At 66.3% G+C, this 228462-nt stretch carries 207 protein-coding genes, 2 tRNA genes and 1 pseudogene (1 of these 210 only partly in view); 64 read left to right on the top strand and 146 right to left on the bottom strand.

The features are described from left to right. The first annotated feature begins 465 nt into the window (after nt 1-465). The gene (locus PNO31109_RS08355) at nt 466-1434 is read left to right on the top strand and encodes a patatin-like phospholipase family protein (protein WP_370749973.1); all 969 of its coding nucleotides are present in this window, start codon (nt 466-468) and stop codon (nt 1432-1434) included. Between the two features lie 117 nt (nt 1435-1551). Here PNO31109_RS08355 and PNO31109_RS08350 read toward each other — a convergent pair whose 3' ends face one another. The 5 genes from PNO31109_RS08350 to PNO31109_RS08330 all read right to left on the bottom strand — a co-directional run bounded on the left by PNO31109_RS08350 (nt 1552) and on the right by PNO31109_RS08330 (nt 8384). After that, nucleotides 1552-2277, bottom strand: a complete 726-nt coding sequence (locus tag PNO31109_RS08350; protein ID WP_150555124.1) for a C40 family peptidase — start codon at nt 2275-2277, stop codon at nt 1552-1554. Nucleotides 2278-2596: 319 nt separating this feature from the next. After that, on the bottom strand, nt 2597-4192 hold the full coding sequence (locus PNO31109_RS08345) for an ABC transporter ATP-binding protein (RefSeq protein ID WP_150555123.1): 1596 nt from the start codon (nt 4190-4192) through the stop codon (nt 2597-2599). Further along, a complete protein-coding gene (locus tag PNO31109_RS08340; protein ID WP_370749962.1) occupies nt 4189-5292 on the bottom strand; it encodes an ABC transporter permease in 1104 nt (367 codons plus the stop codon). Before PNO31109_RS08340 ends, PNO31109_RS08345 begins: the two co-directional genes overlap by 4 nt. A gap of 1 nt (nt 5293) precedes the next feature. Beyond that, nucleotides 5294-6349 carry a microcin C ABC transporter permease YejB gene (locus PNO31109_RS08335; RefSeq protein WP_150555122.1) on the bottom strand — a complete coding sequence of 352 codons (1056 nt, stop codon included), beginning with the start codon at nt 6347-6349 and terminating at the stop codon, nt 5294-5296. A gap of 97 nt (nt 6350-6446) precedes the next feature. Continuing rightward, complete coding sequence (locus tag PNO31109_RS08330; protein WP_150555121.1) at nt 6447-8384, bottom strand: extracellular solute-binding protein; 1938 nt, start codon at nt 8382-8384, stop codon at nt 6447-6449. Between the two features lie 491 nt (nt 8385-8875). On the opposite strand from PNO31109_RS08330, the gene PNO31109_RS08325 reads away from it, so the two are divergent. Next, a complete protein-coding gene (locus tag PNO31109_RS08325) occupies nt 8876-9817 on the top strand; it encodes an aspartyl/asparaginyl beta-hydroxylase domain-containing protein (RefSeq protein WP_241013872.1) in 942 nt (313 codons plus the stop codon). A 118-nt stretch (nt 9818-9935) separates the two neighbouring features. Here PNO31109_RS08325 and PNO31109_RS08320 read toward each other — a convergent pair whose 3' ends face one another. The 8 genes from PNO31109_RS08320 to cysS all read right to left on the bottom strand — a co-directional run bounded on the left by PNO31109_RS08320 (nt 9936) and on the right by cysS (nt 18904). Then, nucleotides 9936-11168 (bottom strand): MFS transporter, encoded by a 1233-nt coding sequence (locus tag PNO31109_RS08320; protein WP_150555120.1) that lies wholly within the window; start codon nt 11166-11168, stop codon nt 9936-9938. Nucleotides 11169-11303: 135 nt separating this feature from the next. After that, complete coding sequence (locus PNO31109_RS08315; protein ID WP_150555119.1) at nt 11304-11645, bottom strand: FKBP-type peptidyl-prolyl cis-trans isomerase; 342 nt, start codon at nt 11643-11645, stop codon at nt 11304-11306. 121 nt (nt 11646-11766) lie between these two features. Continuing rightward, a tRNA-Ser gene (locus PNO31109_RS08310) sits at nt 11767-11860 on the bottom strand. 221 nt (nt 11861-12081) lie between these two features. Continuing rightward, nucleotides 12082-13332 (bottom strand): aspartate kinase, encoded by a 1251-nt coding sequence (locus PNO31109_RS08305; protein ID WP_150555118.1) that lies wholly within the window; start codon nt 13330-13332, stop codon nt 12082-12084. 244 nt (nt 13333-13576) lie between these two features. Then, nucleotides 13577-15067: a tRNA lysidine(34) synthetase TilS gene (gene tilS / locus PNO31109_RS08300; protein WP_174966328.1), complete on the bottom strand. Its 1491-nt coding sequence runs from the start codon at nt 15065-15067 to the stop codon at nt 13577-13579. A 115-nt stretch (nt 15068-15182) separates the two neighbouring features. Continuing rightward, nucleotides 15183-16145: an acetyl-CoA carboxylase carboxyltransferase subunit alpha gene (locus PNO31109_RS08295; protein ID WP_150555116.1), complete on the bottom strand. Its 963-nt coding sequence runs from the start codon at nt 16143-16145 to the stop codon at nt 15183-15185. Between the two features lie 154 nt (nt 16146-16299). Then, on the bottom strand, nt 16300-17328 hold the full coding sequence (locus tag PNO31109_RS08290) for a DNA-3-methyladenine glycosylase family protein (protein ID WP_174966331.1): 1029 nt from the start codon (nt 17326-17328) through the stop codon (nt 16300-16302). Between the two features lie 172 nt (nt 17329-17500). After that, nucleotides 17501-18904 carry a cysteine--tRNA ligase gene (gene cysS, locus PNO31109_RS08285; RefSeq protein ID WP_150555114.1) on the bottom strand — a complete coding sequence of 468 codons (1404 nt, stop codon included), beginning with the start codon at nt 18902-18904 and terminating at the stop codon, nt 17501-17503. A 265-nt stretch (nt 18905-19169) separates the two neighbouring features. On the opposite strand from cysS, the gene PNO31109_RS08280 reads away from it, so the two are divergent. The 4 genes from PNO31109_RS08280 to PNO31109_RS08265 all read left to right on the top strand — a co-directional run bounded on the left by PNO31109_RS08280 (nt 19170) and on the right by PNO31109_RS08265 (nt 22109). After that, the gene (locus PNO31109_RS08280) at nt 19170-19898 is read left to right on the top strand and encodes a tetratricopeptide repeat protein (protein WP_150555113.1); all 729 of its coding nucleotides are present in this window, start codon (nt 19170-19172) and stop codon (nt 19896-19898) included. 96 nt (nt 19899-19994) lie between these two features. Further along, nucleotides 19995-20624 carry a peptidylprolyl isomerase gene (locus tag PNO31109_RS08275; RefSeq protein ID WP_150555112.1) on the top strand — a complete coding sequence of 210 codons (630 nt, stop codon included), beginning with the start codon at nt 19995-19997 and terminating at the stop codon, nt 20622-20624. A gap of 44 nt (nt 20625-20668) precedes the next feature. Beyond that, on the top strand, nt 20669-21163 hold the full coding sequence (locus PNO31109_RS08270; RefSeq protein WP_150555111.1) for a peptidylprolyl isomerase: 495 nt from the start codon (nt 20669-20671) through the stop codon (nt 21161-21163). 28 nt (nt 21164-21191) lie between these two features. Beyond that, nucleotides 21192-22109, top strand: coding sequence for a UDP-2,3-diacylglucosamine diphosphatase (locus PNO31109_RS08265; protein ID WP_241013871.1), 918 nt, complete (start codon nt 21192-21194; stop codon nt 22107-22109). A 125-nt stretch (nt 22110-22234) separates the two neighbouring features. On the opposite strand, the gene cysE is transcribed toward PNO31109_RS08265, so the two are convergent. Continuing rightward, nucleotides 22235-23038, bottom strand: a complete 804-nt coding sequence (gene cysE, locus PNO31109_RS08260; protein ID WP_150555109.1) for a serine O-acetyltransferase — start codon at nt 23036-23038, stop codon at nt 22235-22237. Between the two features lie 350 nt (nt 23039-23388). After that, the gene (locus PNO31109_RS08255) at nt 23389-24273 is read right to left on the bottom strand and encodes an RNA methyltransferase (RefSeq protein ID WP_150555108.1); all 885 of its coding nucleotides are present in this window, start codon (nt 24271-24273) and stop codon (nt 23389-23391) included. Nucleotides 24274-24882: 609 nt separating this feature from the next. Here PNO31109_RS08255 and PNO31109_RS08250 point away from each other — a divergent pair. Then, a complete protein-coding gene (locus tag PNO31109_RS08250; RefSeq protein WP_150555107.1) occupies nt 24883-25740 on the top strand; it encodes an inositol monophosphatase family protein in 858 nt (285 codons plus the stop codon). A gap of 129 nt (nt 25741-25869) precedes the next feature. On the opposite strand, the gene gltX is transcribed toward PNO31109_RS08250, so the two are convergent. The 6 genes from gltX to ssuE form a co-directional block, all read right to left on the bottom strand. Next, nucleotides 25870-27264 carry a glutamate--tRNA ligase gene (gene gltX, locus PNO31109_RS08245; RefSeq protein ID WP_150555157.1) on the bottom strand — a complete coding sequence of 465 codons (1395 nt, stop codon included), beginning with the start codon at nt 27262-27264 and terminating at the stop codon, nt 25870-25872. A gap of 230 nt (nt 27265-27494) precedes the next feature. Beyond that, nucleotides 27495-27710 carry a TOBE domain-containing protein gene (locus tag PNO31109_RS08240; RefSeq protein ID WP_010807342.1) on the bottom strand — a complete coding sequence of 72 codons (216 nt, stop codon included), beginning with the start codon at nt 27708-27710 and terminating at the stop codon, nt 27495-27497. 63 nt (nt 27711-27773) lie between these two features. Beyond that, nucleotides 27774-28706, bottom strand: a complete 933-nt coding sequence (locus tag PNO31109_RS08235; RefSeq protein ID WP_306440556.1) for an ATP-binding cassette domain-containing protein — start codon at nt 28704-28706, stop codon at nt 27774-27776. A gap of 203 nt (nt 28707-28909) precedes the next feature. Further along, nucleotides 28910-29848: an aliphatic sulfonate ABC transporter permease SsuC gene (gene ssuC, locus PNO31109_RS08230; protein WP_241013869.1), complete on the bottom strand. Its 939-nt coding sequence runs from the start codon at nt 29846-29848 to the stop codon at nt 28910-28912. 101 nt (nt 29849-29949) lie between these two features. Then, nucleotides 29950-31101 (bottom strand): FMNH2-dependent alkanesulfonate monooxygenase, encoded by a 1152-nt coding sequence (gene ssuD, locus PNO31109_RS08225; protein WP_150555105.1) that lies wholly within the window; start codon nt 31099-31101, stop codon nt 29950-29952. A gap of 14 nt (nt 31102-31115) precedes the next feature. Then, nucleotides 31116-31709 (bottom strand): NADPH-dependent FMN reductase, encoded by a 594-nt coding sequence (gene ssuE, locus PNO31109_RS08220; protein ID WP_150555104.1) that lies wholly within the window; start codon nt 31707-31709, stop codon nt 31116-31118. A gap of 274 nt (nt 31710-31983) precedes the next feature. Here ssuE and PNO31109_RS08215 point away from each other — a divergent pair, with 274 nt between their 5' ends. The 4 genes from PNO31109_RS08215 (at nt 31984) to PNO31109_RS08200 (ending at nt 36569) form a co-directional block, all read left to right on the top strand. Then, the gene (locus tag PNO31109_RS08215; protein WP_174966327.1) at nt 31984-32793 is read left to right on the top strand and encodes a helix-turn-helix domain-containing protein; all 810 of its coding nucleotides are present in this window, start codon (nt 31984-31986) and stop codon (nt 32791-32793) included. Between the two features lie 87 nt (nt 32794-32880). After that, entirely contained in the window at nt 32881-33219 is a 339-nt protein-coding gene (locus PNO31109_RS08210) for a tRNA-binding protein (protein WP_150555102.1), read from the top strand. 226 nt (nt 33220-33445) lie between these two features. Then, nucleotides 33446-35173, top strand: a complete 1728-nt coding sequence (locus PNO31109_RS08205) for a phosphoethanolamine transferase (RefSeq protein WP_241013868.1) — start codon at nt 33446-33448, stop codon at nt 35171-35173. Between the two features lie 52 nt (nt 35174-35225). Further along, nucleotides 35226-36569 (top strand): MFS transporter, encoded by a 1344-nt coding sequence (locus PNO31109_RS08200; RefSeq protein WP_150555101.1) that lies wholly within the window; start codon nt 35226-35228, stop codon nt 36567-36569. Between the two features lie 53 nt (nt 36570-36622). Here PNO31109_RS08200 and hisC read toward each other — a convergent pair whose 3' ends face one another. The 25 genes from hisC to PNO31109_RS08075 all read right to left on the bottom strand — a co-directional run bounded on the left by hisC (nt 36623) and on the right by PNO31109_RS08075 (nt 64148). Next, complete coding sequence (gene hisC / locus PNO31109_RS08195) at nt 36623-37693, bottom strand: histidinol-phosphate transaminase (protein ID WP_150555100.1); 1071 nt, start codon at nt 37691-37693, stop codon at nt 36623-36625. Nucleotides 37694-37707: 14 nt separating this feature from the next. Further along, nucleotides 37708-38895 carry an O-succinylhomoserine sulfhydrylase gene (locus tag PNO31109_RS08190; RefSeq protein WP_150555099.1) on the bottom strand — a complete coding sequence of 396 codons (1188 nt, stop codon included), beginning with the start codon at nt 38893-38895 and terminating at the stop codon, nt 37708-37710. A gap of 333 nt (nt 38896-39228) precedes the next feature. Continuing rightward, the gene (gene purF, locus PNO31109_RS08185; RefSeq protein WP_150555098.1) at nt 39229-40749 is read right to left on the bottom strand and encodes an amidophosphoribosyltransferase; all 1521 of its coding nucleotides are present in this window, start codon (nt 40747-40749) and stop codon (nt 39229-39231) included. Between the two features lie 55 nt (nt 40750-40804). Next, entirely contained in the window at nt 40805-41722 is a 918-nt protein-coding gene (locus tag PNO31109_RS08180) for a CvpA family protein (protein WP_150555097.1), read from the bottom strand. Between the two features lies 1 nt (nt 41723). Further along, nucleotides 41724-42695 carry an SPOR domain-containing protein gene (locus tag PNO31109_RS08175; protein ID WP_150555096.1) on the bottom strand — a complete coding sequence of 324 codons (972 nt, stop codon included), beginning with the start codon at nt 42693-42695 and terminating at the stop codon, nt 41724-41726. A 113-nt stretch (nt 42696-42808) separates the two neighbouring features. Further along, nucleotides 42809-44107, bottom strand: coding sequence for a bifunctional tetrahydrofolate synthase/dihydrofolate synthase (folC, locus tag PNO31109_RS08170; RefSeq protein WP_150555095.1), 1299 nt, complete (start codon nt 44105-44107; stop codon nt 42809-42811). Nucleotides 44108-44305: 198 nt separating this feature from the next. Further along, entirely contained in the window at nt 44306-45181 is an 876-nt protein-coding gene (accD, locus tag PNO31109_RS08165; RefSeq protein ID WP_150555094.1) for an acetyl-CoA carboxylase, carboxyltransferase subunit beta, read from the bottom strand. Nucleotides 45182-45323: 142 nt separating this feature from the next. Next, a complete protein-coding gene (gene trpA / locus PNO31109_RS08160) occupies nt 45324-46148 on the bottom strand; it encodes a tryptophan synthase subunit alpha (RefSeq protein WP_150555093.1) in 825 nt (274 codons plus the stop codon). Next, nucleotides 46102-46935, bottom strand: a complete 834-nt coding sequence (locus PNO31109_RS08155) for a DNA-methyltransferase (protein WP_150555154.1) — start codon at nt 46933-46935, stop codon at nt 46102-46104. Before PNO31109_RS08155 ends, trpA begins: the two co-directional genes overlap by 47 nt. Before the next feature lie 164 nt (nt 46936-47099). Beyond that, the gene (gene trpB, locus PNO31109_RS08150) at nt 47100-48302 is read right to left on the bottom strand and encodes a tryptophan synthase subunit beta (RefSeq protein ID WP_150555092.1); all 1203 of its coding nucleotides are present in this window, start codon (nt 48300-48302) and stop codon (nt 47100-47102) included. Between the two features lie 60 nt (nt 48303-48362). Further along, nucleotides 48363-49028: a phosphoribosylanthranilate isomerase gene (locus PNO31109_RS08145; protein ID WP_150555091.1), complete on the bottom strand. Its 666-nt coding sequence runs from the start codon at nt 49026-49028 to the stop codon at nt 48363-48365. Next, entirely contained in the window at nt 49025-49825 is an 801-nt protein-coding gene (gene truA / locus PNO31109_RS08140; RefSeq protein ID WP_150555090.1) for a tRNA pseudouridine(38-40) synthase TruA, read from the bottom strand. Before truA ends, PNO31109_RS08145 begins: the two co-directional genes overlap by 4 nt. A 124-nt stretch (nt 49826-49949) precedes the next feature. Continuing rightward, a complete protein-coding gene (locus tag PNO31109_RS08135; protein WP_150555089.1) occupies nt 49950-53168 on the bottom strand; it encodes a motility hub landmark protein FimV in 3219 nt (1072 codons plus the stop codon). 136 nt (nt 53169-53304) lie between these two features. Beyond that, nucleotides 53305-54435: an aspartate-semialdehyde dehydrogenase gene (gene asd, locus PNO31109_RS08130; protein ID WP_150555088.1), complete on the bottom strand. Its 1131-nt coding sequence runs from the start codon at nt 54433-54435 to the stop codon at nt 53305-53307. 59 nt (nt 54436-54494) lie between these two features. Then, nucleotides 54495-55562, bottom strand: coding sequence for a 3-isopropylmalate dehydrogenase (gene leuB / locus PNO31109_RS08125; RefSeq protein WP_150555087.1), 1068 nt, complete (start codon nt 55560-55562; stop codon nt 54495-54497). A 23-nt stretch (nt 55563-55585) separates the two neighbouring features. Then, the gene (gene leuD, locus PNO31109_RS08120; protein ID WP_150555086.1) at nt 55586-56236 is read right to left on the bottom strand and encodes a 3-isopropylmalate dehydratase small subunit; all 651 of its coding nucleotides are present in this window, start codon (nt 56234-56236) and stop codon (nt 55586-55588) included. A 118-nt stretch (nt 56237-56354) separates the two neighbouring features. Next, a complete protein-coding gene (locus tag PNO31109_RS08115; protein WP_010807368.1) occupies nt 56355-56483 on the bottom strand; it encodes an entericidin A/B family lipoprotein in 129 nt (42 codons plus the stop codon). A 55-nt stretch (nt 56484-56538) separates the two neighbouring features. Further along, the gene (leuC, locus tag PNO31109_RS08110; RefSeq protein ID WP_150555085.1) at nt 56539-57948 is read right to left on the bottom strand and encodes a 3-isopropylmalate dehydratase large subunit; all 1410 of its coding nucleotides are present in this window, start codon (nt 57946-57948) and stop codon (nt 56539-56541) included. A gap of 278 nt (nt 57949-58226) precedes the next feature. Further along, complete coding sequence (gene gltA, locus PNO31109_RS08105) at nt 58227-59528, bottom strand: citrate synthase (protein WP_150555084.1); 1302 nt, start codon at nt 59526-59528, stop codon at nt 58227-58229. A 29-nt stretch (nt 59529-59557) separates the two neighbouring features. After that, on the bottom strand, nt 59558-59830 hold the full coding sequence (locus tag PNO31109_RS08100; protein ID WP_150555083.1) for an FAD assembly factor SdhE: 273 nt from the start codon (nt 59828-59830) through the stop codon (nt 59558-59560). 10 nt (nt 59831-59840) lie between these two features. After that, nucleotides 59841-60545 carry a succinate dehydrogenase iron-sulfur subunit gene (locus PNO31109_RS08095; RefSeq protein ID WP_039410294.1) on the bottom strand — a complete coding sequence of 235 codons (705 nt, stop codon included), beginning with the start codon at nt 60543-60545 and terminating at the stop codon, nt 59841-59843. A 12-nt stretch (nt 60546-60557) separates the two neighbouring features. Continuing rightward, nucleotides 60558-62333 (bottom strand): succinate dehydrogenase flavoprotein subunit, encoded by a 1776-nt coding sequence (gene sdhA, locus PNO31109_RS08090; protein WP_150555082.1) that lies wholly within the window; start codon nt 62331-62333, stop codon nt 60558-60560. A gap of 3 nt (nt 62334-62336) precedes the next feature. Continuing rightward, nucleotides 62337-62702, bottom strand: a complete 366-nt coding sequence (sdhD, locus tag PNO31109_RS08085; RefSeq protein ID WP_039410290.1) for a succinate dehydrogenase, hydrophobic membrane anchor protein — start codon at nt 62700-62702, stop codon at nt 62337-62339. Then, the gene (sdhC, locus tag PNO31109_RS08080) at nt 62703-63116 is read right to left on the bottom strand and encodes a succinate dehydrogenase, cytochrome b556 subunit (protein ID WP_150555081.1); all 414 of its coding nucleotides are present in this window, start codon (nt 63114-63116) and stop codon (nt 62703-62705) included. It lies immediately after the preceding gene. A gap of 189 nt (nt 63117-63305) precedes the next feature. Beyond that, nucleotides 63306-64148, bottom strand: coding sequence for a GntR family transcriptional regulator (locus PNO31109_RS08075; protein ID WP_150555080.1), 843 nt, complete (start codon nt 64146-64148; stop codon nt 63306-63308). Between the two features lie 339 nt (nt 64149-64487). Between PNO31109_RS08075 and PNO31109_RS08070 the strand changes: the two genes are divergently transcribed. The 6 genes from PNO31109_RS08070 to PNO31109_RS08045 all read left to right on the top strand — a co-directional run bounded on the left by PNO31109_RS08070 (nt 64488) and on the right by PNO31109_RS08045 (nt 73276). Further along, nucleotides 64488-65471, top strand: coding sequence for a malate dehydrogenase (locus PNO31109_RS08070; RefSeq protein ID WP_150555079.1), 984 nt, complete (start codon nt 64488-64490; stop codon nt 65469-65471). A gap of 689 nt (nt 65472-66160) precedes the next feature. Then, nucleotides 66161-66649 (top strand): hypothetical protein, encoded by a 489-nt coding sequence (locus PNO31109_RS08065; protein ID WP_150555078.1) that lies wholly within the window; start codon nt 66161-66163, stop codon nt 66647-66649. Nucleotides 66650-66871: 222 nt separating this feature from the next. Beyond that, on the top strand, nt 66872-69577 hold the full coding sequence (gene acnA / locus PNO31109_RS08060; protein ID WP_150555077.1) for an aconitate hydratase AcnA: 2706 nt from the start codon (nt 66872-66874) through the stop codon (nt 69575-69577). A gap of 241 nt (nt 69578-69818) precedes the next feature. Beyond that, nucleotides 69819-71306, top strand: coding sequence for a DNA-3-methyladenine glycosylase 2 (locus tag PNO31109_RS08055; protein WP_150555076.1), 1488 nt, complete (start codon nt 69819-69821; stop codon nt 71304-71306). Continuing rightward, entirely contained in the window at nt 71303-71866 is a 564-nt protein-coding gene (locus PNO31109_RS08050) for a methylated-DNA--[protein]-cysteine S-methyltransferase (RefSeq protein WP_150555075.1), read from the top strand. Before PNO31109_RS08055 ends, PNO31109_RS08050 begins: the two co-directional genes overlap by 4 nt. Before the next feature lie 231 nt (nt 71867-72097). Next, nucleotides 72098-73276 (top strand): DUF2863 family protein, encoded by a 1179-nt coding sequence (locus tag PNO31109_RS08045; RefSeq protein ID WP_150555074.1) that lies wholly within the window; start codon nt 72098-72100, stop codon nt 73274-73276. A 25-nt stretch (nt 73277-73301) separates the two neighbouring features. Here PNO31109_RS08045 and trmB read toward each other — a convergent pair whose 3' ends face one another. Further along, entirely contained in the window at nt 73302-73988 is a 687-nt protein-coding gene (gene trmB / locus PNO31109_RS08040; protein WP_150555073.1) for a tRNA (guanine(46)-N(7))-methyltransferase TrmB, read from the bottom strand. A gap of 300 nt (nt 73989-74288) precedes the next feature. Between trmB and PNO31109_RS08035 the strand changes: the two genes are divergently transcribed. Further along, a complete protein-coding gene (locus PNO31109_RS08035) occupies nt 74289-74963 on the top strand; it encodes a BspC domain-containing protein (protein ID WP_150555072.1) in 675 nt (224 codons plus the stop codon). A 151-nt stretch (nt 74964-75114) separates the two neighbouring features. Here the strand turns inward: PNO31109_RS08035 and PNO31109_RS08030 are convergent, their stop codons facing one another. After that, the gene (locus PNO31109_RS08030; protein ID WP_150555071.1) at nt 75115-76275 is read right to left on the bottom strand and encodes a M14 family metallopeptidase; all 1161 of its coding nucleotides are present in this window, start codon (nt 76273-76275) and stop codon (nt 75115-75117) included. Nucleotides 76276-76341: 66 nt separating this feature from the next. After that, entirely contained in the window at nt 76342-77121 is a 780-nt protein-coding gene (gene yaaA / locus PNO31109_RS08025) for a peroxide stress protein YaaA (RefSeq protein WP_150555070.1), read from the bottom strand. A 47-nt stretch (nt 77122-77168) separates the two neighbouring features. On the opposite strand from yaaA, the gene PNO31109_RS08020 reads away from it, so the two are divergent. Together PNO31109_RS08020 and PNO31109_RS08015 are read left to right on the top strand one after the other, a co-directional pair. Then, nucleotides 77169-77690 carry a putative toxin-antitoxin system toxin component, PIN family gene (locus tag PNO31109_RS08020; protein ID WP_150555069.1) on the top strand — a complete coding sequence of 174 codons (522 nt, stop codon included), beginning with the start codon at nt 77169-77171 and terminating at the stop codon, nt 77688-77690. A 79-nt stretch (nt 77691-77769) separates the two neighbouring features. Next, complete coding sequence (locus PNO31109_RS08015; protein ID WP_150555068.1) at nt 77770-78963, top strand: pyridoxal phosphate-dependent aminotransferase; 1194 nt, start codon at nt 77770-77772, stop codon at nt 78961-78963. A gap of 140 nt (nt 78964-79103) precedes the next feature. Here the strand turns inward: PNO31109_RS08015 and PNO31109_RS08010 are convergent, their stop codons facing one another. Further along, nucleotides 79104-79757, bottom strand: a complete 654-nt coding sequence (locus PNO31109_RS08010; RefSeq protein ID WP_150555067.1) for a glutathione S-transferase family protein — start codon at nt 79755-79757, stop codon at nt 79104-79106. Nucleotides 79758-80281: 524 nt separating this feature from the next. Between PNO31109_RS08010 and PNO31109_RS08005 the strand changes: the two genes are divergently transcribed. The 7 genes from PNO31109_RS08005 to PNO31109_RS07975 all read left to right on the top strand — a co-directional run bounded on the left by PNO31109_RS08005 (nt 80282) and on the right by PNO31109_RS07975 (nt 87521). Further along, nucleotides 80282-81829 carry a 3-hydroxyacyl-CoA dehydrogenase gene (locus PNO31109_RS08005; RefSeq protein WP_150555066.1) on the top strand — a complete coding sequence of 516 codons (1548 nt, stop codon included), beginning with the start codon at nt 80282-80284 and terminating at the stop codon, nt 81827-81829. A gap of 16 nt (nt 81830-81845) precedes the next feature. After that, nucleotides 81846-82625, top strand: a complete 780-nt coding sequence (locus PNO31109_RS08000) for an oxepin-CoA hydrolase, alternative type (RefSeq protein WP_150555065.1) — start codon at nt 81846-81848, stop codon at nt 82623-82625. An 82-nt stretch (nt 82626-82707) separates the two neighbouring features. Next, nucleotides 82708-83463, top strand: coding sequence for a histidine phosphatase family protein (locus PNO31109_RS07995; RefSeq protein ID WP_150555064.1), 756 nt, complete (start codon nt 82708-82710; stop codon nt 83461-83463). Nucleotides 83464-83603: 140 nt separating this feature from the next. Further along, nucleotides 83604-84698 carry a phosphotransferase gene (locus PNO31109_RS07990; protein ID WP_150555063.1) on the top strand — a complete coding sequence of 365 codons (1095 nt, stop codon included), beginning with the start codon at nt 83604-83606 and terminating at the stop codon, nt 84696-84698. Nucleotides 84699-84771: 73 nt separating this feature from the next. Continuing rightward, entirely contained in the window at nt 84772-86007 is a 1236-nt protein-coding gene (locus PNO31109_RS07985) for an acyl-CoA dehydrogenase family protein (RefSeq protein WP_150555062.1), read from the top strand. Nucleotides 86008-86202: 195 nt separating this feature from the next. Continuing rightward, the gene (locus PNO31109_RS07980; RefSeq protein WP_150555153.1) at nt 86203-86895 is read left to right on the top strand and encodes a glutathione binding-like protein; all 693 of its coding nucleotides are present in this window, start codon (nt 86203-86205) and stop codon (nt 86893-86895) included. 290 nt (nt 86896-87185) lie between these two features. After that, complete coding sequence (locus tag PNO31109_RS07975) at nt 87186-87521, top strand: YegP family protein (protein ID WP_150555061.1); 336 nt, start codon at nt 87186-87188, stop codon at nt 87519-87521. A 199-nt stretch (nt 87522-87720) separates the two neighbouring features. On the opposite strand, the gene PNO31109_RS07970 is transcribed toward PNO31109_RS07975, so the two are convergent. The 24 genes from PNO31109_RS07970 to PNO31109_RS07855 all read right to left on the bottom strand — a co-directional run bounded on the left by PNO31109_RS07970 (nt 87721) and on the right by PNO31109_RS07855 (nt 110569). Further along, nucleotides 87721-88176: a MaoC family dehydratase gene (locus PNO31109_RS07970; RefSeq protein ID WP_150555060.1), complete on the bottom strand. Its 456-nt coding sequence runs from the start codon at nt 88174-88176 to the stop codon at nt 87721-87723. Between the two features lie 107 nt (nt 88177-88283). Further along, on the bottom strand, nt 88284-88790 hold the full coding sequence (locus PNO31109_RS07965) for a DUF1178 family protein (protein ID WP_150555059.1): 507 nt from the start codon (nt 88788-88790) through the stop codon (nt 88284-88286). Between the two features lie 69 nt (nt 88791-88859). Further along, the gene (locus tag PNO31109_RS07960) at nt 88860-89453 is read right to left on the bottom strand and encodes an NUDIX domain-containing protein (protein WP_150555058.1); all 594 of its coding nucleotides are present in this window, start codon (nt 89451-89453) and stop codon (nt 88860-88862) included. 78 nt (nt 89454-89531) lie between these two features. Then, nucleotides 89532-89843: a DUF2818 family protein gene (locus tag PNO31109_RS07955; protein WP_150555152.1), complete on the bottom strand. Its 312-nt coding sequence runs from the start codon at nt 89841-89843 to the stop codon at nt 89532-89534. Between the two features lie 135 nt (nt 89844-89978). Next, nucleotides 89979-91448: an NADH-quinone oxidoreductase subunit NuoN gene (gene nuoN, locus PNO31109_RS07950; protein WP_150555057.1), complete on the bottom strand. Its 1470-nt coding sequence runs from the start codon at nt 91446-91448 to the stop codon at nt 89979-89981. A gap of 20 nt (nt 91449-91468) precedes the next feature. Beyond that, a complete protein-coding gene (locus tag PNO31109_RS07945) occupies nt 91469-92950 on the bottom strand; it encodes an NADH-quinone oxidoreductase subunit M (RefSeq protein WP_150555056.1) in 1482 nt (493 codons plus the stop codon). 18 nt (nt 92951-92968) lie between these two features. Further along, nucleotides 92969-95020 (bottom strand): NADH-quinone oxidoreductase subunit L, encoded by a 2052-nt coding sequence (gene nuoL / locus PNO31109_RS07940; protein WP_150555055.1) that lies wholly within the window; start codon nt 95018-95020, stop codon nt 92969-92971. Nucleotides 95021-95037: 17 nt separating this feature from the next. Beyond that, complete coding sequence (gene nuoK / locus PNO31109_RS07935; protein WP_023596640.1) at nt 95038-95349, bottom strand: NADH-quinone oxidoreductase subunit NuoK; 312 nt, start codon at nt 95347-95349, stop codon at nt 95038-95040. Nucleotides 95350-95358: 9 nt separating this feature from the next. Beyond that, complete coding sequence (locus PNO31109_RS07930; protein ID WP_150555054.1) at nt 95359-95991, bottom strand: NADH-quinone oxidoreductase subunit J; 633 nt, start codon at nt 95989-95991, stop codon at nt 95359-95361. A gap of 81 nt (nt 95992-96072) precedes the next feature. After that, nucleotides 96073-96564, bottom strand: coding sequence for an NADH-quinone oxidoreductase subunit NuoI (nuoI, locus tag PNO31109_RS07925; RefSeq protein WP_046291526.1), 492 nt, complete (start codon nt 96562-96564; stop codon nt 96073-96075). Between the two features lie 23 nt (nt 96565-96587). Continuing rightward, nucleotides 96588-97652: an NADH-quinone oxidoreductase subunit NuoH gene (gene nuoH / locus PNO31109_RS07920; protein WP_150555053.1), complete on the bottom strand. Its 1065-nt coding sequence runs from the start codon at nt 97650-97652 to the stop codon at nt 96588-96590. Then, the gene (gene nuoG / locus PNO31109_RS07915; RefSeq protein WP_150555052.1) at nt 97653-99965 is read right to left on the bottom strand and encodes an NADH-quinone oxidoreductase subunit NuoG; all 2313 of its coding nucleotides are present in this window, start codon (nt 99963-99965) and stop codon (nt 97653-97655) included. A 29-nt stretch (nt 99966-99994) separates the two neighbouring features. Continuing rightward, nucleotides 99995-101287, bottom strand: coding sequence for an NADH-quinone oxidoreductase subunit NuoF (gene nuoF / locus PNO31109_RS07910; RefSeq protein ID WP_150555051.1), 1293 nt, complete (start codon nt 101285-101287; stop codon nt 99995-99997). Continuing rightward, on the bottom strand, nt 101284-101784 hold the full coding sequence (gene nuoE, locus PNO31109_RS07905) for an NADH-quinone oxidoreductase subunit NuoE (RefSeq protein ID WP_150555050.1): 501 nt from the start codon (nt 101782-101784) through the stop codon (nt 101284-101286). Before nuoE ends, nuoF begins: the two co-directional genes overlap by 4 nt. A gap of 171 nt (nt 101785-101955) precedes the next feature. Next, on the bottom strand, nt 101956-103209 hold the full coding sequence (locus tag PNO31109_RS07900) for an NADH-quinone oxidoreductase subunit D (protein ID WP_150555049.1): 1254 nt from the start codon (nt 103207-103209) through the stop codon (nt 101956-101958). 9 nt (nt 103210-103218) lie between these two features. Continuing rightward, a complete protein-coding gene (locus PNO31109_RS07895) occupies nt 103219-103818 on the bottom strand; it encodes an NADH-quinone oxidoreductase subunit C (protein ID WP_150555048.1) in 600 nt (199 codons plus the stop codon). Nucleotides 103819-103830: 12 nt separating this feature from the next. Beyond that, entirely contained in the window at nt 103831-104310 is a 480-nt protein-coding gene (locus PNO31109_RS07890; protein ID WP_010807413.1) for a NuoB/complex I 20 kDa subunit family protein, read from the bottom strand. 48 nt (nt 104311-104358) lie between these two features. Next, nucleotides 104359-104718 (bottom strand): NADH-quinone oxidoreductase subunit A, encoded by a 360-nt coding sequence (locus PNO31109_RS07885; RefSeq protein ID WP_010807414.1) that lies wholly within the window; start codon nt 104716-104718, stop codon nt 104359-104361. A gap of 129 nt (nt 104719-104847) precedes the next feature. Further along, nucleotides 104848-104932 (bottom strand) — tRNA-Leu (locus tag PNO31109_RS07880). Nucleotides 104933-105096: 164 nt separating this feature from the next. Further along, complete coding sequence (gene secG, locus PNO31109_RS07875) at nt 105097-105465, bottom strand: preprotein translocase subunit SecG (RefSeq protein WP_150555047.1); 369 nt, start codon at nt 105463-105465, stop codon at nt 105097-105099. 96 nt (nt 105466-105561) lie between these two features. Next, on the bottom strand, nt 105562-106362 hold the full coding sequence (tpiA, locus tag PNO31109_RS07870; RefSeq protein ID WP_150555046.1) for a triose-phosphate isomerase: 801 nt from the start codon (nt 106360-106362) through the stop codon (nt 105562-105564). Between the two features lie 148 nt (nt 106363-106510). Next, the gene (locus PNO31109_RS07865) at nt 106511-107515 is read right to left on the bottom strand and encodes an NAD(P)H-quinone oxidoreductase (RefSeq protein WP_150555045.1); all 1005 of its coding nucleotides are present in this window, start codon (nt 107513-107515) and stop codon (nt 106511-106513) included. Nucleotides 107516-108000: 485 nt separating this feature from the next. Then, nucleotides 108001-108372 (bottom strand): response regulator transcription factor, encoded by a 372-nt coding sequence (locus PNO31109_RS07860; protein WP_174966326.1) that lies wholly within the window; start codon nt 108370-108372, stop codon nt 108001-108003. A 223-nt stretch (nt 108373-108595) separates the two neighbouring features. Next, nucleotides 108596-110569 carry a diguanylate cyclase domain-containing protein gene (locus PNO31109_RS07855; RefSeq protein ID WP_174966325.1) on the bottom strand — a complete coding sequence of 658 codons (1974 nt, stop codon included), beginning with the start codon at nt 110567-110569 and terminating at the stop codon, nt 108596-108598. A gap of 348 nt (nt 110570-110917) precedes the next feature. Here PNO31109_RS07855 and mutS point away from each other — a divergent pair, with 348 nt between their 5' ends. Together mutS and PNO31109_RS07845 are read left to right on the top strand one after the other, a co-directional pair. Next, the gene (gene mutS / locus PNO31109_RS07850; protein ID WP_150555151.1) at nt 110918-113620 is read left to right on the top strand and encodes a DNA mismatch repair protein MutS; all 2703 of its coding nucleotides are present in this window, start codon (nt 110918-110920) and stop codon (nt 113618-113620) included. Nucleotides 113621-113629: 9 nt separating this feature from the next. Further along, on the top strand, nt 113630-115195 hold the full coding sequence (locus tag PNO31109_RS07845) for a hypothetical protein (RefSeq protein WP_150555042.1): 1566 nt from the start codon (nt 113630-113632) through the stop codon (nt 115193-115195). 228 nt (nt 115196-115423) lie between these two features. Here PNO31109_RS07845 and PNO31109_RS07840 read toward each other — a convergent pair whose 3' ends face one another. Continuing rightward, nucleotides 115424-115951 (bottom strand): FKBP-type peptidyl-prolyl cis-trans isomerase, encoded by a 528-nt coding sequence (locus PNO31109_RS07840; protein WP_150555041.1) that lies wholly within the window; start codon nt 115949-115951, stop codon nt 115424-115426. A gap of 169 nt (nt 115952-116120) precedes the next feature. Here PNO31109_RS07840 and PNO31109_RS07835 point away from each other — a divergent pair, with 169 nt between their 5' ends. Continuing rightward, nucleotides 116121-117341, top strand: coding sequence for a cupin domain-containing protein (locus PNO31109_RS07835; protein ID WP_150555040.1), 1221 nt, complete (start codon nt 116121-116123; stop codon nt 117339-117341). Between the two features lie 178 nt (nt 117342-117519). Beyond that, nucleotides 117520-117777, top strand: a complete 258-nt coding sequence (locus tag PNO31109_RS07830; protein ID WP_174966324.1) for a hypothetical protein — start codon at nt 117520-117522, stop codon at nt 117775-117777. 87 nt (nt 117778-117864) lie between these two features. Here PNO31109_RS07830 and PNO31109_RS07825 read toward each other — a convergent pair whose 3' ends face one another. The 10 genes from PNO31109_RS07825 to PNO31109_RS07780 all read right to left on the bottom strand — a co-directional run bounded on the left by PNO31109_RS07825 (nt 117865) and on the right by PNO31109_RS07780 (nt 127010). Next, nucleotides 117865-118656, bottom strand: a complete 792-nt coding sequence (locus PNO31109_RS07825) for an MBL fold metallo-hydrolase (protein WP_150555039.1) — start codon at nt 118654-118656, stop codon at nt 117865-117867. Between the two features lie 8 nt (nt 118657-118664). Beyond that, nucleotides 118665-119807 (bottom strand): NlpB/DapX family lipoprotein, encoded by a 1143-nt coding sequence (gene bamC, locus PNO31109_RS07820; RefSeq protein ID WP_150555038.1) that lies wholly within the window; start codon nt 119805-119807, stop codon nt 118665-118667. A 47-nt stretch (nt 119808-119854) separates the two neighbouring features. Beyond that, complete coding sequence (gene dapA / locus PNO31109_RS07815) at nt 119855-120772, bottom strand: 4-hydroxy-tetrahydrodipicolinate synthase (protein WP_150555037.1); 918 nt, start codon at nt 120770-120772, stop codon at nt 119855-119857. A gap of 42 nt (nt 120773-120814) precedes the next feature. Beyond that, nucleotides 120815-121417 carry a class I SAM-dependent methyltransferase gene (locus tag PNO31109_RS07810; RefSeq protein ID WP_174966323.1) on the bottom strand — a complete coding sequence of 201 codons (603 nt, stop codon included), beginning with the start codon at nt 121415-121417 and terminating at the stop codon, nt 120815-120817. Next, entirely contained in the window at nt 121414-122616 is a 1203-nt protein-coding gene (locus tag PNO31109_RS07805; protein WP_150555036.1) for a tryptophan--tRNA ligase, read from the bottom strand. Before PNO31109_RS07805 ends, PNO31109_RS07810 begins: the two co-directional genes overlap by 4 nt. A 25-nt stretch (nt 122617-122641) precedes the next feature. Then, a complete protein-coding gene (locus tag PNO31109_RS07800) occupies nt 122642-123307 on the bottom strand; it encodes a site-2 protease family protein (RefSeq protein ID WP_150555035.1) in 666 nt (221 codons plus the stop codon). 71 nt (nt 123308-123378) lie between these two features. After that, nucleotides 123379-124005 (bottom strand): L-threonylcarbamoyladenylate synthase, encoded by a 627-nt coding sequence (locus PNO31109_RS07795; protein WP_150555034.1) that lies wholly within the window; start codon nt 124003-124005, stop codon nt 123379-123381. Between the two features lie 12 nt (nt 124006-124017). Then, entirely contained in the window at nt 124018-124851 is an 834-nt protein-coding gene (locus PNO31109_RS07790) for a 3',5'-nucleoside bisphosphate phosphatase (protein ID WP_150555033.1), read from the bottom strand. Between the two features lie 145 nt (nt 124852-124996). Continuing rightward, the gene (locus tag PNO31109_RS07785; protein WP_150555032.1) at nt 124997-125887 is read right to left on the bottom strand and encodes an alpha/beta fold hydrolase; all 891 of its coding nucleotides are present in this window, start codon (nt 125885-125887) and stop codon (nt 124997-124999) included. A 100-nt stretch (nt 125888-125987) separates the two neighbouring features. Beyond that, on the bottom strand, nt 125988-127010 hold the full coding sequence (locus PNO31109_RS07780) for a ferritin-like domain-containing protein (RefSeq protein ID WP_150555031.1): 1023 nt from the start codon (nt 127008-127010) through the stop codon (nt 125988-125990). Between the two features lie 49 nt (nt 127011-127059). On the opposite strand from PNO31109_RS07780, the gene PNO31109_RS07775 reads away from it, so the two are divergent. The 3 genes from PNO31109_RS07775 (at nt 127060) to PNO31109_RS07765 (ending at nt 129266) form a co-directional block, all read left to right on the top strand. After that, nucleotides 127060-127584, top strand: a complete 525-nt coding sequence (locus PNO31109_RS07775) for a gamma carbonic anhydrase family protein (protein ID WP_150555030.1) — start codon at nt 127060-127062, stop codon at nt 127582-127584. A gap of 227 nt (nt 127585-127811) precedes the next feature. Further along, a complete protein-coding gene (gene hslO, locus PNO31109_RS07770) occupies nt 127812-128747 on the top strand; it encodes an Hsp33 family molecular chaperone HslO (RefSeq protein WP_150555029.1) in 936 nt (311 codons plus the stop codon). Nucleotides 128748-128855: 108 nt separating this feature from the next. Continuing rightward, on the top strand, nt 128856-129266 hold the full coding sequence (locus PNO31109_RS07765) for a hypothetical protein (RefSeq protein WP_150555028.1): 411 nt from the start codon (nt 128856-128858) through the stop codon (nt 129264-129266). A 168-nt stretch (nt 129267-129434) separates the two neighbouring features. Here PNO31109_RS07765 and ftsB read toward each other — a convergent pair whose 3' ends face one another. The 10 genes and pseudogenes from ftsB to PNO31109_RS07720 form a co-directional block, all read right to left on the bottom strand. After that, nucleotides 129435-129845, bottom strand: coding sequence for a cell division protein FtsB (gene ftsB, locus PNO31109_RS07760; protein WP_150555027.1), 411 nt, complete (start codon nt 129843-129845; stop codon nt 129435-129437). A gap of 71 nt (nt 129846-129916) precedes the next feature. Beyond that, a complete protein-coding gene (gene eno / locus PNO31109_RS07755) occupies nt 129917-131200 on the bottom strand; it encodes a phosphopyruvate hydratase (protein ID WP_150555026.1) in 1284 nt (427 codons plus the stop codon). Between the two features lie 378 nt (nt 131201-131578). Then, nucleotides 131579-132433, bottom strand: a complete 855-nt coding sequence (gene kdsA / locus PNO31109_RS07750; protein ID WP_150555025.1) for a 3-deoxy-8-phosphooctulonate synthase — start codon at nt 132431-132433, stop codon at nt 131579-131581. A 35-nt stretch (nt 132434-132468) separates the two neighbouring features. Beyond that, nucleotides 132469-134127, bottom strand: a complete 1659-nt coding sequence (gene pyrG / locus PNO31109_RS07745; RefSeq protein ID WP_150555024.1) for a CTP synthase — start codon at nt 134125-134127, stop codon at nt 132469-132471. Between the two features lie 324 nt (nt 134128-134451). Continuing rightward, entirely contained in the window at nt 134452-135282 is an 831-nt protein-coding gene (locus tag PNO31109_RS07740; protein WP_150555023.1) for an alpha/beta fold hydrolase, read from the bottom strand. A 233-nt stretch (nt 135283-135515) separates the two neighbouring features. Beyond that, nucleotides 135516-137540 (bottom strand): DNA internalization-related competence protein ComEC/Rec2, encoded by a 2025-nt coding sequence (locus tag PNO31109_RS07735; protein ID WP_244958143.1) that lies wholly within the window; start codon nt 137538-137540, stop codon nt 135516-135518. Between the two features lie 96 nt (nt 137541-137636). Next, nucleotides 137637-138428: pseudogene (locus PNO31109_RS22390) on the bottom strand (DUF4131 domain-containing protein); the annotation flags it as partial. 252 nt (nt 138429-138680) lie between these two features. Continuing rightward, entirely contained in the window at nt 138681-139538 is an 858-nt protein-coding gene (locus PNO31109_RS07730) for a TatD family hydrolase (RefSeq protein WP_150555021.1), read from the bottom strand. 288 nt (nt 139539-139826) lie between these two features. Continuing rightward, on the bottom strand, nt 139827-140552 hold the full coding sequence (gene lolD, locus PNO31109_RS07725) for a lipoprotein-releasing ABC transporter ATP-binding protein LolD (protein ID WP_150555020.1): 726 nt from the start codon (nt 140550-140552) through the stop codon (nt 139827-139829). Then, nucleotides 140545-141798 (bottom strand): lipoprotein-releasing ABC transporter permease subunit, encoded by a 1254-nt coding sequence (locus tag PNO31109_RS07720; RefSeq protein ID WP_150555019.1) that lies wholly within the window; start codon nt 141796-141798, stop codon nt 140545-140547. The genes lolD and PNO31109_RS07720 overlap by 8 nt, the downstream gene beginning before the upstream one ends. A 171-nt stretch (nt 141799-141969) precedes the next feature. On the opposite strand from PNO31109_RS07720, the gene PNO31109_RS07715 reads away from it, so the two are divergent. Both PNO31109_RS07715 and recJ read left to right on the top strand, forming a co-directional pair. Beyond that, the gene (locus PNO31109_RS07715) at nt 141970-143049 is read left to right on the top strand and encodes a regulator (RefSeq protein WP_150555018.1); all 1080 of its coding nucleotides are present in this window, start codon (nt 141970-141972) and stop codon (nt 143047-143049) included. Continuing rightward, complete coding sequence (gene recJ / locus PNO31109_RS07710; protein WP_150555017.1) at nt 143046-144743, top strand: single-stranded-DNA-specific exonuclease RecJ; 1698 nt, start codon at nt 143046-143048, stop codon at nt 144741-144743. The genes PNO31109_RS07715 and recJ overlap by 4 nt, the downstream gene beginning before the upstream one ends. A gap of 106 nt (nt 144744-144849) precedes the next feature. Here recJ and PNO31109_RS07705 read toward each other — a convergent pair whose 3' ends face one another. The 5 genes from PNO31109_RS07705 to PNO31109_RS07685 all read right to left on the bottom strand — a co-directional run bounded on the left by PNO31109_RS07705 (nt 144850) and on the right by PNO31109_RS07685 (nt 150400). Further along, nucleotides 144850-145269, bottom strand: coding sequence for a cupin domain-containing protein (locus PNO31109_RS07705; RefSeq protein ID WP_150555016.1), 420 nt, complete (start codon nt 145267-145269; stop codon nt 144850-144852). Further along, nucleotides 145259-145903, bottom strand: coding sequence for a hypothetical protein (locus PNO31109_RS07700; RefSeq protein ID WP_150555015.1), 645 nt, complete (start codon nt 145901-145903; stop codon nt 145259-145261). Before PNO31109_RS07700 ends, PNO31109_RS07705 begins: the two co-directional genes overlap by 11 nt. Before the next feature lie 82 nt (nt 145904-145985). Continuing rightward, complete coding sequence (locus tag PNO31109_RS07695) at nt 145986-148211, bottom strand: TonB-dependent siderophore receptor (protein WP_150555014.1); 2226 nt, start codon at nt 148209-148211, stop codon at nt 145986-145988. Between the two features lie 183 nt (nt 148212-148394). Continuing rightward, on the bottom strand, nt 148395-149423 hold the full coding sequence (locus PNO31109_RS07690) for a helix-turn-helix transcriptional regulator (protein WP_174966321.1): 1029 nt from the start codon (nt 149421-149423) through the stop codon (nt 148395-148397). An 80-nt stretch (nt 149424-149503) separates the two neighbouring features. Beyond that, the gene (locus PNO31109_RS07685; RefSeq protein ID WP_150555012.1) at nt 149504-150400 is read right to left on the bottom strand and encodes a LysR family transcriptional regulator; all 897 of its coding nucleotides are present in this window, start codon (nt 150398-150400) and stop codon (nt 149504-149506) included. Nucleotides 150401-150701: 301 nt separating this feature from the next. On the opposite strand from PNO31109_RS07685, the gene PNO31109_RS07680 reads away from it, so the two are divergent. The 4 genes from PNO31109_RS07680 to lysS all read left to right on the top strand — a co-directional run bounded on the left by PNO31109_RS07680 (nt 150702) and on the right by lysS (nt 154324). Continuing rightward, nucleotides 150702-150920, top strand: coding sequence for a DUF1127 domain-containing protein (locus tag PNO31109_RS07680; RefSeq protein ID WP_150555011.1), 219 nt, complete (start codon nt 150702-150704; stop codon nt 150918-150920). Nucleotides 150921-151157: 237 nt separating this feature from the next. Then, nucleotides 151158-152262 (top strand): peptide chain release factor 2 gene (prfB, locus tag PNO31109_RS07675; RefSeq protein ID WP_174966320.1). Its coding sequence is split into 2 segments (ribosomal slippage): nt 151158-151229 and nt 151231-152262, totalling 1104 coding nucleotides; the frame shifts between segments, so codons are not numbered across the junction. 3 nt (nt 152263-152265) lie between these two features. Further along, the gene (locus PNO31109_RS07670; RefSeq protein ID WP_150555009.1) at nt 152266-152745 is read left to right on the top strand and encodes an Ivy family c-type lysozyme inhibitor; all 480 of its coding nucleotides are present in this window, start codon (nt 152266-152268) and stop codon (nt 152743-152745) included. Between the two features lie 16 nt (nt 152746-152761). After that, nucleotides 152762-154324 carry a lysine--tRNA ligase gene (gene lysS, locus PNO31109_RS07665; protein WP_150555008.1) on the top strand — a complete coding sequence of 521 codons (1563 nt, stop codon included), beginning with the start codon at nt 152762-152764 and terminating at the stop codon, nt 154322-154324. 128 nt (nt 154325-154452) lie between these two features. Here the strand turns inward: lysS and PNO31109_RS07660 are convergent, their stop codons facing one another. The 3 genes from PNO31109_RS07660 to PNO31109_RS07650 are packed head-to-tail and all read right to left on the bottom strand — an operon-like array spanning nt 154453 to nt 156328. Beyond that, the gene (locus tag PNO31109_RS07660; protein WP_150555007.1) at nt 154453-155085 is read right to left on the bottom strand and encodes a DUF1444 domain-containing protein; all 633 of its coding nucleotides are present in this window, start codon (nt 155083-155085) and stop codon (nt 154453-154455) included. Continuing rightward, nucleotides 155066-155407 (bottom strand): hypothetical protein, encoded by a 342-nt coding sequence (locus PNO31109_RS07655; protein WP_150555006.1) that lies wholly within the window; start codon nt 155405-155407, stop codon nt 155066-155068. Before PNO31109_RS07655 ends, PNO31109_RS07660 begins: the two co-directional genes overlap by 20 nt. A 39-nt stretch (nt 155408-155446) precedes the next feature. Next, a complete protein-coding gene (locus tag PNO31109_RS07650; protein ID WP_174966319.1) occupies nt 155447-156328 on the bottom strand; it encodes a glycosyltransferase family 87 protein in 882 nt (293 codons plus the stop codon). 306 nt (nt 156329-156634) lie between these two features. On the opposite strand from PNO31109_RS07650, the gene PNO31109_RS07645 reads away from it, so the two are divergent. Next, nucleotides 156635-157327 carry a glycine zipper 2TM domain-containing protein gene (locus tag PNO31109_RS07645; RefSeq protein ID WP_150555004.1) on the top strand — a complete coding sequence of 231 codons (693 nt, stop codon included), beginning with the start codon at nt 156635-156637 and terminating at the stop codon, nt 157325-157327. A 210-nt stretch (nt 157328-157537) separates the two neighbouring features. Here PNO31109_RS07645 and iscX read toward each other — a convergent pair whose 3' ends face one another. The 12 genes from iscX to uvrB form a co-directional block, all read right to left on the bottom strand. Further along, on the bottom strand, nt 157538-157732 hold the full coding sequence (iscX, locus tag PNO31109_RS07640; protein ID WP_150555003.1) for a Fe-S cluster assembly protein IscX: 195 nt from the start codon (nt 157730-157732) through the stop codon (nt 157538-157540). A gap of 53 nt (nt 157733-157785) precedes the next feature. Next, a complete protein-coding gene (gene fdx, locus PNO31109_RS07635; RefSeq protein ID WP_150555002.1) occupies nt 157786-158127 on the bottom strand; it encodes an ISC system 2Fe-2S type ferredoxin in 342 nt (113 codons plus the stop codon). A gap of 22 nt (nt 158128-158149) precedes the next feature. Beyond that, nucleotides 158150-160027 carry a Fe-S protein assembly chaperone HscA gene (gene hscA, locus PNO31109_RS07630; RefSeq protein ID WP_150555001.1) on the bottom strand — a complete coding sequence of 626 codons (1878 nt, stop codon included), beginning with the start codon at nt 160025-160027 and terminating at the stop codon, nt 158150-158152. 86 nt (nt 160028-160113) lie between these two features. After that, nucleotides 160114-160644 carry a Fe-S protein assembly co-chaperone HscB gene (gene hscB / locus PNO31109_RS07625; RefSeq protein ID WP_150555000.1) on the bottom strand — a complete coding sequence of 177 codons (531 nt, stop codon included), beginning with the start codon at nt 160642-160644 and terminating at the stop codon, nt 160114-160116. A 109-nt stretch (nt 160645-160753) separates the two neighbouring features. Beyond that, on the bottom strand, nt 160754-161002 hold the full coding sequence (locus PNO31109_RS07620) for a DUF3565 domain-containing protein (RefSeq protein WP_150554999.1): 249 nt from the start codon (nt 161000-161002) through the stop codon (nt 160754-160756). After that, entirely contained in the window at nt 160968-161291 is a 324-nt protein-coding gene (gene iscA, locus PNO31109_RS07615; RefSeq protein ID WP_023596698.1) for an iron-sulfur cluster assembly protein IscA, read from the bottom strand. Before iscA ends, PNO31109_RS07620 begins: the two co-directional genes overlap by 35 nt. A gap of 31 nt (nt 161292-161322) precedes the next feature. After that, nucleotides 161323-161730 carry a Fe-S cluster assembly scaffold IscU gene (gene iscU / locus PNO31109_RS07610; RefSeq protein ID WP_150554998.1) on the bottom strand — a complete coding sequence of 136 codons (408 nt, stop codon included), beginning with the start codon at nt 161728-161730 and terminating at the stop codon, nt 161323-161325. An 18-nt stretch (nt 161731-161748) separates the two neighbouring features. Beyond that, nucleotides 161749-162972, bottom strand: coding sequence for an IscS subfamily cysteine desulfurase (locus PNO31109_RS07605; protein WP_150554997.1), 1224 nt, complete (start codon nt 162970-162972; stop codon nt 161749-161751). Between the two features lie 31 nt (nt 162973-163003). Further along, on the bottom strand, nt 163004-163531 hold the full coding sequence (gene iscR, locus PNO31109_RS07600) for a Fe-S cluster assembly transcriptional regulator IscR (RefSeq protein WP_150554996.1): 528 nt from the start codon (nt 163529-163531) through the stop codon (nt 163004-163006). A gap of 116 nt (nt 163532-163647) precedes the next feature. Continuing rightward, nucleotides 163648-165756, bottom strand: a complete 2109-nt coding sequence (locus PNO31109_RS07595; protein ID WP_150554995.1) for a site-specific recombinase — start codon at nt 165754-165756, stop codon at nt 163648-163650. Between the two features lie 397 nt (nt 165757-166153). Beyond that, nucleotides 166154-166639: a low molecular weight protein-tyrosine-phosphatase gene (locus PNO31109_RS07590; protein ID WP_174966318.1), complete on the bottom strand. Its 486-nt coding sequence runs from the start codon at nt 166637-166639 to the stop codon at nt 166154-166156. Between the two features lie 45 nt (nt 166640-166684). Then, nucleotides 166685-168772 carry an excinuclease ABC subunit UvrB gene (uvrB, locus tag PNO31109_RS07585; RefSeq protein WP_150554994.1) on the bottom strand — a complete coding sequence of 696 codons (2088 nt, stop codon included), beginning with the start codon at nt 168770-168772 and terminating at the stop codon, nt 166685-166687. A 74-nt stretch (nt 168773-168846) separates the two neighbouring features. Between uvrB and PNO31109_RS07580 the strand changes: the two genes are divergently transcribed. The 3 genes from PNO31109_RS07580 (at nt 168847) to PNO31109_RS07570 (ending at nt 171820) form a co-directional block, all read left to right on the top strand. Next, the gene (locus PNO31109_RS07580; protein ID WP_150554993.1) at nt 168847-169164 is read left to right on the top strand and encodes a hypothetical protein; all 318 of its coding nucleotides are present in this window, start codon (nt 168847-168849) and stop codon (nt 169162-169164) included. After that, the gene (locus tag PNO31109_RS07575; RefSeq protein ID WP_150554992.1) at nt 169161-170360 is read left to right on the top strand and encodes an amino acid aminotransferase; all 1200 of its coding nucleotides are present in this window, start codon (nt 169161-169163) and stop codon (nt 170358-170360) included. The genes PNO31109_RS07580 and PNO31109_RS07575 overlap by 4 nt, the downstream gene beginning before the upstream one ends. A 218-nt stretch (nt 170361-170578) precedes the next feature. After that, entirely contained in the window at nt 170579-171820 is a 1242-nt protein-coding gene (locus tag PNO31109_RS07570) for a polyhydroxyalkanoate depolymerase (RefSeq protein ID WP_150554991.1), read from the top strand. 122 nt (nt 171821-171942) lie between these two features. On the opposite strand, the gene PNO31109_RS07565 is transcribed toward PNO31109_RS07570, so the two are convergent. Further along, entirely contained in the window at nt 171943-172581 is a 639-nt protein-coding gene (locus tag PNO31109_RS07565; protein WP_150554990.1) for a TetR/AcrR family transcriptional regulator, read from the bottom strand. 104 nt (nt 172582-172685) lie between these two features. Here PNO31109_RS07565 and rsxB point away from each other — a divergent pair, with 104 nt between their 5' ends. Further along, nucleotides 172686-173567 (top strand): electron transport complex subunit RsxB, encoded by an 882-nt coding sequence (rsxB, locus tag PNO31109_RS07560; protein WP_150554989.1) that lies wholly within the window; start codon nt 172686-172688, stop codon nt 173565-173567. An 83-nt stretch (nt 173568-173650) separates the two neighbouring features. After that, nucleotides 173651-174295: an endonuclease III gene (nth, locus tag PNO31109_RS07555; protein WP_150554988.1), complete on the top strand. Its 645-nt coding sequence runs from the start codon at nt 173651-173653 to the stop codon at nt 174293-174295. A gap of 129 nt (nt 174296-174424) precedes the next feature. Here the strand turns inward: nth and PNO31109_RS07550 are convergent, their stop codons facing one another. Together PNO31109_RS07550 and PNO31109_RS07545 are read right to left on the bottom strand one after the other, a co-directional pair. Then, the gene (locus PNO31109_RS07550) at nt 174425-175018 is read right to left on the bottom strand and encodes a malonic semialdehyde reductase (protein ID WP_150554987.1); all 594 of its coding nucleotides are present in this window, start codon (nt 175016-175018) and stop codon (nt 174425-174427) included. Between the two features lie 92 nt (nt 175019-175110). Next, nucleotides 175111-176043 (bottom strand): DMT family transporter, encoded by a 933-nt coding sequence (locus PNO31109_RS07545; protein WP_150554986.1) that lies wholly within the window; start codon nt 176041-176043, stop codon nt 175111-175113. A gap of 111 nt (nt 176044-176154) precedes the next feature. On the opposite strand from PNO31109_RS07545, the gene PNO31109_RS07540 reads away from it, so the two are divergent. After that, nucleotides 176155-176613 (top strand): DUF1841 family protein, encoded by a 459-nt coding sequence (locus tag PNO31109_RS07540; RefSeq protein ID WP_370749926.1) that lies wholly within the window; start codon nt 176155-176157, stop codon nt 176611-176613. A gap of 121 nt (nt 176614-176734) precedes the next feature. Here PNO31109_RS07540 and PNO31109_RS07535 read toward each other — a convergent pair whose 3' ends face one another. Continuing rightward, the gene (locus PNO31109_RS07535; protein WP_150555147.1) at nt 176735-177136 is read right to left on the bottom strand and encodes a c-type cytochrome; all 402 of its coding nucleotides are present in this window, start codon (nt 177134-177136) and stop codon (nt 176735-176737) included. A 46-nt stretch (nt 177137-177182) separates the two neighbouring features. Further along, nucleotides 177183-177539: a c-type cytochrome gene (locus PNO31109_RS07530; RefSeq protein ID WP_039410080.1), complete on the bottom strand. Its 357-nt coding sequence runs from the start codon at nt 177537-177539 to the stop codon at nt 177183-177185. Nucleotides 177540-177820: 281 nt separating this feature from the next. Here PNO31109_RS07530 and PNO31109_RS07525 point away from each other — a divergent pair, with 281 nt between their 5' ends. From PNO31109_RS07525 to PNO31109_RS07510, 4 genes are all read left to right on the top strand, one after another. Continuing rightward, nucleotides 177821-178663, top strand: coding sequence for an AAA family ATPase (locus PNO31109_RS07525; RefSeq protein WP_150554984.1), 843 nt, complete (start codon nt 177821-177823; stop codon nt 178661-178663). Nucleotides 178664-178676: 13 nt separating this feature from the next. Continuing rightward, a complete protein-coding gene (locus tag PNO31109_RS07520; RefSeq protein WP_150554983.1) occupies nt 178677-179852 on the top strand; it encodes a vWA domain-containing protein in 1176 nt (391 codons plus the stop codon). A gap of 127 nt (nt 179853-179979) precedes the next feature. Continuing rightward, nucleotides 179980-181176: a benzoate/H(+) symporter BenE family transporter gene (locus tag PNO31109_RS07515; protein WP_150554982.1), complete on the top strand. Its 1197-nt coding sequence runs from the start codon at nt 179980-179982 to the stop codon at nt 181174-181176. Between the two features lie 160 nt (nt 181177-181336). After that, a complete protein-coding gene (locus PNO31109_RS07510) occupies nt 181337-181678 on the top strand; it encodes a DUF2322 family protein (protein ID WP_150555146.1) in 342 nt (113 codons plus the stop codon). Nucleotides 181679-181751: 73 nt separating this feature from the next. On the opposite strand, the gene PNO31109_RS07505 is transcribed toward PNO31109_RS07510, so the two are convergent. The 5 genes from PNO31109_RS07505 to PNO31109_RS07485 form a co-directional block, all read right to left on the bottom strand. Continuing rightward, nucleotides 181752-182594: a class I SAM-dependent methyltransferase gene (locus PNO31109_RS07505; RefSeq protein ID WP_150554981.1), complete on the bottom strand. Its 843-nt coding sequence runs from the start codon at nt 182592-182594 to the stop codon at nt 181752-181754. 120 nt (nt 182595-182714) lie between these two features. Next, nucleotides 182715-183239 carry a DNA-deoxyinosine glycosylase gene (locus PNO31109_RS07500; RefSeq protein WP_150555145.1) on the bottom strand — a complete coding sequence of 175 codons (525 nt, stop codon included), beginning with the start codon at nt 183237-183239 and terminating at the stop codon, nt 182715-182717. Between the two features lie 98 nt (nt 183240-183337). Continuing rightward, nucleotides 183338-183934 carry a chorismate--pyruvate lyase family protein gene (locus PNO31109_RS07495; RefSeq protein ID WP_150554980.1) on the bottom strand — a complete coding sequence of 199 codons (597 nt, stop codon included), beginning with the start codon at nt 183932-183934 and terminating at the stop codon, nt 183338-183340. 133 nt (nt 183935-184067) lie between these two features. After that, entirely contained in the window at nt 184068-185954 is a 1887-nt protein-coding gene (gene htpG, locus PNO31109_RS07490; RefSeq protein ID WP_150554979.1) for a molecular chaperone HtpG, read from the bottom strand. A gap of 288 nt (nt 185955-186242) precedes the next feature. Continuing rightward, nucleotides 186243-187622 (bottom strand): aminotransferase-like domain-containing protein, encoded by a 1380-nt coding sequence (locus PNO31109_RS07485; RefSeq protein ID WP_150554978.1) that lies wholly within the window; start codon nt 187620-187622, stop codon nt 186243-186245. 427 nt (nt 187623-188049) lie between these two features. On the opposite strand from PNO31109_RS07485, the gene PNO31109_RS21890 reads away from it, so the two are divergent. The 5 genes from PNO31109_RS21890 to PNO31109_RS07460 all read left to right on the top strand — a co-directional run bounded on the left by PNO31109_RS21890 (nt 188050) and on the right by PNO31109_RS07460 (nt 192400). Next, nucleotides 188050-188412 carry a DUF2917 domain-containing protein gene (locus tag PNO31109_RS21890; RefSeq protein WP_174966317.1) on the top strand — a complete coding sequence of 121 codons (363 nt, stop codon included), beginning with the start codon at nt 188050-188052 and terminating at the stop codon, nt 188410-188412. Between the two features lie 313 nt (nt 188413-188725). Then, nucleotides 188726-189412, top strand: a complete 687-nt coding sequence (locus PNO31109_RS07475; RefSeq protein WP_150554976.1) for a VOC family protein — start codon at nt 188726-188728, stop codon at nt 189410-189412. 79 nt (nt 189413-189491) lie between these two features. After that, nucleotides 189492-190388 (top strand): DMT family transporter, encoded by an 897-nt coding sequence (locus PNO31109_RS07470; protein ID WP_150554975.1) that lies wholly within the window; start codon nt 189492-189494, stop codon nt 190386-190388. A 138-nt stretch (nt 190389-190526) separates the two neighbouring features. Continuing rightward, nucleotides 190527-191717, top strand: coding sequence for an aminotransferase-like domain-containing protein (locus PNO31109_RS07465; RefSeq protein ID WP_150554974.1), 1191 nt, complete (start codon nt 190527-190529; stop codon nt 191715-191717). A gap of 227 nt (nt 191718-191944) precedes the next feature. Further along, nucleotides 191945-192400 (top strand): RidA family protein, encoded by a 456-nt coding sequence (locus PNO31109_RS07460; RefSeq protein ID WP_150554973.1) that lies wholly within the window; start codon nt 191945-191947, stop codon nt 192398-192400. Between the two features lie 337 nt (nt 192401-192737). Here the strand turns inward: PNO31109_RS07460 and PNO31109_RS07455 are convergent, their stop codons facing one another. After that, nucleotides 192738-194006, bottom strand: coding sequence for an MFS transporter (locus PNO31109_RS07455; RefSeq protein ID WP_150554972.1), 1269 nt, complete (start codon nt 194004-194006; stop codon nt 192738-192740). A 126-nt stretch (nt 194007-194132) separates the two neighbouring features. Between PNO31109_RS07455 and PNO31109_RS07450 the strand changes: the two genes are divergently transcribed. Beyond that, complete coding sequence (locus tag PNO31109_RS07450; RefSeq protein ID WP_150554971.1) at nt 194133-195056, top strand: LysR substrate-binding domain-containing protein; 924 nt, start codon at nt 194133-194135, stop codon at nt 195054-195056. Between the two features lie 63 nt (nt 195057-195119). Here the strand turns inward: PNO31109_RS07450 and PNO31109_RS07445 are convergent, their stop codons facing one another. The 9 genes from PNO31109_RS07445 to PNO31109_RS07405 form a co-directional block, all read right to left on the bottom strand. Continuing rightward, the gene (locus tag PNO31109_RS07445; RefSeq protein WP_150554970.1) at nt 195120-195572 is read right to left on the bottom strand and encodes a CopD family protein; all 453 of its coding nucleotides are present in this window, start codon (nt 195570-195572) and stop codon (nt 195120-195122) included. 12 nt (nt 195573-195584) lie between these two features. Next, nucleotides 195585-197921, bottom strand: coding sequence for a DNA topoisomerase IV subunit A (gene parC / locus PNO31109_RS07440; protein ID WP_150554969.1), 2337 nt, complete (start codon nt 197919-197921; stop codon nt 195585-195587). 228 nt (nt 197922-198149) lie between these two features. Beyond that, complete coding sequence (locus PNO31109_RS07435) at nt 198150-199031, bottom strand: lytic transglycosylase domain-containing protein (RefSeq protein WP_370749968.1); 882 nt, start codon at nt 199029-199031, stop codon at nt 198150-198152. A gap of 49 nt (nt 199032-199080) precedes the next feature. Beyond that, nucleotides 199081-199500 (bottom strand): DUF4399 domain-containing protein, encoded by a 420-nt coding sequence (locus tag PNO31109_RS07430; RefSeq protein WP_206111163.1) that lies wholly within the window; start codon nt 199498-199500, stop codon nt 199081-199083. 246 nt (nt 199501-199746) lie between these two features. Beyond that, entirely contained in the window at nt 199747-201726 is a 1980-nt protein-coding gene (locus PNO31109_RS07425; RefSeq protein ID WP_150554967.1) for a DNA topoisomerase IV subunit B, read from the bottom strand. Between the two features lie 322 nt (nt 201727-202048). Next, a complete protein-coding gene (locus tag PNO31109_RS07420) occupies nt 202049-203980 on the bottom strand; it encodes an ATP-binding cassette domain-containing protein (RefSeq protein WP_150554966.1) in 1932 nt (643 codons plus the stop codon). Between the two features lie 103 nt (nt 203981-204083). After that, nucleotides 204084-204557: a GNAT family N-acetyltransferase gene (locus tag PNO31109_RS07415; protein WP_150554965.1), complete on the bottom strand. Its 474-nt coding sequence runs from the start codon at nt 204555-204557 to the stop codon at nt 204084-204086. 112 nt (nt 204558-204669) lie between these two features. Continuing rightward, a complete protein-coding gene (locus PNO31109_RS07410; protein ID WP_039410031.1) occupies nt 204670-204903 on the bottom strand; it encodes a hypothetical protein in 234 nt (77 codons plus the stop codon). 656 nt (nt 204904-205559) lie between these two features. Further along, entirely contained in the window at nt 205560-206075 is a 516-nt protein-coding gene (locus PNO31109_RS07405) for a hypothetical protein (RefSeq protein ID WP_150554964.1), read from the bottom strand. Between the two features lie 148 nt (nt 206076-206223). Between PNO31109_RS07405 and PNO31109_RS07400 the strand changes: the two genes are divergently transcribed. The 3 genes from PNO31109_RS07400 to PNO31109_RS07390 all read left to right on the top strand — a co-directional run bounded on the left by PNO31109_RS07400 (nt 206224) and on the right by PNO31109_RS07390 (nt 209702). After that, nucleotides 206224-206409 carry a hypothetical protein gene (locus PNO31109_RS07400; RefSeq protein ID WP_150554963.1) on the top strand — a complete coding sequence of 62 codons (186 nt, stop codon included), beginning with the start codon at nt 206224-206226 and terminating at the stop codon, nt 206407-206409. A 291-nt stretch (nt 206410-206700) separates the two neighbouring features. Beyond that, nucleotides 206701-208419: a glutamine--tRNA ligase/YqeY domain fusion protein gene (locus tag PNO31109_RS07395; RefSeq protein WP_150554962.1), complete on the top strand. Its 1719-nt coding sequence runs from the start codon at nt 206701-206703 to the stop codon at nt 208417-208419. A 374-nt stretch (nt 208420-208793) separates the two neighbouring features. Further along, nucleotides 208794-209702 carry an urea transporter gene (locus tag PNO31109_RS07390; RefSeq protein WP_174966316.1) on the top strand — a complete coding sequence of 303 codons (909 nt, stop codon included), beginning with the start codon at nt 208794-208796 and terminating at the stop codon, nt 209700-209702. A gap of 551 nt (nt 209703-210253) precedes the next feature. On the opposite strand, the gene PNO31109_RS07385 is transcribed toward PNO31109_RS07390, so the two are convergent. Further along, nucleotides 210254-211750: a cryptochrome/photolyase family protein gene (locus PNO31109_RS07385; protein ID WP_150555143.1), complete on the bottom strand. Its 1497-nt coding sequence runs from the start codon at nt 211748-211750 to the stop codon at nt 210254-210256. A 102-nt stretch (nt 211751-211852) separates the two neighbouring features. Here PNO31109_RS07385 and PNO31109_RS07380 point away from each other — a divergent pair, with 102 nt between their 5' ends. After that, nucleotides 211853-212308, top strand: a complete 456-nt coding sequence (locus tag PNO31109_RS07380; protein WP_150554960.1) for a hypothetical protein — start codon at nt 211853-211855, stop codon at nt 212306-212308. A 260-nt stretch (nt 212309-212568) separates the two neighbouring features. Here the strand turns inward: PNO31109_RS07380 and PNO31109_RS07375 are convergent, their stop codons facing one another. From PNO31109_RS07375 to PNO31109_RS07335, 9 genes are all read right to left on the bottom strand, one after another. Next, nucleotides 212569-213102, bottom strand: coding sequence for an MgtC/SapB family protein (locus PNO31109_RS07375; RefSeq protein WP_150554959.1), 534 nt, complete (start codon nt 213100-213102; stop codon nt 212569-212571). A 23-nt stretch (nt 213103-213125) separates the two neighbouring features. Further along, on the bottom strand, nt 213126-214256 hold the full coding sequence (dinB, locus tag PNO31109_RS07370) for a DNA polymerase IV (RefSeq protein ID WP_150554958.1): 1131 nt from the start codon (nt 214254-214256) through the stop codon (nt 213126-213128). Between the two features lie 72 nt (nt 214257-214328). Further along, complete coding sequence (locus PNO31109_RS07365) at nt 214329-214952, bottom strand: hypothetical protein (protein ID WP_306440555.1); 624 nt, start codon at nt 214950-214952, stop codon at nt 214329-214331. 434 nt (nt 214953-215386) lie between these two features. Further along, complete coding sequence (locus PNO31109_RS07360) at nt 215387-216535, bottom strand: CaiB/BaiF CoA transferase family protein (protein WP_150554957.1); 1149 nt, start codon at nt 216533-216535, stop codon at nt 215387-215389. Between the two features lie 181 nt (nt 216536-216716). After that, the gene (locus PNO31109_RS07355) at nt 216717-218003 is read right to left on the bottom strand and encodes a CaiB/BaiF CoA transferase family protein (RefSeq protein ID WP_150554956.1); all 1287 of its coding nucleotides are present in this window, start codon (nt 218001-218003) and stop codon (nt 216717-216719) included. Continuing rightward, nucleotides 217991-220033, bottom strand: coding sequence for an aconitase family protein (locus PNO31109_RS07350; protein WP_150554955.1), 2043 nt, complete (start codon nt 220031-220033; stop codon nt 217991-217993). Before PNO31109_RS07350 ends, PNO31109_RS07355 begins: the two co-directional genes overlap by 13 nt. Before the next feature lie 123 nt (nt 220034-220156). Further along, the gene (locus PNO31109_RS07345) at nt 220157-221233 is read right to left on the bottom strand and encodes an ABC transporter substrate-binding protein (protein ID WP_150554954.1); all 1077 of its coding nucleotides are present in this window, start codon (nt 221231-221233) and stop codon (nt 220157-220159) included. A gap of 233 nt (nt 221234-221466) precedes the next feature. After that, nucleotides 221467-222390: a LysR family transcriptional regulator gene (locus tag PNO31109_RS07340; RefSeq protein WP_150554953.1), complete on the bottom strand. Its 924-nt coding sequence runs from the start codon at nt 222388-222390 to the stop codon at nt 221467-221469. A gap of 697 nt (nt 222391-223087) precedes the next feature. After that, nucleotides 223088-224830: an ABC transporter permease gene (locus tag PNO31109_RS07335; RefSeq protein WP_150554952.1), complete on the bottom strand. Its 1743-nt coding sequence runs from the start codon at nt 224828-224830 to the stop codon at nt 223088-223090. Between the two features lie 419 nt (nt 224831-225249). On the opposite strand from PNO31109_RS07335, the gene PNO31109_RS07330 reads away from it, so the two are divergent. Genes PNO31109_RS07330 through PNO31109_RS07320 form a run of 3 tightly spaced genes read left to right on the top strand, consistent with a single transcriptional unit; the run spans nt 225250 to nt 227787 of the window. Beyond that, nucleotides 225250-226449, top strand: coding sequence for an ABC transporter ATP-binding protein (locus PNO31109_RS07330; protein ID WP_150554951.1), 1200 nt, complete (start codon nt 225250-225252; stop codon nt 226447-226449). A gap of 58 nt (nt 226450-226507) precedes the next feature. Further along, complete coding sequence (locus tag PNO31109_RS07325) at nt 226508-227302, top strand: thymidylate synthase (protein ID WP_150554950.1); 795 nt, start codon at nt 226508-226510, stop codon at nt 227300-227302. Continuing rightward, nucleotides 227299-227787, top strand: coding sequence for a dihydrofolate reductase (locus tag PNO31109_RS07320; RefSeq protein WP_150554949.1), 489 nt, complete (start codon nt 227299-227301; stop codon nt 227785-227787). Before PNO31109_RS07325 ends, PNO31109_RS07320 begins: the two co-directional genes overlap by 4 nt. Before the next feature lie 153 nt (nt 227788-227940). Here PNO31109_RS07320 and PNO31109_RS07315 read toward each other — a convergent pair whose 3' ends face one another. Continuing rightward, nucleotides 227941-228462: the 3' portion of an ABC transporter ATP-binding protein gene (locus PNO31109_RS07315; RefSeq protein ID WP_150554948.1), read on the bottom strand. It continues 192 nt past the right edge of the window; 522 of the gene's 714 nt are visible here — the last part of the coding sequence; its start codon lies beyond the right edge, outside the window; its stop codon occupies nt 227941-227943.

Genomic DNA, 228462 nt, shown 5'->3' with positions numbered 1-228462 from the left:
AGGGGCTGCGGGGGTGGCGGGGGGGTGCCGGATACGGAAAACACCACCACGGCAGTCGCGGGGGATAAGACGGGCGACCGCCACAAAGGTTCCACGACGTGTTACCGCGCTTCGATGCCCCTCTCCAAAAGTGAACTGATATGCGCCCGCGGCGCTCCAATCGCCGTAAAATTGCGCGTCGACGCCAAGCGGCAGCCCGATATCCGAACGATGAACGGCGCCGCACGCGTTTGTCCTGCCCTGTTGGAGTTCTCCCCCTTGCTGTCGCTGCTTCGATTCGTGCGCCGTGCGGACCACCCGTCCGCTGGCGACACCCCCGCCTTGCCGTCCGCCTTGCCGTCCACCCAAAGGTCCGTCCGGCCGTCCGCCCTGTTATCCGGTTTGCCCCCTGCTGCCTCGCGCGCGGTCTCGCCTGCCGAGGCCGCGCCGCCGGTCACCAAGGGAACCGCCGCGTTTCGCACCACGCTGAGCGCGCTCGCCGCGGCCGTCATCCTGGCGGGCTGCGCCAGCGCACCGCCGGTCGACACGTCGTCCGGCGCACCGACCTCGCCGCCCGTCGCGCAGGTCCCGCCCGCCACACCGAGCGTTCCTGGCGCACCGCCGAAAATCGTGCGTCCGCTCAAGATCGGCCTCGCGCTGGGCGGCGGGGCCGCGCGTGGCTTCGCACACGTGGGCGTGATCAAGGCGCTGGAGGCGCGCGGCGTCCATGCGGACATTGTCGTCGGCACCAGCGCGGGCAGCGTGGTGGGCGCGATGTACGCGTCCGGCCTGAACGGCTTCCAGCTCAACCGTCTTGCCGCGACGATGGACGAGGCGTCGATCAGCGACTGGACGATGCCGTTTCGCTCGCGCGGCATGTTGCGCGGCGAGGCGCTGCAGTCTTACGTCAACAAGGTGCTCAAGGACCGGACGATCGAGCAGATGCCGCGCCAGTTGGGCATCGTGGCCACCGACCTGCAGAGCGGCGCGCCGATTCTGTTCCGCCGCGGCAATACCGGCCAGGCGGTGCGGGCCTCGAGCAGCGTGCCCGGCGTGTTCGAGCCCGTGCATATCGGTTCGCGCGACTATGTGGACGGCGGCCTCGTAGCTCCCGTGCCGGCCGAGTATGCCCGCCAGATGGGCGCCGATTTCGTGATTGCCGTCGACATCTCGGCCAATCCCGCGGTGCAGGCGACACAGGGCCAGTTCGACATTCTGATGCAGACGTTCACGATCATGGGACAGTCGATCAAGCAGTACGAACTGGAGAAGAACGCGGATGTGGTGATTCGCCCGTCGCTGGCGAAAATGAGCGCCTCGGACTTCCAGGGCCGCAACCGTGCGATCCTGGCCGGCGAGGAAGCCGTCGCCAGGATGTGGCCGGAAATCCAGCGCAAGCTCGCCGAAGCACAATCGCGCGCGACGGCAAGCAGCGCGCAGCAGGCCGCTCGCTGATGCGACATGAGGCGGGCCCGCGCAAAGGCGGAGGGGCCGGCCTCCCCCCAAAAAGAAATGCCGCCCGAGGGCGGCATTGTCCTTTGTGGCGACCCCGCTGGCGCGCGGCACGCTCGCTTACATCGGATGATCGTTCTTGAACAGTTGCTCGACGCGAGAGAGTTCGGCGCTGGCCTTGAGCGTCTCGACGCGACGCGCGCCGTTGTAGCGAGCCGACCAGTACGATTCGCGCAGGTCTTCCACGCGGATCTTGCCGCCGGTGGCCGGCGCGTGCACGAACTTGTCGCCGCCGATGTAGATGCCCACGTGCGAGAAGCTGCGGCGCATCGTATTGAAGAACACCAGATCGCCCGGCTTCAGGTCCGTCTTGGCGATGCGCTCGCCCACCTGACTCATCTCTTCCGAGCGGCGCGGCAGCACGAAATTGAGCGTGTCCTGGAACACATAACGCACGAAGCCGCTGCAATCCAGACCGCTGTCCGGCGTATTGCCGCCGTATTTGTAGCGCACGCCGATGTAGTTGAGCGCGCCGAGCACGACGTCCGAGGCCTTGTCCGTCACGTTCGACAGCAGCTTTTGCGCGCGTTGCACACGCGACGCTTCCGCGACGGCCTGTGGCGCGTCCGCGGCGGTATTGAGCGTGGAGGAAGACGAGGAAGACGGGGAAAGCGAAGAAGACGGGGAAGCGCTGGCGGCCTGGTTGGCGGCGGCAGCGGCACGGGCGGCGGCCGTCGGGCCGTTGTTGTAATCGTCAGCCTTCGCCGTCAACGAAGCGGTAACGAGGCCAGCGGCAGTGAACGCGAGAAGGAGTGTCTTGCGGGTGCGCGGAGGGATCGTCTGCATTGGTCGCCGGGTCGTGTGTGTCGGTAGGCCGATGAGTAGCTCGTCAGGTGTAACAGGAGGCTGCCGTGTCGAACACCTTCGAGTCGCGCCCGGCGGACCTGCCACCGAACCGGCGTCTTAACTTGACGCGTTAACTCGTTGAATATTCAACTTAATTGGTACGCGATAGTAATGTGAACGTCACATGATGTCAAAAGGTAATAGAAAAAAACAATCAACACAATCGGAAAATTTTCATTAACAATCAAGGTTTTGCGATTTAACCGACGTTTCCCGACGTTGCACGACGTTTCGCCCTTATGCCTCTTGCGTCACGCCCCTAGAGCATGGCTGCCGCGACCAGCTCGCGCGTGTAATCGTTCTGCGGATCAAAAAATACCGATTCCGTGTCGCCCTGCTCCACCAGACGCCCGTCCTTGAACACCAGCACGCGGTGCGCCATGGCGCGCATGACGGCCAGATCGTGACTGATGAAGAGGTAGCTGAGGTTGTACTTGATCTGCAGTTGCGCGAGCAGATGGAGCACCTGCTGCTGAATCGAGACGTCGAGCGCGCTCGTCGGCTCGTCGAGCACGAGAATCTGCGGATCGACGACAAGCGCGCGCGCAATGGCAATCCGCTGCCGCTGACCGCCCGAGAACTCATGCGGATACCGCGACATGGCGCGCGCATCGATGCCGACTTCGCGCAGCACGTCAGCCACGCGCGCACGGCGCTCGTCCTCGGTCAGTTGCGGGCGATGCAGCGCCAGCCCCTCGCCCACGATCTCCTCGATGGTCATGCGCGGCGAGAGTGAGCCGAACGGGTCCTGAAAGACGATCTGCATGCGCGAGCGCAGCGTGCGCCGCGCCGCGCCACGATACGCCGAGAGCGGCTCGCCCTGAAACTCGATTTGCCCTGCGCTCGTGCGTTGCAGCCCGAGCAGGGCCATCGCCAGCGTCGACTTGCCCGAGCCCGACTCGCCCACGACACCCAGCGTCTCGCCCTGCCGCAGCGCCAGATCGACCGGATGCACGGCCCGGAACCGTCCACGCCGGAACCAGCCGCGCACGCCCGGCTGCGCGCTCGCATAGTCCACCGCCACGCCGCGCGCCTCGAGCAGCACCGGCGCGATCGGCAACACCGGGTGAATCTCGCGCTGCGGCCGGCTGTCGATCAGCCGCCGCGTGTACGGATGTTGCGGATCGGAGAACAGCGTCTGCGTGTCCGCGCATTCGACGAGCACGCCCTTCTCCATGACCGCCACGCGCTGCGCGAAGCGGCGCACCAGATTCAGGTCGTGCGTGATGAGCAGCACTGCCATGCCGCGCTTCTCGGCGGCGTCGCGTTGCAGCTCGAGCAGCAACTCGATGATCTGCGCCCGGATCGTCACGTCGAGGGCCGTGGTCGGTTCGTCGGCCAGCAGCAGCTTCGGCCGGCAAGCGAGCGCCATCGCGATCATGGCGCGCTGCCGCTGCCCGCCGGAGAGCTCGTGCGGGAAGTGCGCCACGCGCCGCTCCGGCTCGGGAATGCCCGTGCGGCGCAGCAGTTCCACGGCGCGCGCCCTGGCATCCTTCGCGCCGAGCCCTTCGTGCAGCACCAGCGCTTCGGCGATCTGCTCGCCGATCGGATACAGCGGATTGAGCGCGGTCATCGGCTCCTGGAAGATCATCGCGACGTCGTTGCCGCGCACGCCTCGCATCGAGCGCTCGCTCAGCGACGCGAGATCCTCGCCGTCGAGCACAATGCGCCCCTGCACCTGCGCGTCCTGCAGCAGCCGCAGAATCGCCAGGGCCGTCACGCTCTTGCCCGATCCCGATTCGCCGACGAGCGCCACGCGTTCGCCGCGCCCGATGGCAAGGCTCACGTTCTTCACCGCTTCGGTATCACCGAAGCGCACCGACAGATTTTCGATACTCAGCAACGGGGTGCTCACATCGCCCCCCCGGCCGCAGCCTGCTTGTCGGCCACGCGCGTGTCCAGGGCATTGCGCAGCGCATCGCCCATGAACGTGAGCAGCAACAGCGTGAGGACGAGCACGACGAACGTGGCGAGCGAGATCCACCAGGCGTCCAGATTCGCCTTGCCCTGATTGAGCAGTTCGCCGAGGCTCGGCGTGGGCGGCGGCACGCCGAGGCCGAGAAAGTCGAGGCTCGTGAGCGCGAGGATCGCACCGCTCATGCGAAACGGCAGGAAGGTGATGACAGGCGTCATGCTGTTGGGCAGTACATGGCGGCGAATGATCTGCCAGTTCGAGAGCCCCATCGCGCGCGCGGCACGCACGTAGTCGAGTTGCCGGTTGCGCAGGAATTCGGCGCGCACGTAGTCCGACAGTCCGATCCAGCCGAACAGCGAGAGCAGCACGAACAGCAACCACAGGTGCGGCTCGAAGATCGACGCGAAGATGATCAGCAGATACAGCTCCGGCAGCGAGCCCCAGATTTCGATGAGGCGCTGCAGCGTGAGATCGATGCGCCCGCCGTAAAAGCCCTGCACCGCGCCGGCGAGCACGCCGAGCAGCGTGCCCGAGACGGTGAGCGCCAGCGCGAAGATCACGGACAGCCGGAAGCCGTAGAGCAGGCGGGAGAAGACATCGCGCCCGCGGTCGTCCGTGCCCAGCCAGTTCTCGCGCGAAGGCGGCGCGGGATTCGGCGCCTTGGAGAAGTAATTGATGGTGTCGTAGTGATAGCGCACCGGCGGGTAGATCGCGAAGTTCTCGCCCGCGCGAATGCGTTCTTCGATAAACGGATCGAGGTAATCGGTCGGCGTGGGGAAATCGCCGCCGAAGGTCGATTCGGGGTACGTCTTGACGAGCGGGAAGTACCACTGCCCTTCGTAGCGGACGACCCACGGCTTGTCGTTGGCGATGACCTCGGCGAACAGGCTGATGCCGAACAGCACCACGAACGCGACGAGGCTCCAGTAGCCCAGCCGGTGGCTGCGAAAGCGCCGCCATACGCGCCAGCGCGGCGAGCGCGAGGGCGGCGAATGCAGGGGCGACGACGGGTGCTGCTGTGGCGTGGCGAATCGGGTCACGTCAGTGCTCCAGTCGATCGAATTGAATGCGCGGATCGACCAGCACGTAGCACAGGTCGGAAACGAGCTTGGTGATCAGCCCGATGAGCGTGAACAGATACAGCGAGCCGAGCACGACCGGGTAGTCGCGGCGCTGCACCGACTCGTAAGACAGCCGGCCTAGCCCGTCGAGCGAGAACAGCGTTTCGATGAGCAGGCTGCCCGCAAAGAACGCACCGATGAAGGCCGCCGGAAAACCGGTGATGAGCGGGATCAGCGCATTGCGGAATACGTGCTTGAACAAGACCTTGCGCTCAGAGAGCCCTTTGGCGCGCGCGGTCAGCACGTATTGACGGCGGATCTCGTCGAGGAACGCGTTCTTGGTGAGCATGGTGACGACGGCGAAACTGCCCACCACCGACGCCGTGACCGGCAGCGTGATATGCCACAGATAGTCGGCGATCTTCGCGGGCCACGACAGCTCACTCCAGTTGTCCGACACGAGCTCACGCAGCGGGAAGAGCTGCCAGAACGTGCCGCCGCCGAACAGCACCAGCAACAGCACGCCGAGCACGAAGCCTGGGATCGCGTAGCCGACGAGGACGACCAGACTCGTGAGCATGTCGAAGCGCGAGCCGTTGCGCACCGCCTTGGCGATGCCCAGCGGCACCGATATGAGGTAGGTGAGGAAGAACGTCCACAAGCCGAGCGAGATCGACACGGGCAGCTTCGAGACGATCAGCGACCAGACGCTCCGGTGATGGAAATAGCTCTGCCCGAGGTCGAATTTCGCGAAGCGCTTGAGCATGAGCCAGTAACGCTCCATGGGCGTCTTGTCGAAACCATATAGCGCCTTGATCTGGGCGAGCTGCTGCGCATCGATGCCGTGACGTCCGCGATAGTTGCTGCCGCCGCCACCGCCGCTCGCCTCGCCGCCCCCGCCGCGCCCCTTGAGCTCGAGCATGACCTGCTCGACCGGCCCGCCCGGCACGAACTGGATGACCACGAAGGTCAGCGTGATCACGCCGAGCAACGTCGGGATCATGATCAGCAATCGTTTGAGTATGTAGGACCACATGGTGAGATGGCAGCTCCTGTCGGTACGCGACGCTCACGCACGGGGCGACGGCATCGGGTTCGCGGGCATCGACGTTCGGATCGGCGCGTGCATGGCGTCAACGTGCGGATGAGGATGACGAGGAAGGGGAGTGTGAACCTGATGAAGCGGATGGCGCGGACGCCGGCGCCGCCGGCGGCGAAGCCGTCTTGCCCCGCGCCGCATTCTCGTCCCACCACGTCGACACCAGCCAGCCCTCGGCCGTGTAGTAGAGCGGCAGCTTGTCCGGGAAGCGCAGGTTGCGCTTGTAGGCCATGCGATGCGTCGACGAGAACCAGTGCGGCACGATGTAGTAGCCGTTCATCAGCACCCGGTCGAGCGCACGTGCGGCGGCCACGAGGTCTTCATAGGTGTGCGCGCGCACGAGCTCGCCCATCAGGGCGTCGACGGCCGGGTCCTTCAGCCCGATGACGTTGTCCGAGCCCTCCACATCGGCCGACTGGCTGCCGAAGCGATCGAGCAACTCGGTGCCCGGGATCTGCGCGTCGGGAAAACGCAGCGAGATCATGTCGTAGTCGAACGTCTCGATGCGCTTCTGATACAGCGCGAAGTCGGTCTGCCGGAAATTGAGGGTGATGCCGAGCTTCGCGAGGTTGCGGCTGTACGCCGAGGCGACCGGCCCCATCGCGCCGCCATCGTCGAGGAACTCGAACACGAACGGCTCGCCCTTCGCGTTGCGCAGCGCGCCGTCGCGGTAGGTCCAGCCTGCCTGCGCGAGCAGCGCCCGCGCCTCGCGCAGGTTCTCTCGCAGGCTCGCCGGCGGATTCGTCGCAGGCTGCTCGACCATCGGCCCGAATACGGCCGGATCGAGCTTCCTGCGCAGCGGTTCGAGCAGCTTTAGCTCCGCCTCGCTCGGCATGCCGCGCGCGGCCAGGTCGCTGTTGCTGAAATAGCTGTAGATGCGCTGGTACTGGTTGTAGAACAGTTGGCGGTTGAGCCATTGAAAGTCGAGCGCGAGATCGAGCGCGCGACGCACGCGCACGTCCTTGAAGAGCGCACGGCGGGTGTTCAGGATGAAGCCCTGCATGCCCGCGGCATTGCGGTGCGCGAATTCGCGCTTGACGAGCTCACCGTCGCGAAAACGCTTGCCCACGTAGCTGCGCACCCAGCTGCGCGCGCGATATTCGGTAATGGCGTCGAACTCGCCCGCCTTGAAGCCCTCGAGCCGCACGATATCGTCCGAGTACAGCTTGTAGACGATGCGCTCGAAGTTGTAGGCGCCGCGCCGCACCGGCAGATCGTTGCCCCAGTAATTCGGATCGCGGCGGAACGTGATGCGCCGTCCGCCATCGTAGGACTCGATCAGATATGGCCCGCTCGCGATCGGCGTCTCGAACGTGAGCGCGTCGAACTTCGTGCGCTTGCCGCCGGGGCCGACGCCCCACTTCGGCGAGAACACCGGCACCGTCGCCACGAGCAGCGGCAAGTCGGGGCTCACGCGCCGAAAGTCGAAACGCACGCGCCGCTTGTCGAGCACGCTCACGCCCTTCACGTCCGCGAGCATCACTTTGAAGCCTGGCGCCGCCTGCGGGCTGAGCAACGTGTCGAACGAGTACTTGACGTCCTGCGCGGTGACCGGATCGCCGTTGTTAAAGCGTGCGGCGGGGTTCAGATGGAACGTGACCGACGCGCCGTCGGGAGCGACGGCGATGTCGTCCGCGAGCAGACCGTACACGGTGGCGGGCTCGTCGGCGCTGCCCGTGCCCAGCGTCTCGAACATGAGCGCGAGCACGCCCGGCGGGGCCGTACCGCGCAGTGTGAACGGGTTGAACTTGTCGAAACTGGTGCGCCGGTCGGGGTTGCCGAGCGTGAGCGTGCCGCCGCGCGGCGCATCGGGATTGACGTAATCGAAGTGGGTGAAGCCTGGCGGATACTTCGGCTCGCCGTATTGGGCGATGGCATATTTGGCCTGGGCCGCGGGGGACGCCAGCGTCCCGGCGAGCGCAAGCGCCGCACACATGGCGAGCCGGCGGCAGCCAAGCGCGGCGCGCGGCATTGCCGCAAGGGCGGTCGACGGCTTGCCGCGGGCCGCAACGCTCGGGTTTGCCGCGGACGCGGCAGTGGCAATGGCGGATGCACGACGTGCGAGAGACGCGGCGGGCGCCGAGGACGCTGAATACGCTGAATACGCCGAAGGTGCCGAAGCAGCCAAAGAAGCCTGAGAAGTCACGAAGGCCTTGAGCCTGCCCCCGATCATGTGTGGATGCCGTATTGTTCGCGCGTTCATGCGTCTCCCGTACTCGTCGCCGAGCGCCAGCCTCTGCGGGGCCCGGACGCATCCGGCCCCTGCCCTCGTCGGTCCCTGGCCTCGCGTCCTCAGGACCTCTTGCAACGCCTCGTAACCGCAAGCTCACGCACATTTGCCGCACGACGCTTGGCGGCGAGGCCGGACCGCGCGACAATTGTACCCAAAAGCCCGGCGTTCACCGCACTGAAAGACACATCCGCGCCGGCCCGGTTCCCCCCTATCCGCCCTGGAGGCCGACGTTGAGTGCTACACGATCGCCCGTGCAGAACCCCAACCGTACCCTGCCCCGCTGGCTCGCGAAGTGCTTTTTCCACTGTGTTGAAGCAGCGCAACGGCGCATTGCCCGCAGCTCACTGGTCGGTGACAAACCCATCTTCGACAACGCGCAGTTTCCGTGGGTTGCCGCACTCGAAGCGCAGGCGCCGGCCATCGCGCGCGAACTGGAAGCCGTGCTCGCCACGCCGGGTCGCCTGCCCGCCTTCCACGAGATCTCTCCCGACGTCGCCACCATCACGCAGGATCACCAGTGGCAGACCTTCGTCTTTCTCGGCTACGGCATGCGCGCGCATCGCAATCTCGCGCGCTGTCCCGCCACGGCCGCAGCGCTCGAGGGCATTCCGGGCCTGCGCACGGCGTTCTTCTCGATCCTGTCGCCGGGCAAGCAGATTCCGTTGCACCGCGGCCCGTACAACGGTGTGCTGCGCCTGCATCTCGCGCTGAAAGTGCCGCGCGAGCGCGAGAAATGCTGGATCGAGGTGGACGGTCAGCGTTACGTGTGGCAGGCGAATCACGCGGTGATCTTCGACGACGCCTATGCGCATCAGGTTCACAACGACACCGATGAGACGCGCGTGGTGCTGTTCGTGGATTTCGAGCGGCCGTGCAGGCCGCCGGTGTCGTGGCTCAACAAGCTGCTGCTCTCGTTCGCCCCGCTCACGCCGGAGCTTCAGCAGGCGAAGACGAATCACGAGAAGTGGGAACGCGACTATTACGCGACGCAAACGCCGACCGACGATGCGGCGCATGCGTCGTCGGCCTCCACGCCGGAGCGTGCCACCGCTCGCGCCGCTGCCCCCTCGCCCACGGCGGTGGCAAATTCATCGGACGCTTCGCGCGCGAATGCCACGCCGGGCGACGCGCATCGCACCGAGCCGGTCGTCGACGAACGCGCACACGGGTGAGCCGTCCGTCGCCTCACCCCCGCGTTCTGCGTCGCGACACAAAAAAAGGCCAGCGAAAATATCGCTGGCCTTGACCCGGAACGCCGCCGGCGCGCAGCCGGGGCGGTCGCGAACGACGTTACGGCTGCCGTCCCGGCTGCGCGAGCGCATCATGCGCGGGCGGCGGCACGAAGTTCGCCGCAAGCACCGCCACTACCGCCGCCGCGGTCATCGCCCCGATGCCGAGCGCCGCGTCGCCGAAATGCAGATACGCGAGCTTCATCGCTTCGATCACCGCGACCGCAACCACGATGGTGATCATGCTGAGCATGCCGGCAATGGTCGCGCGATTTGGACTGTCGACGGCGAAGAGCGACTGACGATACACCACGCCGTAGCTCATGCCCATGCCGAACGCGTGCAGCGACGTGCCCACGAGCAATGCCGGGTACCCCGGCGCGAGGATCGCGGTGCCGATGAGCGACACGGCCGCTCCGATCAGCATCGCGGCCACGCCCGTGGCGAGCAGCCGGCCGTTCGACCAGCGCCCGACCTGACGCGCGAGCAGCACGTTGCCCAGGATCAGCGCCCCGAACACCGGCACCTGCAACATGGCGTATTGCATCTGCGACAGGCCCGCGCGTTCGATCAGGAACACTGGACCGAGCGCGATCCACGTAAGCAACGGCGTCACGGCGATCCCCGTGAGTACCGCACCGCGCCAGAAGCGTGCGCTCGAGAGCGGCAGCCTGTAGCCGGCCCACAGGTGCCTCGCGTTCAACGCGTTGCGATCATGCCGCGAGAGTTCGGGCATGGTGCGGTACAGTCCGATGAACGACCCCACGGCCACGATGGCGATCAGCCAGAAGATGCTGCGCCACGGCCAGTACGACACGACGGCCGCGCCTGCGAGCGGCCCGAACAGCGGCGAGAGCAGCGACACGTTCGCCATGAGCGCCATCACGCGCACGGCGGTCTTCTCCTCGAAAGCCTCGTGCACGGTCGGATAACCGACGGTCAGCACGAAGCAGCAGCCCATGCCCTGCAGGAAGCGCAGCACGATGAACTGCGGCATGGTCCGCACGTAGTGCATCGCCAGGCACGCGAGGACGAACATGCCGAGGCCGCAGAGCAGCACGCGACGACGCCCGAAGCGATCGGCCAGCGGGCCGAGCAGCCACTGCAGGCTGGCGTTGCCGAGCATGGCGGCCGTGAGCGCGAGCGTCGTCATGTCGGCCGACGCGCCGAATTCGCGCGTGACGAGCGGCATGCCCGGCATGATCATGTCGTTCGAGATGTAGACGGCAAACTCGAAGAGAACCAGCGAGAACGGAAACCAGAATCTTGAAACAGGCGTTGCTGAGTGAGACACCTCGTGAAGGCTCCTTTGCGTCCCTCGCGCTCGTGACGAAGCGAAGGCTCACGTAAAAAGACAACACCCCCGATGCCTGCGAGGCACCGGGGGTGTCTGTTGCACCGCCGTGCATCATGCACGGCATTCGATGGTTCAGACGTCCAACAGTTCGACCTCGAAGACCAGCGTCGCGTTGGGCGGAATCACGCCGCCGGCGCCGCGCGCGCCGTAGCCCAGTTCGGGCGGGATGACCAGCTTGCGCTTGCCGCCGACTTTCATGCCGGCAACGCCTTCGTCCCAACCGCGAATGACCATGCCGCCGCCGAGCACGAAGGCGAACGGATCGTTGCGATCCTTGCTGGAATCGAACTTCTGGCCGTCGGTGAGCCAGCCGGTATAGTGAACGGTGACGGTCTTGCCCGGGGTGGCTTCGGCGCCGTCGCCCACTTGCAGATCGTCGTATTGCAGGCCGGAATCGGTGGTGATGATCGACATCGTTGTCCTCGCTCGAAGAAGAGATGAAATCGACGCGCGAGATATCGCCAACGCGCGAACTCGGGAAAGAAAAAACCCCCGGCTCTCCGCGAAGAGCCGGGGGTGTTCCGCCAAGGCGACTTGGCGGAGACGGAGGGATTCGAACCCTCGATCCAGGTTTTGGCCCAGATGCTCCCTTAGCAGGGGAGTGCCTTCGACCTCTCGGCCACGTCTCCCAAACTTGTCGTCACATCAGGGAGGTGATGTAACGAAGGCGTGATATTACCTACTGTTCGCGATGCCGTCAAACATTATGCGCATCGAAATCCAACTTTTTTTGCGCGCCTGTCATGCGCCCGACACGTTTGGAGACATTTCCCCGCATCGTGACGGCAAAATCGCGTCTCGCGCCGCATGCACGCGCGCGCACGCGGCGCGATTTTGCCCGACGTCCCGCTCAGGCCTGATCGAGCTCGAACGCCTTGTGCAGCGCCCGCACGGCGAGCTCCATGTACTTCTCGTCGATCAGCACGGAAATCTTGATTTCCGAGGTGGAGATCAGCTGGATGTTGATACCCTCTTCGGACAGCGTGCGAAAGGCCTTGCTCGCGATACCGACGTGCGAGCGCATGCCCACGCCGACGATCGACACCTTGGAGACCTTCGGATCGCCCACGACTTCGGCCGCGCCGATGTGGCCCTGCACGTCGCTTTGCAGCAGCGCCATGGCGCGCTGGTATTCGCCGCGCGGCACCGTGAACGTGAAGTCGGTCTTGCCGTCCACGCTCAGGTTCTGGATGATCATGTCGACGTCGATGTTCGCGTCGGCGATCGGGCCGAGGATCTGGTAGGCGATGCCCGGACGATCCGGCACGCCGCGCACGGTGATCTTGGCCTCGTCGCGCTGGAATGCGATACCCGAGATGATGGCCTTTTCCATTTGTTCGTCTTCCTCAAAAGTAATCAGCGTGCCCGAGCGCGCTTCTTCGTCGAGCGCGATCATCGGGTCGGTCAGGCTCGACAGCACGCGAGTCTTGACCTGGTACTTGCCGGCGAATTCCACCGAACGGATCTGCAGCACCTTGGAGCCGAGGCTGGCCATTTCCAGCATCTCCTCGAAGGTGACCTTGTCGAGCCGGCGCGCCTCGTCGACCACGCGCGGGTCGGTCGTGTAGACGCCGTCGACGTCGGTGTAGATCAGGCACTCGTCGGCCTTGAGCGCAGCAGCCACGGCCACGGCCGAGGTGTCGGAGCCGCCACGGCCGAGCGTGGTAACGTTGCCGTTCGGATCGATGCCCTGGAAGCCGGTGATGACGACGACGCGGCCGGCGTTCAGATCGGCCATGACGCGCGTGTCGTCGATTTCGGAAATGCGGGCCTTGGTGAAAGCGCTGTCGGTCTTGATCGGTACTTGCCAGCCGGCATAGCTCACGGCGTCGACGCCCGCTTCCTTGAGCGCGAGCGCCAGCAGGCCGACGCTCACCTGCTCGCCGGTGGCGGCAATGGCGTCGAGTTCGCGCGGATCGGGTTGGGCCGAAATCTCTTTGGCGAGGCCCAGCAGACGATTGGTCTCGCCGGACATGGCCGACGGCACCACCACCATCTTGTGACCGGCCTTATGCCACTTGGCCACGCGCTTGGCGACATTCTTGATGCGCTCCACCGAGCCCATCGACGTGCCGCCGTATTTGTGTACGATCAGAGCCATAACATTGCTAACACATTGATTTAAAACCGTTTATGAATCCTGCGCGGGCACCTGACATGAGGGGCCGGTGACGTTTCGATTCGCGGAACTTTTGATTATCGCACGAATGTATCGCGATGGAGGCGGTTTGGCGCAGATTGCACTGTGTGCGGTATCGCCGGCGGCATCCGGCAGCAGATTCTGCTGTTTTTCTCCGTGTGGACGGCGTGTTATGTGCGCATGGCGCCCCCCAAGTCGCACCCATTCACGCTTCGTCTCGCCACGTCATCGTCCATCGCGCCCCGCCGCCCGCCTTTTCCTGCGCCACGCCGTCGATGCCCAAGCGCGGCACGAAGACGATTTCGTCACCCTGCCACACGACGGGCACATGCCGCAGCCAGGCGGCCACGCCCCGATGCTGAAACCAATGCTTGAGCGAACGTGAATGGCCCGCCGCGTGCTCGCGCCAACGTTCGCCCCCCACACGCGCCCGGGCGACCAACGGCTTCGCGCGCAACGCGGCCTCGTCGATCGACGCCCCACACGCTTCGCCCGCCGGCGCCGGGGCGAACACCACGCTTCCCTGCCATTGTGGCAAACGCCACTCGCGCTGCCCCGTCCAGTGCAGCACCACGTCGTCCTCCACGCCGTCGGCACGCGCATAGTCATACACGGGCGTCCACTGCAGCACGTCCCGGTACAGCCGCAACACCGCATCGCCATGCGGCAGAGTGAGCGACGCGTCGGGCTGCGCGTCGCGAATCTGACGCACCCACTCGTCGAGCCGCGCCTGCGGCGGCATCGCCAATCCTTCGCGCGCCACCCAATACCGCAACAGGTTGGCCAGCCGCCCGGCGTCGAGCGCCTGCACGGCGCTTCGCTGCAACGCCGCGCGCCCCGCCTCGTTCGGCTCGCCCGCCGCGACCACGGCAGCACGCTCGAAATCGAGCTGGGCCAGTTGATCGAGCAGCGATTGCGCCTGCGCCGCATGCCGCGCGAATCGTGCCAGCGTCTCGCGATACGCCGGCACATGCGCGGCGATCGCCGGCATCACGTCGTGGCGCAACGCATTGCGCAAGTGCTGGCGATCGTCATTGGAGGGATCCTCGACCCACGCGAGCGAACGCGCCTTCGCATACGCGCGCATCGCCTCGCGCGACACATCGAGCAGCGGACGCAGCAGTCGCACAGTGCGCGCGCTGCGTCCGACCACGGGCAGCGCGCCATGCGCGGACATTGCCGCCACCCCCGGCAATCCCGCGCCGCGCAACATCTGCAACAGCACGGTCTCGGCCTGGTCGTTGGCATGATGCGCCGTGAGCAGCCACGTGGCGCCATACGCCTCGCAACCCTCGGCCAGTGCTTCGTATCGGGCCGCGCGCGCCGCGCCTTCGATGCCCTGCTTCGCGTTGCGCGGCACCGTGACATGCTTGAGCACGAATGCGAAACCGCGCAGTTTCGCCTCTCGTGCGCACACGGTCGCCCACGCGTCGGCATGCTCGGACAACCCATGGTGAACGTGAATTGCCAACGGTTGAGCCACGATCTCGCCGGCCGCGCGGCGCGCCTGCACCCAATGCGCGAGCGCATCGAGCAGCACCATCGAGTCGAGGCCGCCGCTCAACGCGAGCGCAAGGCGCGGGACGTGAGCGGGCGCGGCAGGGGTGGCAGGGCCAGCAGAGGTAGCGTTGGGCGACGGGCAAGACGCAGGGCAGACGACGTGCGCCGAAAGCGCGAGGCACAAAGCGACGTCCATATGTGCCACTGCCGCGTCGCATCGGGCAGATGCGAACGCGGCAGCGGATAATTCTTGATGCGGCGTCGGCGCCGGCGTCATCGCCACGACGGGCGACGACGCACCGCCGGGCGCTTTACTTCGCGCCGGCTTCCTTGAATTTGCCATAGCTCATCAGACGCTCGAAACGGCGCTCGAGCAGTTCCTTGTGGCTCATGCCCTGGAACTGACGCAGCGAATCGGCCAGCGCACGCTTGAGCATGCCGGCCATGCCGAGCGGATCGCGATGCGCGCCGCCGAGCGGCTCGTTGACGATCTTGTCGATCAGCCCCAGCGCCTTCAGGCGATGCGCCGTGAGACCCAGCGCTTCGGCCGCTTCGGGCGCCTTGGCCGCGCTCTTCCACAGAATGGACGCGCAGCCTTCCGGCGAAATCACGGAATAGGTCGAGAACTGCAGCATCATGACCGTGTCGGCCACGGCCAGCGCGCCGCCCGAACCGCCCTCGCCGATGATCGTAGTGATCAGCGGCGTCTTCAACTCTGCCATCACGTACAGGTTGTGACCGATGGCCTCGGACTGGCCGCGCTCTTCCGCGTCGATGCCCGGATACGCACCCGGCGTATCGACGAACGTGAAAATCGGCAGCCCGAACTTCTCGGCGAGCTTCATCAGACGCATGGCCTTGCGATAGCCCTCGGGACGCGGCATGCCGAAATTGCGCAGCGCACGCTCCTTGGTGTCGCGCCCCTTCTGATGGCCGATCACCATGCAGGCCTGGCCGTTGAAACGCGCCATGCCGCCCACGATGGCGTGATCGTCCGCAAACGTGCGGTCGCCATGCAGTTCGTGAAAGTCGGTGAAGATGTCGCGCACATAGTCGAGCGTGTAGGGACGCTGCGGATGACGCGAGATTTGCGAAACCTGCCAGGGCGACAGGTTGGTGTAGATGTCCTTGGTGAGCTGCTGGCTCTTCTTTGAGAGGCGCTCGATCTCTTCGGAAATGTCGACGGCTGAATCGTCCTGCACGAAGCGCAGTTCTTCAATCTTCGCTTCGAGTTCGGCGATCGGCTGTTCAAAATCCAAAAAGGTGTTCTTCATCAGGTTTCCCCGGAAATGCGGCAGCGTATTGTACCGCCGGCAACGCCCGGCCGGTCGAGATAGGCAACTTTCATCGCCACATGACCCGCAATAGACGCGAATAATGAATCAATGAGACGGAATGGACGCGGATTATACGTCCTTCGCTGAACAATCAGTATTGAACCGGCACCGGCTCGAGACTGCGCCACATGTACCAGGTGGCAACGGAGCGCCACGGCTCCCAGTTGGCGGCCACTTCACGCGCTTCGCTGCGAGTGACGGGCTCTCCGCTGAAGTAGTTGACGCTGATCGCGTTGATGAGCCCGACGTCGTCGAGCGGCAGGACGTCCGGGCGCAGCAGGTTGAACATCAGGAACATTTCGGCCGTCCAGCGGCCGATGCCGCGAATGCCGGTCAACTCGGCGATCACGGCCTCGTCGTCCATGCTCGCCCAGGCGTCCACGTGCAACGCGCCCGACTTGAAGTGCGTCGCCAGATCGAGAATGTACTCGGCCTTGCGCCGCGACAGGCCGCAGCCGGCAAGCGCGTCGTGCCCGGCCTTGATGAACTGCGCCGGCGTGAGCCGTGGGCAGATCGCCACGACCCGATCCCACACGGCCTGCGCCGCCTTGACGGAAATCTGCTGGCCGACGATCGAGCGCGCGAGCGTGACGAACGGCTCGCCGCGACCGGTCAGATGCGCCGGGCCGAACTGCGGAATGAGCTTCTTGAGAATGCGGTCGCGCTTCATCAGATCGGCGCACGCCTGATCCCAGAACGCGGGACGCGTCGCCCCTGGGGCGACCGGCAACGGCACCACGCCGGCGACCTTCGCCTCGACGATCTCGCCTTCGATGCGCTCGATGGCGGGCGTGACGATGCGCGTCTCGCCGTCGCGCTTGGCGATGACGCGGCGCGTGGAGGCCGTACCGGAAGCGGCCGGCACTCCCGGTTTCGACGTCACCTTGCGTGCGACCTTGGCGCCCGGCTTCCCGCTCGCCCGGGGCGCGACCTTGCCGGCAGTGCGCGGCGTCGCTTCCTTCGGACTCGCCGGCTGCGCACGCTTGCGCGCCGGGCCTGCCGCGGCCGCCGCTCCCGCTCCCGCCCCCGCCCCCGCCCTCGCTTTGGTCGCTTTGGTTGCCTTGGCGGTCTTCGTTGCCGGCGCTTCCTCCACAACGCGCGTGGAAGTCTTGCCCGCCACGACCGCGATGCCGGTTCCGGAGCGCTTGGCGACCGGTGCGCGGCGGGCGCCGTCGAGCGGCGCTGCCGGCTTGGTCGTCTTCGTCGCGCGCTGGGTCGACGCGGTCTTGGTCGCCACCTTCGCGGCCACGGATTTACGAGTCACCATGAGTTTTTGCCTCGATGCGTCGCGCTCACGCACGACGCCATTCGGTGGCGCCTCCGGGACGATCTTCCAGCACGATGCCCTCGGCCAGCAATTCGGCACGGATGCGATCGGCCTCCCCAAAGTTGCGCTCGCGCTTGGCCCGTGCCCGCGCCTCGATGCGCGCCTCGACGGACGCGCGCAGCGCATCGCCGTCGCCCGCCGCCTCGCCGCCGGCCGCTCCCTGCAGGAACGTCTGCGGATCGCGGCCAAGCAGCCCGAGCGTGCCCGCAAGCCCCTGCAGCTGACGCACGAGCGCGCGATCGCGCTGCTTGTTGATTTCGCCGGCGAGTTCGAACAGCACCGAGATGGCCACCGCAGTGTTGAAGTCGTCGTTCATGGCCGCCGCGAAACGCTGCGCGAACGGCTCGTTCCAGTCGAGCGGGGCGCCGTCGCCCTGCACGTCCTTGAGCGCCGTGTACAGACGCGTCAGACCGCCGCGGGCATCTTCCAGGTGCGCGTCGCTGTAATTGAGCGGGCTGCGATATTGCGCACGCAGGATGAAAAAGCGCACGACCTCGGCGTCGAACTTCGCCAGCACCTCGCGAATCGTGAAGAAGTTGCCGAGCGACTTGGACATCTTCTCGTTGTCCACGCGCACGAAGCCGTTGTGCATCCAGTAATTCACGAAGGTCTCGCCCGTCGCTCCCTCGCTCTGCGCGATCTCGTTCTCGTGGTGCGGGAACTGAAGATCGGCGCCGCCGCCGTGAATGTCGAAATGGTTGCCGAGCAGCTCGCAGCTCATGGCCGAGCACTCGATATGCCAGCCAGGACGGCCCCGCCCCCACGGCGAGGCCCACTTCGACTCTTCCGGCTCGGTGTCCTTGGCGCGCTTCCACAGCACGAAGTCGAGCGGGTCCTGCTTGGCCGTATTGGCCGCCACGCGCTCGCCCGCGCGCAGGTCTTCGATGGACTTGCCCGAGAGCTGACCATAATTGGCGAACTTGCGCACGGCGTAGTTCACGTCGCCGTCTTCGGCCTGATAGGCATAGCCGTTGCGCTGCAGCATGCCGATCATGTCGACCATCTGGCCAATGAACTCGGTCGCGCGTGGCTCGTGATCGGGACGCTGCACGCCGAGCGCATCGGCGTCTTCGTGCATGGCCGCGATGAAGCGCGTGGTGAGCTCGCGCATCGTCTCGCCGTTTTCCACGGCGCGCTTGATGATCTTGTCGTCGATGTCCGTGATGTTGCGCACGTAGGTCACGCGATAGCCGAGCGTGCGCAGCCAGCGCTGCACCATGTCGAACACCACCATCACGCGCGCATGACCGATGTGACAGTAGTCGTACACCGTCATCCCGCAGACATACATGCGAACTTCGCCGGGAACGAGGGGTACGAACGGCTGTTTGTCTCGCGCGAGCGAGTTGTAGACGCGGAGTGAATCCATAGATAAGCGCTTGACCATCGTCGCAGCGGGCGGCAGCAGCGCCGGACGCTGCGACGATGTCGTCGACGCCGGCGCACGATCGAAACCGTGCGAGCGAACGCGACATCGCGAGGCGGGCTGCGCGCCGTGCGGTAGAAAAAACGAACCTGCGAACCGCATCCGCCGCCAGCAGGACAAATGGCGCGGGTCGGGCGCAGGTGTTTTGTTAGAATGCGGCCGAGTATAGCATCTCTTGCGCACCTCTCAGGTATCCCAAGCACCCACTATGACGCAACCCAGCCGGTCACTTTCGCACCCCGCAACGCGCCTTCTCTCCCGACGCCGCTCACCTGCCGCAGCCGCACGCCGCGCGCGCTCGCTCGCGCTCGTCGGCGCGACGCTCGGCCTCGCAGGCGCGCTGTTCACCCTGCCGGCCGGCGCGCAGGCGATCATCGATCCGCCGCCGCCCGCACCGCTGCAAACGCCGCAGCAGGCAAGCGAGTCGGCCATCAACAAACTGGTCGACAAGGGCAACTTCGGCGAAGCGCTCGCGAAGATCGACGAACACCTCAAGCAGTATCCGCGCGACGCGCAGGTGCGCTTCACACGAGGACGCGTGTTGATGGAGATGGGCCGCAACGCCGAGGCGATCGACGCCTTTACCGCACTCACGCAGGACTTCCCCGAACTGCCCGAGCCCTACAACAACCTGGCCGCGCTCTACGCCCAGGCCGGCGAATACGACAAGGCGCGCGCCGCGCTCGAGAGCGCGATCCGCAACAATCCGGGCTTCGCCGTGGCGTATTCGAACCTGGGCGACGTCTACGCGAAACTCGCGCAGCAGGCTTATCAGAAGTCGCTCAAGCTCGCGCCCACGGCACGCGTGTCGAACCGCGAGAAGATCCTCTCGAACATGCTCGCGCCGCAGCGCGCCGCCCCGGTCAGCCAGGCGCCCTCCGCGCCCAAGGCCGGCGACGACGCGGCGCTGCGCAACGTCGGCAAGTCGGGCAACTAGACCTTTCGCGGCCTCTCGAACCGGCGCCCTCGTTCATCGCCCGTTCGCCCTTCATTCGTCGTTCCTTCCTCCTTCATTCATTACGGAGACAAACGCATGTCCTTTCCGAATCGCCTGCGTCGCACGCTGCTCACCGGCGCACTCGCCGCTGCAGCGTTGGCCGGCGCGAGCGTGAGCGCCTTCGCGGACTCGCCCCCGAGCGCAGCGGGCGCCGCCACGCAGCAGGCGCAACCGCGGGTGCAGTTCAAGACGTCGGCCGGCAGCTTCGTGGTCGAGCTCAACCCCAAGGCGGCGCCGAAGACGGTCGAGAACTTCCTGCAATACGTGAACTCGGGCTTCTACAACGGCACGATCTTTCACCGCGTGATCAACGGCTTCATGATCCAGGGCGGCGGCTTCACGCCCGAGATGTCCGAGAAACCCACGCGCGCGCCGATTCCGCTCGAGTCGCAAAACGGCCTGAAGAATGCGGCCGGCACCATCGCCATGGCACGCAGGTCGGACCCGAATTCCGCCACCGCGCAATTCTTCATCAATGTGAAGGATAATGCGGGCTTGGACTACCCCAACCCGGACGGCTACGGCTATGCCGTCTTCGGCAAGGTGGTGGCCGGCATGGACACCGTCGAGAAAATCAAGGGTGTCGCCACGACCAGCAAGGGTGTGTATCAGAACGTGCCGGCAACGCCGGTCGTCATTGAATCGGCCAGCGTCGTCAAACGCTGAACTCCTCCGGCCTGCCGGGACCATTTCATCAGAAGGAAAGCATCATGGTTGAACTGCACACCAATCACGGCATCATCCGTATCGAGCTCGACGAAGCCAAGGCCCCGAAGACGGTCGAGAACTTCCTGAACTACGTGAAAGCCGGCTTCTACGACAACACGGTGTTTCACCGCGTCATCAACGGCTTCATGATCCAGGGCGGCGGTTTCGAGCCGGGCATGAAGCAAAAGAGCACGCAGGCTCCGATCGACAACGAAGCCAACAACGGCCTGAAGAACAGCAAGTACACGCTGGCCATGGCCCGCACGAACGATCCGCATTCGGCCACCGCCCAGTTCTTCATCAACGTGGCCGACAACGACTTCCTGAACCACAGCTCTCCCACGCCGCAAGGCTGGGGCTACGCCGTGTTCGGCAAGGTCGTCGAAGGCCAGGAAGTCGTCGATGCGATCAAGGGCGTGAAGACCGGTTCGAAGGGCTTTCATCAGGACGTGCCGGTCGACGACGTCGTGATCGAGAAGGCCGTCATCGTCGCGTAAGCACCCTGCCCGCTCACTGCGACAATCGATGCCGGTATCGACTGCGCGGTGCCCGCAATGCCCCGTGACACCACGGGGCGACGGGCCCGCGCTTTTCATTTCCGACCTTCACCTCTCGCCCGCTCTGCCGCGCACGGTGCAAGTGTTCGAAGACTTCCTGCGCGGTCCCGCGCGCGAAGCGTCCATCCTTTTCATCCTCGGCGACCTGTTCGAATACTGGGTGGGCGACGACATGCTCGGCGCCGACATGCCCGTCTCGGGCCGCGACGCGCCCGCCGCCTCGACCACTTCCGCCTCCGCCACCACGACCGAGCCGCTTGGCGCGTTCGCGCGGCGCATGACCGCCGCGCTGGCCGGGCTCGCGGCCAGCGGAGTGCCGATCGCCGTCATGCGGGGCAACCGCGACTTTCTGCTCGGCGAGCGCTTCGCACGCGCTGCCGGCGCGGTGATGCTCGACGATCCGTGCGTGTTCTCGTTTCTCGGCCAGGCGCTCGTGCTCAGCCACGGCGACCAGTTGTGCACCGACGACGTGGGTTATCAGCGTTTTCGCCGCGTGGCGCACTCGCCGCTGGGCAAGGCGTTTTTCCTCGCGCTGCCGCTACGGGTGCGCATGGCGCTCGCCGATCGCATCCGCCGACGCAGCGCCGCCCGGGGCGCTCACCGGATGGCGTATGCCGACGCCAATCAGCACGCCATCCACGCCTTGCTCGACGCCACAGGCGAGCGCACGCTCGTGCATGGCCACACGCATCGTCCGGCGCGCCATGCCGACGGGCGTCGCGTGCGCTGGGTGCTGCCCGACTGGGAGTTCGACGTGACGCCGCCTCGCGGCGGCTACCTGCAATGGGACGCTCGCGGCCTGCGCGCCGTCGATCTGGCGCCTAGCACGTCGGGCCTGCCGGCCGCCGACGCGACTGACACCGACACCGACACCTCCGACGGGTAAGCCGTCCGCACGAAAGTACGAAAGTACGAAAGTACGAAAGTACGAAAGTGCAAAATGAAACCAAGCGAAGCGACCCGTCATGACGGCGGGCCGCTTCGCTTTGACCGTGCCGCGCGCGATGCGCTTCACATTTCCTGGATCTCCTTGCCGAGCTTGCGCAGCTCGGCCGTATCGATCCGGCTCGCGCCCAGCGCCTCCAGGTGCGCACCAAGCTGGTTGAGCGCGGCGACCATCACGTCGATCTTGTGCGCCTGGTCGGTCGCGTTCTCGATCAAGCCGTGAATGGCGAGCGAGACGGGATCGTCCGCGTTCGGCGTGACGCCGTATGCCGAGAATTCCGCCTTGCGTCCATTGCCGCCCGGCGCGCCCGCGGCTGGTGCGGCCTGTGCGTCGGTCCGCGGCGCCTCGGCGCTGCGCGGACGAATGATGCGCGCGGGATTGCCCACGGCCGTCCCGCCGGCCGGCACTTCCTTGACCACCACGGCGTTCGAACCGATCTTCGCCCCTTCGCCCACGGTGAAGCCGCCGAGCACCTTCGCGCCGGCGCCGACGATCACGCCGGCCTCGAGCGTCGGGTGGCGCTTCGCGCCGCGCGTGAGCGACGTGCCCCCGAGCGTGACGCCCTGATAGATCGTGCAATCGTCACCGACCACGGCCGTCTCGCCGATGACCACGCCCATGCCGTGATCGATGAAGACGCGGCGGCCGAGCGTTGCCCCCGGGTGAATCTCGATGCCGGTGAGAAAGCGCGCGTACTGCGATATGTAGCGGCCGAGCCACTTGAAGCCCGCGCGCCAGCAACCGTTGGCCACGCGATGGAGCATGACGGCGTGCAAACCCGGATAGCAGGTCAGCACCTCCCAGTTGCTGCGGGCGGCGGGGTCCTTTTGCCGGATGGCGGCGATATCTTCGCGAAGACGGGTAAACATGAGCCTGAAGTCGATCCTGTGGTGCGCGTCCTGCCGCCTCGGGGCAGGATCGTCGCGGCGTAACCGGAGAGCCGCCGGCCGGCACGGCGCGCGGGCGGTGCGGCGGGGCATGACCTGGGGCGGTGGCACCTGGCGCAAACGGCAGGACCACGCGTGTCGGCACAGGGCTAACAGTGCACGTGATAAGGCAGGGAGGCGGCGCAACGCTGGCGCAAACGATTCATATCCGCGAGAGACCGATAAGCTTGTGACTGAAGATTGTATGGGGTTTTGCCAATGTGTGCAGACGCCCCCTTTCGACGAAAATGGCCGCAGCGCGGCCATCGTCGCTCGTCACATCGGCCGCGTGCTCAACGCCGGATCTTGCGCTCGAGGATGTGCTTGGCGATGCCGCGCAGGATGTTGACCTCCTCGCGCTCCAGATGGCTCTTCGCGAAAAGCCGGCGCAGGCGCGTCATGAGCTTCCTGGGATTGTCCGGATCGAGAAAATCGAGCTCGACGAGCGCGCGCTCCAGATGCGCGAGCATGCCCTCGACGTCGTCGCGCGTCGCGAGCGAATCGTGCGCGCCCGCGCCGGGCGCCACCGGCGCTGCCGTCGATGCTGCCGTCGATGCTGCCGCGCTCGCCTGCCCGCTCCCGCCCGACGAGTCGCGCCGCTCGTGCGCGAGGCATGCCAGGCGCGCTTCATACGCGATCAGTTGTACCGCCTGGGAAAGATTGAGCGAGCTGTAGCGCGGATTGGCGGGAATGTGAACGAGTGCGTTGCAGCGCTCGACATCGGCGTTCGACAGCCCCGTGCGCTCACTGCCGAACACGAAGGCCACCGCCTCGCCCTGCGCCGCATGTTGCACGGCCAGCGCGGCGCTCTCGCGCGGCTCGGCGTTCGGCGGTCCGTATTCGCGCGAGCGCGCCGAGAGCGCGACGGCCCAGCTCACGCCGTGCAGCGCCGTGTCCAGGTCCGGCACGACAAGCGCGCTCGCCAGCACGTCGTCCGCGCCACTCGCGAGCGCCACGGCCTGCGTTTCGCGCAGGACTTCGGCGCCGCCCCGCGGCGCGGCCAGCACGAGACGGCCAAAGCCCATCGTCTTGATTGCGCGCGCGGCGGAGCCGACATTGCCGGGATGGCTCGTCTCGTTGAGCACGAAGCGCACGCGATCGAACAACGGCGGCGCGGCGGTGGGATCGACGGCGCCGGAGGAATCGAAGGGACCGGCAGAAGCAATGGACTGAGACATAGAACGACGATGACGGCAATGACACCGGGGCAGCATGACGTGGGCGGGCGCTTGCGGAGCAGCCCCGTGCGGCAGCGCCTTGAACACGTTGACCGGGCGCTGACTGGCGTTAATTGACACTAAGCGACACTAATCGGCACTAATCGGCACCGAGCGGCGCCCATCGGCACGAACCGACGGCGGCCGGCGGCTGATCGGCGTCCGAGCGGCGCGGGCGGGTCCGCGCAAACGCCGCTATTTTGCCTGAATCGCTTCGCGTGCGGGGCACGACGTGCCGGGTCGGGGGGCCAGGATCGGGCGCATCGATCACGCGCCCCCCCGGGCCTGGGGGCACCGCCGCACCTTCCCGAGATGCCCCGCCGACGGGCGCGGTGGAGCGCACGGGACCGACGACTGCCGCAGTAAAAGGGTCAGAGCGCAAAAACGGCAAAGCGGACCGCACGCCTTTTTGCTAAAATACGCGTTTTCGTCCTCGCAAACGAGTCGCCACGCGTGCGGCGCTTGCCGGGACATCGCTCTTGCCCAATTCGTTCGCTTTGTCCGCCATGCCTGCCGTCCGGCCCACAGGGGTCGCCTGTTGCGCGGCGATGGCCTTAACAGGAATCTGTCATGCAGCATCCCATGCTCAATATCGCGGTGAAGGCCGCGCGCCGTGCCGGCGGCATCATCAGCCGGGCTTCCCTCGACGTTGACGTCATCAAGGTCAGCAAGAAGCAGCACAACGACTTCGTGACGGAAGTGGACAAGGCGGCAGAGCAAGCGATCATCGACACCCTTCTCCAGGCCTATCCCGACCACGCCGTCCTTGCCGAAGAATCGGGCGAGGCGCACGGCAACTCGGATTCGGAATATCAGTGGATCATCGATCCGCTCGACGGCACCACGAATTTCATTCACGGCCTGCCCTACTACTGTACCTCGATCGCGCTGGCGCACAAGGGCGTGGTCCAGCAAGCGGTGGTCTACGATCCCACCCGCAACGAACTCTTCACGGCCTCGCGCGGCCGCGGCGCCTACCTCGACGGCAAGCGCATCCGCGTCTCGCGCCGCGACCGTCTGGCCGACGGCCTGATCGGCACGGGCTTCCCGTTCCGAGACCTGCAAGGCGTGGAAAACTACCTCAAGATGTTCGGCACGATGACCGAACACTGCGCCGGCATCCGCCGTCCGGGCGCCGCCGCGCTCGATCTGGCGAACGTCGCCGCCGGCCGCATGGACGGTTTCTTCGAGCAGGGCCTCAATCCGTGGGACATGGCCGCGGGCAGCCTGCTGATCACGGAAGCGGGCGGTCTGGTGGGCAACTACACCGGCGACTCGAACTTCCTGTTCGAAGGCGAGATTCTCGCGGGCAACCCGAAGATCTATGCGCAGATGGTCAAGCTGCTCGAGGGCTATTCGTGCGCCGGACGCCCGGCCGCCAAGTCGAAGACCGGCGCGAGCGCGACGGAAGACAACGCGCAGTCGTAAGCCCGCGCCCCCCCCGACAAGCACGAAAGCACGAAAGCACGAAAAAGGGCTGCCCCTGGCAGCCCTTTTTTTCTTTTCCACGGCGCGTCCGGCAGGCGCCGCCTGCCCTTGCGTTCCTGCGTCAGCGTTTCAGGCGCCCAGGCGCGCGAGCACCGTCTCGCGACCGAGCAGCTCGAGCACCGCGTCGATCGACGGCGTGTGCGTGGTGCCCACCACGAGCAGGCGCACCGGCATCGCGAGTTGCGGCATCTTCATACCGTGCTGCGCGAGCGTGGCCTTGAACGCCGCCGAGATCGCCTCCTTCTTCCACTCGGGCAAGGCGGCGAGCGCCGCGGCCAGATCCTTCACGGCCGCGCGCGCGGCGTCCGTCATGTGCTGCGCCAGGTCCGCGTCCGACGGCGCCGGCTTGCGATAGAACATCTGCGCGCTTTGCGCAATGTCCTTGACCGTGTTCGCGCGATCCTTGAACAACGCGACCACGCCGGCGAGCGCGGGCCCGCCCTCGATCGACACGCCCGCCTTCTGCAGGAATGGCTCGGCCAGGCCGGCCAGACGGTCGTTGTCGGCCTGTTTCAGGTACTGGCTGTTGAGCCACAGCAGCTTTTCCGGGTTGTGCTGCGCGGGCGACTTGCCCAGATGCTCCAGATCGAACCACGCGACGAACTGCTCGCGCGAGAACACTTCGGCGTCGCCGTGCGCCCAGCCCAGACGCGCCAGATAGTTGAGCACGGCCTCCGGCAGGAAACCTTCCTCGCGATACTGCACAACGCTCATCGCGCCGTTGCGCTTGGACATCTTCTCGCCCTGATCGTTGAGCACCGTGGGCAGGTGCGCGTAGACCGGCGGCTCCTTGCCCAGCGCGCGGAAGATGTTGATTTGGCGCGGCGTGTTGTTCACGTGATCGTCGCCGCGAATCACATGCGTGATATCCATGTCGATGTCGTCGACCACGACGCAGAAGTTGTACGTCGGCGTGCCGTCCGGGCGTGCGATCACGAGATCGTCGAGCTCTTCGTTCGAGATTTCGATGCGGCCCTTCACGGCGTCGTCCCACACGACGCTGCCCGTGAGCGGGTTCCTGAAGCGCAGCACCGGTTGCACGCCGGGCGGCGGCTCGGGCAGCACCTTGCCCGGCTCCGGGCGCCAGCGGCCGTCGTAGCGCGGCTTCTCGCCGCGCGCGCGCTGCTGCTCGCGCAGTTCGTCGAGCGCTTCCATGCTCATGTAGCACGGATACACGTGGCCGGCGTCCTTCAACTGCTGCAGCACTTCGCGATAGCGATCCATGCGCTGCATCTGATAGAACGGCCCTTCATCGTAGTCGAGCCCGAGCCATTGCATGCCTTCGAGAATGACTTGCACCGCTTCCGGCGTGGAGCGCTCGAGATCGGTGTCCTCGATGCGCAACACGAACGCGCCGGCGTTGTGACGCGCGAAGGCCCACGGATAAAGAGCGGAACGGATGTTGCCCAGGTGGATGAATCCGGTCGGGCTAGGCGCAAAGCGGGTGCGGACAGTGGTCATGATTTGGCTTCGGTGCATCGCGTTGGCAACAAACAAAAACGCCCGCGGCGGAGGGTCTCGCGCAGGCGGGTCGCCAACATTCGGAAGCCGTCATTATATCAGCCGAGTGCGTGCATTCGCGGCACAGTCCGAGCCGGGCTCGGAATTTCCTGGGGAGCCATCGGGCGCCTTACCCGCATGCGCACGATGAATCCTGCTGGCGGCTCGCGTCGCCGTTCGGTTCGCGTCGCCGCTCAGAGCTTGGCCAGCGAGACCTCGGTGGCCTTGACGAGCGCCACGACTTCGGAGCCCACGTCCAGACGCAACTCGTCGATCGAGCGCGTGGTGATGACCGACGTGACGATGCCGCTCGGCGTCTCGACGTCGACTTCGGAGAGCACCGGGCCGCGCAGGATTTCGCGGATTCGGCCCTTGAACTGGTTGCGAACGTTGATGGCGGTGATACCCATGGTGAACTCCAATGTACGTAAAGTGTGAACGAAAAAATCGGCAAGCGGCGTAGCGCGAGCGTGTCAGACCGCCCAGCGCACGGTGGCGGCGGGCCAGGTCGGCGCCGGCGCGGCGGCCTGCGGCGCGTTGGGCGGCTCGGCTTGCAGCACGCGTGCGAGCACCTGCGCCTCGAGCCCGGCGAATTCGGCGCTGCCGCGAGCGCGCGGACGTGCGAGCGACACCGCCTGGTCCAGCCCCAACCGGCCGTGTTCGATCAGCACCACGCGATCGGCAAGCGCCACGGCTTCCTGCACGTCGTGCGTGACGAGCAGCGCCGTGAAGCCGTGCGCACGCCAGAGACGCTCGATGAGCGCGTGCATCTCGATGCGAGTGAGCGCATCGAGCGCGCCGAGCGGCTCGTCGAGCAGGAGCAGGTCGGGCTGATGAACGAGCGCGCGCGCGAGCGCCACGCGCTGGCGCTGACCGCCCGAGAGCTGGCTCGGCCAGTCATGCGCACGTTCGGCCAGACCGACTTCGCGCAGCACGTCGAGCGCCCTTGCGTGCGCGGACTTCGGCAGACCGAGCGCCACGTTCTGCAGCACCGTGCGCCACGGCAGCAGCCGAGCGTCCTGAAACATGATGCGCGTGGCGACATTGGCTGCACTGGCCACGCCGGCGGCGCCCGTTACACCGCCTGGGCCTGTCACGCCCGTCACGCCCGTCACTCCCGTCACGCCCGTTACGCTCGTTACGCCCGCCGGCCCCCCATCGGTCTCGCCCGCGAGCGTGTGGCCGTCGAGCGCGATGTGGCCGGCGTCTGGCGTCTCCAGCCCGGCGATGAGCCGCAGCAGCGTGGACTTGCCGCAACCGCTGCGCCCCACGATGGCAGCAAACCCTCCGCGCGGAATGGACAGCGAGAAGTCCGAGAGCACCGGGCGTGCGCCATAGCGCTTGCTGATCGCCTCGATCCGCAGGCCCGAAGCCGCCGGGCCTGCCGTCGAATGCACGACCTTCAGGTTGGTCGCACCCGCGTGCGCGTGGCCCGCCGCAGTGCGCGACGCGGCATGCGCGGCCCGCGCGCTTGCATTGACACCGAGCGGAAACTGCGTGCCGAACGGATCGGCATGGGGGTCGAGCGACACGCCGGCGGCGGCACGTTGCTCGGCGGTCCACTCGGCTTCGATGTCGACGCCCGCGACCGGGGCGAGTTGTTGTGCGCTCATGCGACAGCTCCTCGTTGAAAGGCCGGATGCCAGCGCAACCAGCGAAACTCCAGTTCCTTGGCCAGCACGTCGGCCAGCTTGCCCAGCAGGGCGTACAGCAAAATGCCCACGAGCACGATGTCGGTCTGCAGGAATTCACGCGCGTTCATCGTGAGATAACCGATGCCCGACTGCGCCGAGATCGTCTCCGCCACGATCAGCGTGACCCACATCAACCCGAGCGAGAAGCGCACGCCGACGAGGATCGACGGCAGCGCGCCGGGCAGGATCACGTCGCGATACAGCGCCCAGCCGCGCAGACCATAGCTGCGCGCCATCTCGACCAACGCCGGGTCGACGGCGCGAATGCCCGCGTAAGTATTCAGATACATGGGGAAGAACACGCCGATGGACACGAGGAACAGCTTGGCCTTCTCGTCGATGCCGAACCAGAGAATGACCAGCGGAATGAGCGCCAGATGCGGGATGTTGCGCAGCATCTGGAACGAAGAATCGAGCGCCGTCTCGGCTACGCGCGACAAGCCGGTGAGCATGCCGAGCAGCAGGCCCAGGCCGCCGCCGATCAGAAAGCCGATCACCGCACGCCCCGTCGAGACGCCGATGTCGCGCCAGATCTGGCCACTCACGGCAAGCTGCCACGCCGCGTCGACCACGGCCGAAGGCGCGGGAAGCACGCGCGTGGAAAGCCAGCCCGCCTGTGCGGCAGCCTGCCACGCCGCGACGAGCGCAACGGGCACGATCCACGGTGCGAGCCGCCGTGCGCCGGCGCGCCAGAGGCGTTGCAGCAGCGGCCCGGCGGCAGCCGCGCCCGCCGTTACGGGCCGCGCCGGCGAGCCGTTGCGGTCCTGCCGAAGGCCGCCGTCGGCGGCGTTGGCGACGTTGGCGGTGTCAGTGGCGTCGGAGTGAAGCGTTTGCGTCATGCTCGTTTGCGTCATGCTCATTTTTCCCCGGGCTCTCGCAGCCCGTATCCATGCGGGCGAGCGTCACACGACGGTGCCGCCCGCTTCCAGTCGGCGTTCGGTTCTGTCTCGCGAATTCAGCTCTGCGAAGCGCGCGGCACGAGGTTGTTGGCCATCAGCTCGCCGACGGGGCCGGCGAGCGGCGCGCTGCCGAGCCGCTCACGCACCTCGCGCGGCAGATGCGGGAACACCAGTTCGGCGAAGCGATACGCTTCTTCGAGATGCGGATAGCCCGAGAGGATGAACGTGTCGATGCCCAACTCGGCGTATTCGCGCAGGCGCTGCGCGACGGTCGGCCCGTCGCCCACGAGCGCCGTGCCCGCGCCGCCGCGCACCAGCCCCACACCGGCCCACAGGTTCGGCGCGATCACGAGCTTGTCGCGGCGTCCGCCGTGCAGCGCCGCCATGCGACGCTGCCCTTCCGAATCCATCTTCGCGAACTGCGCCTGCACGCGCGCGATGGTGTCGTCGTCGAGCTTGCTGATGAGCGCGTCGGCCGCGCGCCACGCTTGGTCTTCCGTCTCGCGCACGATCACGTGCAGCCGCAGCCCGAAACGCAGCGTGCGGCCGCGCCGGGCCGCACGTGCGCGCACGTCGGCGATCTTCTCGGCCACGTCGGCCAGCGGCTCGCCCCACGTCAGATAGACGTCGAGCTGCTCGGCGGCGATCTCGCGCGCAACGTCGGACGAACCGCCGAAGTACAGCGGCGGATGCGGCGCCTGCACCGGCGGGAAGAACAGCTTCGCGCCCTTCGCACGCAGATGCCTGCCTTCGAAATCCACCGTCTCGCCGGTATGCGACTTCTCGAACAGCGCGCGCCAGATGCGCAGGAACTCGTCGGTGACGGCATAGCGCTGGGCGTGGTCGGCGAAAAAGCCGTCGCCTTCGAGCTCGCCCGCATCGCCGCCGGTCACGACATTGATCAGCAGCCTGCCCCCCGACAGGCGATCGAACGTCGCGGCCATGCGCGCGCTCAGGGCGGGCGATGCAATGCCCGGGCGCACCGCCACGAGGAACTTGAGACGCCGCGTGGCGCCGATGAGGCTCGACGCCGTCACCCAGGCGTCTTCGCACGAGCGGCCCGTAGGCAGTAGCACGCCTTCGTAGCCGAGCGCGTCGACAGCGCTCGCGATCTGGCGTGCGTAATCGAAGTCGAAGACGCGCCCTCCCTCGGACGTGCCCAGGTAGCGCGTGTCGCCGTGTGTGGGAATGAACCAGAAGACTTGCATGCTGGCTCCGGCGATCAGGCAGCCAGCGTGGCGCGCGCGAGCCCGGGGCGCGCGGCGGCGGCCGGCCATTGGCGGATCACCTCGCGCTCGTGCAGCCACCGCGAGAGCTGGTCGACGGTCGCGCCCAGGCGCTCGGCAATGGTGCTGTCGAGCAGCGCGCCGTCTTCCTTGGGCACCTGCTGGTCGACGGCAAAGACCCCGCGCAGGATGTGCTGTGCGCCCAGCGCCGAGAGCACCGGCTTGAGCGCGTAGTCGAGCGCGAGCAAATGGGCCGGGCTGCCGCCGGTGGCAAACGGCGCGACGAGCTTGTCGGCAAGGCCGTCCTGCGGCAGCACGTCGAGAAAGGCCTTGAGCAAGCCGCTGTACGCGGCCTTGTAGACGGGCGTGGCCACGACCACCGCCTGTGCGCCGGCCACCTGTGCGAGCGCGTGACGCAGATCGTCGTGGGACGTGTCGGCCGAGAGCAGCGCGGCCGGCGCGAGTGCGCGGATGTCGATGCGCCGCACGGCAATGCCGGCCGCGGCGAGTTCGTGTTCGACGAAGCGCAGCAGCCGGGCGCTGCGCGAGGCGCCCGACGGGCTGCCCGAGATCGTGACGGCGTATGTCATACTTCCCTGCCAAAGACGGGCCGTGTCACGCACGCGTCGCGCGCCGGCCCTGTGGATTCGAAGCACACCGCATACGTGCACACGACGCGACGCGCGCCCGGCACCCGGTGCGGGCCGGGGTCCGCCGGCCACTGATGAACCAGTTTAGCGAGGCGGTCCGCGCGTTCGAACCAATGAATCCGGGATTGCTTTGCGCGTTTTTTCATAACCTGTAGTCATGCACCGTTCGCGCCTTATTCCCCGGCGTGGTGCTTCGTCCGATTTTTCCCTGGCCATGTCCGCCCCGATCCTCGAACTGCGCGAGTACTGTCCGACCGAGAACAGCGACACCCACGACTTTCACCAAGTCGTGATCGGGCTGTCCGGACGCATGGCGATCTCGCTCGATGGCGACGCCGCGCGATACGGCCGCGTGGGCGCGCGCAACGGCGTGGTGATCCCGGCCGGCATGCGCCACGACTACCGCGGCGACGGGCCCAACCGTCAGGTGGTGCTCGATGTACCAGTGCGGCTCGCCGCGCTCACCGGCGCCGCACGCGCGTTTGCATGCGAGGCGTTCTTTTCGCTCGATGCGTCGCTGCTGGCGCTCGCGCGCCGTATCGCGGCCGGCGTGGACGCGGGCCGGCCGCTCAGCGAGACCGACCCCGTCGTGCGCGAATGGCTCGACGCCCTCATGGCCCGGCTCGCGCCCGCCCGCCACGCGCAGCGCACCGTGCGGCTCGATCTCGCACGCGTCGACGCCCGGCTGCGTGCCGATCTGGCCGCGCCCGCCGACACCGCCACGCTCGCGCGCGAAGCAGGCATGAGCGTGCGGCACTTCCACGAGTGCTTCGTCGCGATGACCGGCGAGACGCCGCATCGCCACCTGATGCGCCTGCGCCTGGCGCGCGCCGCGCAGCGGCTCGCAAGCACCGACGCTGCGCTGGCCGACATCGCGCTCGACGTCGGCTTCAACGATCAGAGCGCCCTTACCCACGCGTTTCGGCGGCATTTCGGCCAGACGCCCGCCGCGTGGCGGCGCGAGCAGCGCAGCGGGCAGCCGGCTGCCGAATTTCACAAGCCGCAGGCGGCGCCGGGACGCTAGTCTGTGCGCTTCATCATCCACCGATATCCATCGATTCAGGAACGGAACGGGAACGGAACGGGGAACGGAACGAGGAAGGGAGCGAGCATGGCCGAGACCATCGAATGGCAGGACTTCGAGAAAGTCGAATTGCGCGTGGGGACCATCGTCGCCGCGCGAGTCAACGAGAAAGCGAAAAAACCGGCCTACGTGCTGGAAGTCGATCTGGGCGAGCTGGGCGTGAAGACGTCGAGCGCGCAAATCACCGTGCACTACACGCCCGATTCGCTCGTCGGTCGCCAGGTGCTGTGCGTGTGCAACTTCGCGCCGAAGCGCATTGCCGGCATCGCCTCGGAAGTGCTCGTGACCGGCTTTGCGGACGCGCAGGGCGCCATCGTGCTCGCGGGCGTGGAACGCCCGGTGCCCAACGGCGCGCGGCTGCACTAGGTCTGCCAAGTCCGCCACGTTCGCCAGGTTCGCTGAATCCGCCAGGCCCCGGGCGGTGGCATCGCGCAAAAGCGACTGCCGTTCGTCTCATGAATTTCCCCCCGCGGACACCAATCGCGCGATCCATGGTCGAATGCGGCGACGCTGCACGGCGCCCCGGCAACCGCGCCAATGCATCGGCCAACGCGCGTGAGCGCAGCAACACGGCACTTGGGGGGAAACGATTTTGAAATCACTGTCTTACCGATTGTCTCTCGGCCTCGCCGGCCTGGCCACGTTCTGGGCGCTCGGCATGCTGAGCATCAACGAGTTCGGCAAGAGCGCAGCACTCATGATGACGGCGCTGCCTGGGCTTGCAGGCCTGTGCCTGTGGCTGCGCGCGCCCCGCGCGTGGCTGAGCGCGACGGCGCTTGGCGTGCTCGCCATCTTCTTTCTCGATGCGGCGACGAAGGGCTTTCTGCGCGATTATTTCGGCATGCGGCCGAATCACCTGCTAGTGCTCCAGGCGGTGTTCAACACCAATCCGTCGGAGGCGGGCGAGTTCCTTGTGCATCACTGGCGCGACGTCTTCGAAGCGAGCGCCGCCTTCGCCGCGATCATGGCGAGCGTCGCCGCGCTCGAGCGCCGTCTGTCGCGCGCGGAAGCCGCCCGGCGGCCGACGCCGATGCGGCGCGGCGGCAAGATTGCCGTCGCCACGCTGCTCGCCGGCTTCCTCGCGCTGCACCTCAATCCGACGATGGCCAAGGAGAACCCCCTGCTCTACTGGCCGATCCGCTATCTCGACTACAAGGCGCAGCTCGCGCACGCCGACAAGCTCCAACGCGAGCTGGAAGCCAACATGACCCGACGAGACGCCTGGCAGGTGCGCTATCGCGGGCCGGCCAACCACACCGTCGTCTGGGTGATCGGCGAGAGCCTGAATCGCAACAACATGTCGCTCTACGGCTATGCGCGCAACACCACCCCAATGCTCGATTCACTGCGCGAGCATCTGATCGTGTTTCGCGACGTAGTGTCGTCGGAGCCGGCCACGATGGCCTCGCTCATGAAGATGCTCACGCCGGCGAGCCTCGACGATCCCGAAGCGTGGACCCGTCAACCCGATCTCGTGATGCTTGCCAGGGAAGCGGGTTATCGCACTTACTGGATCTCGAATCAGGTGCCCAACGACGGCTGGCTCGGGCTCGTCGCCGGTCGCGCCGACAAGCGCGTATTCATCAACAAGGGTTTCGGGCGCGGCGAGAACAATGTCGACGGCAACCTGCTGCCCGAATTCGACGCGGCGCTCGCCGACGACGCGCCCCGCAAGCTGATCGTCGTGCATCTGCTCGGTGCGCACCCGACCTACAACATGCGCTACCCCGAGGAATACGCGCGCTTCGACAGCGGCGACGATGCCGTGATGACCAGCCTCAAGGCGCAGGGACGCTCGCTGTGGGTGCGACGTCTGCGCAACGAGTACGACAACGCCGTGGCTTACAATGACTTCGTCGTGGCGAGCCTCATCCGCAAGACGATGGCCGCGTCGGCGAAGGCCGGCGGCGCCTCTGGCGCCAGCCTGCTCTTCAGTTCCGATCATGCACAGGAAGTCGGGCACACGCGCAATCACACGGGCCAGTCAGTCGCGGACGCCTCCGGCTATGAGATTCCGATGATCGTATGGACGCGCACCGGCGTGGACGCCCGCACGCGCGCCGCGCTCGAAGCCCGCCCGTATCAGACGGATCGGCTCGAGCACACCATGCTGGGCCTGCTCGACATCGACACGACCTATTACAGTCCGGCCCAAGACGTTCTGAGCGACGCCTTCGTGCCGACGGTTCGGCGCATCAACGGCCAAGCCTACGCACCGTCGCCCTCGCCGTCTTCCCTCGCACCCCGCACGCTTTTCGCGACCTCGCCGGCACGGTCGGCGCCATCGATTCCATCGCAAGAAACGGAGCGTTTTCGCTAAGCGCGCCGCCTAGACTGCTCCGCAGGCAACCCTGCCGCACGGAGCAGACTCGATGGCAAACGGTACTTCACGCAATGCGTTGGACGAGCGTCCGGCCACCTCACACACCGGCGCTGCCTCGCCGCCCGCCGGGCGCGACGCGCCTCCCACGGCGACCCTGGTGGCCGATCTTTCGCGCGCAAACCTCGCCGCGCAGTTGAGCGAACAGATGACGCTCGCCGTCATCCCGATCGTCGCGGTGGTTGCCCTGGGCGCATCGGCCGGACAGACCGCCTCGCTCCAGGGCGCGGCCGCGCTGCCCTTTCTTGTGCTGTCGCTGCCCGCGGGGGTGCTCGCCGATCGCTATCGCCGCAAACCGCTGATGATGGCAACCGAACTGCTTCGCGCGCTGGCATTGCTGCTGCTTTTTGCATTGTTGCGCAGCGGCACGCTGACCCTCACCGCGCTGGCGGTGCTCGGCTTCGCGATGGCGACGGGCACGGTCGTCTTTGGCGCGGCAGCGCCCTCGCTGGTCGGCTCGCTGGTCGTCCCCGGCGATCTGCTCGCGGCGAACCGGAAGCTGGAAATCGCACGCAGCGTCGCATTTACCGCCGGCCCGGCGCTCGGCGGCCTGCTCGCCGGCTGGGCCGCCGGCACGCCGGCCTTTGCGGGCGCGCTCGTGCTCTCGCTCGCCAGCGCGTATTGGCTGTCGCGCCTGCCCCTCGAAGCGCCCCGCCCGGCCTCGCGCCGCCATTTCGGCCGGGAACTGATCGCAGGCGTGCGCTTCGTCGCGGCAAACGACTATCTGCGCCCGATCGTCATGACGGCCTTCGTCTTCAATACTTCGTGGTATCTGCTGCTCGCCGTGTTCGCCTACTACGCGATTCACTCGCTCGCGTTCACCGCACCGACGGTGGGCGCCGCGCTCGGCGTGTACGGTCTCGGGATGGTGTGCGGCGCATTCGGATACGCGCGAATCGCGGCGCGCCTCACGTTCGGCAGGCAGATTCTGCTCGGTCCCTTGTGTGCATGCCTCGCCGCGTTCATGATGGCGAGCACGTGGTGGCTCCGGGGCGGTGCGAGCGCCCATGTGATCGTCTTCGGCGCGTTCTTTCTGTTCGGCTTCGGGCCGATCGTCTGGACGATCTCGACGACGTCGCTGCGTCAGGTCGTGACGCCCGGCAGGCTGATCGCACGCGTGTCGGCCGCGACGATGACAGCGACGTTCGGGGCGCGGCCGCTGGGGGCGTTGGTCGGCGCCTCGCTGGCCGCGTCGCTCGGCGCCCGCGCGTGTCTGTTCGGTATGGCCGTGGGGTACGCGGCGCAGTTGGCGATCATCGCCTCGTCGCGGGCGGCACGGCTCGCGTCGCTCGACAGCGCCTTGGTGCCGGCGGGCGAAGGCGTCCCACGGGCGTAAAAAAACCGGTGCGACGGCTCGCACCGGTTTTCCCGAACGCCCGGCCGCAGCGCTCAGGCGCCCAGGATTTCGCCAAGCGCCTGCGTCAGGGCCTGGCACTCCGGCTCGGTCCCCACCGTGATGCGAAGGAACTGCGCCACGCGCGCATGCCTGAAGTGGCGCACGATGATCGAGCGCTCGCGCAACGCGGCGGCAAGCGTGGCCGCGTCGTGCGACGCATGGCGCGCGAACACGAAGTTCGCCTTCGACGGCAACACTTCGAAGCCCAATGCGCTCAGGCGCCCGGTCAACGCCTCGCGGCTCGCGATCACGGCCTGGCGCGTCTCGTCGAAATATGTTTCGTCCTCGATGGCCGCCACCCCGGCCGCTTGCGCGAGACGATCGAGCGGATACGAGTTGAAACTGTTCTTCACGCGTTCGAGCGCTTCGATCAGATCGGGATGCCCGATGGCAAAGCCCAGGCGCAAGCCCGCCAGCGAGCGCGACTTCGACAGCGTCTGCACCACGAGCAGATTCGGATATTTCGCGATCAGCGCCGCCGCGCTCTCGCCGCCGAAGTCGATGTAGGCCTCGTCGATCACCACGACAGCGTCAGGACTGCCGGCCAGCAGGCGCTCGATCTCGCCCGAGGCCAGCGCACGCCCCGTCGGCGCATTCGGGTTCGGAAAGATGATGCCGCCGTTCGGCCTCAGATAATCGTCGATATCGATTTCGAACGACGCCGTGAGCGGCACGGTCTCGAACGCCACGCCGTACAGCCCACAATACACGGGATAAAAGCTATAGGTGATGTCGGGAAACAGGATCGGCTTGTCGTGCCTGAGCAGGCCCTGAAAGACGTTGGCGAGCACTTCGTCGGAACCGTTGCCCACATGCACGTTGGCCACGTCCAGTCCGAAACGCTGCGCGATCGCCTGCTTGAAGCGGCGCGCATCCGGATCGGGATACAACTTGAGCGCGTCGGCGCGCTCGCCGAGCGCTTCACGAATCGCCGCGAGCACGCGCGGCGACGGACCGTATGGATTTTCGTTGGTGTTCAGCTTGATGAGCCGCTGCATCTGCGGCTGCTCACCGGGCACATAGGGCGTGAGTTCCGCCACGCCCGCACTCCAGAATCGACTCATGGTCCGCGCCCCGGTCACTTCGCGAAACCGCGCGCCAGATCGGCCTGGATGTCGGCCGGCGACTCCAGGCCCACGGCGAGACGGATCAGCCCTTCGGTGATGCCGGCGGCCGCACGCGCCTGCGGCGTAATGCGGCCATGCGTGGTGCTCGCCGGATGCGTGATGGTCGTGCGTGTGTCGCCGAGGTTGCCGGTGATCGAGCACACGCGGGTATTGTCGATCACGCGCCATGCATTCTCGCGCTGCTCGGCGGGGGTGGCGCCCTTGAGCTCGAACGCCACGATCGCGCCGCCGGCCGTCTGCTGGCGTTGTGCGAGTTCGTATTGCGGGTGCGACGGCAGGCCCGGGTAGAACACGCGTGCCACTTGCGGCTGCCGCTCGAGCCATTGCGCCACGGCCAGCGCGTTGGCCGACTGCTTCTCGACACGCAGCGACAGCGTCTCCAGCCCCTTGAGCAGCACCCATGCGTTGAACGCGGACAGGGTCGGCCCCGCGCTGCGCACGAACGTGAAGATCTTGCCCATGATGAAGTCCTTCTTGCCGACGATGGCGCCGCCAAGCACGCGGCCCTGGCCATCGAGATACTTCGTCGCCGAGTGCACCACGACGTCGGCGCCGTATTCGATCGGGCGCTGCAGCACCGGCGTACAGAAACAGTTGTCGACGACGAACAGCGCGCCGGCTTGCTTGGCGATCTTGCCGATCGCCGCAATGTCGGCGATTTCGGTGAGCGGGTTGGACGGCGTCTCGAGGAAGAACATCTTCGTGTTCGGGCGAATCGCGGCGCGCCACGCATCGAGGTCGGTCGGATCGACGAAGGTCGTCTCGATGCCGAAACGGTTGAAGATGGTGGAGAAAACGTTGAGCGTGGAGCCAAAGATGCTCTGCGAGCTCACGAGGTGGTCGCCCGCCGAGAGCGCGGTCATCACGACCGAGACGATGGCACTCATGCCCGAGGCCGTGGCCATGCACGCTTCGCCGCCTTCGAGCGCCGCGAGACGATCCTGGAACATCGACACCGTCGGATTGGTGAAGCGCGAATAGGTAAAGCCCTCCTCCGAATGCGCGAACCGCTCGGCGGCCTCTGCAGCGCTCTTGAACACAAAGCTCGAGGTCAGGTACAGCGCCTCGGAGTGCTCGCCAAACTCGGAGCGCTGCGTGCCCGCGCGCACCGCCAGGGTATCGAAGTCGAAGGAGTCCATCGTGTGTCTCGTCGTGGTGTCAAGGCCGCTGCCCGTACCGCCGTCTGCCTTCCGCTGGCGCATTCCGGCGGCCGAATCCCGACCCAAAAAAAGAAAAGCCCGTTTCGCTGGTCAGCAAAACGGGCTCGAAATCCATCTGTCTAGGCCTCGCTTTAGCTGTTTCGGGGATATTCCCCCACGTCCGCAAGCTGAAATCAAATCGACGTTCGGTGCAGTGTAGCACGTTGCAGGCGAAGAAGGAAAATCCTCGCCGCCTGCCCCGCCCTGCCGGCCACTCCGGGGTTTCCCCGGTTTCCTAGGCCGCCGGCGATGCGGGAAATAGTCTCTCCGGCCTCACAGGCCAAGCTGTGCTCCGCGCGGCTCGGCCTCATCGGCCTCGGGGCTTTCCACGACCGGCGCCTTCGGCGCCTTGCGTTGCTGCTCCAGGCGATCCAGGTATTCCGGCGTGACGTCGCCCGTGATGTAATTGCCGTCGAAGCATGATGCATCGAAGTCGGTCAGATCCGGGTTGATGTCGCGCACGGCGGCCTTCATGTCCTCGACGTCCTGATAGATCAGTTCGTCCGCGCCGATGATGCGGGCCACTTCCTCGTCGCTGCGGTCATGCGCCACCAGTTCGCTGCGCGTGGGCATGTCGATGCCGTACACGTTCGGGAACTTCACGGGCGGCGCCGCGGAGGCGAAGATCACCTTGCGGGCGCCGGCATCGCGCGCCATCTGCACGATTTCCTGGCTGGTGGTGCCGCGCACGATCGAGTCGTCCACGATCAGCACGTTCTTGTCCTTGAACTCGACGCGCATGGCGTTGAGCTTCTGACGCACCGACTTCTTGCGCATCGCCTGGCCCGGCATGATGAACGTGCGGCCGACGTAGCGGTTCTTGAAGAAGCCTTCGCGATAGTTCAACCCCAGGCGCTTGGCGACCTGCATGGCCGCCGGACGGCTCGAGTCCGGAATCGGCATGACGACGTCGATGTCCTTGTAGTCGATCTCGCGGCGGATCTTCTCGGCGAGATAGTCGCCCATGCGCAGGCGCGCGTCGTAGACCGGCACGCCGTCGAGCACGGAATCGGGACGCGCCAGATACACGAGTTCGAAAATGCACGGATGCATCGACGCCGACGGCGAACACTGCTGCGAAGTGAGCTCGCCGTCGTTGCTGATGAAGATCGCCTCGCCCGGTTTGACGTCGCGCTCGAACGCGAAGCCCATGCCTTCTAGCGCCACCGACTCCGAGGCCACCATCCATTCGGTGCCGTTCGGGCCGTCGAAGCGGCCGATGCACAGCGGACGGATGCCGTTGGGGTCGCGGAACGCGAGCAGGCCGAAGCCCGAGATGATGGAGACGATCGCGTAGGAGCCGCGCAGGCGGCCATGCACCTTGCTCACCGCCTGGAACAGCGACGCGACGGACAAGCCTTCGCGCGAGCTTTCCTGCAGTTCGTGCGCGAGCACGTTGAGCAGCACTTCGGAGTCGGACGTGGTGTTGATGTGACGGCGGTCGACGCGGAACATCTCGTCCTTGAGCTGTTCCCAATTCGTCAGGTTGCCGTTGTGCGCGAGCACGATGCCGTATGGGGCATTCACGTAGAACGGCTGGGCCTGTGCGGCGCTCGACGAGCCGGCCGTGGGGTAGCGCACCTGGCCAATGCCGACCGTGCCGGGCAGGTCGCGCATGTTGCGCGTGCGAAACACGTCGCGCACCATGCCGTTGCCCTTGTGCATATAGAACGAGTGGCCGTCCGTCGTGGCGATGCCGGCGGCATCCTGGCCGCGGTGCTGCAGCAGCAGCAGGCTATCGTAGATGAACTGATTGACCGGGGATTTGGAGACTACACCGACGATGCCACACATGGCATGAATCCTTCAAAAAACATCGAAATCTGCGTCAAACGGACTGTATTATCCGTCATTCGGAAACCTTCTGCAGGCCGGTCGACGGCGCGGCCGATCCGCCGCTTCGCATGCCCCATCCTTGCGATTGCGCCCCGGCGGCGCCCGAGCCGCCCTGGCTCGTCATCCCCCGGCCGCCGTGGATCATGTCTGCGCCCATCAGGGCCGAAATCCCCGACACGCGCGCGCCATCGCCCTGCGCGCCCCGCGCGTCCGGTGTGCGCTGCCCCGCCGGCCGGGCTTCGATAGTCGTCTCGACCCGGCTTCCCTGTCCGCCCTGGCCTTGCGGCGCCGCGCGCGGCGCTTCCGACGTGCCGGGCGCAGGAGACGGCGCGCCGCGATAAGGTTCCAACTGTGGCAGCGGCACCGGCGCGTTCAGCGAATTCACCCCCGGCATGCTCGGCACGGCCGCCTCGGGCTTGCGCAGATAGTGCTGAACCGGCTCGGGGAGGTACGGCATGAGTCGCTCCAGCCCCGCCTCCACCCACGGACGCGTCAGCGAATGCTGCCATGCCGGTTGCTGCGGCAATGCCGTCAATCTGGCGGCAACCATCAACAACATCAAGAGCAAAACGCCGCGAACGATCCCGAACAGCATGCCCAGGCCGCGATCGGCCGGACGCAGGCCGATCAGATCGGTCATGCGTCCCACGAGCGCGCTCACGATTCCCGCGCCGAACACCACCGCAACGAGCACCAGCAGGAAGCCCAGCGCGCCCTGCGTCATCTCGCCGCCAGGCAGGTCGGCCGGCAGCCAGTGCGCGAGCGTCGGACCGAAAGCGCGCGCCACGAAGAACGCCACGACCCAGCCGACCAGATTGAACAGCTCGCGCACCAGCCCGCGCAGCATGCCCAGCAACATCGACCCGAGCAGGATCGCGATGGCCGCGTAGTCGACCACGGTCAGCAGACCGCCGTGTACGGTATCGCCCAACTCAACCTGCCTCGGCGACCTGCGCGGTCAGGCCGGCGTCGCGAATCTTCTTGCCTGCCGCTTCCGCGCTCGCACGGTCGGAGAACGGCCCCGCTCGCAGCAGATAGAGCTCACGCCCGTCGACCGTGCTCTTGACCATGTAGCTCGGCACGTTCACGAGCTTGAGCTTGACGAGCCACGCCTGCGCGCGATCCTGCGTCGAGAACGCGCCGATGCGCACCAGGTACTTGCCGCCCGCGGCTGCCGGCTTCTGTGCATTGTCGTGCGTGTCGGCGGCCTTCGCCGGCTTGGGGTTGTTCTGCGCGAACTGTGCGATCGGGTCGGCCACATTGTTCTGCGGCCGGGCTTGCGTCTTGGCCGTGTCGTGCGGCTCGGCGGGTTTGGCGGCGGGTTTGGCGTCCGCGTGCTGCTCGGGCTTGCGGGTCTCGGGCTTCGCTTCGGGCTTGTGCTCCGGCTTGGCCTGCGCCACCTGCGGCTCGGGCACGCTGCCCGGCGCCGACGGCACGGCAGCGACCGGCGCGGCAGACGAAGACGAGGAAGACGGCAGGCCCGTCGGGGCCGGCGCCGGCACGGACGGCCGGGTCGCGCTGTTCGCCAGCGCGTTGCCGTCGACGGCCTCCTCGCCCTTGTCGAGCGATGCATCGGTCGATGGCCGCGCCGCCTGCGGCTTCACGCGCACGGGTGGAGAATTGGCGTCCTTGCCGGGGATCTGGATCGCGATGTCATCGGCCGCCGGCTTCGGTTCGGGCGCGAGCACCATGGGCAAAATGATGACCGCGGCGAGCACCAGCGCCAACGCGCCGACCAGACGGCGGCGCGCGCGTTGCTTCTCGGGCAGCAGCGGATCGAGTTGCTCGTGCTCGCTGTATTCGCCCCCTCCCGCCGCACGGGTGCCGGTGCGGCCGCTCCTGCGGCTACCGCGCTTCGGGGAAACGGCTTCGGCGTCTTTCTTGCGGAAGGAAAACAATCCCATAGGCCCTTGGCTCAGGTCGAAACTCGCGTCGTTGGACTGATCATCGCGCATCCGGTGCGTCATGCGCATGACATTTCTGGTAAGCAAATGTCACGGCAACGCACCGTTCGCGGTCAATGGCGCTGCAATTTGCGGTGCGACATCACACCGGCCACCGTGTAGAACGATCCAAAAACCGCAATTCTATCATTCTCGCCGCACTGCTCGAGCGCGGCGGCGTAAGCTTTCTCGGGGGATTCGAAGGTTTGCACCGAATGGTCGGCATCTTCGTGAAACCCTACGGCGCGCAGCTTCTCTTCGAGCAGCGCCGGACTCGCCGCGCGCTCGGTGGGCAGCCCGCACAAGCGCCAGTGATCGACCTTGTCGACAAGGTGGCGCAGCACGCCCTCGATGTCCTTGTCGGCCATCGCGCCGAACACGGCATAGGTGTAAGGAAAGAAACCCATCCCGTCGAGATTGTGTCCGAGCGCGGCGGCCGCGTGCGGGTTGTGGGCGACATCGAGCACGACGGCCGGGCGTCCCGGCAGCACCTGGAAGCGCCCCGGCAGCTCAACGGATGCGAGGCCCAGCCGGATGTCCTGCGCGGACACCGGCAGCGCCGCGCGCATCGCCTCGAGCGCGGCCAGCGCCGCCGACGCGTTGAGCAGCTGGTTCGCGCCGCGCAGCGCCGGATAGGCCAGCGCCGGACGCCGCATGTGGCGCCCGCCGTAGCTCCACTGCTGCTTGTCGCCCTGATAGTTGAAATCGCGCCCGAACAGCCACAGGTCCGCGCCGATGCGCTCGGCTTCGGCCAGCAGCGTGGCCGGCGGCATGGGATCGCCGCAGATCGCCGGCTTGCCCGCACGGAAGATGCCCGCCTTCTCGATGGCGATGGCCTCGCGCGTGTCGCCCAGATACTGCGCGTGGTCGATGTCGATGCTCGTGACGACGGCGCAGTCGGCGTCGACGATGTTGACCGCATCGAGCCGCCCGCCCAGGCCGACTTCGAGAATCACGGCGTCGAGCCCGGCGCTCGCGAACAGATGCATGATCGCGAGCGTGGTGAATTCGAAGTACGTGAGCGAGACCGGTTCGTCGAAGCTCGTGCGGGCGCGCTCGACCGCCTCGAAGTGCGGCAGCAGCGTGGCGTCGTCGACCATCTCGCCGTTCACGCGCGCGCGCTCGTTGAACTTGATGAGGTGCGGCGATGTGTGACAGCCCACGCGATAGCCCGCCGAGAGCAGGATCGCCTCGAGGATGGCGCAGGTAGAACCCTTGCCGTTGGTGCCGCCCACCGTGAACACGGGGCACGGGAATTTCAGTCCGAGCGCCTCTTTGACGCGCCCGATACGCGCGAGGCCCATGTCGATGCCCACGGGGTGGGCGGTTTCCAGATGGGCGAGCCAGGCGTCGAGAGTGGAGTATGTCGGCATGAATGTGCGGGCAGAAATGCAAAGCGCGGACGTAACGAGGTAACGTCCGCGCTTCGGGTTCTGCGAAGTAATGCGTTCACGTGCCGCTTGCGCGACACTGCGTGGCGTTGTGACATTCTACGCCGTTGCCCGGCCCTTTGGGGCGCCGCAACCGCGCGTGCCACGCGACGGGCGCGACGGCTGTCGCGCCCTCCGGACTCAGGCGACCGCGTCGGCCGGCTGGCACTGCATGAGGGCGATCAGACGCGCGATCTCTTCGCGCATCTTGCGCCGGTCGACGATCATGTCGATCGCGCCTTTCTGCAGCAGGAATTCCGAGCGCTGGAACCCTTCGGGCAGCTTCTCGCGCACGGTCTGCTCGATCACGCGCGGGCCGGCAAAGCCGATCAGCGCCTTGGGCTCGGCCATCACCACGTCGCCGAGGAAGGCGAAGCTCGCCGACACGCCGCCCATGGTCGGATCGGTCAGCACGGAGATGAACGGCAGCTTGGCGTCGGACAGCTTGGTCAGCATGGCCGTGGTCTTGGCCATCTGCATGAGCGAGAGCAGGCTTTCCTGCATGCGCGCACCGCCCGAAGCGGTAATGCAGATGAACGGCACGCCCTGCTCGAGCGCATTCTGCGCGCCGCGCACGAAGCGCTCGCCGACGACCGAGCCCATCGAGCCGGCCATGAACGAGAACTCGAAGCACGCCACCACGACCGGCAGCGTGTGGATCGCACCGCCCATGACGACCATGGCATCGGTCTCGCCGCTGTCGTCCATCGCTTCCTTGATGCGATCGGGATACTTGCGGCTGTCCTTGAATTTCAGCGCGTCGACCGGCACGATCTCCTGGCCGAGCTCGTAGCGGCCTTCGGGATCGAGCAGCGCGTCCAGACGCGCCCGCGCACCGATGCGCATGTGGTGATCGCACTTCGGGCAAACGTGCAGATTCGCTTCCACGTCGTTGCGGTACAACACCGCTTCGCACGACGGGCACTTGATCCACAGCCCTTCCGGGATGCTCTTGTTGCGCTGCGTCGGATCGGTTTGCTTGATCTTCGGGGGCAGCAGCTTGTCGAGCCAGCTCATAGTTTCTCCTTGGCAAACGCCCGCTCGACGAGGGCGGGCGTTTCTGGCGACCGCGCCACGCGGCCGTTTCGATTCAGCGTTTCACCGGGCGGATCATCGCGTTCGGACGCGAACGTTCGGACGCGAACGTTTGGACGCGAATTTACGCGGATTTGACGCCCTCGTCGAGCGCCTGGCGGATGCCGCCGATGAATTCAGCCAGCGATTTTACCGCGTTCTGGCCTTCGAGATCACGCGGCGTGTTCTCGAGCCGCTGCACGATGGCGCTGCCGATGACCACGGCGTCGGCCACCGACGCGATGGCGCGCGCCGTCTCGGCGTCCCGAATGCCGAAGCCCACGCCGACGGGCAGCGCCGCCGCGGCCTTGATTTCGGGGATTCTCGCGGCCACGCTGGCCAGGTCCAGGCTCGCCGCCCCGGTCACGCCCTTGAGCGAGACGTAATACAGGTAGCCGCTCGCCTGGCGGGCGACGGCCGCAATGCGCGCCTCGGTCGACGTGGGTGCGAGCAGGAAGATCGGATCCATGCCCTGCGCGCGCATGGCGCGGGCGTAGCCCTCCGCCTCCTCGGGCGGATAGTCGACGACCAGCACGCCGTCCACGCCAGCCCTGGCGGCGCGCTCGGCGAAGGCCTCGAGCCCCATCGCCTCGATCGGGTTGGCGTAGCCCATGAGCACGACCGGCGTGCGGTCGTTGGTCTGGCGAAACGCCGCCACGTAGCCGAGCACCTCGGCCAGGCTCACGCCGCGGGCCAGGGCGCGCTCGGAGGCACGCTGGATGACCGGGCCGTCGGCCATCGGATCGGAGAACGGCACGCCGAGCTCGATGACGTCGGCGCCGTTGTCGGCGAGCGCATGCATGAGCCTGACCGTCCAGCCCGGCTCGGGATCGCCCGCGGTGATGAACGGAATGAGGCCCTTCTTACCCTGCGCTTGCAAGGCTTGGAACGTCGCTTGAATGCGGGACATGATCGGAAAGTCTCTGAAGTCGTTGGTTGGCGAGCGCGTGGTAGTGCGCGTTGAGCTCGAAGCCGACGAAACGCCGGCCGTGCAGCGCGCAGGCCACGGCCGTCGTGCCGCTGCCCATGAACGGGTCGAGCACGAGTCCGCCGGGCGGGCAACTGGCGAGCACCATGCGCTCGATGATATGCAGCGGTTTCTGCGTCGGATGATCGACGCGTTCGGGGTCTTGCCGGTGCAATCGCGAGATCGACCACAGATCCTTGGGGTTGTACCCCAGCTCCAGCCACTTGCTGCCTTCGAAGATACGGCGCGAGCGCGCCTTCTTCGTGGCGGCGTCATACGGCACGCGCACGGCGTCGAGATCGAAGTAGTAGTCCTTCGAGACCGCGAAAAAGCCGATGTTGTCGTGCACCGACGAGAACCGCCGCGTGCTCCCGCCCATGCTGGGCACGCGGCGATCCCAGATGATCTCGTTGATCATCAGCAGGCGCTGCTTGAGGAACACGAACAGCTCGGGCGCGTATTGCCACGTGCAGAACAGGTACAGCGAGCCGCGCGGCGCGAGTTTCGGGATCGCCGCTTCGAGCCAGCCATACGTCCAGCCGAGGAAGTCCTCGCCGGAGCGCTTGTCGGAGTCGTTGCCGTAGTCCTTGCCGAGCCCATACGGCGGGTCGGCAAGGATCAGGTCGACGCTGCCGTCTTCCAGTTCGTGCACGTGCTGCAGGAAGTCCGCATGACGCAACGTGATGTCGCCCGGCGCCCACCGCGCGCGCAACTCGCCGGCCGCTTCCATGGCCTCGAGTCGTGCGGCGGCGGCTTCGGTGGCGTCCACGGGACGCTCGGTCCCGAGGACGTCATTTTGTGCCTTGCGATCGCTCAGATCGGTCATGCTGGTTCTGGTTACCTTTGTCGGATCGATGGAGTCTCGCCTCGCCGGTCATGCGCGGCGTTGCGCCCTCATGCGCCCTCGGGCGCGGGGTTGGCCAGCGCCATCACGGTGTGCATGTCCTTGTCGCCGCGCCCCGAGAGGTTGACCAGCACGATCCGGTCGCTCGGCAGCGTCGGCGCAAGCTTGCACGCATAGGCAAGCGCATGGCTCGACTCCAGTGCGGGAATAATGCCCTCGATCCGGCAGCAATCGTGGAACGCCCTGAGGGCCTCGGTGTCGGTGATGCCAACGTACTCTGCGCGTTTGATGTCGTGCAGCCACGCGTGCTCCGGCCCCACACCCGGATAATCCAGCCCCGCCGAGATGGAGTGCGTCTCGGTGATCTGGCCGTTGGCGTCCTGCAGCAGATACGTGCGGTTGCCGTGCAGCACCCCCGGCGTGCCGCCGATGATCGACGCCGCATGGCGGCCGGTCTCGATGCCGTCGCCCGCGGCTTCCACGCCGATCAGCTTGACGTCCGGCACGTCGATGTACGGGTAGAAGATGCCCATCGCGTTCGAGCCGCCGCCCACGCAGGCGAGCACGTAGTCAGGCTGGCGGCCGGCGAGCTCGGGCATCTGCACCTTGCACTCCTCGCCGATCACGCTCTGGAAGTCGCGCACGAGCATCGGATACGGATGCGGGCCGGCCACCGTGCCGATGATGTAGAACGTGCTCTCCACGTTGGTCACCCAGTCGCGCATGGCTTCGTTGAGCGCGTCCTTGAGCGTCTTCGAACCGGATTCCACGGGAACGACGGTCGCGCCCAGCAACTGCATGCGATAGACGTTGGCGGCCTGCCGCTTGACGTCTTCCGCGCCCATGTAGACCACGCACTCCATGCCGAAGCGCGCAGCAATGGTGGCGCTCGCCACGCCGTGCTGCCCCGCGCCCGTCTCGGCGATCACACGGCGCTTGCCCATGCGACGCGCGAGCAGCGCCTGGCCGATCACGTTGTTCACCTTGTGCGCGCCCGTGTGGTTCAGGTCCTCGCGCTTGAGGTACACCTGCGCGCCGCCCAGCTCGCGGCTCCAGCGCTTGGCGTGATAGATCGGCGACGGACGGCCGACGTAGTGCTTCAGTTCGTAATGAAATTCTTCGAGGAAGGCCGGATCGTGCTGGTATTTGGCATACGCGTCGCGCAATTCGTCGAGCGCGTGAATCAGCGTCTCGGCCACAAAGACACCGCCATACGGGCCGAAATGGCCGCGGGCGTCAGGCAATTCGTACATGGTCGTCACTCTTCGCGGTACCGGTGGCGGGCCCTGGCGGCCGCCGCACCGGCGGGTTGCTCATTCGGCGTCCGCGGCACGCACTGCGTGCACGAACGCCGTCATGCGGGCGGGATCCTTCACGCCCCGCGACGCCTCCACGCCGCTCGACACGTCGACGGCGTATGGCGTCACCTGCCGGATGGCATCAGCAACGTTGTGTGCGTTCAAGCCACCACTCAAAACGGCCCGACGCGCGATGTCTTTTGGAATAAGTGACCAATCGAAAACCTTTCCTCCACCGCCGTAACCCTCGACCAGGGCATCGAGCAAGAGGCCTTGCGCGACGGTGTATGCGTTGGCGAATTGTAGCAAATCGCCGCTGTCTTTCGTCTCGGGGCCGATACGCATGGCGCGCAGGTACGGACGGTGTCCGGCCGCCGCCGCGAGCGCCGCGCACTGCCCCGGCGTCTCGTCGCCGTGGAACTGCAAGCTCGTGAGGGGCACGGCCTCGACCGTGCGGGCGATCTCGCCGGCCGTCGCGTTGACGAACAGTCCGACCACGCTCACGTATGGCGGGACGCGGCGGGCGAGTTCGGCCGCGCGCGCGAGATCGACGAAACGGGGACTGGGCGGATAGAACACGAGGCCGATGGCGTCCACGCCGAGCGCGACGGCGTGATCGACGTCGGCCGGCTGCGACAGGCCGCAGATCTTGATTCGGGTACGAGTGTTGAGGGATTTCATGCACTGCCCCACGGCATCGGAAACGGCCACGCGGCCCAGTTGGGCTCGGGCACCGCGAAACGATCAGGATACCCCACGCGAGCCAGATACAGGCCGTCGGGCATGAACGTCGGCGCGGCGTGGCGTCGGTCGCGGCTCGCGAGCACGTCCGCCATCCAGCTCGCGGGCTGGCGTCCCCGGCCGATCGCCACGAGGCACCCCATGATGTTGCGCACCATATGGTGGAGGAAGGCGCTCGCGCGAAAGCGGAACACGAAGAAATGCCCCTGCTGCCCGATGTCGATCGCGTACAGGTGCTTCACGGGCGTCTTGGCCTGGCATTCGGACGAGCGGAACGCCGAGAAGTCATGCTCGCCGACGAGCGTCCGGCTCGCGGTGCGCATCGCGTCGAGATCGAGCGGCGTGTGCAGCCAGCCGCAACGGCCGTCGAGCAGCGGCGAGCGCACGGGGTGGACGTACAGCACGTAGAAATAGGTGCGCTCGAAGGCGGCAAAGCGGGCATGGAAATCCTCCGGCATCGCCTGCGCCCATTGCACGGCGACGGTCTTGGGCAGAAATGCGTTGACGCCGCGCACCCACGAAAACATGGCGCGATCGAGCTCGGTGTCGAAATGCACGACCTGGCCGATGCCATGCACGCCGGTGTCGGTGCGCCCGGCGACGGTCGTCGCCAACGCCACGCCGCCGAACTCGCGCAGCGCGGCCTCGAGCGCCTGCTGCACGGTGTTGCCGTGCGGCTGCGATTGCCAGCCGGAGAACGCCGTGCCGTCGTAGTGAATGCCCAGTGCGATTCGCATATGCGCCAAAACGTGATGCGCGCCCCGCGGCGCGCCTGCGGTAAAAGAAAAACGGGCGCCCAACCTACGGGCGCCCCAAACTACGGTCAATCTGTGTGGTCTTCGCCGTTGCCTCGCGCGGGCGTCACTTGCCCAGCTCGGCGAGCCGCGCCCGCGCGACCGACTGCTGCGCGGCGTCGCCGCCGGCGATCACTTCTTCGAGCAGCTCGCGGGCGCCGTCGTCGTCGCCGATGCTCTGGTACGCCATCGCCAGCTCCAGCTTCGTATGGAACTCGTCGGGCACCTGCGGCTCTCCCGACGCCGTCGCGACGGCATGCGGCACGATCGGATCAGCGCCAGTGGGCGTGGCAGACGCGGCAGCCGGCGCGAGCTCGGGCGCTTGCGGCGCGGCCGGCGTTCCGGCATACGGCGTGTCCGGCGCCGCGAGCGTCTCGTGCTCGACCCGCGCTTGCTCGCCCATTGCGGACGGCAAGGTCGACAAGACCGGCGCGTCGTCGCCCTTCAGATCGAGACTGAAGTCCGACAGATCGAACGACATCGGCTTGAGCGACGGCGCTTCGTGCATTCCGTGAACTTCGTGCGCCTGGTCCGCATAGCTGCCGCGCGAGCCCTGCGAGGCGGCGCGCGCCTGCGCCATCGCCGCGTCGAAATCGGCATCGCTCAGTTCACCGTCGAACTCGGCAGCGTCGGCCTCGGCGGCGGCTTGCTCATGCGCCGGCGAACCCAGCGGCGCCATCTTGAACTGCACGGAACCGAGACCCTGCGTCAACGAGGGCAAGGCGTCGCTCGAAATCGTGCCGACGTGCGCCGGCTGGCCCGGAATCGACAGATCCAGATCGCCCAGCATGCCGGCCACGCCGCCTTCGGGGACTGCGTCGGCTGCGATCGCCCCCGGCATCGAGGCGGAGCGGGCGGATGGCGTGGATGGGATGGATTCGGGCGCCTCGTCCACTTCGTTCGCTTCGTTCGCTTCGCCCGCTTCGTTCGCGCCCTCGGGGTGTGGCGCCGCGGCCGCCGCAGTACCGGCGACTGTCGCCGCGCCGCCTGCCGCCGCGCCGCCTGCCGCCCCTGCGACACTCAAGGCTTCCAATGACGACAATGTTGCGTCGACCGGATCGTCATGCGGCGTGGGCGCTTCGCCCGCCTGCTCCGCAAAGGCGGCATCCCAGTCGATCTCCGGCTCGCCAGCGGCCTGCACGGCGCTTTCCGGCCCAACGGCCAGCGGCTCGCCGGCGACCGGCTCTGCGGCCGTTTGCAATGCTTCGTGCACGCTTTCGCCCAGGGGCTCCCCCGACGTCTCGGCGCGCGCGGTGTCGGCCGGTTCGTCGCGCGAATGCTCCTGTTCGGCGCCCCACTCGCCCGGCGCGCCGGCGTCTGCCGCCACCGGGCCGGGCGGGGTCTCGTCGAGCGCCGCCACGCCATGCGCGTCAGCCGGCTCGGCCCACGTGTCGTCGGCGGGCGGATGCAGATGTTCGTCCGCCTCAGCCTGGTTTGCGGCATACAGCGCGGCGGCACCCGCAGCACCCGCAGCACCTGCCGCACCTGCCGCAGCCACCGCACCGGCTGGCGCGGCACCGCGCGAGGACGTGGCTTCCTGGGCCGCGTCGTGCGGTGCGCCGACGCGCTCGCGTTCGTCGTGGCTGTCGGGGCCGCCGTGGCCGCCGTGGCCGCCCCGATCATCGCGGCCGTCGTCATACGGTCCAGGCTGGCCGGCTGGCGTCGCAGCGCGCCCCCGGCGCATGAGCCACCACAGGCCGAGCAGCACCGCCAGCGCGCCGGCGCCCGGCAAGAGGTACGGATTCTCACGGACCGCGCGCCAGCTCATGCCGGCGTTCGCGGCGGGCTGGGCGTCGGCCGCCGGGGCGCTGGCGGCGGCCTCGGCCTTCGCTGCGGAAGCCGCCGCGCCGGGTTGCGACGCCCCTGCTTCGGCCACCGGCGACGAAGCCGTCGCGTCCGAAGCGGCGGACGCCGTCGCGGCGCTCGCGCCGACATCGGCAGCATTGGCGGCAGCGGCGGTATCACGCGCGCCGGCGCCCTGCCCCGCGTTCTTCGCACCGGCGGCGGCAGCGGCTGCTGTCGCCTTCCCATCGGCCGATTTCGCGGTCTTGTCCTGCGTGCTCGCTCCGGAAGCGGTGGCGGCCTGCTCCTCCAGACTGGCGACGGCCTGGTTCTTCATCGCCAACAGCTTCTGGAGATCTGCTACGTTCTTTTGCAACTCGTTCACCCTGCCCTGGGCTTCGGCCTGTGCCTTGCCCTGGGCGATCTGTTCTTCTTCGCTGCCGCTTGCGCGTCCGGACGCACCGGCCGCGCCGCCCTTGCCGGGTCGCGACAGCTTCAATTCATCGCGCGTGGCGGGGGCGGCGGCTTCCGGCGCCTTGCCCGCTTCGATCGCGCCCTGTGCACTGCGGCCACCGGCCGGCGCCTGCTGCGCCGCCGAATCGGCCAGCCGCGCGCGATACGCGTCAAACTGCTCGCGTGCCGCGGCCACGAATTTGCGGGCCTGCGCGGGAGGAATGCTCTGCACCTGATCGTCGGCGGGACGGTTGAGCGTCGCCCCCTTGCGCAAACGATTCGGATCGTTCCCGATGAACGCGGAGCGGTTTGCCTCGAACAAGGCCGTCATCATCTGCGCGAGCGTCGTGCCGCCCTCACCGCCCGTGAATTCGCGGGCGATCGACGACAGCGACTCGCCTGCGCCAACCGTGCGCGCGCCGTCGGGCGACGCCGCAACAGCGGCGGAAGACCCCGCCGGGGCGTGCGCGGACGCGGCGGCGCCGGCAGAGGCGGGGGCTGGCCGGGAGGCAGACGGGGAAGCAGGCGACGAAGACGCCGCCGCCGGCGTCGCGGCAGCGGCAGCGGCAGGCACGACGGCCTGCGGCTGCGCGGCGCTCGCTTCGGGAATCGCCGAGAGCGTGACCGCGCTGGACTGACGGCCGGTGCGCCATTCGAGCACGAGCAACAGGTCGAGGAACGACGTACTCACCGGCTCGGCCGAGTCGACATGCACGAGGTACGTACCGCTATATCCGGGCTCGCGCCCGCCCGTGGGCGAGACGGACACGGAGAGCTTCTCGAGCGTGGGGTCGTAGCGCAGGCCGACCTGCCGGAACGCCTCGCGCGGGGCGAGTTTGACGGACAGACCGTCGGCTTCCGCCTGCGACACGTTGCCCAGCACGATCACCGCGCGCAGTGGCTGGCCCGGCCCCGAACGCACCTGTTGCGGCCCGAATTCGGCGGCCCCTGCATTCAGAAGCCCGAGACTCCACAGAACAGCCGCCGCCGCACTCAGGCGAAACGAATTGCGGGACGAATTTGCGCGCTTGCCGATCGAGTATTTCCGCACTGTGTCTTGTCTAGCCTGTCAGTCGTTTGTCGTTGGCGCCCTCACCGGAAAGACGGCGAAAAGGACTGCCTCCCAAAGCGCGGACGGCGGCCTCGCGGGCCGCCGTTCTTCACGCCTTACCGATGCGCTGCGACGCTCAAGCGTCGAGCAGGATCCGCAGCATGCGACGCAGCGGTTCCGCCGCGCCCCACAACAGTTGATCACCCACCGTGAATGCCGACAGGTACTCCGGACCCATCGACATCTTGCGCAGGCGACCCACCGGGATCGTCATCGTGCCGGTCACGGCCGCAGGCGTCAAATCGGTCATCGACGCCTCGCGCGTGTTCGGCACCACCTTCACCCAGTCGTTGGCCTGGCCGATGATGTCGGTCAGTTCGTCTAACGGCACGTCCTTCGTCAGCTTGATGGTCAGCGCCTGGCTATGGCAGCGCATGGCGCCGATACGCACGCACAGACCGTCCACCGGAATCGCGCGCGTGCCCGGGAAGCCGTCGCCCAGCCCCAGAATCTTGTTGGTCTCGGCGCCGCCCTTCCATTCTTCCTTCGACTGGCCATTGCCCAGGTCCTTGTCGATCCACGGAATCAGGTTGCCGCCGAGCGGCACGCCGAACTGCTTCGTTTCTTCGGCGGTAAGGGCGTGTTGCTTGGCCAGCACCTTGCGGTCGATTTCGAGAATGGCCGAATGCGGATCGTCCAGCAGCGCCTTCACTTCGGCGTTGATGCTGCCGAACTGCGTGAGCAGCTCGCGCATGTGTTGCGCGCCGCCGCCCGAGGCCGCCTGATACGTCATCGACGTAAGCCAGTCCACCAGGCCATGCTGGAACAGGCCGCCCAGGCCCATCAGCATGCAGCTTACCGTGCAGTTGCCGCCGATGAAGTTCTTCGTGCCCTTCACGAGCGAATTCTTGATCACGTCGAGGTTGACCGGATCGAGCACGATGATGGCATCGTCCTTCATGCGCAGCGTGGAAGCCGCATCGATCCAGTAGCCGTTCCAGCCCGCGGCGCGCAGCTTCGGGAAGATCTCGGTTGTGTAGTCACCGCCCTGGCAGGTAATGATGATGTCGCATTTTTTCAGCTCGTTGACATCATTGGCGTCTTTCAGCGAAGTTTCGTTCTTCGCCATCGACGGGGCTTTGCCGCCCGCGTTGCTGGTGCTGAAAAACACCGGCTCGATCAAGGCGAAGTCGTTCTCCTGCTGCATGCGCTGCATCAGGACCGAACCGACCATGCCCCGCCAACCTACCAGACCTACGGTTTTCATTTATCCACTCTCTTATCGTTGCAATTGCGCCGGGGGCGTCTCACGACGCCCCGTCGGCTCTATAGCGCGGCAACCACCGCCGCGCCCATTTCGCGCGTACCGACCTTGGTCGCGCCTTCCTGCCAGATGTCGGGCGTGCGCAAGCCCTGCGCCAGCACCTTCTTCACCGCGTTCTCCACGCGCTCGGCCTGTTCGGCACGGCCCAGCGTGTAGCGCAGCATCATGGCCGCCGACAGAATCGTGGCCAACGGATTGGCCACGCCCTTGCCGGCGATGTCGGGGGCCGAACCATGCGACGGCTCGTACAGCCCCTTGTTGTTGGCGTCCAGCGACGCCGACGGCAGCATGCCGATCGAGCCCGTGAGCATCGCGGCCTCGTCCGACAGGATATCGCCGAACATGTTGCCAGTCACCACCACGTCGAAGTTCTTCGGCGCCTTGACCAACTGCATCGCGGCGTTGTCGACGTACATGTGCGAGAGTTCGACGTCCGGATACTGCTTCGCGACCTCGATCATCGTGTCGCGCCACAGTTGCGACGTCTCGAGCACATTAGCCTTGTCCACCGAGCACAAACGCTTGCCGCGCTTGGCCGCCGCCTGGAACGCCACGTGGGCGATGCGCTCCACTTCCGGCACGCTATAGCGCATGGTATCAAAACCTTCGCGCGCGCCTTCGAAAGCGCCGTCCGGCGACTGACGAAAGCCCTTGGGCTGGCCGAAGTAGATGTCGCCGTTGAGCTCGCGAATGATCAGGATGTCGAGCCCTGCCACGATCTCCGGCTTCAGGCTCGAAGCATCGGCCAGTTCCTTGTACAGGATGGCCGGGCGGAAGTTGGCGAAGAGCTGCAGGTGCTTGCGCAGCCCCAGGATGGCCTGCTCGGGGCGCAGCGCGCGCTCGAGCGAATCGTACTTCCAGTCGCCCACGGCGCCGAACAGGATGGCGTCGGCCTCCTTGGCGAGCTTGAGCGTGGCGTCCGGCAGCGGATGGCCCGCGGCCTCGTAGCCCGCGCCGCCCACGGGCGCCTCTTCCAGTTCGAATTTCTCGTCGAGCGCGTTGAGCACATTGACGGCTTGCGCCACGATTTCCGGACCAATGCCGTCACCCGGCAACACTGCGATTTTCATGCGATCTCCTTGGATGCTCGGGTTCAGCCCGGCAAGCGCGTTGCGAGCCACGGCTGCTTGGCGAGCCGCTCGGCCTCGTAGGCGCGAATCTTGTCGGCGTGACGCAGGGTCAGGCCGATGTCGTCGAAGCCGTTGAGCAGGCAGTACTTGCGGAACGGCGCGATGTCGAATTCGTAGGCGCGGCCGTCGGCGGCGATGACCGCCTGCTTGTCGAGGTCGATGGTCAGCTGATAGCCGTTGAACGCGGCCGTCTCGTTGAACAGATGATCAACCTGCATTTCGGACAGCGCGATTGGCAGCAGCCCGTTCTTGTAGCAGTTATTGAAGAAGATGTCGGCAAAGCTCGGCGCAATGACGGCACGGAAACCGTATTGCTGGAGCGCCCACGGGGCGTGCTCGCGCGAGCTGCCGCACCCGAAGTTCTTGCGCGCGAGCAGGATCGTCGCGCCCTGGTAGCGCGGCTGGTTGAGCACGAAGTTCGGGTTGAGCGGGCGCGTGCTGCAATCCTGGCCCGGCTGGCCCACGTCCAGATAACGCCACTCGTCGAACAGGTTCGGGCCGAAACCCGTGCGCTTGATCGACTTCAGGAATTGCTTCGGGATGATCGCATCGGTATCGACGTTCTCGCGGTCGAGCGGCGCCACCAACCCCGTATGGACGGTAAATTTTTCCATCACAAACCACCTGATCAAAACAGTTCGGCGGCAGGCCCGCCCCTTTGGGGCACGGCCTTCGACGCCGGAAATTTCGTGGGTGCGCGGCGCGAATCGCCTCGCGCCGCGCACCGTCGCATCACTTCTTCGCCGCGTTCTCGAGCGCGGAGCCTGCCGCCTGCGTGTCCTTGCCCAGACCCGCCATCGTGTTGCAGCCCGCCACGCCCAGCACCAGCACCGCACCGATCAGCATCCACAGTTTCTTCATGGTGTTCTCTCTTTTATAGAAAGCGTCAAACGACGGATAAATCGATGCGTCGGCGTCAGACGAGGCGCCGCACGTCGACGAAGTGGCCTTCGATCGCGGCCGCCGCAGCCATCGCGGGGCTCACCAGATGCGTGCGCCCACCCGCGCCCTGACGGCCTTCGAAGTTGCGGTTCGACGTCGAGGCACAGCGCTCGCCCGGCTCCAGACGGTCGGCGTTCATCGCCAGGCACATCGAGCAGCCAGGCTCGCGCCACTCGAAACCGGCAGCCTTGAACACCTTGTCGAGCCCTTCTTCCTCGGCCTGCTGCTTGACCAGACCCGAGCCCGGCACGACCATCGCCAGACGCACGTTCGACGCCACGCGGCGGCCCAGCTTCTTCACTACGTAGGCAGCGGCGCGAATGTCCTCGATGCGCGAGTTCGTGCATGAACCGATGAACACCTTGTCGACGTTGATGCTCGACATCGGCGTGTCCGGGGCGAGCGCCATGTACTCGAGCGCGCGTTCCATGGCGCTGCGCTTGACCGGGTCCTTCTCCTTCTCGGGATCGGGCACGCGGTCCTCGATGCTCACCACCATTTCCGGCGACGTGCCCCAGCTGACCTGCGGGCGCAGCGTGCTCGCGTCGATTTCCACGACGTGATCGAAGTGCGCGCCGGCGTCCGAGTGGAACGTGCGCCAGTAGGCCTCGGCCTGCTGGAATTCCACGCCCGTCGGCGCGAAGGGGCGGCCCTTCACGTAGTTGATCGTGGTGTCGTCCACGGCCACCAGCCCCGCACGTGCGCCGGCCTCGATCGCCATGTTGCACACCGTCATGCGGCCTTCCATCGTGAGCGAGCGGATCGCCGAGCCGGCGAATTCGATCGTGTACCCCGTGCCGCCGGCCGTGCCGATCTTGCCGATGACGGCGAGCACGATGTCCTTGGCCGAACAGCCGCGCGGCAACGTGCCCTCGACCTTCACGAGCATGTTCTTGCTCTTCTTCATGAGCAGCGTCTGGGTGGCGAGCGTGTGCTCGACTTCGGACGTGCCGATGCCGAACGCGAGCGCGCCGAACGCGCCATGCGTGGACGTGTGCGAGTCGCCGCACACCACCGTCATGCCAGGCAGCGTGGCGCCCTGCTCCGGGCCGATCACGTGCACGATGCCCTGACGCACGTCGTTCATCTTGAATTGGGTAATGCCGTAGCTGTCGCAGTTGCTGTCCAGGGTGTCGACCTGCAGACGCGAAACCGGATCGGCAATACCTTGCGTGCGGTCCGTTGTCGGCACGTTGTGGTCCGACACGGCCAGGTTGGCCGACAGACGCCAGACCGGACGCTGCGCGAGTTTTAGCCCCTCAAACGCCTGCGGACTGGTCACCTCGTGCAACAGGTGACGGTCGATGTAGAGCAACGTGGTGCCATCGTCCTCGGTATGCACGACATGTGCATCCCACAATTTGTCATACAGCGTCTTGGCCATGATAAAAACGCGGGGCTAAATATCGTTCTGGGAACCGAAATCGTTCCGGAACTTTTGATTATGCCATAGCGCTTTCGCGCCGGCGGAATACGAAATCCCCGGAAAACCGGGCGGTAGGCGCACGATCAACCGGGGATTTGTGCGAATCACGGCAGCTCGTGCCGTGGCTTCGAATATAGCGCAACGAGGGCTCGTTGCGGGTCGCACCGCCTTGCCGTTTCGGCAAGGTTGCGGTGCCGGCACGGCAAGCGGGGGCCGTGCCGGACGCGTCGGGAAGCTTAGCGCTTCTCGATCGGCGTGACGTCGCGCGGCGTGTGGCCGATGAAGAGCTGGCGCGGACGACCGATCTTCTGGTCCGGCTCGCCGATCATCTCGTTCCACTGCGCGATCCAGCCCACGGTGCGGGCCAGCGCAAAGATGCAGGTAAACATCGAGGTCGGGATGCCCAGTGCGCGCTGGACGATGCCCGAGTAGAAGTCGACGTTCGGGTACAGCTTGCGCGACACGAAGTACTCGTCTTCCAGGGCGATCTTCTCGAGCTGCATGGCCAGCTTGAACAGCGGGTCGTCGTGCAGGCCCAGTTCGTTGAGCACTTCGTAGCACGTCTCGCGCATGAGCTTGGCGCGCGGGTCGTAGTTCTTGTACACGCGGTGGCCGAAGCCCATGAGCTTCACGCCCGAATTCTTGTCCTTCACCTGCTTGATGAACTCGGGGATCTTCTCCGGCGAGCCGATCTGCTCGAGCATGTTCAGCGCGGCTTCGTTCGCACCGCCGTGCGCCGGGCCCCACAGACAGGCGATACCGGCAGCGATACACGCGAACGGGTTCGCGCCCGAGGAGCCGGCCAGACGCACGGTCGAGGTCGACGCGTTCTGCTCGTGGTCGGCGTGCAGGATCAGGATACGGTCGAGCGCGCGCACCAGCACGTCGTTGACCTTGTACTCTTCGCACGGGTTGGCGAACATCATGCGCATGAAGTTCGCGGTGTACGACAGGTCGTTGCGCGGATACACGAACGGCTGACCGATGCTGTACTTGTACGCCATGGCGACGAGCGTCGGCAGCTTGGCGATCAGGCGAATCGCCGAAACTTCGCGGTGATTCGGGTTATTGATATCCAGCGAGTCGTGGTAGAACGCCGACAGGGCACCGACCGAGCCGGTCAGCACGGCCATCGGGTGCGCGTCGCGGCGGAAACCGCGGAAGAAGAAGTTCATCTGCTCGTGAACCATCGTGTGACGGGTCACGGTTTGCACGAACTCGTCCTTTTGCTGCGCGTTCGGCAGCTCGCCCTTGAGCAGCAGGTACGAGGCTTCGAGGAAGTCGCAGTGAGTCGCCAGTTGCTCGATCGGGTAGCCGCGGTACAGCAGCTCGCCCTTGTCGCCATCGATGTAGGTGATGGCCGAGTTGCACGACGCCGTCGACATGAAGCCCGGGTCATACGTGAATTTGCCGGTCTGGCCGTACAGCTTGCGGATGTCAATTACATCCGGGCCCATCGTTCCCTTGTAAATCGGCAGTTCGACGCTCGGCGAACCGTCAGAGAAAGATAGGGTGGCTTTATCATCAGACGGAGTCATATCGCTTCCTCAAAAAAATACTTAAACCCCTACACGGCACGCAAAAGCGCCAGCAGGCGCCGCACGTCCGGCCCGTCCAGATCCGCCTCGGGCTCTTTACGCGCTAGCAGCAGATCCATCAAATCGTTGTCGCTCAAGTCGAGCAGTTTCGTGAGGGCGCCCACGTCCTCGTCGGTCAGCGAAGCTTCGTACCGGGCAAAGAACCGCTCGAGGATGAGGTCGTTTTCCAGCAAACCGCGACGTGCCCGCCAGCGCAGGCGGGCACGTTTGACCGGATCGGACTGGTGAGTGTTATCCGGCATGATCGTTCCGTCAGACGGCGCGACGCACCATCAACTCCTTGATCTTGCCGATGGCCTTCGTCGGGTTCAGCCCCTTCGGGCACACGTCCACGCAGTTCATGATCGTGTGGCAGCGGAACAGGCGATACGGGTCTTCCAGATTGTCCAGACGCTCGTTGGTCGCCGTGTCTCGGCTGTCCGCGATGAAGCGATAGGCCTGCAGCAGACCGGCCGGGCCGACGAACTTGTCCGGGTTCCACCAGAAGCTCGGGCACGAGGTCGAGCACGATGCGCACAGAATACACTCGTACAGACCGTCGAGCTCGTCACGCTGCTCGGGCGACTGCAGACGCTCCTTCTCAGGCGCCGGCTCGGGGTTGATCAGGTACGGCTTGATCGAGTGGTACTGGTTGAAGAAGTGCGTCATGTCGACGATCAGATCGCGAATGACGGGCAGCCCCGGCAGCGGACGCAGCACGATCTTGTTCGGCAGATCGTTCATGTTGGTCAGGCAGGCCAGACCGTTCTTGCCGTTGATGTTCATCGCGTCCGAGCCGCACACGCCTTCGCGGCACGAGCGGCGAAAAGCGATGCCTTCGTCGATCTTCTTGAGCTTGACCAGGGCGTCGAGCAGCATGCGCTCGTGACCGTCGAGCTCGACCTCGTAGGTCTGCATGTACGGCGCGGCGTCCTTGTCCGGATCGTAGCGATAAATTTCGAAAATGCGTTTCATGATCTTGCGAATCCCTTAGAAGGTCCGCGCCTTGGGCGGGACCGAGTCGACGGTCAGCGGCTTCATCTGCACCGGCTTGTATTCCAGACGGTTGCCTTCGCTGAAGAACAGCGAGTGGCGCATCCAGTTCGCGTCGTCGCGCTCCGGATAATCGCGATGAGCGTGAGCACCGCGGCTTTCCTTGCGGGCTTCGGCTGCGATCATGGTGGCCTTCGCCACTTCGATCAGGTTGTCGACTTCCAGCGCTTCCATGCGCGCCGTATTGAATACCTTCGACTTGTCCTTGAGGTGGACGTGCGACACGCGCTCGGCCACTTGCTTGATCTGCTCCACGCCTTCCTTGAGCAGCTCCGAGGTACGGAACACGCCGGCGTGCGACTGCATCGTCTTGCGGATGTCGTTGGCGATATCCTGAGCGTACTCGCCCGAGGTCGACGCTTCCAGGCGAGCCAGGCGCGCCAGTGCGTTTTCACCGGCGTCGGCCGGCAGCGGCTTGTGCTCGCCGTGGTTCTTCACGAAGTCGACGATGTGGTTGCCGGCCGCGCGGCCGAACACCACCAGGTCGAGCAGCGAGTTCGTGCCCAGACGGTTCGCGCCGTGGACCGACACGCACGAGCATTCGCCCACGGCATAGAAACCGTTGACCGGCGTCGACGCACCGTTCTTCTCGACGACGACCTGGCCGTGGTAGTTCGTTGGAATACCGCCCATCTGGTAATGGATGGTCGGCACGACCGGAATCGGCTCCTTGATCGCGTCGACGTTGGCGAACTTCAGTGCGATTTCGCGAATCGACGGCAGGCGCTTCATGATCGTCTCGGCACCGATGTGCGAGAGGTCGAGCAGCACGTAGTCGCCGTTCGGGCCGCAGCCCCGGCCTTCCTTGATTTCCTGGTCCATCGAGCGCGACACGAAGTCACGCGGCGCCAGATCCTTGAGCGTCGGGGCGTAGCGCTCCATGAAACGCTCGCCGTTCGAGTTGCGCAGAATGCCGCCCTCGCCGCGCACACCTTCGGTGATCAGCACGCCCGCGCCGGCCACGCCGGTCGGGTGGAATTGCCAGAATTCCATGTCCTCGAGCGGAATGCCCGCACGCGCGGCCATGCCCAGACCGTCACCGGTGTTGATGAACGCGTTGGTCGATGCGGCGTACACGCGGCCGGCGCCGCCAGTGGCGAACAGCGTGCACTTGCCTTCGAGCAGATAGACTTCGCCGGTCTCCAGTTCCAGCGCCGACACGCCGAGGACATCGCCCTCTTCGTTGCGGATCAGATCGAGCGCCATCCACTCCACGAAGAAGTGGGTCTTGGCCGCCACGTTCTGCTGATACAGCGTGTGCAGCAGCGCGTGACCGGTACGATCGGCCGCCGCGCAGGCGCGCTGGACCGGCTTCTCGCCGTAGTTGGCCGTATGGCCGCCGAACGGGCGCTGATAGATCGTGCCGTCCGGGTTACGGTCGAACGGCATGCCGAAGTGCTCCAGCTCGTAGACGGCGTTGGGCGCCTGGCGGCACATGAACTCGATCGCGTCCTGGTCGCCGAGCCAGTCGGAGCCCTTGATCGTGTCGTAGAAGTGGTAATGCCAGTTGTCCTCGCTCATGTTGCCGAGCGAAGCGCCAATGCCGCCCTGCGCGGCCACGGTATGCGAACGGGTGGGGAACACCTTGGACAGCACGGCCACCGACAGACCGGCCTTGGCCAGTTGCAGCGACGCGCGCATGCCCGAACCGCCTGCGCCCACGATGACAACGTCAAAGCGGCGGCGCGGCAGCGAATTTTTAATTGCAGCCATTCTTTACACTCTCCACAGAATCTGCGCGGCGTAGCCAGCACAACCCAGCAGCCAGACGATCGTCAGCGCGTACAGCGCCAGTCGCAGGCCGACCGGCTTGACGTAGTCCATCCAGACGTCACGCACGCCAACCCACGCGTGATAGAACAGCGCGAGCAGCGTGACGAACGTGGCCAGCTTCATCCACTGATGCGAGAAAATGCCGGCCCAGCCTTCGTAGGAGAAATCCTTGGCGGTGAAGAACCACACGAGAAGGATCACGGTGTACACGGCCATGATGACCGCGGTCATGCGTTGCGCAATCCAGTCGCGCAGGCCATAGTGGGCGCCGACGACGAGGCGCTTCGAACCGATGTTGTTCTGTGCCATTTAGAACGCTCCGAACAGCTTGAGGGCGACGGCCAGCGTCAGCACCAGCGACACGACCAGCACGAGCACCGCGGAGTTCTTGCCCGCTTCCTTGTTCACGGCGTCGTGGTTGAAGTCCATGCGCAGATGGCGCAGACCGGCGCAGAAGTGCTGCAGGAAGCCCCATGCGAGCGCCAGGATGACGAGCTTGACAAACCAGTTGGAGGCGATGCTTCGCAGAACGTCGAAGCTGAGTTCCGACGTGAGGCTCTGTTCGAACAGGTAAAGTGCGAACGGCAACAGAAGGAACAAGATCACACCGCTAATACGGTGCAGGATGGAAACGATACCAGCCGGCGGGAGACGGTACGTGACAATCTGTCCGATACCGATATTCCTGTAGACTGGCCGCTCTTTTTTTACCACTTCAGCCATGCTAGACCCCATGTAGTTACATCAGCCCCGGATTTTAGCGCCGATTCTAGTGCGATGCACCATGCCGGTTCCAAACCTCCGGAAAATCCTGCTGACGGCGCACGTCACGCCGCCGCCCCAACTGCCTCCGACTCGCAGGCGCTCGCCGGCCACGACACCGGCTCACCCCTGGCAAGTCGCCCTGCCCTCTCAACTCAGTTCGTTCTGGTAATGATGTTCCGTGGTGACGTACCAGCCCCGGCGCACTTCCACCGGCTTGTCTCCATAAGTGAAGGAGACGCGCTCCACGCTCAGCAGCGGGAAACCCTTCGGCACCTTGAGCAGATCCGCGGTCATGTCGTCCGCGGCCACGGCGCGGACTTTTTCCACGGCGCGGATCATGCGCGTGCCGAATTCATCTTCGAACAGGCCGTACATCGGCCCCTTGTATTCATTCAGCTTCTCCGCCGTCAGGCCGCGAAACAGCGCCCCGGGCAGCCAGATTTCGTCGAGCACCGTCGGACGGTCCGAGAAATCCATCATGCGGCGAATCAGAATCACGCCGTCGCCCGCGCGCAGCTCGAGCTGACGCGCGATTTCGGCCGGCGCTCGCATGCGGCGGCACTCGATCAGGCGGCTGGGCGGGTGATGGGGTTCGCCCGAATCGGGCGCAAGGCGCAGGAACCGGAACTGCACCCGGTCCTCGTGATGGGTCGCGACGAAGGTGCCGCGCCCCTGACGGCGCACGAGCAGATTCTCTGCGGCCAGCTCGTCGATGGCTTTGCGCACCGTTCCCTGGCTTACCTTGTAGCGCGAGGCCAGATCGACTTCACTGGGGATGATCTCGCCAGGCTTCCATTCGCCGGCTTGCAGGCTCTGCGTGATGAGCCCCTTGATCTGCTGGTACAGCGGGCTGAAGGTCGGCGACGCTCCCGCCGCGCCCGCACCCTGCGCGGCCGCGGCGGCCGGTGCGGTGTCGCGCGCGCTGTCCGGTCGCTGCTGGGCATCGACAGGCGGCGTAGGGTTGGATGTGTCGCGAACGTTCGCATTCATGGCGAGGATTTGACCACAAATCAAGACCTTCGTCCATCGAATAACAGCAATAATCCTATGTCTTATATAAGACATAAGATAGAGTTGACATTCGTTGTGGCGACTCCTACACTGACGCGGGCTAACAGGGGCCTGCCGCCGCAGCACGGCTATCTTATAAGAGAGTCCGGTGCTTCGCACTCGTCGATGGCGGCCTACCCGCAGCCCGCAAGCTTCCGTAGGTCAAGGAATTTTAGAAGCTTCATGTGACGCGGCGCTGTCAGCCTGGCAAAAATGCCACCCGGACGGCGAGCTTATCCTGAGCTTCGCAGGAATTTGTACACGTCTGGAGAGATTCTCATGGCAAAACCCGCAATGCGTGTCGCCGTCACCGGCGCCGCTGGCCAAATCGGCTACTCCCTGCTGTTTCGCATCGCCAATGGCGACATGCTCGGCAAGGATCAGCCCGTCATCCTGCAACTGCTCGACCTCCCGCAAGCTCAGGCCGCCGTCAAGGGCGTGGTGATGGAGCTGGAAGACTGCGCGTTCCCGCTGCTCGCCGGCGTGGTCGTGACCGACGACCCGAAGGTCGCCTTCAAGGACGCCGACGTCGCTCTGCTGGTCGGCGCCCGTCCGCGCTCGAAGGGCATGGAGCGCAAGGACCTGCTCGAAGCCAATGGCGCGATCTTCACGGTGCAGGGCAAGGCTCTGGACGAAGTCGCCAAGCGCGACGTGAAGGTGCTCGTGGTCGGCAACCCGGCCAACACGAACGCCTACATCGCCATGAAGTCGGCACCGAACCTCCCGAAGGAGAACTTCACCGCGATGCTGCGCCTGGACCACAACCGCGCCCTGTCGCAGATCGCCGCCAAGACCGGCAAGCCGGTTTCGAGCATCGAAAAGCTGGCCGTGTGGGGCAACCACTCGCCCACGATGTACGCCGACTACCGCTTCGCGACGATCGACGGCCAGAGCGTGAAGGCCATGATCAACGACGACGCCTGGAACAACGATGTGTTCCTGCCGACCGTCGGCAAGCGCGGCGCCGCGATCATCGAAGCCCGCGGCCTTTCGTCGGCCGCTTCGGCCGCCAACGCCGCCATCGACCACATCCACGACTGGGTGCTCGGCTCGAACGGCAAGTGGGTCACGATGGGCGTCCCGTCGGACGGCTCGTATGGCATTCCGGAAGACGTGATCTTCGGCGTGCCGGTGATCTGCGAGAACGGCAAGTACAAGCGCGTGGAAGGCCTCGAGATCGATGCCTACTCGCGTGAGAAGATGAACATCACGCTCAACGAGCTCGAAGAAGAGCGCGCCGGCGTGGCCCACCTGCTGGGCTGATCCCCGGGGATTTCGGCCCTGCGCGACGCCAAAAGCGTTGCAACGGGCCGGAACCGCGCCGGCGGCTTACCCCCGGTGCCGGCGCACCCCTGCCCCGCTCAGGCGTTTTTCCTGCAGAGTCGGAGCCACAGTGACGAAGAGAGTGACGAAATATTGCGCGGAACTCCGCGCCGTCGATCGCGCTATGACACTCGCACTTGCGCTTGCCATGCCCTACGTCGCGCCTGACGCATTCCTGGCCAAGCGAATGCCGCGCTGCCCCGCCGCCCGCCGCGCACCGCAGCGATCCCTGTCTGCCGGGATCACGCCACGTTCGTTTCGCCAGGGGTCCGGTCAACCGTTTCACCGGTGCGGTCCATCCCGCTCCTCGCATTTCGCCTCTGTTGCCGGTTTCGCCTCTTCTGCCGGTTTCGCCTCTTCTGCGGGTTTCGCCGGTTTTGCCTCCAGTTCACCCGGTATCTTCCGCTTCGCACCAGCCCTGCTCGCCGGCATCGCGAACGCCCGCGGTCCCCTGCGGCGAGCCGCCACGTTCCACACCGCAAACCGTGATGCAGCGACGCCGGTCCCTACCGCCGCCGCCCGCCGCGCATGCCCGGCACGAATTGAAAAAATTTGTACGGTAACGCCGAAGGACGCAGACTTCGTAAGATAATCTGCGCTTTTATTCGCCTACCGTTTGGAGACTCACTATGAAGAAGCTTTGCCTGACCGCGCTGGTTGCCCTGTGTTCCGCCGCCCTCGTGCCGGCCGCGTTTGCCGCTGACGCGACCAGCAAGACGACCACGAAGAAGGCCGCCCCGAAGAAGAAGGCGCCGGCAAAGAAGAAGGCGGCCGCGGCCGCCGCCCCGCTGCAGCCGGACGAAGGCTCGGAGCTGTGGAGCTGCAAGGAAAACAACAAGCTGTACATCAAGGGCGACATGAAGCGCGACCAGGTGCTCACGATGTTCTGGGAAGGCCGCAACTACAAGCTGCCGCGCCAGCAGACGACCACCGGCGCCGACCGCTTCTATGACGCCGCAAGCGGCATGGACCTCGTCGTGATCCCGGCCAAGGCGATGCTGTTCACGCACCGCGACGGCGGCAGCCGTCTGGCAGACGAGTGCATGACGCAAGCGATGTCGGAGCAAAACAAGCTGGCGCCGACCCAGTCGAACGAACTGATCAAGGTGACCAACTGAGTGCATGCCCGGTGGGCGCCGACCCAGTTCGCGTGATGCGCCAGCCGCTTTCCTGCCGCAGCTTCAGCATGACTTGCCGTACCCGATACGTCGATACGCCGATACGCCGGACCTCTGACGGACCGGCAGCGCAGCGAGCGCCCACACAAGCGCCCGTGCGATGCCGGTCCCGCTAACCGCATCACCACCGCTTCGTTTTTCTGTATCACTCAAGGAAAGATCATGGCCCACAACCTCCACAAAACGCTTAAAGAGTTCAAGCTCGGCGACAAGAAAGGCAAGTTCTACTCGCTGCCCCAACTGGGTAAAGCCCTGGGTGTGAACGTCGAACGCTTGCCGGTGTCGATTCGCATCGTGCTCGAGTCCGTGCTGCGCAACTGCGACGGCCAGAAGGTCACCGAAGAGCACGTCAGGCAGTTGGCCAACTGGAAACCGAACGCCGAGCGCGTCGACGAAATCCCGTTCGTCGTGGCGCGCGTGGTGCTGCAGGACTTCACCGGCGTGCCGCTGCTGGCCGACCTGGCCGCCATGCGCAACGTTGCCGAGCGTCAGGGCAAGAACCCGAAGCGCATCGAGCCGCTCGTGCCGGTGGACCTGGTTGTCGACCACTCGGTGCAGATCGATCATTTCCGCGAGAAAAAGGCGCTCGACCTGAACATGCAGCTGGAATTCCAGCGCAACAACGAGCGCTATCAGTTCATGAAGTGGGGCATGCAGGCGTTCGACACGTTCGGCGTGGTGCAGCCGGGCTTCGGCATCGTGCACCAGGTGAACCTGGAGTACCTCGCACGCGGCGTGCACAGGAAAGACGACGTGTACTACCCCGACACCCTCGTGGGCACGGACAGCCACACCACGATGATCAACGGCATCGGCGTGGTCGGCTGGGGCGTGGGCGGCATCGAAGCCGAAGCCGGCATGCTCGGCCAGCCGGTCTACTTCCTCACGCCCGACGTCGTCGGCGTGGAACTGACGGGTCGCCTGCGCGAAGGCGTGACGGCCACCGACCTGGTCCTCACCATCACGGAGATGCTCCGCAAGGAGAAGGTGGTCGGCAAGTTCGTCGAATTCTTCGGCGAAGGCACGGCGAGCCTGGCGCTGCCGGACCGCGCGACCATCGCGAACATGGCCCCGGAATACGGCGCCACGATGGGCTTCTTCCCCGTCGACGAGAAGACGATCGACTACTTCAAGGGCACGGGCCGCACCAAGGAGGAAATCAACGCCTTCGAGTCGTATTTCAAGGCCCAGAAGATGTTCGGCATTCCGGGGACCGACGAAATCGACTACACGAAGACGCTCAAGCTCGACCTGGGCACGGTCGCGCCGTCGCTGGCCGGTCCGAAGCGTCCGCAGGATCGCATCGAAATCGGCAACGTGAAGTCGACGTTCAGGGACCTGTTCACCAAGCCGGTCGCCGAGAACGGCTTCAACAAGACCGAGGCGCAGCTCGAGACGACGTACAAGACCGCCAGCGGCATCGACGTGAAGAACGGCGACGTGCTGATCGCCGCCATCACGTCGTGCACCAATACGTCGAACCCGAGCGTGCTGCTCGGCGCCGGCCTGCTCGCCAAGAAGGCCGTGGAAGCCGGCCTGACGGTCGCGCCGCACATCAAGACGTCGCTTGCCCCGGGCAGCCGTGTGGTGACCGAGTATCTCGAAGCGGCCGGCCTGCTGCCGTACCTGGAGAAGCTCGGCTTTGGCGTGACGGCCTACGGCTGCACGACCTGTATCGGTAACGCCGGCGATCTGACGGCCGAACTCAACGAGACGATCGTGAAGAACGACATGGTCGCCGCTGCCGTGCTCTCGGGCAACCGCAACTTCGAAGCGCGCATTCACCCGAACATCCGCGCCAACTTCCTCGCCTCGCCCCCGCTGGTGGTTGCCTACGCCATCGCCGGCAACGTCACGCGCGACCTGATGACCGAGCCCGTCGGCAAGGGTCACGGCGGCAAGGACATCTATCTGGGCGACATCTGGCCGAGCAGCGACGAAATCCACAAGCTGATGAAGTTCGCGATGAACGCGAAGGTCTTCAAGTCCAACTACGACTCGGTGAAGGCGCCGAGCCCGCTGTGGGCCAAGATCAAGGGTTCGAAGGGCGAAGTCTACAACTGGCCGGCATCGACCTACATCGCCGAGCCGCCGTTCTTCGAGGGCTTCACGATGGAGCCGAGCGCCGACATCAAGCCGATCCACGGCGCACGCGCGCTGGGTGTGTTCGGCGACTCGGTCACGACCGATCACATCAGCCCGGCCGGCTCCATCAAGGAAACGTCGCCGGCGGGCAAGTGGCTGCTGGAGAACGGTGTGCTCAAGGCCGACTTCAACAGTTACGGTTCGCGTCGCGGCAACCACGAGGTGATGATGCGCGGCACGTTCGCCAACGTGCGCATCAAGAACCTGATGATCCCGCCGAAGGCGGACGGCTCGCGCGTGGAAGGCGGCCTGACGATCCACCAGCCGAGCGGCGAACAGCTCTCGATCTACGACGCGGCCATGAAGTATGTGGCCGAGAACACCCCGACGGTGGTGTTCGGCGGCGAAGAGTATGGCACCGGCTCGTCGCGCGACTGGGCGGCCAAGGGCACGCAGTTGCTCGGCGTGAAGGCCGTGATCGCACGCTCGTTCGAGCGCATCCACCGCTCGAACCTCGTCGGCATGGGCGTTCTGCCGCTGCAGTTCAAGGGCTCGGACAGCGTGCAGTCGCTGGGCATTACCGGCGACGAGACGTTCGACATCGAAGGGCTGACGGCCGACATCAAGCCGCAACAGGACGTCACGCTGGTGATCCATCGCAAGAACGGCGAAACGCAGAAGGTGCAGGTGCTGCTGCGTATCGATACGCCGATCGAAGTGGATTACTACAAGCACGGCGGCATTCTGCCGTTCGTGCTGCGCCAGTTGCTCGCGGCTGCCTGAGCGGCAATTTCGCGCAATCGCAACGGTTGCCGGGCGGCGCGAATCCGCCGCCCGGCAACTACCGACAAGACCCGGCCGCGCGCCGGGTCTTGTCGTCTCCGGCCTCTGGCGGGGCTCGTTATCTCCCGATTCAATGGCGCCACGCCTGTCATGTCCGAAAATGACTAGCGTCTCGCGAAACGCACGCGTAGAGTGAGGCCATGTTTTCTTCGCCCGCCCCCGCACTGCCGGGCCCCCTTCCATGACCCTCGACCCCGAAGTCTGCTACAAGGCGGTCTGCGCCCGCGACCGGCGCTTCGACGGCTGGTTTTTCGTCGGCGTCTCCTCCACCGGCATTTACTGCCGGCCGGTGTGCAACGTGCGCACGCCGCGCTTTGAGAACTGCTCGTTCTACGGCAGCGCCGCCGGCGCGGAAAAGGCCGGCTTCCGGCCATGTCTGAAATGCCGTCCCGAACTCGCGCCAGGCGCCGCGCGCATCGACGCCACGCGCGAACTCGCCGACGCGGCGGCCGCCATGATCGACGAGGGCTTTCTCAATCGCGCCGGGCTGCCCGCGCTTGCCGCGCGCATCGGCATCACGGAGCGTCACCTGCGCCGGATCTTCGCGGACGAATTCGGTGTCTCGCCGATCGAATACGCCCAGACGCAGCGCCTGTTGCTCGCCAAGCGCCTGCTTACCGACACGGCCCTGCCCGTGACGGAGGTCGCGCTCGCGGCGGGCTTCGGCAGCGTTCGCCGCTTCAACAGTCTGTTCAAGGACCGCTACGGCTTCGCGCCCGGACGCCTCCGTCTGAATGCGCGCCACGCCGCGCTGCCCGACGGCGACCTCGTCTTCCAGCTCGCCTATCGCCCGCCGTTCGCGTGGCACGCGCTGCTCGATTTCCTGGGGGACCGCGCTATCGACGGCGTCGAACTGCGTGACGGCGACGTCTACACGCGCACGCTCAACATCGACCGTCCGGACGGGCAGACGATCTCCGGCTGGTGCCGCGTCGCGCCGCTGCCCGAGCGGCACGCGCTGCAGGTGACGCTACCCCCGGCGCTGGCCAGCAGCGTGCCGCAAGTCCTGGGCAAGCTTCGTCACCTGTTCGACCTGGGCGCACGCCCCGACATCATCGACGCGCATCTCGGCTCGCTCGCGCGAAACACGCCGGGGCTTCGCGTGCCCGGCGCGGTGGACGGCTTCGAGATTGCCGTGCGCGCCATCGTCGGCCAGCAGATCACGCTCAAGGGCGCCCGGCGTCTGCTCGGCCGCCTTGCCCGGCAGTTCGGCACGCCGCTCCCCACGCCCGTGCACGGACTCACGCACGCCTTCCCGAGCGCGGCGCAACTGCTCGCCGTTCCCGCCGAAGCACTGGGTGAAGCCGGTATCATCCGCAGTCGTGTCGCGGCCATTCACGGCGTGGCGCAGGCGATCGTCGACGCACGGCTGCGTCTGGATCCGCTCGCGCCGCTGGAAGCGAGCGTCGCCACGCTGCTGTCGATCAAGGGCGTCGGCCCCTGGACGGCCCAGTACATCGCCATGCGCGCCCTCGGTTCGCCCGACGCGATGCCCGCCGACGATCTGGTGCTGCGTCAGGCGCTGGGAGCGCCCGACGGCCGCGCGGTGGCCGCACGCACCGCGCGCTGGGCGCCGTGGCGCGCCTACGCGGCGCTGCACATCTGGCGTGCGGCGGCTCAGGGACCGGCGGGTCAGCCGGTCGGGACTTTGCAGGAGGCGTGTGCATGACGCGTTACGAAACGTATTACGGCAGTCCGCTCGGCGAGATGCTGCTCGTCGCCGACGGCGACGCTCTCACCGGCGTGTATTTCTCGCATCAAAAGTACTTCCCGCGCGAGAACGACGTGCGCCGTGACGGCGATGAGCTCGAGGTGCTCAAACGCACCCGCCAGCAGCTCGACGAGTACTTCCACGAGGGGCGACGCGTCTTCGACCTGCCGCTGTCCCCGCAAGGCACGCCGTTCCAGAAGCTGGTGTGGGCCGAGCTGCTGCGCATTCCGTTCGGCGAGACGCGCAGCTACGGCGATCTCGCGCACGCGCTGGGCGACGTCAACAAGTCGCGTGCCGTGGGCGCCGCCAACGGGCGCAATCCGATAACGATCATCGTGCCGTGCCACCGCGTGATCGGCGCCGACGGCACGCTTACGGGCTATGCAAGCGGTGTGGAGCGCAAGCTCGCGCTGCTCTCGCTCGAAGGCGCCGCCCTGCCCTCGGCACATGCCGCGACAACCACCGCGACGCGCCGCACGCGACTCTCGGCGCCCGCCAACCTTGCGTTCGACTTCTGAGGCCGCCCGCCGCGTTTGCCTTCGCCGCGCCGCGCCTCGCCCGATCGGGCCCGATTGCCTCCGATTGCATCCGATTGCGCCCTCCCTTTCGCCCTCCCTTTCGCCCTCCCTTTCGCCCTCGCGCTGGGCCGCGCGCGGCGGCGCCGCGCGGGGTCCGACGTACACATCCCGTCCTTCGGGTTCACGCATGCCGTACAATCGTGAGTTCATGTGTTTCTGCTTCGCAAGACTATGCGCTCACGCACCGCCAAACGACTGACTCCCGACGCCGAAAAGCTGGTCGGCCACGCACTCGCGCTGGCCGCCTCGGGTAGCCGCATCGAAGACCGCTTCTGGGAAGCGCAGCTCGACACGCTGCTCACGCGCGTGCTGCGCACGGGCAACCAGCCCGCCATCGACGCCGCCCTCGATCATCTCCAGGCCAACCACAGCGAGGCCTATGGCGCGCTCGCCGACCTCATCGAATCGCAGAGCGAGTCTGCCGAGCCCGAAGCCGAAGACCAGGTCTGGGACGGCCTGCTCGTCGCCATCCCGATTCTTGCGTGGACGCGCTACGCCATTCCCTCGGGTCCGGTCAAGGCCGACGCGCTCATGCCCATTCGCGCCCATCTGCACGCTCACGTGCTGGCCGAGTCAGCCCGCGTCGCGATTTCGCCCTACCTCTACAGCATCGACCAGCTGCCGCGCACGCACTGCGAATCGTGGAAAGTCACGCAGCAGCTCGTGCGCGCCGCAGTCGACAACGCCGAAGTGAAGCAGCCCGGCAACGATCTGCCCGAAACGGCGCCGATCCTCGCCGATCCGCGTTTCCTGCTCACGGCCGTTGCCGTGCCCAGGGGCGCGCCGATGTTCCGCTGGCAAGAGGAAGGCGCGCGCCATGCCGAGCGCGGCCAGTGCCAGGAAGCGTGGTCCGCGCAAGGGGGCCCGAATCTCAACGCGCTGCTGCCCGGCTGCGAGATCGAATGCCTGCTGCCCGACGCGTATTACGCGAGCTGCCGTGAAGCGGACGAGCGCATCCGTCCGCACACGGTCCGCACGGCGCTGCGTTATCTGGAAGACGTGCTCACGCTCACGCCGCAGGAACTGCGCGCCGTGGTCGCCGGCTTCGGGGAGCAGAACATCGACGAGTACCGCATCGGCTTCACGCAACGGGGCAGCAACGACGTCATCTACGGCGTGGTGTGGCCGCTCTACGGCCGCGAGAACGGCGAAGTGGAGGGCGGTGCGCTCGACGAAGTGACGGACCTGCTCAAGGCGTGCGGCGTCACGGAGATTCGCAAGCATCCGGGGCGCTTCGATCCCGAGTATTGCGACGACTGCGGCGTGCCGCTGTATCCGGATCCCGTGGGCGAAGTCGTTCACGCCGAAATGCCGGAAGACGCCGAGCCGAGCCGCCCGCACTTCCACTGAGCATGCGCGGCGCGCGCCGCGTCCGTCACGTCGCCGGCAGCGTCACCATGCACCGATACAGGCCGTGTCCCGACGCGAGGTACTTGCGCTCGAACGGCGTCATGGCGTCGGCCTCGTTCGCCGGCGCATACGCCTCGACGTCGGGCCGCACGCCGCTCAGCAACTCGACGGCCTGCGCGAACTCGTCGACGTAGACACCCCAGTTGCTGCGGCATTCGAGCACGCCGCCCAGCGCCACCACCGTCGGGAACACGGCGTGCGCATGCCAGCGGCGGGCGAGCTGCCCGATCTTCGGCCACGGATTCGGATAGAGAATGTAGTGCCGCGCGGGACGAATGCCCGCGTCGTGCAACTGCCGCCAGAAATCCACCAGGTCGGCGCGCACCCAGACGAAGTTCTCCGGCCACGCCCCCTCCCACCAGTCCTTGCCGCGCACGATGCGGCTCTCCGATTGATCGACGCCGATGACGAAGTGCTCGGGATACCGCGTGGCAAGACGCAGCGTGCTCTCACCCACGCCGCAGCCGGCGTCGATGATGAGCGGCGCCGCGCCCGCGTGGCGCCATGCCGCGATGGCTGCATCGAAGGCGCCCGCGCTGTAGGCGGCGAATGGCTTGCGGAACAGCGCGTCGCGATGACGGCTCACGAGCTGCGCGAGTTTCTCGTGCGGACCGGTTTGGGCGCTGTCGACGGTGCGTGAATTGGCGAACATGCGGCAAGGTGAGAACGTCGCACGGCGTGCGCGCATGGTGCGCGGGCGCCGCAAAGGTGTGCATTGTAGCGCGCCGTAACTTTCTTCACGCGCCGAGCGACGTCTACGGGCTTGTGTGGCGGGCGTCAGCGGCTTTTTTTCGGTTAAGATGAGAGCCGTTTTGCCGCTGTGTTTCAAGATGCGGCGAAGCTTCTTCGCGAGCGGCGCGTGCCAGAGACTCACTGAATGAGTCGCCGCATGCCCGCATTGCTCTGCAATGCTTAGGGTCTGACCCTTGCGCCCCCGAGAATACGTCAAGCAATGTCGAATCGATTTCTTCAACGCGCCGCAGGTGTCGTGCTGCGAGCCGTGCGTCGGATCGCCGGTTTCGCCGGTTTCGCCGGTTTCGCCGGTTTCGCCGCCGTCGCGACGCCCGTCTGCCTGTCGGCCTTCACGGCCCCGGCGCAGGCCTTCACGCTCGAGCAGCACCGTGCGCTGGTCGAGCAATTCATCAACACCCGTCATGCCGATCCGCTCGTCGCCGATTGCGCGGCGCATGCGAGTTTTGTCGTCGCGACGCTACCCGGCTACGAGAGCGTCGAATACGCCGACAACGCGCTCGACCCCGAGCATGCGAAAGTCGCGCCGTGGTCGGGTCCGTTCGACGATCGCAAGCAGCGCGTCGACGTGACGCAGATGGTCGAGCTCGACGGCATCGGCAAACGCACCACCGGACAAACGGACAAGATCCACATCCGCTGCGGCTACGCCGACGGCCGCATGATGGGTTTCGACTATACGTCGCCGCTGCCGCAGGTCGAGCAGCCGGTCAAGCGCTCCGCACGCGGCACGCGCGGCAAGGCGTCGCACGCCGCGGCCAGGTCGGGCAAGCGCGGCGCCACCGCGAAGTCCTCGGGCGGCAAGTCGACGGCAAAAGCCGCACCGTCGAAATCGGGCACCGCCAAGAAGAGCACCGCGAAGAAGAAAGCGAACTGAGCCATCGCAGACCGCCTTGGGTGAGCGAAGCATGGCGCATGACGCATGACGCATGACGCATCGCGACGCGTCGTGCGAATCGCGCCGCGCCCGGCTGCACGGCCGCAGGGCCGGCAGGGATGGCAACGGCGGCGACGGCCGCTGCCGGGACTTACCGCTCAGCCTGCGCCTTGTCGGCCTGCAACTGCGACCCGATGGCGGCAAGCATCGACGCTCCCAGTGCGGCGCTGCGCGCGCCGCTCCAGCCCACGCGCGCGTCGGGCCGGTTGGCGTTGTCCTTGAATGGCATCTCCAGCGTGAGCGAGAGACAGCCGAAGCGGTGCGCGACCCATTTCGACGCGAGCTTGAGCGACTCCGCGCCGTGCTTGCCGGGCGGATAGCCGAACCTGTCCTGGAAGTCCAGGCTCGCCGCCTTGAAGCGTTCGCCAAAGGCCTTCTCGCGCGCGAGAATCGCCTCGCTCGCCCATTCAACGCCTTCGTTGCCCGCCAGGAAGACGTATGGCAGTGCCTCGTCGCCATGGATGTCGAAGAACATGTCGCAGCCGATCGACTCGATGGCGGCCCGCACGTGGTACACCTCGGGGCTGCGCAGCGGATCGGGTTCGAGCCACTCCCGATTGAGGTTCGCGCCGGCGGCGTTCGTGCGCAGGTTGCCGCGCGCAGCGCCGTCAGGGTTCATGTTCGGCACGACATGGAACACGGCCTCGTCGAGCACCGCGGCAGCCAGCGGATCGCCCGCCCAGTCGCCGGCGCCGAGCAAACGGCGCAACAGGCCTTCCACGAACCACTCGGCCATCGTCTCGCCGGGGTGCTGTCGCGCAATCACCCAGATATTGCGCTTGCCTTCACCGGGCTCGCCCACGGTGAGCAGCGTCATGTCGCGCGCGTCGATCGTCTGGCCCAGCGAGCGCGAACGCACGCGAGGCGAGTTCTGCGCCGTGCCGAGCAGCGCCAGATGGCGCTCTTCGGGGTAAGGCTCGAAATAGGCGAGATATACGCTGTCGTGCGCCGGAGTAAATGCCACGGTCATGACCTGCCCGTCGTAGGTCGTTGGCACCCGGAACCAGTCCACGCGGTCGTACGACGCGACGGCGCGGTAGTTTTCCCAGCCGCGCGGGTACGATGTCTGTCCCGCATTGTCGAACACGATACGACATGGCTTGCCGCCCACGCCCTGCACCCGGAAGTGGAACCACTGGGCGAACTCCGCGGCGCCGTCTTGCGGCACGCGAACGTGAATGTCGTCGGCGCGCTCGGCGCTCACCACGTGAATGGCGCCGCTATCGAATCTGCTGCTGATCTGAACGGTCATGACTCGTCTCGCTGACAAAAAATGAAAAACCCCGGGACAGGCCCCGGGGCTGGTGGTTGGCTGGCCTCAGGCCACGCGACGGCGAAACACCCACAGCGAGTCGTTCGAGACGCTGTCGTCGAAGGCATAGCCCTCGCTGTCGAACGCCTTGAGCTGCTGCACGTCGGTCACGCCGCGCTCGATCGCGTAGCGTGCCATCAGGCCGCGCGCCCGCTTGGCGTAGAAGCTGATGATCTTGTACTTGCCGCTCTTCCAGTCCTCGAACACCGGCGTGATCACGGGCGCCTCGACCAGACGACGCTTGATCACCTTGAAGTACTCCTCCGAGGCGAGGTTCACGAGCACGCGGCGCGTCTGCGGATGCTCGGCGAGCGCCGCATTGATTGTCTGCGTCACCCGATCGCCCCAGAACGCATACAGGTCGCGGCCCCGCTTGTTCGCGAAGCGCGTGCCCATCTCGAGCCGGTAGGGCTGGAGCAGATCGAGCGGGCGCAGCACGCCATACAGGCCGGACAGGATGCGCAGGTGACGCTGCGCGAAGTCGAGTTGCGAGGCGCTCAGGCTGCGGGCCGACAGGCCCTCGTAGACGTCGCCGTTGAAGGCGAGCACGGCCTGCTTGGCGTTGGAGGTATCGAAGCGGGTCGTCCACTCGGCGTAGCGCGTGACGTTGAGTGCGGCGAGCTGGTCCGAGATGCTCATGAGCGAGCCGACCTGCGCCGGGCTCAGTTCACGCAGGCCTTCGATCAGTTCGGCCGCATCGTCCACGAATTGCGGCACGGTGTGCGTGCTCACGTGCGGCGGCGTTTCATAGTCGAGCGATTTGGCCGGCGAGAGAACAATTATCATATTGGGTGCAGCGTTCCTGCAAAAACGTGAAACCGCCATTCTATCCAATGCTTCAAAACGCTGTTGCCACGCCCGCGGACCGGGCCTTCGCCGAACACCTCGCGAGCCTCGCCACGCCCGCGCGCGTGGTGCTCGACACGAACGTCTGGATCGACCTCCTCGTCTTCGACGATCCCGTCGCACGACCGGTGCGCGAGGCGCTCGTCGCCCGCCGTCTCACCGCGCTCATGGCGCCGCGCTGCCGCGACGAGCTCGCCATCGTGCTGACCTATCCGCAATTCGCCTCGCACGAGATCGACAACGACGCGGCCCTCGGCTGGGTCGACATGCACACACTGCCGATTGGGCCGATGCCCGCGTCCGGGGACATCGCGCCCGCCGCGCCCCTGCCGCTGTGCCGCGACCGGGACGATCAGAAATTTCTCGAGGCGGCGCGCGATGGCCAGGCCCATTGGCTCGTCAGCAAGGACAAGGCGGTGCTCAAGCTGCGTAGCCGGGTGGCACGCCAGTTCGGCTTTCGGATCGTGACGGCAAGCGCCTTCGCGTCGCTGCTGACGGCCGCCGCCTGACCCGGCGCGCCCGCAGATCCGCCGCACCAGCGGTAGAATGGCGGTCTGTTGATCGCTGCCGATGGCTTGCACCGTCCAAATGAACGCGCCCCACCTTACTCCCGCCGCTTCCTCCCCTGCACTGAGCGCTCCGCCGCTCGCCTCGCGCCTGCCGAACGTGGGCACCACCATCTTCACCGTGATGTCCGCGCTCGCCGCCGAGAAACAGGCGGTGAATCTCGGCCAGGGCTTCCCGGACTTCGCGTGCGATCCGAAGATCGTCGACTCCGTCTCGCGCGCCATGCGCGAAGACCACAACCAGTACCCGCCCATGGCCGGTGTGCCCGCGCTGCGCCAGGCAATCGCCGACAAGATCGGCAAGCTCTACGGACAGCGCTACGACTGGAACACCGAGATCACGGTCACGGCCGGCGCCACGCAGGCGCTGCTCACCGCGATTCTCGCCACGGTGCACCCGGGCGACGAAGTGATCGTGTTCGAGCCGACTTACGACAGCTACGTGCCTTCCATCGAGCTCGCCGGTGGCAAACCGGTGTATATCACGCTGGAGGCGCCCGAGTTTCGCATCCCGTTCGACAAACTCGCGGCGGCCATCACGCCACGCACCCGTCTGATCCTGTTCAACACGCCGCACAACCCGAGCGGCACCGTGTGGCACGAGCGCGATCTGGCCCAACTCGCGCAGATCGTGGCCGGCACCGACATTCTGCTGATCTCGGACGAGGTCTACGAGCACATGGTGTATGACGGCAAGCGCCACGAGAGCGTGGCGCGGCATCCGGAGCTGGCACGTCGCAGTTTCATCGTGTCGAGCTTCGGCAAGACCTATCACGTAACGGGCTGGAAGGTCGGTTTCGTCGCCGCACCGGCCGCGCTCACGGCGGAATTCCGCAAGGTGCATCAGTTCAACGTGTTCACGGTGAACACGCCGATGCAGGTCGGTCTGGCCGACTACATGCGCGATCCGGCGCCCTATCTCGAGCTCTCGGGTTTTTATCAGAAAAAGCGCGACCTGTTCCGCGCCGGTCTGGCCAACACGCGCTTCAGGCTGCTGCCATGCGAAGGCACATATTTCCAATGCGTGGACTACAGCGCGATCAGCGACATGAGCGAAGGCGACTTCGCGCTGTGGCTCACGGGCGAAATCGGTGTGGCGGCCATTCCCGTGTCGGCCTTCTATCACGAGCCGCATGAGTCGGGCGTGGTGCGTTTCTGCTTCGCGAAGCAGGACGACACGTTGCGCGAGGCGCTCGCGCGTCTGGCCAAAATCTGAGCCATGCCTTCGCGCGTGGCGTGATACGCACGGGCACGGCGTGCGGCATGCCGGCGTCCCGCGGAAAAAAGGGAGGGCCGCCATCGACCGATGGCGGCCCTTTTTTTCCCGGCGTTGCGAGCCTCGCGAACGCTGGTGTTTCAGCCGGCCTTGGCCTTCTGCGCCTGCTGATAGGCCTTCTGCTCGGCGCGCATGCGCTGGAACGACTCGCGCTCGGCGAGTTGCTTGCCATACGCCTTCCAGTCGATGCCGGCCGATTGCAGAAAGTCTTCGCCATACACCGCCTGCGTGGCCATGCCCAGGATCGGCAGATGGATGCCGGCGGCGATGTCCGCCATGGTGAACGTCTCACCCGCCACGTAAGGCGAGAATTTCGCGAGACGCTTGAACGCCACGATGTTTCGGCGCAGCAACTTCTCCGTGCGGTTGCGCGTGCCCTCGGAGACCGTGCCGCCGAAGAACGCCTGCGTGTACAGTTCGCGCACGACCAGTTCCAGATGCAGTTCCAGCATCGTGAGCAGTTCCCGCTCCTTGGCCTGACGCCATGGATCCCGCGAGAACAGCGCCGGCGCCGGATGCGTCGCCTCCAGGTAGTCGCAGATCACCTGCGACTCGGCCAGATAGCCGTGTTCGGTCTGCAGATACGGCACCTTGCCGAGCGGCGAGCACTGCAGCACCGGCTCGTCCTGGCACGGAATCGACTCGACTTCTTCGAAGGGCACGCCCTTCTCGTACAGCACAACCTTGACCTTGTTGTAGTAGTTGCTGATGGGAAATCCGTACAGCTTCAACATGATGTCTCCCTTGCGTCACGGCGAGCGACAGCGCGTGCGCAACGTTCGTAATGCGTCCCGGGCACTGCGTCGATGACGGCAGCGGCGTCGATGGCCCTCGCCGCGCGGCTACGGAGCTCCGTAACGTCTGCGATGTCCATAATGTCCGTAATGACGAACGGCAGTCCGCGCACGATGGCTACCCGGAGTGTACCGGCATCGCGCTCGCAAGCGTCAATCGCCGAGCGGTCGCGGCGTCCCGAATTCCAAGATGGCCATCGCCTCGCTTGCCGCGCGCCGACCGCGCAGCGGAACAACGGCTGGCAGGCGGCACGAGATCGGCGACAATAGCCGCAATGCGCCAGGGGCACCGGTTTGCATCACAGGCGGTCTCGCCAGGAAATTCATTTCCCGACCGACCGGTCGGACGATAGAATGACGCCATGGCCGCGGCGCCGGAAGCCGGGCGTTGCGCCGGGGCCGGACGTCGTCTGCGCGCGCGGCCCCGGCCACACTACCGACACCACAACTTCGAGACACTCCGAATGACTGCATCTTCCCCGACCGCTACCTCCGCCAGGGCCATCGATGTGCTGGGCATCGTCGGCGCCGGCGCCATGGGCCGTGGTATCGCTCAGATCGCGGCGCAGGCCGGCTTGCGCGTGAAGCTCTACGACACCAACGCGAGGGCCGTCCAGAGCGCGCTGGACGCGTTGCGCGAGACGCTGGACAAACTCGCCGCCAAGGGCAAGATCGAGGCGTCCGGCGTCGAGGCGACGATGAGCCGCCTGCAAGCCTGCGCCACGCTCGAGGAGCTCGCGGATTGCCATCTGGTGGTCGAAGCCATCATCGAGAAGCTCGACGTCAAGCGAGACCTGTTCCGCTCGCTCGAGGCCATCGTGGCGCCCGACGCGATTCTCGCGTCCAACACGTCGTCGCTCTCGATCACCGCCATCGCCGCCGCGTGCGAGCGGCCGGAGCGCGTGGCCGGCTACCACTTCTTCAATCCGGTGCCGCTCATGAAGGTGGTCGAAGTCATCGATGGCCTGCGCACGGCGCCCGAAGTCGGCGACGCCCTGCTCGCCCTTGGCCGCCGCATGGGCCACACGGCGGTGCGCTGCAAGGACATGCCGGGCTTCATCGTCAACCATGCCGGGCGTGGCATGAACACCGAAGGTCTGCGCGTGGCGAGCGAGGGCGTGGCCAGCTTCGCCGACATCGATCGCATCCTTCGCGAGCAGGCCGGCTTCCGTCTGGGCACGTTCGAGCTGCTCGACCTGACGGCACTCGACGTCTCGCATCCGGTGATGGAGTCGATCTACCACCAGTTCTACGAGGAAGCGCGCTTTCGCCCGTCGCCGATCACGGCAGTGCGTTTGGCTGGCGGCCTGCTCGGGCGCAAGGTCGGCGAAGGCTTCTATCGCTATGTCGACGGCAAGCAGCAAGTGCCGCCCGAGGCGCCCGCGCCCGACGCGCTGCCCGCCAGCGTGTGGGTAAGCCGCGCCGATACGCGCGGCTTTGCCGCCGTGGTCGAACTGCTCGGCCAGACGGGCGTGACCCTCGAGAGTGGCGATCGCCCGTCCGCCGAGGCATTGATCATCGTCACGCCGCTGGGCCAGGATGCCACGACCTGCGCCGTCGAGCAGGGCCTCGACGCCACGCGCACGGTCGCTGTCGACACGCTGCTGCCCCTGGCGGGCGCCAGGCGCCACACGCTCATGACCACGCCCGTCACGGCGCCCGAGGCGCGCGACGCCGCGCACGCCCTCTTCGCGCACGGCGGCACGCCGGTGACCGTGATCCGCGACTGCGCCGGCTTCGTGGCGCAGCGCGTGATCGCCACCATCGTGAACATCGGCGCGGACATCGCGCAACAACGCATTGCCACGCCGGACGACATCGACCGCGCCGTCACGCTGGGCCTGGGCTACGCCAAGGGGCCGCTCGCGCTCGGCGACGCCGTGGGCGCCCGCCTGCTGCTCACCGTCCTGCGCAATCTGCAATCGTTCTACGGCGACCCGCGCTATCGTCCGTCGCCGTGGCTCACGCGCCGCGCACAACTGGGCGTGTCGCTGCTCACCGAAGAACAGTGACCCGGAGATTCGCCCCATGAGCGCCGAACTGCTTGCCGAACGCGTCGACCACACCCTGGTGCTGACGCTCTCCAACCCCGGAGCACGCAACGCGCTGCATCCGGACATGTACGCCGCCGGGGTGGAAGCCCTCGCGACGGCCGAACGCGACCCGTCGGTGCGCGCCGTGGTGCTCACCGGCGCCGACAACTTCTTCTGCGCGGGCGGCAACCTCAATCGCCTGCTCGAGAACCGCAAGCAGGATCCGTCGGTACAGGCCGCGAGCATCGACGCGCTGGCCGAATGGATCGAAGCGCTGCGCGCCTGTCCGAAGCCGGTCATCGCGGCGGTCGAAGGCGCGGCGGCCGGTGCAGGCTTCTCGCTCGCGCTTGCCTGCGACCTGCTGGTGGCCGCCGAGAACGCCAAGTTCGTGATGGCTTACGTCAAGGTCGGCCTCACGCCCGACGGCGGCGGTTCGTGGTTTCTCTCGCAGGCGCTGCCGCGTGCGCTCGCGACCGAGATCCTGCTCGAAGGCAAGCCGGTCGCGGCAACACGTCTGGCCGCCGCCGGCGTCGTGAATCGCGTGGTGGCCCCCGGGCAGGCTCGGGCCGAAGCGCTGAACTGGGCCACCGACCTCGCCCAGCTCTCGCCGAACGCCGTGGGCCGCATCAAGTCGCTCATCGAAAGCGGTGCGAGCGCCACGCTCACCGAGCAGTTGGGCGCCGAGCGCGACAACTTCGTGGCGTCGCTCCACCACGCCGACGGGCTGGAGGGGATCAGCGCATTCCTGGAAAAACGTCCGGCAAAATACATCTGACGAATCCGGCGGGGCGGCCACCCACGTCGGCACGACGGGCCCGCCCCACGCGAAGCGACCGCACTCTCAGGAGAATTGCCGCATGAGCTCTCTCGGCCATCTCGGCCCCGACGCAGGCCCTCTGGTCTTCACCCCGCCCCAGCGCCGGCGCATCTATCTCATGCGCCACGGCGACGTCACCTACTTCGACGACAGCGGCAAACCGATCGACGCCGACGCCGTCGCACTCAACGAGCTTGGACGCGCGCAGGCAAGCGCCGCCGGACGCGCCTTCGCCGCCGAGAACATCCGCTTCGACCGCGTGATCGTGAGCGGCCTGCCGCGCACGCGCGAGACGGCCGAGCGCGTGCTCGCGCAGACCGGGCAGCGGGTGGAGATCGAGACGTGGCCCTGCTGGCAGGAAATCCGCGCGGGCAACATCGCCGATTTGCCGCCGGCCGATCTTGCGCAGGCGTTCCTCGCCGCCTTCGATGGGCTCGTGCCGGAAGACACCCGCTTCCTGAACGGCGAATCCGTGCGCGAGCTGCTCGATCGCGTGGTGCCGCCGCTGGCCGAACTGCGCGCCGACCGCTCGTGGGATACGGTGCTGCTGGTGTTGCACGGCGGCGTGAACCGCGCGATTCTCTCGCATGCGATGCATCCGCTCGGGCGCCTGTTCCTCGGCCAGCTCGCACAGACGCCGGCCTGCATTAACGCGCTCGACGTCGGCGACAAGCCGGAAGACTGGGTCGTGCGGCTCGTGAATTTCGCGCCGCCGCAGCCGCTGCATCGCGACAACCGGCTTACGGTGATGGAGAAGATTTTCGCGTCGTTCGTGCGTTCACGGCAGCGCGGCTAAACGGGCATGGCCCGGTGGGCGCGGCGGCGACGCCCGTCGCTGCGCAGGCGCGCCGCGCGAGCGCGCACGGCAAGACCCGAATTACCCGCAGCAGTCGAGACACTTCCGATCAACGCAGCACCGGAAATGCAGGAGACAGCATGGCCGAGGCGCTTCCCCAGGACTTTTCCGCGTTTGCGGGCGAGCGGCCGATCGAGGGCCGGGCGCCCTTCGACGCCGCCGCGCTCGAGCGCTGGCTCGCCGCCCACGTCGATGGCTTCGCCGGGCCGCTCACGGTCTCGCAATTCAACGGCGGGCAATCGAATCCCACGTACCGCCTGAGCACGCCAGGCGCCAGCTACGTGCTTCGCACCAAGCCGGCCCCGGCGGCAAAGCTGCTGCCTTCGGCGCACGCGATCGAACGCGAATACCGCGTAATGGACGCGCTCGCGCGCACGGACGTGCCCGTCGCGCGCATGCGCGGCCTTTGCGAAGACGAAGGGGTCATCGGCCTGGCGTTCTACGTGATGGACTTCGTGCCGGGACGCGTACTGTGGGACCCGTCGCTGCCCGGCATGTCGCCGGCCGAGCGCGGCGCGATCTACGACGAGATGAACCGCGTCATCGCCGCCCTGCACCGTGTGGACTACCACGCCATCGGCCTCGGAACGTATGGCAAGCCCGGCGACTACATCGCGCGTCAGATCGCCCGCTGGAGCAAGCAGTACCGTGCGTCCGAGACGGCGCGGATCGAGGCTATGGACCGGCTCATCGAATGGCTGCCCGCACACCTGCCGTCCGACGCCCCCGAGCGCACGACCATCGTGCATGGCGACTTCCGGCTCGACAACCTGATCTTCCACCCGAGCGAGCCGCGCGTGCTTGCCGTGCTTGACTGGGAACTCTCGACGCTGGGCGACCCGCTCGCGGACTTCAGCTACCACTGCATGGCGTGGCACGTCAGCCCCGGCGTGTTTCGCGGCATTGCCGGGCTCGACTGGGCCGCGCTCGGCATTCCCGACGAGCGCGAGTACGTGGCCCGCTACAGTGCGCGCACCGGCAGCCAGCCGCCCGCACAATGGGACTTCTACCTCGCCTACAACATGTTCCGCATCGCCGCGATCCTGCAAGGCATCATGAAGCGCGTGAGCGACGGCACGGCCGCGAGCCAGCAAGCGCACGACGCCGGCAAACGCGCGCGGCCGATGGCGGAGCTGGCATGGGAGTATGCGCGGCGCGGCGGCGCATCGCGCTAACCGATATCGGCCACCAATACCGCGGGCCAATATCGTTGACCGATATTGCCAACGGTTCTCGAACGGAGACGTCATGGATTTCAGCTACAGCCCGAAGGTCGAAGCGCTGCGCGCCCGTCTGAATGCGTTCTTCGACGAGCATATCTTCCCCAACGAGCGCCGATACCTGGAGGAGATCGAGATCGCGCGCCGGCAGGGCGACGCGTGGCAGCCGTCGCAGGTCATCGAACGGCTCAAGCCGCTCGCCCGGCAGGCCGGACTCTGGAACCTGTTCCTGCCCGACTCCGGTCGTGGCGCCGGTCTCACGAACGTCGAATACGCGCCGCTGTGCGAGATCATGGGACAGGTGCCGTGGGCCCCCGAGGTGTTCAACTGCAACGCGCCGGACACCGGCAACATGGAGACGCTCGAGCGCTACGCCACCGAGGCGCAGAAGGCGCAGTGGCTCGAGCCGCTGCTGCGCGGCGAGATTCGTTCGGCGTTCCTGATGACCGAGCCCGATGTGGCGTCGTCGGACGCGACCAACGTGCAATGCCGGATCCGGCGTGACGGCGACGAGTACGTCATCAACGGTCGAAAATGGTGGTCGACGGGCGCCGGCGACCCACGTTGCGCCCTGTTCATCGTGATGGGCAAGACCGATCCCGATGCGCCCAGGCACGCCCAGCAGTCGATGATTCTGGTGCCGGCCGATGCCACGGGCGTATCGCGCGTGCGTCCCCTCACGGTCTTCGGCTACGACGACGCGCCGCACGGCCATATGGAGATCGTGCTCGACGACGTGCGTGTGCCCGCCTCGAACATTCTGCTCGGCGAGGGACGCGGCTTCGAGATCGCGCAGGGGCGGCTCGGGCCGGGGCGCATCCACCACTGCATGCGCCTCATCGGGCTGGCCGAGCGGGCGCTGGCGTTGATGTGCCGACGCACGCTCTCTCGCGTGGCGTTCGGCAAACCGATCGCGGCGCAGGGTGTCACGCGCGAGCGCATTGCCGAGGCGCGGTGCCTCATTGAACAGGCGCGTCTGCTCACGCTCAAGGCGGCGTACATGATGGACACGGTCGGCAACAAGGCGGCGCGTGCGCAGATCGCCATGATCAAGGTCGTCGCGCCGAACATGGCCTGTCAGGTGCTCGACTGGGCGATGCAGGCGCATGGCGCGGCCGGGCTGTCCGGCGACTTCCCGCTCGCCTACGCCTATGCCAGCGCCCGAACGCTGCGCTTTGCCGACGGCCCCGACGAAGTGCATCGCAACGCGATCGCCAAGCTCGAACTGGCGCGCTACGCCGATGCGGCGAACGACGGCCGCTGACGCCGACCCCGCGCCCGGCAGGGGTAAGCGTTCTGTGGTGTAATTTCCGGGCAGTTTTCCCGGGCACGCGACGCTCGCGTGCCCGGCCCATTCCGTTATCCGTGGTCGTCACCGTGCCGCTCGCCCGACGCGATTGCCGCGCGGCGCAGGATTGCCGAGCGGCGTCCGTCGACGTCCCCATACGAGGAGCCGCAATTGATTCAGGTCTATTCCTGGGCCACGCCCAACGGCCACAAAGTCCACATCATGCTCGAAGAGTGCGGGTTGCCCTACCACGCCCACGCCGTCGACATCGGTGCGGGCGACCAGTTCAAGGAAGCATTTCTCGCCATCTCGCCGAACAACAAGATTCCGGCCATCGTCGACGAGGACGGCCCGGACGGCAAACCGATCTCGCTGTTCGAGTCCGGCGCGATTCTGCTCTATCTCGCCGGCAAGACCGGGCGCTTTCTGCCCGAAGACGTGCGCGGCAAGTACGAGACGCTGGAATGGCTGATGTTCCAGATGGGCGGCGTGGGGCCGATGCTCGGTCAGGCGCACCACTTCCGCATCTACGCGCCCGAGAAGATCGATTACGCGATCAAGCGCTACACCAATGAGGCGCGGCGCCTGTACGGCGTGCTGGACAAGCGGCTTGGCAGCCACCCATACGTGGCCGGCGAGATGTACACCATTGCGGACATCGCGATCTGGCCGTGGCTGCGCTCGTGGAAGAATCAGGGCGTGGAGCTGTCCGACTTCCCCAACGTGCAAAAGTGGTTCGACGCCATCGAGGCCCGCCCCGCCGTGCAGCGCGGCATCAAGGTGCTCGCCGATGCGCGCAAGCCGCTGCAGGACGACAAGGCGCGCGAGATCCTGTTCGGCGCCACGCAGTACGCGCGGCGCTGAGGGGGCTCCTCGGCGCTTTCCTCTTGCGCGGGCCGGCGACGGGCCGGCGAGGGGAATTACCCGGCCGGCCCGCGCACATGGCGCGGCCGACCGCCGACCGGTTTACACTTCGAAACAAACTGCGGTTCCGTCGAAACGCCGGCGGTGCTAATCTAGGCGCAGTCCGCTCGGCACGCAGCCCCATGACGGGGACCGGGCGCCCCCTTCGACGCGCCGCGTGTCACGCCGCCGTCACCTTGCAGTTCGCAGTTCCTCGCCGCTGGCTTTTGGAAGATCCGGGAGATCCACATATGTCAGGCAAGTTCGAACTCAAGCGCAGCCCCAACGGTGAATTCCACTTTCAGTTGCTGGCCGACGACGGGCACGTCATTCTCTCCTCCGAGCCCTACAAGGCGCGCGCCTCGGCGCAGAACGGCATTGAGTCCGTGCGCAAGAATTCGGTCGAGGATCACCGTTTCGAGCGCAAGACATCCACATCGGGCCGTCCGTATTTCGTGCTCAAGGCACGCAACGGGGAAATCATCGGCCAAAGCCAGATGTTCTCGACGGCAGAGCAAATGGAGAACGGCATCACGCAGGTCAAGCGCGACGCGCCCTCGGCCTCGGTAAGCGATCTCTCTCACTGATCCGGCATCGATTTCGCGCGGCCTCGCGAACGGGTTGGGCGGCACTGCCCGACATTGCCCGACATTGCCTGACATTGCCCGACGGTGTGCCCGCGGCGGCGTGCAAGGCAAGCTCGCCGGCCGGACCGGCCGTCTTCCGATATTCGACGGGGAGGGAGCCCCGTGGCGGGCCGGACGGCCCCCGGGGGTATGACGAGGCTCAGCCCGAGCACTTCAGATACAGGCCCGTGCCGCGAAAGCGGCAGACTTCCTCGCCGTGTTGATTGGTCGCCGTCCATAGCTGGCGGACAATGCCGCGATCGGGACGGCTCTTCGATTCCCGCACTTCCAGCGTGCTGCTCGTGACCGTGATGGTGTCGCCAGGGCGTACCGGCTTGAGCCACTCGATCTGCTCGACGCCGGGCGATCCCATGCTCGCCGCGCGCGAGAGCAGCTTGTCGACATTGAGCCGCATCATGATGCTGCACGTATGCCAGCCGCTCGCCACGAGTCCGCCGAAATGCGACTGGCGCCCGGCGCCCTCGTCGAGGTGAAACGGCTGAGGGTCGAACTGCCTGGCGAAATGCACGATCTCGTCGGCGCTGAACGTGTACTCGCCGAGATCGAACGTGTCTCCGACAGCGAAGTCCTCGAAGTAGTACTCCAGCGTGGCCATCTCCGCCTCCCGTATATCAGTCGAGTGGGCGACCCGGCGCCGCGGCCGGGCCTGCGTTCGTCAATCATGACGCATGCGCGTGCGCACGCCCAAAAGGCAGCGCGACCCTATTGCAAAGTCTCCTTGGCGCTGTCCGGCAGCGGCAGCATCATGACTTCGATGCCTTCTTCAGCCAGCGCGCGGGCCTCTTCGCGCGATGCCGTGCCCCGGATGTTGCGCTCCGGCGCTTCGTGGTAATGGATCTTGCGCGCTTCCTCGGCGAAATTCGCGCCGACGTCCTCCGTGTTCGCCATCACGTGCCGCACCGCCTTCATCCAGAGCGATTGCAGCTCGCGGCGCGCCTCGGCAAGCTCCGGCGGCACCGGCGCGTGGCTGACGCCGGCGCCCGACGTTCCCTCCGTGCCCCCTCCGGCCCTTGCGCGAGCCTCGCCGACCGGTGGCGTGGCGCCCGACAGGTTCAGGCGCGGCGCCGACGGCATACGCACGATCTCCGTCTCCCCGCACACGGGGCAGCTCACCAGGCCTCGGGCCTGCTGCGACAGGTAATCGTCCTCCGAGCCGAACCAGCCCTCGAAGGTGTGCTCTTTCGCACAGCGCAAATCAAAAACCTTCATGACGCGATGAATGTATCCCGGCCCCGCCGCGGCGAGGCTTGCGATAGAAAACAGGTCGAAAATCAGGGATCAGCGCAGCGGCGAACGCTCGTTCGGCTGCCAGACTCCCGATAATATCTTTTCCAGCCAAAACGCGCCGATAATCGTTTTCACGTCCGTGACACGCCCGTCGCGCACCCATTGCAGCAGCTCGGCCGCGGGCATCTTGAATACGTCCAGAAACTCGCCTTCGTCGAGCCGCCGCTCGCCGCGCGTCAGATCGCGGGCCAGCCAGATATCGATGAACTCGGTCGAGTACGAAATCACCGGATGGATGCGCGTGAGGTAATCCCAGCGCTCGGCGCGGTACCCCGTCTCTTCGAGCAGTTCGCGCTGCCCGCAAGCGAGGCCGCCCTCGGCCTCGTCGAGCTTGCCCGCGGGCAACTCCGTCATCACCCGCTTGAGCGGATAGCGGTACTGCCGCTCCATGAGCACCTGTCCGTCCTCGAATAGCGGGATTACCATGACGGCGCCCGGGTGCGTGGTGTACTCGCGCGTCGTCGTCTTGCCGTCGGGCAAGCGCACGCTGTCGCGCTTGATGGTCAGGAAGACACCTTCGTAGACGGTCTCGCTCGCCAGGGGTGTCTCGATCAGATGCTGATCGTCGAGTTGACGTTCGGTCATAAGCCCTCCGGGGCTGAAGATTGGCCAAGCCAAAACAAAACGCCGCCCGATGGGGCGGCGTCTCGTGAGGCGCGCATTTCAGACGGCAGCCGCCGGTCGATGACGCCACAAATACCGGTAGACGAAGCCCGGAAACGCGAACACCACGAACAGGCTCGCGGTGACCGCGTAAAACTCCCAGCCCTGCGCGAATACGTTGCCGATGCCCGACTCGACCAGATAACCGAGCGCACCGACAACGAAATACGCCGCCAGCATCTCGATCAGACGCAGCCACAAAGGCTTCGTCGCCCGCTTGAGCGGCACCACGCCGAAAAGACGCTGGTTCACGAACGGCAGATTCGCACCCAGCACCGCCAGCAGAATCACCAGCGTACCGCCCGCGGACATGCTCATCGTAACGCTCTCCTGCCGTTGCCCGGCGGTTCGTCGGCGGTGCGTCGGCCGCCGGTTGCCCTGCGCTGCGGACCGGCCTGAAGACGCCCGGCCGCCCGCCCTTTTCGTTTCCCTCGTTGGCCTTGCCGCTCAGCTCGCCAGCGTCAGCTTGATGGTGCGCAGGCACCAGTCCATCAGCGAGCCGGGCATCAGGCCCAGATACAGCAGCGCCAGACCGTTGAGCGAGAGCACGAAGCGCATCGTGCCGGTGCCCTCGAGCACGCTCGTGTCTTCCGGCTTGTCGAAGTACATCAGCTTCACGACACGCAGGTAGTAGAACGCACCGATCAGCGAAGCGACCACAGCCACCACGGCCAGCCACACCATACCGGCGTTGACCACCGCCTGCAACACGGCCAGCTTGGCGTAGAAGCCCGCCAACGGCGGAATGCCGGCCAGCGAGAACATCAGCATCAGCATGACGAACGCGAACCACGGGCTACGCTGGTTCAACCCCTTCAGATCGGAGAGGTTCTCGGCTTCGAAGCCCTTGCGCGAGAGCAGCAGCACGATACCGAAGGTGCCGAGCGTGGTGAGCAGGTAGATCACGCTGTAGAACAGCGACGAACCGTAGGCGTCGGCGATACCGTCGATCTTGCCGCCCACCACGCCCGAGAGCATGCCCAGCAGCACGAAGCCCATGTGCGAGATCGTCGAGTAGGCCAGCAGGTGCTTGACGTTGGTCTGCACGATGGCCGTCAGGTTGCCGACCACCAGCGAGAGCACGGCCAGGATGACCAGCATCTGCTGCCAGTCGATCGCCAGCGGCAGCATGCCTTCGACGAGCAGGCGCAGCAGCAGCGCAAACGCACCCAGCTTCGGCGCGCCGCCGATGAGCAGCGTGACCGGGGTCGGTGCGCCCTGGTAGACGTCGGGCACCCACATGTGGAACGGTGCGGCGCCGAGCTTGAACGCCAGGCCGGCAACCAGGAACACCACGCCGAACACGAGCACGATCTTGTTCACCGCACCCGAGGCGATCACCTCGAAGACCTTGGCCAGCTCCAGCGAACCGGTCGCGCCGTACATCATCGACATGCCGTACAGCAGGAAGCCCGAAGCCAGCGCGCCCAGCACGTAGTACTTCATGGCCGACTCGGTCGCATTGGTCGAATCGCGCCACACGGCGGCGAGCGCATACAGCGACAGCGACATCAGTTCCAGACCCAGGTACAGCGTCAGGAAGCTGTTGCCCGAGATCATCACCGACAGGCCGAGCAGCGAGAACAGCGTGAGGATGTAGAAGTCGCCACGGGCAAGGCCGCGCGCTTCCAGGTACTTCTGGCCATAGACGAACGTGACGAACGTCGCGAGGCCGCCGAAGGCCTTGAGCAGGTTCGACATCGGGTCGGCGACGAACACGTTGCCGAACAGGTAGTGCGACGCCGGATCGCCGGCGTTGCAGGCCCACAGCACCGAGACGACGGCGCTGGTGAGAAGGGCCAGCACGTAGTTCAGCTTGCGCGTCTGGCCGATGAACGCGTCGCACATCATGATCACGAGGATCATGAGCAGCAGGATGGCCTCCGGCAACGCGGGCAGCAGATTAATGTTTTGCATGATCTAGATTTCCTCCCCGATTACGGCAGCTTGGTCTGCGCCACGTGGGCGAGGAGGTTAACCACGGAGGTGTGCATCAGGTCCGTGAAAGGCTTCGGATAGATACCCATGAACAGCGTGAGGGCCGCCAGCACGGCCAGCATGAAGAACTCGCGCTTGTTGATGTCGATCAGCTCGCGCACGTGGTCGTTGGCAATCGCGCCGAAGATCACGCGCTTGTACATCCACAGCGAGTAGGCCGCACCGGTGATCAGCGACGTGGCCGCCAGCAGACCGACCCAGAAGTTCAGCTTCACGGCACCCAGAATCACGAGGAACTCGCCCACGAACCCCGAGGTAGCCGGCAGGCCGCTGTTGGCCATTGCGAAGAGCATCAGGAATGCCGCGAACTTCGGCATCGTGTTCACCACGCCGCCGTAGTCGGCGATGTTGCGCGAGTGCATGCGGTCATACAGCACGCCGATACACAGGAACATGGCGCCCGAGACGAAACCGTGCGAGATCATCTGCACCATCGCGCCCTGCATGCCGATTTCGCTGAACATGAAGAAGCCGAGAATCGCAAAGCCCATGTGCGCGATCGACGAGTACGCCACCAGCTTCTTCATGTCGGTCTGCACCAGCGCCACGAGGCCGATGTAGACAATGGCAATCAGCGCGAGCGCGATCATGAAGCCCGCCAGATAGTGGCTGGCGTCCGGCGCGATCGGCAGCGAGAAACGCAGGAAACCGTAGGCGCCGAGCTTGAGCATGATCGCGGCCAGCACCACGGAGCCGCCCGTCGGCGCTTCCACGTGAGCGTCCGGCAGCCAGGTATGCACCGGCCACATCGGCACCTTCACGGCAAACGCCATGAAGAATGCCACGAACAGCAGGATCTGCACGTTCATCGGCAGCTTCGCCGCGTACCAGTCGGTCAGCGTGAACGAGCCCGTCACGTTGTACAGGTAGATCAGCGCGATGAGCATGAGCAGCGAGCCGAGCAGCGTGTACAGGAAGAACTTGAATGCCGCGTACACGCGATTCGGACCGCCCCACACACCGATGATCAGATACATCGGGATCAGCGTGGCTTCGAAGAACACGTAGAACAGCATGCCGTCCTGCGCCGCGAACACGCCGATCATCAGACCCGAGAGAATCAGGAACGCCGCCATGTACTGCGCGACGCGCTCGGTGATCACTTCCCAGCCGGCGATCACCACGATCACCGTGATGAGCGCGGTGAGCACGACCAGCCACAGCGAAATGCCGTCGATGCCCAGGAAGTAGTTGATGTGAAAGCGCTCGATCCAGCTCGATTTCTCGACGAACTGGAACGCGGCCGTATTGGCGTCGAAGTTCGAGATCAGCGGCAGCGTGACCAGGAAGCTCGCCAGCGAACCGATGAGCGACAGCACGCGTGCGCCGCCCGGATTGCGGTCGTTACCCACCGCGAGGACGACGATCCCCGTGAGGATGGGCAGCCAGATGGCCAGACTCAGAAGCGGTAGCGATTGCATTGTTATTGGCTCCCCCTATTACTTGCCGTTCAACGTCACAAACAGCGTCAGGAGCCCGAGCATGCCGATGATCATGGCGAACGCGTAGTGGTAGATGTAACCGGATTGCACGAAGCGGATGACACCGGCGAACCAGCCCACCAGACGGGCGCTGCCGTTCACGACGGCGCCGTCGATCAGACCCTGGTCACCAGCCTTCCACAGGCCGCGGCCGATCTTGAGCGCGCCCTTGGCGAAGACCACCTCGTTGATCTTGTCCATGTAGTACTTGTTGTCGAGCAGCTTGTAGATGCCCGAGAACTGCCTGGCCAGCGACGCCGGAATGTCCGGTCGCCTCAGGTAGAAGAACGCCGCGAGCACGATGCCGAGGGCCGACAGTGCGATCGGCAGCGTGCCGAACGAGTGCAGCGCCATCGCCACCCAGCCGTGGAACTCGTGGCCGAGCTCTTCCATCGCCGGATGGTTCTCGCCGATGAAGATCACGTTCTTGAACGCCACGCCCTGCTTGAAGAACTCACCGAAGAGCATCGGCGCGATCGCGATGGCACCGATGATCACCGACGGGATCGCCAGCAGGATCAGCGGAATCGTTACGACGGCCGGCGATTCGTGCGGCTTCTGGCCCGGGGCCAGACCGTGATGATGGTCGTGCGTCTCCTCTTCTTCCTCGTGATGCGTCTCATGGTCATGGTGCGCATGCGCCTGACCGAAACGCTCCTTGCCGTGGAAGACGAGGAAATACATGCGGAACGAGTAGAACGCGGTCACGAACACGCTGGCGACCACGGCGAAGTACGCGAAGCCCGAACCCGGCAGATGCGAGGCGGCCACGGCTTCGATGATCGAATCCTTCGAGTAGAAACCCGAGAAGAACGGCGTGCCGATCAGCGCGAGCGAGCCGAGCAGCGATGTGATCCACGTGATCGGCATGTACTTCCACAGGCCGCCCATGTTGCGCATGTCCTGATCATGGTGCATGCCGATGATGACCGAGCCCGCGCCGAGGAACAGCAGCGCCTTGAAGAACGCGTGCGTCATCAGGTGGAAGATGGCGACCGGGTAAGCCGACACGCCGAGCGCCACCGTCATGTAGCCGAGCTGCGAGAGCGTCGAGTAGGCCACGACACGCTTGATGTCGTTCTGGATCATGCCCAGGAAGCCCATGAACAGCGCAGTGATCGCACCGATGATCGTGATGAACGACAGCGCGGTGTCCGACAGTTCGAACAGCGGCGACATGCGGCTCACCATGAAGATACCGGCGGTCACCATGGTGGCCGCGTGGATCAGTGCCGAGATCGGCGTCGGGCCTTCCATCGAGTCCGGCAGCCAGACATGCAGCGGGAACTGCGCCGACTTGCCCATCGCACCGATGAACAGGCAGATGCAGGCCACGGTGATCAGGCGCCAGTCGGTGCCCGGGAAGGACAGTGCCGCGATGTCGTTGGCCTTGCCGAACACCTCGCCGTAGTTGAGCGTGCCGGTGAAGGCCAGGATCAAACCGATGCCGAGCAGGAAGCCGAAGTCACCCACGCGGTTGACGAGAAACGCCTTCATGTTGGCGTAGATCGCGCTCGGGCGGGTGTACCAGAAGCCGATCAGCAGGTACGAGACCAGGCCCACCGCTTCCCAGCCGAAGAACAGTTGCAGGAAGTTGTTGCTCATCACGAGCATCAACATCGAGAACGTGAACAGCGAAATGTACGAGAAGAAGCGTTGATAGCCGGGATCGTCCGCCATGTAGCCGATGGTGTAGATGTGCACCATCAGCGAGACGGACGTCACCACGCACATCATCGTGACGGTGAGCGTGTCGACGAGGAAGCCGATCTCGAGCTTGAGCTCGCCGATGCGGGCCCATTCGTAGACGGTGGCGTTGAAGCTCGCCCCGTTCATCACGTCCATGAAGGTCATGACCGACAGGACAAACGCGACCAGCACGCCAAGGATCGTGACCGTGTGGGCGCCCGCGCGTCCGACTTGCTTGCCGAACAGGCCGGCGATCACGGAGCCGACGAGCGGCGCGAGCGGGATCGCGAGCAGCAGGTTGGGATTCAGTGTGGATGCCATAACAGCGTTCGCTTTTGTTAACCCTTGAGGCGGTCGAGATCTTCGACGTTGACCGTTTCGAGCTTACGGAACAGGGTGACCAGAATGGCCAGGCCGATCGCGGCTTCCGCGGCGGCCACCGTAAGAATGAAGAACACGAATACCTGGCCGGCGATGTCGCCCAGGTAGTGCGAGAACGCGACGAAGTTCAGATTGACCGCGAGCAACATCAGCTCGATGGCCATGAGCAGCACAATCACATTTCTGCGGTTGAGGAAGATACCGGTAATGCTGATCGCGAACAGAATCGCGCCCAACACCAGGTAATGCGCTAGCGACAACGACATCATGCTGTCTCCTTATTCCGCCGCCGGCGTGTCGCCGGTGGGCTGCTGCCGGGCTTCGGCGGGCATCGACACGAGACGCACGCGGTCGCGCTTCTTCACGCGCACCTGCTTGTTCGGGTCGGTCTGTTTGTGATCCTTGCGGCTGCGCATCGTGAGCGCAATGGCGGCCACGACGGCGACCAGCAGGATCAGACCTGCCACTTCGAAGGCAAAGATATAGTCGGTGTACAGCGCGACGCCGAGCGCCTTGGTGTTCGACACGTCGGGGGCCGCCACGGCCTTGACCGGCGAGCGCGTGGCACCGTAGCCGCGCATGAGCACCAGCGCCGCTTCGACGATCATGATCGCGCCGACGGCGCTCGCCAGCGGAATGAACTTGCCGAAACCGCGCCGCAGTTCGTCGAGGTTGATGTCGATCATCATCACCACGAACAGGAACAGCACCATCACCGCGCCGACGTACACGAGCACCAGCATGATGGCGAGGAACTCGGCCTCGAGCAGCATCCAGATCGCCGCGGCGTTGAAGAAGGCCAGCACCAGGAACAGTGCCGACTGTACGGGGTTGCGCGAGGTCACGACCTTCAGGCCGGAGACCACGAGGATCAGCGCAAACACGTAGAAAAGAAAGGTTGTGAATTCCATAATCACCGGGTGTCGCGAGAATTAGCCAACGTCAATTGCCGTACCGGGCGCAGTGCATCCGTGCGCTGCGCCCTGCCCTGCTTAACGGTACGGCGCATCGGCCGCCTTGGCCGCCGCGATTTCGTTTTCGTAACGATCGCCCACCGCGAGCAACATCTCCTTGGTGAAGTACAGGTCGCCGCGCTTCTCGCCGTGATACTCGAGAATGTGCGTCTCGACGATCGAGTCCACCGGGCAGCTTTCTTCGCAGAAGCCGCAGAAAATGCACTTGGTCAGATCGATGTCGTAACGCGTGGTGCGGCGCGTATTGTCGTCGCGCACGTCCGATTCGATCGTGATGGCCATTGCCGGGCACACGGCTTCGCACAGCTTGCATGCGATGCAGCGCTCTTCACCGTTCGGATAACGGCGCAGTGCGTGCAGCCCGCGAAAACGCGGCGACAGCGGCGTCTTCTCTTCCGGGAATTGCACCGTCACCTTGCGCGCGAACGTGTAGCGCCCCGTGAGCGCCATGCCCTTGAGCAGTTCCAACAACAGGAAACTGCCGAAAAAGTCTTTGATTGCCCTTACCATGGGATTCCTCTACTCCGTTCGCCTCAGCCCCAGATGTTCCAGGGGGACATGATCCAGACACCCACCACGATCACCCAGACGATCGTCAGCGGCAGGAACACCTTCCAGCCCAGACGCATGATCTGGTCGTAGCGGTAGCGCGGGAACGTCGCACGCACCCAGATGAACACCGACAGCAGCAGGAACACCTTGAACGCGAGCCAGAACACTCCCGGGATGAACGACAGGAAGCCGAACGGCGCGCTCCAGCCGCCCAGGAACAGAATCGATGCCAGCGCCGAGATGATGATCATGTTGATGTACTCGGCCAGGAAGAAGAGCGCGAAGCCCATCCCCGAGTACTCGATCATGTGACCGGCCACGATTTCCGATTCGCCTTCCACCACGTCGAACGGGTGCCGGTTCGTTTCCGCAATGCCCGACACGAAATAGACGACGAACATCGGCAGCAACGGCAGCCAGTTCCACGACAGCAGGTTCAGCCCCATGCCCGCGAACATGCCCGCTTCCTGCGAGCGCACGATGTCCGACAGGTTCAGCGAGCCGGCCGTCATCAGCACGGTCACGAGTGCGAAGCCCATGGCGATTTCATACGAAATCATCTGGGCCGATGCGCGCATGGCGCCGAGGAAAGCGTACTTCGAGTTCGACGCCCAGCCGGCCAGAATCACACCGTACACGCCGATGGACGAAATCGCGATGGCATACAGCAGGCCGGCGTTCACGTCGGCAAGCACCGCGCCCGGCTGGAACGGGATCACCGCCCAGATCGCGAAGGCCGGCAGCACCGCCATCACCGGGGCAATGGCGTAAATGCCCTTGCTGACCTGCGTCGGCGTAATGACTTCCTTGAGCAGAAGCTTCAGCACGTCGGCGATCGGCTGGAGCAGGCCAGCCGGACCCACGCGGTTCGGACCGAGACGCACGTGCATCCAGCCGATGAGTTTGCGCTCCCACAGAATCAGATACGCCACGCACAGCAGCAGAATCACGGCCACGACGAGAATGCGCACGAGCGCCCACACCGTCGGCCAGGCCACGCCCAGCAGTTGCGTGCCGTATTGATTGATGACTTCGTTCAGGCTCATTTACGCCTTCTCCACCGAAATTTCACCGAACATCGCGCCAAGCGCGGCGGACGCCGGCGTGGCTGCCGGCACGCGCACCACATTGGCGGGCAGCGTTTCCGAGCGCACGGCCGGCAGCGTGACCACGGCGTCGCCCTGGCGAACGCGCACGGCGTCGCCGGCGGCCAGGCCCAGGCTGTCGAACAGTGCGGCCGGCAGCGTGGCGCGCAGCGCGGCCTTGGCATCGTTGGTCAGTTGCAGCGACGGCGCGCGGCGCACCAGCGAGTCGGCGGCATAGATCGGCACGTCGGCCAGACGCTCGAGCCCCTGGCCCGCGGCCTTCGGTGCGGCAAGCGCAGCCTTGGCGCGGTTGTCGAGCGATGCGGCCGAGAACCCGGCGAGCGCTTCGTCACGCACCTGTTCGGCGGTGTCCTGCTCGAAGCCTTGCAGCTTGAGCAGGTTGCCCAGCACGCGCAGCACCTTCCAGCCCGGGCGGGTTTCGCCCAGCGCACGCACCACGCCGTTGAAAGGCTGCGCCAGACCTTCGGCGTTGATGAACGTGCCGGCCGTTTCGGTAAACGGCGCGATCGGCAGCAGCACATCGGCATACTCGAGGCCGTGCTTGAACGGCGAGAGCGAGACGACCATCTTCGCGGCGTTCAGCGCGGTGAGCGCCTGCTTCGCGTCGGCCGAATCGTATTCCGGCTCGGTGTTGAGCAGCAGGTAGGCCTCGCGAGGTTGCGCAAACAGCGCGGCCGCGCCCTTGGCGTTGGTGGCCTTCGCCACGTAGCCGCCGACCGTGTTGGCCCCTTCGGTGAGGAAGCCGAGCTTGGCGCCCGTGAGGTCAGCGATCACCTGCGCGATCGCGTGCAGTTGCGCAAACTGCGGATGCTGCACCACGGCGTTGCCCAGCAGGATCGCACGACGCTCGCCGCTGGCGAGCGACGCCGCGATGGCCTTGGCGGTGTCGCTGGCGCTCACGCCGGCGAGCTCCGCCGGCGCGGCAACTCCCTTCGCGGCTGCCGCTGCCACGGCAATGCCAGCCAGCTCGCTCGCCCAGGCGCTCGGCGCCGCGACGATCTTGTTGGCAAGCTTTACGAGCAGATCGTCGTCCGCGCCGTGCAGCACGTTGAGCTGAGCGCCGGCCTTCACGGCTGCGCGCAGACGTGCGGCGAACAGCGGGTGGTCCTTGCGCAGGAACGAACCGACGACGAGCGCGCTTTGCAGCGTGTCGAGTTCCGCGATCGGCATACCGAGCCACGGCGCACCTTGCGTGCCGCCCGAGGCGTCCGTCTGGCGCAGACGGAAGTCGACGTTATCGCTGCCCAGGGCGCGCACGAACTTCTGCAGCAGATACAGTTCCTCGACGGTCGCGTGCGGCGAGGCCAGCGCGGCGACGGCGTCGGCGCCATGATCGCGGATGATGTCCGTCAGGCCATGGCCCACGTACTCGAGGGCCGTCTGCCAGTCGACTTCGTGCCACTCCCCGCCCTGCTTGAGCATCGGCTTGGTGAGACGCTCGTCGCTGTTCAGGCCTTCGTATGAGAAGCGGTCCTTGTCCGAAATCCAGCACTCGTTGATCGCCTCGTTCTCGAGCGGCACAACGCGCATGACCTTGTTGTTCTTCACCTGCACCACGAGGTTCGCGCCCACGCCATCGTGAGGGCTCACCGACTTGCGGCGCGACAGCTCCCAAGTACGGGCGCTGTAGCGGAACGGCTTCGAGGTGAGCGCGCCCACCGGGCACAGATCGATCATGTTGCCCGACAGTTCGGAGTCGACCGTCTTGCCGACGAACGAGGTAATTTCCGAATGCTCGCCGCGGCCCAGCATGCCGAATTCCATGACGCCGGCCACTTCCTGACCGAAACGCACGCAGCGGGTGCAGTGAATGCAGCGCGACATCTCTTCCATCGAGATGAGCGGCCCCACGTTCTTGTGGAACACCACGCGCTTCTCTTCCTGATAGCGCGAGGCCGACTTGCCGTAACCGACGGCCAGGTCCTGCAGCTGGCACTCACCGCCCTGATCGCAGATCGGGCAGTCGAGCGGGTGGTTGATCAGCAGGAACTCCATGACCGACTGCTGCGCCTTCACGGCCTTCTCGGAGTTCGTGCGCACGACCATGCCGTTGGCCACCGGCGTGGCGCATGCCGGCACGGCCTTCGGGGCCTTCTCGACCTCGACCAGGCACATGCGGCAGTTCGCAGCGATGGACAGCTTCTTGTGGTAGCAGAAGTGGGGAATATAGGTGCCGTTCTTCTTGGCAGCCTGGATCACCATGCTGCCTTCGGGCACCTCGACCTTTTGGCCGTCAATTTCGATTTCAACCATAGCGGTTCAATGCCAAGCGTCAAAAGGGATTAGTGAGCGCCGACCAAGCAATGCTTGTGCTCGACGTGGTAGGCGAACTCGTCCCAGAAGTGTTTGAGCATGCCGCGCACCGGCATCGCCGCGGCATCGCCCAGCGCGCAAATGGTACGGCCCATGATGTTCTCGGCCACCGAGTTGAGCAGGTCCAGGTCTTCCTGGCGGCCCTGGCCGTGTTCGATACGGTTGACCACGCGCCACAGCCAGCCCGTGCCTTCGCGGCACGGCGTGCACTGACCGCACGATTCTTCGTAATAGAAATACGACAGGCGCAGCAGCGAGCGCACCATGCAGCGCGTCTCGTCCATCACGATCACGGCGCCCGAACCCAGCATCGAGCCGGCCTTGGCGATGCTGTCGTAGTCCATGGTCGTCTCCATCATCAGCCCGGCCGGCACGACCGGCGCCGACGAGCCGCCCGGAATCACGGCCTTGAGTTTCTTGCCGCCGCGCATGCCGCCGGCGAGCTCGAGCAGTTCCGGGAACGGCGTGCCCAGCGGCACTTCATAGTTGCCCGGCAGCTCGACGTCGCCCGACACCGAGAAGATCTTGGTGCCGCCGTTGTTCGGCTTGCCCATCTCGAGGTATTGCTGCGGACCGGCCGCGAGCAGGAACGGGACAGCGGCGAACGTCTCGGTGTTGTTGATGGTGGTCGGCTTGCCGTACAGACCGAAGCTCGCCGGGAACGGCGGCTTGAAGCGCGGCTGACCCTTCTTGCCTTCGAGCGATTCGAGCAGCGCCGTTTCCTCGCCGCAGATGTACGCGCCGTAACCATGGTGCGCGTGCAACTGGAACGAGAAGTCCGTGCCGAGAATGTTGTCGCCCAGATAGCCGGCAGCGCGCGCTTCTTCCAGGGCCTCTTCGAAGCGTTCGTACACTTCGTAGATTTCGCCGTGGATGTAGTTGTAGCCGACGGTGATGCCCATGGCGTAACCGCCGATGGCCATGCCTTCGATCAGTGCGTGCGGGTTGTAGCGCAGGATGTCGCGATCCTTGAACGTGCCCGGTTCACCTTCGTCCGAATTGCACACGAGGTACTTCTGGCCCGGAAACGCGCGCGGCATGAAGCTCCACTTCAGACCGGTCGGGAAGCCTGCACCGCCGCGGCCGCGCAAGCCCGATGCCTTGACGTCGGCAATGACCTGCTCGGGCGTGATGCCTTCCTTCAGAATGCGGGCGAGTTGCTGATAGCCACCGCGCTTGACGTAGTCTTCGAGGTGCCAGTTCTCGCCATTGAGGTCGGCGAGGATCAGCGGCTTGATGTGACGATTATGCAGCGACGTCATGCTTTCTCTCCGGCAGCGCCCTTGGCCTTCAGTTCTTCGATCAGGGCGTCGACCTTCTCTTCGTTCATGAAGCTGCACATGCGGTGGTTGTTCACCAGCATGACCGGTGCGTCGCCGCAGGCGCCCATGCACTCGCCTTCCTTCACGGTGAAGAGACCGTCGGGCGTGATGTCGCCATATTCGACACCGAGCTTCTCCTTCAGGTACTTCGCCATCTCTTCGCCACGCGTGAGCTGGCAAGGCAGGTTCGTGCACACGGTCAACTTGAACTTGCCCACGGGGCTCGTGTTGAACATGGTGTAGAAGGTTGCCACCTCTTGCACCGCGACTGCGGGCATCTCGAGGTAGTCCGCCACGAATTGCATGACCTCGGGCGACAACCAGCCTTTCTCGACCTGCGCAACGGCAAGCGCGTGCATCACCGCCGACTGCTTTTGGTCGGCAGGGTATTTGGCAACGGCACGGTCGATTTTCTTCAGGGCTTCGGGAGAAAGCATTTCCGATCCGACTGTTTTCTAAAACGTTATCCCCGCTCGTGCCAGCGCGGGCGAGCCGAGATTCTCGGCCGCCCGCGACTCACAGGCACGGCAACTGGAACGGCAATGGTATCGATCTGCGAAACCCTGCCGAATTAAAACCTGCGGGCGCCCGAGGCGCCCGCTGCGCGTTTAGCGATCGATTTCGCCGAACACGATGTCCTGGGTACCGATGATCGCCACAGCATCTGCGATCATGTGACCCTTGGCCATCTCATCGAGCGCCGCCAGGTGGGCAAAGCCCGGCGCACGAATCTTCAGGCGGTACGGCTTGTTCGCGCCGTCCGACACCAGGTAGATGCCGAACTCGCCCTTCGGATGCTCGACGGCGGCATACGTCTCGCCGGCGGGCACGTGGAAGCCTTCGGTGAAGAGCTTGAAGTGGTGAATCAGCTCTTCCATGTTCGACTTCATTTCGACGCGCGACGGCGGGGCCACCTTGTGGTTGTCGGTGATCACCGGACCCGGATTGGCGCGCAGCCACTTCACGCACTGGCGGATCAGGCTGGCCGACTGGCGCATTTCTTCCACGCGCACCAGATAGCGGTCATAGCAGTCGCCTTCCTTGCCCACCGGAATCTCGAACTCGAGGCGGTCGTACACTTCGTAAGGCTGCTTCTTGCGCAGATCCCACGGAATGCCCGAACCCCGCAGCATGGCGCCGGAGAAGCCGAGCTGCATCGCACGCTCGGGCGACACCACGCCGATGCCCACCAGGCGCTGCTTCCAGATGCGGTTGTCGGTGAGCAGCGTTTCGTACTCGTCGACGCACTTCGGGAAGCGGTTGGCGAAATCCTCGATGAAGTCGAGCAGCGAGCCTTCGCGTGCTTCGTTCATCTTCTTGATGGCGCGCTCGTTGTGGAACTTCGATGCACGATATTTCGGCATCGAGTCCGGCAGATCGCGATACACGCCGCCCGGACGGTAGTACGCCGCATGCATGCGCGCCCCCGACACGGCTTCGTACACGTCGAAGAGGTCTTCACGCTCACGGAAGGCGTACAGGAACACGGCCATCGCGCCCACGTCCAGTGCGTGCGAACCGATCCACATCAAGTGGTTGAGCACACGCGTGATTTCGTCGAACATCACACGGATGTATTGTGCGCGAATTGGCACCTCGACGCCGAGCAGCTTCTCGATCGCCATGACGTAAGCGTGCTCGTTGCACATCATCGACACATAATCGAGACGATCCATGTACGGCACGGACTGCAGGTACGTCTTCGATTCGGCGAGTTTCTCGGTCGCACGGTGCAACAGACCGATGTGCGGATCGGCACGCTGGATCACTTCGCCGTCCAGCTCGAGCACCAGGCGCAGCACGCCGTGCGCTGCCGGGTGCTGCGGACCGAAGTTCAGGGTGTAGTTCTTGATGTCTGCCACAAGGCCACCTTAATGTTTCAGACCGGCGTAATGTTCTTCGCGAATGACGCGCGGCGTGATTTCGCGCGGCTCGATCGTCACCGGCTGATAGATCACCCGCTTTTGCTCCGGGTCGTAACGCATCTCGACATAACCCGAAGTCGGGAAGTCCTTGCGGAACGGGTGACCGATGAAACCGTAGTCCGTCAGAATGCGGCGTAGATCCGGGTGACCTTCGAACACGATGCCGACGAGGTCGAACGCTTCGCGCTCGAACCAGTTGGCCGAGTTCCACACGTCGATCAGCGACGCCACGACCGGCAGATCGTCATTCGGTGCGAACACGCGCACGCGCAGACGCCAGTTGTGGGAGAGCGAGAGCAGATGCGAGACGGCGGCATAACGCGGACCGTCGTAGGCGCCGTCGCCATAGGTCGAGTAATCGAGGCCGGCGAGGTCCATCAGCTGTTCGAACTTCAGCTCGGGATGGTCGCGCAGCGTGCGCGCCACTTCGAGATAGTCGCTTGCCTTGACCGTGAGCGTAAGCTCGCCAAGGGCTTCCACCAACTGCCCGGCGCGGGCGCCGAGTACGTTTTGCAGGGTGGTCTTGAGTTGTTCTAGTTTCGACATGGGCGGTAGCGGTTATTTACGCGCGATCGTCGCAGTCCGCTTGATCTTCGACTGCAACTGGATGATGCCGTAGACGAGCGCCTCGGCCGTCGGCGGACAGCCCGGCACGTAGACGTCGACCGGCACGATGCGATCGCAACCGCGCACCACCGAGTAGGAGTAGTGATAGTAGCCGCCGCCGTTCGCGCACGACCCCATCGAGATCACCCAGCGCGGCTCGGCCATCTGGTCGTAGACCTTGCGCAGCGCGGGCGCCATCTTGTTGCACAGCGTGCCGGCCACGATCATCACGTCCGACTGACGCGGGCTCGGGCGAAACACCACGCCGAACCGATCCAGATCGTAACGCGCCGCGCCTGCGTGCATCATTTCAACGGCACAGCAGGCCAGACCGAACGTCATCGGCCAAAGCGACCCCGTGCGCGTCCAGTTGATGAGTTTGTCAGCCGTGGTGGTGACGAACCCTTCGCGCAAAACCCCTTCGATGCTCATATGCTTACCCTGAATCCTTCTGCAATGCTGCCGAATACGTTGCCGGCCTTATTCCCAGTCGAGCGCACCGCGCTTCCACAGGAACACGAAACCGACCAGCAGCTCAAGCAGGAAACCCATCATGGAGATAAAGCCCACCCAGCCGATGTCGCGCAGGGCGACGCCCCACGGAAACAGGAATGCCGTCTCGAGATCGAACAGGATGAAAAGGATGGCGACGAGATAGTAGCGCACATCGAACTTCATGCGCGCGTCTTCGAATGCCTCGAAGCCGCACTCGTACGGAGAGAGTTTTTCGCTGTCGGGTTTGTTGGGGCCGAGGAACTTGCCGACCCCAATCAGTACCGCCCCAAGACCGCCACCTACCAGAAGAAACAGCAGGACGGGATAATAGGTTCCGAGGTTCAACTCTACCCTCTTTCGGTTAGTTCAAGAACCGCTCTCGTCGATGGTGTGGGGACCGGAAAGCGGATGAACGGTGAGCACAAAATAAAATGCCAGCCAAAGCATAAACGCAAGGCTGGCATCGGAGAACTGTGGTGCCGACGGCGAGACTCGAACTCGCACAGCTTTCGCCACTACCCCCTCAAGATAGCGTGTCTACCAATTTCACCACGTCGGCATTCATATTCTGCAATCCGCTGTCACTTACGAATCGCTTCAAGACCGCTATATTAGCGCTCTTCGGCATTTTGTTCAACGCACAAATCGATTTTTTTTCGATTTTATTTACAGCTTATTACTTGCCACGACAACGTTGGCGCAACGCTCTCGCGAGACTGCCGATTACTTCGGCACGTCCTGCGGATTTGCCGCCGAAGCCGGCGCCGGCACACTCGACGCCCCTGCGGCCGAAGCCGTCGCCGGGGCCGTGGCGGCGGGCAAATTACCAAGGACACCGATGTTTGCCTTCGGCTTGTACGAACCGAGGTACGTCAGGCCCAGCGTGGTGACGAAGAACACGGCAGCCAACACCGCCGTGGTGCGCGAAAGGAAGTTGGCCGAGCCCGACGCTCCGAAGAGACTGCCCGACGAACCGCTGCCGAACGCGGCTCCCATGTCGGCACCCTTGCCATGCTGCAGCAACACCAGACCGATGATGCCCAGCGCGGAAAGCACCTGCACCACGATCAACAACGTTTTCAACAACCCCATCTCATCACCCGTATAGAAGAACCCGATTCGCAGCGCATTTTTGTGCGCTGCGCCATGACTGTTTCGCACGGCCGCCGCGGCGGCCCGGCATCGGCGTCAGCGCGGCAGACCCGCTTCGCAAATCGCCAGAAAATCGACTGCCTTCAACGCCGCGCCGCCGATCAGGCCGCCATCGACGTCGGGCATCGAGAACAATTCGGCAGCGTTGTCCGGCTTCACGCTGCCGCCGTACAGCACCGCCACGTCCGCAACCGCTTCGCCCTTCGCGCGCAATAGCGAACGCAGGTGCGCATGCACTTCCTGCGCTTGGGCCGACGTCGCCGTCTTGCCCGTGCCGATCGCCCAGACCGGCTCGTAGGCCACCACGATCTGCGCGGCCTGCGCGTCGCTCAGCGCAGCGAGCACCGCCTCGAGCTGACGCGAAACCACCGCCGCCGTGCGGCCCGCCTCGCGCTCGGCGAGCGTCTCGCCCACACAGACGATCGGCGTCATGCCGGCATCGAGCACGCGCACCGTCTTGGCGGCCACGCCCGCGTCCGTCTCGCCGTGATAGGTACGGCGCTCCGAATGGCCCACGATCACGAACCGCGCGCCGAACTCGGCGATCATCGGCGCCGCGACTTCCCCCGTGAACGCGCCACTCACTTGCGCCGAGACATCCTGCGCGCCATAACCGAGCGCCTGCCCCGAGAGGCGCGCCTGGCATTGCGCAAGATAGGGGAACGGCACGCACACTGCTGCCGTGACGCCCGGCGCGCTCAGCACCGGCGAGGCCAGCAGATCGCCCAGCAACGCTTCGTTGCCGGCCAGACTGCCATGCAGTTTCCAATTGCCCACGACGAGCTTGCCAGCCTTGCGGCTGAGGGTGCGAGCCGAAGCTGCGGTACCGGTTGTCACGCCTTATCCCCCAATGCGTATGGACGAAAAACCTCTCATTCTAGTGCGTCCTGGGCGTGGGGGTCAATTTCGCCGGCCGCGGCGCGTGAAAGTCCGCGCGAAAACCCGGTTTCGCGCGGATTGTCGTCACGAACTGAGGAGTACGTGCTTACCAGGTCAGCACGATCTTGCCCACATGCGTGCTCGTTTCCATGAGCGCGTGGGCCTTGTCCGCCTGCTCGGCCGGGAACGTCCGATAAACGACGGGGCGGATCTTGCCTGCGGCGAACAGCGGCCAGACCTTCTCCACGAGCTGACGGGCAATTGCCGCCTTGAAGGCGACCGAGCGCGGGCGCAGCGTCGAGCCCGTGACGGTGAGCCGGCGGCGCAGCAGCGCGCCCATGTCGAGCGTGGCCTTGCTGCCGCCGAGCAGCGCGATGATGGCAATGCGGCCGTCGAACGCGAGCGCCTGCACTTCGCGCGGCAGATAGTCGCCTCCGACCATGTCGAGCACCACGTCCACGCCGCGATCGTTGGTGAGCGCCTTCGTCACGGCAACGAAGTCCTCGGTCTTGTAGTTGATGCCGCGCTCGGCCCCCAGCGCCTCGCACGCGCGCGCCTTCTCGTCGGAGCCCGCGGTCGCGAACACGCGGTGGCCGAGGGCCGCGCCGAGCTGGATCGCGCTCACGCCAATGCCGCTCGTGCCGCCCTGCACCAGCAGCGTCTCTTTCTCGCCGGTCTCCGTTAGCCCGAGGCGAGCGCGATCGAACACATTGCTCCAGACGGTGAAGAACGTCTCGGGCAACGAAGCGGCCTCCACGTCCGACAGCCCTTGCGGCACGGGCAGACATTGCGCGAGCGGCGCGGCACAGTACTCGGCGTAGCCGCCGCCCTGCACGAGCGCGCACACGCGCGAGCCGATCTTCAGCCCCCAGGGATTGTCGGCGCCGTCGAGCGCCCCTTCCACGATCTCGCCCGCCACTTCGAGGCCCGGCAGGTCCGAAGCGCCCGGCGGCACGGGGTACTGGCCGATGCGCTGGAGCACATCGGGCCGGTTCACGCCGGCCGCGGTGACCTTGATGAGCACTTCGCCCGGCTTGAGCTCGGGGCGCGGGCGTTCGGTGAGCTTGAGCACTTCCGGTGCGCCGTACTGGGTGATCTCGATGGCCTTCATCGTGTCTGTCCTCGTGTGCTGTCGAGCAGCGCCGGCGTGGCCGGCCGCCCGTGATGTCGTGTCGGAGGGCAAGCCTCGGCGGCGCACGGGTGAAACCGCACGCACCGCGCCATTCTCTCCATGAAAATGATGTCGAGCCGGTACGTTATCACCGATGGCGCAATCGCGTCGGAGATCGCGCCGGAATCGACGCACGCCGCGCGCGCAATGCCGTTTATTCGAGACGTTCGACGCCGGCCAGGACTGCCCCCGCTTCGCCGGGCGTGCGCCCACGGCGACGGCGACGCAAAGCGAAAGGCCGGGAGGCTCGGCGGGCGGATCTGCCGCCGGATGGGACAGGCGCGCCGGATAGGTCGGACCGGCCGCGTGGGACAGGCGCGTCGCGTGGGACACTCGGATCTCACGCGACGCGCCAGGTTGGCCCCGACTGGCGCGGGCCGCATCGTGTGGGCCTGCGCCGCAGTGCGCTCGGGCGGGCGCGTCGCTCAGGCGACGCCTTCCGCCCCTTCGTCGACCAGCCCGTGCCGCACGGCGTAGCCGATGAGTTCTGCACTATCGCCGAGCGCGAGCTTGTGCAGGATGCTTGCAACGTGTGATGCAATCGTGCGTTCGCTCAGATGCAGCGCGTGAGCGACTTCATTGACGGCCAGGCCGTCGACCAGCATGTGAAACACTTCGTTCTCGCGAACCGAGAGCGTGTGATGCCTCGGCTCGTCCTCACGTGCCTCGGTCTCCCGCGCCTTGCGCGGCGCCCGATGCGATGCCCGCGGCGGCTCACGGCGCGTACCTGCCTCGCGCCACCCTGCGTCGGAAGCCGCCCGCGATACTGCCCGGCTTCGTCCGCCTTCGAGTTTCATGCCCACCTCCTTTGAGAAGACCTTCCCGCGCCCTTCCCGCGCGCGACGCTCGATCGCGAACGGGCGGCGTCGCCCATTGTGCGACAGACAACGTGCGTTCGTAACTATCGTGAAGCTGATCGCAACGCGCCCTTCGATTGGTTGCATCTAACGCGCAGACGTCCCCGCATCGCGCACGACGGCCGACGCACGGCGCCATCGCAGCCGCCCGGTGAGCACCCGCTTACAGCGCGCGCTCCGGTGCGCCGTCGCTCACCACGAAAAGTCCGCGGCCGCCGTGCTTGGCATCGTAGAGGGCCCGGTCGGCCGCGTCGAACACGCTGTCGGGCGACTTGTCTTCCCCGCACGCCACGATCGCCACGCCGACACAGGCGCCGACCGAGACCTCGCCGACGGAAAGCGCCATCGGACGCGACGCCGCGTCGAGAATCGCCATCGCCGTGCGCTCGGCGTCGTGCGCCCCGCCGATGTCGCGCATGACCACGGCGAACTCGTCGCCGCCAAAGCGCGCGATCGCGCACCCTTGCGGCACGCTCGTCACCAGCCGCTTGGCCAGCCGCCGCAGTAGTTCGTCGCCCACCGCATGGCCCCATGTATCGTTGACGGCCTTGAAGCGGTCGAGATCGACGAAGAGCAGCGCCTGGGCGCCGGCCCCTTCGCGCGCGCGGCGCACCGCCCCGGCCAGCGCCTGATCGAAACCCTTGCGATTGAGCAGTCCGGTCAGGTGGTCGGTATGCGACTCGCGCCGCCAGCGCCGTTCGTTCGAGCGCTCCACGGTCATGTCGCGCACGAACACGTGCACGCCCGCGAGCACGTTGTGCGCCGCCCACTCCGGCTGGTAACTCACTTCGAAGCATCGATAGGCGGCGTCCTCGCCGAAGTCCCAGACGAACGTGGCGGCCTCGCCCGCCAGTGCGCGCGCCAGATGCGGTGCGAACTCGCGATAGAGCGACGGGCCGAGCAGCTCGCGCACGGTGGCGCCAATGATGCGGTCCCTGGGACGCCGGAACCGCACTTCGCACGCCCGGTTCACGAAGGCAAAGCGCTCGTCGCCATCGAGAAACGCCACGAGGTACGGCACACGGTCCGCGATCTCCTGCATGCGGCGCACATTGGCGCGGGCCGCCTCGCGCGACATCTCGAGCGCTTCGGTGCGATCGCCCAGTTGCTCCATCATCGTGCGAAACGCATTGGCCAGCGCGCCGATCTCGTCGGCTCGCTGCACCGGCAGCGACTGCACCGCGCGCAAGTCGCCGGCACTGCGCTCGACGAGATGACGCAGTGCGTCGAGCGGGCGCAGCATGAAGCGCGCCACCCACCACATGACGAACGCCGCGACACCGATGGCGACGATCGCGAGGCCCACCACGCGCCGCCGCACGCGCGCGAGCGGGTCGAACGCTTCCGCGCCCGGCAGCACGGCCACCACCGACCAGCCCGTCGTCGACATCGTGGCGCGCGCGACGAGCGGATGCATGTGCACGAGGTCGTTCGAGCCGCTATCGCGCACGCCGCATAGCGTGTGCTCGCTATCCACGGGCGTCAGGATCCTGGAGACGTCGGCCTGGATGACGTAACGCGGGGGCTTCTCGTTGGTGATCAGGCAGTAGCGGCCAGTCTCGCCCACGGCGTTGCTCGCGAGATCGACGATGAAGTTCTGGCGCAGCAGATTGATCGCGCCGCCGATCACGGCGATCACGCGCCCGCTCGCGTCGGTGACGGGCACCGCGAGGATCACGCCCGGCGATCGCGTGATCTTGCCCGCGATCAGGCCGGACGCCGCCTGTGGCGCGCCGGAGAGCAACTGGCGAAAATAATCGCGATCGGCGACGTTGAGCGGCGTCGTCGGAAACGTCGAGTCGTAGAGCACGCGTCCGTCGGGCGCAGCCACGAAGAGCGTGTTGAAGGTCTCGGGCATCGACACCGAGGCGTTGGCGAACGCGTCGAACTGTGCGGTCGTGAGGGTGTCGGGCTTGCCGATATGGCGCGCCATGCGATGCAACGCGACAAACTTCGCGCGCAGCTTGTCGTCGAGCTGCTCGGCCACCAGCTTGACCTGATTGTCGAGCTGGGCCTGCATCGAATTGCGCAGCTCCCCGTAGACGAAAAACTCGATGCCCACGGCCACACCGACGATCAATATCATCGAGACGAGCGCCGTGGTGGCCGCGACCCGTCCCTTCAACGACTTCACCATACCGACCCGTGCGAGAGGAGCTTGTGATGCTTTTTGGTTATTTTTGCGAGAGCTTAACACCCGAAACGGCACATTTGCGCGAAACTTGAGGAGAATTCGCCGCCTTCGCGTCACACGTTCGCGCCCCGCCCCGATGACGAGGCAGTACGCCGAATCACGGCGCGCGTCGAACCCGTCGTAAAATTGCCCATCCAACGCGCCACAGGCGCTCCGGGGCACTCGAACGCACCTGAACGCGCCCAACGCACTGCAACGCATCACAACGCGCCCGACCCGATTCCTTTCATGACGAGCACACCAGTCCAAGCTTCTCCTCCGGCTGCGACCACGCCGCCGCCCACGCCGCCGATGACACCGATGATGCAGCAGTACACGCGCATCAAGGCCGAGCACCCGAACATGCTCGTGTTCTATCGCATGGGAGACTTCTACGAGCTGTTCCACGACGACGCGGTCAAGGCCGCCCGTCTGCTCGACCTCACCCTCACCGCGCGCGGCCAGTCCGGCGGCCAGCCGATCCGCATGGCCGGTGTGCCGCACCATGCCGTCGAGCAGTATCTCGGCAAGCTCGTCAAGCTCGGCGAGTCGGTGGCCATCTGCGAGCAGATCGGCGACCCCGCCACCGCCAAGGGCCCGGTCGAGCGCAAGGTCGTGCGTATCGTCACGCCCGGCACGCTCACCGACGCCGCCCTGCTCAGCGACAAGCTCGACCAATACCTGCTGGCCGTGCAGATTCACCCGGCGCGCCGCGCCAGCGAACGACTCGCCGGCCTCGCGTGGCTCTCGCTCGCCAGCGGCGAGCTGCGCCTCATGGAGGTGCCCGCCGAGAAGCTCTCGCGCGAACTGGAGCGCATCCGCCCGGCCGAGACGCTCCTTCCCGACAGCGCCGCCGAGGCGTTCGCGGGCCTCCCGCTAGGCACCGCGACACGCGTGCCCGACTGGCATTTCGACACCACCGCGGGCACGCAGCGCCTGCGCGATCAGCTCGGCGTGGCGAGTCTCACGGCATTCGGCTGTGACGGCCTGAACCCCGCGCTCGGTGCGGCCGGCGCGCTGCTGCAATACGCAGCGGCAACGCAGGGTCAGTCGCTGCGCCATGTGCAAAGTCTGAACGTGGAGCGAGAAGCGGCCTATATCGGCCTTGACGCCGCCACACGTCGCAATCTCGAGCTGACCGAGACGCTGCGCGGCACCGATTCGCCGACCCTGCTCTCGCTGCTCGACACCTGCGGCACCACGATGGGCAGCCGTCTGCTGCGGCACTGGCTGCATCATCCCATGCGCGATCAGCAGGTGCCGCAATCGCGCCAGCTCGCGATCGCCACGCTGCTCGAGGGCGCCGGCACCTGGCGTGCGCTCAACAGCGAGCTGCGTCATGTGGCCGACGTCGAGCGCATTACGGCGCGCCTGGCGCTGCTCACGGCGCGCCCGCGCGACCTGTCGAGCCTGCGCGACGCACTGCGCCGGCTGCCCGAGCTGCATGCGACCTTGCGCGCCGTGGAAGCGCGCTCGCCGCTGCTCGCCATGCTGCACGAGGATCTCGCGATACCGGAACAGGCGCTTGCGCTGCTGAGCAGCGCCATCGCCGAGGAGCCGGCGGCCATGCTGCGCGACGGCGGCGTCATCGCGCGCGGCCATGATGCCGAGCTCGACGAGTTGCGCGACATTTCGGAGAACTGCGGCCAATTCCTCGTCGATCTCGAGACGCGCGAGCGCGAACGCACCGGCATCAACAATCTGCGCGTGGAGTTCAACAAGGTTCATGGCTTCTACATCGAAGTCACGCGCGGCCAGACCGACAAGGTGCCCGACGACTATCGCCGCCGCCAGACCCTCAAGAACGCCGAGCGATACATTACGCCGGAGCTAAAGACGTTCGAGGACAAGGCGCTCTCCGCGCAGGAGCGCTCGCTCGCGCGCGAGAAGATGCTCTACGATGCGCTGCTGCAAGCCCTGCTGCCGCACATCGGCGAATTCAAGCGCATCGCGCAGGCGCTGGCACAGCTCGACGTGCTTGCCGCCCTCGCCGAGCGCGCGCAGACGCTGGGCTGGGTCAAGCCCGAGCTGGTGAGCGAGCGCGTGGTGGACATTCGCCAGGGCCGCCATCCGGTCGTCGAGCAGCAGGTGGAGCGCTTCATCGCCAACGATTGCTCGCTCGGCGACGCGCGCCGCCTGCTGCTCATCACTGGCCCGAACATGGGGGGTAAATCGACGTTCATGCGTCAGACCGCGCTCATTGCGCTGCTCGCCTATGTGGGCTGCTACGTACCGGCCGAGTCTGTGCGGCTCGGGCCGCTCGACGCGATCTTCACGCGCATCGGCGCCTCGGACGACCTGGCCGGCGGACGTTCGACGTTCATGGTCGAGATGACCGAGTCCGCCGCGATTCTGCACACGGCCACCGACCAAAGCCTCGTGCTGATGGACGAGATCGGACGCGGCACGTCGACCTTCGACGGGCTCGCGCTCGCCTGGGCCATTGCGCGCCACCTGCTCGGCCACAATCGCTGCTACACGCTGTTCGCCACGCACTATTTCGAACTGACGCAACTGCCCGACGAATTCCCGCAGTGCGCGAACGTCCACCTCTCGGCGGTCGAGCACGGCGAGGGCATCGTTTTCCTGCACGCCGTTCAGGACGGCCCGGCCAGCCAGAGTTACGGGTTGCAGGTCGCGCAGTTGGCCGGCGTGCCGATGCCGGTCATTCGCGCCGCGCGCAAGCATCTCGCCTTGCTCGAACAGCAAGCGCTCGACCCGGCCGCGCCGCAGCTCGATCTGTTCGCACCGCGGGCGCCGGTGGCGCTCGATGATCTGGAGGGTCCGGAGGGTCCGGATGATGCGGACAGCCCCGAGGGAACCGATGGAATCGACGGATACGGCGGTGCGTCCGGCGGTGCGGCGAATCCGCGCTCCGCGTCCGCCATCGATCCGGCGGCGCAGGCGGCATTGGCGCGTCTCGCACAGGTCGACCCCGACGATCTTCGCCCGCGCGAAGCGCTCGATCTGCTGTACGAGTTGCGCGGCCTGATCGACGGCCGGACCGCCAACTGACGCGGCGCCATGGCGAGCCTGCGCCGCGCACACGCCCTCACGCTTGCGCGCGCATGCTCGCGCCGGACGGGACGCGGGATACGCCGCGTCGGGCTCGCCGATGCGCCGGCCCTGCTTCCGGCCCTGGTTCCGGCCCTGCTTCCGGCCCTGGCGCTTACCATCGCGCTCTCGCTCGGTTCCGCGTCCGCGCTGGGCGCGACGCAAGGCGGCGCGCAAGGTGCGTCGCAATATGCGTCAGCCAAGGGGCCGTCGAAGACGCTGACGCGAGTGTCGGCGACGGTGTCCGCGAACATGCCCTCGAGAGTGCCGGCAAGAGTGCCATCGGAAGCGCCATCCAAAGTGCTATCGAAGGCGTCCGCCAGATCGGCCGGCGGCGCGACCGCCAAGCTGCCGCCGTTCGAATTCGCGGTGCTCGGCGACGCGCCGTTCAGCAATACCGAAGTGCCGGTCCTGCGCAGTGTGCTCGCGACCATTGGCGACAGTGCCGCGGCGTTCGTCGTGCATGCCGGCAACCTCAAGAGTGCGACCGAATCGTGCCGTGACGAAGTGATCACGCAGCGGCTCGGCCTGCTGGCCAGTTCACCCAAGCCGCTCATCTACGTGCCCGGCGCGAACGACTGGGCCAACTGCCAACGCGCCACCGACGGCAGCTTCAACCCCGTGGAGCGCCTCGACTTCCTGCGCGATCACGCATTCGACGACGACGCGCTGCTCGGCCCCGGCCCGGTCGGCTACGCGCAGTTCGATCTCACGCGCCAGAGCGACATGGCGCGCTTTCGGCAGTACCACGAGAACGTGCGGTGGTTCTATCGCGGGGTGGTTTTCGTCGGCGTGAACCTGCCCGGCAACAACAACAATTACCGCTCCGCAGGCGGGCGCAACGGGGAATACGAGGATCGGATCATCGCAACGCGCGTGTGGCTGCAACACGCGCTCGTCTACGCGCAGCAGAAGGACGCGATCGGCATGGTCATCGTCGCGCAGGCCGATCCCGAGTTCGAACCGGCGCGCGGCGGCGGCCTCGGCAGCCTCTTCTCCGATCGGGGCGGGCGGCGCGGCGTGGACGGCTACAAGGATTTCCGGGCGCAATTGCAGCGGCTCGCGAGCCGCTTCAAAGGTCAGATCCTGCTCATCGACAGCGGCAAGTCGATGCGACACGCGCAGCCGCTGCGCGATGCCCATGGCACGAACGTGAAGTCGTTCACGCAGTTGAGCACGTTCGGCTCACCGAACGTCAGTCGATGGGTGCGCGTGCGCGTCGACCCGCGCACCTCGCAACTGTTTCACTTCGAAGCGGTGACGCTGCCGGCGAATGGCGCCGCAGCGCCGGTGAGCCAGCGCAGCCCGGCGCCGGCCGGCGGCGTCGGCGCCAATCCGGAGTCTGCGCGCGGCGCGAGCGGACCGACGATGTCGGCGCCCGGCGGCACTCCCTACGCCGCGCTCTACCCGTCGTCCGCGCCCGCAGTCGGCACAATGAGCGCTGACCCGAATCAGGGGGTGGCGCCCATCGGTCCGTCCCTGATGGCGACGCCCACGCCGACCGTCGGGGCCAAACGTCACGCACACGGCGACTGAGCGCCGTCGCCGCTGGCGAATGACGCATCGCGCCGGCGCACGGGCTAACGGCGTGCGTACATCCGCGCAGAAAAAGAAGCCACGGAAGAAGCCACAAAACGCAAACGCCGGGCCGGACGCATCGCGATTACGCAATGCGCCGACCCGGCGTCTGTCCTGAGCCGCTTCGCGCGGCGAGCGTCAAACCATCGTCATTGCCACGCAAGACGATAGCGAGATGCTGTCGCGTCAGTGCAGCGTGGGGGCGTCGTCTTCGTCTTCGTCGACGATCTCGAGACCCGAGGCGCCATGCGCGTGCTGGTGCTCGATCTCCTCTTCCGTCGCCGGACGGACGTCGGCCACCTTCAGCTCGAAGCGCAGCGCCATGCCCGCGAGCGGGTGGTTGCCGTCGAGCACGACCTTGTCTTCGGCAACGTCCGTCACCGTGTAGATCAGCGTATCGGACTCTTCGTCACCGTCTTCGGGCGTGCCCTCGAACTGCATGCCGACTTCGAGCGGGTCCGGGAAACGGCTGCGCTCTTCCATCTTCACCAGTTCGGGGTCGTAGTCGCCGAAGGCGTCCGACGGTTCCAACTGCAGGTGCGTCTCAAAGCCCACGTCCTGGCCATCGAGCGCTTCCTCGATCTTGGGGAACGTGCCATCATAGCCGCCGTGCAGATAAACCATCGGCTCGGCGCCGCTTTCCTCGATCAGGTTGCCCTGAGCGTCCGACAACTTGTAAGTCACCGAGACGACGGTATTCTTTTCGATCTTCATCAAACTCTCCGAAAAACAGCCCGCATTATACGCGTAGCCGTATGACAGCGATCCGGTCGCGGCGTTACACGCGATCGGCCGGCTACGGCCAGAGGTTGTCCTTGGACGGCGCATTGCACGGCCATCGCCCCCTTTCAATCCATTGGAACGCTTCGCGCAGCGATTTAGCATGACGACATCCCGCTCCCTTTCGACCCTGCTCGGCGGCCTCGCACCCGAGGCCTTCATGAAGCGTTATTGGCACAAGCGTCCGCTGCTGATCCGACAAGCGCTTCCCGGCTTCACCGCCCCGCTCTCGCGCGAGGCGCTGTTCGCGCTCGCCGCGCAGGACGATGTCGAGTCGCGCCTCATCAGCCGCACCCGCAAGCGCTGGCAACTCGAGCACGGCCCGTTCGATGCCGAAGACCTGCCGCCGACAAGCCGCAAGCAATGGACGCTGCTCGTGCAGGGCGTGAATCTCCATGCGCCCGCGGTCGATGCCCTCATGCAACAGTTTCGCTTCATTCCCGACGCCCGTCTCGATGACGTGATGATCAGCTACGCCACCGACGGCGGCGGCGTGGGACCGCATCTCGACTCCTACGACGTGTTTCTGCTTCAGGCTCACGGCAAGCGGCGCTGGCGGATCGGGCCGCAGCGCGACACGACCTGGCTCGAGGGTGTGCCGCTGCGCATTCTCAAGCACTTCGAAGCCGAGCAGGAATGGGTGCTGGAGCCCGGCGACATGTTGTACCTGCCGCCGGGCTATGCGCACGACGGCGTGGCCGAAGGCGAGTGCATGACCTATTCGATCGGCTTTCGCGCGCCGCTCGAACAGGAAATGCTGCAGAACTTCCTGTACTACCTCGCGGAAAACGCTGCCGAACTGCCGTTCGCGCGCCATTTCGCTGGCCGATACGCGGATCCGGGACAAACGGCGGTCAAACACCCGGCGTTGCTGCCCGACGCGATGGTCGACACGCTCGTCTCGCAGTTGGCAAAGGTGCGCTGGGGCCAAAAGGAAGTGGAAGATTTTCTGGGCCGCTGGCTGAGCGAGCCGAAGTCGCACGTCTTTTTCGATGCGCCGGACCGGCCCGTCAGCCCCTCGCAATTCGTGCACCTGGCAATGCGCAACGGTCTCGCACTATCGCCGAAGACCCAGTTGTTGTATCGGCGCAACCGGTACTACATCAACGGCGAGCCGCTCGAAGTCCCCGTCAATGCGCGCTCGACGATGCGCGGCCTCGCGGACCAACGTCGGCTAAAGGGCTCGGAATGTGCGAATTTCGAGCAAAAAGGCCAAGAAATCGTTGAAATTCTGTACGATTGGTATGCTTCGGGATGGCTGCTGTTCGGGCCCGACCCGGCGCCGGTGCGAAAGTTGCGCACCGTAAGGAAAAAAGCGGGGTAATTGCGCGAGTTTGACGTGACGCGTTGGGGAAAACCCAATATAATTTCTCGCCAAGCAGCTTGCATGACCAAGGGTAATCCTTAATTGCCAATGTCTCGCAATCGGCTTTGCGCTGGCAAGAGCGTATTACCGTAACTAATATTCATTCGCTTGTCTTCTACCATAAAAGGACGTGATCATGAAGAAGTCTCTCCTCGTCGCTTCGTTGTTGGCTATCGCCCTGACCGCCTGCGGCAAGAAGGAAGAAGCCGCCGCTCCGGCTGCTGACGCTGCCGCTTCGGCTGCTACGGCTGCTTCGGACGCCGCTTCGGCTGCTGGCGCTGCTGCTGACTCGGCTGCTTCGGCTGCCAGCGCTGCTGCTGACACGGCCGCTTCGGCCGCTGGTGCTGCTGCCGACGCAGTTGCTTCGGCCGCTGACGCTGCTGCCAGCAAGTAAGCTCTCGCTGCCGCAAGGCAGTTGAGCAAAAAAAAGCCGGTCTCTCGACCGGCTTTTTTGTTGTCCGCACGTCTGCGCCCACGCTCATCAGCACGTCAGCCAGTCGAATCCCCCGGCCTGCGTCGCCACGAGAATCTCCGTCGCCTCCGAGCCGATCACGGCGGCCATCGCGGCCATCGCCAGTTCGGGCGTATTGTTCTGCTCGCTGAGGTGCGCGCAGATCACTCGCTGGAGTTTTGCACGGTCAATCGCACCGAGAATTTCCGCCGCAGCATCGTTGGCCAGATGTCCATAGGTGCCGCCGATACGTGCCTTGAGCGACGGCGGATACTTGCTGTTGGCTAGCATCTCGCGATCGTGATTGCATTCGAGCACCAGCGCATCGCAGCCGCCGAGCGTTGCAATCAGGTGCGCGGTCGGGCACCCGGCGTCCGTGAGCACGCCGAGACGGCGCGCGCCGTCGGAGAACACGAATTGCAGGGGCTCGCGCGCGTCGTGCGGCACGGTGTAGGGATGAAGCTCGATATCGCCCACGGCAAGCGGCTCGTCGGAGCGGCACCAGCGCACCAGCGCGACATCGTCATCGCCCTTGAGCGCGGCATGGACCTTTACGGCCTGCCCCGTCCCCCAGCTCATGATGAGCGGAATCCGATACTTGCGAGTGAGGGAGAGTGCACTGCCGATGTGGTCGGCGTGCTCGTGCGTAATGACGAGGGCATCAAGCGAGGCCACGTCGATCGAGCGCGCCGCGAGACGCCGCTCGATCTCCCGCATCGAGAAGCCGCAATCGAGGAGAATGCGCGTCGTGGAGACGCCTTCCGACGCCTCCACCAGCAGGGCATTGCCTTCGCTGCCGCTGCCCAGACTTGCGAACCTCACGCTCCGCCTTAACGGAGCTGGTTGCTGATCACGCTGATGATGGTCTGCGCGATCTGCGAGTTGTCGACGTTGCCCTTGTCGTCGAGCACCTGCACGCGGGTCTGGCTCTCGCCGCGGCCCTGCACGTTCACGCTGTACTTCTTCGCCTTCTTGCTGTCCTGCACTTCCTTCGCATGGAACAGGCTGTAGAAAAAGCCGTTGTCCTTCGCGAGCGACGACGGGTCGACATAGCTCACGAAATACAGGCCCTTCGCGCGGTCCCGATCGTCCACGGTGAAGTTGCCGCGATCGAGCGCCACCCCGACTCGGCGCCACGCCCGGTCGAACGGCTCGTTGATGTCCAGGTAGGCGGCGTCTGCCGTCTTGACCACCTGCGCGGTCGGGCCGCCGGACTTGGCGTTCTCGACCTGCGCCTTGGCCTGTTCGGCCTGAGCACCGAAGCGCTGCATCAGCTTCGTGAGCATGATCGCTTCGAGACCGGGGTCGTTCGGCGCCGGCTCCCACTTGGTCGTGTCCTTCTGCGAGTTCGTGAACACTTCGACCATGCGGCGGTGCGTGATGTAGATGTCCGTGCCGCCGTTCGGGTCGCGCTCCACGCGCGTGCGGAAGCGGTCGCGCTCGCCCGTGGAGTATAGGCCGTCGAGCACCTTGCCCAGCAGATCGCGGATGATGTCCTGGTTGAGCTTGGCGCGGTTTTCGGCCCAGTCGGTTTCCATCACGCCCGTGTCGGCCGAATCGATCGTCAGCACGAAGCCGTTTTCCTGCCAGAATTCACGCAGCGTCGGCCACAGATCGCCCGGCGCCTTCTGAATCACCAGCCAGCGCTCGTTGCCGTCGCGCACGACCTTCATCCCCGGCACGGACGGCAGCACATTGTCCGTCGGATTGGCAGCCACGACCTTCTGCTGGTTCTCGTAGGTCGACAGCGTCGCGGTGCCGCCCGGCGTCACGTACTTGCGGTCGGCGGCCTGAACGTTCGTCAGATCCGGCGGAACGTCGAGCGAAGGGCCGGACTTCGCGCTCTTGTAGTCGACCTTGTCCGACGACAAGGCGCTCGAGAGCGAACTGCATCCGGCAACGAGGGCCAACGAGGCAATAGCGGCCCATGCCAGCACGGGACGAGCTACGGAATTACTGACGATTCGTTTCATGAGTCGCAAAAAAAGGGTGGGTCGATCCCGGGTGCCTGAACGACGGCTTAGACGACGGCGATGTTCGCCGACTTGAGCGCTGCCAGCACCGTTTCCTGATAGGGCTGTGCCAGCGGCGTGAGCGGCAGGCGAATGCCCGACGCGATCATGCCCATCTTGTACAGCGCCCATTTGACAGGAATCGGATTGGCTTCGACGAACATGGCACGGTGCAATTCGAACAACTGGAACTGCAGCTCGCGCGCCCGGGTCACGTTGCCGGCCAGGGCAGCGGCGCACAGTTCGTGCATGGCGCGCGGCGCCACGTTGGCGGTGACCGAGATATTACCCTGACCGCCCATGAGCATGAGCGCAACGGCCGTCAGGTCGTCGCCGCTGTACACGGCGAAGCTCTTCGGGGCACGACGGATCAGGTCGATGCCGCGATCCAGATTGCCCGTGGCGTCCTTCACGCCGACGATGCCGGGCACCTGGGCCAGACGCAGCAGCGTGTCGTTGCTCGCGTCGGCCACGGTACGGCCGGGCACATTATAGAGGATGACCGGAAGCTCGACGGCCTCGGCGATGGCACGGAAGTGCTGGTACTGACCTTCCTGCGTGGGCTTGTTGTAGTACGGCACGACCTGCAGCGACGCATCGGCGCCGACCTTCTTGGCGTGCTTCGTGAGTTCGATGGCCTCGGCCGTCGAGTTGCCGCCCGTGCCGGCAATCACGGGCACCTTGCGGCCGCGCGACTTGCCGGCTTCCGCGGCCTGCTGCACGGCGATCTCGATGAGTTCGCAATGCTCTTCGACGTTGACCGTCGGCGATTCGCCCGACGTGCCGACGATCACGATACCGTCCGTGCCTTCGTCGACATGCCAGTTGATCAGATTTCGCAGGGCTTCGCGGTCAAGGCTGCCGTCCTCTGCCATCGGCGTGACAATCGCGACGATACTGCCTTGAATCGGGGTTTGGGTAGTCATGGTTGATCGAACAATTCAGCGATAAGGGTGGATTGTAGCGGATTACGCCGTCGGCTCGTACAGCGCGGCGGTGCCGGGGTTTTCCCCGGGAACCGCGCGTGTCGCGCATAAACGCTGCACGCAGGCCGCGCGCGGCGTATGCAGCGTGACGTCCTCGTAACCCGCGACGCGCAGCCCGGCGCCGCGGGCCACGTCGAGCAGTTCACCCGGCGCCAGCAAGAACTGCGGATTGGACGGTTTTCCGTACCTTTCGTTTCCCTGGGCAAACGTTTCATAGATCAGCACGCCGCCGGGCGCCACGCTCGCGGCAATGCGCGCGAGCAGCGGGCGGTGCAGATAGTTCGTGACGACGACCGCATCGAACGCCGCGTCCTCGGCAAGCGGCCATGGCGCGCCTTCCAGGTCGGCAACGACCGGCGCGACGCCTTCCAGCGTTGACATCGTGGCAAGCGCCGCGGCATCGCGGTCGATCGCCGTGACGTGGGCGCCGCGCGCGGCGAGCCATCGCGCATGACGGCCCTGCCCGCACGCGAGATCGAGCACGTGAGCGCCGGGCGGGATCAGATGCGCCCAGCGCAGTAGCCACGGCGACGGCGCGCCCCCACCGTGCGCCTGCATGCTCGCGCCCGACACGGTGGTCGTCATGAATACTGCAGCCCCATGGCTTCGCGCACGTCGCGCATGATCTCCTGCGCGGACTTGCGCGCCTTCTCGCAGCCGTCGGCCACGATGGCGCGCAGCAGCGACGGGTCGTCCATGTATTTCTGCGCGCGTTCGAGCATCGGCTGCTGCTCGCGAAGAATGCCCTCGATGACAGGCTGCTTGCATTCGATGCAACCGATGCCCGCGCTGCGGCATCCCTTCTGCACCCACTCGCGCGTGTCATCGTCGCTGTAGACCTGGTGCAGTTGCCACACCGGGCACTTGTCCGGATCGCCCGGGTCCGTGCGTCGCACGCGCGCCGGATCCGTCGGCATCGTGCGCACTTTCTTGGTAATCGATTCCGCGTCTTCGCGCAGCCCGATGGTGTTGTTGTAAGACTTGGACATCTTCTGACCGTCGAGCCCCGGCATGCGCGAGGCCGGCGTGAGCAGTGCCTGGGGCTCGACCAGGATCAGCTTGCGCGAGCCTTCGAGATAGCCGAACAGACGCTCGCGATCGCCCATCGACAGCGACTGCGACTCGGAGAGCATGGCGCGCGCCTGCTCCAGCGCTTCGTCGTCGCCCTGCTCCTGATACGCCGTGCGCAACTCCAGATAGCGCTTCGCGCGCTTGCCGCCGAGCTTGCGCGCCGCGGCGAGCGCCTTCTCCTCGAAGCCCGCTTCGCGGCCGTACAGATAGTTGAAGCGGCGCGCGATCTCCCGCGTCATTTCGACGTGCGGCACCTGGTCCTCGCCGACCGGCACGTGCAGCGCGCGGTACAGCAGGATGTCCGCCGCCATGAGTACCGGGTAGCCAAGGAAGCCATACGTCGACAGGTCCTTCTCCTTGAGCTTCTCGATCTGCTCCTTGTACGTCGGCACGCGCTCGAGCCAGCCGAGCGGCGTACTCATGCCGATGAGCAACGCCAGTTCCGCATGCTCGGGCACCTTGCTCTGAATGAACAGCGTGGCCTGATTCGGATCGATCCCTGCGGCCAGCCAGTCGATCAGCACATCCCATACGTTCTGCTCGATGACGTCCGGCGTTTCGTAGTGCGTGGTGAGCGCGTGCCAGTCGACCACGCAGAAGTAGCACGGGTACTCGGACTGGAGCTGAATCCAGTTCTTGAGCACACCGTGATAGTGGCCGAGGTGCAGGCGGCCGGTCGGTCGCATGCCGGAGAAAACGCGTTCGGGGTACATGGTCTCGTTATCGTGTGCAAAAACTTCAGGAAATCAGCGACAGCAGCGGTGTGAGCATCCAGAGGATGACGTCGCGCCCCCACTGGATGAGCGGCCAGAGCCACAGGCGGCCCAGCACGCCGCTCACCACCAGGGCCATCACGATGAAAAAACCATACGGCTCCAGGCGCGAGAGTGTGTAGGCCGCACGCGCGGGCAACAGCGACACGAGCACGCGGCCGCCATCGAGCGGCGGGACGGGAAACAGGTTGAACATGCACATCACGAGGTTCACCACGAGTCCGGCCTGCGCCATCATCATGAAGAACGGCTCGTGCACCCCGGCAAACTGCAGCCCGATCGCGAGCACCGCCCAAAGGACGGCCTGCACGAAATTGCACAGCGGCCCGGCCAGTGCCACCCAGATCGTATCGACGCGCGGATTGCGCAAGCTGCCGAACGCCACCGGCACCGGCTTGGCGTATCCGAACAGGAACGCCCCGCTCGTCATGAAGTAGAGCGCAAGCGGCACCAGAATCGTGCCGATCGGATCGATGTGCTTGAGCGGATTGAGTGTCACGCGCCCCATGAGGAACGCCGTGGGATCGCCGAAATGTTTGGCGACGTAACCGTGCGCCGCCTCGTGCAGCGTAATCGCAAAGAGGACGGGAAGCGCGTAGACCGCGATGGTCTGGATGAGGTCTGCATTCATAGCCGGCTATTGTAACAAGCCGACCCGCGCGCCAGTATTACGGCGCATTGCCAAGCGGCCGGCACGCCGCGTCAGGTCAAGCCGAACGGCGCCAGCGAGCCGCGCCCCCGACGCAGCACCTCCGGCGGCGTGACCGTCAGGTCCACCACCGTGGATGGCTCCTTGGGACAGGCCCCGCCGTCGACGACGAGATCCAGTTGCTTCTCGAGCCGCGCGCGGATCTCCTCCGGGTCATTCAGCGGCTCGGTCTCGCCGGGCAGGATCAGCGTCGTGGCCAGCAGCGGCTGACCGAGTTCCTCGAGCAACGCCAGCGTGATCGCGTGCTGAGGCACGCGCAGCCCGATCGTTTTTCGCGACGGGTGCGAGAGCCGGCGCGGCACCTCCTTCGTCGCCTCGAGAATGAACACGTAGGGGCCCGGCGTGGTCGTCTTGATCAGCCGGTACTGCCGGTTGTCGACGATGGCGAATTCGGCCAGTTCCGACAGGTCGCGCACGAGCAGCGACAGCAACTGCTTCTCGTCGAGGCCGCGGATCCGGCGCAGACGGTCGACGGCGCCCTTGTCGTCGATGTGGCACGCGATCGCGTAACTCGAGTCGGTCGGCAACGCCACGATGCCGCCCCGATCGATGATCTGGGCGGCCTGCTTGATCAGGCGGGGCTGAGGGTTTTCCGGATGAATCTGGAAGAATTGCGACATAGCGTCGGAAGGTTACTGCCAGCGGCTCCAGACCGGGGTGAGATCGTCGGGCAGCGGCGGCAGTTTGCCGAGCAGCGCGCGGCTCTCGGTCGGTCCATGGAAATCCGAGCCGCGCGAGGCCAGAAAGCCGTACTGGCGCGCCACGTCGGCGTACTCGCGATACTGCTCGGGCGTATGGCTGCCGGTGATCACTTCGATGGCTTCGCCGCCCAGTTCCCGGAACCGGTCGAACAGGGCGCCGAACTCGACCGGCGAAAACTTGTACCGGCCCGGGTGCGCCACGACGGCGATACCGCCCGCGCCGCGGATCCACCCGACCGACTCCTCGAGCGTGGCCCACCGGTGCGGCACGTAGCCCGGGCGCCCCTCGGAGAGGTATTTCGCGAACACGTCGGAGACCGACGCGCATTTGCCGATCTCCACGAGATACCGGGCGAAGTGCGTGCGCGAGATCAGATCGGGATTGCCGACAAAGCGCAACGCGCCTTCGTAGGCGCCCGGAATGCCGGCAGCGGCCAGTTGCTCGCTCATCTGCATGGCGCGTGCCGCCCGGCCGCCGCGCGTCGCGCTCAGTCCTTCGACGAGCGTGCGGTTCTCGGCGTCGATATTCAGGCCGACGATGTGCACCGTGCGGTTCGCCCAGGTGATCGAAATTTCGACGCCGCTCACGTAACGCATGCCCAGCGCCTCGGCCGCCGCACGGGCTTCGCGTTGTCCACCCACTTCGTCGTGGTCGGTAAGCGCCCACAGGTCGACACCGGCCTCGAACGCGACCTGCGCCACTTCGGAGGGCGTGAGCGTGCCGTCCGACACCTTGGAATGACAGTGAAGATCCGCGTTGAGCATGATGGGCCGCCGGGCAACGCCGCGTCGCGCGAGAACTCGGGCGGGCGCGTCGCCGGCAAATGACGCTGTGATGACGAGTTCATTCTACCGCTCAAGTGCACGCGACGCGAGTTGCCAGGCAGGCGCCCGCCCGCACGCGGCCGCATCAGTCCCGGCAGAACTCGTCGATCAGGCGCGCCACGGCCGCCGGCTGGTCGTGATGGAGCATGTGGCCGGCGTCGTCCACGAAAGCTTCGGTCAAATTCGGAAACGCCTTGAATCGCTCGCGAAACGCATCCGTGCCCTGCGCCCCGACGAAGTGCCGCAGCACTTCCGAGTCGCTCGCTTGCACGTGCAGCACCGGCGCGCTGACGTTGCGCCACACGGCCATGGCTTCGTCGAGCCGGTACGGATAGGGGTTCGCGATCTTGTGCGCGGCATCGGCAAGCAGATGCCATTGCCCGTCGCGCTCCTGCCGCGCCCAGCGTTGCGCGAGCCACGCGGCGCGCGCGGGGGCGAGACGCGGATTGGTCTTGCGCAGGCGGGCCGCCACGTCCTCGAGCGTGGCATACGGGCGCAGTGTGGGCGCGTCTCGCAGGTCGTCGAGCCAGCGCCCGAGTTGGCGAACCGCCGCGCTCGGCTGCGACGGCGGCAGGCCGAAGCCCTCCAGATTCACCAGGCGCCGCACCCGCGCTGGCCGCACGCCGGCATAGAGGCACGCCACGTTGCCGCCCATGCTGTGTCCGATCAGATGGATCGCCTCGCCGGGCTCGGTGTAGACGTCAAGCAGCGCCTCGAGGTCGGCGAGATAGTCGGGAAACCAGTAGCTGCCGCAGCGGCCGTCGGCCACGGGCCAGTCGCTCAGGCCGAAGCCGCGCCAGTCGGGCGCGAGCAGGTGCCAGCGCTGCGCGAGCGTTTCGGCCACGAACTGGAACGAGGCCGAAACGTCCATCCAGCCATGCAGCAGGAACAGCTTCGGCGCGCCCGGCGTGCCCCATTGCCGCACGTGATGGCGCAGGCCGCGCACCGTCAGGAATTCAGATCGCGAATCGGTCATGGCGCAAGCGGATAGTGAGGATCGAAACAACGAGGAACGACGAGTATATCGGCGTCAAAAAGGACGCACCGCCCGGGCAGGTACGCACCGCGCGGTGCGCTCACTCACCTGCCGGCTCGCCCGCCTGGAGCGCGGCGAGTTCGTCCTCGTCGAAGCCGGCCGCGCGGCGCGCCGCCAGATTGAACGGGCCGCGCAGGCGCGGCGCATGATACTGCACGGCCAGCCGGTCGTAGGTCTCGAGCGGGTCGAGGCCCGCGCGCTCGCATCCCCAGCGATACCACCGGTTGCCGATGGCGACGTGGCCGATCTCGTCGCGCAGGATGATGTCGAGAATGGCCGCGCCCGCGGCGTCGCCCGCGCTCGCGAGCTTGGCGCGAATCGGCGGGCTCGCGTCCAGACCGCGCGCTTCCAGCGTGCGCGGCACCAACGCGAGGCGCGCGAGCCAGTCGCCCGAGGTGCGCCGGGCCATCTCCCACAGGCCGTCGTGAGCCGGGAAGCAGCCGTAGTGGTATTGATCGCCAAGCGTTTGCAGATGCGCGGCGAGCAACGAGAAGTGATGGGCCTCCTCGGCCGCGACCTGGAGCCAGTCGTCGTAATAGGCGGCGGGCAGGCCGTCGAAGCGCCACAGGGCATCGAGCGCCAGATTGATCGCATTGAATTCGATGTGCGCCAGCGCGTGCAGCAGCGCCGCGCGCCCGGGCACCGACGTGACCGCGCGATGCTTGAGTTCGCGCGGCGACACCAGACGCGGCTGCGCGGGCCGGCCGGGAATACCCGGTTCGTCGCCCTCCGGCGCGTTCCCCGCCCCCTTTGCGCACGCCTCGAAGCGCCGCGCCGGGTTCCATCGCGCCTCGCCCCGGCTCACCGCGTCGCGAAGCGCCGTCACGCCGTCGGCCTTGGCGCGCGGGTCGCACAGACGCAGCAGCACGAGCGCGAGCGCTCTGGCGCACGCGGCGGGAACGGGAGGCGCCGCGGGCGACGCAGGTCCCGCGGGGCCCACGGTCGATGAAGGCGATGCAGGCGATGAAGTCAGTGGGGGCGGCGAAGCCGGGGAATGCGCGCCGGCTGCATCGGCTGCATCGGCTGCGGCGCACCCGACGGGCGCAGGAGTGAAATCGGCCATGACGTTACAATAGCAATTTCGTCGATTTTAACCGCGAACAGACGCCGCCATGCCGATCTATAAACTTGGAGACAAGACCCCGCAGATCCACGAGAGTGCTTTCGTGGCCGACACCGCAACCATCATCGGCGAGGTGGTCGTTGCGCAAGACAGCAGCGTGTGGCCGGGCGTGGCAATTCGTGGCGACAACGAGCCGATCACGATCGGCGCAGGCACGAACGTCCAGGAAGGCGCCGTGCTGCATGCCGACCCCGGCTACCCGCTCACGCTGGCCGCCGGGGTCAGCGTCGGCCATCAGGCCATGCTCCACGGCTGCACGGTGGGCGAAAATTCGCTCATCGGCATTCAGGCCGTGCTGCTCAATGGCGCCGTGATCGGGCGCGACAGTCTCGTCGGCGCCGGCGCGCTGGTCACCGAGCGCAAGACGTTCCCGGACCGTTCGCTGATCCTCGGCGTGCCCGCCAAGGTCGTGCGCGAGCTGACCGACGAGGAAGTCGCCAACCTCAAGCGCAACGCCGACACCTATGCCACGCGCCGTCAGGTGTTCAAGGAGCAACTGGTGCGCATCGGCTGAAGCCCGGCTGGCGGCGGCGCGTGCCGGCTGCCCGGTGCGCGGGGCCGGCCGCCACGGGTTGAAAACTGCGGCGCGCGCCCCCAGTTAACGCAACATTCGAGCGCCAGATATCGGCCATCGCGCAAGATCGGGGCCGCTTGGCGGCAGTTGTACCGCTGTTGCGGTATTTGCCGCCCGACGCCCGACGCGCAACGACTGCCGTTGCCGCATTTTTCAGGAATTCGACCGTGTCCGATCAACTTCAGAAATTCATGTTCGACGCCGCCCCGGTGCGCGGCGAGTACGTCAGCCTGGACGCCACCTGGCGCGCCGTACTGGAGCGCCACGACTACCCGCCGGCCGTTCGCCATCTGCTTGGCGAAATGATGGCCGCTGCCGCCCTGCTCACCGCGAACGTGAAGTTCGACGGCGCCCTCATCCTGCAGCTGCATGGCGACGGGCCGGTCAGCATGATCGTCGTCGAATGCAACGCCGATCTCACGATGCGCGCCACCGCAAAGTACGCCGGCGATATTCCCGACGACGCCACGCTCAAGGCGCTCGTCAACGTGAACGGCCGTGCGCACTTCGCCATCACGCTCGATCCGCGCGAGAAGCAGCCTGGCCAGCAGCCATACCAGGGCGTGGTGCCGCTCTCGGACGAGCACGGTCCACTGCCGGACATCGCCTCGGTGCTCGAGCACTACATGCATCATTCGGAGCAGCTCGACACGCGCCTCTGGCTCGCCTCGGACGACACGCACGCCGTCGGCATGCTGCTGCAGAAGCTGCCCGGCCACGGCGGCACGGCCGGCGCCGGCGCCGAACGCGCGCCCGAGCATGACGAGGACACGTGGAATCGCGTGTGCCAGTTGGGCAACACGCTCAAGCGCGACGAAATGCTCGGCGTCGATCGCGAGACGTTGCTGCACCGCCTGTTCTGGGAAGAGACGGTGCGCGTCTTCGATCCGTCGGTCACGGCATTTCGCTGCACGTGCTCGCGCGAGCGCGTCGCCAACATGCTGCGCACGCTGGGTGAAGCGGAAGTGATGAGCATCTTCGACGAGCGTCCGAACGTGGAAGTCGCCTGCGAGTTCTGCCGCCAGGCCTATCATTTCGACAAAGTCGACGCCGCGCAGCTCTTCACGAACCAGTCGCACGCCGCGCCGGCCCGTCAGCATTGAATCGGCACAGGGACATCCGGCTTGCCTGCGGGTCGGATGTCGAGTCCGCCGCACTTGCCTTCAATGCTGCCGCGGGCACCGTCCACCGTCCATCCACGAGGGAAGTTCATGTTGTCATTCGCTGCTCTCGCTCGTTTGCCGCGCGTTCGGCGGCCTGCCATGGTGGCAGGCGTGCTCGCCTTGACACTGGCCGGCGGCTGCGCACAGTTGCAGTTGCCACCGCCCGGTGCACCGGCGGCCCGGCTTGCGGATGGCGCCGAGACGCCGTCCGCCATGACCGACGCGCAAAAGCAGGACCTCACCCGCCTGAACAAGCGCATTTACGACGAGCAGGAAAGCACCATCGAGCGTGAACGCGCACAGCGCGCCATCGACGCCGCCCTGCGCAGCTACGCCGACAGTGCCTACTATGGCGGCTGGGGCCCTGGCTGGTACGGTCCGGGGTGGTATGGACCCGGCTGGTATGGACCCGGCTGGTATGGCCCGCGCTCGTCGGTCGGCGTGAGTGTCGGTTTCTGACGCTGCCGGCACGGCTGCCGGTGCGAAATTCGGCCCTGGCAGGCCATCGTCCGGCCATCCCCATGAAAAAGGCGTTCCCTCGGGAACGCCTTTTCGTTTGACGACCTATGCTTCATGCCAGGCCCGCCGGGCTGCCCGGGCTGGTCCGACGGACCGGGCCAACCGCGATCAGTGACGCTGTGCCCGCCCCTTCGTCTGGGACGGAGGATTCGTGGGCGGTGCAGCCGCCACCGATTTGTGGGCCGGCTCCGCCGGCGAGACGAGCGGCGCCCCTGCCCCGGACGCCGACGGCGGCGCACCACTGCCGTCCGGCGCGACAAACTGCACGAACACTTCGCCGTCCTTGACCATCCCCAGCTCGAAACGAGCGCGCTCTTCGATCGCCGCCGTGCCCTCCTGCAGATCCTGCACTTCACCGGCAAGGCGGTCGTTACGCTCCTTCAACTGCTCGTTCTTCTGCTGTTCGGCGCTCAGCTCGTCGCGCAGCTCGTGTACGTAGAGCCAGCCACCGTGGCCGAACCAGAGCGGATACTGGATTGCTGCCAGCAGCAACACCAGCACCAAGGTCACCATTCGCATGCTTTCGCCTGGCAAGAATTCCGGGAAGCGTCGACCGACGGATGCCGGCCCGGCCTCCCGGGGAAACGGAATTAGCGCAGATTGTAGAACGTTTCCTTGCCCGGGTAGGACGCGATGTCGCCGAGGTCTTCCTCGATGCGCAGCAGCTGGTTGTACTTGGCGATACGGTCACTGCGAGAGAGCGAACCGGTCTTGATCTGACCGGCGTTCGTGCCCACGGCAATGTCGGCGATCGTCGAGTCTTCCGTCTCGCCCGAGCGGTGCGACACCACGGCGGTGTAGCCGGCGCGCTTGGCCATCTCGATCGCGGCGAACGTCTCGGTGAGCGTGCCGATCTGGTTGATCTTGATGAGAATCGAATTGGCCACGCCTTGCTCGATGCCCTGCTTGAGGATCTTCGTGTTGGTCACGAACAGGTCGTCGCCGACGAGCTGCACCTTCTTGCCGAGCTTCTCGGTGAGGATTTTCCAACCTTCCCAGTCGTCTTCCGACATACCGTCCTCGATCGAGACGATCGGGAACTTGTCGCACAGATTGGCGAGGTAGTCGGCGAATTCGGCCGAGGTGAGCGACAGGCCTTCGCCGGCCAGCTCGTACTTGCCGTTCTTGTAGAACTCGGTCGAGGCGCAGTCCAGCGCCAGCAGCACGTCGTCGCCCAGACGGTAGCCGGCGTTCTCGACAGCCTGCTGGATCGTCGTGAGGCATTCTTCGTTCGACGCGAAGTTCGGTGCGAAACCGCCTTCGTCGCCCACGGCCGTGCTCATGCCCTTGTCCGCGATGAGTTTCTTGAGCGCATGGAAAATTTCCGCGCCGCAGCGCAGCGCTTCACGGAAGCTCGATTGGCCAACCGGCATCACCATGAATTCCTGGATGTCCAGGCTGTTGTTGGCGTGCGCACCGCCGTTGACGATGTTCATCATCGGCACCGGCATCTGCATGGCACCCGAGCCGCCGAAGTAGCGATACAGCGGCAGGCCGGCCTCTTCGGCCGCTGCCTTGGCCACGGCCATCGACACCGCGAGCATGGCGTTCGCACCGAGGCGCGACTTGTTGTCCGTGCCGTCGAGCTCGATCAGCGTCTTGTCCAGGAAGGCTTGCTCGGCGGCGTCCAGACCCATGATCGCTTCCGAAATCTCGGTGTTGATGTGCTCGACAGCCTTTTGCACACCCTTGCCAAGATAGCGGGCCTTGTCGCCGTCGCGCAGCTCGATCGCTTCGCGCGAGCCGGTCGACGCGCCCGACGGCACTGCCGCGCGGCCCATCACGCCCGACTCCAGCAGCACGTCGCACTCGACCGTCGGGTTGCCGCGCGAGTCCAGCACTTCGCGCCCGATGATATCTACGATTGCACTCATGTATTCCTCGGTATCTGAATGACAAAAACGCTTAAAGGGATCCTGCTTTGCGCCGCTGTTCACTACGCGCCGCACGCCTGACGAGATCGGGCGCAGCCGCGCGCACCGAACCCTGGCGTGAAATCCGTTGCGGCACATGGGCGCGCACCGGCGGGGCAATACGTAGACGGGGGAACAACGACGCCTCGAAATGAGGCACGGCGGCCTGTCGGACGGCTTCGGTACGCGCCATCCTCTTGAAGGCTTGCCAGCGCGGCGGCCATGTCAGGCCGCAGCGCTCCCAAGCTTAGCGACTCGACGTCAGGCTGCCAAGGCGTCGGGCCGCTATACCCGTCCTGTGGGCGTGCTGATAGTGGCCCCAGGACGGCGTGTCTCATTTCAGTTGAAATTGTTTTCCAGAAATTCGCCCTGCTTCACCGCCGCGTCGATGGTCTTGAGCGTGGTGAGCAACTCGCGCATGCGGCCGAGCGGCACGGCGTTGGGACCATCCGAGAGCGCGCACGCCGGGTCCGGATGCGTTTCCATGAACAATCCCGAGACGCCCACGGCGACAGCCGCGCGCGAGAGCACCGGCACGAATTCGCGCTGACCGCCCGAACTGGTACCCTGCCCGCCCGGCAACTGCACCGAGTGCGTGGCGTCGAACACCACCGGCGCGCCCGTCTCGCGCATGATCGCCAGCGAGCGCATGTCAGAGACCAGGTTGTTGTAGCCGAACGAGACGCCGCGCTCGCAGGCCATGAATACGTCGTCGGGCAGGCCGGCTTCGCGCGCGGCGTCGCGGGCCTTGTCGATGACGTTGATCATGTCGTGCGGCGCGAGAAACTGCCCCTTCTTGATGTTCACCGGCTTGCCCGACTGAGCGCAGGCGCGGATGAAATCGGTCTGGCGGCACAGGAACGCCGGCGTTTGCAGCACGTCGACGATCGGCGCGGCCACGGCCACGTCCTCTTCGGTATGCACGTCGGTGAGCACCGGCACGCCGATCTGGCGACGCACCGCCTCGAGAATCTTCAGACCGGCTTCGCGCCCCGGGCCGCGATACGACTTGCCCGAGCTGCGATTCGCCTTGTCGAACGACGACTTGTAGATGAACGGAATGCCGAGCGAGCTCGTGATTTCCTTGAGCTGGCCAGCGACGTCGATCGTCATCTGCTCCGACTCGACGACGCAGGTACCTGCGATGAGGAAAAACGGCTTGTCCAGGCCAACCTCGAAACCGCACAGTTTCATGGGAACTCCTTGTTTCTCGCCCTGGCGCTTCGGTTTTAAGCGGCTTTCTTGCGCGCTTGCTGCCCTGCCAGCGCGGCTTCGACGTATGCCTTGAACAGCGGATGGCCGTCACGCGGCGTCGAAGTGAACTCGGGGTGGAACTGAACGCCCACGAACCACGGGTGAACCTGCTGCGGCAACTCCATCATTTCCGGCAGATTCTCGGTCGGCGTGCGCGCCGAAATCACCAGACCGGCGGCTTCGAGCTGCGGCACGTAGTGGTTGTTGACTTCGTAGCGATGACGGTGCCGCTCGTTGACCGTGTCGCCGTAGATGCGCGAAGCAAGCGTGTCGCTCTTGACCGGCACGCGTTGCGAGCCGAGGCGCATGGTGCCGCCCAGGTCCGAGTCCTCCGAGCGCTGCTCGATCTTGCCGTCGCGGTCCTGCCACTCGGTGATGAGCGCCACGACCGGGTGCGGCGTCGACGGCTCGAATTCCGTGCTGTTGGCGTCGGCCAGCTTGGCAACGTCGCGCGCGAATTCGATCACGGCGAGCTGCATGCCGAGGCAGATGCCGAGATACGGCACGCGGTTTTCACGAGCGTAGCGGATCGCCTTGATCTTGCCTTCGGTACCGCGGCGGCCGAAGCCGCCCGGCACGAGAATGGCGTCCAGATGCTTGAGCGCATCGGTGCCGTCCTTCTCGATCTGCTCGGAATCGATGTACTCGATGTTCACGCGCGTCTCGGTGTGGATCGCGGCGTGGCGCAGGGCTTCGATAAGCGACTTGTACGACTCGGTCAGATCGACGTACTTGCCGACCATGCCGATGGTCACGTCATGCTTGGGATTCTCGACGGCGTGCACCAGACGCGTCCACATGGACAGATCAGCCGGCTTGGCTTCGATCTTCAGCTCCTCGCAGATGATCTTGTCCATGCCCTGGTCGTGGAGCATTTGCGGAATCTTGTAGATCGTGTCGACGTCCCACACCGAAATCACGGCGTCTTGCGGGATGTTCGCGAACAGCGAGATCTTGGCGCACTCGTCTTCCGGGATCTGGCGATCGGCGCGGCACAGCAGCACGTTGGGCGAGATACCGATTTCGCGCAGCTTCTGCACGCTGTGTTGCGTCGGCTTGGTCTTGAGTTCGCCGGCCGTGGCGATGTACGGCACGAGCGTGAGGTGCACGAAGGCCACGCTGTTGCGGCCCAGGCGCAGGTTCATCTGACGCGCGGCTTCGAGGAACGGCAGCGACTCGATGTCGCCGACCGTACCGCCGATTTCGACGATGGCCACGTCGGGATGGCCGTCCCACGTCGAACGCGCACCGCGCTCGACGAAGGCCTGAATTTCATTGGTGATATGCGGGATGACCTGGACGGTCTTGCCGAGATATTCGCCACGGCGCTCCTTGCGGATCACCGATTCGTAGATCTGGCCGGTCGTGAAGTTGTTCGCACGACGCATTTTCGCGCTGATGAAGCGCTCGTAATGGCCCAGATCCAGGTCGGTTTCCGCCCCGTCCTCGGTCACGAACACCTCGCCGTGCTGGAACGGGCTCATCGTGCCCGGGTCGACGTTGATGTAGGGATCAAGCTTGAGGAGGGTGACTTTGAGGCCACGCGATTCGAGAATCGCGGCCAGAGACGCGGCAGCAATTCCCTTACCAAGAGAGGAAACCACGCCGCCCGTGACAAAAACGAATTTGGTCATCGCAGTAATTGCTCGCGGGAAAGCCGGATTATACCCGAAAGCCGCCCTCCCCTCGACGTGCAGCGCGGCAAATTTTGGCCTTGACACCGGTCGTGCGCGCCGCCGCGCGGCCGCTGGCGCGCCCCCGCGGGAAATCCCGTCTGAGGCCAGCCGCCTCCAGGTGTCGGTCGGGCGCCGGCCAGACGCTGTATCGCGGCGAAGCCCCGCGCGCAGCCAGACGAGGACCGGCCGCCGTATGGCCGCGGCGGCCAGCGGGGGCGGCCGATGACGGTGGACGGCGAGGAACGCGACGCCGCGCGCGACGTCGGGCGCTGTCGAACGATATCAGGCCGCGAGGGAATGACGATGCGAGCCGCGCAGTTCGGCGAGCATGTCGCGAACGGCTTGCGCTGTCTCCAGCGGACGCTCCATCGGGAAGAGGTGGGTGCCCTGCACGTAGCGCAAATGCGTGCCGACGATGCGCCGCGTGGCGCCCATCCCCGCCTGCCGCAGCTCACGCGAGCGCGTGCCGGCGAGAAAGCCCACCGGCACGGCCACGCCGCGCATGGCTCGCGCCGCGAGGTGCGGCGGCAGCGTCAGGTAGATGCGGTATTCGATCTCGCGCGCGAAAGCCAGACGACGCGCTTCCCCCTGCCCGGTCGGCAACGTGCCACAGTCGATGTAGTCGCGCAGCACGTCAGGATCCCAGCTCGCGAACGCGGGCTTGCTGGCAAAGTGCTGCCACGCGGCCTCCCAGCCCGGCCAGTGATCGCGCCGCTTTTTTGTCACCCCGGCGGGCGACATCCGCTCGTACAGTCCGGTCAACAGGCCCAGTCGGAGCATCTTCGTGCGCCAGCCGGGCGTCACGATGGGCGAGTCGATCATCACCACGCCGCGCACGTGCTGCGGCGCCTTGATCGCCGCCATGAGGCTGAGGAACCCGCCGAGCGAATGCCCGACGAGCCAGACCGGTTCGCCGCGATATTCGCGCTCGAGCGTGTCGATGAGCTCATTGCGAAGGTAGCGCCAGCCCGGCGTGACCGGATAGCGGGGGTCATGGCCGATGCGATCGATCGCGCGCACGTCGTATTCGTGGGCCAGCGCCCCCAGCATCTTGCGATAGACGCCCGCCGGGAAGCCGTTGCCGTGCGAGAAGTGAATGATGTCTCTTGTCATGGATTTCGCTGTCGTGGCGATCGTGGCGATCGTGGCGAGCAAGACGCTCGCCGGGCCCCACCGGCCTTGCCTGTCCGCCCGGACGCCGGCGAATCGCACTACGCGGGGCTCGCCGAACCCATTCTAGCGAACGGCTACGCGACTACCGGTAGAGGTTTCCATCGAATCGCCGTGACTGGAAGGCGCCGGCCTCACCTTGGTTTCACACATGCGCGCCGGCGCGCCGCCTCCTTTCACATCGTCGCTATCTCGGCGTGCCAGTATCGGCGTCGCACCTGGCGATAGGCCTCCACGTCGATCCCGTTGGCGTTCATCGAAAAGCGGACAGCCCCGTGCGTCACGCTTTGCCAGACGCGGCTGCCCGCTTCGCGGTAGCGCGCCACGACCTGTGGCCTGGGGTGCGCGAAGCGATTGCGGTAGCCCGTTTGAAACACGACGTGCTGCGGTGCGACCGCCGCCACGAAGGCCGGTGTGGACGACGTGAGGCTGCCGTGATGCGGCGCGAGCAGCACCTCCGAGCGCAACCGAGGACCGAAGCGCGCCAGCATGGCGCCCTCCTGCGGCGCCTCGGCGTCGGCCGCCAGCAACGCACTGCGTTGCCCGTTGGAGACTCGCAGCACGCAACTCACACTATTCGGTCCCGTGCTTCCGGCCCGCCCCTCGCGCAACGTCGCAGGATCGGGATGCAGAAACTCGAACGCCACGCCGTCCCACGTCCAACGCTGCCCGGCAAGGCAGGTCCGGTGCGCCGCGGCAGCCCCTCGTACACGGTGCCCCTGCGGCAGCGACGACATCATGTGCGCTGCCGGATAAGCGTGCAGCACGCTGCGCGCCCCACCGAAGTGATCGTCATGCGCGTGGCTGACGACGAGGCGATCGAGCCGCGCAATCCCGTGGGCCCGCAGATACGGGACGATAACGCGACGTCCCGCATCGCTGTGGCGCCCGAACGGGGGCCCGGTGTCGAAGAGCAACGTGCGCGTGGTGGTCTCCACGAGAACGGCGTTGCCCTGTCCGATGTCGAGCATCGTGAGGCGAAAGGCGCCTGGCGCCGGCCGCGGGTGCGACGCGAACAGCACCGGTCCCATCATCGCCAGTCCGGCAGCGCGAATGGCGACACGAATGGCAACGCGCGTGCCGAGGCGAGTGGCGAGGCGCTCCCCGCGCGGCCATCCCGTCGGCCACGGCAGCGGCGCAAGGCACGCGACGACACCCGCCACAGCGAGCCCTTGCGCCCATGACGGCGCCATCGCGGCGCGCCACACCGCCCACGGCATTGCGGCCAGTGCGCCAAGCCACTCCGCGAGCCATGCCACGACGGCGTGCGCCAACGTCAACGCCCAGTGTGCCGGCGTGGCAGGCAATAACAAGCTCGCGAGCGCGAGCGGCGTGACGATCAACGTCATGACCGGGATGGCCACGGCATTCGCGAGCGGTCCGAGCAACGGCACCGCGCCGAACCACGCCAGCGACAGCGGCACCATGCCGATCGTGACGATGTACTGCGCCCGTGCGGCCTGCCGGATTTTCGGGAACAGCGCTCGCGCGACGCGCACCGGCATCCGGGCAACGCGCCTGAGCCATCCGTGAAGCGCGTCACGGGTGGGGCGCGGACAAGTCTCGACGGCCCTTCCAGGCGCGCGCGTCGCGCCGGACTCCCGGACATCGCACTCGCTTGCCATTCGACGCGGGCGCAACACCTCGCTTCGCCGAGCACCGAGAAGCAGCGCCGCCACCGCACCGAACGACAGCCACAACCCGGGCGTAACGACGGCCCACGGCTCGAGCGCCACCACGGCCGCCAGCGCCCATGCGAGTACGTAGGACGGCGCGGCCATGCGGCCGTGGACGAGCGCAAATACAACGAGGGCCACCATCATGACTGCGCGGCGCACCGGGACGCCCCATCCCGCTACCGCGCCGTATGCAATCGCCGCGAGCAGCCCCGCAACGGCCGCCGCCTTCGGCGCAGGCCACCAAAGCGGCAGACTGAAGCGCGGGCCGCACACCCGTCGCCACAGCCCGCCAGCCAACGCGCCGAACGCGCCGGCGACGAGCGATACATGCAACCCCGAAATCGCCAGCAAGTGGCTCACGCCGGTGTCGGCGAAAACCTGCCAGTCGTCGGCGGCGATGTCGCCTCGTTCGCCCAGCGCCAGGGCCATCAGCACCCCGCCATAGCGCGCGGCGGGCCCCAGCGCGGCGCGAAAGTCGTCCCGCAATTGCGCTCGCCATGCCGCGAACCGATAGCCCGGCACGGGCCCCGCATCCAGACGACGCGAAGCACTTGCGTGCCGCGCGCGAGATGTGTGCGTCGCACGCGACGCGTGTGGCGCACGGAAAGGCGTCCGGACATATCCGGTGGCCCGAACGCCTTTGACGAGCGCCGTCAATTCGGCGTCCGCACCGCCCCAGTTGGCGACACCGCGCGGGATCTTGAGCCGCACGGGCAAGCGCCAGCGCTCGCCGGCACGAGGCGCGGCAGCTTCGTTCTCCTCGCCCCTGCTGTCTCCGCTGCCCCCGCTGCCCCTGCCGCCCCCGCTGCCCGTGCCGAACCTCGACTGCGCGGCCCACGAAAGTTCGATCCGCCTCGGCACTGGCACAGACTCACAGGCGAAGCGCCCGTGTGCCTGGCGCACACCTGATGCCGCCGGCGCCCCGGGTTCCGCCCGCGTGAGCGCACATCCCGCCTGCGCGGCATATGCGTGTTCGACGTCGAAGGCGAACCGAACCCCATCGTCAGTCGATGCCGGCAGTCCGGCAACGACGCCAACGACCATTACGTCTCGCCCCTCCCATTCGGCCGGCAGCCGATCGCCCATTCGCGCGTCAGCGCGCAACGCCGCCCAGCCGTAGCCGAATAACCCGGCGCACGCCGCAAGTGCGGCTATCGCAACGAAACGCCATCTGCGCGATCGGGCCGCGGCAGAGTTCGCGCCGGACGCGGTGCGCGCCGCGCGCGCGTCTGACAGGCCGCACTCCCCGATGCGGCGAGCCCCTGGCGAACCGCCGAATTCGCGCGCCTGGCCGGAGCCCACCCCCACTGCCCCAGCTGCCCCGCCAACTGCCCCGCCTGCTGCCCCGCCTGCTGCCTCGCCTGCTGCCCACGGCGCCGCCACGGCCCCCGCATTCCGCCCTTTCCGCATGTCCTGCACGGCCTGCGCATTCCGCACATTCGGAACGCCGGGCGCCCTGGATGCTGTCCACGCCATCCACGCCGCCACCACGCCGATGGCGGCACAAGCGCCTCCCCCCGCCCCCAACACCACCGCCAGCCACCGACCGGACGGCAGCACCGCCGCCTGTTGAAGCCACCAGACGCCCGCAACCCAGGCGAGCAGCACGAGTCTCATGACGTCACCGCGTCACAGTTTCGCGATTCGCGCAACGCCGCAGCGTCAGCGCGCCGGCGGGGCTGGTTTCGGGGAAAACAGAGAAACGGCAGACGCCGGCCCGTCGCCGGGCGTCATCGCCATCGCGCCGGACAACCTCGGCAGCACGCGCAGCGCATTGGCGCAGGTCGCCTGCGAGAGCGCTTCGGCCGAGATACCGCGCAACCCGGCAAGCACGCGCGCGATGCGCGGCAATTCGGCCGGGCTGTTGCGCTGCTTGTAGCGCCATTCGGGGGCGATGTCGGGGGCGTCGGTCTCGACCACCAGTGCATCGATCGGCGTGTCGACAGCCAGGCGCCGGATCTGCAGGGCCCGCTCGAACGTCATCTGTCCGCCGAAGCCGAGACAGAAGCCCCGCTCGACGAACATGTCCGCCTGCTGCCGACTGCCGTTGAACGCGTGGGCAATGCCCCCGCGCGGCGTGAAGATGCGCAGTTGCTTGAGCAGGGCATCCTGCGAGCGGCGCACGTGCAGAATGACCGGCAAATCAAAATCGCGCGCAATCTTCAACTGCTCGACGTAGAAGAACTGCTGGCGCTCGGGGTCAAGCGTCTTCACGAAAAAGTCCAGCCCGATCTCCCCGATACCGACGAAGCGCGGATCGTCCATCGCGGCCTCGACGGCCCGTCGCAGCGTGGCGATGTCCTCGTCGCGAGCGCGCGGCGTATAGAGCGGATGTATGCCCAGCGCGTAGGCGCCGCCGGCAATGGCGCCGGCGGCCGCGCGTGTAGCGTCGAACGTCGCGCACTCGACAGCGGGCACGACGAGGCCGGCCACGCCGCCTGCCACGGCGTCGGCAATCACGGCCGCGCGGTCAGCGTCGAACTCGGCGGCGTCGAGATGGCAATGGGTGTCGATCCACATGGCTGATGTCCTTGAGCGTCAATTCTACGGGGCGATGACAAGGCTCGCACATCGTCGTTGCGCGGGCTATCGGACAACACCGCGTCAGGGGCTAGGACTTTGCCGAAACGGATGCCGCACGGATGCCGCACGGATGCCGCAGGGGTGCCGCACCTGCAACGAAAAACGCCGGGACTTCCCGGCGCTTTTCCCTGTGTTTTCGCTGCATTTTCGCTGCATTTTCCCTGCGTCTTCCCCGTGGCCCCAGACGGGCGGCACGAGACTGCTCAGGTCGCCGCACGCCTGCGCTCACGCCGGCTCGAGCTTTCCTTCGCGCAGCCGCAGCGCGCGGTCGCATCGACGAGCGAGATCGATGTCATGCGTGACGATCACGAAGCTCGTGCGCAGTGTCTCGGACAGTTCGAGCATGAGCTCGAAGACGGTCTGCGCCGTATGTCCGTCGAGGTTGCCCGTCGGCTCGTCGGCGAGCACGCAGGCCGGTTGCGTCACCAGCGCGCGCGCCATCGCCACGCGCTGGCGCTCGCCGCCCGACAGTTCCGCCGGACGGTGCTTCACGCGCGACGCGAGCCCCACGCGCTCGAGCATCGCCAGCGCCGCCGATCGCGTCTGCTCGGTCGGCAGGCGACGAATGCGCAGTGGCATCGCCACGTTGTCGAGCGCCGAGAACTCCGGCAGCAGATGATGGAACTGGTAGACGAAGCCGAGCGACTGATTGCGCTGCGCCGTCTTCTCACGCTCCTTGAGCGACGAGAACGGCTTGCCCAGCAGCGACACCTCGCCGCGCGAGGGATCGTCCAGCCCGCCCAGCACATGCAGCAGTGTGCTCTTGCCGGAGCCCGAAGCTCCCACGATCGCCACCTTCTCGCCAGGCGCCACCTCGAGACTGGCGCCGTTGAGCACAGTCACGTTGAGCTGGCCCTGACGGAACGTCTTGTGCAGATCGCGCGCGCGCAGCACCGGCCCGTCGTAGGCGAGGTTCGGCACGGGGTTCAGGGTCTTGTGAGTGTCACTCATAGCGCAGCGCCTCCGCCGGTTTGACGCGCGAGGCGCGCCAGCTCGGGTAGATCGTGGCCAGCGCCGAGAGGATGAACGAAATCACCCCGATGCGGATCACGTCCGACGATTGCAGATCCGAAGGCAATTCGGAAATGAAGTAGATGTCTTGCGGCAGGAAATGAATGCCGAGCAAGCGTTCGATGAATGGCACGATGGTGCCGATATTGACCGAGATCAGACAGCCGAGGCCCACGCCGAGCAACGCCCCGGCAAAGCCGATCGTCACGCCCTGCACGATGAAGATCTTCATGATCGAACCGGGCTGGGCGCCGAGCGTGCGCAAAATGGCAATGTCCGCGTACTTGTCGGTGACCGTCATCACGAGCGAAGACACCAGATTGAACGCCGCCACCGCAATGATCAGCGTCAGGATGATGAACATCATGCGCTTCTCGGTCTGCACGGCCACGAACCAGTTCTTGTTCTGCTGCGTCCAGTCTCGCACCCACATGTTGCCGGACAGCGTCCTGGCCAGTTCCCGCGCCACGAGCGGCGCCTGCTCCATGTCCTGGATCTTCAGACGCACGCCCGTCGGCCCGCTCAGGCGAAACAGCGTCTCGGCGTCCTGCAGGTCGATGAGCGCGAGCGAACTGTCGTACTCGTAATGGCCGGCCGTGAAGATCGCCACCACGGTGAACTGCTTGACCCGGGGCAGCACGCCCGCCGGCGTGATGGTGCCTTGCGGCGCGACGAGCGTGATCCTGTCGCCGATGCTCACGCCGAGCGAGCGCGCCAGCTCGCGTCCGAGCACGATGCCGAAGCTGCCCGGCGTCAGGTTCGCGAGCGTACCCTCGGTGATCTGCTTGCCAAGATCGGACACTTTCGCTTCCTCGCTCGGGACGATGCCGCGCAGCACCACGCCGCGCACGTTGTCGTCGCGCGTGAGCATGGCCTGCTCGCCCACATAGGGGGCCGCGGCGATCACGCTCTTGTTCTGCATGGCTTCGGCGGCGGTGCGCTGCCAGTCGGGCAGGTTGCCGTCGACCGCGAAGACTTCGATGTGCGCGAGCACGGAGAGCATGCGGTCGCGCACTTCCTTCTGGAAGCCGTTCATCACCGAGAGCACCACGATGAGCGCCGCCACGCCCAGCGCGATGCCGGCCATGGAGATGAACGAGATGAAGGAAATGAAACCGTTGCCGGAGGATCGCTTGCCGGTGCGCGTGTAGCGCCAGCCGATCTGCCATTCGTATGGGAATTTCAAACGGATTCCTGATTCTTGATAGGGATCGATCGGAGCGTACCGGGCCGGTGTGCACCGGCGGCCCCGCCCGGACAGGCAAGGCCGCCGCGGCCGAAGCACGGGTACGTTCCGTACCTGACGTCAGGGTCACCCAACTGCCAGCGCGAAGTTTGCCATACAATTCGCCTCGACATGGATACACCTGCCCTGCACTTTCTTTTGCCGTTCGCGCTGCCCGCGTCGGCCCACTTGCCCGCACTGCTGGCCGGTTTGGAGTTGCCCGCGCTCGAAAAGTTGCTCGCGCGCGGCCTCCCGTCCGCGCAGGACGTGCCCGAAGACCCGTTCGTCCCCACCCTGCCTCATGAGCGCTGGCTCGCCGACGCCTTCGGGCTGCCCGGCGGGCCCGAGCGCGCACCGCTCGCGCCGTTCATGCTGCTCGAAGACAGCGGCACGCTCGACACGCGTTTCTGGTACTGCGCGCAGCCCGCGCATATCCACATCGCAACCGACCATCTGGTGCTCACGGACCCGGCCGAGCTCGCCCTGAGTCACGAAGAATCGGCCGCGCTCTTCGCCACCGCCCATGCCCTGTTCGCGGAAGAAGGCGCGGAGCTGATCGCGCCGCGCGCCGATCGCTGGTATCTGAGCACGCCGACGCTGGGCGACTTGCTCACGGCGTCGCCCGCACGCGCGGCCGGACGCAACGTCGATATCTGGCTGCCGCAGGGCAAGGCCGAGCTGACGTGGCGCAAGTGGCAGAACGAGGTGCAGATGGCGTGGTACGACCATCCCGCCAACCAGGCGCGCGAAGCGCGGCGCCTGCCCCCCGTCAACGCCCTCTGGCTGTTCGCCGGCGGCCAGCGCATTGCGGCGCCGCGTCTGAACCGCCCCTGCGTGAGCATCATTGCGGACGCTCCGGCCACGCGGGGCCTGGCGACCCATCTGCAAATCGCCCTGCATCCGAGCAGCGCGGGCCTCGGGGCGGCCAACGGCCGCACGCTCGTGCAACTCGACAGCCTCACGCCGCACTTCCTGACCGAAGACTGGGCCCGCTGGCGCGACACCCTCGTCGGCATCGAGCGTCAATGGCTCGCGCCGGCGCTCGAAGGCGTCGCCAAGGGTCGCACTCGCGAGGTCGCCGTCACGCTGTGCGGCGACAGCCACAGCGTGACGATCCGCATGCGCGGCGGCGACCTGCGCAAATTCTGGCGGCGCCAGCCGCTCGCGGCGCGCATGGTGCCGCTCGCCCGGCTTGGCGAGGAAGCGGCATGACCGACATTGTCACGCGTCACGTCGACGACGCCGCGGCCGATGCCCTCGCGCGCGACGGCGTCCATCCGGTGCTCGCACGCCTGTTCGCCGCGCGCGGCGTGGCCGCCAGCGCGCAGACCGAAACGGCGCTCGGGCGGCTCATTCCGCCCACGCAGCTCAAAGGCGCGCAAGAAGCCGCCGCGTTTCTCGCCGACGCCATCGCCGCGGGCAAGCGCATGCTGGTCGTGGCCGACTACGACTGCGACGGCGCCACGGCCTGCGCCGTCGCCGTTCGCGGTCTGCGCATGTTCGGCGCCAGGGTCGACTATCTCGTGCCCAATCGCTTCGAGTACGGCTATGGCCTCACGCCCGAGATCGTGGCGCTCGCCGCGCGCGGCAAGCAGGGGCCGCCCGACGTGCTGATCACGGTCGACAACGGCATCGCCAGCCTCGACGGCGTGGCCGCGGCGCAGGCGCTCGGCATCGAGGTCGTCGTCACCGACCACCACTTGCCGGGCAGCGAGTTGCCCAACGCGCGCTGCATCGTCAATCCGAACCAGCCCGGCTGCGAATTCCCGAGCAAGCACCTCGCGGGCGTGGGCGTCATGTTCTACGTACTGCTCGCGCTGCGCGCGGAACTGCGCCAGCGCGGCGCGTTCGACGCACGCGAGCAGCCGCGGCTCGACACGCTGCTCGATCTCGTCGCGCTCGGCACCGTGGCCGATGTGGTGAAGCTCGACGCCAACAATCGCATTCTCGTGGCGCAGGGACTCGCGCGCATGCGCGCCGGCCGCATGCACCCGGGCGTCAACGCCCTCTTTCGCGCGGCGGCCCGCAACGCGCGACAGGCCGGCAGCTTCGACCTGGGCTTCGGGCTCGGCCCGCGCCTGAATGCCGCCGGACGCCTTGCCGACATGTCGCTCGGCATCGAGTGTCTGCTCACCGACGACGATGCGCGCGCCTGGACGCTCGCCCAGGAGCTCGACGCCATGAATCGCGAGCGACGCGAAATCGAAGCGGGCATGCAGCAAGAAGCGCTGGCCGATCTCGCACGCTTCGATCCGCGCGCCGCGACCACGCTGTGCGCGTTCAACGAGACGTGGCATCAGGGCGTGATCGGCATCGTGGCGGCGCGTCTGAAGGAGAAGTTCTACCGCCCGACCATCGTGTTCGCGCCGGGCGACGATGGTTTGATCAAGGGCTCCGGCCGTTCGATTCCGGGCTTTCACATGCGCGACGCGCTCGATCTCGTCACCAAGCGGGAGCCGGGATTGATCGCCAAGTTCGGCGGCCATGCCATGGCGGCGGGCCTCACGATCGCCGCCGACGCCTTGCCCCGGTTCCAGGCGGCCTTCGAGGCGGTCGGGCAGGAATGGCTCGACGAGAAGGCGCTCTCGCGCGTGATCGAGACCGACGGTGACATTGGCGACGACTGCTTCGCGCCGCCCTTCGTGGCGCTGCTCGATGCGCAGGTCTGGGGTCAGGGCTTCCCGCCGCCCGTATTCTCCGGCGAGTTCGACGTGCTCTCGCAAGCGATCCTCAAGGACAAGCACCTGAAGTTGCAGCTCGGGCGCGGACGCATGCGTTATAACGCCATCTGGTTCAACCACGCCGACACGCTGCCCAGCCGCGCGCGGTTCGCCTACCGGCTGGCCGCCGACACCTTTAACGGCGTGTCGCGCGTGCAGATGATCGTCGAGCACGCACAGGGCTGACCGGCGCGGCCGCGGCCAGGGGCCCTCCGGACCACATCGCTGCCACCGCGCCTACTGCGGCCATTGCGGCCATTGCGGCCACCGCATCCGCGCGTGCGCTCCGCCCTCAGCCCAATGGCTGCGCCGAACGCCGGGTGCGTCCCATGGGGGTGACGAACGCGAGCACTGCCGGCGCGAGCACCCGCAGACGATGCCAGCATCGGGACGGCACCACCGCCAGACACGGCGCGGTGATCTCGAGCGTGCGCACAGCGCCAGTCGCATCCACGAAGTCGAGCGCCAGCCGGCCCCGTGCCACCATCAACAGTTCGTCGCCCGCGTCGTGACACTCCCACACGTGGGCATGCACCGACGCATCGTCCGGCGCATCGAACAGGCCGATCATGCGAAGCGCGTCCCCTGGCCCGGCGAGCGGCGCGATCGTCTCGCCGTGGAGGCCGAGCATCGCGCCTCGCCCGGGCTCGCACGTCCATGGCACGCGTTCGGCACGGTCCCCGTCGGGCAGGCCGCCCTCGTCAGCGGTCATGAGCGGCCTCAGCGCGACTCGCAGCGACGCTGTCGAACGCGAGCGATGCCGATACGTGACGCGGACCCATCACCCGCTGCCCGGTAAGTACGATCGTGCGCATTGCCTGCGCCCAGCCCTGCATCGTCACGAGCGATACCTGTGCATGCACCACGCTCGTGCCGGCCGAACTCGCCCGCTGCGGCGCCTTGCCCGGCGGCCAGGCGCGACGCAGCTCGTCATCGACCGGCGCATCGTGAAAGCCTCCGCTCATGGTCATGTCGAAGACCAGCGTGCGATCGTCTTCGCCCGGGCAGTACGCCATGCCGGACACCCCGAAGCGATGCGCGCCTTCCGAAACGAGTCCCGTGATGTCGAACAAGCGTGTCGAGGCGCTGTCGCGCGGGACGAGTACGAGTTCGATCGGCAGCGGCCCTTCGCTCTCGAGGCGGTAAGTGCCGCGCAGCACCGCTGCCGTCGGCGCGCTCGTGCAGAGTTTCGGCATGTCGGGCGCCGAGGTGAGCGCGGCAGGCACGGCAGACGGGGCCGGGGTCTGCGCATGAGCGAAGGAAGCACTCAGCGCAGCGGCGAAGGCCGCGGCTGCCGCCAGCCGCGCCGCACGCATCGTTCGCGGGGGCATTGCCATTTTTTTCACGGATTGACTCCTGTCAGGTTGGAGAATGTGCCGAGCGGTGCTACCGGGCGCATCGCGCTGCCGTGCACGCCCGGCAGCGGGCTCAGTAATCGGCGCGCAACGTCAGCATCACGCTGCGCGGCGCACCGTAATGGTTGTTCCAGGCGGCGTTCGACAGACTCTGGTAATAGCGGCGATCGAATACGTTGTTCAGATTGAGCGCGGCCGAGACGCGCGGGCTGTAGCGATATCCCGCGCGCAGATTGACGATCGCGTAGCCGCCTTGCCGCAGTCGGATACCGTTGGACGTCGCCGAGGTCTCGCTCTGCACGTCGACACCGCCGCCCACGCTCCAGCGCCGCGCATCGAACGGCAACGCATAGTTCGTCCACACGCGCAGCAGGTGACGCGGCGTGAAGTCGGCGAACGACTGCCCCTGCATCGTGGCGTCCGCGAGGTACTTCGTGGTGTTGAAGGTGTAGCCGGCAGACACGCTCCAGGCGTCCGTGATCCGGCCGTTGGCCTGCATTTCCACGCCCTGGCTCTGCACCTCGCCCGAGGCGAGGTAGCGACACGTGGTGCCCATGCACGGCACGCTCGGATCGGTCTGCGCACGGTTCTTCTGACGAATGCGGAACACGGCGAGCGATACGTCCATCGCCGCGTCGAACAACTGCCCCTTGACGCCGGCTTCGTAGCTCTCGCCGGTGATCGGTTTGAGCAGGTTGTTGCCCGCGTCGAGCACCGTCTGCGGCTGGAAGATGTCGGCATAGCTCGCATAAAGCGACCAGCGCTCGTTCAGGTCGAATACCGCACCGGCATAAGGCGTCGCCTTCGCGCCGGTGCGATAGGCGCTCGCCGGCGCGTGCTGGTCCCACCAGGACACGCGCGCGCCAAGCACGACGGTGAGCGGCCTGGCGAGCCGGATCCGCCCCATCGCGTAGGCGCCGTTCTGCACGGTGCGGGTTGGCGTAACGCTCGACAACGGCCCTGTGCCGGGCTCGGGCACGCGATTCGGGTCCCACCGGAAGATGTCCACGGGCGTGCCGTTGACCGGGGGGACCAGCGACGCACTGCGTTGCTGCGAAGTGGCTTCGAGCCGTTGCAGGCCGAACAGCAGATGGTGCTCGCGGCCGAACCACCGCACGGGGCCGTCGAGCTGCACGTCCACGCCCGTCTGCGTGTTGTCGAAACGATAGGCCGCGCCGGTCAGCTGGCTGCCGGCCCCCGTGACTGAATCGATCGCGCCGAACGCCACGCCGTACTTCAGGTCGCCGCCGGCGTCGAGATAGTTCGCGGAGAGTTTCGCGGCCCAGCCGTGACCGAGCTGCTGCTCGAGCGTGCCGAACACGCGCGTTTCCGTCCAGTCGAACGTGTCCCACGACGAGCCGAGAAACGTCGAGCGGGGCAGATGCAGATCATCGCCCTTGGTCGAGAACGGTACGCCGGCAAGATTGGGCGTGGAGGTCGTGCGTTGATGTTGCACGCCCGCCCGCAGCATCGTCGTCGAGGTAAGGTCGGCCTCGGCGACGCCATAGAGGGTCGTGGCGTGCTGACGGCCGACGTCGTAGTACATGCGCTGACGGTCGTCGGACACCGCCACCCGGGCACGCAGCGAACCGCCGGCGTTGACCGGGCCGCCGATGTCGACCTCTTCCCGATAGCGGTCCCAACTGCCGAGCGTGACGGCCGCCGAAGCCTTGGGGCTCGCGCCGGGGCGCTTGTGCACGAGGTTCACCAGCCCGGCGGGATTGCCCGTGCCATGGAAGAGGCCTGCCGAGCCGCGGATGATCTCGACGCGCTCGTAGGGCGTCATGTCCTGCGGCCCTGCCGCGGTGTTGGCCATCAGGACCGGCACACCGTCCTGCTCGAAGGCGTCGAGCTTGAAGCCGCGCGAATAGAACGCGGTGGTGAGCAGCACATACGGCTGCACCGTGATACCAGGCACGTTCTGCAGCACGTCTTCGATCGTATGGGCGCCCTGCTGGGCCATGGTCTCGTCGTCGACCACCGTGACCGTCTGGGGAATATCGCGCACCGATGGCGCGATTCTGCCCAGCACGGAGCCCTGCGCCGCCGGATCGCGTTCGGTGGCCGCGCTCACCTGCGTGATCGGCAGCACGTTCGCCGGCACGCCGTCGGGGACAGGCGCGGTCTGCGCCGATTCGGGCGATGGCGGCGGCGGCGCGGACGTTTGCGCCAATGCCGGCAGCGCCGCCGCACCGGTCACGAACGCCGCGGCCGCGAGCGCCACCGCGCGCCGCCGCGCGCCATGTGCTGGCGCGCCGATGGAAACGGCATCGGGTGGAACGGGATTTTTGAAAGACATCGGCAACAGCAACGAGATGAATAGTCGATCTCGTCATCGTGCCGCTCGCGCGTCGCGCGCACTCGCGTTTGCATCACCAAGGCTGGCGATCGCATCACGAAATGGCACCGCTGGCCGCTTCGTCACTTCGTCACTTCGTCACTTCGTCACTTCGTCGCTTCGTCGCTTCGTCGCTTCGTCGCTTCACGGCCAGGCCGTGTCCGCCCCCTCGCGCGACAGCACGTTCGGCAACATGCCGAAACGGGCGCGGAAGACTTTCGCGAAGTGGGAATCGGTGTAGCCGCAGCGCCACGCCGCCTCTCCCACGCTGATGCGCCGCGCGCTCAGCAGCTCGTATGCCATCGTGAGCCGCCGCTCGCGCACGTAGCCTTGCACGCTCACGCCGAGATGTTCGCGAAAACCGGCGCACAGCTTGTTGACGTTGATGCCGACTTCCCGCGCCAGTTCCGGCAACGAAGGCGGCGCCTGCAAACGCGCGTCGAGCACGTCGCGCGCGGCCAGCACGGCGCGCCGCGTCACTCGCGCACGGTGCGACTGCGATGCGGTTGGCGCCAACGCGCCGGACGGGCGGTGCGCCGTCGCGCCCTCGCGGGCGACCGAGGCCGGCGCGTCTTGCGACACATCCGGCGCATCCAGCGCACCCGGTATGTAGGCAGCGCATCGCGCCAGCGCGTCGAACGTCTGCGCCACGAGCGCCAGACGTTGCCACGCCGGGTCGGCGCCGTCGCACTCGCCATTCGCCTGCGACGCCATTGCGCTTGCCCAACGCCATTCGTCCGCGCTCATGGCACGCGAGAGCACCGCGGTATTTTCCGACCAGTCGCCTGCCACGCGAGCGGGGGCGAGCGGCCGAGGATGGTGCGCCGCGTGACGCCAGCGACGAACCAGCGCATGCGCGTCCAGCCCGCTTGTGGCCTGCAGATACTGCGCGGACAAGCGAACCCCGCAGTAGCGCAGTGAGCGCGCTTCGCCGTAAACGTTCTCGATGTCGAAGCCGCTCGGGCCGAAGCACACGTTGACACTGCCTGGCCAGGCCGGCATCAGCGGCGTACCGGCAGCGCCCCAATGCAACGCGCCTTCGAGCAGAAATACGATCTTGATGTCGCCGGCCGCGAGCGGCTCCCTCGCCCTCTGCCCCGCCTGCGCCAACTGCACGCCGCGCGCCAGGGACAGCCCCTCGAGATCGATTTCGTGACGCCAAGGTCCCGACATGCCATGCCCCACTTGAATGTTAATGAGACACATTATCATTTGAGCACTGAATCACGCAATGGCGAGGCCGGGGCCGCCTCTCAGACAGGCTGCCCCTGCGCCACATACTCGCGCATCACCCGCAGGAAGGCTTCGCGCGCCGGATGGACGTCCACACCGCGGTGGCGCACGAAGAAGTTCGGCACGGCGGGCAGGTCCTCCATCTCGTGGCCGAGGAGATTCGCCTCCTGCCGATAGCGCAGATAAACGCCGCGCGGCACAAGCGAATAACCCGCGCCCGCTCCCACGCACGCCACGATGGTCGCGTAGCTGCCGTAGCTGAGAATGCGTCCCGGCGTGACGGCATTCGCGGCCAGCCACTGCTCGAGCGTCGCCCGGTACGGGCATCCGGGCGGCCACATGAGCAGCGTCGCCCCCGACAGATCCGAAGCGCCCTTGAGCCGGCCGGCGCGCGCCGGCGCCACGAGCATCACCGGCTCGCGATAGATCTCGTCGGCCACCACGCTCGCCTGCGCCTGCGCTTCCTGACACGCCGTGCCCGCGATCAGCGCGGCGTCCACGCGCCCATGCTGAATCTCGTCGAGCAGATTGAGCGACGTGTCGGTCACCAGGTTGAGTCTCACCTTCGGGTACGCCGCGTGAAAGCGCGCCAGTACGGCCGGCAGGCGCGACGTGGCCGACGACTCGATGGCGCCGAGCGAGAAATCGCCCGCCGGTTCGTTGGCCGGATTGAGCGCGGCACTGGCCTCGCGCGAGAGCGCCAGGATGCGCTCCGCGTAACCGAGCAGCGTTCGCCCGCTCGGCGTGAGTTGCAGGCGCCGCCCCTGCCGATGGAACAGCTTGACGCCCACCGTGTGCTCGAGCGCCCGAATGCGCGCCGTGACGTTCGACTGCACGCAATGCAGCGCCTCGGCAGCCCGCAGCACGCTGCCCTCGTCGACGATGGCCTTGAAGGTCTGAAGTTGCAGAAAGTCCATGAGGATCTCCCGGCGCCGCGGCGCGTGGAACAGGAAAGCGAGGGGCGGGCCGAGCGCGACGACGTGAGGCACCGCGCCCGACGATGTCGCGCATGGTATGCGAGTCCACGCATCACTTCAATAATAATGAACGGAATGCTCTTTACATTTCACTTTTTTAGCGAAAAGGAAAGGCATAAGCTGCGGGTTATCCCTAGGTCGCGCGAGCCCGCGAATTTTGGCCTTCGGCCTGTCGCGGTACGACGCCCCGTGCGTTTCCGTGCGTTGCGTTTCCGTGCGTTTTTCACAAAGGAAGATCCTCATGCTCCGCCCTCTGTCCGCCGCCAACCTCGACGCCTGCGCTCCGGTGATTGCCGCACCGGTGACGCCGCTCGGCCTGTTCTTTCGCGCCGTCGAGCAGTGGCGCATGCACTACGAGCAGACGCTGCAGGCCGAAGCGCTCGCCGCGTTCGACGACACCTCGCTCGCCGACATCGGTTACACCCGCGACGCGTTCGGCCTGCGCCGCGTCGCCCGCTGAGGGGCCTCCCCCCCCTCCTCATTCCCTCATCGCTCCCTCATCGCCCCCTCATCGCTCCCTCATCGCCCCTTCATCGCTCCCTTACCGCCTCCGCTTCGCCCGCTGTGCCCGAGTCCCGTCCGAAAGTCGCCGAAAGCCGCCCGAAAAGTGGGCGAGCGGGGGCTTGAACGGGAACTTAAACGGGGGCTTCGCTGCGCTATAATCGCTGTTTTCCCGAATTCGCAACCGTCATAGCTCATGGAAGCCCAACGCCTGAACGCCATCGAATCCCTGCTCGCCGACCTGCGCACCCGCGCCGGCGAGCTCAGGGGGTATCTTTGACTTCGATGCCAAGCAAGCTCGCCTGATCGTCGTCAACAAGGAACTCGAAGACCCGAACATCTGGAACGACCCGAAGCGGGCACAGGAATTCGGCAAGGAAAAGAAGGCGCTCGACAGCGTCGTCGAAACGCTGACCTCGCTCGATAGCGACATCAGCGACACGCAGGACCTGTTCGAACTGGCGCGCGAAGAAGGCGACGAAGACACCCTGCTCGCCACCGAAGCGGACGCACAGGCGCTGGAAAAGCGTGTCGGCGAGATGGAATTCCGCCGCATGTTCAACAACCCGGCCGACCCCAACAACTGCTTCATCGACATCCAGGCCGGCGCCGGCGGCACGGAAGCGTGCGACTGGGCGTCGATGCTGCTGCGCCAGTACCTGCGTTACTGCGAGCGCAAGGGCTTCAAGACCGAAGTGCTCGAAGTCTCCGACGGCGACGTGGCCGGCATCAAGAGCGCCTCGATCAAGGTCACGGGCGACTACGCCTACGGCTTCCTGCGCACCGAAACCGGCGTGCACCGCCTCGTGCGCAAGTCGCCGTTCGACTCGTCGGGCGGCCGCCACACGTCGTTCGCGAGCGTGTTCGTGTATCCGGAAGTCGACGACTCCATCGATATCGAAGTCAACCCCGCCGACGTGCGTACCGATACGTACCGCGCATCGGGCGCCGGCGGTCAGCACATCAACAAGACCGACTCGGCCGTGCGTCTCACGCACATCCCGACGGGCATCGTCGTGCAGTGCCAGAACGACCGTTCGCAGCACCGCAACCGCGCCGAGGCATGGGCCATGCTCAAGTCGCGCCTGTACGAGCATGAGCTGCGCAAGCGCCAGGCCGAACAGGACAAGCTCGAGTCGAGCAAGACCGATGTGGGCTGGGGCCACCAGATCCGTTCATACGTGCTCGACAACTCTCGTATCAAGGACCTGCGCACCAACGTGGAAATTGGCAATACGGGCAGCGTGCTCGACGGCGATCTCGACGAGTTCATCTTCGCGAGTCTCAAGCAGGGAGTGTAAGGAATGGCGTTTGTCCGCACGCTAGCCGTGTGGGTGGTGAGCGCGCTGTGCATGCAGCGCGCCGCCGTTGCCGCCCCGGCGAGTACGCCGGGCGCACCGGGCGCGAGTCCCGAGACGGGACCGTACCTGCATGAGCTGCTCAAGCGCCCGGACTTCTCGGGCGCTTATGCGCGCATCGTCGCGCCGCGCGCGGTGCCTTCGTGGGTGCGTCAGGGCGGCACGTCGACGCCTTCGCAACGCGTGAGCGTCGCCGGCAAGCCCTGGCTTCTGGTGCAGAGCTGCAAGCCGCACGACTGCCCCAGCGAGTATGTCCACATTTTGTATGAGCCGCGCTCGCAGGCGATCGCGGCGATGTTCGTGAGAGACCCGAGTGCGACGGCCAACGCCGGACCGCATCAGGATCGCACCGAACTGATCTGGCTGGGCGCGCCCGACGGCTCGCTCAAGAATGCCCTGCTGCACACGCTGCGTTTTACCGAATAACCTCATCGCTCGCATCATGACCGATCACAACACTCCGGCCGCATCGGCCACCCCGGCTGCTTCCGCCAATGCGGCCGGCGACCTGCCGCAGGACGACAACAAGCTCATCGCCGAGCGTCGCGAAAAACTGCAGGCGCTGCGCGCCGGCGGCGTGGCGTTCCCGAACGACTTCCGTCCCGAGCACCACGCGGGCGATCTGCAGGCGCGCTACAAGGACGTGGACAACGAGGCGCTCGAAGCCGAGCCCATCCCCGTGTCGGTGGCCGGTCGCATGATGCTCAAGCGCGTGATGGGCAAGGCGGCATTCGCGACCGTGCAGGACGGCAGCGGCCAGATCCAGTTCTTCATCGGCCGCGACGACGTCGGCGCCGATTCGATGACCACCTTCAAGGGCTGGGACATCGGCGACATCATCGCCGCGACCGGTACGCTGTTCCGCACCCGCACCGGCGAACTCTCGGTCAAGGTCAAGGAATTGCGCCTGCTGGCCAAGTCGCTGCGCCCGCTGCCGGACAAATTCCACGGCCTGGCCGACCAGGAAACGAAGTACCGCCAGCGTTACGTGGACCTGATCACGTCGCCGGAGACGCGCAACACCTTCCGCGCGCGCGCCAAGGCGATCGCCTCGATCCGCAAGTACATGACGGACGCCGACTTCATGGAAGTCGAAACGCCGATGCTGCACCCGATCCCGGGCGGTGCGGCCGCCAAGCCGTTCATTACGCACCACAACGCGCTCGACATGCAGATGTATCTGCGTATCGCGCCCGAGCTGTACCTCAAGCGCCTGATCGTGGGCGGCTTCGAGCGCGTGTTCGAGATCAACCGCAACTTCCGCAATGAGGGCGTCTCGCCGCGCCACAATCCGGAATTCACGATGATGGAGTTCTACGCGGCTTACACGGATTACCGTTGGCTGATGGACTTCACCGAAGCGCTGATCCGCCGCGCCGCCGTCGACGCGCGCGGCACCGCCACCATCGAATACCAGGGCCGCGAGCTCGATCTGTCCAAGCCGTTCCACCGCCTGACGATCGTCGAGGCGATCCGCAAGTACGCCCCCGAGTACACCGACGCCCAACTCGCCGATATCGAGTACGTGCGCGGTGCCTTGGGCAAGTACGGCGTGAAGGTCGATGCGCCGCAGTTCAAGAACGCGGGCCTGGGGGCGCTGCAACTGGCGCTGTTCGAAGAAACGGCCGAGAGCCAGCTCTGGGAGCCGACCTTCATTGTCGACTACCCGGTGGAAGTCTCGCCGCTCGCCCGTGCGTCGGACACCGTGCCGGGGATCACCGAACGCTTCGAACTGTTCATTACCGGTCGCGAGATCGCCAACGGCTTCTCCGAGCTGAACGATCCCGAAGACCAGGCAGCGCGCTTTCGCGCTCAGGTGGAGCAAAAGGACGCCGGCGACGAAGAAGCCATGTATTACGACGCCGATTACATTCGCGCGCTCGAGTACGGCATGCCCCCGACGGGCGGCTGCGGTATCGGCATCGATCGCCTGATCATGCTGCTCACCGACAGCCCGAACATTCGCGACGTGCTGCTCTTCCCGCATCTGCGCCGCGAAGACTGATCGGTCACGCGCTGGGACGCGTGCACGGAACATGCCGCAGCCCGCAGGGGCCGCGGCATTTTTTTTGGGCGCCGCCGGCATAGCGCGGGCGCACAGACTCTCCGAAACCGGCCGCCGGAGCGCGCCCGTCAGAAAGCCGGCGTGCCGCGGTAAGCGGACGGCCAGTCGCCATCGAGCCGTAACCACGCGCGTGAAATCGGCACAATCGCGCCGCCCGAGCCTGCTTCGATCAACTGGCGCAACGCCAGTGACGCCAGTGTCTTCGCGTCCGTCGGGAAAGCGACCAGAAACGTGCGGTTGACGGCAACCGCCGCAAACTCCTTCACGCCAAAATGCTCGACCATCGAACGATAGAGGTTGCCGAGCACCAGTGCGCCGGCGGGCGCGAGCCAGTTGCCGCGCGAGCCGCCGATCATCGTACCGTCGTCTAGCCGCGCGATGCCGAACTCGAAGTGGCGCGCCGTCCACGCACGCGCGAGATTCGATGCGGCATGTTCGAACGCCGCCTCGAACGTGAGGCCCGCGCCCGCAAGGTCCGGCCCCCGCAGACGCCGCAGTCCGTGTGCACTATCGAGCACCAGTGTAACGAAGACGTCGTCGGAGAACGGCTCGCTGACGTCGGCCGCCGGGTCGTGCGCGTCAATCCACGCGCGCTCGACGACGTAGGGATAGAGATGCGCGTGAGCCGCGGCATCGAGCGGCATATCGAGGGGCGGGAGCGTGTCGAGCATGGCGGGACGTTCACAGACGATGAGCGTCATTATGCGCGTCCGGCGCCTGCCACGCGCGCCAAAGCGTGCGCGCCATCAACATCGGCAGCACGACAGCGCCCCACTGCCCCATCGGCGGCCACAGTACGGCGAGGTAGGCCTGCATCGGCAACAGCCATGCCGCGGCAACCAGCCAACGATCGACGCGCTGCCAGGCGCCGCCCCCCGGTTCGCGACGCCCGCCGACCTCGGGCCTGGCGTCGTGCGCATCGCTTGCGCCGACCGCCTCGCAGGACAAACACAGCAGCGGCACAATGAGCCAGACCAGTTCGTAGTACAGCAGGTAGGGCTGCGCCAGCAGCGTCGCAATCATGGCCGACGCCACGCGCCACCGCAGCGGCGCGCGTCGCCTTCACAGCCACGCCGCGCCGATCACCGAGGGCGCCGCGATCGCCGCATGCCACCCATACGCGAGCGGCAATCCTGCGCCATGCAGACGCGCCAGCGCGAACACGGTCGGCATTGCATGCCAGATGCCGCCGGCCCCCTGCTGCACCCCCTGCGCGTTGAACTGCGATACCGCCGTCAGGAACGCTTGCCAGAGCGTCCAGCCGGACCATAGCAACGTGAGGCCGAACACGATGGCTGCCGTGATGGCCGCCCACGTCAGCGCGCGCCAATGCCTGCCGCAAAGCCACCACAACGGCAGCAACACCGCGAACTGCGGTTTGATAATGAGCAATCCGCCGCATACACCGGCAAGCGTGGCGCGGCGGCTCGCATACGTGATCGCCATCGTCGTCAACCACAGCGTGAGGACCGAATTCTGTCCCGCGAGCAGCGTCACCCAAAGCCCGGGAAATGCGCCGACGACGAGCCATGGCCAACCGGCCAGACGCCGCCAGTAGCGTACCGCCGCGACGAGTAGCGCGATGCTGAGGGCAACGTACAACGCGTAGACGAGCGGATACGGCAATCGCGAGATCGGCGCAATGAGCCATTGAAACGGTGGCGGATACAACCACCGCCCCGCTTCCGGATAGGCGGGGAAGAACCGAAGCTGCGTGGGAATCAGCACCGTTGGGTCGAAAGCGGCGAGCGCGCCGAATTGCTCCGTGATCCAGGAGACCGTCCAGAACACGCGCAAATCATGACCCAGCGGCGGCATGCCCTCACCGCCGCGCCCATCCGCCGCCAGCCAGCTCACCGCCCATGCGCCCAGCGCGAGCCACTGGACCAGCAGCAAGACGAGCGCCCCGCACTGAACGCCGCGCGATGCGGGCGTTAGCCGCATTTCGCGGGGTCTCGCCTGTCGATTCACTCTCGCCTGCTCCGCGACTTGTTTCATTTGTTAAGGCACTGGGCCGGACGTGACTTCCGCGCGGCCGTTCGATATCAGGAAAATCGTTGATTTTCAAAGCGTTACACGACGCCCACCCGCAACTTTCGTGGTATTGCCGGCGACGAACATCTTACATCGCGTTACAAAAAGAAACGGTCGCGGCGCGTGCCGTCGCCGACACTTCTCACATGCGAAGCCGCCCGTGCCTGCCAGCACGCAGAAGGGGGTTCGCGACAACCGCACGATGGAGAAAACAATATGGATAACGATCTGCAACCGCGCCGCATGCATCCGCTGATCGCTGCCGCCGCCGGCAGCATCGTGGTCGTCAGTCTGCTCGGGGTCGCCGCCATCACGGGCGTCCTGCCCACGGCGAAGAGCACTGACGGCCCCGCCCCCAGCGCGAGTGGCTCGCAGTACGCACTGACGTCGCCACAATCTACGCCATCGGAATGGCAATCCTCGCCGCAATCCGGCCAGCAGCCGCAGGTTGCGCAGCCGACTCAGTCTTCGCAGGTTCCGCACGAGGCTCGACAACCGGCGCCGGCGCAACGCGCTCCGCAACCGTCGTATGCGCAGGCGCCTGCAACGCCCGCCCGACAGCAGGCTGCGGCCTGCTCAACCTGCGGCACGGTGCAATCGATAGAGCCGATCCGTACACAGGGGCAGGCCACCGGCCTCGGCGCGGTGGGCGGCGCAGTCGCCGGCGGTCTGCTCGGCAATCAGTTTGGCGCCGGCAACGGCCGCACGGCGATGACGGTGGTCGGCGCGCTCGGCGGCGGCCTGGCTGGCAACGAAGTCGAGAAGCGCGTTCGCTCGGAGACGTCGTATCGCGTCTATGTGCGCATGGACAACGGCAAGACGCGCTACTGGACGTATCAATCCGCACCAGGCGTGCAGCCGGGTGACCGCGTCCGCCTCGAGAACGGTGCGCTGGTGCGTGCCGGATGACCGGACATTCCGTCGGCCATGACGGGCATCGCAGAAACTGGGCATCGCAGAAAGGACAAAGGCCGCTCATCGGAGCGGCCTTTGTCATGGCGGAGACGGTTGGGCGCCTCAAATACGTTAAATGCGTAGCCGCACCCCGAGCGGCGCGCACTTGCCAGGCGCCGTCAACGTACTTTCATGTCCGCCGGATACGCGTTTAACGCCTTCTTCTCAACGCGCTTCGTCAATCCACGCCATCTGAATGGCTTCGAGCACTTTCTCGCCGGCACGGTCGGCCGCATCGTCGAAGCCGTCGAGCGCCATCACCCACCGGTGCAGGTCGGTAAAACGCACGTATTGCGGGTCAACGTCGGGATGCGCGTCGGTCAACGCGATCGCGATGTCCTGAATGTCGGTCCATTTCATGGGGCAGGCTCCTTGTTGTTCCTCTCTTGTCACCCGAGCGCGACACGCCGCGCTCAGTGATTTTCCTTGGCGTGGTTGATCGTGTACTTCGGAATCTCCACGACGAGATCCGAGTCGGCCGGCATCTTGGTCTGGCAGGACAGGCGCGACGTCGGCTCCAGCCCCCAGGCCTTGTCGAGCAGGTCCTCCTCCTCGTCCTCGGCCGGCTCCAGCGACTCGAAGCCTTCGCGCACGATCACGTGACACGTGGTGCAGGCGCACGATTTCTCGCACGCATGTTCGATCTCGATGTCGTTGGCCAGCAAGGCGTCGCACACGGTGGTCCCCGGCGCGACCTCGAGCACCGCGCCCTCCGGGCACAGTTCGACGTGAGGCAATACAACGATTTGTGGCATGGCTTGGATTTCCGTGTGTGTCTTACAGTTTGTCGATGTCCGCCACGCGCCGGCCCGCCAGCGCCGCGCGGATGCTCTTGTCCATGCGGCGCGCGGCGAAGGCGTCGGTCGCATGCGAGAGCGTTTCGGTCGCGGCCTTGATCGCCGCCTGATCGTCTCCGGCCGCCTTCTCGCGCAGATCGGCCAGCAGCGCGTCGATGCGGGCGCGCTCCTCGGCGTCGAGCAGTTCGGCGTCGGTCTGCAGCGCGCTGTCGATCGCCACCAGCAGGCGCTCGGCTTCGACCTGCTGCTCACGCAGTGCGCGTGCGCGCATGTCCTTCTCTGCAGCGCCGAAGCTGTCCTGCAGCATGCGCGAGATGTCGTCGTCGGCCAGGCCGTAGGACGGCTTGACCTCGATCGACGCTGCGACGCCTGAATGCATTTCCTGCGCCGAGACCGCGAGCAGCCCGTCGGCATCGACCTGATAGGTCACGCGAATGCGCGCCGCGCCGGCGGCCATGGGCGGAATGCCGCGCAACTCGAAGCGCGCGAGCGAACGGCAGTCCGACGCCAGTTCGCGCTCACCTTGCAGCACGTGAATGGCCATGGCCGTCTGGCCGTCCTTGAACGTGGTGAATTCCTGGGCGCGCGCCACCGGAATCGTCGCGTTGCGCGGAATGATCTTCTCGACCAGACCGCCCATGGTCTCGACGCCGAGCGAGAGCGGGATGACGTCGAGCAGCAGCCAGTCGTCGCCTTCGGGCTGATTGCCGGCCAGCAGGTTCGCCTGCACGGCGGCGCCAAGCGCCACGACCTGATCCGGATCGAGATCGATCAGCGGCTCGCGGCCGAAGAAGTTCGCCACCGCGGCGCGTACCTGGGGCATGCGCGTGGCGCCTCCCACGAGCACCACGCCCTTGACGTCCTCCGGGCCCATGCCCGCATCGCGCAACGCCTTGCGCATCGGGCCGATCGTGCGCTGCACGAGCGGTGCGCCAAGCGCCGTGAATTGCTCGCGCGTGAGCTGTAGCGCCACGGCGCGATCACCGGACAGCGTAAGGCTGATGCCTGCCTGCTCGGCGTCGGTCAACGTTTCCTTGGCCGTGCGCGCATGATCGAGCAGCGTGCGAACGTCCTCCGGCGTGAGCGAGGCGGGATCGAGACCGGCTTCGGCCACGGCCCAACGGTAGATCACCTGATCGAAGTCGTCGCCGCCGAGCGCCGAATCGCCGCCCGCGGCGAGCACTTCGAAAACCCCCTTCGTCAGACGCAGGATCGAGATATCGAACGTGCCGCCGCCCAGGTCGTAGACGGCGTAGAGGCCTTCGGCCGCATTGTCGAGGCCGTAGGCGATTGCCGCGGCCGTCGGTTCATTGAGCAGACGCAGCACGTTCAGGCCGGCCAGGCGCGCGGCGTCCTTGGTGGCCTGGCGCTGCGCGTCGTCGAAATAGGCCGGCACCGTGATCACGGCGCCGACGAGCTCGTCGCCCAGCGTGTCCTCGGCGCGCTGGCGCAGCGTGGCAAGAATCTCGGCGGACACTTCCACCGGGCTCTTCACGCCGCCGGCGGTGTTCATCTGCACCATGCCGGGCGCATCGACGAAGTCGTAGGGCGCGTTGTCGGCATCGGCCACATCGGCCAGCCCCCGGCCCATGAAGCGTTTGACCGAGACGATGGTATTGCGCGGATCGAGGGCGGCCGACGCCTTGGCGTCGTAGCCGATCTGCGTGCGGGGGCCGCCCAGGTAGCGAACGACGGACGGCAACAGCACGCGGCCCTGCTCGTCGGGAAGGACTTCGGCCACACCGCTGCGCACGGCGGCCACGAGCGAGTGCGTGGTGCCCAGGTCGATGCCCACGGCGAGTCGCCGCTGGTGCGGCGCGGGGGACATGCCGGGTTCGGAAATTTGCAGAAGGGCCATGACTTTGCAATGCGGGCGACGCGCTCGCGCGTGCGCCCTGTTCTCAAGCGGTTCTCAATGACATGTGACGGCGCCGCACCGGGCCGTCACGCGTTTTCCAGCATTTCGATGCGGTGTCCGACGTCCTCTTCGGCACGCGCAATGAACATCAGTTGCCGCACGGCTTCGGCCGCCGGCTGCCACGCGGCGCTGTCGAGCCATTCGGCGAGCTTGGCGAGCCGCACACGGCGGTCCTCGCGCAACGAGCGGGCCAGGGCGTCGAGCGCGTCGACGTTGCGCGCGGCCACGGCGTCGTCGATCGCCTCGCGCCATTCCATCTGCTGCATCAGAAAATCGGGGGCCATCGCGGTATTGTTCTCCGCGCCCACGTCGATGCCCTGCAGCGAGAGCAGATAGGTCGCGCGCTGCAACGGATCGCGCAGCGTGCGATACGCGGCGTTCGCCTGCGCGGCCCACTGCATGGCCACGCGCCGCTCGGCGTCGCTCGCGCTTGCAAAGCGATCCGGGTGCACACGCGACTGCACGGCGCGATACGCGGCGTCGAGCGCGTCCATGTCGAGCGCGAAGCGCTGCGGCAGCTCGAACAGCGTGAAATAGTTGTCAGTCAATGCACTCATCGCGCACTCATCATTCCGTCAGGGACGCCGGCGCGAACGGTGTTCACACCCGCGCACCCGTAAAAAAAGCGGCTCGCGCCGCCTTGTTGCCGCCGCTACCGCTGCGCCGTCATCGAGGATCGGGCGCCTCGCCGCGCTCGCACTTGCGGCATGGCAGCGTGGCGCCGAGCATCGCTTCGCGGCCCGCCGCGCTTTGCGTCCACGTCCGGATCTGCCATGGCGGCAGATGCCGGACATGTTGCCCGTGCCCGCAGGCCAGTCGAGCCACCCAATGGCCCTCCTCGTCCTGCCGAAAGCCGACGATCTCGCGCGCCGGCGCCGACTCAGACGCGGAACGACTCGCCGCAGCCGCATTCATCCTTGACGTTCGGATTGTTGAAGCGGAATCCTTCGTTCAGGCCTTCGCGAGCGAAGTCGAGCTCGGTGCCGTCGATGTAAGGCAAGCTCTTCGGGTCGACGATCACCTTCACGCCGTGGCTCTCGAAAACCGTGTCTTCGCCCGCCACTTCATCGGCGTATTCCAGCTTGTAGGCCAGGCCCGAGCAGCCGGTCGTCTTCACGCCCAGCCGCAGGCCCACGCCCTTGCCGCGCCGCGTGAGATAACGCGATACGTGCTGCGCGGCCTTCTCGGTCAATGTAATGGCCATCTTTGCCTGATTCCTTTATCCGTCGCGCCGCTCAGGCGGCCTCGGGGGTTGCCGCCGCCGCGCCGTGCTTCTGCTTGTAATCGGCCACGGCCGCCTTGATGGCGTCCTCGGCCAGGATCGAGCAGTGAATCTTCACCGGCGGCAGCGCCAGTTCCTGGGCGATCTGCGTGTTCTTGATCTCGAGCGCCTGATCCAGCGTCTTGCCCTTGACCCACTCGGTCACCAGCGACGACGAAGCGATCGCCGAACCGCAGCCGTAGGTCTTGAACACGGCGTCTTCGATCACGCCGGCCTCGTTCACGCGGATCTGCAGCTTCATCACGTCGCCGCAGGCCGGCGCGCCGACCATCCCCGTGCCGACGCTCTCGTCGCCCTTTTCGAACGAACCGACGTTACGCGGGTTTTCGTAGTGATCCAGAACTTCCTTGCTGTACGACATGGCTAACTCCTTGAATGCTCAGTGTGCGGCCCACTGGATCGAATTGAGATCGACCCCGTCCTTGTACATTTCCCACAGCGGCGACAGGTCGCGCAGCTTGCCGATCTTGCTCTTGAGCAGGTCGACCACGTAATCGATTTCCGCCTCGGTCGTAAAACGCCCCACGGTGAAGCGGATCGAGCTGTGCGCCAGTTCGTCGTTGCGGCCGAGGGCGCGCAGAACGTAAGAAGGCTCGAGCGAGGCCGACGTACACGCCGAACCCGACGACACCGCCACATCCTTGATCGCCATGATGAGCGACTCGCCTTCGACGAAGTTGAAACTGATGTTCAGGTTGTGCGCGACGCGACGCTCCATGTCGCCGTTCACGTACACCTCTTCCATTTCGCTCAGACCGCGCAACAGACGGTCGCGCAGTCCGCGAACCCGCTCGTTTTCCGCAGCCATTTCCTCACGCGCGAGCCGGAACGCTTCGCCCATGCCCACGATCTGGTGAGTGGCCAGCGTGCCCGAGCGCATGCCGCGCTCGTGACCGCCGCCGTGGATCTGGGCCTCGATACGCACGCGCGGCTTGCGACGCACGTACAGCGCGCCGATACCCTTCGGGCCGTAGGTCTTGTGCGCCGAGAACGACATCAGATCGACCTTCAGCGTTGCCAGATCGATCGGCATCTTGCCCGTGGCCTGCGCGGCGTCGACGTGGAAGATGATGCCTTTCTCGCGGCAGATCTCGCCGATCGTGGCGATGTCCTGGATCACGCCGATTTCGTTGTTCACGGCCATGACCGAGACAAGGATCGTGTCCGGGCGCAGAGCGGCCTTGAACACTTCGAGATCGAGCAGACCGTCTTCCTTGACGTCCAGATACGTGACTTCGAAGCCTTCGCGCTCGAGCTCGCGCATGGTGTCGAGCACGGCCTTGTGCTCGGTCTTCACCGTAACGAGGTGCTTGCCCTTGCCATCGTAGAAGTGGGCAGCGCCCTTGAGGGCGAGGTTGTTCGATTCGGTGGCGCCCGACGTCCAGACGATCTCGCGCGGATCGGCGTTCACCAGCTTGGCGACTTCCTCACGCGCCTCTTCCACCGCCTGCTCGGCAGCCCAGCCAAACGAGTGGCTGCGCGAGGCAGGGTTGCCGAACTGCTCGCGCAGGTACGGCAGCATCTTGTCCACCACGCGCGGGTCGATCGGCGTGGTGGCGCTGTAATCCATGTAGATGGGAAGATTGAGGGTGTCGTTTTTCATGGGGTGCTCCAGGATCGTGCCGTGGCGCCTGTTATGAACGGGCCATATCGAAGACCGAATTGGGAATGCGCGCCGCAACGGTCTGAGGGTTGGTACCGGACTCGCGCGTGTCGCGCAGGACAGCCTGCTGGGCCTGCTTGCTGCGCTGCTGCTCGACGAGGTCGCGCAGCGAAACGGAATCGAGATACTCCACCATCTTCTGGTTGAGCGTCGCCCACAGCTCGTGCGTCATGCAGTGGCCGCGATGGCCGTCCTGGCCCTTCTCGCAATTGCCCTTGCTGCCGCATTGGGTGGCATCGAGCGGCTCGTCGACCGCAATGATGATGTCCGCGACCGTCACCTCTTCCGCGCGGCGCGCAAGGCTGTACCCGCCGCCCGGACCGCGGACGCTTTCCACGATTTCGTGGCGACGCAGCTTGCCGAACAACTGTTCCAGATAGGAGAGGGAGATTCGCTGACGCTGACTAATGCCCGCAAGCGTCACGGGACCCGCGTCCTGGCGCATGGCCAGGTCGATCATCGCCGTGACGGCGAAACGGCCTTTCGTGGTAAGTCTCATGATGATGCAGGGGATTAATCTCGACTATTTTCGTCAAGTATAAATTCCCTACGAATTTAGTCAAGTACTTCTGGCCCATTTTTTGCAAAAGTTCCCGCGCCCGTTTGGGAGAACTCTTATTTTTCGGGACGCGGATCCGTCCGCGGGGAGCGCGGAGGAAACAACAGCACCAGGGGATTGCGCAGCACGGCGCGCCAGATGGCGCGGTGGATTTGCCGGCGGTCGCCCAGACGCAGTGGACGCGAACGGAGCGCCATGTGAAATGCTAACGCAAAACTGACCCCGACGTTGAGCAGGGCCATTGCCCCCACGCCCACCACGGCCAGCCACAGCGCGGAGTCGCGCAGCACCGGCGGGCCGAGCACGCCGACGGACGTGGCGATGGCCCCCGTCGAGAGCGTGACGTGGCGCACCTCGAACGGCAGCGCGAACGCCGTCAGCACGGCGGGCACGAGCCCCAGCATGAAGCCGAGCGTCAGGTTGCCGAGCACCGGCGCGACGTGACGGCGACATGCGTCGGCCAGCCGGGCGGCGCCGTTGCGGCCGAGGACGAACCGCACGCGCCGGTTGTAGGCCAGCACGTCGCCAATGCCGTGCAGCGCGAACCAGTTGTCGGCCCAGCCCGAGATCAGGCTGGAACACCAGAGGAGTACGCCAGTCAGTGCCGCGAAGAACGGCGTCACGCCAAGAATCGAGAACGACGCGAGCGTCGCGTGCGCCTTTTCCGGGGCAATCGTGTTCATGCCGAGCGCGGCCGACACGGCCCATTGCACCAGCAGACAGAACGGGAACACCATTGCCAGGTTGCCGAAGATAGCGGCGGCCTGCGTGCGCACGAGGGCGATCACCTCGCCCACGAAGGCGTCCATGCCGGCGGGCGTATCGACGTCGTCGAGCTTGCTGGCGATGGCCGGCGCGGTCATGGCCGGCTGCTTGGTCGCGAGCGTGAAGTGGCAAAAATGCATGAACAGGAAGCACGCGGCGTAGTTGGCGCCCGCAAGGAAGCCTTCGACGATCGTCGGCAGATGCGCGCTTGTGATCAGGAACTTCACATAGACGGTCACGACGGTCACCAGGCCCCCGCCGCAGGCCATCTTGAGCATGGCGAAATACTCGCTGCGATTGCGCGCGATGTAGTGCTCGCCCGTCTCGGCGCTGCGCTCGACGACCTTGCGCGCGAGCAGCCCGAACGAGGTACGCGCCAGCTCGCCCACGCTCTGGCTCGCCCGGTTGGCGCGAACGAGGTCGGCGAGCAGGCGCACGCGCGCTGCGGCCCGATCGCCGGGCTCGCCGGATGTGAGCCACGCCTCGAGCAAGCGCTCGAGACGGCGGATGCGCGCCTTGGCGCGCTCCACTTGAAACACGATGTCGACGCTCACGCCGTTCTCGTCGAGATGGGCGTACACCTGGCGCACCGCGCGAGCGCAGTCATCGAGCAGCGCGCGAAATACGTTGATTTGCTGCACGAAGCGCTGCGAGGCCGGCGCGCCGTGCACGAATTCCTCGCCGGCGTCCTCCAGTGCCTGCATGGCGCGCCCCAGCCGATAGAACGGCGAGTCCGTCACGCGTGGATAAGTCAGGCGCGAGCGCACCGCCTGCGACAGCCCCGTCGACGCGATCTGGTCCACGAGGTGATGCATGGCCGCGAGCAGATCCTGTGCGAACGGGTTCCAGTCACTGTCCGTTTCCTCCGCTTCCCCTTCGTGCAGCAAGGCGATCAGGTCGGCGAGCAGTTCGGGCGGGATGGCGGCAATCCAGTCCGCGGCATCGCCGTCGGGAAACATCAGCGAGCACAGCGCAGAGAGATCGCGTCGCGTGGGCGGCGGCGGAATGAGCGCCTTTTCGATACGTTCGACGAGCGCGCCCCAGAAGCCGGGGCGCGCCGGCATGCCCGTGTCGCACAACAGCGAAATGGCGTCGCTCTCGTTGATGATGCTCCGCAGCGTGCGGGCAACCGGCAGTCGCCAGGCGGGGTTGCGCTCGAGCATCTGCAGGAGGTAGCGCAATCGCGTATGCGGACGGTAGCGTGCGGCCTGCCCTGCGCCGCGCGCCTCGTTGACCAGGGTGCCGCGCTTCTGGACCCAGTGTGCCAACTCGATCAGCCATTGATTCCTCACGGCCAGCGGCGCGGCCGGATCGGCATGCGCGAGCAGTTCGTCGAGCTGATGGCCGGCATGGCGCGAGGCGCGCCACTTACGCCAGTACGAGGTGAGCGAGTTGAGCATCTATGGGGCGATCGGAAAGGAGACGGGAAAAAACGAGAACAGGAGACGTGAAGGCAACGGACGCAGGCAGGTCGCACAGACGGCGACGCATGCGCGGGTTCAGGCAAATACGCAAGCCGCGCGCCGGGCGAATGGCTGGCCGAATGATAGCCCTATCCGTGGTCAGCGGGAAAGCGGCGTCCCAGCCGCCGCAGGGTGCGTTCGGGCGCTGGCGGGGCCTCGGTTCGAGCGCCGCGGTTCGCGGCCTGCGACCACGCCGCATCGACGCGGCGCGTCATGTGCCGGGTAATGACGAGGGAATGACGAGGGAATGACGAGGGAATGACGAGGGAAATCGACGACGGTAATGGACGACGGTAATGAGCGCCGGTAATGTGGTGCGGCGGTGAGCGGCGACTTACTTGCTCTGCGCGTCCTGCCTGAGCCGCTCGAGCAAGCCGTCTAGGCCGTCCTCGATGTAGTCGAGCACCGTCTCGAAGCCCTGTTCGCCGCCGTAGTATGGATCGGGCACCTCGGTGGCATCGTGTCTCGTGGCGAAATCCATCAGACGCACGATTTTGTGACTTTGCCCGGCCGGGCAGCGCGCCATGAGCTCCGCGACGTTCGCATCGTCCATGGCGACGATCCAGTCGAAACGCTCGAAGTCGCCCGCCTCGACACGGCGGGCGACCAGCGCGCTCAGATCGTAACCCCGGCGCCTGGCCGCAGCCTGCGTTCGCACGTCGGGGGCGTGCCCCAGGTGATAACTGTGCGTGCCCGCCGAATCCACCTCGACGAATCCGGACAGTCCGGCCTCGGCCAAACGATGACGAAAAATACCGTCCGCGCTCGGCGAACGGCAGATGTTGCCCATGCAAACGAACAGAACCGACGTCTTCTTCATTCGTGATATTCGTGTTGTTTCCCGCATGCCGGGCCCAGGCCCGACTCAAACCTTCGGCCCCAGTTCGGCCTCGCTCGCGCCGTCCGTGCCGAACACCAGCGCCTTGACGTGCAGCAATTGGTCGCGCACCTTCGCGGCCTTCTCGAATTCGAGGTTGCGGGCGTGTTCCTGCATCTGCTTCTCGAGCTTCTTGATCTCGCGCGCCAACTGCTTTTCCGACATGTCCTGGTAGTGCGCCTGCTCCTTCGCTTCGGCGAGTTCGGCCTTCGCATCCTGCGGATCGTAGACGCCGTCGATGATGTCCTTGATGCGCTTTTTCACGCCCTGCGGCACGATGCCGTGCGCCTCGTTATGCGCGATCTGCTTGGCACGTCGACGCTCCGTCTCGCTGATCGCCCGCGCCATGGAATCGGTCATCTTGTCCGCATAGAGGATGGCCGTGCCGTTCACGTTGCGTGCGGCGCGCCCGATCGTCTGGATGAGCGAGCGCTCCGCGCGCAGAAAACCTTCCTTGTCGGCGTCGAGAATCGCGACGAGTGAAACTTCCGGAATGTCGAGCCCCTCGCGCAGCAGGTTGATCCCCACCAGCACGTCGAATGCGCCGAGCCGCAAATCACGGATGATCTCCACGCGCTCCACGGTATCGATGTCGCTGTGCAGATAACGGACCTTCACGCCGTTGTCGGAAAGGTATTCGGTGAGCTGCTCGGCCATGCGCTTCGTGAGCGTGGTGACGAGCACGCGCTCTTCGACGGCGACGCGCTTGTTGATCTCGGAAAGCACGTCGTCGACCTGAGTACGCGCGGGGCGCACGATGATCACCGGATCGATCAGCCCCGTGGGCCGCACCACCTGCTCCACCACCTGGCCCGTGCGCTGCTTTTCGTAGTCGGCCGGCGTGGCCGACACGAAGATCGCTTGACGCATCTTGCGTTCGTATTCGGCGAATTTGAGCGGACGGTTGTCCAGCGCCGACGGCAGACGAAAGCCGTAGTTGACCAGATTCTCCTTGCGCGCCCGGTCGCCGTTGTACATGCCGTTGAGCTGGCCAATGAGCACATGCGACTCGTCCAGGAACATCAGGGCGTCGGGCGGCAGATAGTCGACGAGCGTGGGCGGCGGCTCGCCCGGCGCAGCGCCCGACAGGTGGCGCGAATAGTTTTCGATGCCCTTGCAAAAGCCCAGCTCCTGCAGCATTTCGAGATCGAAACGCGTGCGCTGCTCGAGCCGTTGCGCCTCGACGAGCTTGCCTTCCTTGTAGAAGTAGTCAAGCCGCTCGCGCAGTTCCTCCTTGATGGTCTCGATGGCGCGCAGTACGGTGTCTCGCGGCGTCACGTAGTGCGAGGACGGATACACCGTGAAGCGCGGCACCTTCTGCCGCACGCGCCCGGTCAAGGGGTCGAATAGCTGCAACGTGTCGACTTCGTCGTCGAACAGCTCGACGCGCAGCGCCAGCTCGGCGTGCTCCGCCGGGAAGATGTCGATCGTGTCGCCGCGCACGCGGAACGTGCCGCGCCCGAAATCGGTCTCGTTGCGCGTGTACTGCATGGCGATCAGGCGCGCGATGATCTCGCGCTGCCCCATCTTGTCGCCCTGGCGCAGCGTCAGGATCATCTGATGGTATTCGTTGGGATTACCGATACCGTAAATCGCCGACACCGTCGCCACGATCACCACGTCGCGGCGCTCGAGCAGGCTTTTGGTCGCCGACAGGCGCATCTGCTCGATGTGCTCGTTGACCGACGAATCCTTCTCGATGAACAGATCGCGCTGCGGCACGTAGGCCTCGGGCTGGTAATAGTCGTAGTACGAGACGAAGTACTCGACGGCGTTGCGCGGGAAGAACTCGCGGAACTCCGAGTACAGCTGGGCGGCCAGTGTCTTGTTCGGGGCGAACACGATGGCCGGGCGCCCCAGGCGCGCGATGACGTTGGCCATCGTGAAGGTCTTGCCCGAGCCGGTCACGCCGAGCAGCGTCTGGAACGCCAGGCCGTCCTCGACACCTTCGACCAGTTGCTCGATGGCCGTCGGCTGGTCCCCGGCCGGCGGAAACGGACAGTAGAGCTGATAAGGCGAATCCGGGAACGTCAGGAACTTGCTTTCGTCGAGATCGTTGTCAGCCGCAGGGGTCATGGCGGGGTGCGAGCATGAGGGACGGAATCTGCCATTCTAGCGCGTCGGGCCGATCCCTGACGCCGATGGGTGACATGGACAAGCCTGCGCGCTTGCCCCTCCCGGATGCGCGCCGGGCCGAGGCCGCGCAGCCAGTGCCCGGCGTGCGCGCGCCCGCCAAACTGGCCGCCGCCCGCCGCCCGCCGAGTTTCCGCCATTTCGTCAATTTCTGGCATTGTTTGGCAGTTTTCGTGCCGAAATACCACCAAATCGTGCCCAAACCGCACACAGGCACCCGGCATTCACCACAAGCGCGGTCAATCTTGGCTAAAATAGCCCGTTGGGCTGATGCCGTGCATGCCGCGACCGGCCCGCTGCACTTTCCTACTACCTGCTTCGAGCCGTCGAAATGACTCTCTTCTCCGCTGTCGAACTCGCTCCGCGCGACCCCATCCTTGGCCTGAACGAAGCCTACAACGCCGATCACCGCACCAATAAGGTGAACCTGGGCGTGGGCGTGTATTTCAACGCGGAAGGCAAGCTGCCCCTGCTCAAAGCCGTCAAGGCAGCGGAAGAACAACGCGTGGCCGCGGGCCTGCCGCGTGGCTACCTGCCGATCGAAGGCATTGCCGCCTACGACAAGGCCGTCCAGGAAATGCTGTTCGGCAAGGACTCGCCCGTGCTGGCCGAAGGCCGCGTGATCACCGCCCAGGCGCTGGGCGGCACCGGCGCGCTGAAGATCGGCGCCGACTTCCTCAAGCAGTTGACGCCGAACGCCAACGTCGCCATCAGCGACCCGAGCTGGGAAAACCATCGCGCCCTGTTCACGCAAGCCGGCTTCAACGTCATTTCGTACCCGTACTACGACGCCGCCACCCACGGCGTGAACCTCAAGGGCATGCTCGAGCGCCTCGGCGAAGAGCCGGAAGGCACGATCGTCGTGCTGCACGCCTGCTGCCATAACCCGACCGGCGTCGACCTGACGATGGATCAGTGGACGCAAGTCGTGGACGTCGTAAAGGCCCGCAAGCTGGTGCCGTTCCTCGACATCGCCTATCAAGGCTTCGGTGACGGCATCGACGCCGACGCCGCGGTGGTGCGCCTGTTCGCCTCGGCCGGCCTCAACTTCTTCGTATCGAGCTCGTTCTCGAAGTCGTTCTCGCTGTATGGCGAGCGCGTCGGCGCCCTGTCCATCGTCACGGCCAGCAAGGACGAATCGGCCCGCGTGCTCTCGCAACTCAAGCGCGTGATCCGCACGAACTATTCGAACCCGCCGACGCACGGCGGCTCGGTCGTCGCCGCCGTCCTCGGCAACCCGGAGCTGCGCGCCCTGTGGGAAGAAGAGTTGGCCGAAATGCGCGAGCGCATCCGCGACATGCGCCTGAAGCTGGTCGAAAAGCTGCGCGCCAAGGGCGTGGAGCGCGACTTCTCGTTCGTGATCAAGCAGCGCGGCATGTTCTCGTACTCTGGTCTCACGGCCGACCAGGTGGAGCGTCTGCGCGAGGAATTCGGCATCTATGCCGTGAGCACGGGCCGCATCTGCGTGGCCGCGCTCAACGACGGGAATATCGACCACGTGGTCGATGCGATCGCCGCCGTGCTGAAGTAATCCGCTTCGACGCCCGCGACGTGAAAGGCCCGCCGTCCCGGCGGGCTTTTTTTATGCGCCTTTGCTGCAACGCAGCATCGATAGTTAATGACAATCGATGGAATAAGCTCAGACTATCGATCTGATGCGCAAATGCCATATATCAGGGTTATGCTGCGTTGCACAGCCGCGCTAAACGGTTGCATAATTCCCTCATCCTCCGCCTCAGGGCACACAACATGCTGTATCAGATTCATGAGTACAACCGCGCGTGGCTGAACCCCCTCACCACGTGGGCAAAGGCCGCTGCGACGACTTTCGTCAACCCGGGCAGCCTCCTTGCCATGATGCCCGGGGCCCCGCGCATCGCCGCCGGATACGAACTGCTCTACCGGCTCGGCAAAGACTACGAAAAACCCGAATTCAACATCAAGGCGGTGGAGGTCGACGGCCATAACATTCCGGTCGTGGAAATGACCGCGATGGAAAAGCCGTTCTGCCGTCTGCTGCGCTTCAAGCGCTATGCCGACGACGCGAGCGCCGTCGGCCAGCTCAAGGACGATCCGGTCGTGCTGGTCGTGGCGCCGCTCTCGGGCCATCACGCCACGCTGCTGCGCGATACGGTCCGCACGCTGCTCAGAGACCATAAGGTCTACATCACGGACTGGGTCGACGCGCGCATGGTGCCGGTCGAGGCCGGCCCCTTTCATCTAGACGACTACGTTGCCTACATCCAGGAGTTCATCCGCCACATCGGCGCGGAGAACCTCCACGTGATTTCGGTGTGCCAGCCGACCGTGCCCGTGCTTGGCGCGATCTCGCTCATGGCCTCGAACGGCGAGACGACGCCCAAGACGATGACGATGATGGGCGGCCCGATCGACGCCCGCAAGAGCCCGACGTCGGTCAACTCGCTCGCCACCAACAAATCCTACGAGTGGTTCGAGAATCACGTGATCCACCCGGTGCCGGCAAACTATCCCGGCGCGGGCCGCATGGTCTATCCCGGCTTCCTGCAGCACGCGGGCTTCGTCGCGATGAATCCGGACCGCCACCTGAAGTCGCACTGGGACTTCTATCTCGATCTGATACGCGGCGACAACGACGACGCGCAAGCCCATCGCCGCTTCTACGACGAGTACAACGCCGTGCTGGACATGGCTGCCGAGTACTATCTCGACACGATCAAGACGGTGTTTCAGGACTTCAGCCTCGCGCGCGGCACGTGGGACGTGGCCGGCCAGCGCGTGCGTCCCCAGGACATCAAGACGACGGCGCTCTTCACCATCGAAGGCGAGCTCGACGACATCTCGGGCAGCGGCCAGACGCAGGCCGCACACGACCTGTGCACGGGCATTCCGGCCAAACGCCGCTCCCACTTCACGGCGCCCTCGTGCGGCCATTACGGCATCTTCTCGGGCAGCCGCTGGCGCAATGTGATTTACCCGCAGATCCGCGACTTCATCGCAAAACACGGCTGACGGGCAGTTGCAGCGGCTGCGGCGGCTCCCTGACTCCCTTTCGCCCCCCATACGAAAACCGCCGCGAGGGCCTTGGCTCTCGCGGCGGTTCCGTTTGGGATTCGCGCAAACGGCAGGGCGGGTCAGCGCACACGCAACGCATCCATTAGCATCTGCGTATTGAAGTCCGTGTACGACTCGCGCTCGTCTTCTTTCGCGTAATCACGGCCCATCACGATGGCCAGCGTATGGCGATTGGACATCACGTAATAGCCCATCGCGGAGATCGTCACGTAAAGCGAAATCGCATCGATGCCCTGGCGGATCTCGCCGCTGGCCTGGCCGCGGGCGAGCGTCTGCTTGAGCAGATCGACGATGGGCGAGACCTGTTGAGGGATCTCGCTCGACTTCTTCATCGAGTCGGCGCCGTGGAGATTCTCGTTGTTGATGAGGCGGATGAGTTCCGGGTGCTCGGCGTAGTAGTCCCAGACGAAATGCGCCAATTCGGCGATCGCTCGCAGCGGCGGGAGCGCATCGAGCTTGAGCGCGTGCTCCGCGCGATTGAATGCGCCGTACACTTCTTCGAGCACTGCCAGGTAGAGCCCGTCCTTGGAACCGAAGTAGTAATACAGCATGCGTTCGTTGACCTCGGCGCGGCGCGCGATGCCATCCACGCGCGCACCGCTGGAACCGAGTTCCGCGAACGCTTGCGTCGCGGCATCGAGAATGCGCTGGCGGGTGCGTTCGGGGTCGCGTTTGATCTTCGATGCTGATGTGGTCATGATCGGCCGGTCGTTCTCAACGGGCGGAATTATGGCACATCGGTTTCAGGGTTTTCATAAAATGAAGGATAATTCGAGTTTCCGCTGAATCCCCCACAAAAGTCGTGTCCGAAGTCAGCGCGCTCGCGCAGCGCATCGATGCCTTATTGCCCCAGACGCAGTGCACCAAGTGCGGTTATGCCGGCTGCCGTCCCTATGCCGACGCCATCGCGAGCGCCCAGGCGAGCTATAACCAATGCCCGCCGGGCGGTGCGCAAGGCGTCGCACGGCTGGCCGGGCTGCTTGGGCGTCCCGTCATCCCGCTCAATCCGGAGAATGGCGCGGAACGTCCGCGTCCGCGCGCCGTCATCGACGAATCGCTGTGCATCGGCTGTACGCTGTGCCTGCAGGCCTGCCCGGTCGACGCCATCGTCGGCGCCGCCAAGCTCATGCACACGGTGATCGAGGACCGCTGCACGGGGTGCGATCTGTGTGTGCCGCCCTGTCCCGTCGACTGCATCGACATGGTGCCGGTCACGGGCGAGCGCACCGGCTGGGATGCCTGGACGCAGGCGCAGGCCGACCAGGCGCGCGCGCATTACGAAGCCCATCTGGCGCGCCTCGCCAGGGACAAGGCCGAGCGCGAAGCGCGTCTGGCCGCCCGTGCGGCGCGCGTCGCGCCAGTTGCCCCCTCTTCTCCCCCTTCCGCCTCGGCAGCGCCGGCGCCCGGCGGCGAACCGCCTGCCGCGGCCGTGAAGACCGCCGGCATCGCGGCAGACCTCGCGAGCACCGCGCCCGTGGGCGTCGCCCACGACGAAGCGGCTGCCGCCGCGGCGCGCAAACAAGCCATCATCCAGGCAGCACTCGAACGGGCTCGCCAGAAGAAGGCCGCGCTGGCCGCCCAGGGGTTAGGTCCGAAGAATACGGAGAACGTGTCTGCCGACGTGCAAGCGCAGATCGACGAAGCCGAAGCGCGGCGCAAGCGGCTCGGGCTCACCAAGCCATAGGCGTGGCCCATGCGCCGTCCCGAAAAACCAGACAGCTTCCACACGCCCATTCAGAACAACACCAATCTCGCGCGCCACACGCCATGAACGACGCCAAACGCCGTGCCCTGTTCGAGACGCTGCAGCAACTCAATCCGAATCCGACGACCGAACTCGAATACACGTCGCCGTTCGAGCTGCTGATCTCCGTGCTGCTCTCCGCGCAAGCGACCGACGTGTCGGTCAACAAGGCCACGCGCAAGCTGTATGCGCACGCCAACACGCCGGCAAAGATGATCGCGCTCGGCGAAGCCGGCGTGGCCGACTACATCAAAACGATCGGCCTGTATCGCACGAAGGCGAAGAACGTGATCGCCACGTGCGAGTTGCTGCTCGCCCGGCACGGCGGCGAAGTGCCGCGCTCGCGCGAAGCGCTCGAGGCGCTGCCGGGAGTGGGCCGCAAGACGGCGAACGTCGTGCTCAACACGGCGTTCGGCGAGGACACGATCGCCGTGGACACGCACATCTTCCGCGTGGCGAATCGCACCGGGCTCGCCCCCGGCAAGGACCCGCTGGCGGTGGAACTGGCGCTCGAACGTGTCACGCCGCCCGAGTTCCGGCACGACGCACACCATTGGCTGATCCTGCACGGCCGCTACGTCTGCAAGGCGCGCAAGCCCGAGTGCTGGCATTGCGCGATCGAGCCGCTGTGCGATTTCCGCCCGAAGACGCCCGCGCCGACGGCATGACGCGCGGCCCACGCCGGCGTAGACGGCAACCGGCGGCCGAAACGACAACGGGCGGTCCCGACTTCTGGCCGCCCGCTGCGTCTTGCCTTCTGCTCGCCGGCACGCTTGCGCCATGGCCCGAGCGCGAAATCAGAGGATGCGCGCGGCCTCGTCGAACGACAGGCGCGGGTTGCGCGGGAACAGCTTGGCGTGATCCCCGTAGCCGAGGTTGCAGATGAAGTTCACCCGCCAGTCGGTGCCGGCGAAGAAAGTGTCGTTGACCTTCTGCGCGTCGAAACCGGCCATCGGGCCGCAGTCGAGCCCCAACGCGCGCGCGGCCAGAATGAAGTATCCGCCCTGCAGCGAGCTGTTCATGTGCGCCGCGCCGGCTGCCTTGGCGGCATCGCCCGAGAACATCGGCACCATCCGGTCGGCGCCGTTCGGGAACAGCCGCGGCAGGTGCTCATAGAACTTCAGGTCGTAGGCGATGATCGCCGTTACCGGGGCGGTGCGGGTCTTCTCGACGTTGCCCGGCGCCATGCACTCGAGCAGCCGGGCCTTGGCTTGCGCGCTTTTCACGAACACGATACGCGCCGGCGTGGTGTTGGCCGACGTCGGGCCCCACTTCACCAGATCGTACAGTTCGCGCAACGTCTCGTCGCTCACGGGCTTGTCGAGCCACTCGTTGTGGGTACGGGCCTCGGTGAACAGTTGGGCGATGGCTTCTTTGGCAATGGTGCTCATGAATAATGACCTCGGGTGATGAGTAGCGAAACGTCGGGCGATTTTACCGTCGCTGCGCCGCGCGCGCAGGCGATCGAAAATACCCGGCCAGATCAGGCGGTTGTCGCGGCGCCTCGCGCCGAGAGCCAGAGCACGCCGGCCAGAATCAGCGCGCCGCCGCCGAGCTGCGCCGCGCTCAGCGTTTCACCCAGCAGCATGGCCGCGAGGAGCACCGTCACCACCGGCTCAAGCGTCGAGAGCATCGAGGCGCGGCCCGCGCCCAGACGTTGCAGTCCGGCGAAGAACGTGAGGATGGCGACGACGGTCGAGCACACCGCGATCGCGGCAAGCGCCGCCCAGCCGCCGGCCCCGGTCGGCCACTGCAGCGACAGGCCTTGCGAGGCGCGCACGACGGCCATGGCACCGAAGGAAACCGTCGCCGCCAGGCAGACTAGCGTGGCCGTCGCGCGGGCGTCGACGCCCCGCGTGAGGCGTGCGCCGATCACGATATAGCCCGAGTAGATCAGCGCCGCGGCCACCGCGAGCGCCATCCCCAACGGCTGCCCGCGCCCGCCGCCGACCGTCAGCGCGGTGCCGAGCGAGCACAGCACCAGCGCGCCGAGCTTCACGGGCGTGAGGCGCTCATGCAGAAAGATCGCCGCCAGGATCGTCACGAAAACCGGATACAGGTAAAGCAGCAGCGCCACGAGGGACGCCTGCGCATACTGAAGCGCCCCGAAGAAGCACAGCGATTGGCCGACGTAGCCGATGCCGCCCATCAGTGCAATGCCGAGCGCCTGACGCCGCGACGGCAACGGCACTCGCTGCACCCGGCACCAGATCAGCAGCAGCACGCTCGCTACGAAGAAGCGAAACAGCAGCATCGCAAACAGATCGGCGCCCGAGGCCGCGGCCGCCCGCGCGAAGATTGCCATCGCCCCGAACGCCGAGGCCGACACGGCGATCAGCGCCACGCCCGCCCAGGCCGATGGCGGGGGCGCCGGGGGCAGGACGGGGGCGGCGGGGGCGCGGGGGCTTTGCGACATGATTGGGAAAATTGAGCGACAATACAGCGTGTTTTATGGGCGTTGCCGGGCAGATCGCCGGTCGGCGCCGGCGCGATCCGCCATTGTAGCCACGGCGCGGCGCGCCGCAAGATGCCTCACCAGAACCACGGAGTCCCCATGTTCAATCCGAGCCGCGACGAAGTCCGGCAATTCTTCTGCACCACCTGGCAAAAACAGCGAAGCGGCAGCATTCTCACCCCGCTCGAGACCATGGCGGCCGACTGGATTCAGGAGCACCCGGAATATCACGACGCGCTGGCCGATACCGAGGAGGCCGGCGCCCGCGACTATCCCCCCGAGGCCGGGCAGACCAACCCGTTCCTGCATCTGTCGATGCATCTGGCCATCAGCGAGCAGGTATCGATCGACCAGCCGCCGGGCATCCGCGCGGCCTACGAGAAACTGACGCAGCGCCTCGACTCGCCGCACGAGGCGCAGCATCGCATCATGGAGTGCCTCGGCCAGACGCTCTGGGAAGCGCAGCGCAGCGGCCAGCCGCCGGACTCCGACGCCTATCTGCAGCGCATCGAGCAACAGGCCTCGCGCTGAACGCAGTGTTTGGGCCACAAACGCAAACGACGGTCGCTCTCCGAGCGGCCGTCGGCGCTTGTGCCCGCTTGTGCCCGCTAGCGCACTCCCCTTGCCGGCCGGCACCGGCGGGCACGTCGTATTACTTCTTCGTCACGAGATCGCCGGGCAGCGACTCGATATAGGCCGAAATGTCCCGCAACTCCTGCGAGGTGAACGGACGTGGCTTGCCGTCCTTGTCGACCGTCGCCGGATTGGACATTACCTGCGTCTTCATGATCGCGTTGCTGCGGCCATACACGAGGCTGTGCTCGTTCTGATAGGCGCGCAGCGCGTTGTAGACGTAATCCGCATACTGGCCGGCCAGTTTCGGGTACTCGGGCGAGATCGGGGCGTTCAGGTTCGCGCCGTGGCAGCTCGCGCACATGCCCTTGTCGACAAGCGCCTTGCCATTGGCGACATTGCCGGCCGCGGCGACGCCGCCGCTCCAGCCGGCGAGCATGGCGCCGAGCGTCAGGGATGCCGCCGCAGCGGCCTTGGTCATCGCATGCATCGAATGCTTCATCGTGTTCTCCTCAGCCACGCACGTTTTACTTTTGGGGATTGACCGGCGTCGACGACGTCTGCGCCGCGTAATAGGCGGCGATGTCGACGATATCCTGCTCGGTCAACGTGGCTGCGATGCCATGCATCGTCTGGAACTTGCGATCGCCCTTGGCGTACTCCTTCAGGGCGTTCTCGATGTATTTCGCATTCTGCCCGCCGATCCGGGGCACGTGATACACCTCCGGAAACGCGGTGCGATAGTCGGGAATACCGTGGCAGCCGATGCACATGGCCACCTTGTCCTTTGCCGCCTCTGCGTTGGGCTTGAGTTCGGCCGCGTGAAGCGCAGTGAACGACGTGCTGCCGAGCGCCAGCGCCATCATCGTGAGGAACTTTTTCATGGTCTTCTTGGGAACGTTTTTGGTTGGAATACCGGTCCGCAACACGCAGGCTGACGTCCCGACTCCAAGGCCGCCGACCTGTGAAAAAAGCAATCGATTGTAACCCACACCCTTGCGGTCGCAAACTCGGGGCTGACCCGCACAGTTCTCCGAAGTTTTTTCGCAAGCCCTTGATGCCAATGCACATTTCCGCGATGCGAGCGAGCCGTATGCGCAATGTCTTATACTGAACTTTTTCTCTGCCCGGCCGCCCGGCCGGCAGTTTGCGGACGGCACAGACAATGCGCTTCGAAGGCTCTTCCCAGTACGTCGCCACCGACGATCTCAAGCTCGCCGTGAACGCGGCGGCTACCCTGCAGCGACCCCTGCTCATCAAGGGCGAACCCGGCACCGGCAAGACCATGCTCGCCGAGGAAGTCGCCGCCGCGCTCGACATGCCGCTGCTGCAATGGCACGTGAAGTCCACGACCAAGGCGCAGCAGGGCCTGTACGAGTACGACGCCGTCTCGCGCCTGCGCGACTCCCAGCTGGGCGACGAGCGCGTGCGCGACATCGCCAACTACATCGTCAAGGGCGTGCTGTGGCAGGCCTTCGAGGCCGACCGGCCCACGGTGCTGCTCATCGACGAAATCGACAAGGCCGACATCGAGTTCCCCAACGACCTGCTGCGCGAGCTCGACCGCATGGAGTTCTACGTCTACGAGACGCGCCAGCTCGTCAAGGCGCGCCACCGGCCGCTCGTGATCATTACGTCGAACAACGAGAAGGAACTGCCCGACGCCTTCCTGCGCCGCTGCTTCTTCCACTACATCAGGTTCCCCGACCCCGCGACGATGCAATCGATCATCGACGTGCACTTCCCGAACATCCGCCGCGAGCTGGTCAATGCCGCGATGGCAACCTTCTTCGAGGTGCGTGAGATCCCCGGACTCAAGAAGAAGCCGTCGACCTCGGAGCTGATCGACTGGCTCAAGCTGCTCATGGCCGAGGAGATCGGCCCCGAAGCGCTGCGCAGCCCCGACAACAAGCTGGCGATTCCGCCGCTCGCGGGCGCACTGCTCAAAAACGAGCAGGACATGCATCTGTTCGAGCGCCTCGTCTTCATGAACCGCGCCAACCGGTAAGCGCGCCGCCGTCATGCTGATCGACTTCTTCTACACCCTGCGCGCCGCAAAACTGCCGGTCTCGGTCAAGGAATTCCTGACGCTGCTCGAGGCCCTGCAGCGGCAGGTCATCGCGCCTTCGCTCGACGAGTTCTACTACCTCGCACGGCTCTCGCTCGTGAAGGACGAGAAGCACTACGACAAGTTCGATCAGGCGTTCGGCGCGTATTTCAAGGGCGTGCAGCAGATCGTCGACGCTTCGGGCGAAGTGCCGCTCGACTGGCTCAGAAAGCGCATGCAGCGCGAGCTCTCGCCGGAAGACAAGGCGCGCATCGAGGCGCTCGGCGGCCTGGACAAGCTCATGGAGCGGCTCAGGCAACTCCTCGAGGAACAGAAGGGCCGGCACGAAGGCGGCAGCAAGTGGATCGGCACGGGCGGCACGTCGCCGTTCGGCAACGGCGGCTTCCATCCCGAAGGCATCCGCATCGGCGGCGAGAGCAACGGCAATCGCACGGCGGTAAAAGTGTGGGACCAGCGCACCTACCGCGACTACGACGACACGGTCGAGCTCGGTACGCGCAACATCAAGGTCGCGCTGCGCCGGCTGCGCAAGTTCGCGCGCGAGGGCGCCGCCGAGGAACTCGATCTGGACGACACCATCCGGTCGACAGCGGCCAACGCCGGCTGGCTCGACCTGAAGCTGGTGCCGGAGCGGCACAACAACGTCAAGGTGCTGATGCTGCTCGACGTGGGCGGCTCGATGGACGACCACATCGCGCGCGCCGAAGCGTTGTTCTCGGCGGCAAAGTCCGAATTCAAGCACCTCGAGTTCTACTATTTCCACAACTGCGTCTACGACTATCTGTGGCGGCAGAACCGTCGCCGCCACAACGAGCGCTTCGACACGTGGGACGTGCTGCGCAAGTACCCGGCCGACTACAAGCTGATCTTCGTGGGCGACGCCACGATGAGCCCCTACGAGGTGCTGCAGCCCGGCGGCTCGGTCGAGTACAACAACAAGGAAGCCGGCGCGGTGTGGCTGCGCCGCTTCATCGACCGGTTCGCGCACCACGTCTGGCTCAATCCCGAACCGGAAGCGATCTGGCCGTATCGGCAGTCGATTTCCGTCATTCGCGAGCTGTTCGCCAACCGCATGTACCCGATCACGCTGGCCGGCCTCGAATCGGCCATGCGCGTACTAAGCAAGTAAGGCGGGCCGGCACGCCACCCGGCGCACCGCGGCGCGGGGCCGGCATCGCAGGGCGTTGCGGCCCAGCCCACAGACAGCGCGCCCGCCTGGGCGCACACAACAACATACTTCGAGGCACTTTCCTATCATGACGTCCAGTACGACTCCCGTCCCACCGCTGCGGCCGTGGTCGGACACCTCGCCGTCGGCCATCGTCGCCGGCTTCGTCGCGATGATGACCGGCTACACCAGCTCGCTGGTGCTGATGTTCCAGGCCGGTCAGGCCGCGCACCTCTCGTCCGCGCAGATTTCGTCGTGGATCTGGGCGCTGTCGATCGGCATGGGCGTGACGACCATCGGGCTGTCGCTGCGCTATCGCACGCCGGTCGTCGTGGCCTGGTCGACGCCGGGCGCTGCGCTGCTCGTCACGTCGCTGCCCGGCGTGCCGTATGGCGAGGCCATTGGCGCGTTCATCGTGTGCAACGCGCTCATTGCACTGTGCGGCCTCACAGGCGGCTTCGAGACGATCATGCGGCGCGTGCCGCCCGCGCTCGCCTCCGCGCTGCTCGCGGGGATCCTGTTTCGCATCGGCCTGGAGATCTTCGTCGCCGCGCAGCACCAGACCGCGCTGGTGCTGTCCATGTTCTTCACCTATCTCGTGGTCAAGCGCTTCGCGTCGCGCTACGCGATCCTGCTCTCGCTCGTCGTCGGTACGGCAGTGGCGGGCAGTCTCGGCCTGCTCGATTTCAGTCACTTCGACATCGCCCTGGCGAAGCCCGTGTGGACCACGCCGTCGTTCTCGCTCTCGGCCACGATCAGCATCGCCATCCCGCTGTTCGTGGTCGCGATGGCCTCGCAGAACGTGCCGGGGCTGGCGGTGCTGCGCGCGGACGGCTACAGCGTGCCCGCCTCGCCGCTGATTTCCACCACGGGCATCACGTCGGTAGTGCTCGCGCCGTTCGGCTCGCACGGCATCCATCTCGCGGCGATCACCGCGGCCATCTGCACCGGCCGCGAAGCGCACGAAGACCCCGCCAAGCGTTACACGGCCGCCGTGTGGTCGGGCGTGTTCTATCTCGTGGCAGGCACGTTCGGCGCGACCATCGCGGCGCTCTTCGCGGCGTTTCCGAAGGCCCTCGTGGTGTCGATCGCCGCCCTGGCGCTGTTCGGCTCGATCATGAACGGCCTGGCCAATGCCATGCAGGACACCAGACAGCGCGAAGCGGCGCTCATCACGTTCATGGTGACGGCCTCGGGCCTCACGCTGCTGTCGATCGGCTCGGCGTTCTGGGGCCTGATCGCCGGTGTGCTGACGCTGGCGATCCTGCAATGGCGCCGCGCATGAGCGAGCGCGCGGGGCGCGGCCGGAAGTGTCTGAAGAAGGGGCAGCCGGCAGTGCTGCCGTCGGGCCGTGCGCCGGCGTGCGCTCGGCGCCGAAGTGATACCATTCGGCCCGCAACGTTTTCCGAAATCAACGCAAACGCAGGAGTAGTCTCACCATGGCAGTGATCGAACCGACCCCGGTCTTCAAGGACAACCTCGCCCGGATGGCGGCCATCGGCAGCAGCATCGACGGCATCGCGCGCATCGAGCTGCGCGACGGCTCGGGCGCTGTCGTGGGCACCATCGAGAACGCGCCGGGCAAGCAGGGTTCGCTCGCCGTCTACCACTACCTCAAGCAGGCCTTCGGCACACTTGACGCCAAGGCCGCCGAGCACGCACTCGCGGTCTTCGGCGAACACACGGCTGACGCGCGCAACCGGCCGGGCGCGCATCCGAACGTGGACCGCCTGCTCGAGATCGTCGGCGGCGGGGCCGCGCTCACCATCGACGAGATCGCCGCCTGAGGTTGCGCGACGCCGGTATCGCCGGTTCAGCGCCCGCCGCGCGCGAGTCGTGAGGGACTCGCCATGCGCAACGTCAGATCGTCAGCACCGGGCCGCCGTCGCCATTGGCCGAGCGAAGCTGCTTGACCCAGCGCTTGGCCGGCAGCCCCGTTGCGGCTTGCACGACATTCGCGCGCGCTTGCACGTCCTTCCATGCCACCGACAGCCGCGGGCCATTGAAGGCCAGCGCAATGACGTTGCCGTCGTGCACTTCGGGGAACTCGATCACACGATTGTCGAACGCCTGACGCAGACGGCGTATGTTCTTCGGATAGCTGTCGTGGTCGCCGAACAGGTTCATCGTGAGCATGCCCGGCTCGCGCAGCGTAGCGCGGCAGGCCTTGTAGAACGCCGGTGTGTCATGCACGGGACCGCGCGCCGTCGCGTCATACAAATCCACCTGCAGCACATCCACGCTGCCGTGATTGGCGGCGTCGGTGACGAAATCCCACGCGTCGGCCTCGATGACCTTCAAACGGCGCGAATCGTCGGGCAGGCCGAACATCGTGCGTGCGGCGACCACCACGGCCGGATTCAACTCGACGGCCGTCACCTGCGTGCGCTCGAACTGCCGATGCGAGAACTTGGTGATCGAGCCCGTGCCGAGCCCGAGCTGCACCACGTGCCTGGGCGCCTGCATGAACAGCAGCCACGCCATCATCTGTTGCGCGTATTCCAGCTCGATGCGATCGGGCCGGGACAGACGCATCGCCCCCTGCACCCATTCCGTGCCGAAATGCAGGTAACGCACGCCACCCAACTCGGAAAAAGTCACCGGCGCGAAACGCGGCGTGTAGCCGGGACGCGGCGCACGGGCGGCGCGCTCGTCGCTGACGAACGCTTCGGCTTCGATGGATTTGCGTTTGATGAGGGTCATGTGTCCTTCTGTAAAGCTCGGGAAATTCCGATGGGTCCGCATTGTACCGGGTTCGCGGGCGACGGCTGCCGCGAGTGTCACTCGCGTATCGGCTACCGCGATCGCGCTCGGGCGGCGACTTCAGGCCGATGGCGAGGTGCCGAGCCACTCGCGCAGCACGAGCCAGGCCTCGCGCTTGGTCGCATACGGCACGGTGTAGGCGGGACTGCTCGACGGCAGCAGGACGACGGGCAGCGTCAAGCCAGCCCGCGCCAACGCGCGCTGCCCGATGCGCGCCGCGGTGCCGCCGTTGAACGCGACCGCACGCAGTGCGGGCAGCGTGGCGATCAGGCCCGCCAGGTCGCTACCGGCGTGCAGACGAATGTTGCTGTCGAGGCTGCCTTCGCGCCGCGCTTCGGCCACGACGTCCCATAACCCCACGCGATGCGCGCGCAACGCCTCGAGCCGATGCGCATACGGCAACGTCGGCAGCGGTTCGTCGATCACCTCGCCCACCAGATGCCAGAAGCGGTTTTGCGGATGCGCGTAGTACTGCTGGTGCGCGAGCGACACCTCGCCGGGCAGGCTGCCGAGGATCAGCACGCGCGTGCGGTCGTCCACAACGGGCGGGAAGTTGCGCTTGAGATCACCCACGCCGGACGGCATCCCGGCGCCATCGGTGCCATCGGCACGAGTGGCACGAGGGGTACGAACGATATGGCGGGTCATGGATTTCGGCATGGCGGCAAACGATGGCGTGGCCGTCAGCCTTCGGCCCGCACGCGCTGCGCGGCCTGCAGGCGGCGCCAGAAGCGCGGCAGGAACGCCTCCGTGACGAGCAGCGGCGCACCGTGGCGCACGAACACCGAGCGCCGCGCCCACAGCCGCGCATGCGGATGCTCGCCGACGAGCGGGTCGCGCGCGTCGTGCCGCGCGCGGGCGTGCAGCAGATGCCGCGGCCCCAGCGGGCACGATACCAGCATCGAGCGCGACACCGTGGGATCGTGGTAGAGCAGATCCGCGAGCGGGCGCGTGCGCAGTCGGCGCATCGCCTGCCAGATCGAGCGGCTGTACGCGAGCGGCGTGACGCTATGAGCCGCGACAACCGGCTCGCCGTCGACCAGCAGAATGACGTCGCGGGCCCACATAGGGGTGCGCAGCGGCACGCCGATCGCGCGGCACTGGTCCGCATCGGCCGGCATGACGCGCTCGGCGACGACGCGCACGCTCACGCGCCCGAGCGCGGCCAGGTGACGCGTGAGCGCGCCGCCGCGCGTCAACCAGTCCTTGTGATGGCGCGAGAGCGCCGGTGACGGAACGGCCTGCCAGCGCCGCCCGCTTGCATCGAATCGGAAAGTCATGGCTCGGCATTATAAAGGCGTGGGGCCGCGGCCCGCCGGCCACGTCGCCGCACGGCAAAAAGCCCTCGCGCCATGACAGCGCGAGGGCTTGGGGCCGACCTCGTCCGTCGTTGCGACGGCGCCTCGGCGCGGGTCAGTGCGCCGCGAGCAGCAGCGCGTTGGTGCGCTTGACGAATGCCGCCGGGTCTTCCAGGCTGCCGCCTTCGGCGAGCAATGCCTGATCGAACAGCAGTTGCGTCCAGTCGGCGATATCGGCGCTCTGCGCGCTCAGGCGCTTGACCAGTGCGTGCTCCGGATTGATTTCGAGAATGGGCCGGAACTCGGGCATCTTCTGACCAGCGGCCTTCATCAGGCGCTGCAGCGTACCGCTCATGTCATTCTCGTCGGAGACGAGGCACGACGGCGAATCCGTCAGACGGAACGTCACGCGCACGTCCTTGGCCTTGTCCGCGAGCACCGCCTTCATCTTCTCGATGAGCGGCTTGAGCGCTTCGCTGGTCTTCTCCTGTGCCGCCTTTTCCTCGGCGTCTTCGAGCGCGCCCAGATCGAGGTCGCCGCGCGCCACGCTCACGAGCGGCTTGCCGTCGAAGTCGTGCAGATACGAGAGCATCCACTCGTCAACGCGATCGGTGAGCAGCAGCACTTCCACCCCCTTCTTGCGGAACACCTCGAGGTGCGGGCTGTGGCTCGCCGCCACCCAGCTCTCGGCGGTGACGTAGTAAATCTTGTCCTGGCCTTCCTTCATGCGGCCCACGTAGTCGGTGAGCGATACGCTCTGCTCGGCCGAATCCGTGTGCGTGCTCGCAAAGCGCAGCAGCCTGGCAATGCGCTCGCGGTTCGCGTAGTCCTCGCCGGTACCCTCCTTGAGCACCTGACCGAATGCCCCCCAGAACTGCGCGTACTTGTCTTTCTGGTTCTCCGCCAGATCCTCGAGCAGGCTCAGCACGCGCTTGGCGCAGCCCTCGCGAATGGCCTTCACGTCACGGCTTTCCTGCAGGATTTCGCGCGAGACGTTCAGCGGCAGATCGGCCGAATCCACGACCCCGCGCACGAAGCGCAGGTAGTTCGGCAGGAGCTGCTCGGCGTCGTCCATGATGAACACGCGCTTGACGTACAGCTTCAAGCCGCCACGCGAATTGCGGTCCCAAAGATCATAGGGCGCATGCGACGGCAGATACAGCAGTTGCGTATATTCGCTGCGGCCTTCGACCCGGTTGTGGGTCCACGCCAGCGGCGACTGCGTGTCGTGCGCGATGTGCTGGTAGAACTGCGTGTATTGCTCGTCGGTGATGTCGCTCTTGCTGCGCGTCCACAGGGCGCTGGCCTGGTTGACCGTCTCGTCGGCGTCGGCCGGCACCATCGCTTTTTTCTCCTCGTCCCAGCGCTCGCCGCGCATGACGATCGGCAGCGAGATGTGATCCGAGTACTTGCGGATGATCGACTGGAGACGCCACGACGACAGCAACTCGTCTTCGCCTTCGCGCAAATGCAGCGTGATCGCGGTGCCGCGCGCGGCGCGCTCGATCGTCTCGACCGAGAAGTCGCCCTCGCCCGTCGACGACCAGCGCACGCCCTGGTCGGCCGGCAGACCGGCGCGGCGCGACTCGACTGTCATGCGATCGGCGACGATGAAACCGGAGTAGAAGCCCACGCCGAACTGGCCGATGAGCGCGGCGTCCTTCTGCTGGTCGCCCGACAGGCGCGAGAAGAACTCCTTGGTGCCGGACTTGGCGATCGTGCCCAGATGCGCAATGGCTTCCTCGCGGCTCATGCCGATGCCGTTGTCTTCGATGGTGATGGTGCGCGCGTCCTTGTCGAACGACACGCGAATCTTGAGGTCCGGATCCTGCTCGTACAGCGCGGCGTCGTTGATGGCTTCGAAGCGCAGCTTGTCGGCGGCGTCCGAGGCGTTGGAGATCAGCTCGCGCAGGAAGATTTCCTTGTTGCTGTACAGCGAATGAATCATCAGTTGCAGAAGCTGCTTGACTTCCGCCTGAAAGCTCATGGTTTCTTGCGCCATGGTCGGGAACCCTCGTGAAACGGTGAGATGAATGGAAATTCGGCTCGGACCGCCGCCCCGGGTGCGCTTGCGCGCGCGCCGCCGGGCCGGCGATACAGCCCCGAACATAGGGACGGCCCGCCGGCATTTCAAGGCCGCCGCAAGGGTTATTTGCAGGCTCGGGGCGCGACAGGCGCTCGAGAAGCGCCCGGGAAGCACCGGCGAGGCGCCCGAGACGCGCCGGGAAGCCCCGATTCACGCAATGTGCGGGGTCGCGCGGGCCGCTCGACGCCGGCCGGCGGGCGTGGCTCAGGCTGCCAATTCCAGTTGCCGCGCCAGGAATGACAACATGGCGGGGTCGCTGGAGCATGCGATGTTCATGCGCATCCAGGTGCTCGGCGCCTGACGCGGCGAGAACAGCGCCCCGGGCGCGAACAGAAAGCCGGCTTCGTGGCCTGCGGCCGCCACGGCGCTCGTGTCCACGCCCGCGTCCACCCACAGGAACATGCCCCCGGTCGGGTCTCCGAACATGCGCAGGCCGATGCGCTCGAGTTGCCGGCGCGTGCCGTCGCGCACCTCGTCCAGGCGGCTGCGCAGACGCTCGACGTGGCGACGGTAGTGCCCCTCGGTCAACGCCTTGTAGACGATGCGCTCGTTGATCTCCGGCGTGGTCGAGCCCGACAGCATCTTGTGATCGACGAACGTCTTGGCGAGCTGCGGCGAGCACGCGACGAAGGCCACGCGCAGATTGGCGGCCAGCGTCTTGGAAAAGCTGCCCATGTAGATCACGCGCTTGAGCTGATCGAGGCTTGCCAGACGCGCGACTTGCTGATGCGGCGGACACAGGTCGCAATAGATGTCGTCCTCGAGCACCATGAAGTCGTACTGCTCGGCCAGGCGCAGAATCTGGAACGCGCGGGCCGGCGTGAGCGAGGTGTTGGTCGGATTGTGAAGAATGGAATTGATGATGAGCAGCTTGGGCCGATGCTGCTGCACCAGCCGCTCGAGCGCCTGCATGTCCATTCCTTCGGGCGTGTAGGGTACGCCGACGGTGTGCGCGCCCTGCGACGCGATACGGCCGAACATCACAAACCAGGCGGGGTCGCCCACGAGCACCGTGTCGCCCGCCCGCACGTAGAGCCGCAGCAGGAAGTCCACCGCCTGCGTGATGCCCGACGTGAGCACGATCTGCTCGGGGCGCGCCCCGATCTCGAGTTCCGCCAGTTGGGTCTGGAGTTGCACACGCAGCGGCAGGAAGCCGTTCGGATGACCGCTTTGCAGCAAATGCGCGCTCGACTGGCGGCTCATCGAACGCATGGCCGAAGTCATCATGTCGGCGTCAAGCCAGCTCGGCGGCAAGTAGCCCATGCCGGGACCGCGCTCGGGCGCCACCGAGTGCAGCATGCTGCGCACGAGCCATGCCACGTCGATCGGGCCCTGCGCCACCATCGGTGCGGCGGCGTTCTGCGGCGGCACCGCCGGCCGCTCGCGCACGTAGAACCCGGAGCCGCGCCGCGCCTCGAGATACCCCTGCGCCACGAGCCGCTCATACGCCTCGACCACCGAGAAACGCGAGACACGCTTGTCTTCCGCCAGCGAACGGATCGACGGCATGCGCATGCCCGGCAGGAACACCCGTTCCTCGATACGCAACGTGGCCCAGTGCACGAGCTGATCGACGAGCGTCATGCGAGCGGTGTCCAGCGCCGCGTTGTCCGCCAGCACGAGCGGCGAGATGCGATTGGGGGTGCGATCGGGGGTGCGATCGGAAGCGCCGTTGGAAGCGCCGTTGGAAGCGCCGTTGGAAGCGCCGTTGGAAGCGCGATCGGAAGCGCGACCCGAAGCGCGGCTGGTTGTCGTCATCGTCTTTCCACCTTGTTTCGGCTCGCCGGAGCGCCGTTCCGTGCGCGCGGTCGTGCCGGCGCCGGCATGGTGCATCCGCGCATCTGACCGGCGGCAGATCGGACAAGTGTCCGTCCGTCTTCGCCCTTGGGTCGCCACTCTACGCCACCCAAAATCCCTGTCAATCCCGAACTGTACCGAAAATGATCTTCACATCTGTATCGGTACTGTACCGGAGTTAACCGATAAAGTGTTCTCTCAACTGGAGACCGCCATGCGTGAAATCCGACTCTTCGAACTGGACCAGAGGCAGACCGTCCTCTGGCACAGCCCGGCCGGCGAACTGCCGCAAACGCTGCAGGTGCTGCAAGGCCTGCTGTGGCTCACCGTGGAGGGCGAGCACACCGATCACTGGCTGCGCGCGGGTGAAAGCTTCGAGATGCGCGCCGGGCAACGCATCTGGCTGGGCACCTGGGACGACGGCGCGCGGCTGCGCGTGAGCCAGCCGGCGAAGACGGTAATGACGTCGGCCGGTACGCGCGTCGTGCATACGGCGCGCGCCGGCTGGCGCCTCGTGTCGCGCGGCATGGCGGCGCGCGTGGCGAATCGGGCGGTGGCACGGCTCTCGCGCGGTTGATGGGATGACGGGCGCTGGCAGCCCGACGCCGCGGCGGCGATGTCCGCCGAAAGGCCGGTCCGCAAGGCGCGGCGAAGGGATGGCGGCAGACGCGGCGAGACGGGGTAAGCTATCGGTTTTTCCCGCGCGCAACGGCGCCGGCGGCCCGATCGCTCTGATCTCCCCGATCGCCCCGATCACCCCGACACTCCGGCGCCCCGGCAGCGCTCATCGTGCCCGTCAAGCCGGCGGCGCCGGCCGCTGCCCGTGCCGCAATACGCCCGCGCCATACGCCTTGCCGCCTTGGCCTCGAACGCTTCGCCTGAATGCTGATATGACCGCACCGCACGCCCTGAAACTGGACCATCTCGTCGTTGCCGCCCAAACGCTCGAAGCGGGCGAAGCGCACGTCATCGAGCAACTGGGCTTGACCGACGTCGTTCCGCAGCGCGGGGGCAAGCACGCCCGCATGGGCACGCACAACAGTCTGCTGGGGCTTTGGGGCGGGACGTACCTCGAGATCATCGCGATCGACCCGGACGCCCCGCCGCCCGAGCGCGCGCGCTGGTTCGGACTCGACGACCCAACCGTCAGAACGCGCCTCGAACGCGGCCCCTATCTCGCGCACTGGGTGGCGCGCGTGGAGCGTCCGCGCTCGCTGCCGCGCTGGCAGGCGCAATACCCGCAGCGGCTCGCGCCGGTGATCGCCATGCAGCGCGGCGCGCTGACGTGGCAGATCGGGGTGCCCGACGACGGCAGCCTGCCCTCGTGGCAAGGCGCCGGCCAGGGGCTGCTGCCGACATTGATCCAGTGGGATACGCCGCGGCATCCGAGCGATACGCTGCCCGACGCCGACTGCGCCATTACCGCCTTGCGGGGCTTCCATCCGCAGGCGGCAATCATCAACGAACAATTGCGCTGGCTCGGCGCGGATGCACTCGTGAGCGTCGAAGCGACGCTGGTCGAGCCTTCGCTCGTTGCCGAGATCGCAACCCCCGGTGGCCCGCGCACGTTGCGATAGCACCGCGGGGCCCGCAGCACCGAACGCCCGGCACAACACATGGCGGGCGGCAAAACCACGACAAACACGAGGCGACACCATGAATTCGCGCGAATCCCGGGGCATGCTGATCGGACTGATCGGCGTGCTCATCTTCAGTCTGACGCTGCCGATGACGCGCATCGTCGTGGCGGAGGTCAACCCGCTGCTCAACGGACTGGGGCGCGCACTCGTGGCCGCCGTGTTCGCCGGCGCGCTGCTGTGGTGGCGGCGCGAACCGTGGCCCACGCTGCCTCAGCTCAAGAGCCTGGCGATCACCTCGCTCGGCGTGATCGTGGCCTTCCCTGTCTTTTCGGCCTGGGCCATGAAGACGATTCCCGCCTCGCACGGCGCGCTGGTCAACGGCCTGCAACCGTTCTTCGTCGCCATCTATGCCTATTGGCTCGGCGGCGAGCGTCCGTCGCGCGGCTTCTGGGTGTGCGCGCTCGCGGGCAGTGCGCTGGTGATCGCCTTCGCGCTGCGCGCCGGCGGCGGCAGCCTGCACGCGGCCGACGGCCTGATGCTGCTCGCCGTGGTGGTGGGCGCGCTTGGCTACGCCGAAGGCGGCAAACTCGCCCGCGAGATGGGCGGCTGGCAAGTGATCTGCTGGGCGCTCGTCGTGTGCGCGCCGGTGCTGGCCCTTCCGGTGGGCTGGCTCGCGTGGCAGCAGCCGTGGCCGGTGAGCCCGCGGGCGTGGGGCGCGTTTGCCTACGTCACGCTGTTCTCGCAATTCATCGGCTTCTTCGCCTGGTACGCCGGACTGGCCATGGGCGGGATCGCGCGGGTCGGGCAGGTACAATTGCTGCAGATTTTCTTCACGATTGCGCTGTCCGCCCTCTTCTTCGGCGAGCAGGTCGATGCGGTGACGTGGCTGTTCGCCGCCGGCGTCGTCCTCACCATCGCACTCGGCAAGAACATGAAGATCGGCGCCTCGCGACTCACGGGCAAACCGGTCTGAAGTCGGCTCGCGGCGCATGCGATCACTGCGCCGCGGCACGACTGCCTCCGGCGTTGCGCCTGCCCCCACGCGCCCGGCAACGGCAACGTCAAACACTCGCGGCCCCCAGAAAGGCCGCTTTCTCGAAGCGAGACCATCATGCATGAATGGCAATATTCCGAACGTGCCCGCAAGCTGACCAGCTCGGCGATTCGCGAAATTCTCAAGGTCACCGAGCGTCCCGAGGTCATCTCGTTCGCCGGCGGCCTGCCCTCTCCCGCGACCTTCCCCGTCGAGCAGATGCGCGCGGCCGCCGAGCGCGTGCTGACCGACACGCCGCAGGCAGCCTTGCAGTACAGCGCAACCGAAGGCTTCGCGCCGCTGCGCGAATGGGTCGCCAGGCGCTACTCGCGCGACGGCCTCGCGCTCTCGCCCGATAACGTGCTGATCACCACCGGCTCGCAGCAGGGCCTCGATCTCATCGGCAAGATCTTCATCGACGAGGGCAGCCGCGTGCTCGTGGAAGCGCCGAGCTATCTCGGCGCGCTGCAATCGTTCTCGCTGTTCTCGCCGGTGTATGTGCCCGTGCCGACCGACGTTCACGGTCTGCTGCCCGACGCGCTCACGCCCGAACTGGTGAGCGGCGCGCGTTTCCTGTACGCCATGCCGAACTTCCAGAACCCGACCGGACGCCGTCTGCCGATGGCGCGCCGCGAGGCGCTCGCCGCACTCGCCAGGCGCGACGGGCTCGTGATCATCGAGGACGATCCGTATGGCGAACTCGACTACGAGGGGCAGCGCCTGCCGAGCATCATGTCGCTCGCGCCCGAGCGCGTGCTGTACATGGGATCGTTCTCCAAGGTGCTCGCGCCTGGCCTGCGGCTCGGGTTCATCATCGCGCCGCCGGCGGTCATCGCAAAGCTCGTGCAGGCCAAACAGGCCGCCGATCTGCATACGCCGAGCCTCACGCAGCGCATCGCCTACGAAGTGGTCAGGGACGGCTTCCTCGACACGCACATCCCGTCGATCCGCACGCTCTACGCCGCGCAGGCGCAGGCGATGCTCGCCGCGCTCGAGAAGCACATGCCGGCGGGCACCACGTGGACCACGCCGGCCGGCGGCATGTTCATCTGGTTGACATTGCCCGCGGGCATCGACACCATGCAGTTGCTGGAAAAAGCGATCGAGCAGAATGTGGCGTTCGTGCCCGGCGCGCCGTTCTACGTTGGCACGCCGCAAGCGAACACGTTGCGACTGTCCTTCGTCACGGTGCCGCCCGAGAAGATCGAGGCGGGCGTGGGCCGCCTCGGCGCCCTCGTCGCGCAGACGCTGGAGCGCCGCGCCGCGTGACGTGCGCACTCGCGCGAACCGTCAGCCCCTAAAACGCCGGGCCGGCGCGATCCAGCGCGATCCGGCGCTGATTCGGCGCTGATCCGGCGCTGATCCGGCGCTGATCTGGCGCTAATGGGGTGCCAACCCGGCGCCAATCCGTTGCCAGTTGCGCTCACGCGCGATCGCCCAGCCCTCTTCCGATACACTGATCGGTCCGATTCAACGCATCTGCAAGGAAGCCGTACATGTCCGTCTACGACAAACTGAAGCAACTGGGTATCGAACTGCCGAACGCCGGTGCCCCCGCCGCCGCATACGTGATGAGCGCGCAAACCGGCAATACCGTGTTCCTCTCGGGCCATCTGCCGAAGAAGGACGGCAAGGTCTGGACCGGCAAACTCGGCAAGGACGTGAGCGTGGAAGAAGGCAAGGCCGCCGCGCGCGCCGTCGCCATCGAGCTGATCGCCACCCTGCACGCGCACACGGGCGATCTGAACAGGATCAAGCGCATCGTGAAGCTGATGAGCCTGGTCAACTCGACGCAGGAGTTCACTGACCAGCATCTGGTCACCAACGGCGCCTCGGAGCTGTTCGCCGAAGTGTTCGGCGAGGCCGGCAAGCACGCGCGCTCCGCCTTCGGTGTGGCGCAGATTCCGCTGGGCGCATGCGTGGAAATCGAGCTGATCGCCGAGCTTGCCTGAGGCCGGCGCCACGACAGGCGTTCCACGATCGTCGGCGCGGCACGAATATGCGCGGCGCCCCACAGCACCCCACAGCACCCCATGGCGCCCGATGGCACGCGCAGCCGGCGACGGTGAAGACCTCGTCGAGCAGGTGCGGCGGTTCGTCGCCGGCAGAACTTCCGCGACTGTCGCGGCAAAGCCAGCAGCCTCCCCTGAACCGGGGAGGCTGTTTTTTTTGCGCTGACGTCGACCGGTAGCCCGCGCGAGGCGCATGGCGGCGGCATCGGATGATGTATTAGGGTGCCTGCGTACCCGGGCAGGCCCCGCTGCCCGTGCGGCCTGCCGGGCGTTGATATCAGACGGGCTTGCCGGTCCCGTAGGCACGCCGCATGGCCACGGCCACCGAGAGCGACAGCACGACGGCAACGCCCAGCAGCGCCACCACACCGTGCCAGCCGTGCGCCTTGAGCATCACGCCGGAATAGCTGCCGAGCAGGCTCGAGCCGAGGTAGTAGAAGAAGAGATACAGGGCCGAGGCGATTGCCCGCCCTTGCGTGGCGCGGCGGCCGACCCAGCTGCTGGCCACCGTGTGCGCACCGAAGAAGCCGAAGGTGAAGATCGCCAGACCGGTCACCACCCCGAGCACCTGCGAGGCGAGCATCGTGACGAGTCCCACGAGCGCCAGCGCCACCAGCACCCACAGCAGACGCGCGCGGCCGACGCGATCCGACAGCGGCCCCGCAATGAACGAGCCGATCACGCCAATGAGGTACATCGTGAAGATCGCCCCGATGGCCGCGTGAGGCAGATGAAACGGCGGCGCAGACAGATGGAAGCCCAGGTAGTTGTAGACGCTCACGAAGCTGCCCATCATCAACCCGGCGAAAAGATACAGCCCGAGCAGCGCGGGATCCGCGAGGTGGCGACGCGCGTGCCCCACCGCTTCGCGCACGGACATGTGGCGCGGCGTGAAGCGGCGCGAATGCGGCAGACTGCGAGCAAACTCCAGCCCCATCGCCAGACATACCAATCCGATCACGGCCACCGAGACGCGCCACGAGAACATGTCGGCGACGAACGCCGCGAGCACGCGTCCGGCCATCCCGCCGAGAATGTTGCCGCCAATGTAGAGGCCCATCGACATGCCGAGCGAGCCCTGGTCGATTTCCTCGCTGAGATACGCCATCGCAATGGCCGGCAGCCCGGACAGCGCAAGCCCTTTGAGCGCGCCGAGGACCACGAGCGTCTCGAAGTTCGTCGAGAACGCGCTCGCGAGCGTGAGCACCGACGAGCTGAGCAACGCAATGGTCATCATCCGCTTGCGGCTCACGCGGTCCGCGGCCACGCATGTCACGAGCAGGCCCAGCGCCATCATCATCGTGGCCGCCGACACCGACCAACTCGCCCGGGCGGGCGTAATGCCGAACGTCACCGTCAGCAGCGGCAGCAAAGACTGCATGCAGTACAACTGCGCGAACGTGGAGAAACCACCGAAGAAGAGCGCGCGGCTGATCACCACGTACTCGCGTGTGCCGCGCGCGACGCCGGCCGGTAGCCCGGGCGCGGAATGACTGCCGGCGGCGGAATTGCCGGCGCTAAGCGAAAGAGAATTCGTTGACGCCATGTTGCTGGCCCGCCTGACGGGCCGTAGGAAGGGATACCACGGATGATAGGTTTGCCGTTACCTCGCGTCCAATATATATTCAAGCGATCTTTTCATATAAAAAACAGATCAATTGAATCTCGAACCATGGAACTGCGCCATCTCCGTTACTTCGTCACGGTGGCCGAAGAGCTTCACTTCAGCCGCGCAGCGCAAAAGCTCAATATCGGGCAACCGCCGTTGTCGATGCAGATCCGCGCGCTCGAGGAGGAACTCGGCGTAGCGCTGTTCGAGCGCTCGCAGCGGCGGGTCTTCCTGACGACGGCGGGACGCGCGTTTCTCGCCCGGGCGCGCCAGATCCTGGCCGACGCCGAGGCCGCGCGTCAGGAGGTGCAGCAGATCGCCGGGGTCAACGCCGGCGAATTGCGCATCGCCTTCACGACGTCAGCGCCCATGACCAATCTCATGAAACGCGTGCTCACGAGCTATCGTCAACGCTACCCGCGCGTCACGCTCATGCTCAGCGAATCGCCGTCGGAGCGCCAGCGCGAGGCGCTGATCGCACGCACGCTCGACATCGGCCTGTTGCGCCAGGCCGACGACGCCGCCCCTGTACCGGGACTGACGTTCGAGACGTTGATGGACGAGGCGCTCGTCGTGGTACTGCATCAGGGCCATGGGCTGGCGCGGCGCGCGAGCGTGTCGATTGCCGATCTTGCCGGCGAGGCGTTCATCATGCATCCGCCCGACGTCGGTACGGCCGTGGACGGGAAGATTCGGAAAATGTGCGCACGCGCGGGTTTCACGCCGCGTGTGGTGCAGGAGGCACGCGAATCGACGACGATCGTCGCGCTCGCGGCAAGTGGTCTCGGCGTGGCGATCCTGCCAGCGGCGGTGCGCTGCATCCAGATCGAGGGCGCCCGCTTCATGGACATCGTCGAGCGCGACGCCCACACCCCGCTGCTGCTGGCCAAGCGTCGCGACGACAATGGCCCGCTCGTGCAGGCGTTCGTCGCGATGTGTCACGAAGTCGCGGGCCAGCGTCAGGAAACGCCCTCGCCCGAAGGCTGACGTCGCCGCGTGCCGGCCCGGGCCCGGCCCTCCCTCGCGCCCCCTCGCCTCCCTCGCCCCTCGTCAACTGCGCAACGAAGCCGCCAGGCCGATGACGACCACGCCAAGCACGAGATTGAGAATCACGAGCCGGCGAATGCCGTTGACGGCTGCCGCGCCGTCCGGCCACGATTGCGCTTGCACCGCGCGTTGCAGGCGGGGGAACAGCGCAAAGCGGATGTGACCGAAAACCAGCATCATCACCACCCCGACGCCGGCCATGGCGTGCACGGGCCAGCGCGCGTGCGCGCCGCCCATCGCCATCATCATGTGGCCGCCCGAGAGCAGAATGACCACGATGGCGACACCGACCCACGTAAAAAAGCGCGTGAAAGCGGCCTCCCACAGCGGCAAACGCTGCTGCGGCGAGAGTTCGGAGGAGGCGGGCCGCAGGCACGCCAGCGCGAAGAACATCCCGCCGATCCAGACGGCCACGCTCACCAGATGCAGGAACAGGCTCAGGACATAAACGCTCATGCGTGACTCCCGTCAGGATGCCGACGGCGCGGCCGGCAGCACCGGCTCGAGCGAGCGCGGCTTGAAGGTCGTGAACTTGACGGCAGGCGCACGGCCCTTGCGGGCGCGCTTGCCGATGTTCGGCGCGAGCGCATCGCCCGAGAGCGTCTCCGACTGAATCTTGCCGCCGCGCACCTCACCGTACACCGTCACCCCGGCTTCGCTGATCGGCACCGCCGACACGAGCGTCTGCTTGCCCTCGAGCCCGATCAGCGTCACACCACGGCCGCCGCCGGTAAGCGACTTCATTTCGTCCATGCCGAAAACGAGCAGCCGGCCGTCGCTCGACAGACACGCCACCGCGCTCGCCCCCGGCCAGATCGGCGTCGGCGTGAGCGGCTCGGCGCCCTCGTCGATGGTCATGAACGACTTGCCGGCCTTCACGCGACTCACCATGTCGCCAAGCTTCGTGGTGAAGCCAAAGCCGTTCGACGTGGCGAGCAACAGTCCCTGCTCGCTCGACGCCGCGTAGTAATGCAGCAGACGCGAGCCCGACTCCAGTTCGATGAGCGACGTGAGCGGCACGCCGTCGCCGCGCCCGCCGGGCAACAGCGCCACGGCCACCGAATACACGCGGCCGTTGCTGCCCCAGGCAATGAGCGGATCGACGGTGCGGCACTCGAACGCGCCGTACAGCGAGTCGCCCTGCTTGAACGAGAAACCCTGCGCGTCGAGACCATGGCCCTTGAGCGCCCGCACCCAGCCTTTCGCGGATACGACCACCGTCACCGGCTCGTCGAGGACCTTCGCCTCGGCCACGGCGCGCTTCTCTTCCTGGATCAGCGTGCGGCGCTCGTCGCCAAATTGCTTCGCGTCGGCTTCGATTTCCTTGATGATCAGGCGCTTCATCGCGCTGTCGTTGGCGAGCAGGTCTTCGAGCTTCGCCTTCTCGTCGCGCAACGCGGCGAGTTCCTGCTCGATCTTGATGGCTTCCAGACGCGCGAGCTGGCGCAGCCGGATTTCGAGAATATCGTCCGCCTGACGCTCGCTCAGGTTGAACGAGCTCATCAATGCGGCCTTCGGCTCGTCGGATTCGCGGATGATGCGAATCACTTCGTCGATATTCAGGAAGACGATCATCCGACCTTCGAGAATATGGATGCGATCGTCGACCTTGCCCAGACGATGCCGGGAGCGGCGCGTGACTGTCTCGAAGCGGAACCCGATCCACTCGGTGATGATCTCGCGCAACGACTTCTGGCCGGGACGGCCATCTGCGCCGACCATCACCAGGTTCACCGACGTGCTCGACTCCAGGCTCGTGTGCGCGAGCAGCATGGTGATGAATTCCTGCTGGTCGATGCGGCTCGACTTGGGCTCGAACACCAGACGCACCGGCGCGTCCTTGCCCGATTCGTCGCGCACCGCGTCGAGCATGGCCAGCACCGACTGCTTGAGGTTCTGCTGCTCGGGCGTCAGCGACTTCTTGCCGAGCTTGACCTTCGGGTTGGTGATTTCCTCGATCTCCTCGAGCACCTTCTGGCCCGAGGTGTTCGGCGGCAACTCGTACACCACGGCCTGCCACTGGCCGCGCGCCATCTCCTCGATCTTCCAGCGCGCGCGCACCTTCAGGCTGCCGCGACCGGACTCATATGCGGCGCGAATCTCCGCAGCGCTCGAGATCAGTTGGCCACCGCCCGGGAAATCGGGTCCGTGCACGTGCGTCATCAGCTCGGCGTCGTCGAGCTTCGGATTGCGAATCAGGGCCACGGCCGCCGAAGCGACCTCGCGCAGATTGTGCGACGGGATTTCCGTCGCCAGCCCCACGGCAATGCCCGACGCACCGTTGAGCAGCACGAACGGCAGCCGGGCCGGCAGCAGGCGCGGCTCTTCGGTCGAGCCGTCGTAGTTCGGCACGAAGTCCACCGTACCGGCATCGATTTCATCGAGCAGCAGCCTCGCGATAGGCGTGAGGCGCGCTTCCGTGTAACGCATGGCCGCCGCGCCGTCGCCATCGCGCGAGCCGAAGTTGCCCTGGCCGTCGATGAGCGGATAGCGCATGGAGAAGTCCTGCGCGAGGCGCACCAGTGCGTCATACGCGGACTGGTCGCCGTGCGGGTGGAACTTGCCGAGCACGTCGCCGACCACGCGCGCCGACTTCACCGGCTTGGCGTCGGCTCCAAGGCCCATTTCGTTCATCGCGAACAGAATGCGGCGCTGCACCGGCTTCTGGCCGTCGCAGACGTCCGGCAAGGCGCGGCCCTTGACTACGCTGATGGCATAGTCCAAATAAGCACGCTCGGCATACGCGCCGAGCGTCAGCGTGTCGTCATCCGACGGTTGCGTAAAGAGATCTTCTACTTGTTCCATAAAACCTGTGGGTCTGCTGCGAACGTTTGACGAATGTTCGGTGGGACGTCGACCGCGAGATCATACCAAGCCCGCTGGTGCAAAACGGCAAAAACGCGTCCAGGCGGCGAAGCGGGGAGGCTGATTTCGGAGTCACGGAAGCGGAAATTGCCGGGATTCCGCCGGGCGTCACGGAAAAATCCCCGAATCCGGGCCGCATCCGGGCCCCGGCAGCCGCCGTTGCCGGCCTCAGTCGGCTGGCGGGGCGGAGGACAGCCCTTGCGCGGGGGCCAGGTCGCGAGCCGACGCGTTCGGCATGGTAGCAGGCACGACCGGCAGGCCGGACGGCGCTCCCAGGATGACGTGCACGCGACCGTGCGAGCCGCTCACGCGCGCATTGCCGATCTGCCCGGCGCCGCCCGTGGCGCGCAGCGTCCTGCCGCCGGCCACGGCGTCGGGCGCATCGGGATTGAAGCGCCGATAGAGTTCGAGCACGGCGGCCACGTAGTCGCGCGTTTCCGCATGGGGCGGGATCTGATCGGCGTGGCGCGCCACCGCGCCCTCCCCCGCGTTGTACGACGCGAGCACGAGTTCGAGCCGGTCGGGATATCGGGCCTGGAGGTCCCTCAGGTAACGGGCGCCGGTCAGCACGTTGGTGCGTGGGTCGGTGAGCTTGTCGGCGACCGAGCGTTTCGCGTCGGCGCGCAGGCCGTAGCGCTCGCCCGTGGCCGGCAGCACCTGCATCAGCCCGACGGCCCCCTTGGGCGAGACCGCGTCGCTGTCGAACCCCGATTCCGCGGCAATCACCGCCTTGAGCAGCGCGGCGTCGACGTGAAAGCGCTGCGCGGCCTGCGTGATGACGGGCGCGAGCTTGCGCAGATTCGGATGACGTGCGAGGGCGTCATAGAGGCGCGAGCGGTCGGCACCGCTCACCACGCCGCCTTGCGCGGCGCGCGGATCGACGCTGCTGCCGCTCACCACGAGCCGATAGCGCGCGTCGAGCCGGCGCGCGGCGAGATGAGCGACGCCGTTCTCGTCGACGTAGCCGTAGAGTTCCGCAAGCGCGGGCGGCGGCGCGACAAGCAGTGCGGCTGCCAGCGCGGCCCCTGCGAATCGCGCTACGAGCGGCAGGGAAAACGTTCGGTGGACGGCCCTCTCGCCATCCGCCGTCGAGTCGTCGTTACTGTTGGCCTTTGACATGCACCTTGATCGTCTGGCTCATGGCCGGACCGTAGGACTGGTGCGCACCGTTGGCGAACTGCATCGTCAACGTGTGATCGCCCGGCGTCAGGTTGACGCTCGTCTCGGTCTGGCCTTTGCCGAAGTGCAGGTGGGTGTCGTCGGTCGGCACCACCTGACCCGCGGGAATCGGATCGCCGTCGATGATCAGATGGTGATGACCGGTATTGGACGCCATGTCGCCCGCCGGCTTGATCGCCATGCCCTCGACGCCGAACTTGACCACTACCGGGTTCGTCACCGTCGCGCCATCGGTCGGCGAGACGAAGAAGACGCGCGGCTGGGCCGACTGCGCCAGGGCGGAAGTGCTGGCGCCCGCCAGCAGCAACGGCACGAAAATGCAACGCATAGAACGCAACATAACGCGACTCCCGGTAGGGTGAAGGTTGGATTATCCCACTATGTGGGCGCTCACGCTGATCTGGCGCAGTGTGAGGCGCCCGCCGTTACCACCATGTCAGGCTAGCGCCCGGACATCGGTTCGAACCTCCGCACGAGAACATCGTGCGAGAACATCGTGCGAGAACGTCGTGCGAGAACGTCGTGCAAATGGCGAGGCCAATGCCGAGGCGAATGTCGCCATCGACGTCGACACGCGGACATCGACTCAGATGTCGGCTTCGACCTCATTGCCCTTGGCCTCGAGCCAACTGCGCCGCTGCGCCGCCTCGCCCTTGCCCATGAGCATGTTCATGCGCGCCACCGTGGCGTCGAAATCGAGGCCGCCCAGCGCCACCGGGCTCAGGCGACGCGTATCCGGGTTCATCGTGGTTTCCCACAACTGCTCGGCGCTCATTTCGCCCAACCCCTTGAAGCGGCTGATCGACCATGCCGTCTCGCGCACGCCGTCCTTTCGCAGCTTGTCGAGAATGGCCTCGAGTTCGCCTTCGTCGAGCGCGTAGAGCTTTTGCGCCGGCTTCTTGCCGCGTGCCGGGGCGTCCACGCGAAACAGCGGTGGACGCGCGACGAACACGTGGCCCTTCGCAATCAGCTGCGGGAAGTGCCGGAAGAAGAGCGTGAGCAGCAATACCTGGATGTGCGAACCGTCGACGTCGGCATCCGAGAGGATGCAGATCTTGCCGTAGCGCAGATTCGACAGGTCCGGCGTGTCGTTCGGGCCGTGCGGATCGACGCCGATCGCCACCGCGATGTCATGCACTTCGTTGTTGGCGAAGAGGCGATCACGCTCGGTCTCCCATGTGTTGAGCACCTTGCCGCGCAACGGCAGGATCGCCTGGAACTCCTTGTCGCGCCCCATCTTCGCCGAGCCGCCGGCCGAGTCGCCCTCGACCAGGAACAGTTCGTTGCGCGCGATGTCCTCGGTCTCGCAATCGGTCAGTTTGCCGGGCAGCACGGCCACGCCCGAGCTCTTCTTCTTCTCGATCTTCTGGCCGGCACGCGTGCGCGCCTGCGCCTGACGAATCACGAGCTCGGCGAGCTTCTTGCCGTGTTCGACGTGATGGTTGAGCCACAATTCGAGCGCCGGACGCGTGAAAGACGACACGAGGCGCACCGCGTCGCGGCTGTTCAGCCGCTCCTTGATCTGGCCCTGAAACTGCGGATCGAGCACCTTCGCGGAGAGCACGAAAGACACGCGCGAGAAGACGTCTTCCGGCAGCAGTTTCACGCCCTTGGGCTGCAGGTTGTGCAACTCGATGAAGCCGCGCACCGCCTGGAACAGGCCTTCGCGCAGGCCCGATTCGTGCGTGCCGCCGGCCGGCGTCGGGATCAGGTTGACGTAGGACTCGCGCACCTGCGCGCCATCTTCCGTCCAGGCGACGACCCAGGCCGCGCCCTCGCCCTCGGCGAAGCTGTCTTCGTTGCCGTCGGCGAAGCGCTCGCCCTCGAACAGCGGAATGAGCGGCTCGGCGCCCCCCAGCGCTTCCACGAGATAGCCGCGCAGGCCCTGCTCGTAGAACCACGATTGCTCTTCGCCGTTCTTCTCCTGACGCAGCGTGACGCGCACGCCCGGCAACAGCACGGCCTTCGAGCGCAGCAGTCGCTGGAGCTCACCGAGCGGCAGCGTGGGGCTGTCGAAGTACTTTGCGTCGGGCCAGACGGTCACACGCGTGCCGCTCTTCTTCTCGCCGCGTTGCGCGGGGCGCGAATGCAGCGCCACGCTGACGTTGCCGCCATCGGCGAATTCGAGTTCGGAGACCTGAGCGTCGCGCCAGACGGTCACGGCAAGGCGCGTGGCCAGCGCGTTGGTGACCGACACGCCTACGCCGTGCAAGCCGCCGGAGAAGGTGTAGGCGCCGCCAGCGGCCTTGTCGAACTTGCCGCCCGCATGCAGCCGCGTGAACACGATCTCCACGACCGGCACGCCTTCCTCGGGATGGATGCCGACGGGAATGCCGCGACCGTCATCCTCGACACTGACCGAGCCGTCCTTGTTGAGGGTGACGAGAATCTGCTTGCCGTAACCGCCCAGCGCTTCGTCCGAAGCGTTGTCGATGACTTCCTGAATGATATGCAGCGGATTTTCCGTGCGGGTGTACATGCCCGGGCGCTGCTTGACCGGCTCGAGGCCCTTCAGGACCTTGATGGAAGCTTCACTGTATTGGGCGGGCGTGTTTTTTTTCGACATAGCGTGACTGAATTGGGGTGCAGCGCCCGTCGATTATCCACAAATCCTGTGGACAACCACGGGGAAAACCCATTAACACATGACAAAAGTGACGCCGGATCAACGACTTGCATTTCGGCGCCCACAGAATGAGCACGCCGAGTGCGCCTGGCACCGGCTCGGGTGGCCCGGGTGCGGGGCCGCCCGATGAATCGCGGCCTATTGTACTGTCACTCGACAAGCGCATCGCGCGACGTGGCCGACAGCCGAACGCGACGCGCCCCGGATACCCCGGCCGTCCGCCGTGCGCCGCTCGCCAGATGACGCGCATGGCGCAGGCGTGTTACGCGCTCTCGCCGCGCTGCTTGGCCTCGAGCACTTCCCAGCGTTCGAGCGCTTCGAGCAATTCCAGTTCAATGGCCTCGAAACGTTCGGACAATGCCGCCCCCGCTGCCGGATCTTTCACAAAGATGGCGCCATCCTCGAGCTTGGCCGCGGCGTCTTTCTGCTCCGCTTCGAGGGCCGCGATATGCTCGGGCAGGCCGTCGAGTTCGCGTTGCTCCTTGTAGCTGAGCTTGACCGTGCGGTTGGCGCTGCGCCTGGGCGCGCTCGGGACGTCCTTGGCCGCGTCCTCGGCCGGCGCGCGCTGCGCGGCCAGCGCCTGGGCGCGCTCGCGTTGCACCTGCCAATCGGTAAAACCGCCCACGTACTCGCGCCAGTTGCCGTCGCCCTCGGCCGCGATGACGGACGTCACGACGTTATCGAGGAACGTGCGGTCGTGGCTCACCAGGAACACCGTGCCGCCGTACTCTTCGAGCAGTTCTTCGAGCAGTTCCAGCGTTGGGATGTCGAGGTCGTTGGTGGGCTCGTCGAGCACCAGCACATTGGCCGGACGCGCAAACAGGCGTGCGAGCAGCAGGCGATTGCGCTCCCCGCCGGAGAGCGACTTCACCGGCGAGCGCGCGCGCTCCGGCGAGAACAGGAAGTCGCCCAGATAGCTCATCACGTGCTTGCGCGCGCCGTTGATCTCGATCCAGTCGCTGCCCGGGCTGATGGTGTCGAGCAGGCTCTTCTCGGGATCGAGCTGCGCGCGCATCTGGTCGAAGTACGCCACCTGCAGGTTCGTGCCGACGCGGATCTGGCCGCTGTCAGGGGCGATCTCGCCGAGGATGAGCTTGAGCAGCGTCGTCTTGCCCACGCCGTTCGGGCCGACGAGGCCGACCTTGTCGCCGCGCATGAGCGTTGCGGAAAAGTCGCGCACGACGACGCGCGCGTCATAGGCCTTCGTCACGTTGGTGAGTTCGGCGACGATCTTGCCGGACTTCTCCGCCTGCGCCACATCCATGCGCACGTTGCCCTGGATTTCGCGGCGCTCGGCACGCTCGCTGCGCATCGCCTTGAGGCGCTCGATGCGCGACACGCTGCGCGTGCGGCGCGCCTCGACGCCCTTGCGGATCCACACCTCTTCCTGCGCGAGCAGCTTGTCGAATTTCTCGTTCTCCACGCGCTCGACTTCGAGTTGCGCAGCCTTGCGCTCCTGGTACTGCGTGAAGTTGCCCGGATAGGAGAGCAGACGTCCGCGATCGAGCTCGACGATGCGAGTGGCCACGCGATCGAGGAAACTGCGGTCGTGCGTGATGAACAGCAGCGCGCCGCGAAAGCCGATCAGCAGTTCCTCGAGCCAGCGAATGGCGTCGAAGTCGAGGTGGTTGGTCGGCTCGTCGAGCAACAGCACGTCCGGACGCGCCACCCAGGCCTGCGCGAGCGAGACGCGCTTTTGCATCCCGCCGGACAGGTCGCCCACGCGTGCATGGGCATCGAGGCCCAGTTGCGCGATGGTCGTCTCCACGCGTGTTTTCAGCTGCCACGCGTCGGCGGCATCGAGCGACGACTGCAACGCGTTCAGACGGGCGAGCAGCGCGTCGTGCTCCGCGCCCTCGGGCGCCTCGGCCAGCGCGCTCGCGGTGCTGTCGTAGTCGGAGAGCAGTTCATGCCATTCGCCCAGGCCGAGCGAGACGACGTCGAACACGCGCTTCTCGCCGTCGAATTCGGGCTCCTGCGGCACGTAGACGGTGTGCAGGCCGGCCTGGCGCGCGACGAGGCCGTCATCCGGCGCGGTGAGTCCCGCCACGATCTTGAGCAGCGACGACTTGCCGGCGCCGTTGCGCCCGATCAGTCCGACGCGCTCGCCGGCTTCGAGCGAAAAATCGGCATTGTCGAGCAATGCCACGTGACCGAACGCCAGTTGGGCGCCCGTGATGGAATACAAGGCCATGTGTCGGGAAACGCGAGAACCGCAAAAGCACTATTGTAGTGCCGGGCACGGCGGCCCGGGCGGAGAAGGGGACTGGGGGCGCGGCGCCGCGGCATGGCCGCGCTCAGACCAATGCGCTCACTGCGGCACGCACCATCTCGATGTGGAGGATGCCGTCCTCGTCGTATGGCTCGCTGGCCTTGACGAATCCGAATCCGCCATAAAACGCTTCGAGGTGGGCCTGCGCGCCGATGCGCAATGGCGTCTCTGGCCATTGCACTTCGGCGATCGCGACGGCGCGGGCGAGCAGCTCGCGTCCCAGCCCCGTGCCGCGATAGGCGGCGGTGGTAATCACCCGTCCGATCGACGCCTCCTCGTAAGCGAGGCCCGGGGGAAGCAGGCGCAGGTACGCGGCGATCTGCAGCCGATTGGCTTCGTCGCGCGCCTGAGCCACGAGATGGAGGCTATGCGGGTCGCGTCCGTCGATGTCCTGATACGGACACCGTTGCTCGACCACGAAGACGGCGTTGCGCGCCGACAGGATGCGGTACAGCAGCGCGCTGCCCAATTCATCGAACGACTTGCACATCCATTCCATTGCCGACTCTCCAGCCTCGCACGACTTGCGGTGTGAAAGGCGGGACTATAGCACCGTCGCCAGACGACGATGCCAGCATCACGCAAGGGGAATGGACGGCAGAAAGGCCGGCTTACTGATAGTAGACGATGCCCTGCTCGATGTCGGCACGGGCGTTGCGCTCCGCGTCATCGAGCGCGTTGCCTTGCGTGGCGAAGCCGTAGGCCGTCTGTACCTGATAGACGCCGACCTTTTCCATACCCTGGCTGGTCGGACGATGGATTTCGTAGAAAGCGTCCCAACGGGCGTTGTCGCGCTCGACGGCGCGCACGCTGTACTGGAATTCCTGATATTGCGTTGTTTTCATTTTCTGTTCCTTCTTACTGCAAAAAATATGACTGATAACTATCCCTCTCGAATCGGCTTACGGTGATGAGAGTGCAAAACCGCACAAATGTTTCCGTGAAGTGCACGCAGCGTATCGGCCCAATGTGACGGCCACGCGACATTGGCGTGACTGACATGCGACGCATTGGGTCGACGAGAGACGGCGTGCGGCGAGTGGCCCCATGCGCGCCGGCACCACGCAATGCGCGGACAAGCGATCCTGGGCAACTTCCTGTTTCGGGGGAATGGCGGCGTGCCGGCCCACGGGCCCGGCGGCAAGAACGTCGAACTATCCGGGTTCGTTACGAACCCGCGTCGAAGCGTTCCCGGCCTCTTTGGGTCGGCACATGGCCGCACGTGGCGACATGTGGCGGCACACCCCGCGCGACACATCTGTGTAGTGGTAATCGTGTCGTGCGGTGGCCGTCGCCGGACGGACAGGAGCGTTGCCCGGCGTTTCATGCCACGAGAACTGCGTTCATTCGGTCCCGAAGTTGACGGGCAGATCGACGCAGTTGACGAATGATATCAGAAAACAGCGTCCCGTGCATCGACGGGCGGCAACCCCTCTCCGGGCGGGGGCGCGGCCGCCCGGGTTCGCCGGTCCGATCGGGCGCCCGCCCGTCCCGGCAGGGCTCACGGCATTACGGTACGGTCGTCGATTTTCGCGAGAATCCAGTACATGTAGCCGGCGAACGCGCCGAAGATCACATGCCCGGCCACCATGATCCAGGAGCGCGACTCGATGAACCAGGGGAACAGTTGCGTCATCACGTAGAAGTTGACGGCGTAGACCACGAGTCCGAACACGGCGCCGGCAATCGAGACCGTGACGACGTCGGAGTCGAGCCGGAACGGCGCGATGATGGCGCCGAGCACCACGCCCAGCACGACGCCGATGGCCGCGTGGACCATGAGCGCCATGGCCACGATGGACACATCGAACGTGGCGGGCTGCGACAGGATGCCCGGCCCGAGCACGATGGCGGCGACCATGCGCGGCGGCACCCACGGACTCTGGCCGGTGACCAGCAGCACCATGAGCATTTCGACGGCGCAGAAAAAGGCGCAGGCCACGAAGCCGGCGACGGCGGCCGCCGCCCAGTCGGGCGAGCGGTGCGTGAAGCGATGCGACTGGAGGTGCAGTTCCATGATGTCCTCCCTGAAAGGGTCACTCACAGAGCCGCCGGCGGGACCGGCAGTGTTTTCAGGATAGAACAATCCAGCGCTGGCGATGGGCGGTCGTCTCGCTATACTTGGCGTCAACCCGCCGCCGGCGGGACTTCAGGGGAGAGATCGTATGTTCAACGGACTTCTCGGCTTGCTCATCGGCATTGTGCTCGTTGGCATTCCCGTCTGGCGGATTCTCACGCGCCTCGGCCTCTCGCCGTGGCTCACCGTACTGGCCTTCATCCCGATCGTCAACGTCATTTCCCTGTGGCTGCTCTCCTATGCCAACTGGCCGGGGCAGCGCAACACCATGTAGGCGCCCGGCGAGACAAGGCTGGCCCATCGCCTCCTTCCGCCTCCTTCCGCCTCCTTCCGCCTCGTTCCGGCCGACCGGCGGCCGATGCTCCGCTTTCGGGGCGTGGGCCCCGCCCCGACCGTCCCCCCGTCCAAGGCGAGCGCGCGCTTCGGCGTCGCGCCCGGCCCCGATCGGCAGGCGGGCCCAGCGCCTTCAGGCGGGCCCTCGTCGAGCGCAAACGCGCGTCGTCGCTCGCCCGTGGTGCAGTGCGGTACGGTAGAATGTTCGCCAAACACCGAACACTGGACAGGCATGAGCACAGAGCTGAACGCGGCATCCAATTTCATCCGCAACATCATTGACGAAGACAACCGGTCGGGCAAATGGGGCCAGCGCGTCGAGACGCGTTTTCCGCCCGAGCCCAACGGCTATCTGCACATCGGTCACGCCAAGGCGATCTGCCTGAACTTCGGCGTGGCGCGCGACTACGGCGGCGTGTGCCATCTGCGCTTCGACGACACCAATCCCGAGAAGGAAGACACCGAGTACGTCGACTCGATCATCGACATGGTCAAGTGGCTCGGCTTCCGTTACGACACGCCGCAGAAGGAACATCTCTATTTCGCGAGCGACTATTTCGAGCAGCTCTATCAGGGCGCCGAAATCCTGATTCAGCGCGGCAAGGCCTACGTCGACAGCCAGAGCGCCGAGGACATGCGCGCCAACCGCGGCACGCTTACCGAGCCGGGCAAGGACTCGCCGTTCCGCAACCGCTCGGTCGAGGAGAACCTCGACCTGTTCCGCCGCATGCGCGCGGGCGAATTCGCCGACGGCACGCACGTGCTGCGTGCGAAGATCGACATGGCGTCGCCCAACATCAATCTGCGCGACCCGGCCATCTACCGCATTCGCCATGCGCATCACCATCGCACGGGCGACGCCTGGTGCATCTACCCGATGTACACCTACGCGCACCCGCTCGAGGACGCGATCGAGAACATCACGCACAGCCTGTGCACGCTGGAGTTCGAAGACCAGCGCCCGTTCTACGACTGGGTGCTCGGCGAGCTGGCCGACGCCGGCATGTTCACGCGCCCGACGCCGCAACAGATCGAGTTCGCGCGCCTGCAGCTCACCTACGCGATCACGAGCAAGCGCAAGCTGCGTCAGCTCGTCGACGAAAAGTACGTTGACGGCTGGGACGACCCGCGCATGCCGACGCTCGTCGGCCTGCGCCGTCGCGGCTTTTCGCCGGAAAGCCTGCAACTGTTCTGCGAGCGCATAGGCGTGGCCAAGTCCGCCTCGTGGATCGACATGAGCATTCTCGAGCAGGCGCTGCGCGATGACCTCGATCCGAAGGCGCCGCGTGCCACGGCCGTGCTCGATCCGCTCAAGCTGATCATCGACAACTATCCGCAAGGCAAGCAGGAAGACTGCCAGGCTCCGGTACACCCGCACTTCCCCGAGCGCGGCATGCGCACGTTCCCGATTTCGCGCGAGCTGTGGATCGAGCGCGAGGACTTCCAGGCCGAGCCGGTCAAGGGCTTCTTCCGCCTGTTCCCGGGCAACAAGGTCCGCCTGCGCTATGGCTACGTCGTGGAGTGCACGGGCTTCGATACCGATGCGAACGGCAACGTGATCGCCGTGCACTGCAACTACTTCGAAGACAGCCGTTCGGGCACGCCGGGCGCGGACAACTACAAGGTCAAGGGCAACATTCACTGGGTGAGCGCGCCGCACGCACTGGCCGCCGAAGTGCGCATCTACGACCGTCTGTTCCTCGATCCGAATCCGGACGCCGGGGAGAAGAACTTCCTCGATTACATCAACCCGGACGCCAAGCGCGTGACGCAAGCATACGTCGAGCCGGAACTGCTGAGCGTTAAGCCCGAAGACCGCGTGCAGTTCGAGCGCCACGGCTACTTCGTGGCGGACCGCCACGATTCGGTCCCGGGCAAGCCGGTGTTCAATCGCATCGTGTCGCTCAAGGACAGCTGGGCCGCCAAACCCGCGAAGGGCGGCGGCAAATAAAGCGATGTCGGCAACGTCGCCGACATCCGCAACGTCTGTCGGACAACACCCGCGCCGTTGAGCGCGGGTTTTCTTTCTGGGGGCGGCAGCCGCTCGCCTCCACCGCACCCTGGCGTGCTCGCCCCTCCCACGCATCCGGGAGGATTCGAGGCCGGAGCACCAGGCCGACCGCCAGGCCGACCACCAGGTGATCACCGGGCTGATGTGCCGGCTCGAATACGGACTATAACGCCCGCATGCGCCCGGCCTGCGCCGTTCGGCGTAAGCTCGCGCCCATTCGATTCCGTCTCGCGCGACGGACGGCTTGTGCGGAGCTCTCCCAATGCCCCCCGCCCACGCAGGTCCGCCCATGCGTTCGTGCTCATCCGCTGCCGATGCCCTCGCTCCCATCCACGCCCGCGTCGATTTCGCTTCGCCCGGCCCTCCTCTCGCGTCGCTGGTTGACGTCGGCGTTGCATGGCACGGCGGCCAGTTTTGCGCAGATTTACTTCATTCCGTCGGCCGGCGCCGGGTTGCTGTTGTTTGCCGTACTCGCGTTGGCCGACTGGACCGCCGCGCTGAGCGGACTGGCCGCGAGCGTTACCGCGTCGGTGGTCGCGCTCGGACTGCAGCTCCCGCGCGAGGCTCGGCGCGTCGGGTTGTTCGGGTACAACGGCGCGCTCACGGGCATCGCGTTCAGCGCGTTCTGGCAGCCGGATGCGGCCTATGCGCTGTGGCTCGTCGCCTGCGTCTGCCTGACGGTACCCGCAACCGCGGCCCTCGTCCGCCGCAACGTTCCCGCCCTGACCGGGCCGTTCGTTGGCGTCATGATGTTGTCGTGGGCCGCGCAATCGTGGCTCGGGCTGATGCCGCGCGTTGGTGCGCCCGGCTGCAGCATGGGCACGCCGGGGTTCGTTTTCTGTGCCGTCGGACAAGTCGTATTCGTGGCGCCGCTCGTGCTCGGACTGCTGGTCTGGTACGTGCTGGCGCTCTGGAATCTACGCGCGACGTTGTGGGCGCTCGCCGCAGGCGTTCTCGTGTGGTCGGTGCTGGCGCTCATGGCAGCGCACTGGCCCGCACTGGCGGGGCATGCCGTCGGCATTGGCGTGAATGCGTTTCTCGCGGCGTTGGGCCTGGGCGCGTTCGGGCGCCGCCCCCTGCTGCGCCTTGTCGGCGCCGGATTCGCGGCCTTGCTCTGCGTCGGCCTCGGGACCTGGCTCGAACCGCTGGGATGGCCCTACTTCACGCTTCCGTTCAATCTGGCGGTCTGGATCGTATTGGCATGCGGTGTCACGGCACGGTAGTCAGCGCACCGTTGTCGGAACCCTGTTGTGAGATAGCGGCCGCGTCGTGCGCCTGGTCGCGGGCCTGATCGCGAGCCCAATCGCGGGCATGATCGCGCGCCTGATCGGGGGCCCTCGGCTGGCGCCCCCGAGGCGCGCCCGCGCGGCCGCCGACGGCGCCCACCGGCGAGGCAGCGAGGCAAAAAAATGCCCGGAACCGTGACGTCCCGGGCACTCGCGCTTTACCGACCTCGTGATGACGAAGCTACCGTCCTCGCGGCAGCGTCGGGTCAGCTTCCCCGTGTGGTTTTGGCCTGCCCTGACTCGCGTCCGAGCCGTTGCTTCGTTGTTATGGCGGCATCCTCCCTGACACCCGCAAACGCCCCCCGACGTTGCGAATCGTTACCGGAGCCCAGGCCTCTTGCGTGCCATACCTGTATCAACGGCCGGTCACGGAAAAAGTTGACGGGGGTATACACCGACGCTTTTTGCGGTTTTGCCAGGCGAGCGCGTTCGCGGCGGTTCGCGCGGCCGGCCGCGATGACGCGCCGCGCCAGCGCATCCACATCACCTCATGCCGGTGCGCCCCCCTCCGTCGCACGGCGCGAGACGGCAGGCGTCTTCACGACCGCGTACCGCGCCAGCGTCTGCCTGCGTGCGACATCGTGCGCCACCACCGGGTGCGGATAATCGCGGCCCAACGTCACGTTCGCCGCCGCGAGCACGTCGGCATCGGCGCGCCATGGCGCATGGACGGCCTTGCCCGGCAGGCCAGCGAGTTCCGGCACGTATTTCCTTATGAAACGCCCCTGAGGGTCGAACTTCTCGGACTGGGTGACCGGATTGAAGATCCGGAAGTATGGTTGTGCGTCGCAGCCGGTGGAGGCCGCCCACTGCCAGCCACCGTTGTTCGCCGCCAGATCGAAGTCGTTGAGCGCCCGGGCAAAGTAGGCCTCCCCGCGACGCCAGTCGATGCCCAGGTCCTTCACCAGAAAGCTCGCCGCCACCATGCGCAACCGGTTGTGCATGTAGCCCGTCTGGCGGATCTGCCGCATGGCGGCGTCCACCAGCGGATAGCCCGTCCGGCCCTCGCACCATGCCGCGAAATGGGCGTCCGCCGCCGCGCCGCTGGCCCATACGATGGCGTCGCAGGCGGGCTTGAACGCGCGCTCGACCACGCATGGGTGGTGATGCAGGATCATGAAGTAGAACTCCCGCCAGATCAGCTCGCCCAGCCACGCCCGAGCGCCGCGGCCGGCCTCGCCGCCGCGCAGCATTGCGGCATGGGCCTCGCGCGCCAGCGTGCGAATCGAGAGGGTGCCGAAACGCAGATGGACGGAAAGATAGCTCGGGCCGCGCACCGCCGGGTAGTCGCGACGCTCGTGGTAGTGCGCCATGCGCGGCAGGAAATCGTCCAGCAATTGCCGCGCGCCGCGCTCGCCGGCAGGGACTGCCATGCGCCGCGCCTCAGGCACGTCGAAACCGAGCGCCGCCAGCGTCGGCACCGCCCCCACGTCCGGCGGCGCCGGGGCCAGCCGCTTCAGATCGGTCGCCCGCCCGTGCGGCGCCAGATCGGCTGGCCGGACCTGCCTCAACCACGCGCGCTGATAGGGCGTGAAGACGCTGTACGGTTCTCCTTGCGCGCTCAGGATCTCGCTGCGCTCGAAGATCACATGGTCCTTGATCAGTTCGAAACGCATGCCGAGTGCGTCGAGCGCTCGCGACACCGCGCGGTCTCGGGCGAGCGCCGCGGGCTCGTAGTCGCGGCCGGCAAACACCGCCTGCACGCCAAGCGACTGCGCGAGCGCGGGGATCTCCGTCACCGGATCTCCGTGCCGCACCATCAGCGCGCCCCCCTCGCGCTCGAGCGCCTGTGCGAGTTCGGTGACACTGTCGTGGATGAACGCCACGCGACGGTCGTCGCGCGGCAGGTCGGCAAGGATCGTCGTATCGAAGACGAATGCGACATACACCTGAGCGCACGCCGCCAGCGCCTGCGCCAGCGTCGCGTTATCCGTGCAGCGCAAGTCGCGCCGCAGCCACACCAGTCCCTTGTGGAATTCGCTCATGTCGGAATGGTGCGACACGCGTCGCACCTGCCTCGGATGGGTTCCTCGAATCCCGTACCATATCGGCATCGCGAACTTTATGCCATCGGCATGGACGACTTCATGACTCGGATGTTTCCGACTTTGGCCGGCGCGCGTCGCCTCGCGCCAATGCGGCTTTGCGCGGTGGCCGCGCTACTGCTGACCGGCTGCGCGACCCCGTCAAGCCCGTCGGCGCCGGCGTCAGCAACCCGCCCCGCGGCGTCCGACGCCGCGACCCTGCGCGAGCGCCACCTGGTGGCCGCAGACGCTGCCGCGGCCCAATACCGCACTTGCCTCTACGGTCATGTCGCGCGCTACGTCAACCTCGTGCCCGATCCGGCCCGGCTTGCCGACGAAGCGGCGACCGAGTGTGCGCCGATCAGCGAGCGTTTCCGTCGCGAGCGACAAGCGGCCATCGCGACCTACACGACGCCGGCCGACGCCGCACAACAAGCCGATGCGGCCACGCTCACACTGCAGGCCGACGGGCTTCGCGTTGCGCGCGCTCGCGCCACGGAGCTGCGCGCGCTGCAATGAACGGTATCGCGAGGCCCGCGCCCGGCAACGCCGTTACGTAGTCTCCCGAACGTGCTTTCCCTAATCGGGCAAGCCCCGATTGGCGAACGATGGCCGGCTGACCAAAATGAAATCGCCCTCTTACGTCCTTTTGGGGGTACTGCGACAACGTCATTTGCCCGCTTCGGCGGGCATTTTTCTTCGGTATCCGCAGGAGTCTGCCCCTGATGTCCGGGGCAAGGAGACGGCGATGTCCATCTTCTGCCGACGCGCGGCAGCGCTCACTTGCCGTCGCGCTCATGCCGCGCCGGCACGTCCTCGTCCGGCGACGCTTCCCGCGATGCACCCGACGCCCCCTTTTCCGGCTCGTCGTGCCCCAGCCACCTGTGCGCGATATCCTCGATCGGCCCGCCGACCGCCAGCACGATGAGCAGCAACACCATCGCCGCGACGGCGATGTGCCAGCGTCCCAGCCCGCAGATGATGCCGATGCCAGTGGTGCTCCAGAGCGCCGCCGCCGTGGTAAAGCCATGTACCGAGCCGCCGCGGTTCGGCCGGACGATGCAGCCTGCGCCGAGAAAACCGATCCCCGCAACGATACCCTGCACCACCCGGCTCACCGACGAGGCGTCATAGGACAGCGACGTCCCGGGGAATGGCACGACGGCCAGCACGAACAAGGCTGAACCGAACGAGACGATGGCCAGCGTGCGCAGCCCGACGGACTTGTGGTGCAGGTTCCGGTTGAGCCCGACCATGCCGCCCAGCACGAGCGCGGCCATCAGCCGCAGCATGACTTCGATGATCTCCGCCATCCCCCACCTCCCGCGCGTTCGAGCTACGTTTGCGATGTTTCATTATCGCCCGCGCCAGCCCGACCGAGCGACGCACCGCCGTCCCAGTCGTCGAAAAGCCGCAATTGCCGCGTCGCCTGCGCCTCGAGCAGCCGCACCCCCACGCCCAGCAGGCGGACGGGCTTGCGCCGGCGTCCGACAGCTTGTGCGAGCAGTTGATGGCACTGCGCAGGATCGACGCCAAGCGCGCCCGCTTCGGCCGTCGTGCGTGAAAAGTCGGCAAAGCGAATCTTGACGAAGACCTTGGCCACTGCGAGCGGCTCGCTGCGGCGCGCCCGTTCGATCCGCTGGGCCAACTGGTGCAGCAACGGCTCGAGGGCCGTGGCGCAGTCGGCCAGCGTGCGCAAGTCACGCGTGTAAGTCGTCTCGACGCTGATCGATTTGCGCTCGCGCTCCGGCGACACCTCCCTCGTGTCGATGCCGCGGCAACGCTCGTACAACCGTTGCCCGAACACGCCGAAACGTTCGATCAGTTCGGTCATGGAATGGCGGCGCAGGTCGCCGCACGAATCCACGCCGAGCGCGCGCAGTTTCTCTGCGGTGACCTTGCCCACGCCGAACAGGCGTTCGACGGGAAGCGCGGCCACAAACGCGTCGACTTCGGCCGGCCGCACGACAAACATGCCGTCCGGTTTGCGCCAGTCGCTGGCGATCTTGGCGATGAACTTGTTCGGGGCCACGCCGGCCGAGACGGTCAGCCCCACTTCGGCGGCGACGCGCGCGCGAATCTCGCGGGCGATGAGCGTGGCCGATCCTTCGCATCGCTCACTGAGAGTGACATCGAGATATGCCTCGTCCAGTGACAGCGGCTCCACCAGTTCGGTGTAATCGCGATAAATCGCCATGATGCGTTGCGACGCCTCGCGATAGCGGTCCATCGACGGCGGGATGATGTGCAGGCTCGGGCAAAGCTTGAGCGCCTGTGCCGACGGCATGGCCGAGCGCACCCCGAAGGCCCGGGCTTCGTAGTTGCAGGTCGCCACCACGCCGCGCTGGTCAGGCTGTCCGCCGACGGCCAGCGGGATGCCTCGCAACGACGGGTTGTCACGCATCTCGACCGAGGCGTAGAAACAGTCGGCGTCGCAGTGGATGATCTTGCGCGTGGTGGTGGACATGGCGGACAGGCGAAAACACTGTGCAAATATACAGCATTCGCGCAACGTATGCGCCTCATCCGTGACATCGTCTCACCGCACGGGCAGGAATTGCAGGAATTGAGCGCCGAGCAGGTTCTGGACATACCCGATGCCTGCGCGGCGGTACTTCTCGTCGAGCATTTCGGCGAGCAGATCGAGCCGGCCGATGATTTTGCCGAATTCGCGCTCGAAGCTCACATTGCGTACGTCCGCCATTTCGTTGGCCAGCAGCAGCGGCCGCCCGGACAGGTCGTGGCGGCTCGCCAGCAGCCATGCCGCGATCTCGACGTTGCGTGCGGCGTTGTAGATGCGCTGCGCGTCGAGTCCGTCGCTCAGGTAGAACACCGTGGCACCGCCGTGCGCCGTGATGATCGTGTCTGCCAGGCTAAAGACGAAGGCCGCCACCCGATCGCCGTCGAACGACGGTTCGAGCGACAGCGACAGCGCCTTCACGTCGCGCAGATCCTTCAGTCCGGGCAAGCTTCGACGCTCCTCGACGCACGCACGCAACTGCGCCATCGCCTGCGCCTGCGTTGCCGCCCCGCTCTTGCGCCATTCGCGCGGATTGCGCTTGTACAGCTTGTCCGCGAGCCGATAGAGGCTCTCCAGATTCGCTCGCATGCCGAGCGTGGCCATGCGGTTGATGTCAGTCTGCGCAAGGTCCGCGGTGGTCATGGACGTCGAACGGACCTTGCCGCGATCCGTGGGCGCGTCCTGATACGACGCGCACCCCGCGCACACGGCGAGAGCCAGCGCCGCCAGCGCGTATGCCGGTTGTGCCAGCCGTGGCGCCCATCGTACTGGCGGCACCGGCACTGGCGGCACTGCCCGCACCGGCTGCGCATGTCGTTGTCGTCGCGGCCGCCGCGCAAGCCGCCCGTGCAGTCCATACCGTTGGGTCATGAGTCGTTCGCTATCGATCAGCGACCGACTCTACGCGATCAACGCGCCGACTTCGCACCAGCACCGGCGGAAAATTGTGACAATCGGTAACGCGCCCTCCTTACAGACCTCCTGGTCAATCACGCCCCTCTTCAATCACCCCCTCTTCAATCGCCCCCTCTTCAATCACCCCCTCTTCAATCTCGCCTCGCGGCCCAACGGCTGCTTCAAGGCACCAACGCTTCGCGCGCCTCGGCGAAAAGCGGATGCGCCATCGCTTCTTCAAGCCGGAGCACCGGCGTGACGCAGCAATCGGCGTGCGCAAAACGCGCGGTCCACTCTGCCTGCGTGGCGCTCGCGAACACCGCCGCGAGTTCGGCCTGCAGCGTGCGAGCGTCCTCGGCGCCGACCGCCTGCCCGAGCGACCAGTGGCGAGTCTTCCAGTCACTGCGTCCGAGCACGTCGCACAGGGTCTGCCAGAACTTGAGCTCGAGCGCACCCACCGCCATGTAACGCCCGTCCTGCGTGCGATAGACCTGATAGCACGGCACGCCGCCGTTGAGCACGTCGTCGCCGGCGCGCGGCGCCCGCCCTTGCCGATGCATGGCGACGGCCGGCACGAGGTTCGATCGGAACACCTCGTGCGTCATTGAAATGTCGAGCCATCGTCCGCGCCCCGTCCGCTGCGCCGAGACCAGTGCCGCGAGCACGGCCTGCACTGCCGCCTGTGCGCCGCCATAAAGGTCGCCGATCTGGAAATTGGGCACGATGGGCGCGTCGCCCGCATCGCACAACTGGTCGAGCACGCCGGCGTAGCCGATGTAGTTGATGTCGTGCCCGGCCGCCTGCGACATCGGTCCGTGCTGTCCGTACCCTGAGATCGACGCCATCACGAGCGACGGCCGATGCCGCGCCAGCGTCTCGTAACCGAAGCCAAGGCGCGCCATCACGCCGGGCCGAAACCCTTCGAGCAGCACGTGCGCACGCGCGACGTGCCCGAGGAACGTCGTGCGGTCCGCGTCGTCCTTCAGGTCGAGGCGCGCCACCGTCTTGCCACGATTGAGCAGCCGCCAGAACGCGCTCGGCGCGGCTTCACCCTCGCCCAGCATCATCTCGCGCGCGTAGTCGCCCGAGCCCCTGTCCTCGATCTTGATGACCTCCGCCCCCATCTCCGCGAGCCGCATGCCCGCCAGCGGACCGGGCAGCAGACGTGTGAGGTCGAGCACCACGACGCCCGCGAGCGGCAGTTGCGGCGCGGTGAAAGACGGATCGGAAGACTCGGCGGCGTTCCTGCCGCGATCGCTGCGCGGTGCGCCGGACGTGCCGGGCGTATCCGATGTGTCGGATGTGTCGGATCTGTCGGATGATTGGCTCATGACGTGGCGAATGATGACGGTGGGATAGCCACACCGTACCGCGCCAGGGCGACTGCCCGCAAGCAGAGAGCGGGCATAAGCGGTTCGGACAACTCCGAATCGTCGGATTACGGGATGGCTCGCGGCGCGCGCCGCCTTTGCTGCCAGACGCGCCCCCGCCACGGCGCAGGTTCGCCTCCCCTCAATCGTGGCCGCCCTCCCACAGCACGGGCCCGGCGCCATTGTCCGGCGCGTCGGCGCCGGCGAGCGCCCCGCGCGCGCGCCCGTCCATCGGTCCGGCCACGACACCGTCGCTCCGCAGCTTGGCGATCTGCGCGTCGCGATAACCCAGATCCCGCAGAATTTCGTCGGTATGTTCCCCGGTCGAGGGCAGCGGCCGACGTGCCGGCAGCCGCTGTCCGCCCATCGTGATCGGCAGCAGCGGCACCTGCGTGCGCTCGCCGTCGTCGGTCTCCAGTTCGCCCAGCCCCCCGCTGGCCCGCAGGTGCGGGTCGTCGAACAGCGCCTGGGGCCTGACGATCGGCGCAAACGGCAACCCGTGACGCTCGAATGCCGCCGCCAGATAGCTCGCGTCGAAGCCCAGCACCATCTCGCGCAGCAACGGCAGCAGCCAGTCGCGCTCGCGCACGCGGTCGTTGTTGGTAGTCAGTCGCGCGTCGTCGGCGAGATCCTGACGGCCGAACACGTCGCAGAAAATACGCCACTGTGAGTCGCTCACCACCGCCAGAAAAATCTGCGCGCCGTCACGCGCGGTGAACACGTCGTACACGCCCCAGGCCGACACGCGCGCCGGCATCGGGTCCGGCGCCACGCCCGTCACCGCGTATTGCTGCATGTGCTGCGCCGCGAGCAGCACGCAATTCTCGAACAGCGCGCCCTGCACTTCCTGCCCGCGCCCCGTGGACTTGCGCTCGTAGAGCGCGGCCAGCGCGGCCAGCGCGCCGAACACGCCGCCCATGATGTCGTTGACCGACGACCCGGCGCGCAGCGGCTGCCCCGGCGGCCCCGTCATGTACGCGAGCCCGGCCATCATCTGCACCACTTCGTCGAGTGCGGTGCGCGTGGCATACGGCCCCGGCAGAAAGCCCTTCAGGCAGACGTAGACGAGCGCCGGATTGAGTCGCGAGAGCGTGGCGTAATCGAGACCGATCTGTCGCATGCGTCCCGGCTTGAAGTTCTCCGTCACCACGTCGGCGGTCGTCACGAGACGCAGGATCAGCTCACGCCCCTCGGGCCGCGTGACGTCGACGGCCAGGCTGCGCTTGTTGCGGTTGAACGTGCGGAAGAAGCCCGCGCCGGTGCCCAGCAGCCGCCGCGTGGCGTCGCCGCCGACCGGCTCGACCTTGATGACGTCCGCGCCGAGGTCCCCGAGCACCATGCCGCATGCCGGCCCCATCACCATGTGCGAAAACTCCACGACGCGGATGCCTTGCAGCGGCATCGGGGTCGCAGGGGTCACGTCCTGCATCGATTACCCTCCGGAAGCGGCGCCCCACGCCTCGCCGTGCCGTCGCGCACCGCGCTGCCGGCATGCGTGGCGAAGCCGTCGCGTCGCAATTGATCGAAGCCGACGAGGTAGCCCGCCAGCGCGCTCGCCGCCACCGTTGCGGGGCTGCCCAGCCACATCTGCCCGGGCCCCGAACGACCAGGGAAATTCCGATTCTGTGCGCTGATGACCACCTCGCCCGCCGTTTGCGACACGCCGGGCCCGGCATTCACGCAGGCGCCGCATCCCGGGGCAAGCAGCGTCACGCCCGCTGCGCGGAATACCTCGGTATAGCCCTGCGCCTCGCACCACGTCCGCACGTCCTCGCTGCCGTACTGCAGGTAGAAGCGCACGCCATCCGCCACCCGGCGCCCTTGCGCGAGGCCCCAGGCGAGCACGTCGTGGCAGGCCCGCAGATCGTCGCGCTTGCTGCCCGTGCATGAGCCACCGTAGGCGATGTCGATGGCAATCGGCGCCGACAGGCGCGAGAGCGGCAAGCCGTTGCCCGGGTCGCCGGGGCTGGCCACCATGGGCTCCAGGCCCGCGCAGTCGATTTCGATGACGTGGGCGTAGGACGCCTGCGCATCGCTCGACATCCACGGGGCAATCTCGAAGTCGATGCCACGGCGCTCGCGCAGATACCGCACGGTTTCCGCGTCGGGGGCGACAAGGCCGGTGAGCCCGCCGATCTCCGCGACCATGTTGGTCAGCGTCGCGCGCTCATCCGTGGACAGATGCGCCACCGCCTGCCCGGCGAACTCGATGACCTGGCCGATGGCGCGCCCGTCGCGAATGTAGGGCAGATGCAGCAGGTGCAACGCGAGGTCTTTCGCGCCAACGCCGGCCGGCAGCTTGCCGTGCAGGTGCACGAGACAGGTGCCCGGTACGGCAAGCCGCACGTCTGCCGTCAGCCAGGCGTTGGCCATCTCGGTCGCGCCCACGCCGAACGCGAACGCCCCGATTGCCCCGCAGTGCGGCGTATGTGAATCGGTGCCCACAACGACCTGTGCGGGCAGCGCATAACGCTCGAGCATCAGGGCATGGCAAATCCCCTCCGAGCCGCCGCCCGGCGCCCGCCCGTGCAGGCGCAGATCGTGCTGCGCACAGAACTCCCGCTGTACGGCGCCCAGCCGCCGCGCCGCGTCGAGCAACGCCGGGGGACGGCCGCCGTCGGCGCTCACCGCCTCCAGATGCGTGAGATGGTCCTCGAAACAGAGCATCGACGCGCGCTCGTGCAAATCCGGGGCGGCATCGCCGAAGGCATGTCGCAGGAAGCTCACGGCCATCGGCGTGACGTACTCGTGCGAGAAGCGCCAGTCGGCCGGCACGAACACGGCGTCGCCGGCCCGCACGCGCGGCACGCCGAGCGCCCGGGCAACGATCTTCTCGCCATAGGTCATCGGCCCCGCGGCATGCGACGGTGTCGGCGGCACCACCTCGCCCGCGAGCCGCCGGCGCGTGTAGCTGAACAGGCCGCCGCTTCGCACGATCGCTTCGGCCAACGGGTCGCAGTCTTCGAGGAAGACTTCGATGGGCACCTCGTCGCCCGCCTGCAGACGCTCCGCGAGCGTGAGGTCGGTCGACATCAGCAGCCCCAGGTTCTGACAGTTCTGCGCGTAGATGCGCTCGAAGCTCTCCGCAATGACGATGCGAATGCCCGCGCACCACTCGGCGAAGGGACTTGCCTCGCGCGACGAGCCCTTGCCGCGACGCATGCCGGACACCGACACCACGAAGCCGCCCTCGCGCACGGCGCGCGGCCTGACCGGAAAAGCACCGGCGGGATCGTCGGCGCCTTCGCTGCATCGCAACCCGACGTACACGTAGTCGCCGAGCGTCTCGTCGAACGCGAGGCATGCGCGGGCGGGCGTGATTTCGTCGGTCGATATCTGCTCGCGCAGCGGCCCCGCCTCGTCGCGCGTGAGCGACTCGCCGGCCAGTTGCCGCTTCATGGCGTCGACGCTGTCGCTCAACCACAGCACACGCCCGTTCAATCGCACGGTGGCTTGCATGAGTGCGCTCCTCGAGGTCTGCCGCATGGGTTCACCCGATCCGGGCGCAGGTTCCGTGCCGGACAGCCGCGACGGCGTTGGCGAGATGGAGTCATGGCGTCATGGCGTGCAAGCGCGCGTTCCTCAGGGGTACTGGCGATTGGCTTGCGCAGCGAAAGTGTTGGTCCAAGTGTCGCCCAGACGAATCTGCGCGGGCCTGACCTCGGGGGTGAACGAGGCAAGCGCCCTGAGCGCCGTGGCCGGGCCGCCGGGCGGCATCATGCCGTCAGGCGAGAACGCCTCGCGACAATTGTCGAACGCCTTCAGGTACAGCGTCTTGTCGCCGAGAAGGTAGGGCTCCGGAACGGTCTTGATCAGATCGGCCGCCGAAGCGTGCTGCAGCCACTTGTCCGCGCGCACGATGGCATTGGCCAGCGCCTGCACCGTGCGCGGGTGCTTCTGAATGAAGTTCTGGGGGGCGTACATCACGGCCGCCGGCATCGGCCCGCCGAACACGGCCCGCGTGCCGGCCTGCGTGCGCGTGTCGACGAGGACCTTCAGATCGCCCGATTCGGTGAGCAGCGTCATCATCGGGTCGACGTTGGAAATGGCGTCGACCTGCCCGCCGCGCGCCGCGGCCACGACCGTCGCGTTGCTGCCGACGCCCACGATGGACACGTCACCCGGCTTGAGTCCCGCCTGGGTGAGCGCCACGTTGACCAGCATGTGCGTGCTCGAGCCCGGCGCGCTCACGCCGATGCGCATGCCCTTCAGATCCTTGACCGAGCGGACCTGCGCGGCATGCGACCTGACTACGCCAAGCACGAGTTGCGGGGCGGCGCCAAGGACGACGAACGACTGATACGTCAAGCCCTTGGTCTGCATGAGGAGCGTGTGCTCGAATGCGCCGGTGCCTACGTCCGCACTGCCGCCGACCACGGCCTGCAGGGCTTTGGAGCCGCCGGCAAAGTCCTCGATGGTCACGTCGAGTCCTTCCTCTCGGAAGTAGCCGAGCTGCTCGGCGATCGTGAGCGGCAGATAGTAGAGGCCGGGCTTGCCGCCGACGGCGATGGTGATCTTCGGTTTTTCGAGCGGCTGGGCCGGTGCGGCCGAGGCGCCGGCGCTCAGGCTCAGCGCCACGAGGCCCAGCGCCATCAGCGCAAGCACAAGAATCAGACGTCCCACGGCCTCGCGCACGCGGCGCGCTTCGGCTTGTGTCATCGCGTGTCTCCCCCCGCCGGATGCGGGATACAGGCGCGCCCCGGCTCGTCGGCCGGAATCGCTATCGGCTCCAAGAGCATCGTTCGCCGCCCCGCCCTTCGACAAGCGGTGTTTCGGCATGCCAGACATCGTCGTTCACGATGCCTGGCGCCGGTGCCGCCTCACTGGCCACGTCACCGGCCGCATCACTTGCCTGGTCACTTGCCGGGTCACTTGCCTCGCCGCCCGCGACGTCACGTGTTACCCCTTGTCACGTTACGTGCGCACAAATGGTCGACCAGCATGCGCGAGGCGACCGGCAACGCGTCGTAGCGGCGCACGCAAACGATGAGACGTCGCTGCGCCCACGCATCGGTGAGTGCAACGATGCGCAACGCCTCCCCGTCCGTCACCTGCGAATAAATGCCCACGGCTTCCTGCGGCGCCACGGCCAGTCCCAGCTGGGCGCGCACCATCCGGCACACGGCTTCGAACGTCGAGACGTGGATGCGAAACTTGACCGTCTTGCCCTGCTCGGCGGCGAGCCGGCGCAACACGGTGTACATGGCGCTGTCGGGGTGTACGCCGACGTGGTCGAAGTCGAGCGTATCGGTAAAGGCCAGCTGTTGCGCACCGGCGAGCGGGTGTTCGCGGTGCAGGACCACCACGATGCGATCGTGACGGTATGGGAAGACTTCGACGTCGCGCGTGTCGACCGCGTCCCAGCAGATGCCGATGTCCGTTGCGCCGTCGGCCACGCCACGCACCACCTGCGCGCTGGTGTGCTCTTCGAGGTCGACCTTCACGCCTTCATGGCGGCGCAAAAAGGCGCCGAGCTCGTCGGGCAGCGTTTCGACGATGGACGAGACGTTGGCGAAGATGCGAATGTGGCCGCGCACGCCGCTCGTGTATTCGGACAGGTCGCCCTGCATCTTCTCGAGACTGCGCAGAACGTTGCGCGCGTGGTGCAGCAGCGCCTCGCCGGCGGGCGTGGCGCGCACGCCCCACTTGTGTCGCTGCAGCAGCGCGGAGCCGACGAGCGACTCCAGGTCGTTGATTCGCTTGCTGACGGCCGACGGCGCAATGAACTCGCGCTCGGCGGCGCGCGCAATGCTGCTCTCTTCGCAAACGGCCACGAACAGTCGCAATGAGACGAGGTCGATTCGCCAAAGCGCCATGCCCATCTCCCGAAGGGATTGCATTGACCGCGATTTTGCGGCGAGTGTGGCGAAAACGCCACTCGGCGCCGCCCCGGCGACACAGGAAAACAACAACCGGCAGCCGCCTGTGGCGGCGAGCGGGCCCGGACGACGCTCGCCCGAACGGGTAGCGGGGAGCTCGCGCCTGGCGCGCCATTGGCGCCAAGGCGACGGCGCGACGACGGTGGGACCGAAGCGATGGCACCAGGGCGACGGCATCAGCGCAACGGCACCAGGGCGACGGCACCAGGGCAACGGCACCAGGGCGACGGCGCGAAAGCCGCGGCGCGAAACCACTTCGGACCGACAGGTTGCACCCCGCCACCGGACGTCTTGCGTCCGTCTTCCAGTCCAGGTGCCGGTCCCTCCCCGCAGGACCGCTAGCGCATCGCCCCCGAGAGCAGCACCGCCGTCCAACCGCCGTCTGCCGCGTGGAACGATGCCTCAGGCGGCGGCGCCGACGCCAAGGCCATGAACAGCCAACATTTGCAAATGACGATCGCAAGCATGTTGTTGACGTCCGATCATCCCGGTTTCGCTGCCGGGTCTGATTTGACTATAGTGCGGCGCTATCGGCGGGGCAACTCCCGATCGTTCAAATGTATTTTTCGGGATATCGGCAAGCGCGCCGCGAAGGGCGGCGTCGGCCGGCGAGCCGCCGCCGGTGGCGATGACGTCACCGGCGCCGAGCGATCGCGCGCGCGAGCACCAGCACCGGCAGCATGCCGACGAGCACGAGCGTGAGCGCCGGCACCGCGGCCTCGGCAAGCCGCTCGTCCGCGGCCAGGTGGCTCGCGACGACGGCGAGCGTGTCCATGTTGAATGGCCGCAGTGCGAGCGTGGCCGGCAACTCCTTCATGACGTCGACGAACACGAGCAGCGCGGCCGTCAGTACGCTGCCGCGCAGCAGCGGCAGGTGCACGCGTCGCAGCATCGCCCAGCCGCCCACGCCGAGGCTGCGCGCGCTGGCGTCGAGATTCGGCGGAATGCGCGCGAGGCCGGCGTCGACGCTCTGCAGCGCCGCGGGCAGAAACCGCACGAGATAGGCATAGACGAGCACGCCCGCCGTGCCCGCGAGCACCAGGCCTTCGGCGCCGAGCCGATCACCGAGCCACGAGTCGAGTCGCAATACCGGCGTGAGGATGCCGAGGGCGATCACCGCCCCGGGGATCGCGTAGCCCACGCCGACGAGCCGCACGGCAACGTGCGTCACGCGCCCGGGAGCGAGGCGCCGGGCGTAGCCCAGCACGACGGCGAAGGCGGTCGCCGCGAGCGCGGCCGCCCCCGCGAGACGTACCGTGTTGTAGACCCACTCGCCATAGCGCGACCATGGCACCTGATCCAGTTCGCCGAGCGCCAGCCGTAACATGATGAGCGCGGGCAGCACGAAACCGATGAATAGCGGCAGCGCACAGGCAAGCGTCGCGAACCAGGCCTTGCCGCCGCGCAAGACTGCGCGGCGCGAGGTTGCCGGAGCGCGGCCCGGCGCCCCGTAGTAACGCAGGCGCGCCCGGCTGCGCGCCTCGGCGATCAACAGCACCAGCACCGCGAACAGCAGGCACGCGCTAAGCTGCGCTGCCGCGACGCGGTCGCCCATCGACAGCCAGGCGCGGTAGATGCCGGTCGTGAACGTCGGCACGCCAAAGTAGGCCACGGCGCCGTAGTCGGCGAGCGTCTCCATCAGCACGAGCGCGACACCCGCCGCGAGCGCCGGGCGCGCGAGCGGTAAGGCCACGCGCACGAACGCCTGCGCCGGCGTGCACCCGAGCGTCCGGGCCGCTTCGAGCAAGCGCTGACTGTGCTCGAGGAACGCCGTGCGCGCAAGCAGATAGACGTAGGGGTAGAACGCGCCGGCAAAGACCCACGCCGCGCCGTACCACGAACGGATTTCCGGAAACCACGCGAGCCGCTCAGCCGCGAGCAGCCGGCGCAGCGCACTTTGCACCGGGCCGGCGAACTGCAGGAAATCGGTATAGGCGTAAGCGGTGACATACGCCGGCATCGCGAGCGGGAGGATCAACGCCCACTCCAGCACGCGCCGCCCGGGGAACGCGTAATGCACGACGAGCCAGGCGCTCGTCACGCCCATCACCACCACACCGGCGCTCACGGCCAGCGAGATGCGCAGCGAATTGAGCGCGTACTCGGGCAACACCGTGTCGAGCATGTGCGCGAGAACGGCACGGGTCGCATCGCCGCCGGCGCCAACGGCCGCCACGATGCCGAACATCGGCACGAGCACGACCAGCGCGGGCAGCCATGCCACCAGGCGCCATGCCCATCTGCCGGCCCAACGCCCTCGCCGCGAGCGGCGCACGAGGCGGTGCGCAATCAGCGCTTGCGGCGCGCTCGCGCACGGCAACGGCAGATCGGTGGAGACAGGCTCGGCGGCGGCGCGCGGCGGGGGCGTCGATGACATCGGTAAAGGGCCGTGGAAGCGGTGATCGGTTGGCGCGAGAGGGGCTGCAGGCAACGTGCGCGACAAGATATGGCTCCGTACACGCGCCCGCTCCGCCCTCTGCGCCCCCTCCTTTGGGAACCGACGGATGCCCGCCGGTCTAAAGCGTTGTAAATTATACGCATTCGCAATTGTGACTCTGACGGCCCTGCCCGTGGAAAGTGCCCGGCCCGCCGTCTCCCAGTGATTTGGTACGGAGCGCCCGGGCCTCGCGAGGTGCGTCACACCTCGCGTCGTCCACGGCCAGATCTGCGGCCTCCTTTACGATCGACGACTACGACTCTTACGACGCCAACGACGCCAACGACGCCAACGACGCCTGCCCCCTGCGATCCCCCCGATCCCCACCATCCTTAACGACGCGCTTCCGCCCTCTCCCGATGCCACTGCCCTATCTGCTGCTCGACCACATCAGCGTGAACTACGCGGCCGCCGGCCACGCACACACGGCCGTTCGCGACCTGTCGCTCTCACTCGCGCGCGGCGAGATCGGCTGCCTGCTCGGGCCGTCCGGCTGCGGCAAGACGACGGTATTGCGCGCGGTATGCGGCTTCGAGCCGCTCGCGGGCGGCCGCATCGTTCTCGACGGTCATGAGGTGGCCAATGCCCGGTCGAGCGAGCCACCCGAGCGGCGCCACGTCGGCGTGGTGTTTCAGGACTACGCGCTGTTCCCGCATCTGAGCGTGGCGGGCAACATCGCCTTCGGGCTGGGGCGCATGGCACGCGCCGAACGTGAGGCGCGCGTCGCGACGCTTGCCGAACGCGTAGGGCTGGCCGGGGCGCTCCACAAGTACCCGCATGAACTGTCCGGCGGTCAGCAGCAACGCGTGGCGCTCGCACGGGCGCTGGCGCCCTCGCCGGCCCTGCTTCTGCTCGACGAACCGTTTTCGAACCTCGATCTCGATCTGCGCGAACGTCTTGCCGTGGAGGTGCGGGAAATCATCCGGGCGAGCGGCGCCACGGCAATCCTGGTCACGCACGATCAGCACGAGGCGTTCGCCATGGCCGATCGCATCGGCGTCATGCACGCGGGCGCGATCGCCCAGTGGTCGCCGGCACGGGAACTGTGGCGAGCGCCGGCGAATCGCGTGGTGGCCGATTTCGTGGGGCGCGGTGCGTTCATTCCCGGCACGTTCCGCGGCAACGCCGGGGGCGGCGGCATTGCACTCGAACTCGGGGAAATCGCCGTCTCGCCCGCGCTGGCCGAGCAGTTGCTGCGCGCGGCGGGGGACGCGTATCCCGTCGACGTCGACGTGCTGCTGCGCGCCGACGACATTGCGCACGATCCGGCCAGCCCATTCGAGGCCTTGCTCGTGCGCCGCGCGTTTCGCGGCGCCGATCAGCTCTACACGTTGCGGCTGGCCTCGGGACGCGAAGTCCTCGCGCGCGTGGACGGCGACTTGTCGCACGAGGCCGGCGAACGCGTCGGGCTTCGGCTCGCCGTGCAGCATCCGGTGGCGTTCGTCGCGACGCGGGCGGCATCCGGCGCGCCGGGGGTAATGGGCGCGACAACCGAGGCGACCGCGGAGGCGACAGCGGAGGCAACAACGGAGACGACAACGGAGACAACGGCGGCCTGACGCACTGCGGGGCGCCTGCGCGCAGACGCTGGTAAAATCGCGCAAAACGGATGGGCCTATGAAACAGTACCTCGACTTCATGCGCCATGTACTCGAACATGGCACGGACAAGACCGATCGCACCGGCACGGGCACGCGCTCGGTGTTCGGCTACCAGATGCGCTTCGACCTGCAGGCCGGCTTCCCGCTGGTCACGACCAAGAAGGTGCATATCAAGTCGATCGTGCACGAACTTCTGTGGTTCTTGCAGGGCAGCACGAACGTGCGTTATCTGCAGGAAAACGGCGTGTCCATCTGGAACGAATGGGCGGACGCCGACGGCGAGCTCGGTCCCGTCTACGGCGCCCAATGGCGCTCGTGGCCGACGCCGGATGGCGGCCACATCGACCAGATCTCGCAGCTCGTCGAACAGATCCGCAAAACGCCGGACTCGCGCCGCTTGATCGTCTCGGCCTGGAATGTCGGCGAGATCCCGCGCATGGCGCTGCCGCCATGCCATGCGTTCTTCCAGTTCTATGTGGCCGATGGCAAACTTTCCTGCCAGCTCTATCAGCGCAGCGCCGACATCTTCCTCGGCGTGCCGTTCAATATCGCGAGCTATGCGCTGCTCACGCACATGATGGCGCAGCAGACCGGGCTCGACGTGGGCGACTTCATCTGGACGGGCGGCGACTGCCACCTGTACAACAATCACCTCGAGCAGGTGCGCACGCAACTCGATCGCGAGCCGTTCCCGCTGCCGAAGCTCGAAATCGCGCGCAAGCCCGACTCGATCTTCGATTACCGCTTCGAGGACTTCCACATCGTCGGGTACGAAGCGCATCCGCACATCAAGGCGCCGGTGGCCGTATGACGATTCTGACGCTGGTGGTAGCCCGCGCCGCAAACGGCGTGATCGGACGCGACAACCAGTTGCCGTGGCGTCTGCCGGAAGATCTCGCGCACTTCAAGCGCACGACGCTCGGCAAGCCGGTCGTGATGGGCCGCAGGACTTATGATTCGATCGGGCGTCCGCTGCCGGGCCGTCGCAATATCGTGGTCTCGCGCAATCCCGAGCTCAAGATCGAAGGCTGCGAAGTGGCGGGCTCGCTCATCGATGCCATGCGGCTGTGTGTGGGCGCCGACGAAATCTGCCTGATCGGCGGTGCACAGCTGTATGCGCAAGCACTGGCAAGCGCGGACAAGGTGGTCGTCACCGAAATCGCGAAGGCTTTCGAAGGCGACGCCCACTTCCCGGCGTTGTCGCCGGCGCAGTGGCGCGAGACGGCGCGCGAGACGCATCACTCGCCGGCGCCAAACGACTTCGACTACGCGTTCGTGACTTACGAACGGATTTGAACGCAGGGCCTTCGGGCCCGATCATTCGATCGAAAAAAGCGCCGGCCGCCCTTTCGGAACGGCTCGGCGCGCGTGGTCGCATGCGTGTGCAGCCGACCGGTTCCATGGCGGGGAAGAACGCGCCCGATTGCATCGCGCGCCCGCCCGGCCACGTCAGCCGCCCAGATATGCCTCCAGCACTCGCGGATTACCCAGCAGATTGCGGCCCGTGTCGTCCAGCACGACCTTACCGGTCTCCAGTACGTAGCCGTGCTGCGCAATCTTCAACGCCTGGCGCACGTTCTGCTCGACCAGGAAGATCGTCAGGCCGTCGGCGTTGATCTCCTTTAGCGTGTGGAAAATGCCCTGCACGATGATCGGCGCGAGTCCCATCGACGGTTCGTCGAGCAATAACAGACGCGGCCGTGCCATCAACGCGCGGCCGATCGCCAGCATCTGCTGCTCACCGCCCGACAGGTTGCCCGCCATCTGATCCAGACGCTCCGCCAGCCGCGGAAAACGCTCTAGCACCTTGTCGAAGTCCGGCTTCACGTTCTGCCGATCGCGGCGCGTGTACGCGCCGAGCTCGAGGTTCTCGCGCACCGTCATCGTGGTGAGCGTGGCGCGACCTTCCGCAACTTGCACCAGCCCGCGCTGCACGATCTTGTTCGGCGTCAGTCCACCGATATCCTCGCC

The sequence above is a fragment of the Pandoraea nosoerga genome (genome assembly GCF_902459585.1).
GTDB lineage: Bacteria > Pseudomonadota > Gammaproteobacteria > Burkholderiales > Burkholderiaceae > Pandoraea > Pandoraea nosoerga.
The sequence above is the reverse complement of the archived record's forward strand: the minus strand, read 5'-3'. Positions and strand labels throughout refer to the sequence as shown.

What these genes read in the sequence shown, in the direction of transcription:
- PNO31109_RS21890 (WP_174966317.1), top strand. Translation starts at nt 188,050, where the DNA reads ATGCGTGAAATCCGACTCTTCGAACTGGACCAGAGGCAGACCGTCCTC.
- PNO31109_RS07535 (WP_150555147.1), bottom strand. Translation starts at nt 177,136, where the DNA reads ATGACCAAGGCCGCTGCGGCGGCATCCCTGACGCTCGGCGCCATGCTC.
- nth (WP_150554988.1), top strand. Translation starts at nt 173,651, where the DNA reads ATGAACGACGCCAAACGCCGTGCCCTGTTCGAGACGCTGCAGCAACTC.
- PNO31109_RS08215 (WP_174966327.1), top strand. Translation starts at nt 31,984, where the DNA reads ATGTCCGCCCCGATCCTCGAACTGCGCGAGTACTGTCCGACCGAGAAC.
- PNO31109_RS07890 (WP_010807413.1), bottom strand. Translation starts at nt 104,310, where the DNA reads ATGAGCATCGAAGGGGTTTTGCGCGAAGGGTTCGTCACCACCACGGCT.
- PNO31109_RS08010 (WP_150555067.1), bottom strand. Translation starts at nt 79,757, where the DNA reads ATGTTGAAGCTGTACGGATTTCCCATCAGCAACTACTACAACAAGGTC.
- PNO31109_RS08050 (WP_150555075.1), top strand. Translation starts at nt 71,303, where the DNA reads ATGACGCGTTACGAAACGTATTACGGCAGTCCGCTCGGCGAGATGCTG.
- trpB (WP_150555092.1), bottom strand. Translation starts at nt 48,302, where the DNA reads ATGTACGAATTGCCTGACGCCCGCGGCCATTTCGGCCCGTATGGCGGT.
- PNO31109_RS07650 (WP_174966319.1), bottom strand. Translation starts at nt 156,328, where the DNA reads ATGCGGCTAACGCCCGCATCGCGCGGCGTTCAGTGCGGGGCGCTCGTC.
- PNO31109_RS08100 (WP_150555083.1), bottom strand. Translation starts at nt 59,830, where the DNA reads ATGCCGGATAACACTCACCAGTCCGATCCGGTCAAACGTGCCCGCCTG.
- PNO31109_RS07400 (WP_150554963.1), top strand. Translation starts at nt 206,224, where the DNA reads ATGTTCAACGGACTTCTCGGCTTGCTCATCGGCATTGTGCTCGTTGGC.
- hscB (WP_150555000.1), bottom strand. Translation starts at nt 160,644, where the DNA reads ATGAGTGCATTGACTGACAACTATTTCACGCTGTTCGAGCTGCCGCAG.
- PNO31109_RS07425 (WP_150554967.1), bottom strand. Translation starts at nt 201,726, where the DNA reads ATGTCGAAAAAAAACACGCCCGCCCAATACAGTGAAGCTTCCATCAAG.
- hscA (WP_150555001.1), bottom strand. Translation starts at nt 160,027, where the DNA reads ATGGCCCTTCTGCAAATTTCCGAACCCGGCATGTCCCCCGCGCCGCAC.
- PNO31109_RS07865 (WP_150555045.1), bottom strand. Translation starts at nt 107,515, where the DNA reads ATGAAGGCCATCGAGATCACCCAGTACGGCGCACCGGAAGTGCTCAAG.
- cysE (WP_150555109.1), bottom strand. Translation starts at nt 23,038, where the DNA reads ATGTTTACCCGTCTTCGCGAAGATATCGCCGCCATCCGGCAAAAGGAC.
- PNO31109_RS08045 (WP_150555074.1), top strand. Translation starts at nt 72,098, where the DNA reads ATGCGCTCACGCACCGCCAAACGACTGACTCCCGACGCCGAAAAGCTG.
- dapA (WP_150555037.1), bottom strand. Translation starts at nt 120,772, where the DNA reads ATGACTACCCAAACCCCGATTCAAGGCAGTATCGTCGCGATTGTCACG.
- nuoI (WP_046291526.1), bottom strand. Translation starts at nt 96,564, where the DNA reads ATGGTAAGGGCAATCAAAGACTTTTTCGGCAGTTTCCTGTTGTTGGAA.
- PNO31109_RS08255 (WP_150555108.1), bottom strand. Translation starts at nt 24,273, where the DNA reads ATGTCTCAGTCCATTGCTTCTGCCGGTCCCTTCGATTCCTCCGGCGCC.
- PNO31109_RS07410 (WP_039410031.1), bottom strand. Translation starts at nt 204,903, where the DNA reads ATGAAAACAACGCAATATCAGGAATTCCAGTACAGCGTGCGCGCCGTC.
- PNO31109_RS07345 (WP_150554954.1), bottom strand. Translation starts at nt 221,233, where the DNA reads ATGACACAAGCCGAAGCGCGCCGCGTGCGCGAGGCCGTGGGACGTCTG.
- pyrG (WP_150555024.1), bottom strand. Translation starts at nt 134,127, where the DNA reads ATGACCAAATTCGTTTTTGTCACGGGCGGCGTGGTTTCCTCTCTTGGT.
- PNO31109_RS07475 (WP_150554976.1), top strand. Translation starts at nt 188,726, where the DNA reads ATGACCGCACCGCACGCCCTGAAACTGGACCATCTCGTCGTTGCCGCC.
- PNO31109_RS08065 (WP_150555078.1), top strand. Translation starts at nt 66,161, where the DNA reads ATGAAGAAGCTTTGCCTGACCGCGCTGGTTGCCCTGTGTTCCGCCGCC.
- PNO31109_RS07960 (WP_150555058.1), bottom strand. Translation starts at nt 89,453, where the DNA reads ATGACCGAACGTCAACTCGACGATCAGCATCTGATCGAGACACCCCTG.
- fdx (WP_150555002.1), bottom strand. Translation starts at nt 158,127, where the DNA reads ATGCCACAAATCGTTGTATTGCCTCACGTCGAACTGTGCCCGGAGGGC.
- yaaA (WP_150555070.1), bottom strand. Translation starts at nt 77,121, where the DNA reads ATGATAATTGTTCTCTCGCCGGCCAAATCGCTCGACTATGAAACGCCG.
- PNO31109_RS07445 (WP_150554970.1), bottom strand. Translation starts at nt 195,572, where the DNA reads ATGAGCGTTTATGTCCTGAGCCTGTTCCTGCATCTGGTGAGCGTGGCC.
- leuB (WP_150555087.1), bottom strand. Translation starts at nt 55,562, where the DNA reads ATGAAAATCGCAGTGTTGCCGGGTGACGGCATTGGTCCGGAAATCGTG.
- cysS (WP_150555114.1), bottom strand. Translation starts at nt 18,904, where the DNA reads ATGGATTCACTCCGCGTCTACAACTCGCTCGCGCGAGACAAACAGCCG.
- ftsB (WP_150555027.1), bottom strand. Translation starts at nt 129,845, where the DNA reads ATGCGAATGGTGACCTTGGTGCTGGTGTTGCTGCTGGCAGCAATCCAG.
- PNO31109_RS07605 (WP_150554997.1), bottom strand. Translation starts at nt 162,972, where the DNA reads ATGAAAAACGACACCCTCAATCTTCCCATCTACATGGATTACAGCGCC.
- PNO31109_RS07855 (WP_174966325.1), bottom strand. Translation starts at nt 110,569, where the DNA reads ATGGTGAAGTCGTTGAAGGGACGGGTCGCGGCCACCACGGCGCTCGTC.
- PNO31109_RS07930 (WP_150555054.1), bottom strand. Translation starts at nt 95,991, where the DNA reads ATGGAATTCACAACCTTTCTTTTCTACGTGTTTGCGCTGATCCTCGTG.
- PNO31109_RS07450 (WP_150554971.1), top strand. Translation starts at nt 194,133, where the DNA reads ATGGAACTGCGCCATCTCCGTTACTTCGTCACGGTGGCCGAAGAGCTT.
- PNO31109_RS08240 (WP_010807342.1), bottom strand. Translation starts at nt 27,710, where the DNA reads ATGGGTATCACCGCCATCAACGTTCGCAACCAGTTCAAGGGCCGAATC.
- PNO31109_RS07995 (WP_150555064.1), top strand. Translation starts at nt 82,708, where the DNA reads ATGAGCTCTCTCGGCCATCTCGGCCCCGACGCAGGCCCTCTGGTCTTC.
- PNO31109_RS07325 (WP_150554950.1), top strand. Translation starts at nt 226,508, where the DNA reads ATGAAACAGTACCTCGACTTCATGCGCCATGTACTCGAACATGGCACG.
- PNO31109_RS07620 (WP_150554999.1), bottom strand. Translation starts at nt 161,002, where the DNA reads ATGAATGCGGCTGCGGCGAGTCGTTCCGCGTCTGAGTCGGCGCCGGCG.
- PNO31109_RS07465 (WP_150554974.1), top strand. Translation starts at nt 190,527, where the DNA reads ATGCATGAATGGCAATATTCCGAACGTGCCCGCAAGCTGACCAGCTCG.
- PNO31109_RS07470 (WP_150554975.1), top strand. Translation starts at nt 189,492, where the DNA reads ATGAATTCGCGCGAATCCCGGGGCATGCTGATCGGACTGATCGGCGTG.
- PNO31109_RS07500 (WP_150555145.1), bottom strand. Translation starts at nt 183,239, where the DNA reads ATGCCGTCCGGCGTGGGTGATCTCAAGCGCAACTTCCCGCCCGTTGTG.
- PNO31109_RS07775 (WP_150555030.1), top strand. Translation starts at nt 127,060, where the DNA reads ATGCCGATCTATAAACTTGGAGACAAGACCCCGCAGATCCACGAGAGT.
- PNO31109_RS08295 (WP_150555116.1), bottom strand. Translation starts at nt 16,145, where the DNA reads ATGAAGAACACCTTTTTGGATTTTGAACAGCCGATCGCCGAACTCGAA.
- PNO31109_RS07360 (WP_150554957.1), bottom strand. Translation starts at nt 216,535, where the DNA reads ATGAGCCAATCATCCGACAGATCCGACACATCCGACACATCGGATACG.
- PNO31109_RS08350 (WP_150555124.1), bottom strand. Translation starts at nt 2,277, where the DNA reads ATGCAGACGATCCCTCCGCGCACCCGCAAGACACTCCTTCTCGCGTTC.
- PNO31109_RS07340 (WP_150554953.1), bottom strand. Translation starts at nt 222,390, where the DNA reads ATGGCGCTTTGGCGAATCGACCTCGTCTCATTGCGACTGTTCGTGGCC.
- PNO31109_RS07965 (WP_150555059.1), bottom strand. Translation starts at nt 88,790, where the DNA reads ATGAAGGTTTTTGATTTGCGCTGTGCGAAAGAGCACACCTTCGAGGGC.
- PNO31109_RS07575 (WP_150554992.1), top strand. Translation starts at nt 169,161, where the DNA reads ATGACTCTCTTCTCCGCTGTCGAACTCGCTCCGCGCGACCCCATCCTT.
- PNO31109_RS07840 (WP_150555041.1), bottom strand. Translation starts at nt 115,951, where the DNA reads ATGAAGATCGAAAAGAATACCGTCGTCTCGGTGACTTACAAGTTGTCG.
- PNO31109_RS08270 (WP_150555111.1), top strand. Translation starts at nt 20,669, where the DNA reads ATGGTTGAACTGCACACCAATCACGGCATCATCCGTATCGAGCTCGAC.
- PNO31109_RS07655 (WP_150555006.1), bottom strand. Translation starts at nt 155,407, where the DNA reads ATGATTGCGACGCTGCTGGCGCAGCCCTACCTGCTGTACTACGAACTG.
- PNO31109_RS08000 (WP_150555065.1), top strand. Translation starts at nt 81,846, where the DNA reads ATGAGCGCCGAACTGCTTGCCGAACGCGTCGACCACACCCTGGTGCTG.
- PNO31109_RS08145 (WP_150555091.1), bottom strand. Translation starts at nt 49,028, where the DNA reads ATGAAATCCCTCAACACTCGTACCCGAATCAAGATCTGCGGCCTGTCG.
- PNO31109_RS07355 (WP_150554956.1), bottom strand. Translation starts at nt 218,003, where the DNA reads ATGCAGGACGTGACCCCTGCGACCCCGATGCCGCTGCAAGGCATCCGC.
- ssuC (WP_241013869.1), bottom strand. Translation starts at nt 29,848, where the DNA reads ATGACGCAAACGAGCATGACGCAAACGCTTCACTCCGACGCCACTGAC.
- PNO31109_RS08305 (WP_150555118.1), bottom strand. Translation starts at nt 13,332, where the DNA reads ATGGCTCTGATCGTACACAAATACGGCGGCACGTCGATGGGCTCGGTG.
- PNO31109_RS08075 (WP_150555080.1), bottom strand. Translation starts at nt 64,148, where the DNA reads ATGAATGCGAACGTTCGCGACACATCCAACCCTACGCCGCCTGTCGAT.
- tilS (WP_174966328.1), bottom strand. Translation starts at nt 15,067, where the DNA reads ATGGACGTCGCTTTGTGCCTCGCGCTTTCGGCGCACGTCGTCTGCCCT.
- PNO31109_RS07395 (WP_150554962.1), top strand. Translation starts at nt 206,701, where the DNA reads ATGAGCACAGAGCTGAACGCGGCATCCAATTTCATCCGCAACATCATT.
- PNO31109_RS08055 (WP_150555076.1), top strand. Translation starts at nt 69,819, where the DNA reads ATGACCCTCGACCCCGAAGTCTGCTACAAGGCGGTCTGCGCCCGCGAC.
- PNO31109_RS07670 (WP_150555009.1), top strand. Translation starts at nt 152,266, where the DNA reads ATGGCGTTTGTCCGCACGCTAGCCGTGTGGGTGGTGAGCGCGCTGTGC.
- PNO31109_RS07385 (WP_150555143.1), bottom strand. Translation starts at nt 211,750, where the DNA reads ATGAGCGAATTCCACAAGGGACTGGTGTGGCTGCGGCGCGACTTGCGC.
- uvrB (WP_150554994.1), bottom strand. Translation starts at nt 168,772, where the DNA reads ATGACCCCTGCGGCTGACAACGATCTCGACGAAAGCAAGTTCCTGACG.
- mutS (WP_150555151.1), top strand. Translation starts at nt 110,918, where the DNA reads ATGACACCGATGATGCAGCAGTACACGCGCATCAAGGCCGAGCACCCG.
- PNO31109_RS07420 (WP_150554966.1), bottom strand. Translation starts at nt 203,980, where the DNA reads ATGGCCTTGTATTCCATCACGGGCGCCCAACTGGCGTTCGGTCACGTG.
- PNO31109_RS07495 (WP_150554980.1), bottom strand. Translation starts at nt 183,934, where the DNA reads ATGACTTTCCGATTCGATGCAAGCGGGCGGCGCTGGCAGGCCGTTCCG.
- PNO31109_RS07545 (WP_150554986.1), bottom strand. Translation starts at nt 176,043, where the DNA reads ATGTCGCAAAGCCCCCGCGCCCCCGCCGCCCCCGTCCTGCCCCCGGCG.
- PNO31109_RS07830 (WP_174966324.1), top strand. Translation starts at nt 117,520, where the DNA reads ATGAAGAAGTCTCTCCTCGTCGCTTCGTTGTTGGCTATCGCCCTGACC.
- eno (WP_150555026.1), bottom strand. Translation starts at nt 131,200, where the DNA reads ATGAGTGCAATCGTAGATATCATCGGGCGCGAAGTGCTGGACTCGCGC.
- PNO31109_RS07835 (WP_150555040.1), top strand. Translation starts at nt 116,121, where the DNA reads ATGACGACATCCCGCTCCCTTTCGACCCTGCTCGGCGGCCTCGCACCC.
- PNO31109_RS07485 (WP_150554978.1), bottom strand. Translation starts at nt 187,622, where the DNA reads ATGACGCTCGTCGATCAGCTCGTGCACTGGGCCACGTTGCGTATCGAG.
- PNO31109_RS08250 (WP_150555107.1), top strand. Translation starts at nt 24,883, where the DNA reads ATGCAGCATCCCATGCTCAATATCGCGGTGAAGGCCGCGCGCCGTGCC.
- PNO31109_RS07505 (WP_150554981.1), bottom strand. Translation starts at nt 182,594, where the DNA reads ATGACCCTCATCAAACGCAAATCCATCGAAGCCGAAGCGTTCGTCAGC.
- iscR (WP_150554996.1), bottom strand. Translation starts at nt 163,531, where the DNA reads ATGAGACTTACCACGAAAGGCCGTTTCGCCGTCACGGCGATGATCGAC.
- lysS (WP_150555008.1), top strand. Translation starts at nt 152,762, where the DNA reads ATGACCGATCACAACACTCCGGCCGCATCGGCCACCCCGGCTGCTTCC.
- acnA (WP_150555077.1), top strand. Translation starts at nt 66,872, where the DNA reads ATGGCCCACAACCTCCACAAAACGCTTAAAGAGTTCAAGCTCGGCGAC.
- PNO31109_RS07680 (WP_150555011.1), top strand. Translation starts at nt 150,702, where the DNA reads ATGCTCCGCCCTCTGTCCGCCGCCAACCTCGACGCCTGCGCTCCGGTG.
- PNO31109_RS07780 (WP_150555031.1), bottom strand. Translation starts at nt 127,010, where the DNA reads ATGGCCGATTTCACTCCTGCGCCCGTCGGGTGCGCCGCAGCCGATGCA.
- PNO31109_RS08280 (WP_150555113.1), top strand. Translation starts at nt 19,170, where the DNA reads ATGACGCAACCCAGCCGGTCACTTTCGCACCCCGCAACGCGCCTTCTC.
- PNO31109_RS07335 (WP_150554952.1), bottom strand. Translation starts at nt 224,830, where the DNA reads ATGTCATCGACGCCCCCGCCGCGCGCCGCCGCCGAGCCTGTCTCCACC.
- nuoH (WP_150555053.1), bottom strand. Translation starts at nt 97,652, where the DNA reads ATGAGCCTGAACGAAGTCATCAATCAATACGGCACGCAACTGCTGGGC.
- PNO31109_RS08210 (WP_150555102.1), top strand. Translation starts at nt 32,881, where the DNA reads ATGGCCGAGACCATCGAATGGCAGGACTTCGAGAAAGTCGAATTGCGC.
- PNO31109_RS07375 (WP_150554959.1), bottom strand. Translation starts at nt 213,102, where the DNA reads ATGGCGGAGATCATCGAAGTCATGCTGCGGCTGATGGCCGCGCTCGTG.
- PNO31109_RS07990 (WP_150555063.1), top strand. Translation starts at nt 83,604, where the DNA reads ATGGCCGAGGCGCTTCCCCAGGACTTTTCCGCGTTTGCGGGCGAGCGG.
- PNO31109_RS08115 (WP_010807368.1), bottom strand. Translation starts at nt 56,483, where the DNA reads ATGAAGAAACTGTGGATGCTGATCGGTGCGGTGCTGGTGCTGGGCGTG.
- PNO31109_RS07460 (WP_150554973.1), top strand. Translation starts at nt 191,945, where the DNA reads ATGTCCGTCTACGACAAACTGAAGCAACTGGGTATCGAACTGCCGAAC.
- PNO31109_RS07795 (WP_150555034.1), bottom strand. Translation starts at nt 124,005, where the DNA reads ATGTCGCAATTCTTCCAGATTCATCCGGAAAACCCTCAGCCCCGCCTG.
- PNO31109_RS07365 (WP_306440555.1), bottom strand. Translation starts at nt 214,952, where the DNA reads ATGACCACCGCGGACCTTGCGCAGACTGACATCAACCGCATGGCCACG.
- PNO31109_RS07985 (WP_150555062.1), top strand. Translation starts at nt 84,772, where the DNA reads ATGGATTTCAGCTACAGCCCGAAGGTCGAAGCGCTGCGCGCCCGTCTG.
- PNO31109_RS07430 (WP_206111163.1), bottom strand. Translation starts at nt 199,500, where the DNA reads ATGTTGCGTTCTATGCGTTGCATTTTCGTGCCGTTGCTGCTGGCGGGC.
- PNO31109_RS07810 (WP_174966323.1), bottom strand. Translation starts at nt 121,417, where the DNA reads ATGACGACCACCGTGTCGGGCGCGAGCATGCAGGCGCACGGTGGGGGC.
- PNO31109_RS07320 (WP_150554949.1), top strand. Translation starts at nt 227,299, where the DNA reads ATGACGATTCTGACGCTGGTGGTAGCCCGCGCCGCAAACGGCGTGATC.
- nuoK (WP_023596640.1), bottom strand. Translation starts at nt 95,349, where the DNA reads ATGATGTCGTTGTCGCTAGCGCATTACCTGGTGTTGGGCGCGATTCTG.
- sdhD (WP_039410290.1), bottom strand. Translation starts at nt 62,702, where the DNA reads ATGGCACAGAACAACATCGGTTCGAAGCGCCTCGTCGTCGGCGCCCAC.
- PNO31109_RS08335 (WP_150555122.1), bottom strand. Translation starts at nt 6,349, where the DNA reads ATGTGGTCCTACATACTCAAACGATTGCTGATCATGATCCCGACGTTG.
- hisC (WP_150555100.1), bottom strand. Translation starts at nt 37,693, where the DNA reads ATGAGTCGATTCTGGAGTGCGGGCGTGGCGGAACTCACGCCCTATGTG.
- PNO31109_RS08275 (WP_150555112.1), top strand. Translation starts at nt 19,995, where the DNA reads ATGTCCTTTCCGAATCGCCTGCGTCGCACGCTGCTCACCGGCGCACTC.
- PNO31109_RS07350 (WP_150554955.1), bottom strand. Translation starts at nt 220,033, where the DNA reads ATGCAAGCCACCGTGCGATTGAACGGGCGTGTGCTGTGGTTGAGCGAC.
- PNO31109_RS07515 (WP_150554982.1), top strand. Translation starts at nt 179,980, where the DNA reads ATGACGTCCAGTACGACTCCCGTCCCACCGCTGCGGCCGTGGTCGGAC.
- PNO31109_RS07765 (WP_150555028.1), top strand. Translation starts at nt 128,856, where the DNA reads ATGTTGTCATTCGCTGCTCTCGCTCGTTTGCCGCGCGTTCGGCGGCCT.
- PNO31109_RS07790 (WP_150555033.1), bottom strand. Translation starts at nt 124,851, where the DNA reads ATGCTCAACGCGGATCTTCACTGTCATTCCAAGGTGTCGGACGGCACG.
- nuoN (WP_150555057.1), bottom strand. Translation starts at nt 91,448, where the DNA reads ATGCAAAACATTAATCTGCTGCCCGCGTTGCCGGAGGCCATCCTGCTG.
- PNO31109_RS07540 (WP_370749926.1), top strand. Translation starts at nt 176,155, where the DNA reads ATGCCTCACCAGAACCACGGAGTCCCCATGTTCAATCCGAGCCGCGAC.
- dinB (WP_150554958.1), bottom strand. Translation starts at nt 214,256, where the DNA reads ATGTCCACCACCACGCGCAAGATCATCCACTGCGACGCCGACTGTTTC.
- PNO31109_RS07525 (WP_150554984.1), top strand. Translation starts at nt 177,821, where the DNA reads ATGCGCTTCGAAGGCTCTTCCCAGTACGTCGCCACCGACGATCTCAAG.
- nuoE (WP_150555050.1), bottom strand. Translation starts at nt 101,784, where the DNA reads ATGCTTTCTCCCGAAGCCCTGAAGAAAATCGACCGTGCCGTTGCCAAA.
- nuoG (WP_150555052.1), bottom strand. Translation starts at nt 99,965, where the DNA reads ATGGTTGAAATCGAAATTGACGGCCAAAAGGTCGAGGTGCCCGAAGGC.
- PNO31109_RS07550 (WP_150554987.1), bottom strand. Translation starts at nt 175,018, where the DNA reads ATGAGCACCATTGCCAAAGAAGCCATCGCCCAACTGTTCACCGAGGCC.
- PNO31109_RS07590 (WP_174966318.1), bottom strand. Translation starts at nt 166,639, where the DNA reads ATGAAGAAGACGTCGGTTCTGTTCGTTTGCATGGGCAACATCTGCCGT.
- PNO31109_RS07520 (WP_150554983.1), top strand. Translation starts at nt 178,677, where the DNA reads ATGCTGATCGACTTCTTCTACACCCTGCGCGCCGCAAAACTGCCGGTC.
- PNO31109_RS07740 (WP_150555023.1), bottom strand. Translation starts at nt 135,282, where the DNA reads ATGACAAGAGACATCATTCACTTCTCGCACGGCAACGGCTTCCCGGCG.
- PNO31109_RS07955 (WP_150555152.1), bottom strand. Translation starts at nt 89,843, where the DNA reads ATGTCCGCGGGCGGTACGCTGGTGATTCTGCTGGCGGTGCTGGGTGCG.
- PNO31109_RS07805 (WP_150555036.1), bottom strand. Translation starts at nt 122,616, where the DNA reads ATGTACCCCGAACGCGTTTTCTCCGGCATGCGACCGACCGGCCGCCTG.
- PNO31109_RS07845 (WP_150555042.1), top strand. Translation starts at nt 113,630, where the DNA reads ATGGCGAGCCTGCGCCGCGCACACGCCCTCACGCTTGCGCGCGCATGC.
- kdsA (WP_150555025.1), bottom strand. Translation starts at nt 132,433, where the DNA reads ATGAAACTGTGCGGTTTCGAGGTTGGCCTGGACAAGCCGTTTTTCCTC.
- asd (WP_150555088.1), bottom strand. Translation starts at nt 54,435, where the DNA reads ATGAAAACCGTAGGTCTGGTAGGTTGGCGGGGCATGGTCGGTTCGGTC.
- secG (WP_150555047.1), bottom strand. Translation starts at nt 105,465, where the DNA reads ATGGGGTTGTTGAAAACGTTGTTGATCGTGGTGCAGGTGCTTTCCGCG.
- PNO31109_RS07730 (WP_150555021.1), bottom strand. Translation starts at nt 139,538, where the DNA reads ATGTGGATCGACACCCATTGCCATCTCGACGCCGCCGAGTTCGACGCT.
- folC (WP_150555095.1), bottom strand. Translation starts at nt 44,107, where the DNA reads ATGCCGACATACTCCACTCTCGACGCCTGGCTCGCCCATCTGGAAACC.
- PNO31109_RS07660 (WP_150555007.1), bottom strand. Translation starts at nt 155,085, where the DNA reads ATGACGCTCATCGTCTGTGAACGTCCCGCCATGCTCGACACGCTCCCG.
- leuD (WP_150555086.1), bottom strand. Translation starts at nt 56,236, where the DNA reads ATGGAAAAATTTACCGTCCATACGGGGTTGGTGGCGCCGCTCGACCGC.
- htpG (WP_150554979.1), bottom strand. Translation starts at nt 185,954, where the DNA reads ATGGCGCAAGAAACCATGAGCTTTCAGGCGGAAGTCAAGCAGCTTCTG.
- nuoL (WP_150555055.1), bottom strand. Translation starts at nt 95,020, where the DNA reads ATGGCATCCACACTGAATCCCAACCTGCTGCTCGCGATCCCGCTCGCG.
- PNO31109_RS07455 (WP_150554972.1), bottom strand. Translation starts at nt 194,006, where the DNA reads ATGGCGTCAACGAATTCTCTTTCGCTTAGCGCCGGCAATTCCGCCGCC.
- trpA (WP_150555093.1), bottom strand. Translation starts at nt 46,148, where the DNA reads ATGTCCCGCATTCAAGCGACGTTCCAAGCCTTGCAAGCGCAGGGTAAG.
- sdhA (WP_150555082.1), bottom strand. Translation starts at nt 62,333, where the DNA reads ATGGCTGCAATTAAAAATTCGCTGCCGCGCCGCCGCTTTGACGTTGTC.
- PNO31109_RS07690 (WP_174966321.1), bottom strand. Translation starts at nt 149,423, where the DNA reads ATGTCGGGACCTTGGCGTCACGAAATCGATCTCGAGGGGCTGTCCCTG.
- trmB (WP_150555073.1), bottom strand. Translation starts at nt 73,988, where the DNA reads ATGTTCGCCAATTCACGCACCGTCGACAGCGCCCAAACCGGTCCGCAC.
- parC (WP_150554969.1), bottom strand. Translation starts at nt 197,921, where the DNA reads ATGGAACAAGTAGAAGATCTCTTTACGCAACCGTCGGATGACGACACG.
- PNO31109_RS08155 (WP_150555154.1), bottom strand. Translation starts at nt 46,935, where the DNA reads ATGGAAGCGGCCGGCGAGTTGCGCGCGCGGTGGGCGCCGGGCGACATC.
- PNO31109_RS07530 (WP_039410080.1), bottom strand. Translation starts at nt 177,539, where the DNA reads ATGAAAAAGTTCCTCACGATGATGGCGCTGGCGCTCGGCAGCACGTCG.
- PNO31109_RS07405 (WP_150554964.1), bottom strand. Translation starts at nt 206,075, where the DNA reads ATGGAACTGCACCTCCAGTCGCATCGCTTCACGCACCGCTCGCCCGAC.
- PNO31109_RS07975 (WP_150555061.1), top strand. Translation starts at nt 87,186, where the DNA reads ATGTCAGGCAAGTTCGAACTCAAGCGCAGCCCCAACGGTGAATTCCAC.
- PNO31109_RS08200 (WP_150555101.1), top strand. Translation starts at nt 35,226, where the DNA reads ATGGCAAACGGTACTTCACGCAATGCGTTGGACGAGCGTCCGGCCACC.
- PNO31109_RS08265 (WP_241013871.1), top strand. Translation starts at nt 21,192, where the DNA reads ATGCCGGTATCGACTGCGCGGTGCCCGCAATGCCCCGTGACACCACGG.
- leuC (WP_150555085.1), bottom strand. Translation starts at nt 57,948, where the DNA reads ATGGCCAAGACGCTGTATGACAAATTGTGGGATGCACATGTCGTGCAT.
- lolD (WP_150555020.1), bottom strand. Translation starts at nt 140,552, where the DNA reads ATGAGTGACACTCACAAGACCCTGAACCCCGTGCCGAACCTCGCCTAC.
- nuoF (WP_150555051.1), bottom strand. Translation starts at nt 101,287, where the DNA reads ATGACGTCGCTGCATAATCGTCACATCAAGCCGCTGATCCTCGCCGAC.
- PNO31109_RS08015 (WP_150555068.1), top strand. Translation starts at nt 77,770, where the DNA reads ATGAACGCGCCCCACCTTACTCCCGCCGCTTCCTCCCCTGCACTGAGC.
- PNO31109_RS07970 (WP_150555060.1), bottom strand. Translation starts at nt 88,176, where the DNA reads ATGGCCACGCTGGAGTACTACTTCGAGGACTTCGCTGTCGGAGACACG.
- PNO31109_RS08190 (WP_150555099.1), bottom strand. Translation starts at nt 38,895, where the DNA reads ATGGACTCCTTCGACTTCGATACCCTGGCGGTGCGCGCGGGCACGCAG.
- PNO31109_RS08030 (WP_150555071.1), bottom strand. Translation starts at nt 76,275, where the DNA reads ATGACCGTTCAGATCAGCAGCAGATTCGATAGCGGCGCCATTCACGTG.
- PNO31109_RS07705 (WP_150555016.1), bottom strand. Translation starts at nt 145,269, where the DNA reads ATGACCGCTGACGAGGGCGGCCTGCCCGACGGGGACCGTGCCGAACGC.
- PNO31109_RS08175 (WP_150555096.1), bottom strand. Translation starts at nt 42,695, where the DNA reads ATGGGATTGTTTTCCTTCCGCAAGAAAGACGCCGAAGCCGTTTCCCCG.
- PNO31109_RS07685 (WP_150555012.1), bottom strand. Translation starts at nt 150,400, where the DNA reads ATGGACTTTCTGCAACTTCAGACCTTCAAGGCCATCGTCGACGAGGGC.
- ssuD (WP_150555105.1), bottom strand. Translation starts at nt 31,101, where the DNA reads ATGCAAGTCTTCTGGTTCATTCCCACACACGGCGACACGCGCTACCTG.
- PNO31109_RS07330 (WP_150554951.1), top strand. Translation starts at nt 225,250, where the DNA reads ATGCCACTGCCCTATCTGCTGCTCGACCACATCAGCGTGAACTACGCG.
- PNO31109_RS07595 (WP_150554995.1), bottom strand. Translation starts at nt 165,756, where the DNA reads ATGCTCAACTCGCTCACCTCGTACTGGCGTAAGTGGCGCGCCTCGCGC.
- iscX (WP_150555003.1), bottom strand. Translation starts at nt 157,732, where the DNA reads ATGAAATGGACCGACATTCAGGACATCGCGATCGCGTTGACCGACGCG.
- iscA (WP_023596698.1), bottom strand. Translation starts at nt 161,291, where the DNA reads ATGGCCATTACATTGACCGAGAAGGCCGCGCAGCACGTATCGCGTTAT.
- recJ (WP_150555017.1), top strand. Translation starts at nt 143,046, where the DNA reads ATGACCGACATTGTCACGCGTCACGTCGACGACGCCGCGGCCGATGCC.
- PNO31109_RS07800 (WP_150555035.1), bottom strand. Translation starts at nt 123,307, where the DNA reads ATGAATGCAGACCTCATCCAGACCATCGCGGTCTACGCGCTTCCCGTC.
- PNO31109_RS07570 (WP_150554991.1), top strand. Translation starts at nt 170,579, where the DNA reads ATGCTGTATCAGATTCATGAGTACAACCGCGCGTGGCTGAACCCCCTC.
- purF (WP_150555098.1), bottom strand. Translation starts at nt 40,749, where the DNA reads ATGTGTGGCATCGTCGGTGTAGTCTCCAAATCCCCGGTCAATCAGTTC.
- PNO31109_RS07580 (WP_150554993.1), top strand. Translation starts at nt 168,847, where the DNA reads ATGGACAAGCCTGCGCGCTTGCCCCTCCCGGATGCGCGCCGGGCCGAG.
- PNO31109_RS08005 (WP_150555066.1), top strand. Translation starts at nt 80,282, where the DNA reads ATGACTGCATCTTCCCCGACCGCTACCTCCGCCAGGGCCATCGATGTG.
- PNO31109_RS07380 (WP_150554960.1), top strand. Translation starts at nt 211,853, where the DNA reads ATGACTCGGATGTTTCCGACTTTGGCCGGCGCGCGTCGCCTCGCGCCA.
- PNO31109_RS08315 (WP_150555119.1), bottom strand. Translation starts at nt 11,645, where the DNA reads ATGTCGATCATCACCACCGATTCCGGCCTGCAATACGACGATCTGCAA.
- ssuE (WP_150555104.1), bottom strand. Translation starts at nt 31,709, where the DNA reads ATGACATACGCCGTCACGATCTCGGGCAGCCCGTCGGGCGCCTCGCGC.
- gltA (WP_150555084.1), bottom strand. Translation starts at nt 59,528, where the DNA reads ATGACTCCGTCTGATGATAAAGCCACCCTATCTTTCTCTGACGGTTCG.
- PNO31109_RS08070 (WP_150555079.1), top strand. Translation starts at nt 64,488, where the DNA reads ATGGCAAAACCCGCAATGCGTGTCGCCGTCACCGGCGCCGCTGGCCAA.
- PNO31109_RS07695 (WP_150555014.1), bottom strand. Translation starts at nt 148,211, where the DNA reads ATGTCTTTCAAAAATCCCGTTCCACCCGATGCCGTTTCCATCGGCGCG.
- PNO31109_RS07785 (WP_150555032.1), bottom strand. Translation starts at nt 125,887, where the DNA reads ATGACCGATTCGCGATCTGAATTCCTGACGGTGCGCGGCCTGCGCCAT.
- accD (WP_150555094.1), bottom strand. Translation starts at nt 45,181, where the DNA reads ATGAGCTGGCTCGACAAGCTGCTGCCCCCGAAGATCAAGCAAACCGAT.
- PNO31109_RS07945 (WP_150555056.1), bottom strand. Translation starts at nt 92,950, where the DNA reads ATGCAATCGCTACCGCTTCTGAGTCTGGCCATCTGGCTGCCCATCCTC.
- truA (WP_150555090.1), bottom strand. Translation starts at nt 49,825, where the DNA reads ATGCGAATCGCACTGGGCATTCACTACGACGGCACGGCGTTCTCCGGC.
- PNO31109_RS07565 (WP_150554990.1), bottom strand. Translation starts at nt 172,581, where the DNA reads ATGACCACATCAGCATCGAAGATCAAACGCGACCCCGAACGCACCCGC.
- iscU (WP_150554998.1), bottom strand. Translation starts at nt 161,730, where the DNA reads ATGTCGTACAGCAAGGAAGTTCTGGATCACTACGAAAACCCGCGTAAC.
- PNO31109_RS07390 (WP_174966316.1), top strand. Translation starts at nt 208,794, where the DNA reads ATGCCCTCGCTCCCATCCACGCCCGCGTCGATTTCGCTTCGCCCGGCC.
- PNO31109_RS08330 (WP_150555121.1), bottom strand. Translation starts at nt 8,384, where the DNA reads ATGCCGCGCGCCGCGCTTGGCTGCCGCCGGCTCGCCATGTGTGCGGCG.
- PNO31109_RS07645 (WP_150555004.1), top strand. Translation starts at nt 156,635, where the DNA reads ATGGATAACGATCTGCAACCGCGCCGCATGCATCCGCTGATCGCTGCC.
- PNO31109_RS08035 (WP_150555072.1), top strand. Translation starts at nt 74,289, where the DNA reads ATGTCGAATCGATTTCTTCAACGCGCCGCAGGTGTCGTGCTGCGAGCC.
- sdhC (WP_150555081.1), bottom strand. Translation starts at nt 63,116, where the DNA reads ATGGCTGAAGTGGTAAAAAAAGAGCGGCCAGTCTACAGGAATATCGGT.
- PNO31109_RS07860 (WP_174966326.1), bottom strand. Translation starts at nt 108,372, where the DNA reads ATGAAACTCGAAGGCGGACGAAGCCGGGCAGTATCGCGGGCGGCTTCC.
- PNO31109_RS08020 (WP_150555069.1), top strand. Translation starts at nt 77,169, where the DNA reads ATGCTTCAAAACGCTGTTGCCACGCCCGCGGACCGGGCCTTCGCCGAA.
- PNO31109_RS07715 (WP_150555018.1), top strand. Translation starts at nt 141,970, where the DNA reads ATGGATACACCTGCCCTGCACTTTCTTTTGCCGTTCGCGCTGCCCGCG.
- PNO31109_RS07895 (WP_150555048.1), bottom strand. Translation starts at nt 103,818, where the DNA reads ATGTCGAAACTAGAACAACTCAAGACCACCCTGCAAAACGTACTCGGC.
- PNO31109_RS07415 (WP_150554965.1), bottom strand. Translation starts at nt 204,557, where the DNA reads ATGGAATGGATGTGCAAGTCGTTCGATGAATTGGGCAGCGCGCTGCTG.
- bamC (WP_150555038.1), bottom strand. Translation starts at nt 119,807, where the DNA reads ATGAAACGAATCGTCAGTAATTCCGTAGCTCGTCCCGTGCTGGCATGG.